Here is a 225,066-nt window from a genome sequence, read left to right on the forward strand (position 1 = left end):
CGGTCTCGTTGTCGCCGCTGGCATTCAGGCGCCGGCGCGCCGTCAGGCCGGCACGGGCAATCTCCAGCACGCGTGCGGCAAGCGGGCGCAGAGTGCCGCCGCCGGGCACCGGCGCGTCGAGGGCAAGCCGGGGCACCGCCATGCGCAGCGCCTCGCGTTCCTCGACGGTCCAGTGCTTGACCAGATCCCAGGCGGCATCACAAGCGCTGCTGTCATAGAGCAGCCCGACCCAGAACGCCGGCAGGGCACAAATTCGCGACCACGGGCCACCATCCGCGCCCCGCATTTCGAGGAAGCTCTTGAGACGCACCTCGGGGAAGGCGGTGGAGAGGTGGTCGATCCAGTCGCTTTCGCGCGGCAACTCGCCGGGCAGAACGGGCAGCCGTCCGGCGAGAAAGTCGCGGAAGCTCAGCCCGGCCGCGTCGAGGTAGCGCCCGTCGCGGAACACGAAATACATCGGCACGTCGAGCATGTAGTCGACATAGCGCTCGTACCCGAAGCCGTCCTCGAAGACGAAGGGCAGCATGCCGGTGCGATGCGGATCGGTGTCGGACCAGATGTGGCTGCGGTACGAGAGGAAACCGTTCGGACGACCTTCGAGAAACGGCGAGTTGGCGAACAGCGCCGTGGCGAGCGGCTGAAGCGCAAGACCGACGCGGAACTTCTGCACCATGTCCGCTTCGGACCCGTAGTCGAGGTTCACCTGGATGGTGCAGGTCCGCAGCATCATGTCGAGGCCGAGCGAACCCACCTTCGGCATGTGGCGCAGCATGATGGCATAGCGGCCCTTGGGCATGACCGGCAGTTCGCCGCGCGTCTTGTCCGGCCACATGCCGAGTCCGAGGAAACCGACGCCGAGCCGCTGCCCGATCGCCTTGACCTGATCGAGGTGCCGGCCCGCCTCGGCGCAGGTTTCGTGCAAGGTTTCGAGCGGACGGCCGGAGAGTTCCAGCTGCCCGGCCGGCTCGAGGCTGACTGTCCCGTCTGGACCGCGCATGGCGATCACGTTGACGGTCCCGTCCGGGCCGGTTTCCTCCACCGGTTCCCAGCCGAACTCGCGCAGGTTCAGCAGGATGTCGCGGATGCCCCCCGGCTCGCCATAGGTCGGCGCGCCATGATCGGCCGTGCGGAAGACCAGCTTCTCGTGCTCGGTGCCGATGCGCCACTGTTCCGGGGGCTTGGCGCCGTTCTCGAACGGGGCGAGGAGCTGCGCACGGGACTCGATGACGGGATCGGCCGCTGCCGAGGTTTCGCGCGTGCTCATGGCCCAACGCCGTTACGGGTCCGGCGCCGAAACGCAATCCCTCGGCTTGGCCCAGTCCCCCGCCGCGCCCATCCACAGCGCCGTTGCGGCAATGGCCGCGGTCTCGCCGCGCAGGATCCGCGGGCCGAGGGTGACCGGCCGCGCCTGCGGCAAGCCCCGGATCAGCGCGCGCTCCGCCGTGTCGAAGCCGCCCTCCGGTCCCACCAGCAAGGCGGCGGGAGAGGACGGGGCGCGGGAAAAGGCGCGCAGGGCGGGCGGTGCGTCGCCCGCCTCGTCGGCGAAGAACAGGAGGCGTTCCGCCGGCCAGTCCGCAAGCAGCGCTGGAAGGGGTTCCGGGGTGTGCAGGCGGGGCAGCGCGGTGCGGGCGCATTGTTCGGCGGCTTCGACGACGACGGTCCGCGCCCGGGCCAGGTTGAGCTGGCCGGCGACGCAGCGACGGGTGAGCAGCGGCCGGATGGCGGCAACCCCCAGCTCGGTCGCCTTCTCCAGCACGAGGTCGTAACGGTCCTTCTTGAGCAGCGCCGCGCAGAGCCAGAAATCGGGAGTGGCTTCGCGCCCGCGCATGTTCTCCACCACCTCCAGCGCGATGTGGCGGCGATCGGCCTGGATGACGCGGGCGGACCATTCACCCGTCTCGTCGTCGCACAGGACGACCGCGTCACCGGGGCCGAGGCGCATGACGCGCAGGAGATAGTGCGTCTGGTTGCTGTCGGGCTCCACCTGCGCGCCGCGGGCAAGCGGACCGGGCACGAAGAGGCGCGGAGCGCTGCGCGGAGGCCATGCGGGGGTGGCGGGCATGGCCGCATGGCCTAGCGGCATCCGGCGCCCGGCGGAAGACCGGCGCCGTCCAGCCACAAGAAGCACGGCTCGCGGGACACCCGCCTCGCCGCTCTTCCGTGCAGCCCCGCCGGCGGTTAAGGACACGGGCGTGACCCCCATCGTTCCCGACAGCGAATACCGCCGCCCGGTGAGCCGGCTTCCCGCCCTTGCCCGCGATCTGGCGATGCTCGCGCGCTTCGACCGGCCGATCGGCTGGTGGCTGCTGTTCTGGCCCTGCGCCTGGGGCGTGTGGCTCGCCGGAGTAGGTCTCCAGCTGCCGATGGTGGCGTGGCTTCTGCTGGGGAGCGTGGTGATGCGCGGCGCGGGATGCGTGTACAACGACATCCTCGACGCGCGTCTCGATGCGCAGGTGGAGCGCACCGCGTCCCGGCCACTGGCCGCCGGCAGGGTGAGCCGCCGTGCAGCTTGGCTCTGGCTCGGCGTGCTGCTCGCCGCGGGGCTGCTGGTGTGGCTGCAGCTCGGTTGGCCGGCGCGACTTGTGGCGCTCGCAAGCTTGCCGCTGGTCGCAGCCTATCCGCTGATGAAGCGGATCACCTGGTGGCCGCAGGTCTGGCTCGGCCTTGTGTTCGCGTGGGGGGCCTTGGTTGGCTGGGTCGAGGTGGGCGGCGCACGCTGGGACGTGCTGGCTGCCCTGTACCTTGGCACCGTGTTGTGGGTGGTGGGCTACGACACCGTCTATGCCCTGCAGGACCGGGAGGATGACGCCCTGATCGGGATCCGGTCCTCGGCGCGTCGGCTGGGCCGCAGAGTGCGCGCCGGCGTCGCCGTTCTCTACGCCGGCGCGCTTTCAGCCTGGGCCGCCGCTATCCTCCTTCTGAGGCAGGATTGGGTGGCGCTGCTCGCCCTTTTTCCGGCGGCAGCGCACCTTGGATGGCAGGTGTTCCGGCTCAGGCCCAACGCGCCGGAAGGCGCCCTCCACCTGTTCCGTTCGAACCGGACGACCGGCGCGCTCGTGGCCGCTGCCTGCCTCGTGGTCGGCAACGCCTAGCAGCCGACCGCGTGAGCCGAACGGCTGGTGGCATTCGCGCGCACTGTTTCGCGGCTCGGCCATTGATTGCTCACGTGAAAGGAGTGGTCATGACATTCAACAGAGTGCTTTGCCTTGCCCCGCTTGCTCTCGTCGCGGCTCCCGCCGCTGCGGCTGACCGCCCGCCGACACCCGCAGAGCGGACCCAGATCGAGCGCGTGCTGACGGAGGCGGGCTACGTCCGCTGGGACGGGATTGAGCTGGAGCAGGACGACGGCCGCAGCTACTGGGAGGTGGACGACGCGCGGCGCGCCGACGGTTCAGTGTGGGATCTCAAATTGGCGCCGCAGACCTACGCGATCATCCGCACGGACCGGGAGGACTGATCTTCCCCTGGCGCGCCGGATCCGCTGCCTTCGGGCGCGGACTACGGCTCCGGCGCAAGCCTTGCGTCGAGGTCGCGCGGGCGGGTGAAATGCGTGAGCGTTCCGCCCGCCGCGACCGCTTCGCTCCACGGCCCGTCTGGCAGTTCGATGATGGCGAAGGTCGCGGTCGGGAATTTCTCCTTCGCGGCATCAAACAGCGCGTTTTCGGCATCGGGTCGCACAAGAGTCAGCACAAGGTTCTGAAGTCCGGGGTTGTGGCCGACGAGAAGCACCGACTGCACCGTGTCGGGCAAGGCGGAAAGCGCGTCGGCCAGCACCTCTGCCGAGGCGAGATACAGCGCGGCATCGAAGGTGATCTCGGCGTCGGGAAGTGCACTCGCCGCGGTGAGGCGCACCCGCGTCGCCGTTGATGCCAGCACCAGTTGCCAGTCGGTGCCTTCGGCGGCGATATGCTCGCCCATCAGCTTTGCGCCGAGGCGGCCGCGCCGGTTGAGACCGCGATCGTGATCGCGCTTGTCCTGGTCGGACCAGTCAGACTTGGCATGCCGCAAGAGGCCAACCCGTTTCATCCGGCATTTCCGTTCACGAGAGGTGGCATAGCCAGAGGCAGGGACGATTCCGGCTGCGCCTCTGATAGCCGGAGAAGCGCCTCAGACAAGGGCACGCGTGAAACCGGCACGTCGGGCGGGAACGCATCGAGGAACCGGCTGGGCATGGCGGGCGAGAGGAGCACGACAGTCCCCCGGTCCCCGGCGTGGCGGACAAGGCGCCCGAACCCCTGCGCCAGCCGGCGACGCACGATGCGCCCGTCATATGCCGCTCCGCCGGCTGGATCGGCGGCCCGCCGCGCCCGGTGGAGGATAGTCGGGCGCGGCCAGGGCACCTGATCGAGAACCACGCAGCGCAGCGAATGTCCAGGAACGTCGACCCCGTCGCGCAACGCGTCGGTGCCGAGCAGCGATGCCGCCGGATCGTCACGGAACATGTCGGTCAGGGTGCCGGTGTCGATCGGATCGACATGCTGTGCGTAGATCGGCAGACCGGCCCGTGCCAGACGATCGACGATGCGGCCATGCACCGCCCGCAGGCGCCGGACCGCGGTGAACAGGGCAAGGACGCCGCCGCCGCTGGCCTCGATGATCTGCGCCAGCGCACCCGACAGGGCGGCCACGTCCCCGCGCGCGATGTCGGTGACGATCAGAACCTGTGCCTGATCGGCGAAGCGGAACGGGCTGGCGACGTCGACGAGGGCGGGCGCGCCGGGCAGATGCGTGGCGCCGGTGGTGCGGCGCGCCTCGTCCCAGTCCGGCCCGGCGGCGGTGCGGCCGCACAGGGTCGCGCTCGTCACCAGCACGCCGTGAGCCGGCTCGAGCACGGTGCGGGCAAAGGGCTTCATCGGATCGAGCCAGCGCCGGTGAAGCCCGACGTCGAATTCGCGCTGGTCGTTCCGCTCCACCGCCAGCCAGTCGACGAAATCGGGATCGGCCGGACCGCCGATGCGCGCCGCCAGCGTTGCCCACGCCGTCACCATGTCGATCCGCCAGGCAAGCGCCTGCCGCGCGCCGTCGAGGCGGCCGCGACCCGCCGGGTCGAGCCAGTCGGGCGGGTCCGCAACGACGCTTTCGAGCCGCTGTGCCAGCCGCATCATCGGCCGGGCGAGCGCGTCAAGGGCATCGCGGGTCTCTTCCGCATGGGTGATCAGCTCTGCCGGGAGCTGCGCCGCTTCGGTCTCGATCGCGTATCCCGCATCGACCCCACCGCTGGCATCACGCGCATAGGTCACCGCACGGACCGCCGCCAGCAGGCGCTCCACCGCACCGCACGGCTGGTCCGTCTGCACCCGGTCCAGCCACCCATCGGCAGGCAAGGCGTCGGCCGCCTCAACCGCATCGGCCAGCGCCGCGGCGCCGTCCTCGTCGGCTGCCGCGACATCGGCGAGCCGGACGGCCAGTCCGCGGCGCCGCCCGCGGCCCTGCCGTTCCGGTCCGAGCAGCCAGCGGCGCAGTTCAAGGCATTCCTGTCCGGTCAGCGAGGCGCCGAAGGTCGCATCGGCCGCATCGAACACGTGATGGCCCTCATCGAACACGATCCGCATCGGTCGCGAGGAGGGGTCCCGCCCGCGGGCGGCGTTCACCATCACCAGCGCGTGATTGGCGATCACCAGCTCGGCCTCGCTGGCGGCGCGCACGTTCCGCTCGATGAAGCAGCGGCGGTAATGCGGACAGCCGGCATAGACGCATTCGCCGCGCTGGTCGGTCAGCGACGCGATCCCGCGGCGGCGGAACAGCGTGCCCAGCCAGCCGGGCAGATCGCCGCCGATCATGTCGCCGTCGCGCGTGTAGCGCGCCCAGCGGGCGACAAGCTGTGCCAGAATGGCCGCGCGGCCGCCAAACCCCCCTTGCAGCGCGTCCTCCAGATTGAGCAGGCACAGGTAATTTTCGCGCCCCTTGCGCACGACCACCGGGCGCACGCCGTCGGCACGCCGTTCCGGCCAGGCGCGCGCGGCCTCGGCGCGGAGCTGGCGCTGGAGGTTCTTGGTGTAGGTGGACACCCACACGGTCCCGCCCGACCGCTGCGCCCAGAGGGATGCGGGGGCGAGATAGCCCAGCGTCTTCCCGGTTCCGGTCCCCGCCTGTGCCAGCACCAGGTGAGGTTCCGCCCTCCGGTCACGGGGCGCGAACATGGCGGCCACGGCGGCGGCATAGTCCTGCTGACCCGGCCGCTGCTCTGCTCCGGCACCGGCGAGTTCGGCCAGTCGTGCGCGCACGTCGGCGGCACTGAGCGAGACCGACGTGGGCTGGGGACGCTCCGGCGTCTCTTCCCATTCCGGGAGCACGGCAAACAGCGACCGCTCGGCTGTGGCGGGCGCGGTCATCACCGGCCTGAGCAGACTTGCCCAAGGCCAGCGCAGCCGCGACAGGGCCGCGAGTGTCGATGCTGCCCCCTCGCGCTCGGGCCAGAGCGGGTCGCCGGCAACCTCGAGGAGCGCGCCGGCGATGAGCCGCAGCGCCGCCGGCCCGTCGCCCTCGCTCACCACCCCCGGCTGTCCCACCGCCGCGAGTAGTCCTGCGACGGTGGGCACGCAGAAGCGGGCCGGATGCACGAAGGCGAACAGTTCGAGCACATCGAGGCCGGACAGTTCCGGATAGCCGAGGCGCCGCGCCAGGACGGGTGCGTTGATGACAAGGTGCGGCGTGTCGGCCGCCGCGGCGATGGCGGTCCCCCGGTCGACCTCGCGCGTCTCTCCCGCCGGGCCAGCGAGCCACACCCCGGCATGGCTGGCATAGAGGGCGGGAAGGTCGTGCGGCGCGGTCATCGAGCCGCACATGGGCCGCCGCGGTGCAAAGGGCAACGCGGGCGAGGCGCAAAAGGCAACGCCGGGGAGGCGCGACGTCAGTCGCGGCGCACGGTGGTCGTGCGGATAATCTCCTCGTCGCCGCTGGGAGCCGGCCGGCGGGTGTTCTTGACGGTGCTCATCAGCGCCACACCGAACAGGACGACCGCGCCGATGATGACCCAGATCTGCGGCACGCCCGCGGTCAGGGCGCCGTAGGCGAGGCCGCCGATGACCAGAAGGAAGCCGAGCAGGTAGACGATGGACGTGTTCATGACCCTCTCCCGTTGTCGTTTGCCGCGGTTATCGCGCGAACGCGGGATTGCCGCAACGGTCTTGAATGTGCGGGCCGGTTCGGCAACAGCCCGGCGATGACCGGAACCATTCTTGCCGAAGCCGCCCGTGCCTCCAAGGCCTGGCCGTTCGAGGAAGCCCGCAAGCTGCTGAAGCGCTATCCGGACGGCCGCAAGCCCGACGGCTCGCCTGTGCTGTTCGAGACCGGCTACGGTCCGTCCGGCCTTCCGCACATCGGCACCTTTCAGGAGGTGCTGCGCACCACGCTGGTGCGGCGCGCGTTCGAGGCGCTCATCGGGGCGCGGCCCGAGGACGGCCGGACGCGGCTCGTCGCGTTCTCCGACGACATGGACGGGCTGCGCAAGGTGCCCGATAACGTGCCGCGGCGTGACCTGCTTGCCGGCCATCTCGGGCAGCCGCTAACGCGCGTGCCCGACCCGTTCGCCGCGGGCCATGCGAGCTTCGCGCACCACAACAACGCCATGCTGCGCGCTTTTCTCGACCGGTTCGGCTTCGATTACGAGTTCGTGTCCGCGACCGAGCGCTACACGTCAGGCGCATTTGACGCGGCCTTGCGGCAGGTGCTCCGCTGCAACCAGGCGATCCTCGACATCATGCTGCCCACGCTGCGTGACGAGCGGAAGCGGACCTATGCGGCCGTTCTGCCCATCTCACCGACCAGCGGGCGCGTTCTTCAGGTGCCGGTGGAGGTGGTCGATGCCGAGGCGGGACTCATCCGCTTCACCGACGAGGACGGCACCCTCGTCGAGCAGTCCATCCTTGGCGGCCGGGCGAAGCTCCAGTGGAAGGTCGATTGGGCGATGCGCTGGTACGCGCTGGGCGTCGACTACGAGATGTACGGCAAGGACCTGACCGACAGCGGCGTGCAGTCCGGCCGGATTGTCGAGGTGCTGGGCGGACGCAAACCCGAAGGGCTCATCTACGAGCTGTTCCTGGATGCCAAGGGCGAGAAGATCAGCAAGTCGAAGGGCAACGGCCTCTCCATCGAGGAGTGGCTGACCTATGGCAGCGAGGAGTCGCTCGGCTACTACATCTTTCCCAATCCCCGCTCCGCCAAGCAGCTTCATCCGGGTGTGATTCCGCGGGCGGTGGACGATTACTGGCAGGCGCGCGCGCTGCTGGCCGAGCAGCCGCTCGACAAGCAGCTCGGCAACCCGGTGTGGCACCTCGCGCGCGCGAATGGGGGATTTGACGGCGCGGAGGCGCCGGGGGCGGGGGACCGGCTGCCGGTCAGCTTCGCGCTGCTCCTCAACCTTGCGGGCGTGCTTGGCGCCGCGGCGACGCGGGAACAGATGTGGAGCTATCTCGCGCGCTATGTTCCCGGCGCTCGGCCGGACCAGCACCCCGAGCTGACGCGGATGGTGGACCATGCGCTCGCCTACAACCGCGACTTCGTGGCGCCGGGGCTGCACCGCCGCGCTCCGCAGGGGGCGGAGGTTGCGGCGCTGCGCGCGCTCGATGCGCTGCTTGCGCGCGTCGACCCGGACATCGCGGCGGAGGAGCTGCAGACGCAGATCTACGAGATCGGCAAACAGCCGGAATACGGCTTCGCCTCGCTGCGCGACTGGTTCCGGGTGCTGTACGAAACCCTGCTCGGCAGCGAGCAGGGGCCGCGCATGGGCAGCTTCATCGTCCTCTACGGCATCGCCAACACGCGCAGGTTGCTCGCGGAAGCGTTGAAGTCGGCGTGACGGTCCGCGCTCGGCTCAGAGCCAGCTCCGCGTCCGGTACCATTTCGTCAGCACGTATTTGACGCCGCGGATCACCGGCGTTCCGGCATGGATCGTCGCGTGGTTCGGCGTGCCGTCAGGCGCGGCGTTGTTCCAGATCAGCAGCACGCCCGGCTGCGGGGCGATGTCGATGCCGAGCGCGGTGAAGGATGTCGCGCCGCCTTCCTCGACCGTATTGAGAAACGCCATCGCGGTCCAGCTGCGCTGTCCGCCGCGGGCGGCCTCGTTCTGCCAGTAAGGCTGGTCGGTGTGGAACCAGTCGCAGTGCGGCTTGAACTCCTGACCCGGAGCGTAGCGCTGTCCCTGGATCGTTTCTCCCCACTCGGACGCGATCCCGAGCAGGTCGTCGATCCGGCGCGACACGGCCTGGACGAAGGGATCGGACGGCTCGAAGTCGCCCGAATACGAGGTTCTGAAGCCTTCGGTGTTCGGAGCCTCGTACAGCGCGCTCGGGCGCGCCACCGCATCGATCATGCCGATGAACCGGTCGCATTCCGCGGGCGTCAGGAAGTCGCCGACGGCAAAGATCTCGGCGCCGTCGACGGGAACGCGGTAGACTTCCGGCGATGCCGCCAACCGCTCGCGCACACGTTCGCCCGTGTGGCGCAGCGCGTCCTGATCTGGTATGGTCTCCGCAGCCATGGCGCATGAGATACCGCAAGAAGGGCAGCGGGCAAACCACCCGAACGGCCTGCCTTCATCTGCCTCCCGCTACTCGGCCGTGGCCATGGCGCTGCACTGGATCATGGCCGCGCTGATCGTCTGGAACCTCGCCAGCATGATGCTGACGCCGCAGGCATGGGCGCGGACCCTGCTGCCCACGCACATGGCGGTGGGACTGACGGTGCTGCTGCTGTCGCTGGTCCGCCTCCTCTGGCGGCTGACGCATCGCTGGCCGCCTCTGCCCGCGACGATCCCCCTGTGGGAGAGGCGCCTCGCGCGCGGCTCCCATGCGCTGTTCTATGTCCTCATGCTGGCGGTGCCGCTGAGCGGATGGCTGATGGTGTCGGCCTCCAGTGGTCGCGCCGTGAACTGGTTCGGGGTGGCGAGCATCCCGCCGCTGCCCGTCGCCAGCTCCCGGTACGCGGTCGCGGCCTTCTACGAGATGCACGAGATCGGCGCGACTCTGATGGCCGGCCTGCTGCTTCTTCACGTCGCCGGGGCGCTCCGCCACAGCCTGCCGGACGGCGGGACACCGCTGCTCCTGCGCATGCTGCCCCGCCGCTCCGCCTACCAGAAGAAGTCGTAGATGACGTCCACCACTTCGCCGCTGCGCAGATCGACCAGCAGCACGTCGTCGTAATAGCGGACCCAGCGGTAAGGACCCCAAACTTCCGGCAGGCGGTACCGCCAGGGATCGTTGATCCAGTAACGGCTGCTGTAGAACAGCGGCGCGATCTGGATGCCGATGCGCAGGCGGCTGTAGCTCCAGCCACGGTGCGGCGCATGGTAGAGACCGGGGCGGAACAGGCGCTGGTTCAGGCTGCGGTGACGGTACCAGTCGAAGCGCGGATCGCGGCGCCAGCCATACCGGTCCCAGCCGCGCGCGCCCGCGTCGCGGCCGTTCCAGCCCTGTCCGCGCCAGCCCTGTCCGCGCCAGTCCTGTTCCCTCCAGGTCTGTCCCCCCCAGCCGCGCCGGTCGTCATCGCGGCGGTCGCGCCACCCGCCACGGTCATCGCGATCCCGCTGACGGCCGTCTCGGTCCCATCCGCGCCCGTCGCGCTCCCACCCGCGATCGTCGCGTGCGCGTTCGCCGCCGCGCCATTCGCCCGGCCGCAGCGCGCCGCCGCGCCCGTCGCGAGTGCGGCCGTCACTCTCGTCGCCGCGATCGCGCCACTGGCCTGCGCCGGTCTCGCCGTCACGCGCGCGCCGGTCCCACTGGTCCTGCTGCCGTGCGGCGCCGCTGCTGCCACGCCGTTCCCAGGCAGCTCCGTCACCTCGGCGCGACGGCTCCGCGCCGTCGCCGCGTCCCGCTCGGCTCTGCCGCTCGCGCGGCTGCACGGCCAGCGGCTCCACCGGACGCTCCACCTCCGGCTGCCCGCCCGTGCGGCCCCGCTGTCCAAAACTTTCCGGCTGGGCCGCCGCTGCCGACAGCGGCACGAGCGATGCCGATGACGCGGCCGCGATGATCAGCCCGCGCGCCAGCCTGTCGAACCCGATCTTCATGTCCGATCTCTCCTGCACCGGCCGCGCCACACCCAGCGGTCCTGTTTGACGATGACCCCGTCATGCGCCTACGGCGCTGACGCGATGCTGAACCCGATGGCAACCTTTCTGTTCATGTCATCATTTTTCTAGATGAACAACGAGATCACAGATTCTGGCGTGGCGACGGGTCTGGCCAAAATCCTGGCGGATGTTGCCGGGCGTCTCGCCGCCGCGCCGCTCAGCGCCCGTGATCCGCTGCACGTGCCCGCGGTGGCGACCGCCGATGCGCGGGTGCGCGGCATGGTGCTCCGGGGAGTGGACACGACGCGCTGGACCCTGCGGTTCCACACGGACAGCCGCGCGCCGAAAGCGCGGATCATCGAAACGCAAAGCGCGGTCGGCGTGCTGTTCTATGACCGCGAGGCACGGGTGCAGATCCGCTGTCAGGGGACAGGCGCGGTCGTCCGCGACGGAGCGGAGGTGGATGCCGCGTGGGAGGCGGCCACGGCCTTCGCCCGGCGCTGCTATCTGGGGCTTGCGCCGGGCGCGGTGACGGGCCGACCCTCTTCCGGTCTGCCGGACTGGGTCGAGGGCGTTCGCCCGACTGAGGAGCAGCTGCTGCCGGCTCGGCGCAACTTCGCCATTCTGTCGGTGACGGTGGACGAGATCGACTGGTTCACCCTCGCGCACACCGGCCACCGGCGCGCCGTGTTCCGGCGCGACGATGGCTGGCGCGGGGAGTGGATCGCGCCCTGACGCCGGGCGCGGGCGGCGAAGGCGCCGAGACATGGACCGCCTGTGACACGGTCCAGGCAACACTCACCCGCCCGCGCGGCACGCGGAGAGCGCAGCGCCGCGGGTGTGCGCGTCTCCTTCGCGCCGCGTCAGGACAGCGGCCGGATGGCCGCAAGCTCACGGCTCGCGGTCATTACCGGGTCAGCTTCTTGTAGGCGAGGCGGGTTGGCCGGTCGGCCGCATCGCCGAGACGGCGGCGCTTGTCCTCCTCGTAAGCGGCGAAGTTGCCCTCGAACCACTCGACATGGCTGTTCCCCTCGAAGGCGAGGATGTGCGTCGCCAGCCGGTCGAGAAAGAAGCGGTCGTGGCTGATCACCACGGCGCAGCCGGCGAAGTTCTCGATCGCCTCCTCCAGCGCGGCCAGGGTTTCGACGTCGAGATCGTTGGTCGGCTCGTCGAGCAGCAGGACATTGCCGCCCTGTTTCAGCATCTTGGCCATGTGCACGCGGTTGCGCTCGCCGCCGGACAGCTTGCCGACGTTCTTCTGCTGATCCGGCCCCTTGAAGTTGAAGGCGCCGACATAGGCGCGCGTCGACATGTCGTGGCCGTTGACCTTCATGTAGTCGAGCCCGTCGGAGATCTCCTCCCACACGTTCTTGCTGCCGTCGAGATGGTCGCGGCTCTGGTCCACATAGCCGAGCCGGACGGTCGAGCCCATTTCGATCGAGCCGCTGTCCGGCTGCTCCTTGCCGGTCAGGATCCGGAATAGCGTCGACTTGCCGGCGCCGTTGGGACCGATCACCCCGACGATGCCGCCCGGCGGCAGGGTGAAGGACAGATCCTCGAACAGCAGCTTGTCGCCATAGGCCTTGCTGAGGTTCTTCGCCTCGATGACCTTGCCGCCAAGGCGTTCGGGCACCTGGATGACGATCTGCGCCTTGCCGGGCCGCCGGTCGGCCTGGGCCTCCTGCAGCTGCTCGAACTTGCGGATGCGGGCCTTGCTCTTGGTCTGCCGCGCGGCCGGAGTCTGCCGGATCCACTCCAGCTCCTCGCGCAAGGCCTTGGACCGGCCGCTCTCCTCGCGCGCTTCCTGCTCCAGCCGCTTGGCCTTCTTCTCGAGATAGGTCGAGTAGTTGCCCTCGTAGGGGTAGTAGCTGCCCCGATCGAGCTCGAGGATCCAGCCGACCACATTGTCGAGGAAGTAGCGGTCGTGGGTGATCATCAGCACCGCGCCGGCATACTCCTTGAGGTGGTTCTCCAGCCACTGCACACTTTCGGCGTCGAGGTGGTTGGTCGGCTCGTCCAGCAGCAGGATCGAAGGCTTCTGGATCAGCAGGCGGGTGAGGGCGACCCGGCGCCGCTCGCCGCCGGACAGGTCGGTGACCGGCCAGTCCCCCGGCGGACAGCGCAGCGCCTCCATGGCGATCTCGAGCTGGTTGTCGAGCGTCCAGCCGTCGAACGCGTCGATCTTCTCCTGCAGCTCGGCCATCTCGGTGCCGAGCGCGTCGAAGTCGGCGTCGGGCTCGGCCATCAGCGCGGACACGGCGTTGAACCGTTCCACGAGATCGGCTGTCTCCCGCGCACCGTCCTTCACATTCTCCAGCACGCTCTTGCTCGGATCCAGCTCCGGCTCCTGCGGCAGATAGCCCACCGTGATGTTCTCGCCCGGCCACGCTTCGCCGGTGAAATCCGTGTCCAGACCCGCCATGATCTTCATCAGCGTCGACTTCCCCGCGCCGTTCGGGCCGACAATCCCAATCTTGGCCCCCTGATAGAACTGGAGGCTGATGTCCTTGAGCACCGGCTTGGGCGCGCCGGGAAAGGTCTTGGTCATGTTCTTCATGACGAACGCGTACTGCGCGGCCATTGGTCGGTCCTTCGTGCTGTGCGGATCGGGGGCGGAGTTGCCGGGCCATCTAGGGTGTTCGCGGGCGCCCGGCAAGCGGAGGCGGCGCGGTCCGCCATTGCCGCCGCTGCCGCGGAGCGTTAGCACCGCGCGCATGACGCGCTTTCATCTCGCCGCCGCCCTGTCGGCGCTCGCCATTCCTCACGCCGCCATCGCCCATGTGCCCGCCACTTTGGCGCAGGCGGCCGACACCGCCCTTGAAAACGACGGGATCGCCTGGGACTTCGTCGAAGGCATCACCACCGAGGTCGGACCCCGCCAGGCCGGCACCGAGGCGGAGGCGCGCGGCCGTGCCTGGGCGATGCGCTGGCTTGCGGCGCAGGGCTTCGCCCGTGTCGCCGAAGAGCCGTTCACCATGGACACTTGGATCCGGGGCGAGGAGCAGGCCGCGATCACCGCGCCGTTCGCGCAGCGGCTGGTGGTGACGGCGCTCGGCAATTCGGGCGCGACCGGGCCGCGCGGGCTTGAGGCCGAAGTCGTCTATTTCCCCAGCCATGCCGCGCTGCAGGCGGCGCCGGACGGAAGCCTTGCCGGCAAGATCGCCTATATCGGCCACGCCATGCGCCCGACGCAGGACGGATCGGGCTACGGGTTTGCCGGTCCCGCGCGCTGGACCGGGCCGGCGATCGCGGCGCGCAAGGGCGCGGCGGCGGTGGTGATCCGGTCCATCGGCACGGACCATCACCGCGGCGCCCACACCGGCGGCACCACCTTCCCCGAAGGTGTTCGGCCCATTCCGGCGGCGGCACTGTCCAATCCCGATGCCGACAATCTCGAGCGCATGTTCCGCCGCGCCGCCGGTCAGCCGATCCGGATGCGCCTCGTCCTCACTCCGCGCCAGCTTGGCCGGACCGCGAGCGGCAATGTGGTGGCCGAGGTGCCGGGGCGCGACCCGTCGCTGCCGCCGGTTCTGCTCGCCTGCCATCTCGACAGCTGGGATCTCGGCACGGGGGCGGTGGACGATGCCGCGGGGTGCGGCATCATCGCTGCCGCCGCCCTGCATGTGGGCCGGCAGGGCACGCCGCTGCGCACGATCCGGCTGCTGTTCGCCGGGGCGGAGGAGACGGGGCTGTGGGGCAGCCGCGCCTACGCCGAAGCACACCGGAACGAGCGCTTCGCCGTGGGGCTGGAAAGCGACTTCGGTGCCGACCGCATCTGGCGCCTCGACACCAACTTCACCGAAAGCAACCCGGCCCTGTATCGCCAGCTTGCCGCGGCGGTGGCGCGCTTCGGCGTCGCGCCGTCGCGCGAGGTGGCGACCGGCGGCGCCGATCTCAACGTCATCCGCGAGCAGGGCGGCGCGCTTGTCGATCTGCAGCAGGACGGAACCCGCTATTTCGATCTCCACCACACGCCCGAGGACACGCTGGACAAGGTCGACCCGGTCCAGCTGCGGCAGAACGTGGCGGTGTGGACGCAGGTGGTCGGGATCCTGGCGAACACGGCGGGCGAATTCCGGCCGGCCGAGTGACGCTGCCGGACCCGGGCGCTCAGAGGGCGAGAGCGGCGGCGATCACCATGCCCCCGCCGCGTTCTTCGCCCCGGTTGCGGCTGTAGGCAAGGTCGAGCGTCGCCTGCTGCGACAGCTGGTGCCGCACACCCAGCTGCCACACCGGCGCCTGGCCCTGCGTGAGCAGCACTTCCCCCTGCAGGCTGAGCGTGTCGGGGCGCACGTCAAACGCCAGGCGCAGCCCGCCCGTCGGCACGGTGCGCCGCGCGTCCCAGTCGCGGATCAGGCCGGCGTTGGCGTGAAGCCGCACCCGTTCATGCGCGCCCACGCTCATCAGGCCGAGCAGGGTCGTCTCGCTGCCACCGTCCCGGGCGAGGTTGACGCCGTGCTGCAGCCCGGCGCCAAGTTGCACCTCGCCGGGCGCGGGAGGGTCTTCGCCCGCGCCGCGTTTCACCTCCAGCCCGACGACCCGCGCGGCGCTCTCGCCAAAGCCGCGCTCAAGGGTCGCGGTGAACTCCCACAGCGGAGTCGCGGCTGGGGTGAAGGCGGGGGTGAGCACCACCAGCCTCTCCCGCCCGCTGAACAGGATCAGCCCCTCGACCTGCGCCCGCCCGGCCGGGGTGACGAGGGCGTCGTCGATCAGGAAGGCGCCGTTGGCGAGCCCGGCAACCGGCCATCCTGCCGTGCCGGCCGCCGCCAGCGCCAGCGACCAGCGGAGCGGCCGGCGCGCCGGCAGGGTTGCACGCTTCCGTGCCGCGGCGCGCAGCTTACTCGTCCTCGTCCACCGGCTCGAAGCGGTTGAGCGGGATCTTGAGAAACGCGCGTCCGTCGCACTCGGGGTCGGGCAGCCGGCCACCGCGGATGTTGACCTGCAGCGCCGCCAGCATCAGCGCGGGCAGTGGCAAGGTCGCGTCCCGCTTGGTGCGGGTGGCGACGAACTCCTCCTCGCTGATGCCGTCCTTGACGTGGACGTTGTCGGCCCGATGCTGCGCAACGGTGGCCATGCACATCGGGTCGCGCCCGTCCTTGCCGTAGTCGTGGCCGACGAACAGCGCGGTGTCGTCCGGCAGGGAGAGGATCTCGCGGATGCTGCGGTACAGCGCATGGGCGTCACCGCCGGGGAAATCGGCGCGCGAAGTGCCCGCGTCCGGCATCATCAGGGTGTCGTGCACGAAGGCGACATCCCCGAACACGTAGGTGATCGACGCCATGGTGTGTCCGGGCGAAAACAGCACCCGCCCGTCGAGCTCGCCGACGCGCAGCGTGTCGCCGGCGGCGAACAGCCGGTCCCACTGGCTGCCGTCCGCCGGCAGGTCGGGCAGGCAGTAGATGTCCTTCCAGAGCTTCTGCACGCCGACGACCTTCTCCCCGATGGCGCGCGGCGCGCCGTATTTCTCGGCAAGATAGGGAGCGGCGGAGAAGTGGTCGGCGTGGGGATGGGTATCGAGCACCCATTCCACCTTCAGCCCCTCGTCATCGACATACCGCGCGATGGCATCGGCGTTGCGGGTGCTGGTTGCGCCCGCCTTCTCGTCGTAGTCGAACACCGGGTCGATGATCGCCGCCGCGCGTGTCGCCTTGTCCGCCAGCACATACTGATAACTCCCCGTCTTCTTGTCATAGAATGCCGCGACACGGGATTTCTCGCGTTCGAACACGTCCATGTTCTGCTCCGGTTGATGTTGTCGTGTGCTGGCGGGGGCGGATGCCCGGTTCCTCAGGACCAACGTCGCAGCCGGCGATTGGCTCCGCGTTGCTGCGCGAAGCGCGGCGTCCTGAACCGCGGCGGGCAGCAAGCACCGGCCGTGCGGGACCGGCGGCTCAGCCCGTTGCCGTGTTCCGCTTTCTTCCCCGGCGGACCAGCCTCATCCTCAGCCCCGGCACGGCCATGAAGGCGATGAGGGCAAGGACGACGCCCGCGACAACCGCGTTCTGCGCCAGCCGGCCGACCGGGAACAGGAAGTTCCACTTGTGCGCCAGGCTGAACACCAGCCGTTCTGGCTTCTCCCAGTCCGACACCCGGTCGACGAGGACACCTGCACCGGGATCGACGAACAGGCTGGCGTTGACGGGGGTGCCGTAATCGACCCGCCACACCGGCAGCCGCTTGTTGCGAAAGTCGTAGTCGTGGCTGAACCTCGTGACCAGTTCGACGCTGCGGACCGCACCGTCGGGTGCACCGGTGAAGCGGCGGGCGATGGCCAAGGCCAGATCCCTGTCGCCCGACACGGCGGGTTCGCCCGTGGCGGCGTCGAGGAGGATCGCCGGACCATCGGGCCTGATCCCGGCAAAGCGCGCCTCGCGCATCTCGGCGTCGGTGGTGGGCACCCGGGCGGAGGCGGGCGCCACCGGCGCCGCGCCGTGGTCATGCCCGCTCCGGCCGCTCTCTGCCGCCGCAGCGGCGTCGGCCGGACCGTGATCGTGCATGCCGCCGCCCATCGCGCCTCCGGATGGCGCAAGGGCGATGCGGTAGAGCGGCTGGCCCTCAGCCCCCTCAACCAGCGCGACGCCGGCGATGCGGCGTCCTTCGGCAAGGCGCGCCCAGTCTTCCTCGACCGGCCATCGGCCGCTTGCCACGTCGATCGGCCGGCCCATCGCCAGATTGCTCACCGCCGGAGAGACGGCGGACTGGACGAGGTGATACAGACCCGAGGCGGAGAACAGGATCAGGGGCAGCGCCAGCACGTAGCCGGCCCGCCGGTGCCATCCCCGCGCGCCCGGCAGGCGCGCCTTGCGCCGGATCGTGACCAGCATGGCAAGGCCCGTCAGCGCGATGGCGAGAAGGCTGCCGACCATCAGGAAAATTACCGCGACCCGCAGCCAGCCGAGCCTCTCGGGCACCCATTCCCACGTGTGCAGCGTCCGGAACACGGCCTGAAGCCGGTTCTTGGTGTGGTTGTTCACCGCCGCGAGGCTGGATGTTTCCGTGTGGACATAGGCGGTCAGGCCGTCGTCGCCCGCAAAGCGAAGCTTCCACACGGGCAGCAGCCGGTTGACCCACGGGTAGTCCGCGTCGAACGCCGTCTGCAGCACGGCCGACGTGACCGCGCGGTCGGTGGCAAGGTAGTGGCGGGCGAGGAAATCGGCCTGCGCTTCGTCGCCGTCGGCGATCTCGGCGCCGTCTGACGGGCGGAAGTAGCGCCGCTCCGCCAGCGGCTGCGTCGTCACCTGCCACAGCACCCCGCCTCCGGCGGCCGGCACCGTCTTCACCGCCACCGCCTCGGCAATGCCGTGGCGGGCGAGGGTGGTCGCAATGGGCTGCGCGCCGGCAAGCGCGACCGTCGCGCGCGGCGGCAGGAACTGCGCCTGCTGCGGACCGAACAGCACCATCGCGACATGGGTGAGGCCCGACAGACCCCAGATCAGCAGGCTGATGCCGCCCACGATGGCCAGCACCCGGTGCTTGGACAGGGACCAGCGCGCCGTCGTGTTCTTCATGCTCATCGCTGCATCCCCTTCCCGAACATGGCGCGCAGGCCCGCGAACACGGCGCGCCCCTGACCCGGCGTGTAGAGCGCCTCGTTGGCGAGACGCTGGTTTGCGTTGGTGGTGACGTTTGCGATGAACACGGTGTCGAACAGGTTCTCCACCGAACCGAACAGCTCGAGGGTCCGCGTCAGGGCTGCTCCGGCGGTCAGCTGCACGGTCGTGTAGCCGGGCGCCCGTTCGGTGTTGGCGTAGTCCGCCCACGGGCCGTCGGGGATCCACCGCACGGTGGCCGAGAGGTGGAACCTGTCCGTCTGGTCGAAGCGGGCTTCGGTGACCAGCACGTGCCGCGGCACGCCCGCCAGCCGGTTGTCGCCATAGATGGGGTCGTTCGCGAAGGCGAAGTCGTTGAGAGTGTAGGCCGCGCTCAGCCGCAGCGACTGGCCGCGCGCCTCCAGTGCCGTCCTGAACGGCCGCAGGTCGAGGCCGAGTTCCAGCCCCCGGTGGAGGGTGCGCCCGCCATTCGCGGTCACCGTCACCAGTCCCCGCGCCCCCGGCACGGCAAGATCGAGGAACTCGTTCTCCAGCTCCGCGCGGTAGAGGGCGACATCCCAGGCGACGATTCCTGCTTCTCCGCGCGAGCCGATCTCGACCACGGTGGCGCGCTGCGGCGCGAGGGGTGCGAAGGGGAAAACGCCGCCGCTCGTCACATCGGCGAGGCTCGGTGGCTCGAAACTGCGGCTGATGTTGCCGAACACCTGAACGTTCGGGGCTGCATCCACCAGCAGGCCGATGCGCGGATTGAACTGGTCATGCGCGACCCGCCCCGTCACCGTGTTCAGGATCGCGGTCACGTCGCGCGTGGCGCGGGCATATTGCCCGCCGATGACGAGCGTTGCCGCGTCCGTGATGCCCAGATCGGCCCGCCCGAACACGGTCAGCGTGGCCGAATCCTGATCGGAGCGCGCACGCAGCGCGCCGCGCTCGCCGGAGACGTTGGCAAAGATCTGTGCGTCGTTGCTCGCGAAGGCGGTGATCGCGCCAAGCTGCCAGCGGCTGTGACGGCCGGGGAAGGGAAGCGCTCCCGACAGGCGCAGCGAGCCGCCGACCTCGTCCTCAACCTGCACGATGATGCCGGCGAAGCGGGTGATCGCATGGTCGAGATTGCGGCGGGCATACCAGCCGCCGAGTTCCAGTGTGGCGCTGTCCGCCTCGATCACCGTCAGGTTCGAGACGCGGAAAACCGCAAGATTGCGGTCCCAGTCATCGGCGACCGGACCGGGATCGACCACCACCGGTCCGGCCCGCACCGGGCGCCCCGCTGCACGCGGATTGGCCAGCGCGTCGGCAAGGCGCAGCGTGCCGGCCAGCTCGAAAATGTCGGTCAGGGCGGTGGCGTAGAACCGGCTCTCAACACGGTCGGACACGCGCCAGCCGAGATTGCCATGGGTATAGAGGCTGCGCACCGCGCTGTGTTCGCGATAGCCGTCGCTGGCAAGTCCGGTGAGCCCGCCCCAGGCATCGACGTCGCCGCTCCTGCCCGAAAGCGAGGCGTTGGCGCGGACGGTGCCGAAACTGCCGCCTTCGACGCGCAGCATCAGCGGTGCGCGCGCCGTCCGTCCCGTGGGGCTGACGATGTTGACCGCTCCGCCGAGCGATGCCGCCCCGAACCGCAGACCGTTCGCACCCTTGAACACCTCCATGTAGCGGATGGTGAGCGGGTCGACCTCCTGGAACTCGGTCGAGCCCGACGCGCGGCTGATCGGCACCCCGTCGCGCAGCACGGTGAGCCCGCGCCGCTCGAAGCTGGAATTCAGGCCCGAGCCGCGGATGGAGATCCGGCTCTCGCGCGGGGCGCTGGTGTCGGCGAAGACGCCGGGCGTGAGTTCGAGCACATCGCCGATCGCCTGGGCAAAGGTGTCGGTGAAGCCTTCGTCCTCGACCAGCCCGACGGCGCCCGGGATGCGTTGCAGCTCCCGGCGTGCAGCGTCGGGGGTGGGGGCGGTCGCGCTGCCGGGCAGGCTGGCGGTGACGATGATCTCCTCGCCGCGCTGTCCGACGCCCTGCGCCTGAAGCGGAGCGTGGAAGGCGGCGAGAGTGGCGAGCATGGTCGCGCCGGAAAGGGCGCGTTTCACGCGGATGACTGGCATGTTGTATCCCGATGTCGTGTGGCAGAGCCGCCGTGCGGCGGCGCGCCGTCAAACCTGCCGAGGCGGGTCGTTGAGGGCGGACGCCAGCCGGGTCGGCCTTGCCGGCGAGGCGGGCGCGAGGATCAGACGGTCGGGACGGGTGGGCCGCGCAAGGGCGGGCGCAGATGCGCCAGGTCGCGGACCGGCACGGACGGATGCGGCGCGCGTCCGGTCAGCAGGATGAAGAGGAGCGCCGCGGCCAGCAGCACAGCGTCGGCGCCGGCAAGAGCGGCCTGGCCGAGCCCCGAGAAGGCGCAGGGTTGCGGCTTGTTCTCAGGCTCCGGCTGCCCGCCGCCGGAATCGCGGCGGTTCGGAACGGCAATCTGCATTTCGCCGGGCATGTCGCCGGCGCCGGAGCAGATGGTGACCGTCAGGATGTGGTCGCCCGCGGCGGACACCATGACGCCGCCAGGTATCAGCGCCCGCGCCATCAGGCCGAGCGCGAGCAGCACCAGGGCGAGGCTGGTGTGCTGGCGTGACAGGATGCGCAGGGCGGCCATCTGCCCGCGCCTTAACCCGGTGCGCGTGTCCTGTCACCGGGGAACAGCGGCGGCGGGTGCAATGCGGACACGCGCCGCGTCTTCGCCCGCCCCGCGGTGACACGCGCGGCCTGCGAGCAAAATCGACTTACCGCTTGCGGGCGACGAGATCGATCAGCGCAGACATGCCGTCATGGCCCGTGCCTTCCACGATCACGCTGTCATGCGCGGTGAGCACGTCGATGTCCCAGTCGGCAAAGGCGTCGCGCAGCAGGGTTTCGGTGTACATCACGTCAGCAGAAGGCGGGCCGCCCGTGCCGAGCGCGAGCTGTTCAGGCCGGTACCCCTGCAGCAGCAGAAGGCCGCCGGGGCGCAGCGTGCGCGCGAACCCGCTGAAGATCCGGTCGCGCACGGGCGGCGGGGCGAACTGGATGAAGATGGCGACGACCGCGTCGAACGCCCCCTCCGGCCAGTCCCACTGCGCCAGATCGGCCAGCCGGTGCTCGACGGTGACACCGCGCCGCGCCGCCAGTTTCCCCGCCTTCTCGAGCGCGCGAGGCGAGACGTCGACGGCCAGCACCTCGTGGCCATGCTGCGCCAGGAAGACGCTGTTGCGGCCTTCGCCATCCGCCACCGCCAGCACCCGCGATCCGGGCGCGAGGCGATGGGCCTCCCGGGCGAGAAAGGCGTTGGGCGCCGTGCCATAGACATAGTCGTCCGGCGCATACCGTTCATCCCAGAACTGCGCCTGCGCCGTGTCAGCCACGATCAAACCTCCAACCGTTCATTATGTCGCCGTCCATTCCTTAAATCAGCCCCGTGCAGCCGGATCGCCCGCGGGAAACGCCTGCGGGCGGCCCGCGGCCGGTCAGATCATCCCCCGCGCGGCATCGTCGACAGGCAATTCGGGAGGACCGCCGTTGCTGGCGAGTTCCCGGAAGGCGCGGTCCTGGGACAGGAACACGCGGCCGTTGAGGGTGTCGAGGAAACGCGTGCGCTGCAGCCGGTCCATAACCGGCCCCTTCACCTCGGACAGGTGCAGGCCGATGCCCGCGTCGATCAGGCGGTGGTTGATCGCCTCGAGACTCTCCAGCCCCGATGCGTCAATCTCGTTCACCGCGCTGCACATCAGGATCACGTGCCGCACGGCGGGGCGGTCGGCGACCTGCTCCAGCACGTACTCCTCGAGCCAGCGGGCATTGAGATAGGTCAGGCTCTCGTCGATGCGGATTGACAGGATATGCGGCACGGTGAACACGCTGTGCCGCTCGACATTGCGGAAGTGCTCGCTCTCCGGCACCCGCCCGACGATCGCCGCATGGGGGCGGCTGGCGCGCCACAGGTACAGCAGCAGGCCGACGGCCACGCCCGCGATCACGCCCATCTCCACTCCGGCGAGCAAGGTGGTGCCGATGGTCGCCATGTGCGCGGCGAAGTCGGCCTTGGAATAGCGCCACAGCCGGCCGGGCGTCCTGAGGTCCACGAGGCTCAGCACGGCGACGATGATCGTCGCCGCCAGGGTGGCGATCGGCAGGTTGAACAGCAGGGGCGTGAGGAACAGGCCCGCCAGCGCGATCCCGACCGCGGTGAACGCTCCCGCCGCCGGCGTCTGTGCACCGGCGTCGAAATTGACCACCGACCGCGCAAACCCGCCCGTCACCGGATACCCGCCCGACAGGGCGCTGGCGATGTTGGAGGCGCCGAGGCCGATCAGTTCCTGATCGGGCGAGATCCGCTGCCGGCGCTTCGCCGCAAGGGTCTGCGCCACCGACACGCTCTCGACGAAGCCGATGATGGAAATGAGGAGCGCAGGCACCCAGAGCTGGGAAATGAGGGAAAGATCGGTTGAGGGAAGGGCGAAGGGGGGCAGGCCTTGCGGGATCGCCCCGACCACGTTGACGCCGCGCTCGCCCAGGTCCAGCAGGACGACGGCGAGGATGGTCACGGCAACCGCCACGACCGGCGCGATCTTGGCGCTGATGTCTGCGGCGCGCGCGCTCAGGCCGAGCTTCAAGAGCAGCGGCTTTGATCCCTTGCGCGCCCAGAACAGGAACAGCGTCGCCGGAATGCCGATCGCCATGGTCCACGGGTTGACCGAGCCGATCGCTGACGCGAGGCTGCCCAGCATCTCGGGCCAGTTGTCGCCGCCGGCCGGAATGCCGAGGATGTGACCGAGCTGGCTGGTCGCGATGAGAAGGCCGCTGGCGCTGATGAAGCCGCTGATCACCGGATGCGACAGCAGGTTCGCCAGAAACCCGAGCCGCAGCATCCCCATCACCGCCAGCATCACCCCCGACAGCGCGGCAAGGGTGATGGCGGCTTCCAGATAGAGGGCGGTGCCCTGAGCGGCCACGGCTCCCGCCGCGCTGGCCGTCATCAGCGAAATGACCGCGACCGGGCCCACGGCCAGGGTGCGGCTGGTGCCAAAGATCGCATAGGCCACCAGCGGCAGGATCGAGGCGTACAGACCCACAACCGGCGGCAGCCCGGCGAGCAGGGCGTAGGCGAGGCTCTGCGGGATCAGCATGATCGTGACGATGACCGCCGCGACCAGATCGTTCGTCAGGACATCCCTGTCATAGGTCCGGCCCCATTCGAGGATCGGCAGCACCTTTGCCAACCGGCCTGCACCCCCTGTGCGCGTTCCGGCCACGGCCCGTGCGCTCCGTCCCTGCGCCCCGCTGCTGCTCATCAAGCCGCGTTCTTGAGCGCGGGCTTGGCGAGCCATTCATGGCCCTTGAGCATGCCGTTCCAGTAGATCCACGGCAGCGCCTCGGACTTGAGCAGCCATGCCAGCCGGCTTGGACGCGTGCTGTCGATGAGCCAGCGCGGGAAGCTGGGGAGCAGCTTGCCGTCATAACCGAACTCGGCCAGCACGATCTTGCCGCGCTCCACCGTCAGCGGGCAGGAGCCATAACCGTCGTAGCGCGCGACCGGCGCGCCGCCGTCCAGCACCGCCAGGGCGTTGACCGCGACGATCGGGGCCTGCTTGCGAGCCGCGGCGGCGGTCTTGGCGTTGGGCATGGATCCGGCATCTCCGACGGCGAAGACATCGGGATAGGCGACATGCTGAAGCGTGAACTTGTCCACATCGACGAAGCCGCTGTCCGCAGCCAGCGGACTGTCGGCGACAAACGCCGGGGCCACTTGGGGCGGCACGACATGGAGCATGTCGAAGGGCCGGGCGGTCTCGCCGTTCTCCGTCTCGAAAGTGGCCAGGCGCGCCGGACCGTCCACGGCCTTCAGATTGGATTGCAGGTTGAGATGGATGCCATACGTCTCGACATAGTCCATCAGGGCCGGGACATACTCCTTGACCCCGAACAGGGCGGCGCCGGCGTTGTGGAACTCCACCTCGATGTCGCCGAGAACGCCGCGATCGCGCCACGCGTCGCAGGACAGGTACATGGCCTTCTGCGGCGCGCCCGCGCACTTGATCGGCATCGGCGGCTGGCTGAACAGTGCGCGGCCTTGACGCAAACGCTGCACCAGATCCCAGGTGTAGGGGGCCAGGTCATAGCGGTAATTGGACGTCACTCCGTTCCGGCCGAGCGTGTCCTCCAGCCCCTCGATCTTTTCCCAGGCCAGGCGAAGCCCGCACGCGACCACCAGGATGCGGTAGCCGACCGTCGCCCCGTCGCTCAGGGTGATTTGCCGGTCTTCGGGCTGGAAGCTCGCCGCCGCCTGCCGGATCCACCGGACGCCCTTGGGCATGACGCTTGCCATCGGTCGCCGCGTCGTCTCGGCATCGAACACACCGGCACCGACCATGGTCCAGCCAGGCTGGTAGTAGTGGTGTTCCGCCGGCTCGACGACGGCAATGTCCAGTTCGGGCCGCCGGGCCAGCAGAGAACTGGCGGTTGCAAGCCCCGCGGCCCCGCCGCCGATGATGACGATGTCGTGTGTCGTGCGTGTTGCCATCGGGTCTCTCCCACTCCGAGCCTAGGTCTTGATCCGCGCCGCAAGGGACGACAGGTCATAGCCGGCCTCTTTCGCCAGCCGCAGCCGTTCTTCCGGACTCCTGTTCGCGGGATTGGCCAGCGTCTCGAGCGAGATCGCCCGTGTCCCGGTGCGACAGAAGGCAAGCGTCTTCTTCGCCTCGCCCTGCCGCACCGCCCGGAAGGCGGAAACCGCATCCTCGGGAAAAGCGCCGCCCGACACCGGGATGTGGTGGAAGGTCATGCCGGCGGCATTTGCCGCTGCGCGCATCTCTTGGGCCGTCGGCTGCCCCTCCTCCTCGCCGTCGGGGCGGTTGGAGATGAGCACCCGGTAGCCGGACCGGGCAAGCTCGGGCAGGTCTTCGGGCGCGATCTGCGGCGCGACGGAGAACGTGTCGTCGATCGGGCGAATGTTCATCAGGATGACCTTTCCGTGAGGCGGACGATCCCCATGCCGGCCAGCAGGGCAAGCACGAACACGGCTGCAGAGGCGGGGGCGATGGCCAGAGCGGCGACGCCCGGCCCGGGACACAGACCCGCGATGCCCCAGCCGATGCCGAACAGGGCCGCACCGATGATCAGCTTCGGGGTCAGGTCGGTGCGGTCCGGCAGGGCGAACTTCTCCGCAAACAGCGGCCGCCGCATCCCCGGAACGAAGCGCCACGCGATCGCCATGACGATGACGGCGCCCCCCATGACGAAGGCAAGCGTCGGATCCCACGCGCCGAACAGGTCGAGGAAGCCGCGCACCCTGGCCGGATCGGTCATCCCTCCGAGCGCCAGACCGGCACCGAACAGCGTCCCCGAGACGAGCGGCGGAACGATGCGGCGGCTCATCGCGAACCGCCACAGGTGTTGAGGCCGAGGAGCCTGTAGGCGGGACAGAACCCCACCAAAGCGGTGCCGGCAAGCACCGCGGCCGCCACCAGACCGATGAACCCGTCCGCGCCCGGCAGCGCGCCGGCAAAGAACAGCAGCAGCAGGAGCGCCGCAAGCACCAGCCTGAAGATGCGGTCGAAGCCGCCGATGTTTCTGCTCATAGCACGTCGATTCCCAACAGGTTCATGACCGCCACGGTTCCGATGCCGAAGGCCATGAAGACAGCGGTGGCGACCAGCGACCGACGCGACAGGCGGCTGACACCGCAGACACCGTGGCCGCTGGTGCAGCCGCTCCCCAGCCTTGTGCCGATCCCGACCAGCAGCCCGGCAATCGCAAGGGTGACGGGATTGGCGAACCGCGCATCGATCCCCCCGCTCAGCAAGGCGACCACGAGCGCGCCGAGCGGCAGGCCGAGCACGAACGCCCACGCCCCGTCGCGCGAAATGCCGCCATCGCTCAGACCCACGGCCCGCGCGGTGATTCCCGAAACCCCCGCGATCCGACCGGCGCCGAGCAGCATGAGCGCCGCCGCCAGGCCGATCAGCACACCGCCCGCGAGCCCGGCAAGCGGCGCCGCGTCAGGAAAGCCGGGCAGCGTCATACCGCGTTCACCGGAATCTTGATGTAGCTGACGCCGTTGTCTTCCGGCTCGGGCAGACGCCCGCCGCGGATGTTGACCTGCACGGAAGGCATGATGAGGTTGGGCATGGCAAGAGTGCGGTCGCGTTCCGTCCGCATCTTCACGAACTCCTCTTCCGTCACGCCGTCCCTGACGTGGATGTTGCCCTTCCGCTGCAGCCCGACCGTGGTCTCCCAGGCGTATTCGTCACGTCCCGGCGCCTTGTAGTCGTGACACAGGAACAGCCGCGTGTCTTCGGGCAGCGAGAGCAGCCGGCGGATCGAGCGGAACAGCTGCCCCGCATCGCCGCCGGGGAAGTCGGCCCGCGCCGTGCCGAAATCGGGCATGAAGATCGTATCCCCGACGAAAGCGGCGTCGCCGATGATAAACGCCATGTCGGCGGGTGTGTGCCCCGGCACGTGCAGCGCGATGCCTTCCAGCTCGCCAAGGCGGAAGGTCTCGCCGTCTTCGAACAGCACGTCGAACTGGGAACCATCCCGCTCGAACTCGGTGCCGGCATTGAACAGCTTGCCGAACACTTCCTGGACGCGGATGATCTCCCTGCCGATCGCGAGCTTTCCGCCCAGACGTTCCTGCAGATAGGGCGCGGCGGAAATGTGATCGGCGTGGGCGTGGGTCTCGATGAGCCAGGTTACCTTCAGGTCATTGGCCGTGACGTACTCGATGATTCGGTCAGCCGAGCGGTGAGACGTCCGCCCCGCAGCCGCCTCGTAATCGAGCACGGAGTCGATGATGGCCGCCTCCCGGGTGGACGGATCATGGACGACGTAGGACACCGTGTTCGTCGCTTCGTCGAAGAAGCCGGCAATCGACGGCCGCAGCCGCTGATCAACCTGCGCGCGGCGGATCTGCTCGGCCGCGAGGGAAAGGGAACGATCGGAACTCATGGAAACGATACTCCGCTTACATAAATCGTTTATATGTCTTGTTTTCCAACTGTCAAGTGGTATGAAGCGGCATGGATCCTGCGCTTTCCATTCCTTCCGACTCGCGTGCGGCGCCGTGTGGCGGGCTGCGGATCGGTGACCATGCTCCCGACTTCACGGCGCGAAGCACCGCGGGCGACGTCCGCCTGTCGGATTTCCGGGGTCGGTGGCTGATCCTGTTTTCCCATCCGGCGGATTTCACGCCCGTGTGCACGACCGAATTCGTCGCTCTGGCTCGGGAGGCCGATGCCTTCGCGCGGCGGGACTGCGCGCTGATGGCCCTGTCGGTCGACAGCCTGTTTTCGCACTTCGCCTGGCTGCGGCTGATCCGCGACCGGTTCGATCTCGAGGTGCGGTTCCCCATCGTCGAAGATCCCACGCTGGTGATCGGCCGCGCCTACGGGATGGTCGCGCCGCAGGACAGCGACAGCTCCACCGTCAGGACGACGTTCTTCATCGACCCGGACGGCATCATCCGGGCGATGACGTGCTACCCGACCAATGTCGGCCGTTCGGTCCCGGAGATGCTGCGCCTGCTCGATGCGCTGCAGGCGGTCGATGGGGCGCCGGTGCTTGCTCCGGCGAACTGGGCGCCGGGTGAGGCTCTGCTGCGTCAGCCGAGCGCGACGCTGGAGGATGTGTTCGCAGCCCCGGACCAGACCAGCTGGTTCATGCGCGAGGCGACGGGGCGCACGCGGCCGTGACGGATGATGCGCTGGTGGAAGGGCTCAAGGCCGTCGCGCACCCGCTTCGCCTGCGGATCCTCAGGGCGCTGACGGGGGCTGAACGCAATGTCGGGGAGATCGACGCCGTCGCGCAGATCGGGCAGCCGATGCTGTCACAGCAGCTCGCCGTGCTCCGTGGTGCCGGGCTGGTGCAGACGCGCAGGGAAGCCAAGCTGGTGTTCTACCGGATCGACGAAGCGCGCCTGTCCGCACTGTCGCAGATGCTCGACCAGCTGCATGGCGGCTCCGCCGCGCCATCCCCAGAAGTGCGCAGAAACGCGACCGGGGCAGCCCGGTTCGCACGAATGGCATAGCGCTGTTCGGGCTCGACAGGCCCCCGACGTCGTTCACCGCCGCGGAAACGCACCGGCAGCGTTCCGCAATCCTTCTTACTTGGTGGTTGCAAGCCGAAGATCGAGGCAGGGAGCCTGCGAGATTTCGGAGCGAAAATGGTCGGGGAGACAGGATTCGAACCTGCGACATCCTGCTCCCAAAGCAGGCGCGCTACCGGGCTGCGCTACTCCCCGACACCTTCGGGCGGTGCCGCTGCGATCCGGTGGGCCCGGCAGGATTCGAACCCGCGACCTAGCCGTTATGAGCGGCCAGCTCTAACCGCTGAGCTACAGGCCCGGTGGAGCCCCGGATCGGCGCTGCGCGTAGCGGGCGGGAGGCGCCATGGCAAGCATGCGCGGCGCACGACGGCCGCGACACGCCGCCTCCCGTTCAGAGGCGTGCCCGCTGAGCAGCCGCGGGCAAGGTCAGCGTCAGCACAGTTCCGTCCCGGCAAAGATCGCCGCCCACGGACCGGGCTTCCAACCTCGCGAGCCGCAGGGTGAAGCCGGCCCCGAAGAGGCCGTGGTCGATCATGGCCGCATCGAGCTGGAATGCGAGGTCGAAGGGATCGGGAGCACGGTGAAGCACTTCGGGCAGGCTGCAGGTGAGCATCAGCAGGCCGGCGGCGTGTCGCAGTTCGACATCCACGACCGTGTGCGGCGGGAGTGCTGCTGTCGCCACCGACAGGATGCGCCACACGAGCATCTCGGCCTCGTCCGGCGGCATCGCGACGGCCGCACCGGCCTGAAGGGTGAGGTCGATGCCGCTGCCTTGCGCCTGCAGGGCCGGACGCAGGCGGCGCACGGTGTCCTGAACGATGGTGTCGAGCATCGCCTCGCCGCCGCCGCGCTCTGTCGCGCCGGCCTCGAGCCGGGCCAGCCGCTCCAGATCGTCGAATCCGGCAAGGATCCGGGCGCTGTCGCTGCCGATCGACGCCGCCACCGCGCGGTAGGCGTGCGGGGCAGGGCCGGCGACCTGCTGCTGCACCATCTCGGCATAACCCTGGATGGCGTTCACCGGTGTGCGCAGTTCGTGCAGCAGCTGGCGCAGCGCATTCGCCCGTTCCTCGCGCTGGTCCGCGGCGGACGCGCCAAGGCGGCGGGCGCGGCCGAGGTGATGCCGGTAACGCCCGTGCCGTTCGTCGAAAACGGGGAAGGCGTCGACAAACCACGCCCCGCCGACGCTGCGTTCGCCGGGCAGGGTCAGTGCGCCGCTGACCGGCTGGTGCTGCCGGAACAGGGAGTGGACATCGCGCGGCGCGCCGGAGGCAGCGTCGGGGGCACGCCCGGCATCGAGCAACTGCCCCAAGGGCAGGAACATCAGCATGGCCCGCGCCTCGGGAGAGACCCAGGTGATGGTGCCGTCCTCGTCGGTCAGAAAGTCGAAGGCGGAGAGCCGCTCAGCCTCTGCGCTATCGTCCGGCGGCGGGGTCAAGGGTGCCGCCCCGGCCGAAGAATCGACGGTGCGCTCCTCCCGCGCGGCCCGGCGGGCCTGAAAGGTGGCGATCCGCTGCAGCAGGGTGCGGATCTGGTCGTCCCGGCCTGCGGCGGACGATGGCCCGGCTTCCCGGTCAGGCGCGTCCGCACCGGGATCCGGCGCAGCGCCGAGAGGCGGCGGTGCCGGAGCGCCGCCCGGCGGAGCGAGGCGCGGCGCGGCGTCTCCCCGCTCGTCGGTGGCCTCGTGGGCGTCGGCACCGGTCTGCTCCTGGTGACCGTCCACGGTTTCGGTGTCCGGCGAGGGGAGGGCGAGGTCATGCACGCCAAGCTGGTCGAGCAGGTCGCGCACCGACGCGGGCAGATCGTCCCGCAACCTCAGGAAACCGCGCGCGCGCACCGGCAGCTCGGGAATGAGCCGGAGCCAGTCCGATGCGGGAAGGTCGACGACACCCAGCGCCGATGCGGCCACATCGGCCTCCTGTTCGGCGAGGAACAGCAGCAGGGCCAGATTGCGGTAGCGCCAGCCGCCTTCGCGGATCAGGGCGGCCCGGTCGCGCGCCGGCAGCACCGTGGCCAGTTCCTGCAGCCGCGCAAGGCCCGCCATCTCGAGGTCATCGAGCGGATCTTCCACGCGGTCGCCAAGGAGATCCAGCAGTTGCCGGAACTGCGTGCGCGCGGCTCGCTCGCTCTCGGCTTGCTGTCTCAGCACCGTGGCAAGGCGGTCGTCGATGTGCACGTTGTCTCCCGCTGCATCGGCGGAGCGGCACGGCGGGCGGCCGGTTCTCCGTACCTGTGCCATACCCGTGCGACCGCGGTGACCCCAGTGCCGCCTCCGCGCTGTTGCAGAACCGGACATGAGGCGGCGAACGGGGTGCGGCGTTCCCTTGCGGGACAGACATCATTCTTTCATAGCGGCGTGCCAGCCACGCGTGCCACCAGGGTGCAGGGACCACATGGAACTCGACCAGATCGACCGTCAGCTTCTGGCGCTGCTGCAGGCGAACGGCCGCATCACCAATGTCGAACTCGCCGCCCGTGTCGGGCTGACGGCCCCGCCATGCCTCCGCCGGGTGCGGGCGCTCGAGGAGGCGGGATACATCGAGGGCTATCACGCCCGTCTCAGCGCGCGGCGGCTCGGGGTGGACATCACCGTGCTCGTGCTGGTCAGCCTGCGCAGCCAGGCCGAAGATGTGCTGCGCGCCTTCGAGGAGCATGTCGCCGGCCTGCCGCAGGTGCGTCAGTGCCACATGGTGAACGGCGAGATCGACTTCATTCTCACGGTCGTGAGCCGCGACCTGACGAGTTTTCAGGCGTTTCTCACCACCCATCTGACCAGCGCGCCGGGCGTGGCGAGCGTCAAGACCTCGCCCGTCATCCGTACGGCCAAGGACGAGCCCGGCGTTCCCGTCGAGCTGTTCCCCTGAACGGGTGAACGGCCCGGCTTGCCGGCAGCAGGCCGGAACGCCGCGCGGGTCCGTCCGTATCTCCGGGACAACCAACTGGAGAACCGACATGGGCACCCATTCCGCATTGTTCGACACCCGCGAGGAGGCGCAGCGCGCCGTCGCCGACCTGCGCGCCGCCGGCGTTCCGGACGATGCCATCTCGATCGTGGCGCATCACGGCCGCACCACCACGACCAGCGACGTGCACGGCGAAGTCACGGACGAGGAACACACCAACATCCTGCGCGGCATCCTTGGTGGCGGCGCTCTGGGAGCCGGGCTTGGCGTTGCCGCCCTGGCCATTCCGGGCGTCGGACCGTTTGTCGCCGCCGGCGCGATCGCGGCGTCGGCGGTTCCGGCGGCTGCGGGAACGGGTGCCGTGCTCGGCGCTCTGGGCGGAACGCTGAACGAGGTGCTCAAGGGCCATGGTGTCAGCGACGAGGACGCGGCCTATTACGGCGACCGGATGCGCGACGGCGCGGTGTTCGTGTCCGTGCGGGACGACGGCATGGCCGACGATCGCCGCATCGCGGACATTCTGTACGACGCCGGCGGCCACAACGCGTCGCGCGCCCGCGTTTGAAGCGGGAGGGCTGATCTGGCGGCCCGGACGTCCTGCCAATCGCGAGACGTTCGGCCCTCCGGTCAGCGGGCAGGAGACGACGAGCCGTCCGTCGCGCGCTGTTCAAGCCAGCGCTCGAGCCACTTGATCGAGTAGTCGCCGGCCAGCACGTCCTTTTCCTGCAGCAGCGCCTGGTGCAGGGGAATGGTCGTGCGGACGCCGCCGATCGCCATTTCCTCCAGGGCGCGCCTCAACCGCATGATGCACCGGTCGCGGTCGCGCCCATAGACGATCAGCTTGGCGATCATGCTGTCATAGTGGGGGGGAATTCGGTAGCCGGCATAAAGACCGCTGTCGACGCGCACATGCATCCCGCCGGCGGCGTGATACTGCGTCACCTGTCCCGGCGACGGGGCGAAGGTGAACGGATCCTCGGCGTTGATCCGGCATTCGATCGCATGCCCTTCGAAGCGGATGTCTTCCTGCCGGCAGGACAGATCCTCCCCTTCCGCGATCCTGATCTGCTCGCGGACGAGATCGATGCCGGTGATCATCTCGGTGACCGGATGCTCGACCTGAAGCCGGGTGTTCATCTCGATGAAGAAGAATTCACCGTTCTCGTAGAGAAACTCGATCGTTCCCGCACCGCGATACTGCATCCGCCGCATCGCTTCGGCGCAGATCTCGCCCATGCGGTGGCGCTCTTCGGCGGAGAGCGCGGGCGAGGGCGCTTCTTCGAAGACCTTCTGGTGCCGGCGCTGGAGCGAGCAGTCACGCTCCCCGAGATGGATCGCCTTGCCGCGCCCGTCGCCGAACACCTGGAATTCGATGTGGCGGGGGTTGGCGAGGTATTTCTCCAGATAGACCGTGTCGTCGCCGAACGCCGCCTTGGCTTCGCTGCGTGCCTGTCCGATGAGCGTGGTCAGCGCGTCCGGATGTTCGACGACCTTCATGCCGCGCCCGCCGCCGCCGCTCGCCGCCTTGACGAGCACGGGATAGCCGATCGACGCGGCGACCCGCTGCGCTTCGTCGAGGTCGGAGATGGCGCCGTCGGATCCCGGCACGAGCGGCAGTCCCAGCGCGCCGGCCGTGCGCTTGGCCATGACCTTGTCGCCCATGGTGACGATGTGTTCAGGCTTGGGGCCGATCCAGGTGAGGTTGTGGGCCTCGACAATTTCGGCGAACTGCGCGTTCTCTGACAGGAAGCCGTAGCCGGGGTGAACCGCGTCGCATCCAGCAATCTCGGCCGCCGCGATGATGTTGGCGATGTTGAGGTAGCTGAGCGCCGCCGGAGGAGGGCCGATGCACACGGCGTGATCCGCGAGGCGGACATGCATCGCATCGGCGTCAGCGGTGGAGTGGACGGCCACCGTCTCCTTGCCCATCTCGCGCGCCGCGCGGTGGATGCGAAGGGCGATCTCGCCCCGGTTGGCGATAAGGATCCGCTTGATGGTCATGCCGTCGCCCGGGGCTCAGTCGATCAGCACGAGCGGCTGGTCGAATTCGACCGGCTGCGCGTTCTCGACCAAGACGGCCTTCACCGTGCCTGCCCTGTCGGCGACGATCGGGTTCATCACCTTCATCGCCTCGACGATCAGCAGCGTGTCGCCCGCGCTGACCCGGTCGCCGGCCTTCACGAACGGCGGCGCTCCCGGCTCGGACGAGAGGTAGGCGGTGCCGACCATCGGCGAACGCACCGCCGCCGCGCTCTCGGCCTCGCCCGAAGGGTCGCCGGAAGGGGGGGCGCCGGCCGCGCCGGGCGGTGGAGGCGCATGGGCCGATGCAGCGGCCGCAACGGGCGCCAGCATCGGCGCGCCTGCCGATGCAACCTGCCGGGAGACACGGATGCGCCGCTCGCCGTCGCGCACCTCGATCTCGGTCAGGCCCGTGTCGGCGAGCATTTCGGCCAGTTCGCGGACCAGATCGCGGTCGACGCTCATCGGGCCGTTCGGGTCGGGCTTGTCGTCGTGGTGATCGGACATACGCGTGTGCTGTGCTCGCCTTCGATTGTGCGGAACTGTGCGCGTCTAGTCCCGACCGGGGCCGCATAGCAAGCGGGAGTGTGACAGTTCAGCGACAGGAGGAGCGGCCTGCCTCCAGCCCGGCGGCGAAGGCGAGGGCGTCGGCGTAGCTGTCCACACCTTTGCCCTTGAACACCGCGCAGGCGCCCGGCTCGACATGCGACTGATGGCGGAACGCCTCGCGCTGCGCGGGATCGGTAAGATGGACCTCGATGACCGGCGTGCGGATGGCCAGCACCGCGTCGCGCAAGGCCACGGAGGTGTGGGTGTAGGCGGCGGCGTTCAGCAGCACGGCGTGAACATCGTCGCGATGCGCCTCGTGGAGCCAGTCGATCAGCACCCCCTCGTGATTGGTTTGCCGGACCTCGATCGCGACGCCGAGGTTGCCGGCCTGCCGGTGAAGCGCCGCGGTCAGCTCGGCGAAGGTGGTGTGACCGTAAAGCTCCGGCTCCCGCTCGCCCAGCAGGTTGAGATTGGGTCCGTTGAGCACGAAGATGCGCCGCCGGCGACAATCGCCGGGGGCGGAGGAAGGCCGGGCAGCCTCGATCATCCGTCCACCCCCTTGATCTTGCCCCACTGGCGCGCGGCCGTGTAGCCGAGATAGCCGGTGCCGAACAGGGTGTAGAGCTCCTGCGGCAGGCTGCGCAGGTAAAGCGTCGCCGCGTGCACCGCCCCTTCGGCGGCGGCGGGAGAGAGCGCGCCGAGCGCGGCGAGCGGCAGCGCGGCCAGAAGGATCACGTACATGGCGTAGAGGAACGCCGGCCGCGCGCGGTTCGTCAGCGGATCCCGCCCGGGCGCAGGCGAAACGGCGTTGGCGATCCTGCGTGCGAGCGTCGCGAATTCGCGGGTGTCGCCAAGGCGCAGCAGCGCCAGCTTGGCGGCTGCGCGCGCGTCGCTGCTGTCGACGACACGATCAATGACGGTGGACAGCGGCGGAATGAGCGAGTGCTGTGACATGGGCGTGACTCCGGCGTGATCTGCCTTCGCGCTAGCGCGGAGCGGCAGAGTAGGAAAACGCTTTTGCTGCCCGCTCCCGCCGATGGAAGACGCTGTGCGGCGGACGTGGCGGCAGCGAAGGCTTGACGGAGTGAGGCCAAGGCCGCGAAGGGCAGGTTTGTGGCAGCTTCCCTGATCCAGACGTTCCTGCACGGCGGTGCCGCCGTTGCTCTCGCGACGGGTGCCGCGACCCCGCTCGCCGCCCGGTCCGCTGCCCCGCCGCCTGCCGCGGAGGGTGCCTCTGACGCTGTGGCCGCCACTCAAGGGGAGGAGATCGTCGTCACGGGCGAGGGGTTGCCGGAGACGCCCGCCACCCCGGCCTATGGCAGCATCGTCCTCACCCGCGCCGACCTCGAGGCGACGCCCTCCGGCCTGATCGAGAACGCGCTGCTGCTGGTCGCCGGGGTGCAGCAGTTCCGCCGCTCCGACAGCCGCTCGGCCAACCCGACCGCGCAGGGGAGCACCTTGCGAGCGCTGGGCGGCAATGCGACCAGCCGTTCGCTGGTGCTGTTCGACGGGGTGCCGGTCACCGATCCGTTTTTCGGCTATGTTCCGTTCACCGCCTTGCCAACGGCCCAGCTGGGCCGGGTGGCGGTGACACGGGGCAGCGGCGCCGGGCCGTTCGGCGCCGGCGCTCTTGCGGGCACGGTGGAGCTGAGCAGCGCCCCGCCGGGTGCGTTGCCGCGGCGCGGGGCCAGCGTGTTTGTGGATGACACCGGGGCCAGCCAGATCGAGGTCGGCCTCGTCCAGACCCTTGGCGGCGGCTCGGCCGTGGCATCGGTTCGCCGGGATCGGGGACCGGGGTTCTGGACAACCCCTGTCGAGCAGCGCGGAACCGCCAGTGTGCGGGCCGCCTATCACAACGCGTCGGCCAATCTGCGCCTGCTGGTGCCGGTCGGCTCCGATTTCGAGCTGCAGGGGCGGATCGCCGCCTTCCGGGACGAGCGGACACTGCGCTTCCGCGGCGCCGACAGCCTATCCGCCGGGCAGGATCTGAGCGTGCGGCTGGTCGGGCGCGGACCCTGGCAGATGGACGCCCTGGCCTATGTCCAGGCGCGCGACTATGCCAATGTAGTGGTGAGCGCCGCGACCTTCAGGCCGGTGCTGGTGCAGCAAGGCACCCCGTCGACCGGTCTGGGGGCGAAGCTGGAGCTGCGTCCGCCGCTTGGCGACGACACGGTGATGCGGTTCGGCCTCGATCTGCGCGACGCGGCCGGGCAGACGCGCGAGGAGGCACGGGCAGCCGCCACGGGCCTGGTGACGGAGCGTCGCGACGCGGGCGGGCGGAACACGACGGGCGGCGTCTTTCTTGAAATCGACCGGGTGCTCGGGCCGGCCGTGCTGACCGCCGGGGCGCGGCTCGACCGGTTCGCCATCGCCGACGGCGTTTTCCGCTCCTTCGCTCCCGACGGAGCAGTGCGGCGCAACGACCTGTTCGACCAACGCAGCGGGTGGGAAACGTCCGTGCGCGGCGGCGCCGTGATCGCCCTTGGCGGGCGCTGGCACCTTCGCGCGGCAGGTTATACCGGGTTTCGCCTGCCCACCCTCAACGAGCTCTACCGACCCTTTGCCGTGTTTCCGGTGACGACCCTCGCCAACCCGGCACTGCGCAACGAGCGTCTCCGTGGTGTCGAGGCGGGTCTCGATTACCGCGACTCGCAGTTTCAGGCGGCGCTGACCGTGTTCGACAACCGCATCACCGATGCGATCGCCAACGCCACCCTGTCCGCAACCCTGCGCCAGCGGATCAATGTCGACGGCATTCACGCCCAGGGCGTCGAGGCGCAGGCGGCCTATGCTGCGGCGGGCTGGCGTGTCACGGCATCGGCCGCGCTCACGAAGGCGCGCGTCAAGGCGAGCGGCACGGCGGCGGCGCTCGACGGCCGCCGGCCGGCTCAGACGCCGGCGCAGGTCGCCAGCCTGGCGGTGGCGCGGAAATGGGCAGCTGGCCACGAGGCGGTGCTGACCCTGCGGCATGTCGGCGCGCAGTTCGAAGACGACCTCGGACGTGACCGACTGCCCGCGGCGACGACCGTCGACGGACTGCTCAGAGTGCCGCTGCGCTCGGGTGTGGCGGCGGTGATCCGGCTGGAAAATCTGCTCGACGAGACGGTCGTCACCCGCAACCAGGCCGGCTCGATCGACCTCGGAGCGCCGCGAACCGTGTGGTGGGGACTCGAGCTGCGCCGGTGACGGCGGGATGTCGTCCACTGGTCGGGACGAGAGGATTCGAACCTCCGACCCCCACACCCCCAGTGTGATGCGCTACCAGGCTGCGCTACGTCCCGAGACCAGTGGAAGCGCGGCTATAGGATCGGCCTGCGCGGGAGGCAAGGGTGGTGGCTCTCCAGCCTGAGAAACCGCGGCGGTTGATTGCTCTTGCCGCGAGATGCTGCTAGGCGCGCCGGCCAGTGAGTGCCGTCGACCGCCTCTGCCTCGGATGGCGGCGGGCATGGCACAGTTCAGATGCAACCTTCCGCTGGATTGACCCGAATGTTTGACGTCCTGATCGCCGCCGCCGTCGCGCAGGCTCCTCCGGCCTGGATCCAGTGGCTGCCGATCGTCGGCATGATCCTCATCTTCTGGTTCCTGATCATCCGCCCGCAGATGAAGCGGCAGAAGGAGCATGCGGCCAAGATCGCCAGCCTCAAGAAGGGGGACGAGGTGATCACCGCAGGCGGGCTGGTCGGACGCGTCTTGCGGGTCGACGAGACTCATGTGGAGCTTGAACTCGGGCCGAATGTGCGTGTGAAGGCGATCAAGAACACCATTGGCGACATCGTGTCTTCGCGCACGAAGTCGGCGAACGACTGACCCGCACGGACATCGCGAGATGCTGAATTTTCCCATGTGGAAGAGGTTGTGGCTGTGGGGCATCACCCTTGCGGCCAGCCTCGCCGCCCTGCCGTCGCTCGTCTCGCTGACAGGGCAGGCCTGGCCGCAGGCCTTGCCCAGGCCGACCGTCAACCTCGGTCTGGACCTGGCCGGCGGCAGCCACCTGCTGCTCGAGGCCCAGCCGGCGCAGGTCGCAGCGCAGCGGCTGGAGAACATGGAAGAAACGGTGCGCACGCTGGCGCGGCAGGCCGAGCCGCGGGTGCGCATCGGCGACCTCTCGACGCAGAACAACCAGCTCAGCTTCATCGTCGACAGTCCGGCCGACGTGGACCGGATGCGCGAGGCGCTGCTGCCCGCCATCAACGGGACGGGCATGCAGCGGGAGTGGAACCTGCAGGTCGTCGACCAGACACGGCTGGTGCTGACACCGACGGCCCAGGGGCTGGACGCCGCCGTCTCGCAGGCCATGGACAGCGCGGTGGAGGTGGTGCGTCGCCGCATCGACGCGCTCGGCACCCGCGAGCCGACGATCATCCGGCAGGGCGATACGCGGATCGTGGTGCAGGTGCCCGGCCTGCAGGATCCCGAGGCCTTGAAGAGCCTGCTGGGCCAGACCGCGCGGCTCGAGTTCCGGCTGGTCGATCTCAACGCCTCCCCGGCCGACATCGCCGCCGGCATCGCTCCTCCCGGCAGCGAGATCGTGCCCTATGCCGACACCTCTCCATTTGCCGGCCAGTCGATCGCCGTCCGGCGGCTGGGCGGCATTCGCGGCGACAATCTCGTCAACGCCACCCAGACCTTCGAGCAGCAGACGAACCAGCCGGTCGTCACCATCCAGTTCGACCAGCAGGGCGCCGCCCGCTTCGCGCAGCTGACAACCGAGAACGTGAACCGGCCCTTTGCGATCATTCTCGACGGCAAGGTGCTGTCTGCGCCGAACATCAACGAACCGATCCAGGGCGGCAATGCCCAGATTTCGGGCGGCTTCACCGTCGAGACAGCCAACGAGCTCGCCATTTCGCTGCGCTCGGGTGCGCTTCCGGTCGACCTTGCCGTGGTGGAGGAGCGGACCGTGGGTCCCGATCTTGGCGCCGACTCCATCCGTCGTGGCTTGCTGGCGATCATGGTCGGTTCGCTGGCGGTCGTGGTGCTCATGATCGCGAGCTACGGCCGTTTCGGTGTCTACGCCACCGGAGCGCTCGTGTTCAACGTGCTGATGATCCTCGGGATCATGGCGGTGATGAACACGACGCTGACCCTGCCGGGTATCGCGGGCTTTGTGCTCACCATCGGCGCGGCGGTGGATGCCAACGTCCTCATCAACGAGCGCATCCGTGAGGAGCTGCGGCGCGGCCGGCGTGTCGTCACCGCGATCGAGAGCGGTTACAAGGAGGCGAGCCGCGCCATCTATGACGCGAACGTGACGAACTTCATCGCCGGCGTGCTGCTGTTCCTGTTCGGCTCGGGACCGGTGCGCGGCTTTGCCGTGGTGCTGGTCATCGGCCTGTTCACCAGCGTCTTCACCGCGGTTGTGCTGACACGGCTGTGGGTGGCAGACTGGGTCCGCCGGAACCGCCCGACCGAACTGAACATCTGATCCCCAGGCCGAGATCCGTCATGCGCTTGCTCAAGCTCGTTCCCGAGAACACCAACTTCAAGTTCATGCGCTGGCGCGTGCCGTTCTTCGCGGTCAGCATTTTCCTTATTCTCGCCAGCTGGGTGCTCGTCGCGGTGAACGGGCTGAACTTCGGCGTCGATTTCGCCGGCGGTCAGGAAATCCGCGTGACCTTCACCGACCGTGCCGAGGCGCCGATCCCGGAACTGCGCGAGCAGCTGGGCCAGCTCGGCCTCGGCGACCCGGTCATCCAGCGGTTCGGGGATCCGAATTCCGTCTCGATCCGCGTCGCCTTGCCGGAAGGCGTCGAAAGCCAGCCCGAGGCGGCCGCGGCGATCGGCGAGCGTGTGGCCTCGGCCATCGACAGCCGCTTCCCCAATGTTCGCCGCGATGCGAACGAAACCGTGTCGGGCAAGGTGGCCGGCGAGTTCCGCACCCGCGCAGCCTACGCCCTGCTTGCGGCGATGCTGGCGGTCGCGGTCTACATCTGGGTGCGGTTCGAATGGCAGTTCGGCGTCGGCGCCATGTTCGCCCTTGTCCACGACGTGTCGCTGACGATGGGGCTGTTCGCGCTGTTCCAGCTCGAATTCTCGCTCCAGATCGTGGCGGCGGTGCTGGCGATCATCGGCTACTCGCTGAACGACACGATCGTGATCTACGACCGGATCCGCGAGAACCTGATGAAATACCGCAAGATGCCGCTGGTCGAACTGCTGGACCTGTCGGTCAACGAGACGTTGGCGCGCACGGTCATGACGTCGCTGACGCTGCTGCTTGCCCTGATCCCGCTTCTGCTGTTCGGACCGGCCAGCCTGTTCGGTCTGGTCGCGGCCATCTTCTTCGGCCTGTTTGTCGGGACCTACAGCTCGGTCTATGCCGCGGGACCGATCCTGCTGTGGACCGGGGTGCGCTCGGATTCCTTCATACCCAAGGAAAGCCCTGCGGACCGGCAGGAGAGGATCGCACGCGGCGAAGCGTAGGCACGGGTCCGTCCCGTCTGCTCAACGGAGCGGGCGGATCAGGATTTCGGTCCCCGCGATCCAGGCCGGGTCCTCGACCACCACCTGCTTGGCGCCGCGGAAGGGCGGCAGCAGCACGAGCCTGCGTCCGTCGCGGTCGATGAGGCGGCCGAACGCGAACCGTCCGCCGCGGCGGGGCACGAGCACATCCGTGTTCATCAGCGCCCCGGCCTCCTCGAGGCCGCGTTTGCGAAGCCACACCTGATCGCCGCAGCGGTACTCGCCGGCGCTGTCCTCCACCGTCATGACCAGCCGGTCGTCAGCATGGCTGCTGTCGAGCGGGTTCACGGCGTCCCGCGGGCGGGCGAGCGGTTCGACGCCGTTGAGGGTGAGCTGTGCCACGATCTGCGGCGCCGCGCCTCCCGGCGCGCGGATCAGCTGTTCGGCCGGCACATCGAGGGCAGCGGCAATCTTCTGCATCCACTCCAGCGACAGGCGCCGCATGCCCGTCTCGAGCCGGCCGATCGTCTGCGCGGTGGTCGGAGGGTCACAGGCCGCAGCGAGGTCGGCGAGCGTCATCGACCTGGACAGGCGCAGATCACGGATGCGGTTGGTCATCATGTCGCCTCTGAACCGGATTGGTTTCTTCCCTTTCCTACAGCACGAGCCCTTTGCCAAGGGCGTCGTCGAAGAACCGGAGGAACTGCGATGAAACCCATTCTCGTCGAGCGTGAAGTAGAGGAACAGACGCAAGAGGTGGACGGTGCCGTCCGGCGGCGGCGCGTGCCGGTTCGCGTCAACGTGGCCGAATCGCCGCTGAGCTGGCTGCACGCCCGCGGGCACCTTGACGACCGGCTGTTCGCCGCTGGCGAGATGCTGCGCCGGGATTACGAGCGGGCCAGCCTCGGGCCGCAGATCACGATGCGATGGGATCCTGTTCGGATCGAGCGCGGCGCGAGGACGCCGGGCACGCCGGGTGAGAGGGCGATTGCCGCGAAGCAGCGCTTCGACGAGGCCTTGCGGGCGGCCGGTCCGGGCCTTCAGGACATCCTGTGGCGGGTTGTCTGCGCGGGGGAGTCGCTCGCCATGGCGGAAGCCGGGCTGGAGTGGCCGTCGCGCAGCGGCAAGCTGGTGCTCAGGATCGCCCTTGAGCGTGTGGCGCAGTTCTATCGCGTCCAGTGAGCCACCTTCGCGCGCAGGCCTGGCAGCAGCTCGTCCTCGAACCACGGATGGCGGCGCATGAACAGCACGCTGCGCCAGGACGGATGCGGGAGCGCAGCAAGGTCCTGCCGGTGCGCCACCTGCCGCACGCGTTCGGCCATGGGCAGATGGCGCAGCTCCGGCAGATGCCGGTGCTGGGCATGGTGGCCGACAAGGATGGTCAGCCGCCTGCCCGGCACGAGGTGGAGCAGCCGGTCGTGCCAGCGTGCCGCGCATTCCGGACGCGGCGGGCGGTCGCCGCTCGCGGCACGGCCGGGATAGCACAGGCCCATGGGCAACATCGCCACCGCGGCAGGATCGGCCAGCTGCGCCGCGGACAGCCCCAGCCACTCTCGAAGGCGATCTCCGCTTGCATCATCCCACAGGATCCCGCGCGCATGGGAGCGGCTGCCCGGCGCCTGGCTGATGATGAGCACGCGCGCGGTCGTCGACACCTGCACCAGTGGCCGCGGCGTGTGCGGCAGGGCGGCCGCGCATCGTCGGCACTGCCGCACCTCGCGCAGCAGGGTCTCCGCACCCTCAGAGGCTGTCAGCACGTTCGGCAAGGGTGAGCCAGCGTTCCTCTGCCGCCTCCTTCTCCGCCTTGGCGTTGGCCACACCCTGAGCGACGGTCGCGAAGCGCTGCGGATCGGTGCTGTACAGCGCCGGATCGGAGAGGATTTCCTCGCCTTTCGCAATCGCCGCCTCCAGCGCCTCGATCCGCTGCGGCAGAAGGTCGAGATCGCGCTGATCCTTATATGACAGCTTGCGCGGGGGTGAAGTCCGGTCTGCAGCCGCCATGCCGGTCTGGTCCTGCGTCCGGTGACGGGGCGGAGCCGCAGCAGCCGCCCCTGCCGCAGCCGGCCGGCGCCGGGCCGCCCAGTCGGCATAGCCTCCGGCCACGATGTCCACCGCGCCGCTTCCGTCGAGACCCAGCGTCACCGTGACGGTGCGGTCGAGGAAGTCGCGGTCGTGGCTGACGATCAGCACCGTCCCCTCGTAGTCGGCAATCACCTCCTGCAGCAGGTCGAGGGTTTCGAGATCGAGATCGTTTGTCGGCTCGTCCAGCACCAGAAGGTTGGAGATGCGGGCAAACTCGCGCGCCAGCAACAGGCGTGAGCGCTCCCCGCCGGAGAGGATCCCGACCTTGGTGTCCACCAGCGCCGGGTCGAACAGGAAGTCCTTGAGATAGGCCTGGATGTGCTTGCGTGTTCCCCTGACATCGATCCAGTCGCTGCCTTCCGCCAGAACGTCGCGCACCGTCTTCTCGGGCGAGAGCAGGCGCCGTTGCTGATCGATCATCACGCCGGAAAGATTGCGGGCGAGGGTGACGTTGCCCGTGTCCGGGGCCAGCTCGCCGGTCAGCAGCTTCAGCAGCGTCGTCTTGCCCGCGCCGTTCGCGCCGACGATGCCGATCCGGTCGCCACGCTGAATGCGCAGGCTGAACGGCTTGATCACGGTGCGATCGCCATAGGCCTTGGAGATGGACTCCGCGACGATGACCGACCGCGATTTGAACTCTTCATCCCCGGCCAGCTTCAGCTTCGCCGTGCCCTGCGCCGCACCGGACAGCATGGCGGCGCGCTGCGCCCGCATCTGCCACAGCTTCTCGAGCCGGCCCTGGTTCCGCTTGCGACGCGCGGTCACGCCGCGCGCCAGCCAGTGCGCCTCGAGCTTGAGCCGCGCATCCAGCCGTTCCGCCGCCCGCGCCTCGTCGGCGGTGACCTGCTCTTCCCACGCCTCATAGCCGCCGAAGCCGATCTCCTTGCGTCGCAAGGTGCCGCGATCCAGCCACAGCGTCGTGCGGGTCAGCCGCGTGAGAAAGGTGCGGTCGTGGCTGATCACGACAAAGGCGCCGGTGTACCGGCCCAGCCACTCCTCCAGCCACTCGATCGCCGCGAGGTCGAGGTGGTTGGTCGGCTCGTCCAGGAGCAGCAGGTCGGGGCGCTGCGCCAGCGCCCTGGCGATCGCGGCGCGGCGCCGCTCGCCCCCGCTGGCGCCGGGGGCCTGCCGCTGGAGATCGATGCCAAGTTGCCCGGCGATTGCCTGCGCCTCGTGCTCGGCCGGCGCGTCGGGGCCGGCGAGCACCCAGTCGAGCAGGGTCGGGTGCGCTCCGAAGTCGGGATCCTGCTCCAGCACCACGACGCGCAGGCCAGGCTTGACGGTGCGGGTGCCGCGGTCGGCCTCGATGCGCCCGTCGAGCAGCCGGAACAGGGTCGTCTTGCCCGCGCCGTTGCGGCCGATCAGCGCGATCCGGTCGCGTGCGCCGATGTGCAGGTCGAGATCGCGCAGCAGCCAGCGCCCGCCCTGCTGCAAGCCGAGACCTTCCAAGGACAGAACGGGTGGTTGCGCCATCGGCCGGACCTAGGCAATGCATGGCAGGGGGACAAGCCGGTTCACTTCGCGCTCATCCGGCGTGGCGCTAGCTTGCCGAACAACCAGCCATGGGGACGAAGATATGTCACGAGCCGCTGCCGCAACCGCGATCCTTGCTGCCCTTGCGGCCACGCCGCTGAGCGCCGCCGACGTGCAGATCACCGCCCAAGGCCCGGTCGTGGAGCTCAGCGTGTACGAGGAGGTCGAAAGCAGGCCGGACACCGTGCGGATCACGGCCGGCGTGCAGACCGACGCGCCGACGGCGGTGGAGGCGCTGCGGCAGAACGCGCAGGACATGCAGAGGGTCATCGCGCGGATCCGCGCCGCTGGCGTTGCCGACCGCGACATCCAGACGACCGGCCTCAACCTGTCGCCGCGCTGGGACTATGACCAGGGGGCGCAGCGCCAGGTGTTTCGCGGCTACCGGGCGGGCAACAGTGTGGCCGTGCGGTTCCGCGACATCGCGGCGGTCGGGCCGGTGCTCGACGCGCTGGTGGCCGCCGGCGCCAACGACATCAGCGGGCCGGTGTTCTCGGTCGAGAACGACGAGCCGTTCAAGGCTGCTGCCCGCCGCGCGGCCATGGACCGGGCCCGAAGGCAGGCGGAGGAGTATGCGCGCGGGGCGGGATACACCGGCGTGCGCCTCCTGCGCATCCAGGAAGGACTGACCGGACGCACCCGCGCGGAAAGCCGCGACATCATGGTGACCGCGGCGCGCTTGGAAGCGGCGCCGCCCATCGAACCTGGAGTCGTCGGCACCGGCGTGACCATCTCGGTGGCCTATGAAATGACCCGGTAGGGGCGATGGCGTGCGCGCCAAGGGGCGCCATTCACAGGATATTCAAAGCCTCACGCCTATCGTAGGCGCATGACCAGCCGTTTCTTCATCCTCGCTGCTGTAGGCGCGGCGGCTTTCGCGAGCGTCGCGCCGCCGGCGGTGGCCAATCCCCAGCGCGGCAGCGAGCAGGGTGAGGCCCGCCGCGACCTCGAGGCCGGCGCGATCCTCAAGTCGCGCGAGATCGAGGCGCGGGTGCTGCCGACCATGCGCGACCATCAGTATCTCGGCTTCGAATACGATCCCGCCGCCCGTGCCTATCGCCTCAAGTTCATCCGCGACAGCCGGGTCAGCTTTGTTGACGTGGATGCGCGCACCGGCCGGATCATCCGCCGGTCCAACTGACCGGACGATGCCGGCCGGGTGCCGTGTTGACGCGTCCCGCGCAATCGGACACATCGCGGGTCCACACGCGCGAAGTCAATGAACACCTTGGGGGCGGCTGACCATGCGAATACTCATCGTCGAGGACGAACCGACCCTCGGCAATCAGCTCAAGACCACGCTTGAACAGAACGGCTATGCCGTCGACCTCTCCACAGACGGAGAAGACGGTCACTTCATGGGGTCGACCGAGAACTATGATGCCGTGATCCTTGATCTTGGCCTACCCGAGATCGACGGGCTGACCGTCCTCGGCATGTGGCGCAAGGAAGGGCGCCGGTTCCCGGTTCTGGTGCTCACCGCGCGGGACAGCTGGTCGGACAAGGTGGCCGGTCTTGACGCCGGCGCCGACGACTATCTTGCCAAGCCGTTCCAGACCGAGGAGCTGATCGCCCGCATGCGGGCGCTGATCCGCCGCGCGTCCGGCAACACGTCGGCCGAGCTTGTCGCCGGCGACGTGCGGCTCGACACCCGGTCCGGGCGCGTGACGCTGGCGGGCGAGCCGGTCAAGCTCACCGCGCAGGAATACAAGCTGCTGTCCTACCTCATGCACCACAAGGGCAAGGTCGTCAGCCGCACGGAACTGATCGAACACATCTACGATCAGGATTTCGACCGCGATTCCAACACCATCGAGGTCTTCGTCACCCGCATCCGCAAGAAGTTGGGCGCGGACGTGATCTCAACCATCAGGGGGCTCGGATACAGTCTCGATGACCCGGCCGATCCAAGGCGCGGCTGACCCGCCGGCCGCGGCGGGTGCCGGCGCCGTGCCGCCGCGGGCGCATCGCCGGAGCCTGGCCGGCCGGATGATGGTCATTGCCGCCGTCTGGATCGGCGTGCTTCTGCTGGGTGGCGGATTTGCGCTGAACCGGACCATCACGACGCTGATCGAGAACCAGTTCGACAGCCAGCTCAACTACATCCTCACCGCGATGATCGCCTCGGTCGAGGTGGGCGCGGACGGCGAGGTGCTGTTCAACCGCCCGCTCGGGGACCAGCGCTTCCTCGAGCCCGGCTCGGGGCTTTACTGGCAGATCAGCGGGGCGGGGCACGAGACCTTCCCCTCGCGCAGCCTGTGGGATCGCAATCTCGCCGTCCGTGCCGACCCTGCCGCGCACGGGGCGGTGTTCTACGACAGCAACCAGTTTCCGGGTGAGCCGCTGCGGGTGGCCGAGCGGTCGATTTTTCTGCCGGGGAGCGACACCCGCTGGTTCTTCGCCGTGGCGCAGCGCCGCACCGAGCTTGACCAGCAGATTGCCCAGATCCGCGGCATCCTGATCTGGAGCTTCGCCGTCCTGGGGCTCGGATTGCTGATCATGGCGGCGCTGCAGAACCACATCGGCCTGCGCCCGCTGCGCCGCATCCGGGCGGCGATCCAGAACCTGCGCACGACGGGTGCGAACCGGATCGAGGAACCCTTGCCGGCCGAGGTCCAGCCGCTGGTGGAGGAACTCAACGCGCTTCTCGCCCACACGGAGCGGCAGGCCGAGGAGGCGCGCACCCATGCCGGCAACCTTGCCCATGCGCTCAAGACGCCGCTGACGGTGGTGAACAACGCCGCGACCGCCCACGCGCCTGATCTCGCCGAGACGGTGATCCGCGAGGCGCGGACGATGCGGCGGCATGTCGACCATCACCTTGCCAGGGCGCGGGCCGTGGGGCGGCGCGCGGTCGGGCACGCCCGCACCCCGGTCTGCGAGAGCGCGGAAGCCGTCCGGCGGGCGGTGCAGCGGCTGTATCCCGATGTGCGTCTGGACATCGACGGCCCGCGCGAGGCGCGTGTCGCCATCGAGCGGCAGGATCTGGACGAGATCCTGGGCAATCTCATCGAGAACGCGGCCAAGTATGGCGGCGGCAGCGTGTTCGTCACGGTCGATGCCGAACGGACCGACGAGGAGGAGGGCGGCCGGTTCTGCGTCATCTGGGTGGAGGATGACGGCACGGGCATTCCCGAGCATCAGCGCGAGGCGCTGTTCGACCGCGGGGCGCGCCTCGACACCGGCAAACCCGGCACGGGGCTCGGGCTGGCGATCGTGCGCGACGTGGCGGAGATTTACGGCGGCAGTGTCACCATGGGCGAGAGCGAGGATCTGGGCGGACTGCTTGTCCGGTTGATCCTGCCAAGGGCGCGCTGACACGTCGGAGGTGGTTCGGGCGGCGGCGCGTGCTCGGACGTCGCGCCGCCGCCGTCACCCGGGGTCAGGCGTAGGTCAGCACCGGCTGCTGACGCCGCCGCATCAGCCCGCCCACGCCGAAGAAGCCGAGCAGCAGCATCGCCCAGGTCGAGGGTTCGGGCACGGCGGCCGTCGGCGCCAGGGTAAAGCCGATGGAGCGGATCTTGAAGGCGTCCGGGGTGGTGTCGACGAAGTTGCCGGTCGAAATCGCCCACAGGTTGCCGGTTGCGTTGCCGAGATCCAGGGTGCGGTTGCCGGAGGTGTTCGTGCCGTTGCTCATGAAGGAGCCGAGCAGCAGGGCCGATGCCGTGGCGACCGGCTGGTTGCCGAGCGCCGCGACCTGAGCCGAGGTGGCGTTGCCCCAGAGGATCTGCGCGTCGGTGTCGCCATAAGCGCTCAGGAACATGCTCTTGAGCGACACGGCGCGGTCGAATTCGAAGGTCACGAGGTCGACGGTGCCGCTGTTGTCGACCGTGTGGGTGTTGCCCGATCCATTGCCCTCGAGGCTGTTGGTGACGCCAAGACCATTGCTGTAGGTGCCGAGAAACGCGGCCCGCAGCGTGTTGTTGTCGATCGTCCAGCCGCGCGCCCGCACGGTGACGGTCTGCCCTTCCGCAACGACGGAATAGGTGCGCACATTGCCGTCCGGTCCGTCAAGGCCGGTGTTGGGCTGTCCGGCCGGGCTGAAGGTCAGCAGGGTCGTGGCCGAGGCGGGAGCGGCGCAGGCCATCAGCGCGGCGCCGGCAACAAGGGAGATCTGCTTCAACATCTGAACACCGTCCTTCTTTCGGTGCATCGGGGCCATTCCTTCCGCACTGGATGGCGTTGCGAGTAGATGCCCGAGCAGCCCTGTCCAGCGGCTCTCAGGCCGGTGTCCCAAAGGTGAACGCAAGGTGTGCGCCCGTTAACTACATTCCGAGGCGCGATGCCGCACGAGAAGGGTTGCCATCCCCGCCATCTCCGACCATCTGCGCACGGGTCTGATCATGAGCGCGCGCATTCACTCCTTGCCGGCGGCCACCGCCAGTCTCGAGCCGATGCTGGCACTGACAGCAAAGGACATGCTCGCGGTCAACGCGGTCATCCTCAACCGGATGGAAAGCCGCATCCCGCTCATTCCGCGCCTTGCCGGCCACCTGATCGCCGGCGGAGGCAAGCGGCTGCGCCCCATGCTCACCCTCGCGGGGGCCGCGCTGCTCGATTACAGCGGCAATCGCCATCACCGTCTCGCCGCGGCGGTCGAGTTCATCCACACCGCGACGCTGCTGCATGACGACGTGGTTGACGGGTCGGAGATGCGGCGAGGCAAGGCGGCGGCGAACATCATCTTCGGCAACCCGGCCACGGTGCTTGTCGGCGACTTCCTGTTCTCGCGCGCGTTCGAGCTCATGGTCGAGGACGGCTCGCTGCGGGTGCTGCGCATCCTCTCCCATGCCAGCGCGGTCATCGCCGAGGGCGAGGTGGACCAGCTCACCGCGCAGCGGCAGATCGAGACCAGCGAGGAGCGCTATCTGGCGATCATCGGTGCCAAGACGGCGGCGCTGTTCGCGGCGGCCAGCCGCATCGCCGCCGTCGTCGCCGAGTCCGAGGAGCGGGTGGAGCAGGCGCTCGACGATTACGGCCGCAATCTCGGCATCGCCTTCCAGCTGGTCGACGATGCGCTCGACTACGACGCGCATTCCGGCATCATGGGCAAGGATCGCGGCGACGACTTCCGCGAGGGGAAGATGACGCTGCCCGTTATCCTCGCCTATGCCCGCGGTTCCGCGCAGGACCGTGAGTTCTGGCGCGACGCGGTGCTCGGGCATCGGATCGGGGATGACGATCTGGCGCATGCGACGCGGCTTGTCACCGTCACCGGGGCGCTTGAAACCACGCGCCAGCGGGCGCGGCAATTTGCCGAACGCGCCATCGATGCGCTGTCGATCTTTCCCGCCGGCGAAGCACGGCAGGCCATGGTGCAGGCGGCCCAGTTCGCCGTCGCCCGCGCGTTCTGACCGGGGTCGCCCCAGCGTCCGGGACGCGCCGCATCGATGGCAGACCAGCCCGACCTCCCCGTCCATGCCGTCCTTCCCGAGGTCAAGGCAGCCCTCGCCGGGGGAGGAACAGCGGTGCTCGTCGCGCCACCGGGCGCGGGGAAAACGACCGCTCTGGCGCCGCTGCTGCTGGACGCGCCGTGGAGTGGTGGTCAGATCGTTGTGACCAGTCCCCGCCGGGTCGCGGCACGGGCCGCGGCCGAGCGCATGGCGCAGATCCTTGGCGAGCGCGTCGGACACACGGTCGGCTACCAGACCCGGTTCGACAGCAGGCATTCGGCCGCGACGCGAATTCTCGTCATGAGCGAAGCCTTGCTGGTGAAGCGGCTGGTGGCCGAACCGGACCTGCCGGATGTCTGCGCCATCCTCTTCGACGAGGTGCACGAGCGCAGCCTTGCCATCGACGTCGCGCTCGCCCTGGCGCTGGAGAGCCGCTCGGTCCTGCGCCCAGACCTGCGGCTGCTCGCCATGTCGGCAACGATGGACGAGGCGGGGTATGCCGGCCTGCTGGGCACGGGCACGCCCGTGATCGAAAGCGAGGGGCGCAGCCATCCGCTCGAGGTGCGCTGGCTTGGCACGCGGCCACACGTTCCGATGGCGGCCGCGCTAGCCGACGCGGCCGTGGCCGCCTGTCGCGAGCAAGAGGGCGACCTTCTCGTGTTCGTTCCCTCCATCGGCGACATCCGCCGGACAGCGGACCTGCTTGCGTCGCGGCTGCCCGATGCTGTCGTGCATCAGCTGCACGGACAGGCCGCGCCCGAAGCGCAGCGCGCGGCGCTGCGGCGGGATCGTGACGGGCGGCGGCGCGTGGTGCTTGCCACCAACATCGCGGAGACGTCGCTGACGCTCGACGGGGTGCGGGTCGTGGTGGACAGCGGACTGACCCGGCGTGCCCGCTACGATCCGGTCACGGGCACGACCCGCCTCACCACCGAGCGGGCCAGCCAGGCATCGGCGACGCAGCGCGCGGGACGCGCCGCCCGCCAGCAGCCCGGTGTCGTCTACCGGCTGTGGGAAGAAGCCGCGCACGCCGGCCGGCCGCCGTTTGACGAACCGGAGATCCGGCGAGCCGATCTCTCTGGGACCGTGCTGACCCTGGCGGCGTGGGGAACGACGGACCCGGCGGCGCTGTCCTGGCTCGACCCGCCGCCCGCCGCCGGATGGCGCCGTGCGCAGGAGCGGCTGCGCACCGTGGGCGCACTGGACGACGAGGGGAAGCTGACCCCGCAAGGCCGGCGGCTCGCCTCGCTGCCGCTGGAGCCGGCCGACGGCGCCATGCTGCTGCTTGGCGCAACCCATGGCGCCGCCCGGACGGCTGCGCGGCTCGTCCTGCTGTTGCAGGAGCGGGGCCTTGGCGGGCGGAGCGTCGACCTTGACCAGCGGCTCGCCGCGCTCGCCACGGCGCGTGACGCCGCGTCTGCCGGGCCGCGGCGGCTCGCCGACGGGTGGGCCGCTCTCGTGGCCTCGTCGCCGCCCGGTCCAGACCGGCGGACGCCGCCGCTGGCAGTCATTCTGGCCGCCGGCCGGCCGGATCTCGTGGCCAAGCGCCGAGATGCTCGGGGAGAGCGGTGGCTGACGGCGAGTGGCCGCGCCTTCGTGCTCGATGCGGCCGATCCGCTTGCGCGAAGCGAGATGCTGGTCATCGCCGACGCACAGGGCGATGCGGCGGGTGCGCGGATCACCGCCGCCGCCGCGCTGTCGCAGGCCGAGGCCGAGCACTGGTTCGCTGACCGGCTCGAACAGTGCTCCTCGGTCGCATTCGACAACGGGCGCATCGAAGCGGTGCGCGAGACGCGTCTGGGCGCACTGGTTCTCAGCCGCACGCCCGACCCGCAGCCCGACGCTGCCGCCGTCCGAGCCGCCTTGATGCGCGCGGCGCTCGACCGGCTGGACACGCTGCTGCCGCAGACGCTCCTTGCGCGGCTGCGCCATGCGGATGTGACGGCTCTCGACCGGGAGCGGCTCCGTGCCCGGGCGGGCGAGTGGCTGGAGCCGCTTCTCGCCGGGCGCCGCGACATCGACCTTCCGCCAGACCGGGTGGTGGAGGCTGTCACCGGCCTTCTGTCCTGGGACGAACGGCAGCGGCTCGACCTTTATGCGCCAGCGGTTTTCGTCACCCCGGCCGGCACACGGCATCCGATCGACTATGCCGGTGCGGATGCGCCGAGTGTCACGGTGCGGGTGCAGGCGCTGTTCGGCCTCGACGAACACCCGACGGCGGGGCGGGCACCGCTGCTGCTCAAGCTCGCCAGTCCGGCTGGCCGCCCTGTCCAGGCGACACGCGACCTGCCGGGATTCTGGCGCGGCAGCTGGCGCGACGTGCAGAAGGAGATGAAGGGCCGGTATCCCCGCCATCGCTGGCCGGACGAGCCGTGGCGCGAGGCGGCTGATCTGCGCACCAAGAACGCCTTTGCAGCGCGCCCGAGGTGAATTAGAGAGGCGGCCATGGCAGCCAAGATCTACCAGCGCCCCAAGAACGCGATGTCCTCGGGCAAGGCCCGGCTTGACGAATGGATCCTGGAGTTTGAGCCTGCCGAGGCGCGGGTGCCCGATCCGCTGATGGGCTGGACCGGGAGCGGCGACACCCAGGTTCAGGTGAAGCTGACCTTCCCCGACTGCGACACGGCTCAGGATTATGCGCGCCGGCACGGCATCGACGCGCAGGTCATCCCCACGCCGCCGCGTAAGCTTAAGCTGCAGGCCTACGCGGACAATTTCCGCTGATTGCCTTTTGGGGCGCTCTGCGCCATACGGGGACCGGGAGTCGGGCGGACGTTTGCGTCCGCCCACCGGGTCAGGTCCGGAAGGAAGCAGCCCAGGTGGATTGCGGCGGGTCGTCCGGCTCCTTTCCTGCATCCCCGATTGCGGTCCATCCTGCCTCGCGGGGCTGGCGTCGTGCGGCTGGCGTCGGCGCGGCATGACAAGCCCGATGTGCTCGCCTAGAGTCCGGCGATGATCGACTCACCTCCATCGCCGGCGGCCGACGACACCCTGCCGTGGAGCGCGAGCGTCGGACCAGCCGAGGGGGGCGGGCAGACGGGCGATCAGCCCGCGATGTTCGACGATCTGGCTGCGCCAGCCCCTGGCAGGACGGGGGAGGAGTCGACCGGGGAGGCGGGCACGGGCGCCTCACCCTACCGGGTGCTTGCGCGCAAGTACCGTCCGCAGACCTTCGCGGCGCTGATCGGACAGGACGCCATGGTGCGGACCCTAGGAAACGCCATCCGGCGCAACCGGCTGGCCCATGCCTTTCTGATGACCGGGGTGCGCGGCGTGGGCAAGACCACCACCGCGCGGCTCATCGCGAAGGCGTTGAACTGCATCGGTCCCGACGGTCAGGGCGGCCCCACGATCGATCCGTGCGGCCGGTGCGAGCCGTGCACCGCCATCGCTGCCGGAAGGCACATCGACGTCATCGAGATGGACGCGGCAAGCCACACCGGCATCGACGACGTGCGCGAGATCATCGAGGCGGTCCGGTATGCCGCCGTCTCCGCACGCTACAAGATGTACATCATCGACGAGGCGCACATGCTCTCGAAGCAGGCGTGGAACGGCCTGCTGAAGACGCTCGAAGAGCCGCCGGCGCACGTCAAGTTCCTGTTCGCCACGACGGAGGTCGACAAGGTGCCGGTCACCGTCCTGTCGCGGACGCAGCGGTTCGATCTGCGCCGCATCCCTGCCGCGATGCTCGCCGACCACTACGCGTCCGTCTGCGCCAGCGAAGGCGTCGAGGCCGAGCGCGAGGCGCTGGACCTCATCGCCGCCGCGGCGGAAGGATCGGTGCGCGACGGGCTGTCGATGCTCGACCAGGCGATCGCGCACGTCGACGCCGACGAGAGCGCGTCGGTCACCGCGGCGCAGGTGCGGGCCATGCTGGGGCTCGCCGACAGGGCAGCCGTGTGGCGGATCGTCGACGCCATCATCGGAGGAGATCAGGCGCGGCTGCTGCGCGAGATCGACGAGCAATACGCGCTTGGCGTGGAGCCGGCCGCCATCCTGCGTGCGATGCTCGAGGCCGTGCACGCCCTCACGGTGGAGCAGATCGGCGGCACGGGCAAGGACGCGGGCGCGCTGGTGTACGCGCCGCCGCCCGGAATGGCGGGACGGCTCGCGGCGGGGCGTTTGCACCGCCTTTGGCAACTGGTGCTCAAGGGCTATGAGGAGGTGCGCAGCGCCCCCGACGGCTTCATCGCCGCGCGCATGGCGCTGCTGCGCGTGCTCTATGCCGCAGATCTCCCCGATCCGGGTGAACTGGCCCGGCGGATGCACGCGCCGCCCTCTGCCCGCAGTGACGAGCCGCGCACTGAACAGCCGGAACCGGCGGAGCAGACATCTGCCTCGCTGTCCTGGTCCTCGCTTGTCGAGCAGGTCGAGAATGCGGGCGAGATGCATGCGGCCAGCGTGATGCGGCTTCAGGTGCGGGTCGTCTGGCTCGAGCCGCGCCTGCTCGTGTTCAGTCGGGGCGACGAGTTTCGCGACCCGATCGACAGGCTCCTGCGCGACGCGCTGTTCCGCGCGACGGGCGAGCGCTGGCAGGTCACGGAAGAGCGCGGCGCGGTGGCGAGCGAGCCGTCCCTTGCGGAAGCGCAGGCCCTCACGCGCGAGCATGAACGGCGCGCGCTTCTCGAGGATCCGGTCGTGCGCACGGCATTCGCCCTGTTTCCCGGCGCGCAACTGGTCGAGGACCGGGCGGTTGCCTCAGAGATGGACGAAAAAAGGAGCGTGACGGCATGAAATCGATGGAGGAAATGATGGCGGCGGCGCAAAAGGCCGCCGAAACCATCCAGACGCAGATGGCTGACATGCAGGGCCGCCTGGATGCTCTGGAAGTCGAGGGCGCGAGCGGTGGCGGGCTGGTGCGGGTGCGGGCCTCGGCGCGTGGCCGGATCCTTGGCGTCACGATCGACGACAGCCTGCTGAAGCCGGAAGAGAAGCAGATGCTCGAGGATCTCGTCGCCGCAGCGATCAACGATGCGCGCGAGCGCGCCGACCGCGTTTCGGGCGAGGAACTGCAGAAACTGCAAAGCGGCATGGGTCTGCCACCCGGATTCAACCTGCCGGGCCTCGGATAGGCGAACCTGTGGGCGCCGCGACAGGCGTGCGGCAGGTCCTCGCGACCCGGCTGCCGCCGTTGTTCGGCAAGCTGCAGGCCGCGGGCGTCCTCCCCTCGCCGTTCAGGCCGGGCGCGCACATCGCTTTCGCGGACGCCGCGCGCCATGCCCGCGTGCGGGAGGTCGGGTCTCACCGTCCGCCCGCGCCGCTTGCATCCTTTGTGCGGGCGGCGCCCGACCTGCGCTCGCTGGCGACGCTGGCACTGTTTGCGGACGCGGATCAGCGTTTTGCCGAGCCGGTGCGGTTCGGCATCATCGAGGCCGAGGCAGCACGGGTGTGGACACGCTTCGGCGTCCACGATGCGAAGGCCGGCAGCTTTGCCGACGTGTATTGTTCGATCGAGGCGCTCGCCAATCCCAAATACGAGGTGCCGCGTCTGCTGCTCCCGCTGGTGCCGCCCCGCCGGCACGTTCCGCGCGCCGTGTTCCTCGGCATGGCGTGGTGGCACAACCACTATCATTGGCTGATCGATATTCTGCCCCGGCTCCGCCTGGTGCAGGAACAGCTCGGCGAGGGGATCCCGCTGCTGGTTCCGCCGAACCTGCGCCGTGCGCAACGCGAGGCTCTCGACGCCGTGCTCGCGGTGCTGGGCTGCGCGGATGCGGCGGTGCTGACACCGGACGGCAGTGTCCTGCTTGCCGACACGCTGATCATGCCGACGCGCATGGCGCACACGCTCGACATGGGTCCGGCGCAGATCGATGTCCTGCGCGCGGCCTTGCTGCCGAACAGTGGAGGGCCTTCGGGTCGCCGGCTCTACATCTCGCGCCGGGACGCCGCCATCCGCCGCATCGTGAACGAGGAGGAACTGTTCAGCCACCTCGTCCCGCTCGGCTTCGAACTGACGACGCTGAGCGGCCTCACGATGCGGCAGCAGGCCATGCTCTTCGCGGAGGCGGAGATTGTCGTGGGCCACCACGGCGCCGGCCTCGCCAACACCCTGTTCTGCCCGAGAGGCGGGGTGTTTGTTGAAGTGTTCCAGGAGAACCATTTCACCTCGTGCTTCGCGCGCATCGCCCAGCTGCGCGGTCTTCGCTACGGCTTCGTCACAGGCGAGCAGAGGGGGCAGGACACGGTGGTAAATGCGGCGCTGGTGACGCGCCTGATCGCGGATCTTCTGGCCGCGGATGGTCAGGATGGTCCCGGCGCAGGGAACGGTTCGGACGCCTCTGCACTACCATGAGCATGGCGGCCATGCGGGAGCCGTCTTGCCAGGATGAAACGTTTCCGATGCCCAGCACAGCCGTGCCACCCCAGTCCACCACGTCATCAGCCGATCGCGGCCGCTCGGCAGGGTCGCCGTGGCAGATCCCGTGGTCGGGGTGGAAGGAGATCCTGAAACGCACCTACAAGGAGATCGGAGAGGACCGGGTTTCGCTGGTGGCTGCGGGTGTGGCGTTCTACGCGCTGCTGGCTCTTTTCCCGGCGCTCACCTCGCTGCTCTCGGTGGCGGGCCTGATCCTCGATCCGTTGCGGGTCGTCGATCAGCTCGCCGAGTGGACGGCAAACCTCCCCGAAGCGGCGGCTCAGATCATCCAGAGCCAGGGGGCGAGCGTTGCGAGCGGCGCCGACGGTGCGCTCAGCCTGGCGGCGCTCGCCGGTCTCGCTCTTGCGCTGTACGGAGCCGCAAAGGGGACCAAGACGCTGATGGAGGGGATGAACATCGCCTATGACGAGGACGAGAAGCGGGGATTTCTCGTGCTCAACATCGTGGCGCTCGGCCTGACGGCGCTCATGGTGGTGGCGGTGCTGCTCGCGGCAGGTCTGGGCATCGTGGTTCCGCTCGTCGTCGATGGTCTGGGTCTGCCCCCTGTTCTTGCCACGGTGCTGAACCTCCTGCGCTGGGTGGTGCTGGCGGCGATCGCCGTGCTTGGCCTGTCGCTGCTCTACCGCTTCGGCCCTTCGCGCGAGAACGCCAAGTGGCGCTGGATCACGCCGGGCTCGGCCATCGCCGTGGCCCTGTGGGTGGTCGGCACGGGACTGTTCAGCATCTATGTGCAGAACTTCGGCAACTACAACGAAACCTACGGAGCCTTGGGCGGGGTCATCATCCTGCTCACATGGCTCTGGCTGTCGGCCTTCATCGTCCTGCTCGGCGCGGAGCTCAACTCGGAGATCGAGCACCAGACCATGCGCGACACGACCACGGGACCGGAGGAGCCCATGGGCGAGCGCGGCGCGGTGAAGGCGGATTCCGTTGCCGCCGGCGACGAGCCGCAGGACGGCGCCGACCATCCTCTCCAGACCCAGGGGAAACACCGCGCGCGCGGGCATTGACGCGCGCGCGGCCAAGGTTTCGAGCAGGCGAACGCGCTCGCCCAGGTGCGGTTGCGCGTGCCGGCGCCAGCTACCATATGGCTGTCTCGACGGTATCTTCTTTGCCTGGATCTCTGCCATTCCATGACCACGCTCACCTTGCCCCTGCTCCCCTTGCGCGACATTGTCGTGCTGCCGGGAATGACCGTCCCGATTTTCGTGGGACGTCCGCGCTCGGTGCTGGCGCTCGAAGCGGCCATGCAGATGGAGCGCGACGTGTTTCTGCTGACGCAGACGGATGCCGCGTGCGAGGAGCCGCAGGCCGCCGACCTGTACGAGATCGGCACGGTGGCGCAGGTGCTCCAGCTGCTCAAGCTGCCGGATGGCACGGTGCGGGTGATGATCGAATCGAAGCAGCGGGCGCGTCTCGCCGCGCTGAGCACCGAGGGCGACTTCGCCATGGCCGAGGTGGAGCTGCGCGAGGACAGCACCGTGTCCGGCAGCCAGGTCACCGCCATGATGCGGCAGGTGGTGGAGCAGTTTGCCGAATATGCCAAGCTGAACAAGAAACTCGCCGACGGCGCCGGAGAGGGACTGTCGGACATCGACGATGCCGGTGAGCTGGCCGACACGCTCGCCGGGTTGCTGACGGTCAAGGTGTCGGACAAGCAGGCGCTGCTGACCGAGAGCGACCCGCTGAAGCGGCTGGAGATGCTGCTGACGCTGATGGACGGAGAGATGTCCGTCCTTCAGGTGGAGCGCAAGATCCGCGGGCGCGTCAAGCGGCAGATGGAGAAGACGCAGCGCGAATACTACCTCAACGAACAGCTCAAGGCGATCCAGTCGGAGCTGGGCGGAGAGGGTTCTGACGGTGACGAGCTTGGCAAGCTTGCCGACCAGGTCGCCAAGACGAAGCTTTCCAAGGAGGCGCGCGAGAAAGCGACGGCCGAACTGAAGAAGCTGCGCGCGATGCAGCCGATGAGCGCCGAAGCCACGGTGATCCGCAACTATCTCGATGTGCTGCTTGGCCTCCCCTGGGGCAAGCGCAGCAAGGTCAAGAAGGACATCGCGGCGGCGCAGGCCGTGCTCGACGCCGACCATTTCGGGCTTGAGAAGGTCAAGGACCGGATCATCGAATATCTGGCGGTGCAGGCGCGCACCAACAAGCTCAAGGGGCCGATCCTGTGCCTTGTCGGACCGCCGGGTGTGGGCAAGACCAGCCTTGGCATGTCCATCGCCAAGGCGACAGGGCGCGAGTTCGTGCGCCAGTCGCTGGGCGGGGTGCGCGACGAGGCGGAGATCCGGGGACACCGGCGCACCTACATCGGCTCGTTGCCGGGCAAGATTGTCACCAATCTGCGCAAAGCCGGCACGAGCAATCCGCTGTTCCTGCTCGACGAGATCGACAAGCTGGGGCAGGACTTTCGCGGTGATCCCGCTTCGGCGCTGCTCGAGGTGCTGGACCCTGAACAGAACACACGCTTTCAGGACCACTACCTCGAGATCGACCTCGATCTGAGCGAGATCATGTTCGTGACCACCGCGAACTCGCTCAACCTGCCGCAACCGCTTCTCGACCGGATGGAGATCATCAGGCTCGAAGGCTACACCGAAGACGAGAAGGTCGAAATCGCCCGGCGTCATCTGCTGCCCAAGCAGATTGCCCTGCATGGCCTCAAGCCGGGCGAGTTCGCGGTCAGCGAGGATGCCCTGCGCGATCTCATCCGCTTCTACACGCGGGAGGCCGGTGTCCGTACCCTTGAGCGCGAGATTGCCCGTCTGGCACGCAAGAGCCTGCGGCAGATCCTCGAGGGCAAGACGAAGAGCGTGACCATCGAACCCGGCAACCTCGCCACGTTCTCCGGCGTGCGCAAATACCGCCACGGACTGAGCGAAAAGGAGCCGGAGGTCGGTGCGGTCACCGGGCTTGCCTGGACCGAAGTCGGCGGCGACCTGCTGACGATCGAGAGCGTCACCACGCACGGCAAGGGCGAGATCAAGACGACCGGCAAGCTGGGCGAGGTGATGAACGAGAGCATCGCCGCCGCCTTCAGCTTCGTGAAGGCACGTGCGCCCGCCTACGGCATCAAGCCGTCGCTGTTCGCCCGGCGCAACGTGCACATCCACCTTCCCGAGGGTGCCGTGCCAAAGGACGGGCCGAGCGCGGGCATCGGCATGGTCACAGCGATGATCTCCACGCTGAGCGGCATTGCCGTGCGCCCGGACGTGGCCATGACGGGCGAGGTGACGCTGCGGGGGCGGGTGCTCCCCATCGGCGGACTCAAGGAGAAGCTGCTCGCGGCCCTGCGCGGCGGGATCACGACCGTGATCATTCCGCAGGAGAACGAGAAAGATCTCGACGAGATTCCCGCCACTGTTCGCGAAGGCCTGCAGATCATCCCGGTCAGCCATGTCGACGAAGTGCTGGCGATCGCCCTTGTCAGTCCGCCGCAGCCGATCGACTGGAGCGAAGAGGACGATTTCGCCACCCAGCCGCTGTTCGCCGCATCGGACGAACTGCGCACCGCCCACTGAGCGCGCGCGCCCGTCGGGAGGATGACGGGCCGCAAGCCCTTGCTCGCCCGCTTTTTTGCTTTGACAGCGCTTCCTCGTTGTGGAGAGTGCGACCCCGTCGCAAATGGCGCATCTGGAGGGGGAAACGAGTGAACAAGAACGAGCTGATCGCGGCTGTGGCGGCAACGTCCGGGCTGTCGCGTTCCGATGCAACGAATGCGGTGGAGGCGACTTTCGGCGCCATCCAGAAGGCGCTTGTCGATGGCGAGGACGTCCGGCTGGTCGGGTTCGGCACGTTCACTGTCGCCCGGCGCAAGGCGTCCACGGGCCGCAATCCCCAGACTGGTCAGCCGATGGAGATCAAGGCTTCGAACCAGCCCAAGTTCAAGCCCGGCCGCAATCTCAAGGACGCGATCAACTGATTTTCCCGCGGGCGGCGCACCGTTCAGACCGGATCGGCGCCGCCTGCCGCATTTGACCGGCCTCGCGCGTTTCGCTGTGCGACCTCGTAAAGGGCGATCGCGGCCGCGTTGGAGATGTTGAGACTTTCGACAGCGCGGCGGATCGGCAGGCGGGCGAGCACGTCGCAATGCGCAGCAACGTTGTGGCGCAGCCCTTCGCCCTCGGCGCCCAGCACGAGACAGACCGGCGCGGACGGGAGGACGTCGGCAAATTCGGACTCCGCTTCGCCGGCAAGGCCGATGCGCCACCAGCCAAGCTTCGCCACCTCGTCGAGGGCGCGGGCAAGGTTCACGACCCGGACCCAGGGCACGACTTCGAGGGCGCCGGACGCGCTCTTGGCGAGTGTGCCGCTTTCGGGCGGCGCGTGACGGTCCTGGGTCACGACCGCGGCGGCGCCGAACGCGGCGGCGGACCGGAACACGGCGCCGACATTGTGCGGGTCCGTCACTTGGTCGAGAAAGACCAGCGGCCGTCCGTCAACCTGCTCCAGCACGTCGGACAAGAGCAGATCGGGCAGTGTGCCGCATTCCAGCACGAGCCCCTGGTGCGGCGCGTCGCGGGGGCCGTGGCGGGCAAGATCAGCGCCCTGCGCATATTCCAGCGCCAGACCCGCCGGCACCGCGTCAGCCAGACCGGCCGCCGCTTCGCGCGTCGCCCACAGCTTGTGGAGCGTGCGGCGGGGGTTGGCGAGAGCGGCTTCGACGGCGTGCCGCCCCCACAGCCTTACGGTGCCGGTCGCCGACCGTCCGCTTCCACGCCCGCCCCGCATCCGTCCGGCCCGGCCACGCAAGTTCGGGCGATGTTCGTCTGCGACCACGGCGTTCATCCTTTCCGGCAAGCTGCGGCGTCCTGCCAGCCGGGGCATTGACAGGCAAGCAGCCCTTGTTCAAAGGCGCCTCTTCCGTCCGGCGGACCGGCGACATGCCGCGTGCCGCCGCGCAACGGGCGACCCGCATCGGTCGCGCAGGCGCGGAGATGACGGGGACAGGTGGCCGAGTGGTTAAAGGCAGCAGACTGTAAATCTGCCCGCGCAAGCGTACGCTGGTTCGAATCCAGCCCTGTCCACCATCCGCCGCAGCGAGGTCGCGCCCGCCGCCGTCCGGGAGTTCTTGTGGCTCCCGAGTTCATTGGGTAACGACCCCGCATGATTGCGAACACGCGCGAAGCCGGGCAAGGGGTGGTGATTGCCGCCACGGGGCTGTTCACGCCGCCTCACACCATCACCAACCGGGAACTGGTCGAAAGCTTCAACGCGTATGCGGCCCGCGAAAACGCGCGCAACAGCGCCGCCATTGCGGCAGGCATGGCCGAGCCGGTGGCGGAGAGTTCCGAAAGCTTCATCCAGAAGGCCAGCGGCATCGAGGCGCGTCACGTCATGGACAAGGCGTCGGTGCTCGACCCCGACATCATGGCGCCGCGCTGGCCGGAACGCGGCGACGACGAGTTGTCGATCATGGCGGAAATCGGAGTCGCCGCGGCGCGCGATGCTCTCGACCGTGCCGGGCGCGAGGCGCGCGACGTCGACGGGGTGATCTGCGCCGCGTCGAACATGCAGCGGCCCTATCCGGCGATCGCGATCGAGATTCAGCAGGAGCTGGGCATCGACGGCTTCGCCTTCGACATGAACGTGGCGTGTTCGTCGGCGACCTTTGCGATCCAGTTGGCTGCCGACAGCATCGCGGCAGGCAATGCGCGCAGCATCCTCGTGGTCAGCCCGGAGATCACCAGCGGCCACCTTAACTGGCGCGACCGGGACAGCCACTTCATCTTCGGTGACGTCGCCACCGCCGTGTTGGTGGAGGCGGCCGCGCACGCGGGGACGGACGGCTGGATGATCCTCGGCACGCGGCTCAAGACCGTGTTCTCGAACAACATCCGCAACAATTTCGGCTTTCTCAACCGCGCCTCGCCCGAAACCATGAACACGCCCGACAAGCTGTTCGTCCAGAACGGGCGCAAGGTGTTCAAGGAAGTGGTGCCGATGGTGTCCGAGCTGATCCTTGAAGAGGCGCGCAGGCTGGACCTCGACCCGGCGCGCCTGCGCCGGCTCTGGCTGCATCAGGCGAATGCGGGCATGAACAGGCTCATCGCGCAGCGGGTGCTCGGCCACGAGGCGGACGAGGACGAAAGCCCGACCGTGCTCGACCGGTACGGCAACACGTCGAGCGCGGGGTCCATCATCGCCTTCCATCTCCACTCCGCCGACCTGCGGCCGGGCGACACCGGGCTGCTGTGCAGCTTCGGCGCCGGCTACTCGGCCGGACTCGTGTTCGTGCGCAAGGCCGCGTGAGCACGAGTGGGGCATCGGGCAGCAGCATCCCGCGGGTGCGGACGGGTGCCGGCGGCGCGGCACAAGCCTGATGGGGGGTGACAAACTCGACAACCGCGGCAGCGGGGATGCGCGTCAGGCCTGGCCGGCGATTCAGCGCGACGGGCGCAAGGCGGCGGCGATCGCCGGGGCCGGGGGCGGTGTGCTGTATCTGCTCGGCTGGACGCTGCTGCCAGCGCTGCTGATCGGTGCCGCCGTGATCATGGTGTTCGTCTCGCGCGACCCGGAACGGGTGGTGCCGCAGGGGCGCCAAATCATCCTCGCGCCCGCTGACGGCCGTATCAGCCGCATCGAAGAAGTGCCTGTTCCGCCCGAACTCGGCGCTTTGCTGTCCGGCACGGGAAGCCCTTCCGCCCTGGTTGTGCGCGTCACCATCGCCATGTCGGTGTTCGGCGTGCAGGTGTGCCGCTCACCGGTGGCGGGGACGATCGAGAGCGCTCTGCTGATCCCGGCGCGCACGCCCGCCGCCACCCTCGGGCTTGCGGGCGAGGCGGGCGAGGCGCAGCATCTGGCGGTGCGCATGGCAGACGGCGTCGCCGTCGGCGTGAGCCTGTTCGCCGGAACGCCGGGGCAGTGGATGAACGCCTTCGTCAAAAGCGGCGACATGCTCGCGGCCGGCCAGCGCATCGCCATCATGCGGCTGGGGCGTGAGGTTGAGCTGTATCTTCCGCAGGGAACGGGATCGCAGGTCGTGCTCGGGCAGCGCGTGGTCGCCGGCGAGACCCGGATTGCGGAGGTCGGCGCGACCGTCTTCATCGAAGGATTGAGGCATTGAACACCGGTCCACACGAGCGAGAGCCGACGGAGGAGCTGAAGCGGATCGGCCCGAACGCGGCCGAGAACGAGCCGCGGTTCCAGCGCGGGCGCCACCCGGCCGGGCTGCAGTTGCGGGCGGTTCTGCCGAACGCGATCACTGCGGCGGCCCTGTGCTCCGGCCTGACCGGCATCCGTTTCGCCATTTCCGCGCAGTGGAGCCTCGCGATCCTCGCCATCATCCTTGCGGGGCTGCTCGACGGAGTGGACGGCCGCATCGCCCGGCTGCTGAAGGCCCAGTCGCGCTTCGGTGCCGAGCTCGACAGTCTGGCGGATTCGCTTTCGTTCGGCATGGCGCCGGCGCTGATCATCTATCTCTGGTCGCTGCAGGCGCTGCCGACACTCGGATGGTTCGCATCGCTCGCCTTCGCGATCTGCTGCGCACTGCGTCTGGCGCGGTTCAACGCGCAGATTGATGTCGACGACCAGCCGCACAAGTCGGCCGGATTCCTGACCGGAGTCCCTGCTCCGGTGGGCGCGGGCCTTGCCTTCCTGCCGTTCTATCTGTGGATGGCGACGGGCAACGCGGTGTTCCGCGACGCCGCCGTCGTCGGTCCATGGCTGGCGCTCATCGCCTTTCTGATGATTTCGAACCTGCCCACGCTCAGCTGGACATCGCTGAGGCCGAGGCGCACGGTCCGGCTTGAGGTCATTGCGCTGGTCGGGCTGGTCTTCGCCGCCCTGCTTCTCGAGCCGTGGTGGGCGCTCGCCCTGTTGTCGGGCGCCTATCTGCTGCTGATGCCGGTTGCGATCGTTCGTTTCGCCGGGATCAAGCGGCGACGGGCAGCGCGTCCGCGCTCCTGACACCAGTCCGCGGCATCGTCTTCGCCGCCGCCGGTTCCACAGCGCGCAGCGGCTGCACCTTCGCCGACGCCGGAATTGCCGCCGTGCGCGGCGTGCCCCACACCTCGGCCCAAGCCGCACGAAACTTCAGCAGACTGTCGACAAGCATGAGTGCCGTTGCAGTCCCCGCCGTCAGGAACAGCAGCCCGATTGCCAGCGATACCATTGCCTAGCCCCTACAATCCACGGTTGTGGATAAGCTGTGGATGGAGATACGCATCTCTCTCTCGATCGTTTCCGTGCCTGTCATATGTTCCCTATATGTTCCATACGATTTTGCAACCTGAGCGATGAACCGCCCTTCACCTGCGACGAGTCGATGCTGGACGAAGGCTGTTCAAGAGAGTAAGGGGCGGCACCGCTCGTCGAACGGGCGGATCACACATGAAAGGCGATATGCACCGGTGCCCGGCTGATCTCAGCGTCGGGTTCCTGCCTTTCAGAGGACAAACCGGAAAGGAAACGACAATGGCGGGTGTCTCCGTCTCTCTGCACGAACTCATCGAAGCCGGCGCCCATTTTGGGCATCAGACCCACCGCTGGAATCCGCGCATGAAGCCGTACATCTTCGGCGCGCGCAACGGCATTCACATCATTGATCTGTCGCAGACGGTGCCGCTGATGGACCGGGCGCTGGATTTCATCACGCAGACCGTCCGTTCCGGCGGCAAGGTGCTGTTCGTTGGCACCAAGCGGCAGGCTCAGGAGCCGATCGCGCAGGCCGCCCGCGCTTCGGGGCAGCATTTCGTGAATCATCGCTGGCTCGGCGGGATGCTGACGAACTGGAAGACGATCTCGCAGTCGATCAAGCGGCTGAAGTCGCTCGAGGAACAGCTCTCGGGCGAGGTGTCGGGCCTGACGAAGAAGGAAGTGCTGCAGCTGACGCGCGAGCGTGACAAGCTGGAGATGTCGCTTGGCGGGATCCGCGACATGGGCGGCATTCCGGACGTGATGTTCGTTGTGGACGCCAACAAGGAAGATCTGGCCATCAAGGAAGCCAACGTGCTCGGCATTCCTGTCGTCGCCATCCTCGACACCAATGTCGATCCGTCGGGCATCGCATTCCCGGTGCCGGGCAACGATGATGCGAGCCGGGCGGTGCGCCTTTATTGCGACCTGGTGGGACAGGCGGCGCGCGCCGGCAAGGGCGGCGCGGCGGTCGACAGCGGCGCCGATGTCGGCGAAATGGCCGAACCGCCGGCAGAAACCGTCGAGGCCTGAGGCGCAACCTCTTCCGCGATAAACTTGCCGGGCGCCTCACCGCGTCCGGCCGCTTACCAGACACAAAAGGATTGATCATGGCTGGCTACACTGCTGCCGATGTGAAGGCTCTGCGCGAAAAGACCGGCGCGGGCATGATGGATTGCAAGAAGGCTCTCGCCGACACGGGCGGTGACGTGGAGGCCGCGGTCGACGCCCTGCGCGCCAAGGGGCTTGCCGCGGCGCAGAAAAAGTCGAGCCGGACGGCGGCCGAAGGGCTTGTGGGCCTTGCGGTCGAAGGCACGCGCGGCGTGGCGGTCGAGGTGAACTCCGAAACCGACTTCGTTGCCAAGAACGAGCAGTTCCAGGATTTCGTCCGCAAGGCCACGGAAGCTGCGCTGCGCCTCGGCAGCGACGATGTCGACGCGCTCAAGAACGCTGCCTATCCCGACGGCGGAACGATCGGCGAAAAGCTCACCAGCAACGTCGCGACCATCGGCGAGAACCAGCAGATCCGCCGGATCAAGTCGGTGGCCGTGAGCCAGGGCATCATCGTCCCCTACATCCACAACGCCGTGGCACCGAACCTCGGCAAGATCGGCGTGCTCGTCGCCCTGGAGAGTGCTGCGGATGCCGCCGTGCTCGAGCCGCTCGGCAAGGATCTTGCCATGCACATCGCCGCCGCCTTTCCGCAGGCGCTCGATGCCGATGGCCTTGATCCCGAGGTGCTGGAGCGTGAACGCGCCATCGCGCGCGAGAAGGCGGCGGAGAGCGGCAAGCCCGAGGCTGTGCAGGAGAAGATGGTCGACGGCGCCGTGAAGAAATTCGCCAAGGAGAACGCGCTGCTCAGCCAGCTGTTCGTCAAGGACAACAAGACGCCGATCGCCGATGTCGTTGCCGCCGCCGGAAAGGACGCCGGCGCGAAGATCACGCTGACGGATTTCGTCCGCTTCCAGCTTGGGGAGGGGATCGAGAAGGAGCAGAGCGACTTCGCGGCCGAGGTGGCCGCCGCGGTCAAGGGCTGACGCCTTCCGCCTTCAAGGGACTATGCGGCATCAGGACGGCGCGCCCGTCTGGTGCCGCTCCCTCACACCCGACCCGCCGGACGAGGCGCCATGCGCCTCTCGATGGCGGGTCGGTCCGCTTCTGCGGAGGCGGGCGCGATTTCCTTTTGTGCCGCCGGGGGCGACCCGCTAAGCGGAGCCCATTCAGCAGCGGGCCGGATCAAGCAGAACAATGAGCGCCAGAACGTACAAGCGCATCCTTCTCAAACTGTCGGGCGAAGTGCTGATGGGCAGTCAGCCGTTCGGCATCGACCCGCTGTATGTCAGCCGGCTGGCGGAGGAGATCAAGGCGGCGCGTCAGGGCGGGCTGCAGCTGTGCGTCGTGATCGGCGGCGGGAACATCTTCCGCGGCATGGCGGCCGCGGCGCGAGGCCTTGACCGGACCACGGGCGATTACATGGGGATGCTCGCCACCGTCATGAACGCGCTCGCGCTGCAGAATGCGCTTGAGCGTGCCGGGGTGGACACTCGCGTCCAGTCCGCCATTCCGATGGCCAGCGTGTGCGAACCCTACATCCGCCGCCGCGCCGAACGCCATCTGGAAAAGGGCCGCGTCGTCATCTTTGCCGCGGGCACGGGAAATCCCTTCTTCACCACCGACACGGGAGCAGCGTTGCGGGCCGCGGAGATGAATTGCGACGCGCTGTTCAAGGGAACCAGCGTGGACGGAGTCTACGACCGTGACCCCAAGCTCTTCCCGCACGCCACCCGGTTCGAGGAAATCAGCTTCGATCAGGTCCTGTCGGAAAATCTCAAGGTCATGGACGCCACCGCCGTGGCGCTCTGCCGGGAGAACGAGATCCCGATCGTCGTGTTCTCCATCCGCGAGGAGGGAAACCTGGTCCGCGTCCTTGCGGGTGAGGGCACGCGCACCATGGTCAACAGCACGCCAGCCTGAGGAGGAGGACACCGCATGGCGAAGTTCGAGAAGGCCGACATCGAGCGCCGCATGGCCGGGGCGGTCGACAGTCTGAAGAGCGACCTATCGGGGCTGCGCACCGGGCGGGCGAACACAAGCCTGCTCGACCCCGTGCAGGTCGAAGTCTATGGGGCGATGATGCCGCTCAACCAGGTGGCGACGGTGTCGGCGCCCGAACCCCGGATGCTGAGCGTGCAGGTCTGGGACCGCGCCAATGTGCACGCGGTGGAGAAGGGCATCGCCCATGCCAATCTCGGCCTCAATCCGATCATCGACGGACAGACGCTGCGCCTGCCGCTGCCCGACCTGACTCAGGAGCGGCGCAAGGAACTCGCCAAGCTCGCCGGCAAGTATGCCGAAGGCGCCAAGATCGCCATCCGCAACGTCCGCCGCGACGGCATGGAGGCGCTCAAAGAAGACGAGAAGAAGAAGGTCATCTCCGAGGACGAGCGCAAGCGCTTCGAGGACGAGGTGCAGAAGCTGACCGACAAGTTCGTCAGCCAGGTCGACGAGGCGGCGCAGGCCAAGGAGAAGGAGATCCTCGCGCAGTAAGGCGCGACGGGCGCTGCTGCGATGGGTGTCGAAGGGTCACGTGCGCGTCATGTCGCCATCATCATGGATGGCAACGGCCGCTGGGCAAAGCGGCATCGGCTGCCGCGCGCCGCCGGCCATCGCCGGGGCGTGGAAGCGGTGCGCAAGCTTGTGCGCTCCCTGCGCGGGTTCGATCTCGAATGCCTCACCCTCTACGCCTTCTCCAGCGAGAACTGGAAACGGCCTGTCGACGAGGTCGACGATCTCATGACGCTGATGCGGCGCTTCATCCGCTCGGATCTGCAGGAATTCGTCGACAACGGCGTGCGGCTCAAGATCGTCGGCGACTGGCGGGCGCTCGCACCCGACATCGTGGCCATGCTCGACGACGCGCTGGAGCGCACGCGGCACGGCGAGCGGACCCTCGCCGTGGGGCTGAACTACGGCGCGCAGCAGGAGATCGTCCGCGCAGCGCGGGCCGCGGCGGCAGCCGGTCCGATCACGACGGAAACGCTCGAGGCGCATCTCGACACGGCCGACCTGCCGCCGCTCGACCTCATGATCCGCACGAGCGGCGAGATGCGGCTGTCCAACTTCCTGCTGTGGCAGGCCGCCTACGCCGAGCTGGTGTTCGTGGACACGCTCTGGCCCGATTTCACGGCCGACATGCTGGCGGCGGCTCTCGACGATTTTGAACGGCGGGAGCGGCGCTTCGGTGGTCGGTGAGGTGAGCCGGCGCCGCGACCGGATCAAGGCGCGGGCGAAGCGCTTCGTCGAGCTGCCGCTGGCGCTGCGCACCTCGGACCTGCCGCGCCGCCTCGTGTCGGCCATCGTCATGATCGCGGTTGCAAGCGGCGCTCTTTGGCTCGGCGGATGGTGGCTGGATGCACTCGTCATCGCCGTGGCGCTCGCGTGCTTCGGCGAACTTGTCAGGCTGGTGCTGCGGGCGACCCGCAAGCCGCTGCACCGGATCCTCGGAGTGGGCGGGGGAGCCGTGTACATCGGCGCCGCCACCTGGATCCTGGTGCGGATCGACAATCCCTTGCTGTTTTTGCTGATCGTCGCGTCGGTGGTGTTTGTCGACACCTTTGCCTATCTTTTCGGGCGCACGCTGGGCGGACCCAAGATCGCGCCGCGCGTTTCGCCGTCGAAGACTTGGGCCGGTCTTTTCGGCGGCATCGTCGGCGCCATGACGGTGCTGCTGCTGTTCAGTCTCGTCGAGCAGCCGGGTGCGAAAGCGACCGAGGATCTGCTTGATTTCGCGCCGGGAACGCTGATGCTGATCGGCGTGATGGTGGCATTGTGCGCGCAGGCCGGCGACTTTCTCGAAAGCTGGATCAAGCGGCGGGCGCTCGTCAAGGACAGCTCGCGTCTGATCCCGGGTCATGGCGGCATCTTCGACCGCGTGGACGGCATGCTGCCGGTGGCGATCCTTCTCGGCGGCTCCATCCTGCACTTCGATCCGGTCTGGGCCGCAGGATGAAGCGCCGCATTTCGATTCTCGGGGCCACAGGTTCGGTCGGCTCCTCCACGCTCGATCTTGTCCGGCAGGATCCGGATAACTGGGAGATTGTGGCCCTCACCGCCAATGCCAGCGTTGCGGAACTCGCGGCCCTGGCGCGCGAATTCTCGGCCGAGATCGCGGTGGTGGGGCAGGAGCATTGCCTTGATGCTCTGCGCGATGCCCTCGGCGACAGCGGGATCGTGGCCGCCGCCGGTGCGCAAGCCGTCGCAGAAGCGGCCGCCCGACCCGCCGACATCATCGTTGCCGCCATTGTCGGCTGTGCCGGACTCGCCCCGACGATGCGCGCGATCGAGCAGGGAAGCACGGTCGCCCTCGCGAACAAGGAGGCGCTCGTGTCGGCGGGCGCGATCATGACCGACCTGGTGAAGGCGCACGGCACGACGCTGCTGCCGGTCGACTCCGAACACAACGCCATCTTCCAGTGCCTTGCCGGAGCGGCGCTCGATGACGTGGCGGTGATCACCCTCACGGCAAGCGGCGGCCCCTTGCGCGAATGGCCGGCGGAGCGGCTGCGCCTCGCCACGCCGGCGCAGGCCGTCGCGCATCCGAACTGGTCGATGGGCGCCAAGATCAGCGTCGACTCCGCGACGATGATGAACAAGGGGCTGGAGCTGATCGAGGCCGCCTACCTGTTTCCCGTCGGTGCCGAACGGTTGCGGATCATCGTGCATCCGCAAAGCGTCATCCATTCGATGGTCGAGTACCGCGACGGCTCGACGCTCGCGCAGCTTGGCCCCTCGGACATGCGGGTGCCTCTCGCCTCCTGTCTGGCATGGCCGGAGCGGATGGACACGACGCTGGCGCCGCTCGATCTCGTCGCGCTGGGATCCCTCACCTTCCACGCGCCGGATGAGGAGCGTTTCCCCGCGACGCGGCTGGCACGAAGCGCGCTGCACGACGGCGGAGCGGCGCCGGCCGTGCTGAACGCCGCGAACGAAGTGGCGGTTGCGGCGTTTCTGGCCGGTCAGATAGCGTTCACGGACATCTGCGATATCGTGGCCGCGACGCTCGAGGGCGCGCACCGCCTTCCGCCGCCTGCGGATCTCGGGGCGGTCCTGGCAACGGATGCGCAGGCGCGGGCGGCTGCCGGCGCGCAGGTGAAGCAAAGGACGCGATGATCGAGACTGTTCCTGTCTGGATGTGGATCGCGGGGTTCCTGCTGGTGCTCGGACCACTCGTGACCCTGCATGAGCTTGGTCACTACCTTGTCGGGCGCTGGTTCGGAGTGGAGGCGCGGGCGTTCTCGATCGGGTTCGGGCGCGAGCTGGTCGGGCGGACGGACAGCCGCGGCACGCGCTGGAAACTCTCCGCAATACCGCTCGGCGGCTATGTGCAGTTCCGCGGCGACATGAATCCCGCGAGCGTCGGGGGCAACGGTCAGCAGGAACAGGGAAGCTTCCACGCCGCCCGGCTGTGGCAGCGGGCCCTTATCGTGGCCGCCGGACCTGTCGCGAACCTCGCCATCGCGGTGGCGATCTTCGCCGCCTTCAACCTCGCCTACGGCAAGGTCGAGACAAGCACGGTGGTCGGCGGCTTCGCAGAGCAGTCGGCCGCCCGCGAGGCCGGGCTGCGTGTCGGCGACCGCATCGTGGCGATCGACGGAGCGGCAACCGAAAGCTTCGACCAGCTTGGAAGCCGCGTGCTGATGCATCCGGGCCGAACCGTGACACTGTCCGTGGAACGCGACGGCCGTCAGCTTTCGCTGCCGGTGACGATCGCCAGCGTGACCGATACGGATCGCTTCGGCAACGAAAGCCGGATCGGAAGGATCGGGGTGCTGGCGGGCGATCCCGTCATCCGGCAGGTGGGCGCGGTCGAAGCGGTGTCGCTGGCGGGCGAGCAGACGCTTGGTCTTATGCGGATGATGGTGACCGGGGTCGGGCAGATCATCACCGGCGCGCGTTCCGTCGACGAGCTTGGCGGTCCCATCAAGATCGCCAAGTTTTCGGGTGAACAGCTGAGCATGGGCTGGCTGGCCTTCGCCAGCTTCGCCGCCCTGATTTCAATTAACTTGGCATTCATCAACCTCTTGCCAATCCCCGGACTGGACGGTGGCCATCTCGCATTCTACGCCGCGGAAGCTGTGCGGAGGCGGCCGGTCGACGCCCGGAGCACCGAATGGGCGTACCGTGGCGGCATCGCCCTGGTGCTGGCTCTGATGCTGTTCGTGACGATCAACGACATCACCGCCCTGCTGAGATTTGGTTGACGGGGCGAAGGGTGCGGGTGCGAGACCAGAGGTGCAGGCAGGTTTGACGAGAGGCGGTCACGAGGGCATGGGCGGCGGCGCAGGCGCGGCGTGGTGCAGAGTCGCCGCAGGCGCGGGCGCCGCGCTGGATTGAACGGGAAATCCCAGGCTATGAGCAGAATTTCGGGTTCTTGCGCTGCGAACCGGCGCGTCGGCGGTCTGGTGCTGCTGCTCTCCGGCACGGCTCTTGCCGGCCTGCCCGCCGCGGCTGCCGCGCAGCAGCAGCAGCCGGTCCCGTCGGACGGCGCTGCAGCACAGCAGCAGCAGCAAGCCGGGACCGCTGTGCAGGCGCAGGGCGAAATCATCCGCTCCATTACCGTGACCGGCGCGCAGCGGCTCGAGCCGCAAACCATCCTGAGCTACATCCGGCTTCGCGTCGGCGAGCCCTACAGCGCCGCCGCCGCCGACCAGGCGCTCAGCGACCTGTCCGCCACGGAGCTGTTCTCCGATTTCAGCATCCGCAACGTCAATGGCGACGTGACCATCAATGTGGTCGAGAACCCGGTCATCAACCGGATCATCCTCGAGGGCAACCGCCGGATCCGCGATGACAAGATCCTGCCGGAGATCCGGCTGGCGCCGCGGCAGATCTTCACCCGCTCCCGCGTGCGCGCCGATGTCGCGCGCATCATCGAGCTCTACAAGCGCCAGGGCCGGTTCGCCGCCTCGGTCGAGCCCAAGCTGGTCCAGCTCAGCCAGAACCGCGTCGACATCGTGTTCGAGATCGACGAAGGGCCGCGCTCGCGCGTGCGGCAGATCAACATCCTCGGCAACGAGCGGTTTTCCGACAGCACCCTGCGCGGCGAGATGCTGACGCGGCAGGCGCGGCTGACGAGCTTCCTCAGCTCCAACACGACCTACGACCCGGACCGGCTGGCATTCGACCAGCAGAAGCTGCGCCAGTTCTATCTGACGCAGGGTTACGCCGACTTCCGCGTCGTGTCGGCGGTGGCGGAACTCACCCCGGATCGCCGCGACTTCATCATCACCTATGTGGTGGAAGAGGGCGAGCGTTACCGCTTCGGCGATGTGCGGGTGAACAGCGAGCTGCGCGACTTCGACAGCGCCGCGCTGGCAAGCGGCCTGCCGATGAAGTCGGGCGACTGGTACAATGCGCAGCTGGTCGAAAACACGGTTGAGCAGCTCACGGACACCGCCGGGGCGTTCGGCTACGCCTTTGCCGACGTGACACCGCGTTTCCAGCGCAATCCCGAAACGCGCACCATGAATGTCGAGTTCAACATCCGCAACGCGCCGCGCGTCTATGTCGAGCGCATCGACGTCAACGGCAACACGCTGACGCAGGACAAGGTCATCCGCCGCGAATTCCGGCTGGCCGAAGGTGACGCCTTCAACTCGCTGGCGCTTGCCCGAACCACCGCGCGCATCAACTCGCTCGGCTTCTTCCAGGAGAATTTCGAGGTCACGCGCGTCGACGGCAGCGCTCCCGACCGGATCGTGCTCGAAGCCAATGTCGAGGAGCAGGCCACCGGCCAGCTGCAGCTCTCCGCCGGGTTTTCGTCGATCGAGAACTTCATCCTCGCGGGTTCCATCCAGCAGCGCAACTTCCGCGGTCGCGGACAGACGCTCGGCCTCAGCGTCAACTGGTCCCGCTTCTCCCGCTCCGCGCAGGCGAGCTTCACGGAGCCGTACCTGTTCGACCGGCAGATTTCGGCCGGGTTCGACATTTACCGCCGCGACCTTAACAGCTTCAACTTCCTCAACAACGCGCGGAACACCACCTTCCAGCAGACGACCACCGGGCTGAGCGGCCGGGTCGGGGTGCCGCTGTCCGAATACAGCTCGCTGATCGGCAGCTACACGCTGCGGCGTGACGACGTGACGCTGGACGAGTCGATCTACTTCCTCGATGTCGACGGCGACGGGATCGCAACCTGCGAGCCGCTGCTGTCGTCGCGCTTCCTGTGCGATGCCATCGGCAGCTTCACCAGCTCCATCGTCGGCCTGACGCTCAACTACAGCACGCTCAACAGCGCGCTCCGCCCCACCGCCGGCCGCTCGATGCAGATCACCGGCGAATATGCCGGGCTTGGCGGAACCGAGAAATACTTTCGCCTGCGCGGGCGCGCGGCGCAGTACTTCAACATCGGCGGCGGCTTCATCTTCTCGCTCAGCGCGGAGGGCGGGGTGATCAAGGCTCTGCAGGAGCGGCCGGGCCTCGGCGTCGACGACGTGCGCCTCACCGACCGGTTCTTCGTCGGCGAGGGTCAGATCCGCGGCTTCGACATCCGCGGCATCGGGCCGCGCGTGCTGCGCCAGCCGATCGATCCGGCGACCGGCGAGATCATCACCGACCGCAACCGCGTGCAGGACGACGCGCTGGGCGGCAATGCTTTCTACATCGGCCGCGCCGAGCTCGAGATCCCGCTGGGCAGCGGCGCCCGCGAACTGGGACTGCGGCCGTCGGTGTTCGTCGACGTGGGTGCGCTGTTCAACGTCGCCGATCCGCCATTGATCAGTGCCCCCAACGGTGTCGCCATCTACGCCCAGACCGTGAACGGCGTCACCACGCAGACGACCAGCCCGGTCGCCCCAGACGGCACGCCCAATGTCCTCGTGCGCGAGATCGGCGCCTTCCGCGAGGTGTTCCTCGGCGACACCGCAAGCCCGCGCATCTCGGTGGGCGTGGGGGTCAACTGGAACTCGCCGTTCGGACCGTTCAGGATCGATTTCGCCAAGGTGCTCAAGAGTGCCGAGGGCGACGATCTGAAAGCCTTTTCCTTCAACGTGGGAACACAATTCTGATGAAGACGATCTTCTCTTCGCTCGCAGCACTCGGCCTGGTCACGGCGGGTGCAGCGCTGATTTCGGAAGCGCCGGCGCAGGCGCAGGTGGTGCGCGGCATCGGCGTGGTCAATCTGCGTGCCGTCGCAGTCAACACCTCCGCCTACACCACGGCCGCCCAGCAGCGGCAGGTGACCTACCGGGCGCAGATCGAACAGGCCGAGCAGCGGCGGCAACAGCTGAATGCCCAGCTGCAGCCGCTGGCACAGCGGTTCAACACGGACCGGCAGGCCGCCAATCCAAACCAGCAGTCGCTGCAGCAGCAGTACCAGCAGATCCAGCAGATCCAGCAGGCCGGTCAGGAAGAGATCCAGCGGATCCTCGCGCCCGTCGCCCTCTCCGTCGCCTATGTCGAGGAGCAGATCAGCGACCAGCTGAACACCGCGGTCGAGAACGTCGCGCGGCGCCGCAACATCACCCTGATCTTCGATCCGTCGACCGGATCGCCGATCTACGCCGACGCGGCCTACAACATGAATCAGGACGTCATCAACGAGATGAACCGCCTTTTGCCCGCCGCGCAGCTGGTTCCCCCCGCCGGCTGGCAGCCGCGCGAGATCCGCGAAGCGCAGGCGGCGCAGAACGGCGCGGCCCAGCAGCAGCCGCAGCAGACGCCCGCCGGTCAGCAGCCCACCGGCCGCTGACCCTTGAGGGAGCCGCGCGTGACGAGCGACAGCGAAGCGGAAACGGGCGGCTTCGGCATCGCGCGGATCCTCGAAGCCTTGCCGCACCGGTTCCCGATGCTGCTGGTGGACCGGGTGCTCGCACTCGATCCCGAGCAGGGCATCCGGGCGGTCAAGGCGGTCAGCTTCAACGAAGCCTTCTTCCAGGGCCATTTTCCCGGCCGTCCGATCATGCCCGGCGTCCTCCAGATCGAGGCGCTGGCGCAGGCGGCGGGCATCCTTGCGGTGGAATCGCTGCAGCTGTCCGGCACCGGCAAGCTGGTCTACTTCATGGCCATCGAGAACGCGAAGTTCCGCAGCCCGGTCGAGCCGGGATGCCTCCTCGACCTGGCCTGCACCTTCGTTCAGCGCAGGCCGCGCGTGTGCAAGTTCGCGGGCCGGGCCAGCATCGGCGAGCAGGTGACCTGCGAGGTGCAGTTCACGGCCATGATCGCTGATCCGCCCGGCTAGTCTTGCCAGGCGCGGCGTATCTGCCTACAGGCGCCGGCAATCCTGCCATTGTGACGCCATGCCGGTTGGAACCGGCAAACACGCGTGGAGACGAACGATGAAATCCGAAGGCCATCCCGAATACCACATGATCACCATCAAGATGGTGGACGGGACCGAGTACCAGACCCGCTCGACCTGGGGCAAGGAAGGCGACACGCTCGCCCTCGACATCGACCCGACCAGCCACCCGGCCTGGACCGGCGGCAAGCAGCAGGTGCAGGAAGGCGGGCGCGTGGCGGCCTTCAACAAGCGCTTCGGCGGCCTCAGCCTCAAGAAGTAGGCGGCAATTCCGGACGGAAGACTCGGCGCGGGACTGTTCCTGCGCGCGGGACGAGGAAGCGGAGAGCTGGCGTAACATTCCATCGTCTCATGCCCGACCGGGAGACGAGGAGCGTTGTCAGGATGGGGCGTTTTGTAATAATGCAGAAGGGCCATGACACAGCTCTTGACCTGTGTCATGGCCCTTCTAACACCCGGCTCCGTTTGCGGGTCGGGCTGTGTGGCGATCGTAGCTCAGCTGGTTAGAGCGCCGGTTTGTGGTACCGGAGGTCGCGGGTTCGAACCCCGTCGATCGCCCCATCTCCTCCCGTCTGTAAAAAACATCCCGCTCCGGGAAGAGGATCCGCATGGCTGCGTTCTGGACCGAACCTGATTTCGACGATCATGAACTCGTGCAACTCGTGCGCGACGCGCGCAGCGGGCTGACGGCGATCATCGCCCTCCACTCGACGCATCTGGGGCCGGGCGCCGGCGGCACGCGGTTCTGGCACTACGGCAACCCGCAGGACGCGATGCGGGATGCGCTGCGGCTGAGCCGCGGGATGAGCTTCAAGAATGCCATGGCGGGCTTGCCGATGGGCGGCGGCAAGGCGGTGATTCTCGCGGACGAGCGCGGCACCAAGACCAAGGCGATGCTCGAAGCGTTCGGAGACGCTGTGGACGCCCTTGGCGGCCGGTACGTCACGGCCGAGGATGTGGGCATCAGCGTGGACGACATGGCCATCGTCGCACAGCGGACACGCTACGTCTCGGGTCTGGCTCCGCAGGGAGAGCAGGCGGTCGGCGGCGATCCCGGCCCCTTCACCGCGATGGGCGTTTACCACGGGATCCGGGCGGCGGTGGCTCACAAGCTCGGGTCGAACGATCTGCGGGGTATCCGCGTCGCCGTCCAGGGTGCGGGGAGCGTCGGGGCCGGACTTGCGCGGCTGCTGGCGCGTGACGGCGCCGTGCTGACGCTGGCGGACATCAATGCGGACGCGGTGGCGGCGCTGGCCGACGAGACGGGAGCCGAGATCGCCCCGACCGACGCGATCATGTCCATGAGCTGCGACGTGTTCAGCCCCAACGCGCTGGGCGCCGTGCTGGATGATGACGGCGTGGCGCGGCTGGACTGCGCGATCGTGGCCGGTGCCGCGAACAACCAGCTCGCTCGGCCCGAGCATGGGCCGATGCTCGCAGACCGCGGCATCCTCTATGCGCCCGACTACGTGATCAACGCCGGCGGCATCATCAGCGTCACTCTCGAATATCTGTGCCGCATGCAGGGAAGCCCGTGCGGCATCAACGAGGTGCGCGCCCGGATCGCCCAGATCCCCGAACGGCTGCAGCAGGTCTGGCGCGAGAGCGAGGCGTCGGGCCGCTCGCCCGATCAGGTTGCCGACGCCATGGCGATGCAGCTCATCGGGCGGGGCGATTCGGCTTGAAGACGCCGCAGCGACCCGCCACATAGCGCGTCTCGGGTCCGATGCATGGTTTCGCCAATCCTCGCAGGTTCCTGCGCCTTGCGCGCTGGCTGGTGCCGGCAACCCTTGCGCTCGGTCTTCTGCTGACCGCCACGGGGCTGATGTGGGGGCTGTTGCGGGTTCCTCCGGACCGGCTTCTCGGGGACACGGTCCGGATCATGTTCGTGCATGTGCCGGCTGCATGGCTGGGGATGGGCGGCTGGGCCGGGCTGACACTGGCCGGCGTGGCGTTGCTCGTCTGGCGGCATCCGCTCGCGGCGATCGCCGGGCGGGCGATGGCGGTGCCCGGCCTTGTGTTCACCGTCATCTGCCTCGTGACCGGAAGCATCTGGGGCCGGCCGAGCTGGGGCACGTGGTGGGAGTGGGACGGGCGGCTGACCTCGATGCTCGTGCTCGGGTTCCTCTACATCGCCTACATCGCGCTTTCCGATGCCTACGCCCGCACGGCGCAGCTGTCCGCGGTTCCCGCCATTTTCGCCTTGGTGGGCGCCATCAACCTGCCCATCATCAACCGTTCGGTGGTCTGGTGGAACTCGCTTCACCAGCCGGCCAGCATCACCATCGGCAAGAACGCGATCGACACGGCCTATCTGTGGCCGCTGCTGGTTTCGGCGCTTGGCATGGCGCTGCTGTTCGGGGCGGCGACGCTGATGCGGATGCGCGCGCTGCTGGCGCACATACAGGCCGAAGCCCGCCTGCGCCGCGAGGCGAGCGGCGCGCCGGCCGCTCTCGCGCGGGTTGGCGGGTGATGCGCGAGGGGCTCGACCAGATGGTGTTCGTGGTCGCCGCTTACGGCGTGAGCGTCCTGCTGCTCGGTGCGCTTCTCGTCTGGAGCGCCGTGACCATGCGCAGTGCCGAGCGGCGGCGCGACCTTGCGCGCACCAAGCGGGCGCCGCAGCGGTGAGGCGGGTCGCGCCAAAGCACCAGCGGCTCCTTCTTGCCGGAGCGGCGCTGCTGGCGGTGGCCGGCGCAGGGCTGAGCGGCGCCTATGCCTTGCAGAACCGAGCCAGCTATTTCTACCTACCCGCGCAGATGATGGCGGATCCCCCGGCGGCGACCCGCGCGGTGCGTCTGGGCGGCATGGTCGAACGCGGAAGCCTGCGCCGCGAGGCGGACGGCATCACCATCGCCTTCACCGTTGCCGATGATCGCGGCGGGCGGGTGCCGGTGCGGTATCGGGGCATCGCTCCCGATCTGTTCGTCGAGGGATCCGGCGTCGTCGCCGAAGGCCGCCTTGGCCCGGACGGGGTGTTTCTGGCCGACAATCTTCTGGCGCGGCATGACGAGAACTACGTCCCGCGTGAATTGAAGGACATGCATGTGGCCGGGGCGCCGGGCGGGGCGGGCGTCGCCGCCGCTGCGCGCCGATGATCGCCGAGATCGGGCTGGCCGCGCTCTGGCTGGCCGCCGCTCTTGCCGTGTTCCAGCTTGTGGCGGGCGGGTTGAGCCTGCGGCCGGGCGCGCCGCCCGTTCTCGGGCAGAGCCTGCGCCCGCTGGCCGTGCTGCAGGGCGGGTTTGCGCTTCTGTCCTTCGCCGCCTTGCTGGTCCTGTTCGCGACGACGGACCTGTCGGTCGCGCTGGTGGCGCTGAACTCCCACACGGCGAAGCCGCTGCTGTACAAGGTCACCGGGGCGTGGGGCAATCACGAAGGGTCGATGCTGCTGTGGGTGGCGACATTGGCAACGTCCGGCGCGCTCATCGCGGCGCTCGAGAGACGCCTGCCGGAGAGGACCATGCACGCGGTCCTGGCGGCGCAGGGGTTCGTAGCCTCCGGATTCTTCGCCTTTCTGCTGTTCAGCTCGAACCCGTTCACCCGGTTGCCGATGCCGGCGCCCGAAGGTGTCGGTCTGAACCCGCTGCTTCAGGACATCGGCCTCGCGCTTCATCCGCCGACGCTGTATCTGGGCTATGTCGGTCTGTCGGTGGCGTTCAGCTTTGCTGTGGGCGCGCTGCTGACGAACGCCGTCACACCGCAGTTCGCGCGCGTCATGCGGCCCTGGGTGCTGGGGGCGTGGGTGTTCCTGACGCTGGGCATCGTGGCCGGTTCCTACTGGGCCTATTACGAGCTTGGCTGGGGCGGCTGGTGGTTTTGGGATCCGGTGGAGAACGCCTCGCTGATGCCCTGGCTGGCCGCAACGGCCTTGCTGCATTCGGTCAGCGTTCTGGCCGCGCGCGATGCGCTGCGCGTCTGGACGATCCTTCTGGGCGTGATCGCCTTTTCGATGTCGATGGTCGGCACGTTCCTGGTGCGCTCCGGCATTCTGACCAGCGTGCACGCCTTTGCCGTCGATCCGCAGCGCGGCGCCTTCATCCTCGCGCTGCTGGCGCTCTACATCGGCGGTGCGCTGCTGCTGTTCGCCCTGCGGGCCGGCACGATCCTTGAAGGCAAGCGGTTCGGGCTGGCGAGCCGCGAAAGCGCGCTGGTGCTGAACAACATTCTGCTCAGCGCGCTCCTCGGCATTGTGCTGCTGGGCACGCTCTATCCCCTGTTTGCGGAGATGGTGGGCGCGCGCGTCTCGGTGGGACCCCCCTATTTCAATGCCGTGGGCGCGGTGTTTGCCCTGCCGATGCTGGCGGTCATGACCATCGGTCCCCTGCTGCGGTGGCGGAGCGATACGGCGCGGCGCCTGGCGCGTCCGCTGGTGGCGCTGAGCGCCGCGGGGCTGCTCGCCGCCGTGCTGGCGCTGCTTCAAGGTGACATCGGGCTGCTGCCGCTCAGCGGCTTCGTGCTCGGCGCGATGCTGGTGGTGGCGAGCGTCCTGCCGCTCGGAGGCCGGTCCTTCAGGCGCACGCCGTTGACCGTATGGGGCATGGTCATCGCCCATTTCGGCATCGGCGTGGCTCTGCTCGGCATGGCCAGCGATGCGGCGCTCACGCGGGAGCGGCTGGTGGCGATGGCACCGGGCGATGCGGTGACGGTCGGTCCGTGGACTGTTCGTCTGCGGGAGGTCATGCCGGTCGCCGGGCCGAACTGGACGGCGACCGAGGTGGTGCTGGACGCGCAGACGGCGGCGGGCGGCCGCACGATTACGCTGCGGCCGCAATCGCGGACCTTCTGGGCGCCGGTGCAGCAGACGACCGAAAGCGCGCTGGCGTCCCGCTGGAACGGACAGCTCTATGCCGTCTCCGGTGGTCCGGTCGACGGGGGCCGATGGCAGATGCGCCTGTGGTGGAAGCCGTTCGTCACGCTGATCTGGCTGGGCGGGCTGCTCGTAGCCTTGGGAGGAGCGCTGTCGATGGCGGGTCATCTGCGCAGAGACACGGTGCGCCGCTCTGCCGCGCGCCGGATCAGCCGCCTTGCGGCGCCGGTGCCGGCGTGAAGCGGCTGTGGCTCTTCCTGCCTGTGGCGGTGTTCGCGCTGATCGCGGGAGCCGTCGCGTACCAGCTCACGCAGCCGCGCGACGAGTTCGTGCGCAGCGCCATGATCGGCCAGCCGCTGCCGTCCTTCTCCCTGCCGCCACCGGGCGGCGGTCCGGCAACGCTGAGCGACGCCAGCTTCCGTGACGGGCGGCCGCGGCTGCTCAACTTCTGGGCCAGTTGGTGCCTCCCCTGCATTGCCGAAGCGCCGCAGCTCGAACGCCTGCGCGGTGAGGGCGCCGTCATCGTCGGAGTCGCCATCCGCGACCGGCCTGAAGATGTTGCGGCCTTCCTCCAGACTCATGGAAATCCCTATGCCGTGCTTGCCGCCGATGACATCGCCGAGCTTCAGCTCGCGCTGGGATCGTCAGGATTGCCGGAAACCTTCGTGATCGACGGGCAGGGGCGCATCCGCTACCAGCACATCGGCGACATCCGCGCGGCCGATGTGCCCGTGCTGCTCGACGAACTCCGCAAGGCGGGGTCGTGACCGTGATGAAGTGGCTGGCCGCCGCGCTGCTGTGCATCCTTCCCCTTCCGGCCGCGGCCCAGAGCGCCATGCCGCCGGCGCCGCTGGCCGACCGGCAGCTTGACGACCCGCGCCTCGAAGCCGCGGCGCGGGAGCTGATGCACACGCTGCGCTGTGTCATGTGTCAGGGTCAGTCGATCGCCGACAGCGATGCGCCCATGGCCGGCGACATGCGGCATCAGGTGCGCAGCCGGATCGCGGCTGGTGAGAGTGCCGAAGACGTCCGCGCGTGGCTGAAAGCCCGCTATGGCGATTACATCAGCTATCAGCCGGAACTCAATCGCGTAACCTGGCCGTTGTTCGCCGTTCCCGCCCTGCTGCTGCTGTTCGCGGCGCTGGTGTTCTTCAGGCGCGTCCGGGTCGCGGCGAAGCCCCGGCGTTGACCTGGCTGGCGGTTCTCGCGCTCGCTGCGGGCGGGTTTGGCGCGGCGGCGGCCCTGCTCGGCTTGCCGCGGCAGGCGTATGCGCTGCTCGGGGTCGTGCTGGCGCTGGGACTGGCGGGTTATGCCCTGCAGGGCACGCCCGACATGACCGGCGCGCCGCGGCAGGCGAGGGTGCAGGCCGCGATCGATGCGGAGCCGCTGATCGCCGCCCGCCGTGCCATGTTCGGTCCGACGCTGCCCCCGTCCCGCTACGTCACCGTGGCCGACGGGTTTCTTCGCCAAGGGCGCACCCGCGAGGCGGCCGCATTCCTGAACACCGCCGTGCGCGACGATCCCGGCGATGCCGAAGCGTGGACGGCGCTTGGCAATGCACTGGCGACGCATGCCGGCGGCACGCTAACGCCGGCAGCGTCGCTCGCCTTCGCGGCCGCGCGGCAGGGCGCGCCCGGCAATCCGGCCCCGCTCTACTTCGAGGGATTGGCCGCCATCCGCAGCGGTCGCCCCGGCGAGGCGTTGCCGCTGTGGCAGCGCGCCCTTGCCACGACACCCGCCGATGCCCCTTACCGTCCGGTGCTCGCAGCCCAGCTCGAACAGCTGCAACGGGTTCTCGCCGGCGGCCCTCCTGCGCCGCCTGCCCTGCCGCGCCCGCGGTGAAGTGGGCGGCGGAGGCCATCAGCGTGCGCGTTGCTGCCGGGGGGCGGGGGTGCTAAGGCGCGCCGCCAGACTCGCCGTGCTCCTGCGGGGAAGTGGCCGGCCGGAACGTCACAAGGGTCCACGAGCAGCCTTTCAGCCATGAGCAGCGACACACCTGACGGTCTGCCGGTGTCCGGCGTCCAACCGGCTGCCGAACCTGCGAGCGGCGGAGAGGCAGCCGCGGCAAGTGATGCCCACGGTCACGGAAAGGCGAGCCTCGGGACGCTCGCCGTCGGTGCGGTGGGGGTCGTGTTCGGCGACATCGGCACCAGCCCCCTTTACGCGTTTCGCGAAACCTTCGCGCAACACGGCGACATCCCGCCCATCCAGGCCGACCCGGTCCACATCTTCGGGGTTCTCAGTCTCGTCTTCTGGTCGATGATGATCGTCGTGACCGTCAAATACGTGCTGACGATCACCCGCGCGGACAACAAGGGAGAGGGCGGGAGTCTCGCGCTGCTGGCGCTGATCAGCCGCTCGACCGAAGGGGCGCGCTGGACCGCGCCGCTGGTTCTGCTCGGCGTCTTCGCCACCGCGCTGTTCTATGGCGACTCCATGATCACCCCGGCGATGTCGGTGCTCTCGGCGACAGAGGGGCTGCAATATGTGCATCCGGGCTTCCGCGGCTACATCATCCCCATCGCGGTGAGCATCCTGATCCTCCTGTTCGCCATCCAGTCTCGCGGCACCCACAAGGTCGGACGCGCCTTCGGGCCGATCATGATGCTGTACTTCTCCACCCTGGCGGGGCTGGGGCTGATGTACATCGTCGCCATGCCGTCCATCATCCTGGAGACGTTGAACCCGTGGAATGCCGTGGTGTTCTTCATGACGGACGGGTTCCGCGCCTTCTTCGCCATGGGTGCCGTCGTTCTGGCGGTGACCGGAGCGGAGGCCCTTTACGCCGACATGGGCCATTTCGGCCGCCGCCCCATTGCCCTGTCGTGGGTGGGGTTCGTGTTCCCGGCGCTGCTGCTGAATTACATGGGGCAGGGCGCCATGGTGCTCGCCCCCGGTGCGGATGGCGAAGCTCTTATCCGCGATCCCTTCTTTCTCATGATCCCGGATGCGATCCGCCTGCCGGTCATCCTGCTTGCCCTGACGGCGACGATCATCGCCAGCCAGGCGGTCATTTCCGGCGCCTTCTCGCTGACGCAGCAGGCGATCCAGCTCGGCTTCATTCCCCGCATGCAGATCAAGCACACGAGCGCGTCGGCTGCCGGGCAGATCTACATTCCGGTGGTGAACTGGGCCTTGATGGTGGCCGTCATCCTGCTGGTGCTTTTCTTCCGGTCCTCCAGCAGCCTTGCCGCCGCCTACGGGATCGCCGTCACCGGCGCCATGTTCATCGACACGATCCTGCTTGCGGCCGTTCTGCTGGCGCTGTGGCGCTGGCCGCTGTGGAAGGCGCTGCCGCTGGTCGCGGTGTTCCTGATCGTCGACATCGGCTATTTCAGCGCCAACCTCATCAAGGTGCCCGATGGCGGATGGGTGCCGCTGGTGATCGGCCTCGTGATCTTCACCGCGCTGACGACATGGTCCCGCGGGCGAGCGCTGATGCGGCAATCCATGGCCGAGGGCTCGATGCCGCTCGAGGTGTTCGCCAAGAGCGCCCTCGGCAGCGCGGCGCGGGTGCCGGGGACGGCCGTGTTCATGTCGTCGAGCGAGACGGGGGTGCCGTCCGCCTTGCTGCACAACATCAAGCACAACAAGGTGCTGCACCGCCGCGTCATCATCCTCACCGTCGTTATCGAGGATGTGCCCTCCGTTCCGCCCGGGGAGCGCGTTCAGGTGGTCGATCTGGGGCAGGGCTTCTACCGCATGACGCTGCGCTTCGGGTTCATGGACGACACGGACGTGCCGGCGGTCCTGCGCGCGATCGACGTCTGCGGCGCGCCGTTCGACATGATGCAGACGAGCTTCTTCCTCAGCCGCCAGACGCTGATTTCGGGCGCCACCAAGGGCCTGCCCAAATGGCGGGAGAAGATCTTCGCGTGGATGCTGCGCAACTCCGCCACCGCGATGGAGTTCTTCCGGCTGCCGTCGAACCGGGTGGTCGAGCTGGGCAGCCAGCTCAGGTTGTGAGAACCGCCAGCCGCCGGTTCAGCCCGTTGGCGGCTGGTCCTCCAGCGGCTCGCGCGGCTCGTCGACCGCAAGCCCGTGCCGCAGCAGCATCGGCATCTGCGACACCGTGAAAGCAAGGCTCAGCGGCAGGAACACCCACAGCTTGGCCCAGAGCCAGGTCTCGAAGCTGGCAAAGGCGCGCAGCCCTTCGTTCACCCCCGCAAGAACGATGAAGAACACGCCCCAGTTGCGCGACAATGTGAGCCAGCCCTTGGCGCTCAACCCCTCGAAGGCAGCTTCGAGCAGGATCTTGAGCAACGCCTTGCCGCGCCACCAGCCGATCAGCAAGGCGGCGGCGAAGAGCAGGTAGATGACCGTGGGCTTGAGCTGGATAAACCGCTCGTCGCGCAGCCACACGGTCAGCGCGCCGAACACGACGATCAGTCCGGTGGACAGCCACAGCATCGGCGAAACGCGTCCGAATCTCCACCGCGAGAACGCCAGCGCCGCCAGCGCGGCGACCATGAAGGCCAGCGTGCCGCGGACCACTGCGGCAACCTCGGCGACCGTGCCGCCGTCCCCGCCGGAGTAGAGCTTGTAAACGCCAAGGAAGACGAGCAGCGGCCCGTAATCGACGAGGATGTTGAGGCAGCCGGAAGGGCGGCGCCCGCTGCGTTCGCCGGTCACGCGACCCCCGCGATCACACGGGCGACCAGATGCGGGTCGAACGGTCTGAGGTCCGCCATTCCTTCTCCGACGCCGACCGCGTGGATCGGCAGGCCGTATTGCTGCGCCGCCGCGACCAGAACCCCGCCGCGCGCGGTGCCGTCAAGCTTTGTCATGATGATCCCCGTGACCCCGGCAACGTCCTTGAAGACCTCGACCTGCGACAGCGCGTTCTGCCCGTTGGTCGCGTCGAGCACCAGCACCACGTCGTGCGGCGCCTCCGGGTTGAGCCGGCCGAGCACCCGCCGGATCTTGGCCAGCTCGTCCATCAATTCGCGCTTGTTCTGAAGCCGCCCGGCCGTGTCGACGATCAGGACGTCGGTGCCGCGCTCGGTGGCGGCCTTCAGCGCGTCGAACACGACGCTTGCCGGGTCGCCTCCTTCGGGGCCGCGCACGAGGGGCACTCCGGCCCGCTCGGCCCACGTGCCCAGCTGACCGATGGCGGCGGCGCGGAAGGTGTCGCCGGCGGCGAGCATCACGCTGTAATCGTCTTCCTGAAACCAGTGGGCGAGCTTGGCGATGGTGGTGGTCTTGCCGCTGCCGTTCACGCCGATGACGAGGATCACCTGTGGACGGGGGAAGGCGGAAATCTCCAGAGGCCTCGCCACGGGCGCCAGGATCGCCTCGATTTCCTCGGCCACCGCGTCCTTCAGCTCGCGCTCCGTCAGGTGCACGCCGAACCGCCGGTCCGCCAGCCGCGCCCGGATCCGCGCCGCGGCGGCGGGTCCGAGGTCGGACGCGATCAGGCCGTCTTCCACGGCATCGAGCGTGGCATCGTCGAGCCCGGCGGTTCCGATCACGCCGGTGAGGTTCGTCGCCAGCCGGTCCGACGTGCTGCGGAATGCGGCGGCAAGGCGGCTGCTCCAGCTCTGGCTCATGCAAAGTCCCTTGTGTCGAAGGTGCCGCGAAAGGTTTCGCGGGCGGCGCCGGTCATCAGCACCGTGTCGCCGGTCCAGGCAATCCGCAGGTCGCCGCCCGGCTGCTGCACCGTCACCGGGCTGCTGACGAGGCGTTTGTGCCGAAGCGCCAGCACGGCCGCCGCACAGGCAGCGGTTCCGCAGGCGAGCGTCGCCCCGGCACCCCGTTCCCAGACCCGCAGGTTCAGTGTCGCGGGGCCGGCCACATGGGCGAAGCTGACATTCACGCCCTCGTGGAACACCGGATCGGCCTGCACCGCGGGCGCAAGTTCGCCCAGCCGGTCGAGCGTCGGCGGATCGACGAAGAACACGGCGTGCGGGTTGCCCACATTCACCGCGAACGGGCCGGGCAGATCGTGCCAGGTGATCGGCATCGGCTGCGTGTCCATGGCGTAGCCGAGCGGAATGTCGTCCCAGGCAAAGCGCGGACGGCCCATGTCGACCTCGGCCGCCGCGTCGTCCAAAGCTCTGGCGTGGATGAGGCCTCCTGCGGTCTCGATCGATACGTCGCAGCCCTGAAGCAGGCAGACCGCTCTGGCCGCGTTGCCGCACGCGCGTGCTTCGTCCCCGTCGGCGTTGAAGATCCGCATCCGCAGATCGGCGGCGGAGCTCGGTTCAAGGACGATCAACTGATCGCAGCCGATCCCGGTGGTTCGGTGGCACAGCGCCTGCACCATCCCGCCGTTCAGCGGCACCGGCGGTCCGCTGCGCTGATCGAGGATCACGAAATCGTTTCCGAGCCCGTGCATCTTGATGAAGGGAGCGCGCATCACCGGCGGCTCTATTGAAGCCGGTGCGGGGCGTAAAGGCGCGAGGAGGGCAAACCGGCCGCGTGCCGCGCCGGGTCAGCGCGCGGTCTGTGTCCGCACGTCCGGTCGCTGCGCCGTCCCGTCCTGAGGCGCCTCCGCGGACGGCAGGTCGGATCGCTTGCACTGGCTGGCAAGGCGGCCGAGCGACTCCAGCCGCCGGCGGACCGCGGCGCCGTCCTCCGGGCGTCCGTAGTGGTAGCCCTGCGCCTTGATCCGCGCATAGGTGCGCAGGGCGCGGCGCACCTCGTCGCTTTCCACGCCTTCGGCGGTGACGGGGATGTTCATCGCGCTGCCGAGCGCAACGATGGCCTCGACAATGCTGCGCTCCGTGCCGGAACTGTCGACGCCCTGCACGAAACTGCGATCGATCTTCAGGTGATCGAAGCTCAGGTCGCGCAGCTGGTTAAGGCCGGCATAGCCCGTTCCGAAATCGTCCAGGCTGATCTTGACGCCCTGGTTCCTGAGGCTGGTGACCATCGTGCGCACCTCCTCCACGTCGGTGTGAAGGCAGCTTTCGGTGATCTCGATGATCAGCCGCGAGGGCGAGAAATTATGCTCGACCAGCAGCTTCAGCACCCGGTGCGAGAACCACGGGTCGCGCAGCTGGATCGGAGAGATGTTCACCGACAGGGTGAGCTGCGGATCCCAGTCGCGCGCATCGATGAAGGCCTTGGCGATGAGCTGCTCCGAAAGCTGCGCGACCAGCCCGCTCTCCTCGGCAATCGGGATGAACACGGAGGGCAGGACCAGTCCGCGGCTTGCCGAATGCCAGCGCGCGAGCATCTCGAAGCCGAGCAGCTCTCCGGTTTCGAGGTCCACCTGCTGTTCGTAGTAGGGGACGAATTCGCCGTTCCTCAGTCCTGCGCGAATGTCCTCTTCGAGCTGGATGCGGCGTCCCTGCGCCTCCTCGAGGCCGGGATCGTACCACGAAAAGCGGTTCTTGCCCGACCTCTTGGCCTGATACATGGCGAGATCGGCCGCACGAAGCAGCTTCTCGGCATCAAGGCCGGGTCGGGCGCCCGGCTCCACGCCGACAATGCCGACCGACACGGTGATGTCCACCGGCGGGCCATGTTCAGGGGCGGCGCAGGACGCGCGGATCGCCTCGAGCAGCTGCGCCGCCTGTTCGCTTCCCTGCTCGCGCCCTGCCTCGTCGGCGGGGAAGGCGCAGACGAATTCGTCTCCGCCGAGCCGGGCGATCACGCCTTTGCCGCCCCCATGCGCGCGCAGGGCGTTCGCCACGGCTTTCAGCGCATCATCCCCGGTCGCATGGCCGAGGCGGTCGTTGATCTGCTTGAAATTGTCGAGGTCGACGAGAAACACGAGCAGATGCTGGCCGTGCACCGCGCAGCGCTGCAGCAGGGTGTTGAGCGCCGGTATGAACGAGCGCCGGTTGTGGCACTGGGTCAGCTCGTCGACTTCCGCGAGGCGCCGGGCTTCGCGCTCGGCGGCGGTGCGCTCGGCGAGTTCCTGGCTGAGCCGGTTGTAGCGCAGCCACCCCATAACGATCACGGCGATGTTCAGCACGAGGGCGTTGGTGAGGAACCGGTTCACATCCGTGCCGCCGGTCCAGACCTCGATCGCCGCGCCGAGGACGTGGCCGCCGATCCACACGAACAGAGCCAGCCCGGCATAGGTGATCAGCAGGGTGGTGAACTGCGAACGCAGCTTGGCGGCGGCGATGTCGTCACTGTATGCAGCCATGCGCCTCCGCTCTCCCGCCTGTTGCCCCAAGGGTGGCGCAGGTCATGCCGCGGTGAGACTAAGATCGTGTTAATGGGGCGCGGGCAGGCGGGGGCTGGCCGCGTTCTGCTCTGGTGAAAGGATCACTGATGCAGCGGCGCTGGCTGATGAAATCGGAGCCGGACGTCTTCGGCTGGCCTGACCTTCTGGCCAAGGGGGAGGAGATCTGGGACGGGGTGCGCAACCATCGGGCCCGTCTCAACCTTGAAGCCATGCAGGTCGGTGACGAGGCGTTCTTCTACCACTCCAACATCGGGCGCGAGATCGTCGGCATCGTGACCATCACGGCCGCCGGCCTGTGCGATCCGACCGATCCGACGGGCCGGTGGCGTGCCGTCCAGGTCGCGCCGCTGCGGCCGCTGAAGCGTCCGGTGAGGCTGGCGACCATCAAGGGCGACGCCGCCCTCGCCGACATGGAGTTGGTGCGGCAGTCCCGCCTGTCGGTCAGCGCGGTCCGGCCCGAGGAATGGCAGCGGGTGCTCGAACTGGCCGAAGAGTGACGCAGGTCAGGCGGCGCTGCCGCGGGTGTCAGCTTTCCCCGCGCAATCCGCTGATCGTGGCACCGCTGGCCGCCAACTGCTCGGCATCCACCTGGCAGTGGATGAGGCGCACGCCGCTCTGACCCCGCGCCTCGGCAAGCTCTGCGCGGAACTCCTCGGTGGTGCGCACGGCAACGCCCTGGCACCCGAAGGCGCGGGCGAGGGCGGCGAAGTCGGGATTGCGCAGATCGGTGCCGATGACCCGTCCGGGAAAGCTGCGTTCCTGATGCATGCGGATGGTACCGTAGCTGCCGTTGTCGACCACGATGACGATGAGACTGGCGCCATGCTGAACCGCGGTGGCAAGCTCCTGCCCGGTCATCAGGAAGTCGCCATCGCCGGATACTGCGAGGACCAGCCGCTCTGGATGGCGCAGCGCCGCCGCGATCGCGGCCGGCACGCCGTAGCCCATGGCGCCGCAGGTCGGTGCAAGCTGGCCGGGCCACGCCTCGTATTTCCAGAAACGATGCCACCACCCGGCGAAGTTCCCCGCGCCGTTGCACACGATGGTGTCCGGCGGGAGGAGTTCGCCGGCGAGGCCGACGCATCGGGCAAGGTCAAGCGCGTGACGCGGCGCCGGCGGCATCGACCACCTGCGCCACTGCGCGTGCGCCTCCTGTCCCGCATCGAAGCCGATCAGGTCCTCGCCGACCCACAGGCAGGCGCTTTCGCTGAACTCCGCCGGGTCGGCGCAGATCGCCAGGGCTGCGGGGTAGACGCTGTTCAGCTCCTCCGGGTCCGGATGCACGTGAATGAGCTGGACGCCCTCGGCGGCGGGCTCGGGCACGCTGTAGCCGTCCGTCGTGGCCTCGCCGAGACGCGCACCGACACACAGGATGACGTCGGCGGCACGCACCCGCTCGACGAGTTCGGGATTGGGTCCGTACCCCAGCGATCCCGCATAGACCGGCGAGCTGGCCGGGATGGCGTCCTGTCTCCGGAAGGCGGTCGCAACGGGCAAGCCCAGCCTCTCCGCGAACTGCTGGAAATAGTGGCGCGCCTTTGCGTTCCAGCCCGCGCCACCGACAAGGGCCACCGGCGCGGCCGCATCGCCGAGCATCTGCAGCATCGTGCCCACCGCATCGGGGCAGGGAGGCTGCGCCGGGCGGTAGACGCAGGGCCTGACGCGGGCGGTGCAGCCTTGTGCCAGCATATCCTCCGGCAAGGCGAGCACGACGGGGCCCGGACGCCCGCTCATCGCGGTGGCATAGGCGCGGGCCACATATTCTGGAACCCGCTCGGGATCGTCGATCCGGGCTGCCCACTTGGCCAGCGGTCGGAAGAAGGCGGGCAGGTCGACTTCCTGAAACCCCTCGCGGTCGCGCATCGGCCGGGCGACATCGCCGACGAACAGGATGAGCGGGCAGGAGTCCTGAAATGCGACATGCACCCCGATGCTGGCATTCGTGGCGCCGGGGCCGCGGGTGACGAACGCCACCCCGGGCCGCCCCGTCAGCGCGCCGTCGGCAGCGGCCATGAACGCCGCGCCGCTCTCGTGGCGGCAGGTCACCAGCGGGAGCGTCGGATGGTCGTGCAGCGCGTCCAGAACGTGCAGGAAACTCTCACCAGGCACCGCGAACACGCGGTCGCACTGCTGCTCGACCAGCGCCTCGACCAGAACCTCGGCAGCGGTAGGCATCGTCTCGTTCTCCCGTTCGCTCTGGGCTGCAAATAGCCCTCAAGCACGCAAGCCATGCCTGCGGAAGGCGTGCGCAAGGTGCCTCAGGCACCGGCCCCTCTGTGCCAGAACGGGCCAGCCGCCAACATGCCGCGTGCGCAAATGCTTACCGCCGCGTTAACGGTGAACCATGCGGCGATCTCTCGTACTCACCCAGGAACACCGGCGCCATCCCTTCCGTGTGCGGCTGCCGATGCCCGGCACCATGACCACGCGCTCGCAGGCGGCCCAGGACACCGGGGTGGTCGCCAGCGCTGGGCTGTCGGACGCACGCGGGGTGGTCAGCGTGTGGTTCGCCGCTTTCGCGGCCGTGCTCGTGTTCATCCTGTAGCCTGCCCGGAGCTGACCGCGGCTCCGCCGGCCGGCTGCAGCGCGGCGCGCCGCTCGACCCGGTGCAGACGGTGGGCCAGCCAGGCCGAGTAAAGGCACATGGCGGCGGCAAGCAGCAGCTGATCCGTGCTCGTCACCGAGAGCGCCGTCAGCGCCCATGAAACCAGGGACCCGGCCACCATCGCGCCGGAGTTGACGATGTTGTTCGCCGCGATCGTGCGCGCGGCGGTGGCCGGCGCCACGCGCGTGGTCAGGAACGCGTAGAGCGGCACGACGAACATGCCGCCGGCAACGGCGATCCCGAGAAGCGTCAGCAGCAGCGGGACGGCCAGGGGCATGCGCGCAAAGCCGCCGACGGTCAGCAGGTCGCCCAGCGGTTCGGTCCACAGGGCGCAGACGACATGGAACAGCAGCACGAACACGCCCATGACCAGCACCGACATCGGCGCGATGCGGGCCGAAACCGTGCCCTTGAGCAGCGCATTGGCGCTGACGGAGCCGATGGCCACTCCGACGGAGAAGATGACGAGGAACAGGCTGGCGACTTCCTTGCCGGCGCCGATGACGTTTTTCACCAGCGGCGGGAACAGGATCACCAGCACCGCGCCGATGGTCCAGAAGAAGCTGATGGCGATGATGGCGTAGAAGATCTGCGGATCGTGCATGGTGCGGGCGACGAGCTGGCGCGACGAGCGCCAGACGTTCCAGTCGATGCGCTCGACCGGGCCGATCGGGGGCGCGGGGGGAATGAACCGGCTGCTCGCATAGCCTGTGACGGCAATCAGCAGGATCGCCGCCGCCGCCCACTGCACCGGCAGCCATCCGGCGAGAATGGTTCCGCCGAGGATGGCGATGTAGGTGCCGGCTTCGACCAGCCCGGTCCCGGCCAGCACCTCGTCGCGGCGGAGATGCTGCGGAAGAAGGGCATACTTGATTGGCCCGACGAAGGTGGACTGCACGCCGGTCAGCAGCAGCGCCGCCAGCATCAGCGGAATGGCGAAGGTGCCGACGGCGACGCCGTGCCACGCCAGCAGCAGTCCGGCGGCGCCGATGGCCATCAGCACGATCTCGCCAAGTTTGACCACCCGGATGATGGCGGCCTTGTCGCGCATGTCCGCCAGCTGTCCGGCGAGCGCCGACAGAAGGAAGAAGGGCAGGATGAACAAGGCGCTGGCCGCGGCGCTGAAAGCGCCTTCGGCTTCCTCGGAATTGTAGATCGAGAACACCACGAACAGGACCATGGCGGTCTTGTAGAGGTTGTCGTTGAAGGCGTTCAGCATCTGGGTGACGAACAGCGGCAGGAAGCGGCGGCGACGCAGCAAGCGTGTCGAAGTCATCATCGCAGAACCTGCATCCCCAATGTTCGATGATGCGCCTGATGCGCGCCCGATCGTCCGGCCGCCTTGCAGCCGCGCGGAGGCTTGCGCCTTTTTCGCCGCGATGCAAGCGTCACCGCATTGCCGCGCGGCGCCTGTTCGCGGTAAGGGCGCCGTGCGCAGATCATGTGGTCACTTCCGAACATCCTCACCATATCGCGGATCGCCACCATTCCGCTGCTGGCCTTCCTGCTGTGGTGGCCGGACTGGCGGTTCGGCTATCTGCTGGCGTTCCTGCTCTACTGCGCCATGGGCATCACCGACTATTTTGACGGCATGCTGGCGCGGGCAAGCGGAGCGGTGTCGCGGCTCGGCATCTTTCTCGATCCGATCGCGGACAAGATCATGGTCGCGGCGGTCATCCTCGTGCTGACGGCGCAGGGGTTCCTGCGCGGTCCGTTCGTGGGCGACATGCATGTCATCGCCGGTCTCATCATCCTCGTGCGCGAGATTGCCGTGTCGGGCCTGCGCGAGTTCCTCGGCGGGCTTCAGGTCAGCGTGCCGGTGTCGAAGCTGGCCAAGTGGAAGACCGCGTTCCAGCTCGTGGCGCTGGGTGCGCTGATCCTCGGCGGAGCCGTGCACGGACAGCCATGCACCATCCGCGGCGACTGCGGCCCGCTGGCGAGCCAGTGGATTCATCTCGTGGGTCTTGCCAGCCTCTGGATCGCCGCCGTGATGACACTCGTCACCGGCTGGGATTACCTGCGCGTCGGCCTGAAGCACATGGATTGACGATGCGGCCCGCTCGCGTCTTGCGGGCGTCCGGTTCACCCCGTGCGCAGTTCCGCGGCGAGCAGCCGGAAATCCGCCTCGCGCGGCGAGTTCTTGCGCCACACCAGCGCAATCTCGCGCACGGCCCGCGGGGATTCGAGCGGACGGGCCACGACGTCGGTGCCGTCGAGGATCCCAGCGTCGATCGCCATCTGCGGCAGCATGGTGACTCCCAGATCGTTGTTCACCATCTGCACGAGCGTGTGGAGGCTGGTCGCGATCATCGCGGCGCTCGCGCGCAGTTCGGGCCGGTTGCAGGCGGCAAGCGCATGCTCCGTGAGGCAGTGGCCGTCCTCCAGCATCAGCAGATGCCCCTGCTCGATCGCATCGGGCACCACGCTGTCGGCCGGAATGTCGGGATGGTCGCGTCCATAGGCGACGAGGAGGCGATCCTGCGCGATGATCTCGTGCTGCGCCTCGCCGATGGCGTAGGGAAGGGCAAGCAGCACGCAATCGACGCGCCCGTTCTGCAAATGGTCAAGCGCGGTGTCGCTGGTCTCCTCGCGCAGCAGGAGCTTGAGATCGGGACGCTCGCGCCGCAGACGCGGCAGCACCCTGGGCAGCAGGAACGGCGCGATGGTGGGGATCACCGCCATGCGCAGCGCGCCGACGAGCGGCTTGCCCGCTGCCTGCACCATGTCCGTGAGTTCGTCCGCCGCGCGCAGGATGAGACGCGCCTTGTCGACGACGTTCTGGCCGAGCGGAGTGAAGCGCACGACCCGGCGACTGCGCTCCACCAGCGTCACGCCGAGGAGCGACTCCAGTTCGCGGATGCCCGCAGACAGGGTGGACTGCGAGACGAAGCACGCCTCGGCCGCGCGGCCGAAATGCAGATGCTCTGACAGCGCCACCAGATATTGCAGCTGCTTCAGGGTTGGCTGGTAAGTCGCCATCACCCCGCCCGCATGCGGCGCGGCGGAACCTGTCGCGCTCCCGTTCTCCGCGTGTGGATGGTGCCGGGTGGCGGAGTGACGGGTGTCACGTCGCCATCCGTTCCGCCGGCGCCGCCGGGGCCATTTCGATCGGCTCCTCGGCCGGGAGACGGGTCATGACCAGCCTGCCATCCCGCACCGCGAAGGCCATCTGCCCCTCGACCAGCGCCAGAGCGTCCTGGCCGAACACGTCGCGCCGCCAGCCTTCCAGCAGGGCAAGATCGCGCTGCCCCGCGGCAAGCGCCTCCAGCTCTTCGGTGCGGGCCAGCAGCCGGGCGGCGACATCGAGTTCCCGCGCGCGGATCTTGAGCAGCAGCTTGAGAAGGTCCGCGACGAGGGATCCTTCGCGCCCCAGCGCCACGCCGCGCCTGTCGCGTTCGCCAAGCTCCTCGCGCGACAGCGGCCGGGCCTGCTCCAGTGCGGCCATGAGGCGGCGGCCGATCTCGTTGTCGCGCCAGGCGGCCGACAGGCCGCGGACCTTGGCAAGATCGGCCTGGCTGGCCGGCGGATTGCCCGCCAGCTCGGCCAGCGTCTCGTCCCGCATGATCCGGCCGCGGGGTATGTTCTTGTCCTGCGCCTCCCGTTCCCGCCAAGCGGCCATGGCCTTCATCCGCCCCAGTGCGGCGGCGTTGCGGCTCGGCGGGCGGATCCGTTTCCACACCTCGTCGGGGTCGGTGCGGTAGTTGGCCGGGTCGGCAAGCTTTTCCATCTCGGCGTCGAGCCACACGCCGCGGCCGGTCTTGCGCAGCTTGCGCAGGAGACGCGGGAAGATCGCGGCGAGATGCGTGACGTCACCGATCGCGTAGTCGATCTGCCGCTCGGTCAGCGGGCGGCGGCTCCAGTCGGTGAAGCGCGCGCCCTTGTCCACCGATTTGCCCAGCCAGCATTCCACGAGGTTGGCATAGCCGATCTGCTCGGACTGGCTCACCGCCATCATCGCGATCTGGGTGTCGAAGATGGGATGGGGGGTCCGGCCCGTCAGGTTGTAGATGATCTCCACATCCTGTCCGCCGGCATGAAAGACCTTCAGCACGTCCTCGTTGTCCGTCAGCAGGGCGAGCAGAGGCGCGAGGTCGATGCCCGGGGCCAGCGGGTCGATGGCGGCGGCTTCCTCGGCATTGCCGATCTGGACGAGGCACAGCTCGGGCCAGTAGGTGTTCTCCCGCATGAACTCGGTGTCCACGCAGACGAAATCGCCCTTGGCGAGGCGGGCGCAGAGCGCGTCGAGGGTGGCAGTGTCCGTGATCAGCGGGTGTATGTGCATGGCTGCCCCTTAACGCGCGCCATCCGTCTTGACAAAGCACCCGGTGCCAAAGAAGCGCGCCGGACGCGTTTATCAACATCGCCTGCCACCCCGTCCGCTCCTGCCGCGCGCTGCAGGCCGGGCGCGGATCGCCCGAAATGCCGGGCGGGCGAGACAGGACTGGACCATCGCATGCACCCTTACCGCACCCACACCTGCGCCCAGCTCCGTCCGGAGGATGCGGGCGCGACCGTCCGGCTGTCCGGCTGGCTGCATCGCCGGCGCGATCACGGGGGCGTGTTGTTCGTGGACCTGCGCGACCACTACGGCATCACGCAGATCGTCGCCGACGCAGACTCGCCCGCGCTGGAAGTGCTGGAACGGCTGCGTCCGGAAAGCGTGATCACGGTCGAAGGCGAGGTGAAGCCGCGCGATCCGGCAGCCATCAACCCGGCGCTGCCGACCGGGGGCATCGAGGTGTTCGCCCGCGCCGTCACGGTGCAGAGCGAAGCGGCGGAGCTGCCCCTGCCGGTGGCCGGAGACCAGGAATATCCGGAAGAGACACGCCTGCGCTACCGGTTCGTGGACCTTCGCCGCGAGCGGGTCCACGCGAACATCATGCTGCGCAGCCAGGTGATCGCATCGATCCGCCGCCGGATGATCGCGCAGGGTTTCACGGAGTTTCAGACACCGATCCTCGGCGCCTCCAGCCCGGAGGGCGCACGCGACTACCTGGTGCCGAGCCGGCTTCATCCGGGGCGCTTCTATGCGCTGCCGCAGGCGCCGCAGATGTTCAAGCAGCTGCTCATGGTGGCGGGGTTCGACCGCTATTTCCAGATTGCCCCGTGCTTCCGTGACGAAGACCTGCGCGCCGACCGCAGCCCGGAATTCTACCAGCTCGATTTCGAGATGAGCTTCGTGACCCAGGAAGACGTGTTCCAGACCATCGAGCCGGTGCTGGCGGGCGTGTTCGAGGAGTTCGCCGGCGGCAGGACGGTCACGCCGGCCGGTGCCTTTCCCCGCATTCCTTACGCCGAGGCGATGCTGAAATACGGCACCGACAAGCCGGACCTTCGCAATCCGCTGCTCATCAGCGACGTGACCGACCATTTCCGGCAGAGCGGGTTCGGCCTGTTCGAGAAGATCGCGGCGGCCGGCGGCGTCGTGCGCGCCATTCCTGCGCCCGCCACGCAGGAGAAGAGCCGCAAGTTCTTCGACGACTTGAACGACTGGGCGCGGCGGGAAGGATATGCGGGGCTGGGCTATGTCACCCGCAAGGGTGGCGAATTCGGCGGCCCCATTGCCAAGAACCACGGCGCCGAGGGGATGGCGCGACTTTACGCCGAGCTGGGGCTGGGCGACAACGATGGCCTGTTCTTCGCCGCGGGCAAGGAGAAGGAGGCGGCCAAGCTCGCAGGCGCGGCGCGCACCCGCGTGGGCGAGGAACTGGGCCTGATCGAGGAGGGCTGTTTCAGGTTCTGCTGGATCGTGGACTTCCCCATGTTCGAGTACGACGAGGACGCGAAGAAGATCGAGTTCAGCCACAACCCGTTCTCGATGCCGCAGGGTGAACTCGAGGCGCTGGAAACGCAGGATCCGCTGACGATCAAGGCGTGGCAGTACGACATCGTCTGCAACGGCTACGAGCTGTCGTCCGGCGCCATCCGCAACCACCGGCCGGAAATCATGTACAAGGCCTTCGAGATTGCCGGCTACTCGCGCGAGGACGTGGACGCGAATTTTTCCGGCATGATCGAGGCGTTCAAGCTTGGCGCGCCGCCCCATGGGGGTTCGGCACCGGGGATCGACCGCATCGTCATGCTGCTGGCCGACGAGCCCAACATCCGCGAGGTGATCGCATTTCCGCTCAACCAGCGGGCCCAGGACCTGATGATGGGGGCGCCTTCGCTGCCATCGGACAAGCAGCTGCGCGAAGTGCACATCCGCACGATCACGCCGGCGGCGGGTAGCGCGTCCGTCCGCTCCGGCGACGCGACCTGAGCGCGGCGGGAAAGCGGGGCAGGGACCGCGAAAGGTCCGTGCCCCGATGCCCCGTCAGCCGTGCTGCCGCTCGATCCGGTCGCCGAACCGCTCGCCCTCCTGGATCTCGGCGAAGCAGCGCTCGATCACGGACCGCTCCTGCGGGTCGAGGTCGTCCTGTTCCAGCGCGGCGCGGAACTTCTTGGCGAGATACCCCTCGCCCTCTTCGACCCGTTCCGCTGCGGCCGCGTCGCCGGACTCGAACAGGTCGGCGACCTTCAGCCAGGTGCGGTGCAGCTCACCCGTCAGCGTGCCCTTGGTCACCAGTTCGCTGCCCTGCTGCTGCAATGCCGCGTTCAACGCCTCCAGCGTCTGTTCACGCTTGGACAGCCGTTCCTGCAGGGCCGACCGCAGATCCGCGCTCTGCGCCTTCTCGATCGCCAGGCGATAGCCTTCGATGGAGTCGTAGACGGAGTCGGTCAGGGTCTTGAGTGTGGTGCTCGCGCTCATGTGTTCGATGCTTTCGGTTGTTGTGAACGGAAGGGAAAACGCGCAAACGGAAAGTTGTGCCCGGGGCTGCCCTCTTGCAAGGCGTGACGGCGGTGTTAAGGCGCACGCAAGCCACCACTCACGCTGCAAGAGGAACTGCATGAGCGACATTCAGGAACGCGTTCACAAGATCGTCATCGAACATCTGGGCGTCGAAGCCGACAAGGTTTCGCCCGATGCGAGCTTCATCGATGATCTTGGCGCCGACAGCCTCGACATCGTCGAGTTGGTGATGGCCTTCGAAGAGGAATTCGGCGTCGAAATCCCCGATGACGCTGCCGAGAAGATCGCGACCGTGGGCGATGCCACGCGCTATATCGAGGAACATCAGGGCTGATGCTGCCGGCGGGTGAAAGGTAGCCTAGGCTCACCTTCACCGCGCCAATGCGGGTCGATGACAGGCTCGGCCCGGTGACGGGCCGGGCCTGCTTGCGTCTGGCCGCCAAGACAGACTGCTGGAGGTGCTGATGCGACGTGTGGTGGTGACCGGATTGGGGCTTGTCTCGCCGCTTGGCGGGGATGTCGAGACCACCTGGGCCAACCTGCTGGCCGGCAAGAGCGGTGCCGGACCGATCACGCGCTTCGATGCCTCGACGCAGAAGTGCCGCATCGCCTGCGAGGTGAAGGACCGTGATCATCCCTGGGGCTTCGACCCCGACCGGCGGGTCGATCCAAAGGTGCAGCGGCAGGTCGACCGCTTCATCGTCTATGGCATCGACGCGGCCGGACAGGCGCTCGAGGATGCCGGCCTGACCGAGATGGACGCGGCTCTCAGGGAACGCACCGGCTGTTCCATCGGCTCGGGCATCGGCGGGCTGCCGGGCATAGAGAGCGAATCGATCGTGCTGCACGAGCGCGGTCCTGGCCGCGTGTCTCCGCATTTCGTCCACGGAAGGCTGATCAACCTCGTGTCGGGTCAGGTGTCGATCCGCTACGGGCTGATGGGGCCGAACCATGCGGTCGTCACGGCGTGCTCCACGGGCGCCCACTCGATCGGCGATGCGGCGCGGATGATCCGCGACGACGATGCCGACGTCATGCTGGCGGGCGGGTCCGAATCGACCATCAACCCGCTGGGTGTGGCCGGTTTCGCACAGGCGCGGGCGCTGAACAGCAGCTTCAACGACCGTCCGGAGGCGGCAAGCCGCCCGTATGATCGCGGCCGTGACGGCTTCGTCATGGGCGAGGGCGCCGGCGTGGTCGTGCTCGAGGAGTATGAGCACGCGCGCGCGCGCGGGGCGCGGATCTACGCGGAGGTCGTCGGCTACGGCCTGTCGGGCGATGCGTACCACGTCACCGCTCCGCACCCGGAAGGGCGGGGCGCGGAGCTGGCGATGCGGATGGCCTTGCGCAAGGCCGGTCTCGCACCGGCGGACATCGACTACATCAACGCGCATGGCACATCGACCATGGCCGACACGATCGAACTTGCGGCGGCCAAGCGGGTCTTCGGCGACGATCTTGGCGGAGCATCAATGTCGAGCACCAAGAGCGCGATCGGCCATCTGCTCGGAGGTGCGGGGGCGGTGGAAACCATCTTCTGCGTCCTGGCGATCCGGGATCAGGTCGTTCCGCCGACGCTGAACCTCGACGATCCCGACGAGGGGACCGAAGGGGTGGACCTCGTGCCGCACACCGCCCGTCGCCGCCCGGTGCGGGCAGCGCTGAACAACAGCTTCGGGTTCGGCGGCACCAACGCCTCGCTGATCGTGCGCCAGGTCGACTGACATGGCTCGCCGGCTCGCTCTGGCAGGCGTCGCCGGGGCGCTGGTCCTGCTAGCGGGGCTCCTTTGGCTGGTCGTCCCATGGTACGCCTCGGGTCCCGCCGAGAGCGACACGACCTTCACCGTGGCTGAAGGCGCGTCTCTCAGGACCGTCGCCGCGGCGCTGGCCGAGGCAGGGCTGATCTCGTCGGCTGACGGATTCGTCCTGCGGGCGCGGGTGCTCGGCGGGTCCGGTCACGTGCGCGCCGGGGAGTTCGCCTTGCCGGCCGGAGCAAGCCCGGCGACGATCCTCGATACGCTTCAGTCGGGCGCCGTGATCCGGCGCCTCGTGACCATCCCTGAAGGGATGCCCTCCGTCCTCGTGCACGAGCGGCTGATGGCCGAACCCCTGCTCACCGGCAGCATACCGGTGCCGGCGGAAGGATCGGTGCTGCCCGACTCCTACGCCTTCGAACGCGGGGAAACCCGGCAGGCGGTGCTTGCGCGCATGCAGCGGGCGATGCAGGCCGCGCTCTCCGAGGAGTGGGAGCGGCGCAGCGCCCGCGCCGTTGTCTCGACCCCCGCCGAAGCCGTCATCCTCGCTTCGGTCGTCGAGAAGGAGACCGGCCTTGCCAGCGAACGTCCGATGATCGCCGGAGCGCTGTCGAACCGGCTGCGCACGGGCATGCGCCTCGATGCCGACGCCACGACCATCTATCCGATCACCCGCGGACGGCCGCTCGGCCGGATGATCCGCCGCTCGGAGCTCGACGATCCCAACCCTTACAACACGCGCGCCATCGCCGGCCTGCCGGCCGGGCCGATCACCAATCCCGGCCGCGACGCCATCCGTGCCGTGCTGAACCCGGCGGACACGGATGCGCTGTTCTACGTCGCCGACGGCAGCGGCGGACATGTGTTCGCCAGGACGCTGTCCGAACACAATGCCAACGTCGCCCGCTGGCGCGAGATCAGGCGTCAGCGGGGCATCTGATGGGCGCGGGACATCCGTCCGGTGCCGAACCCCTCATCCTGACCACCATGCTCCCCGCCGATCTGCACGGGTGGGCTACCGACCTGCGCACCCGGCACTTCCCCGCCGAGCGCAATCACCTCAAGGCCCACGTCACCCTTTTCCATGCCTTGCCGCACTTCCTGGAGGCGGAGCTCATCACGCTGCTCGGGCGTCTTGCGGCGGAGCAGGCGCCGGTCGCGGCCCGCCTCGAGGGCATCATGTCCCTTGGTCGGGGGACGGCCCTGCAGCTCGCCAGCCCCGCCATGCTGGCTCTGCGCGACCGCATCGCCGCGCATCTTCACGGCAGCCTCACGGCCCAGGATCAGCATCGCCCGCGTCTTCACGTGACGGTGCAGAACAAGGTGTCTCCCGAGGACGCCAAGGCTCTCCAGCGGCAGCTTGCCGCGCAGGTGCGGCCGCGCAGCTTCGCCTTTCCCGGCCTCTCGCTGCACCGCTACCGCGGCGGTCCATGGGATCATGTGCGCGACTTCCGTTTTCGCGGGACACAGCGCGGTTGACCCGCGCCACGGCATTTCCTAGGTGCGGGTCGCACCGGGGCGGAGTAGCTCAGCCGGTTAGAGCAGCGGAATCATAATCCGCGTGTCGGGGGTTCGAGTCCCTCCTCCGCTACCATTACCCGCGAAGGCCCGGCTGGCCGCCGGGGACTTCAGCCTTCCTCCTCCAGCAGGTGCATGTCGTCATCGGAGAAGCCGAAATGATGGCCCGCCTCGTGGATGGTCACGTGACGGATGAGATCGTCGAGATCGACGCCGGTCTCCTGCTGCTCGAGCAGCATGGGCTGCCGGAACAGCGAAATGCGCGGCGGGAGGTCGCCGGACGCCCAGATCGACTGATCGGGCAGGGGGCGCCCCTCGTACAGGCCTGACAGATCCCACGGATCGTCCAGCCCGACCGACGCCAGTTGCTCGGCGGTGGCGAACTCCTCCACCTCCAGCACCACCTGCGCCAGCGGAGCGCGGAACGGCTGCGGCAATCCGGCCAGCACGGCCTGCGCACGCCGCATGAAGTAAACGGCGTCGGGTCCGTGCAGCAGGTCCTTGATCATGCGGCCGATATCGGCAGCGCGTCGGCGCCCCGCAAGAGCGATGCGACACGGAGGTGGACGCGGCGGGCGCGTTGCGCCACAGCACGGCCGAGGGGAGTGTCGATGACACAGGACATCAACGCCGCGCCCGGACGCGGCGCCGGCGACAGCGTCGAACCGGGGATCTGGCGCTTTGCCGTGGCCGAGCGCGCGAGTGTCGTCATCGATGCGGCCGATTATTTCGCCCACATGCAGCAGGCCATGCTTGCCGCCAGGCGCCGCATCTTCCTCATCGGCTGGGACTTCGATCCCCGCATTCATCTCACGCGCGGGCGGCGCTGGTTCCAGAAGGGGCTGCGCCGGACCTATCCTTCGCGCTTGGGCAGCTTCTTCGTCTGGCTCGTGCGCAAGAGCAGGACGCTTGAAATCCGCATCCTCAAATGGAACGTCAGCGGCCTGTTCCTCGCCGCCAAGCCGCAGCTGTGGCCGGATCTCCTGCGCTGGTGGCCGCACCGGCGGATCGATTTCAAGTTCGACAGCGCACACCCTCTCGGGTGCAGCCACCACCAGAAGATCGTGGTCCTTGACGACCGTCTGGCTGCCTGCGGCGGCATCGACATGACGGTGAAGCGGTGGGACGACCGCGAACATCGCACCAGGTCCGCGCGCCGGAGACTGCCGGGCGGGAAACCCTACGGCCCGTGGCATGACATCACCATGATGCTCGAAGGCGAGGTGGCGCAGACCCTGGCTCATCTTGGGCACACCCGCTGGGAGCGGGCGGCAGGCAGCCGTCTGCCGCGGATCGAGCCGCGCGAGGACAGCCTCTGGCCCGAGGACCTGCCGGTTCACTTCCGCAACGTCGAGGTCGGCATCAGCCGGACGCAGGCGTGCTTCCGCGACTGGCCGCAGGTGAGCGAGATCGAAACGCTGTTCAAGGCGCACATCGCCCGCGCCCGCCGGTTCATCTACGCCGAGAGCCAGTATTTCGCCTCGCGGGCCGTGGCCGAAGCGATCATCGCGCGTCTCCAGCAGCCCGAGGCGCCGGAAATCGTCATCGTGCATCCGCCGCATGCGGATGGATGGCTGGAGCAGCAGGCGATGGATCATGCCCGCGCCGAGCTGGTGCGCCTCATCGAGGCGGCCGACCATGCCGGGCGATTCTCTCTGTGGATGCCGTTCACCGACGACACCGCCATCTACGTCCATGCCAAGCTGATGATCGTCGACGACGAGGTGATCCGCATCGGGTCGGCGAACATGAACAACCGCTCGCTGGGGCTGGACAGCGAGTGCGATCTCAGCATCGACTGCGCCCGTCCGGCCAATCGCGGCTGCGGAGAGATGATCGGGGCCATCCGCCGCTCGCTGCTGGCCGAGCATTGCGATGTGCCGGAAAGCGAGGTGGCGGCGCAGCTCGAAAAGGCCGGCAGCATGCGCGCCTTCATCGAGGATGCGGCACGGCGGGAGGGTGCGCGGCGCACGCTGAGACGCTATGTGCCACCCGAACTCAACGCCGTTCAGGCAAAGCTTGCGGAGTCGGCCGTGCTCGACCCCGAGCGGCCGGAACTGATGTTCGAGCCTTACGCGCAAGGAGGGCTGTTCCGGACCGGGAGCCGGCTTGACCGCCTGCGCAAGCGATTGAGAAGGAAAGCCGCATGAGCAGTCTCGTTGGACCTGACGAGGACCGGGCCGATGGCAAGCCTCCGGTCCCTGCCGAAGTGGCGGAGGCCGTGCGGACCCTGATCCGCTGGGCCGGCGATGACCCCTCGCGCGAGGGGTTGCGCGACACGCCGCAGCGGGTGGCACGCGCCTGGAAGGAATACTGCCAGGGCTATGCCGAGGATCCCTCGATCCACCTGTCACGCGTGTTCGAGGAAGTCGGCGGCTACGACGAGATCGTGCTGCTTCGCGACATCCCGTTCCAGTCGCACTGCGAACACCACATGGCTCCCATCATCGGCAAGGCGGCGATCGCCTATCTGCCGCGCGACCGGGTGGTGGGCATCAGCAAGCTTGCCCGCGTGCTGCATGGCTATGCCCGGCGTCTCCAAGTGCAGGAGCGGCTGACGGCGGAGGTCGCCCGATGCGTGTGGGATCACCTGCGGCCGCACGGCGTGGCGGTCGTCATCGAGGCGAGCCACGCCTGCATGACCGCGCGCGGCGTCCGGACGCCGGGTGTCCAGATGGTGACCAGCAAGCTGCTTGGTTCGTTCCTCGAGGACGAGCGCAGCCGCAAGGAAGTGCTGAGCCTGATGGGCTACTGACGTCCGTGCGGGCCGCCGCGATGCCGGTGCGGCATCGCCGGGTAGCTGGGTCGGTCAGCGACGCGCGCGGGTTGCCGGCGGAAGGTGTCCGGCACCTTCAGAGCTGGCCGAGCAGATGCTCCGCGCTCGACACCAAAAAATCGCCCGGCTGCTCGACGTTGAGGTGGGTGATCACCCCGTCCTTCACCAGCATGGAGAAGCGCTGTCCACGCTGACCCATGCCGAAGGCCGACCCGTCCATCGTCAGTCCGAGCGCCTTGGCGAACTCGCCGTTCCCGTCGCTCAGCATGGTGATGCCGTCGGCGCCGTTCTCCTTCTGCCAGGCGGAAAGGACGAAGGCATCGTTGACCGCCGTGCAGGCGATCTCGTCCACACCCTTCGCCCGCAGCGCGTCCGCATGCTCGACAAAGCCGGGGAGGTGCTTGGCGGAGCAGGTGGGCGTGTAGGCACCGGGCACGGAGAACAGCGCCACGGTCCGGCCGGCGAAGTATTCGCGCGCGTTGACCTTCTCCGGTCCCGATCCGGTCACCTTGACGAGTTGCACGTCGGGGATCGTGTCGCCTGTCGTGATGGTCATCGCTGCACTGTCCTTTCGCTCTGCGCCCGCGAAGGGGCAACCGGGTCATAGCCAAGCAGGGAGCCGACACAAGCCCGCGCGTTCGGTTGCTCTTGGCGGCGGCAGACGCTAAGTGCCCGCGCGAACCCTCTCCGGCTCCCGTGGCCGGGTTTCCTCCGATGCCGTGCTTCCGGCGCCCGGCCGCAAGACCGGCTTTCCCGAAAGGATCCTTCGTGCCGCATACGTCCGATTTCGTCGTCAAGGACATCACCCTCGCGGATTTCGGCCGTGACGAGATCGCCATTGCCGAGACCGAGATGCCGGGTCTCATGGCGCTGCGCGAGGAGTATGGCGAAAGCCAGCCGCTCAAGGGCGCGCGCATCACCGGCAGCCTGCACATGACCATCCAGACCGCGGTGCTGATCGAGACGCTGGTGGCGCTGGGCGCGGAGGTTCGTTGGGCCACGTGCAACATCTTCTCGACGCAGGACCACGCCGCTGCGGCCATTGCCGCGCGGGGGATCCCGGTGTTCGCGGTCAAGGGCGAGAGCCTGGCCGACTACTGGGACTATGTGGGCCGGATCTTCGACTGGTCCACCGCCGATGACGCCGAGAGGACGGCCAATCTCATCCTCGACGATGGCGGCGATGCCACCATGTTCGCCCTGTGGGGAGCGCGGCTCGAAGCAGGGGAGAGCCTGCCCGAGCCGGGCAACGCCGAGGAGGTCGAATTCCAGCGCGCGCTCAAGGCCTTCGTGGCGGAGCGGCCGGGCTATCTCACCCGTTCGGTCAGGAACATCCGCGGGGTTTCGGAAGAGACCACCACCGGCGTGATGCGGCTGTATCAGATCGCAAAGCAGGGCAAGCTTCCGTTCCCGGCGATCAACGTCAACGACAGCGTGACCAAGTCCAAGTTCGACAACCTCTACGGCTGCAAGGAGTCGCTGGTCGACGCGATCCGGCGCGCGACGGACGTGATGCTGGCGGGCAAGGTTGCATGCGTCGCCGGCTACGGCGATGTCGGCAAGGGATCAGCGGCGTCGCTGCGCAATGGCGGGGCGCGCGTGCTGGTGACCGAGATCGATCCCATCTGCGCGCTTCAGGCGGCGATGGACGGCTACGAGGTCGTCACCATGGACGATGCGGTGACCCGCGCCGACATCTTCGTCACCGCGACCGGCAACGAGGACGTGATCACGGCCGAGCACATGAAGGCGATGAAGCCCATGGCGATCGTGTGCAACATCGGCCACTTCGATAGCGAAATCCAGATTTCGGCCCTGTCGAATTACGAGTGGAAGGAGATCAAGGAGGGGACCGACCTCGTGACCTTCCCGGACGGCAAGGCGATCATCGTCCTCGCCAAGGGCCGGCTTGTCAATCTGGGGTGCGCGACGGGACACCCCAGCTTCGTCATGAGCGCCAGCTTCACCAATCAGGTGCTCGCCCAGATCGAGCTGTTCACCAAGGCCGACGCGTACCGGAACGAGGTCTATGTCCTGCCCAAGCACCTGGACGAGAAAGTTGCGGCGCTGCACCTCGACAAGCTCGGAGTCCGGCTGTCGCAGCTCACCCCGCGTCAGGCCGACTACATCGGTGTTCCGCAGCAAGGCCCGTTCAAGCCGGATCACTACCGCTACTGATCTTGCCGCACCCCGCCGCGGAGAAGGTGGCGGTCCGGCGCAGCCTGAGCGCTGCTCCCTTGCTCTTGGGCTGCGGCCGCAATAGCGCGGCATGATGGAGATGTCGGGCATCGGACTTGCCATGATCGGGCTGGTGCTCGGCGTATGGACGGCCGGTGCGGCGTGGTTCATGATCCGGGCCAACGGCAAGCTGCGGCAGGCCGAGGCCATGCAGGTGCTGGCGCGGCGCCTGTCCCGGCTGATCGACGACGCGCCCGCGATCCCCCTGCTTGTGCGGACGGATGGACGGATCGAGGCTCCCCACCGCCTTGCCGGCTGGCTCGGCCTCGAACGCGTGCCCGACTTTCTCAGCGAGCTTGCCGGCACCGGAGACGGCGGTCTGAGCGAGGCGCAGGTCGAGCAGCTTACCGCGCTGGTGCGCCGCACGCAGCGGACGGCGGCGCCGTTCCGGCTGTCGGTGACACCGCCGGGATCGCGGCGCACGCTTGCGCTGCGCGGCGCGCTGGCCGAGCCGGAGACGTCGCCGGGCGGCGCGGCGCTGATCTGGGTGTTCGACTTCACCGAAAGCAACGACGAGCTCATCCACCTTCGCCAGGAGGCGGAGCGCGCCCGCGATGACTTCGCCGCCCTCGTGGGCCTCATCGAAGCGGCGCCCATGCCGATGTGGTTCCGCGGACCGGACCTGCGCCTCCGCCTGGTCAACAGCGCCTATGTCGAAGCGGTCGATGCGCCCAACGCCGAGACCGTCGTGTCCGAGCAGATCGAGCTGGTCGAGGCCCACGGGGGGCGGGCCGCGGCGCAGGTCGCCGCCGAAGCGGCCGACATCGGCGCACCCATCGAGCGGGTCGTCACTGCGACCATGCGCGGCCAACGACGCACCCTGCGCGTCACCGACCTCCCGCTGATGCGGGAAGGCATTGCGGGCTATGCCGTCGACATCGAGGAGATGGAGGAGCAGGCGCGTCAGTTCCGCGCTTTCCGCAAGGCCCAGCGTCAGATGCTCGATCAGCTGTCGATCGGCGTGGCGCAGTTCGATTCGACGAGGCTGCTGCGCTTTGCCAACCAGCCGTTCCAACGGATCTTCGGTCTGCCGCCCGGCGTCGTGAACGACCGCACCGATTTCGATCAGGTGCTGTCCCTTGCCCGCGACCGCAGCCGCACGCCGGTGGTGCGCGACTTTCCGGCGTGGCGGCAGGAGCTGCGCGAATGGTTCGCGCTCGGGCAGGCGCATGAGGAGGCCTGGCCGCTCCCCGACAAGACGCATCTGCGCATCGTCGCGCAGCCGATGCCGGACGGCGGGCTGGTGATGATCGCCGAGGACCGCACCGAGCAGCTCGCCGTGTCCGCCATGCGCGACACCTTGCTGCGGACGCGGGCGGCGACCTTCGACAACCTGTTCGAAGCGATCGCGGTGTTCGCGCCGGACGGCCAGCTCGAGCAGTGGAACCGCTCCTTCGCCGGAACCTGGGGGCTGGAACAGGAGGCGCTGGACAAGCTCAAGACCGCCGAGGAACTGTTGCAGGCCATCGCCGTCAACCTGAAGGACAAGCGGCAGGCAAGCCTCGTCGGCACGGTCGTGCGGTCCGCCACTCTGGACCGGATCCAGCGCACCGGGCGGGTCGAACTGAAGGATGGCCGGACGCTGGAATATGCCGGCGTGCCCTTGCCCGACGGGAACGGCCTGCTCACGGTGCTGGATGTCACCGCGTCCCGCCGTGCCGAAGAAGCCCTGCGCGAGCGGACGCGCGCGCTCGAGGAAGCGGACGCGATGAAGACCCGGTTCCTGGCGAACATGTCCTACGAATTCCGCACGCCGCTCACATCCATCACCGGTTTCGCCGAACTGCTGCTCACCGGCGCGGGCGGCCGGCTGACCAAGCAGGCGCGCGAGTATGTCGAGGCGATCGCCCACGCCGTCGGACGGCTGACCGAGCAGGTGGAGAATGTCCTTCACCTGTCGCAGAGCGAGGCCGGACTGCTCCCGATCGCGCGCGAGCGGGTCGTGCTGCTGCCGTTTCTGACCGAGGTGGCGAGGGCGCGCGAAACCGACATCGACGCGGCCGGCATCAAGCTCGATCTGCGCGGCAGCGGCGAACTGGCCATCGACGGCGACGCGCAGCAGCTGCGGCGGGCGATGTCCCATCTGCTCGACAACGCCATCAAGGCTTCATCTCAGGGAGGGCGCATCGTGATCAGCATGGGGCAGCGGGACGGCATGGTGCGGATCGTGCTCGCCGACAACGGACGCGGCATGTCGCAGGGCGAACTGGAACAGGCGCTTGGCGGCATGGTGCCGGACGAGCAGCGCGGGCATCGCCGGCAGGGTCTGGGCATCCCGCTGGCGCGCCAGCTCATCGAGGCGCATGGCGGCACGCTGGAGATCGCCTCGCGGCCCGGCGCCGGCACCACGGTCACGGTGAAGCTGCCGGCATGACGGCGAACGACGCTGTGAGCGAATGGGCGCTTGCCGATCTCGAGGCGGTGGAGCACCTTGGCGGGCGCATCGCGGCCGTGCTGGAACCCGGTGACGTGGTGGCGCTTGAAGGGCCGCTTGGTGCGGGCAAGACGAGCCTTGCGCGGGCCATCCTGCGGGGTTGCGGATTTGCGGGCGAAGTGCCATCCCCGACTTTCACCATCATCGAACTCTACGAGCCGCCCCTGACCCGCCTTCCTGTTGTTCATGCCGATTTCTACCGGGTGTCGTCGCTGCGGGAGCGGGACGAGCTTGGCCTGACCGATTACCGGCGCGGCGCGGTGCTGCTGGCCGAATGGCCCGAAAAGATCGGCGGGTTTTCCGAAGACCCGCAGTGCCTTCGGATCGGCATTGCGTTCGCCGCAACCGGGCGGTGGGCCACGATCGAACGGGGGGATGCATGGCGCAACCGCATGCTGTGAGCGCGCTCGATCCGGTCATGGACGCCTTCCTCGCCGGGGCCGGGTGGGCGGATGCGGAGGCCGAGCCGCTGTCCGGCGATGCCTCGTTTCGTCGGTATTTCCGTGTACGCGGCGGGCAGGGCACCGCCATGCTCATGCACGCCCCGCCGCCGCAGGAGGACATCGCACCCTTCGTGCATGTCGGCACGTGGCTTTGCGCGCAGGGACTGCGCGCCCCGCGCATCCTTGCGCAGGATCCCCTGCACGGGTTCCTGTTGCTCGAGGATTTCGGCGACATCCGCCTCAAGGAGCATGTCGAGCAGGAAGGCCCGGATGCCGAGCGTGCCGCCTATGCGCAGGCCGTCGACACGCTGGTCAGGCTGCAGAACTGTGGCCCGGGGCCGTTTGCGTCCTACGACGGCGATGTTTTGATGCGCGAGGTCGACCTGTTTCTCGCCTGGTACTGCAGAAATGCACACCATCTCGACACCAGCGGCTGGACGGCGAGCTGGTCGCGTGTTCTGGAGCCAATCCTCGCACCGTCTGCCCACCGGGTGACGGTGCTGCGTGACTATCACGCGGAGAACATCATGGTTCTCCCGGACGGCTCTCAGGGCCTGATCGACTTCCAGGACGCGCTGGCGGGGCATCCCGCCTACGACCTCGTCTCGCTTCTCCAGGACGCGCGCCGCGACGTGGAGCCGGAGCTGGAGGAGGCGATGATCGCGCGCTTCATGGACGCGACCGGACAGGACGACGGTTTCCGCGCCGCCTATGCCGTGCTGGGGGCGCAGCGCAACGCCAAGATCATCGGCATCTTCTCGCGTCTGGCGCGTCGCGACGCAAAGCCGCGCTACCTCGATCTCATCCCGCGCGTCGGTGCGCTCCTCGCCAGGGATCTTGCCCATCCGGCGCTGGAGCCTGTGGCGGAGTGGATGGCACGCAACCTCGATGCCGCGTTTCCGACCGGCGGAGCGTGAGGCGCATGACGACGCACCGCCTGGCGAGCGACACGGCCATGGTCATGGCGGCAGGTCTGGGCAAGCGGATGCGGCCGCTCACGGCAACCCAGCCCAAGCCGCTCGTCCGGGTTGCCGGCAAGCCGTTGATCGACCATTGCCTTGACCGTCTCCACGACGCGGGCATCCGGCGGGCCGTGGTGAATGTCCACTACCTTGCCGATGTGCTCGAGGCGCATCTGCGCACGCGCGCCGCCCCCGCGATCACCATCTCGGACGAGCGCGCCTGCCTGCTCGAAACCGGAGGTGGCATGGTCCATGCGCAGCCGCACCTGCCTGATCCGTTCTTCTGCGTGAACTCGGACAATCTGTGGCTGGACGGGCCGCGATCGGCGCTCGAGGAGCTGTCGGCGCGCTGGGATCCGGCTGCGATGGACGCGCTGCTGCTGCTGGTCAACCACGGGCTGGCGGGGCAGTATCGCGGCGCGGGAGATTTCGCGATGGACGGCGCCGGACGCCTCAGCCGGCGGCGTCCGGGCCGCGTCGCGCCCTTCATCTACACCGGCATCCAGCTTGTCTCGCACCGCTTGCTGAGGGAACCGCCGGGAGCGGTGTTCTCGACCAACATGCTGTGGGACCGCGCCTTGTCCGAGGGACGACTCTTCGGTCTCGCCTTCACGGGTCTCTGGAGCGAGGTGGGCACACCTCAGGCCGTCGCGAGCGCCGAAACGATGCTGGTGCATGGCTGACCGGCGGTCACCGGCCGTCTTCTCGATCGCGGCGCACCGCGGCTTTGCCGACGCCTTGGTGGCGGGACTCGTGCCGCGCTATGCCGATCCTCACCTTGGCCTTGCCAGGCTGACGCTGCTGCTGCCGAACCAGCGTGCCCGCCGGACTCTTACCGAAGCGTTCGTCCGCCACTCGGAGGGGGCGGGGCGCACTGCCCTGCTGCTCCCGCGGATGGCCGTCGTCGGCGATCTCGACCTTGACGAGACGCTCGGCGTGCTGCTCGACCCCCTTGCCGGCGGAACGATCCCGCCCGCGGTCCCGCCGATGCAGCGCTGGCTCGCGCTCGGCACGCTGCTGGAGGATGAACTCGGTCCGGGCACCTTGCCCGCTCCGGCCCGCATGCGTCTGGCGCGGCAGATCGGGGAGACGATGGACCGGCTGCTGGTCGAGGAAGTCGCGCCCGAAGACCTCACCGGGGAGCCGGTCCTCGCCCTGCTCGGGGATCTGGCCGGACATTGGCAGCAGTCCCTGCGCACCTTCGCCCGCGTTCAGCTGCGCTGGCTGGACCGGCTGAGGCGCGACGGGCTGGTCGACGCGGCCCAGCGGCGCAACCTGCTGTTCGACCGTATGGCGCGCGCGCTGCGGACGGACGAATTTGCCGGCCCGATCGTCGCGGCGGGCGTGACGAGCCCGGCGCCCGCGCTGGCCCGCATGCTGCGCGCGGTGGCCGATCTGCCTGACAGCGCCGTGGTGCTTCCCGACCTCGACCTTTTTCTGACCGATGACGCCTGGGACGAGCTGGGAGCAGCGGGTCGGCCGGCTGCGGACGGGGCGGAGGCATTCACCCGCGACGATGCGGTCACGCACCCGCAATATCACCTCAAGCTGCTGCTCAACCGGATGGGTGTCGCCCGCGGCGAGGTTCGCCCGTGGCATCGGCGGGGGCAGTCTGCCGCTCCGCCCGATCGCAGCCACGCGATCAGCGCCCTGTTCCTTCCTCCCCAGGCAAGCCGCGGCTGGGTGGATCTTCCGGCGGAACGCCGCCGGATGGCCGGGGTGAAGGTGGCCGAGCTGGCCACGCCGGAGGAGGAGGCACAGGCCATCGCCCTGCTGGTGAGAGAGGCGCTGGAGACGCCCACCACCCGCGTCGCCATCGTGACCCCGAGCCGCAGCATCGCGCGCCGGGTGGTGCAGCACCTCAGGCGCTGGAACATCGAGGCGGACGATTCCGCCGGACGGCCTTTGTCGCAGACGGCTGCCGGCCGGTTGCTGCTGCTGCTGGCGCAGGTTGCGGCGGAGGAGGCCGCCCCTGTCGCGTTGCTTGGTCTGCTCAAGCACCCGCTGGTGAACGGGGGAGGGGAACGGATCGCGTGGTTGGAGTCAGTTCGCGAACTCGATCTCGTCCTGCGCGGCCCGCGGCTGGCACCGGGTCTGGCAGCCCTGCGCGTGCGGATCGGCGCGATCAAGAAGGATGAAGTTCGAGCGCGGTTGCTTGCGTGGTGGGACACCGTTGAGCCGGCGCTCGCGCAGCTGTTCGCCTGCCTTCCCGACGGGCTGGCTCCGATGGACGCGCAGCTTGCCTGCATGGTTTCCGTCGCGCAGCAGCTGTGCGGGGCGGCGGTCTGGGCAAGGGAGGACGGTCGCGCCCTGGCGGCGTTTCTCGAGGAGCTGCAGCAGCACGCCTCACGCGAAGGCACGCAGGTCGCGCCCCGCGAGCTTGCCGCCGTGCTGCAGGATGCCATGGCGTGCGTCGCCGTCCGGCCGCCGCCCATCGGGCACAGCCGGGTGGCCATCTACGGCCTGATCGAAGCCCGCATGACGCGCGCGGATCTGATGATCGCGGCCGGCCTCAACGAAGGGACATGGCCGGGCAGGGCGGCGGTCGATGCGCTGCTTGCGCCCGCTGTCCTGCGCGCGCTGGCCGTGCCCGGAGCGGAGTACCGCATCGGCCTGGCGGCGCATGATTTCGCCGCTGCCCTCGGAGCGCCCCGGGTGGTGCTGACCCGCTCCCGGCGCGACAGCAGCGGTCCGGCGGTCCCCTCACGCTTCCTGCTGCGGCTGAAGGCGCTGCTCGGCAAGCAGATCGACGACCACATGCACGGGGAACTCGTCTCGTGGGTTGCCGCCATCGACAGCGCCGGCGGAGCCCGCGCGGCCGCTGCCCGGCCCCAGCCGCGCCCCGCGCGCCATCAGCGCGACGTATCCCTTGCCGTCACCGCCCTCGACCGGCTGCGCAGCGACCCCTACCAGTTCTATGCCTCGGCCATCCTGCGGCTGAAGAAGCTCGACGAAGTCGACGCACCGGCCTCGCCCGCCTGGCAGGGGCAGATCGCTCACCAAATCCTTGAACAGTGGCACAAGGCGCGGCGGGTAGGGACGGACACCACGCTCGAGAGCATCACCGCCGCTGCTCTTGCAGAGATGGGCGCTCACCCCGTCACCCGCGCCCTGTGGCGTCCGCGCCTGCTGGCCGCGCTGCGCTGGGTGGAGCGGGAGGTCACAGGCAACTGCGAGCGGGAGCCGGTCTGCTGGGAAGTGGACGGCAGCATGCGGGTCGAGGGAGTGCGGGTGCACGGACGCGCCGACCGGATCGACCGCTTCGCAGACGGCACGCTCGCCATCGTCGATTACAAGACCGGCCGCCCTCCCGCGACGAAGGCCGTGGAGCAGGGTTTCGCGCTTCAGCTGGGCACGCTCGGTCTCATTGCGCGTGCGGGCGGCTTTGACGGTGTGCGGGGCGAGCCGGTGGCGTTCGAATACTGGTCTCTGGCGCGCAACTCGAATAGCCCGACAGGATTTGGCGCGCGCGAAACGCCGCTGCGGGTGGCGGGGAAGCGCAGCGGGGTTGACCCGGACGCCTTCCTTCCGCGCACAGAGGCCTTCCTTCTTGACGCCATCCGCCGCTGGATCACCGGCGATGAGCCGTTTACGGCCCGCCTCAACCCGGACTATCCCGGCTTCGCCGATTACGATCACCTGATGCGGCTGGATGAATGGTTCGCCCTCTCCGGCAGTCCCGAACCCGCGGAGGTCGAGGGCGGATGAGCGGCAACCTGAAAGCGCTGGAGCCGGCGCAGCTGGCGGCGGTCGACCCCGTGGACAGCGTCTGGCTGTCCGCCTCGGCAGGAACGGGAAAGACGCAGGTTCTGGCGGCCCGCGTGCTGCGCCTGCTGCTTCGACCGGACACCCATCCCGCCGATCTTCTGTGCCTGACCTTCACCAAGGCCGGGGCGACCGAAATGGCGGTGCGCGTCAACGAGGTTCTGGCGCGCTGGGTCCGCTTGTCCCAGACCCAACTGGCGCGCGAGCTGCTGCTCATCGGAGCGGACGTCGATCCCGCCACGCTGAACCGCGCGCGGTCGCTGTTTGCGTCGGTGCTGGACGCACCGGGCGGCGGCCTGCGGATCGACACCATTCACGCCTTTGCCCAATATCTGCTCGGCAGCTTTCCTGAAGAAGCCGGTCTCACCGCCGGCGCGCGCGTCATGGACGACCGGGAACGCGCGCGCCTGCTTCAACAGGTGATGAGCGACATGCTGGTCGCGGCGGAGAACGGCGCGGACTCCGACCTCGTCGCCGCCGTCGAGAATCTGTCCTGCCGCCTCGGACCGTCCGGAGCGCAGAAGTGGCTGCTGGACTGTGCCGACGCCGCCGACATCTGGAGCGGTGCCGGTGCGTGGACCCCGCCCTTTCGCGAACGTGTCCTGCGGCTGCTCAAGCTTCCGCCGGATGCTGGTGCGGAGACGGCGGCACGCCTGTGCGCCGACGCGGCCTTTCCGGTCGACGCCATGCGCCGGGTCGCGGCACGTCTCGGCGGCGCGGGGGGCAAGAAGGCCCAGACGGGCGCTGCCTTCGCTCAGGACTGGCTGGACGCCGATGCGGCGGAACGGCTGGAGCGGCTGGGCGGCTTCCTGTCGACCCTGCTGCGCAAGGACGGAAAGCCGCTCATCTTCGGCAAGAACCTCACCGACGATGCGACCTTCACCAGCGATCTTGAGCAGATCTCCGCCGCGGTGGACGCGATCAAAGCACACCTGCATCTGGTCGAGGCGGCCGGCATCGTCGAAGAGGCGCTGCTGGCGGGTCGTCGCTTTGCCCTGCTGTGGCACGAGGCCAAGCAGCGCGACGGCCTGCTCGATTTCGACGACCAGATCAGGCGCGCGGCACGGCTGCTGACGAGCGAAACGGCGTCGCGCTGGATCCAGTACAAGCTGGACCGGCGCTTCGATCACATCCTGATCGACGAGGCACAGGACACCAACGCCGAACAGTGGAGCATCATCGGCGCGCTGATCGATGATTTCTTCGATGGGCTCGCCGCCCATGATGGCAAGGTGCGCACGATCTTCACCGTGGGCGACTACAAGCAGGCGATCTTCGGCTTCCAGGGCACCAGTCCGCGCAATTTCGAAGTCGCACGCCACCGGATCGACCGGGACATGGCCGAAGCCGCGGAAGCGGCCGCGGTGCTTCGCGGTGGCCCGGTTCCGCGCCGGCTGAAGGATGTCGACCTCGGACGCAGCTACCGGAGCACCGCGCCGATCCTGTCCTTCGTGGACGAGGTGATCGCCGCCATCGGGCACGAGCGGCTGGGTCTGAACGCGCCTCCGCCGCCGCATATCGGGGCAGAGGAGCCGGGCATGGTCACTCTCTGGCCTCCTGTTTCCGCCGCGCCGCGTGATGACGATGGCGAGCCGGACGTGAACGACGGCGGGGCGACGGAGGAACCGGACGGCCCGGAAGCCTGGCTCGGCCGTCACGACCGGATCTTCGCGGATGCCCTCGCGCGGCAGGTCGCCGCCTGGATGCGCGACGGCTTCGCCTTGGCGCGCGGCGGCACGGTTCGCAACGCGCGGCCCGGCGATGTCATGGTGTTGCTGCGCAAGCGCGCGGATTTGGCGGGACTGATCGTCGCGCGGCTGCACGCGCATGGCGTCCCGGTGGCCGGCGTCGATCGTCTGCGCCTTGGCAGCCCTCTCGCCGTCAAGGACCTGATCGCGGCTTTGTCCTTCGCGGTCCAGCCGCTGGACGACCTGAACCTCGCGGCCCTGCTGGTCTCGCCGCTCATGGAGTGGAGCCAGCAGGATCTCCTTGACCACGGCTACCGTGACGAGGGCGTGCCGCTCTGGACTCATCTGCGGCGCTCCGCGCATCCGCTGGTGGTTGACACCGTCAGCCGCTTGCAGGAACTGCTTGCCAGGGCGGACTTCCAGTCGCCGCTCGACCTGCTGCACTGGATCCTCGTCGGACCTTTTCAGAGCCGTGCCCGCCTGCTGGCCCGTCTCGGCCGAGAGGCGGAGGATCCCGTCGGAGAGCTGCTCAACGCCGCCGAGTCATACGCGGCAAGCCACATCGTCAGCCTGCAAGGCTTTCTCGACTGGTTCTCGGGCAGCACCGAGGAGCTGAAACGCGAGGCCGATGAAGGCGGAGACCGCGTGCGGGTGATGACGGTGCACGCGTCCAAGGGATTGCAGGCGCCGATTGTCATCCTCGCCGACGCGACGGTGATGCCGCGGCCGGACGAGAAGCTTGTTCTTTCCGAAAGGCTGCCGGGGTCGGACCGCGTGCTTGAGGTGCCAATCCCGAACCTGCCCTCCAGCCATGTCGTCGGACCACTCCTCGACGCAAGGCAGGCGGCTGAAGCGGTCGCGATGGAAGAACACTGGCGCCTGCTCTACGTCGCTCTGACCCGGGCCGAGGAAGCGCTGTTCATCGGCGGCGCGCTCGGCAAGCGGGCGCGCGGGCAGGTTCATCCGGACAGCTGGTATGGCCGGCTGCAGCCGCTGTTCCCGGATGACGCAGTCGACGATCCGATCTGGGGCGAACGCCGGGAGCGCGGCGAACCGGCGCCGAAGCCACCGGCGGACGGGCAGCCTGCGCCGCGCCGCGAGCGCCTGTCCCTGCCATCCTGGGCAGCCGTGCCGGTCGGCCCCGAGCCGCGGCCGCCGCGTCCGCTCGCGCCCTCGGCGCCGCAGGACGGGTCCGTTCCCGAGCCGCCATCGCCAGCCGCGGCGCGGACGGCCGCGCGGCGGGGAGTGCTGATCCACCGGCTGCTTGAACGATACGATCCGACGTCGCCGGAGCCTCCCGAAAGGCTGATGGCGAGGTGGCTCGAACGGCAGGCTGCCGATTTCGACGCTGATGAGCGCAGCGATGTCCTCGGGCATGTGCTGTCGGTCGTCGATCATCCGGCGCTGCGTGATGTGTTCGGACCAGAGGCGTTGGCGGAGGTGCCGTTTACGGCGCTGGTCGGCGACCGGGTCGTGAACGGGACCGTCGACCGTCTGCTGGTGCTTCCCGACAGGGTGAAGGTGGTCGACTTCAAGACCACGCGCTCGCCGCCCGCCACAGTGGAGGAGGTGCCCCTCGTCACCTTGCGGCAGATGGCCGCGTATGAGGCGGCCATGGAGCGAATCTATCCGGAACGGGCCGTGGAGACGGTGCTCGTCTACTCCCACGTGCCCATCGTGCTGCCGCTGCCCAGCCATGTGCTTCGGCCCCATCGCGCAGGTGACGCGCAGGAGCAGGCGGCCACCTGACGGCGAAGGGTGTTCAAATTCCTGCGCATCGCCATATGGTCGCCCAAAAGGAGATGATCACATGCCCACCAAAGCCGTCACCGATGCCAGTTTCGAGCGCGACGTCCTTGAGGCGGATCAGCCGGTCCTCGTCGATTTCTGGGCCGACTGGTGCGGCCCCTGCAAGATGATTGCTCCGGCTCTGGAAGAGCTGAGCGACGAGCTGGCCGGCCGGGTGACGATCGCCAAGATGGACATCATGGAGAACACCCAGACTCCCGGGAAGCTGGGCGTGCGCGGCATTCCATACCTTGTGCTCTACCGCAACGGCGAACCGGTTGCCGAAATGCAGGGTGCGCGGCCCAAGGGTCAGCTCAAGAGCTGGCTTGAATCGCAACTCTGATCATCATTGTAGGACCGGGCGAGCTGCTCCCACAGGCGCGGGGTCGCCGCGGCGAGCAGTCCCCGGTCCTGCCACGCAGCGGCGCGATACGGCGTGCCATCCGGTCGCGCTGCCACCCCTCCGGCCTCGTTGAGAAACAGCACACCGGCTGCGTGGTCCCACGGGAGGGTCCGCTCGAACATCGACACGTCGTTCTGCCCGAGCACGAGGCGCGGGTACTGCTCGGCCGCGCAGCGGGGGATGTCCACAAGCTGATATCGACCGCTCAGCCGCCGGCGCAGGCGCTCGCGCCGGGATGCGTCGACATAGACGAGTGACATGGCCGCGACGGGGGGTGATGCCCCGGACTCGCGCGCGCGGACCCGCTCTCCGTCGACGAACGCCCCTGCATCCGCGTGGGCGCTGCACAGCCTCCCGGTGAGACAGTCGTAGAGCCAGCCGTGCCGCGCCTCGCCGCCGCGCACCAGTGCGACGATGATGCCGAACGGGCCGTGGCCGGCGGCAAAGTTGTTGGTGCCGTCGAGCGGATCCACGAGCCAGCAGTCGCCGCGCAGGCCATCCAGAACGTCCGGCGCGGCATGCGCAGCCTCCTCGCCCACGACCGCGAGCCGCGGCTCGATGCGGACAAGCCCTTCGCCGAGCAGGGCCTCGGCCTTGTGATCGGCAATCGTCACGACGTCGTTGGCGGCCTTGCCGGTGATGTCGGAAGGCTGGAGCGTCCGGTAGTGCGGCAGGATGGCCTGCTCGTTGACGCGCCGCAGGAGATCGCCCACGGCCCGGTCGAGCGCTGCGCTCATGAGCGGTAGTCCGCGTTGATCGAGATGTAGCCGTGCGTGAGGTCGCAGGTCCACACCGTTGCCGCCCCGCGCCCCAGCCCGAGATCGACGGCGATCTCGATGTCCGCACCCCGCAGATGTTCGGTCACGGCCGTCTCGTCGAGCGCGGGAACAGCGCAGCCGTCGCGCGCGACCCATCGCCCGCCGAAGGCGATGGCGAGGCGGTCGCGGTCGGCCGGTTCGCCGGCTTTGCCGACCGCCATGACGACGCGGCCCCAGTTCGCATCCTCGCCGGCGATGGCGGTCTTGACCAGCGGTGAGTTGCCGATGGCGAGACCGACACGGCGGGCGCTGGCTTCGTCCACCGCACCGCTCACCCGTATGGTAACGAACTTGCGCGCACCTTCGCCATCGCGCACCACGAGCTGTGCCAAGTTCCGGCACACCTCCAGCAGCGCGGCGTAAAAGGCGTCCGCGCCGCTGTCGTCCCAGCTTTTGAGGGCAGGAGCCTGCGCCTGCCCGGTGGCGAACACCAGCACCGTGTCGCTCGTCGACGTGTCGCCGTCCACCGTGATGCAGGAGAATGTCTGGTCGTTGGCCTTCGCCAGCATTTCCTGCAGCAGATCGGGGGCGACGGTCGCGTCGGTGAAGACGAAGCCTAGCATGGTCGCCATGTCGGGCGCGATCATCCCGCTGCCCTTGACGATGCCGGCAACAGAGACGGCGTGCCCACCGATCATCGCCCGGGCCGTGGCCCCCTTGGCGAAGGTGTCGGTGGTGCCGATTGCCTGCGCTGCCTCCTGCCAGGAACACGGCGGCGCGCCGAAGGCGTCGGCAAGTCCCCGGAGGCCCCGCTCGAGCGGCAGCGGGACGCCGATCACCCCCGTCGAGCAGACGAACACCTCATCCTCCGCGCATCCCAGACGGGCCGCCGCGGCTCGCTGGAGGCCGAGGACGGCATCCCGGCCGCGGGCGCCCGTGAAGGCGTTCGAATTGCCGGCGTTCACGATCAGGGCCCGGGCGCGACCGGCGTGCACCTGCTCTCGCCCGCGCTCGACCTCGAACGAGGCGCAGGCGCTGCGCGTGAACACCCCGGCCACGACGGTGTCTCTTGCCAGCTTGGCCAGCATCAGGTCGGACCTGTCCCACGCCTTGTACCCGGCGCGTCCCACCCGCAGGTCAACGCCTGCGACGGCCGGCAAATGCGGAAACGGCAAGGCGAGCGGAGACCGGGGACTGTCCATGGCGCCGTTCGCTATGCAACGGAGCGCCCGCTTGCAACGCGGTTGTGCGAGAACAAGTGCGCTGGTGCTTCGTTGTCGCACTCGAACGCGGCGTCAGCGGTTATGGCCGTATCTCAGGGGCGGCGGATCACCCGGCACATGGGCTGACATACACTCAGGCGGAGCTGCGCGCGCATCCGCGACAGCCGCTGCCGCGCACCAGCCCGCAAAGCTGGATCAACAGCGAAGACTATCCGCAGGCCGCTCTCCTGAACGACATGGAGGGCGTGCTGCGGTTCCGGGTAGGGGTGGATGCCTATGGCGAAGTTGTGGAATGCACGATCACGCTGTCGAGCGGGGTCGCCGCCTTCGACAGTCGCGCCTGCGCCACCGTCATGACCCGCGCCCGCTTTTACCCGGCACTGGACAAGGATCAGCGGCCAGTCAGCGGGCAGTACAACAGCACGGTGCGCTGGGTCATGGAAGACTGACCCCGGCGGGCGTGCGGCCGCGCAGACAGTGGACGATGAACCCCTGTTCCCTATATAGGCGCATGGTGTTTCACCGCCTGCTCGCCTGTTTCGCGCTGTTGACCGGCCTCACGATTGCCGGCGTGCCCGCCTTTGCGCGTGACGCGGCTGTGGAAGCTCCGGCCGTGGAGGGTCGGGAGAACGCATCCGCTGCGTGCGCCTACGCCCTGGCCGCTCTCGTGCGGCCCCGGCACGAACCACTCGACGCGGCGCCGGAGCTGGCGGTCGCCCAGACAGGACTGAAAGCCCAGGTGCCAGGCCGTGCGTCCGTTCGCCTGCGCATCGATCGCGCCCACGAATAGCGGTCAAGGATCACCCCGCACCTTCCGTTCTCTGCGGCGACCTGCCCGGGGAGCTTTTCCTCTTGTTCCAGCGCCGAGGAGCGCCATCCATGTTCCAGTCCATCGCCAAGTCCCTGTTCGGCTCGTCCAATCAGCGTTACGTCAAGTCGCTCGGCAAGATTGTCTCCCAGATCAATGCGCTGGAGCCGCAACTTCAGGCACTTTCCGATGAGGAGCTGGCGGCGCAGACCGAAAAGTTTCGGCAGCAGCTGGCCGGTGGCGCGACTCTCGACGACATTCTGCCCGAGGCGTTCGCCACCGTGCGCGAAGCGTCGGTGCGCGTCCTTGGCATGCGTCATTTCGACGTGCAGCTCATCGGCGGCATCGTCATGCACCGCGGCGAGATTGCCGAGATGCGCACCGGCGAGGGCAAGACCCTCGTGGCGACGCTCGCCACCTATCTCAACGCCATCGAGGGCAAGGGTGTCCACGTGGTGACGGTCAACGATTACCTTGCCCGGCGCGACGCCGAATGGATGGGCCAGATCTACCGGTTTCTCGGGCTGACCGTAGGCGTGATCGTGCCCAATCTCGCCGAACACGAGCGGCGCGAGGCTTATCACTCGGACATCACCTACGGCACCAACAACGAGTTCGGCTTCGACTATCTGCGAGACAACATGAAGCACGAGCGGAGCCAGATGGTGCACCGCCCCTTCAACTTCGCCATCGTGGACGAGGTGGACTCGATCCTGATCGACGAGGCGCGCACCCCGCTCATCATCTCCGGCCCGACGGAGGACAAGCAGGAACTCTACCTCGCCATCGACGCGATCGTAAAGCAGATCGACCCCTCCTTCTACGAGGCCGACGAGAAGACCAAGAACATCAGCTGGACCGAGGAAGGCACCGACGCGATTGAGCGGATGCTTAACGAGGCAGGCCTGCTGGCGACGCCCAACCTCTACGATGTGGAGAACACCCAGGTCGTGCACCACCTGGACCAGGCGCTCAAGGCGAACATCATGTTCAAGCGCGACATCGACTACATCGTCAAGGACGACAAGATCATCATCATCGACGAATTCACCGGCCGGATGATGGAGGGACGCCGCTGGTCAAACGGGCTTCACCAGGCAGTCGAGGCCAAGGAGGGCGTGAAGATCGAGCCCGAAAACCAGACGATGGCGTCGATCACGTTCCAGAACTACTTCCGCATGTATCCGAAACTGGCCGGCATGACCGGCACCGCCGCCACCGAAGCGGCCGAGTTCTGGGACATCTACAAGATGAACGTTGTGGAGATCCCCACGAACGTGCCGGTGCAGCGGATCGACGAGGAAGACCAGTTCTTCAAGAACACGCAGGACAAGTTCCGCGCCATCGCCAAGGCCATCCGGGAGAAGAACGAAACCGGCCAGCCGGTGCTGGTGGGCACGGTCAGCATCGAAAAGTCGGAGCTGCTGTCCAGTTTTCTCGACCAGGAGGGCGTCAAGCACGCGGTTCTCAACGCCCGCTTCCACGAGCAGGAGGCGCACATCGTTGCGCAGGCAGGCCGGCTCGGGGCTGTGACGATTGCGACCAACATGGCCGGCCGCGGCACCGACATCCAGCTGGGCGGCAATGTCGAGTTCCGCATCGAGGACGAGCTGCGCGACCTGCCGGAGGGTCCGGAGCGCGATGCGGCGATCGAGCGCATCAAGGCGGAAGTTGCTGCCGAGAAGGAACAGGTGAAGCAGGCGGGCGGTCTGTTCGTGCTCGGCACCGAACGGCATGAAAGCCGCCGCATCGACAACCAGCTGCGCGGACGCTCGGGCCGGCAGGGCGACCCCGGCCTCAGCCGCTTCTACCTGTGCCTTGAGGACGACCTGCTGCGCATTTTCGGACCCGACACCCTGTTCAGCCGGATGATGAACACAAGTCTCGAGGACGGGGAGGCAATCGGCTCGAAATGGCTGTCGAAGGCGATCGAGACGGCGCAGCGCAAGGTGGAAGCGCGCAACTACGAGATCCGCAAACAGGTCGTCGAATACGACGACGTCATGAACGATCAGCGCAAGGTCATCTACGAGCAGCGCGCGGAGATCATGGACAGCGAAACCGTTGCCGATGTCGTCGTCGACATGCGGCGCGATGCCATCAACGCCATGGTTGCGGACGCTTGCCCGCCCAACACCTACCCCGAGCAATGGAACATCGACGGCCTCAAGGATAGGCTGGAACGGGTGCTCGGCATCACTCCGCCGATCGATGCCTGGCTCGAGGAGGACCAGGTCGAGCCGGAGCTGATCGAGGAGCGGATCCTCGCAGAAGTGGACGCGCTCATGCGCGCCAAGGAGGAGGCGCTCGATCCGTCGTTGTGGCGCACCATCGAGAAGTCCGTCCTGCTGCGCCGCCTGGACCACCACTGGAAGGAACACCTCGCCACCCTTGATGCGCTGCGGCAGGTGATCTGGTTGCGCGGCCTCGCCCAGAAACAGCCGATCAACGAGTACAAGCAGGAAGCCTTCACCCTGTTCGAGAAGATGATCGAGACGATGCGCGAGGACATCACCGGCGAGCTTGCCCGGCTCGACCTGCGGATGCCGGAGCCGATGCCGCAGATCGTCCTTCCCGAACTGCCGGAGTTCCTCACCGGCCACATCGACCCGCTCACGGGTCTGGACAACAGCGACGACGGGGATGGTTCGGAACGTCAGGCCGCGCTGTTCGGCGCGCTGGCCGGAAGTCCGCAGGCGGCCGCCGGTCCCGGCGGAGCCTTCGTCGAGAACCCGTATGCGGACCAGAACATCAGCCGCAACGCGCCCTGTCCCTGCGGGTCGGGCAGCAAGTACAAGCATTGCCACGGCGCCATGGGGCCGCGCGCCGTGACCCCGGCCTGACGACGCCTCGCGCCAGAGAGCGGCGCGCCGAAGGCCGGGCGCGTCGCTTCAAGGGCATCATGCGCTGGACGGCGGACGGCGGCTGTTCCACCGCTGTGACGTTTTCTCGACACGCAGGTCACCATCGTAAGGCAGGCAGAGGCGGCGGGCGTCGTCCGCCGGCGCACGCAGCCAGTCGTGCCAGTCACGCGGGTGCAGCAGCACCGGCATGCGGTCGTGCACGCTGGACAGCTGCGCGTTTGCCCGGGTCATGACGAGCGAGAAACAGGCACCCCATTCCTCGCTCTCGCGCCAGATGCCGGCGCCCGCCAGCAGATCGCCCGCCGGGTGGCTGATCCAGGTGCGGGTCTTGTGCCCCGGTTCGCCGGCAGCTTCGGCAAAGGCGCTGATCGGCACGAGACAACGCCGGTGCACGAGGCTCGATCGCCAGAACGGACTGTCCAGCCGGTCGTCGCGGGCGTTGTTGATGAAACGCGGCTTCAACCGCTCGCCCGAGCGTCCGCGCCTGCCGAGCGGAAAGCCCCAGACCATGGCGCGGGCAGCGGTGTCGGTGACGACGAGCCCCGGCTGGCCCGGATAGACCTCGCCGCCGGCATTCGTCGGCGTGGACGGCGGCACCCTGAAGAGGCTGGCAACCGCTGCTGCAGGCAAGTCCAGGCGGTAGAGGTTGCACACGTCCGCTCAGCCCGATGCTGTCGGCGGCGCGGAAGAAAAGCTGGCTCCCCGAGTTGGATTCGAACCAACGACCAAGTGATTAACAGTCACCTACTCTACCGCTGAGCTATCGGGGAGCGGCCCCCAAGCGGTATGGAGGGGGCAGGGCGGCGCTATATGGACGAGCGGTTCCTTTGGCAAGGGGCTAGACGCGCTGCGTCAGAATTCGAACTGCTCGGACACGATCCGCTCGTCCAGTGCATGACCCGGATCGAACAGGAGCTCGAGCGCCTGTTTGGGCGCGGTGGCGATGCTGACGCTGGCGACATCGCGGATCTCCTTCTGGTCGGCCACGACGGAGACGGGGCGCTTGTCCGCCTCGATCACCCGGAAGGTCACGGTGCTGCGGTCCGGGAGGATGGCTCCGCGCCAGCGACGCGGCCGGAACGGGCTGATCGGTGTCAGCGCGAGAGTGCGCGAGTCCAGCGGCAGGATCGGGCCGTTGGCCGACAGGTTGTAGGCCGTCGACCCCGCCGGCGTCGACAGCAGCACCCCGTCGCAGACCAGCTCAGGGATGCGCACCTGGCCATCGACCTCCACCACGATCTTGGCGGTCTGGCGCGTCTCGCGCAGCAGCGACACTTCGTTGATGGCGTTGCAGCGGTGGGCCGTCCCCTCGCGCGTGACGATCTCGGCGATGAGCGGCGAGACCGCGATCGCGCGCGCCTTGTGCAGCTTCTGCAGGATCTTGGCCGGCGCGCGGAAGCGGTTCATCAGGAACCCGACGGTTCCCAGGTTCACGCCGTAGACGGGACGCACGATGCCGCTGTCGAGCATGGCATGCAGCGTTTGCAGCATGAACCCGTCACCGCCCAACACGACCGCCAGGTCGGCATCGTCAAGCGTGTGCCAATCGGCGGCAGCGGCGAACTCGACCGCCGCCTCCTGCGCTCTCGCGACATCCGAGGCGACGAGAGCCAGCCGGCGCGGCGACGATTGTTTCAAGGGCGGCGGCAGCCTTCGCAGGTGAATGAGGGGAATGCCTTAACTAATCCGCAAACGCTTTGTTGGCAATCCGCTCGACCATGGCTGCACCACGCCACTGCGAACCGGGTCGCGCGTGAGCGAAGGCGCCGTTCATGTCGCCGCGCCCGCGGACCCGCTGACGCGCCTCTCCACCCGCGATCAGGTCGTCGCCGTGCTGGAGCGCTGGCGCGATGCGGGTCATGCCGAACTGCACTGCATGCTGATCGCCCTCGACGAGCTGAGCGCGCTCAATCTGGCCTTCGGCGTCACTGTCGGCGACCGCGTGCTGCTGGAAACCGCGCGGCGGATCGCGATGTTCGCGGACGACGAGTTCGCCGACGAGGAAGCCTTGCTCGGCCGTCTGGGCGGCAGCAGCTTCTTTCTCGCCGTACGGAACGGTTGCACGCGCCAGCGCTGGCAGTGGCTGGCCGAAGCGCTGGCGGACATGCTGGCGGTGCCGCTCTGCACGCCCGACACGCCCGTCGGCATCCGCCTGTGGCCGCGCGTCGCCATGGTGCGTGGCAGGCCGGGGGACACTGCGGGCGATCTGCTCGACAAGGCGGCGGCCGGCCTGCAGACCCTGCGGGCTGCCGGTGTGTCCCGCGTCGGGTGGGCGGATGGTTCCGAAGGAAGCTTTGGTGCCAGCCGCCGCCAGCTCGAGATCGACCTTCTCTGCGCCATCGACCGGGACGAGATCGGCGTCGTGTACCAGCCGGTTCACGCGGTGGGCGATGGCCGCGTCGTGGGTGCGGAGGTGCTGGCCCGCTGGAACCATCCCGAGATGGGGCAGCTGGGCGCCTCGGTGCTGTTCACCCTGGCGGAACGCGCCGATCATGTGCCGCAGCTTTCCCGGCATGTGATCGCAACGGCCCTGCACGAGGCCGCGGGATGGCCGGTCGACGTGCCGTTGGCCGTGAACGTGACCGCGGCGGACATCGCGACCGGCACGTTCGACCGCGAGCTGCTGGCGATCGCCGACGGATGCGGCTTTGCGCCCGAGCGCCTGACCGTCGAACTGACGGAGCAGGCGCTGGTCCGGGATCTGGCGCAGGCGCGCGAGGTGCTGGGCAGGCTGGAGAAGCGCGGCGTGCGCATCGTGCTGGATGATTTCGGCGCTGGATTCTGCAACTTCGCCTATCTCAAGATGCTGCCCCTGCATGGGCTGAAACTCGATCGCTCGATGCTCGATGACGTGGTCGGAAACGGGCGCGACCGGGCGGTGCTGCGCGCGATCCTTGCCATGGCACGGGCGCTGTCGCTCGAGGTGGTGGCCGAAGGCGTGGAGACACAGGCCCAGCTCGACGTGGTGCGGGCCGAGGGTTGCAGCCGCTTTCAAGGGTATCTCGCTTCGCGCCCGCTCACCGCGGCGCAACTTGTCCGCTATGCGCCGGCCGGCTGAGAGGAGGACGCACGTCGAGCCACCTCGCCGGTGTCGGCTTTGCCCCGGCGGGTGGCAACGGCGCTCAACCCTTTCGTAAGCTGCTGCAGCCCGTTCAGCCGCGCGGCCGGATTGGGCCAGACGCGGTTGATGACGAGCTTCATGTCCGGGCGCAGCCGCGCCGTGCCCTTGAGCCGCTCCACATAGGCGAGCAGCCCGGCGGGATCGGGGAAAATGTCCTCGTGGAACGCGACAAGTGTCCCGGCGGCGCCGACGTCGATCTTGGCGATGTTGGCGGCGATCGCCTGCATCTTGATCTTGAGGAGTTGCAGCAGGTTCGACGCCGGCTGCGGCAGGGGGCCGAAGCGATCGATCATTTCCGCCGCCACGCTTTCGATCTCGGCCGTGCTCCGGGCGTCGTTCAAGCGGCGGTAGAGGGCCATTCGCACCGCGAGATCCGGCACGTAATCCTCGGGGATCATGATCGGCGCATCCACCGTGATCTGCGGCGTGGCCGCGTCCGTGCGGCGCTCGAGCCCTGCTTCGCCGGCCTTGGCGGCGAGGATCGCGTCCTCCAGCATTGACTGGTAGAGTTCGAAGCCGACCTCGCGGATGTGCCCCGACTGTTCGTCGCCGAGCAGGTTGCCCGCGCCGCGGATGTCGAGGTCGCGACTGGCGAGCTGAAAGCCCGCGCCGAGCGAGTCGAGGTCCGACAGCACCTTCAGCCGCTTCTCGGCCGTTTCGGAGAGCGCGGCGCCGGCGGCCCACGTCAGATAGGCATAGGCGCGCAGTTTCGAGCGCCCGACGCGGCCGCGCAGCTGGTAGAGCTGCGCCAGCCCGAACCGATCGGCGCGGTGGATGATGATCGTGTTCGCGGACGGGATGTCGAGACCGCTTTCGACGATGGTCGTCGAAAGCAGCACGTCGTAACGTCCCTCGTAGAAGGCGCCCATCCGGTCTTCCACCTCGGCCGCGCCCATCTGGCCATGGGCCGAGATGAAGCGCACTTCGGGGACATGGGCACGCAGCCATTCCTCGACCTCGTCCATGTCGGCGATGCGCGGCACGACGATGAAGCTCTGGCCGCCACGGTGATGCTCGCGCAGGAGAGCCTCGCGGATGACCACGTCGTCCCACTCGCTGACATAGGTTCTCACCGCCAGCCGGTCGACGGGCGGAGTCTGGATGGTGGACAGCTCGCGCAGCCCGGTCATCGCCATCTGCAGGGTGCGCGGGATGGGCGTCGCGGTCAGGGTGAGCATGTGCACGTCCGCGCGTAGCTGTTTCAGCCGCTCCTTGTGGGTGACGCCGAAGCGCTGTTCCTCGTCGACGATCACCAGTCCGAGGTTCTTGAACGACACCGTTTTGGCGAGGATCGCGTGAGTTCCAACAACGATGTCGATCTGCCCGCTGCTCAACCCCTCCCGTGTCTCGCGGGCTTCCTTCGCCGGCACGAGGCGCGAGAGCCGGCCGATGCGGATCGGAAAGCCGGCGAAGCGCTGCTCGAAACTGGCGAAGTGCTGCCGGGCGAGCAGGGTGGTGGGGGCGACCACCGCGACCTGAACACCGGACAGGGCGGCCACGAAGGCGGCGCGAAGCGCAACCTCCGTCTTGCCGAAACCCACGTCGCCGCACACCAGCCGGTCCATGGGGCGCCCGGACTCCAGATCGGCGAGGACGTCGGCGATGGCGCGGTCCTGGTCCTCCGTCTCCTCCCAGAGAAAACGGTCGCGGAACTGATGATACGCCGCCTCGTCCACCGCGAGAGACGGGGCGCTGCGCAGGGCACGCGCGGCGGCGGTGCGCATGAGGTCGCCGGCGATGGCCCGGATGCGGTCCTTGAGCTGCGCCCGCCGACGCTGCCACGCTTCGCCGCCGAGCCGGTCAAGCCGGACCGCCTCTTCCGTCGAGCCATAGCGGGTGAGCACTTCCAGGTTCTCGACCGGGATGTACAGCTTGTCGCCGCCCGCATACTCCACCGCGACGCAGTCGTGCTGCGACTTGCCGACCCGCACCGGTTCGAGGCCCAGATAACGGCCAATGCCGTGATCGGCATGGACGACGAGGTCGCCCCTCTGAAGAGCCGACAGCTCGGCCAGAAAGGCGTCCGCGCTGCGCCGGGCCTTCTGCCGCCGCACGAGGCGGTCACCGAGCAGATCCTGCTCGGTCAGCAGTTCGACATCGTCGCTGGCAAAGCCGTGCTCCAGGCGTAGAACGACCATCGGCACGGTGCCGCCCGCCGCCGCGCCCACGGCGGACTGCCAGCCTTCGGCGTGCGCGGTCCTGATGCCCGCTTCGGCAAGGATGGAGGCGATCCGGTCGCGCGAGCCTGGCGAATAGGCGGCGATGACCGTGCGCACCGACTGGGCCTTTCCTGCGCTCAGATGGGTGCTGAGCGCCGCGTAGACGTTCTCCCCGCGCGCACGCTCCGCGGCGAAGTCTCTGGCCGAGGTGAAGCCGAAGTCGAGTGCGTCGCCGTCGGGCTGGGCGAAGATGGTGGCGCTGTGCACGGGCGTTGCCTCCAGCCGCCGGTCTAGCTCCGTTTCCGTAAGATAAAGCGCGTCCGTGGGCAGGGGGCGGTAGCTGCCGGCCCGCTGCCCGGACGCCTCGGTGCGGGCCTGCCGGAAGTCCGCAATGTCCGCGAGCCGGTCGCGCGCCACCTGCAGCGCCGCCTGGTCGATGACCACAACGTCGCTCGGGTCCAGATGATCGAAGAGCGTGTCGAGCCTCTCCTCGAACATGGGCAGCCAGTGTTCCATGCCTGCGAGTCGGCGCCCCTCGCTGACCGCTTCGTAGAGCGGATCCTGTGTTGCGACCGCGCCGAACGCTTCGCGGTAGCGGGACCGGAACCGCCGGATGCTCGCCTCGTCCAGCAGTGCCTCGCTCGCCGGGAGCAGCAGGTGCCGCTCGAGCGTGCCGGTCGTGAGCTGTGTCGCCGGGTCGAACAGGCGCAGCGACTCCAGCTCGTCACCGAAGAAGTCCATCCGCAACCCGGCATCGAGGCCAGACGGGTAGAGATCGACGATCGAGCCCCTGATGGCATACTCGCCCGCGTCGACGACGGTGTCGACCCGCGTATACCCCTGCCGGGTCAGCAGGGCTGCGAGACTGTCGCGGCCGATCTCCGTTCCCGGCGCGAAGGCGCGCACCGCCTCGCGGATGCGGAACGGGGTGAGGACACGCTGAACAATCGCGTTGGCGGTGGTCACCAGCAGCTGTCGCCGCCCGCCAGCCCTGGCGCCGTCCTGCAGCTGGTGCAGTGCGGACAGCCGCTGCGCGCTTACGGCGAGAGCCGGGCTGGCCCGATCGTAGGGCAGGCAATCCCACGCCGGAAATTCGATCACCTCCAGTTCCGGTGCGAAGAACGTCGCCCCTTCCGCCACCGCGCGCATCGCGGCGTCATCGGGAGCGATGAACACGGCCCTGAGGCGGGATGCCCGGGCAAGGTCGGCCATGAGCAGCGGCTGGCTGCCGCGCACCACCCGCGCGAGCGTCAGCGGCGTGCGCGCCGCGAGGATGCGCTGGAGATCAATCATGGCAATCCTCGGCGCAGACAGGCCGCCCGGAGACGACGCGGCGGCAAGCGCCTTGCCTCATCCGACCCGCACATAGTCCAGCCGCTGGAACAGTGTGAGCGCGGGTCCGGACAGGTGCGGCGGAGGCGGCGCCATGCCCATCGCCCAGGCGAGAATGTCGACGTCCTCTTCCTCGAGCAGGGCCTCGAACCAGCCGAGGTCGTCGTCAGACCAGCCGGCGCTGTAACGGTCGAAGAAGCCCCCGATGACGTAATCCGCTTCACGGGTGCCGCGATGCCAGGCGCGGAACCGGGCACGCGCGAGACGGACGGGATCGGGCATGGGCGCCGGTTAGGGCACTCGTCAGACCCGCGCAAGGCGGTATAAGGGCGCGGCGATGCGTCCTGCCGTTCTCAACCCGGTGTTCGCGCAGGTCGACAGCCTGACCGGGGTCGGGCCGAAGATCGCCAGGCCGCTCGAGCGGCTTGGCCTCACGCGGGTTCGGGACGTGCTCTATCATCTTCCCGAACGCTATGTGCACCGGCGCGCGGTCGCCGTCCTGGACGAGGCGCGCGTCGGCGAGCAGATCGTCGTGACGCTCAGCATCGGCGCGCACAGGGCGCCTGCGAGCCGGCGGGCGCCGTTGCGGATTGCGGCGAGGGACGACGAGGGCGATCACTGCGACCTCGTCTATTTCGGCAAGGCGGCCTTTGCGGCGCGCAAGCTGCTGCCCGAGGGATCCCGGCGCACGATTGCCGGGCGCCTCGACCGCTTCGGGCAGACGCTCCAGATCGTGCATCCAGATCATGTTTTCGATGCGCAGGCGCAGATCACGGACCGGATCGAGCCGGTCTACGCCCTGGCCGAGGGCCTGACCCAGCCGCGCATCGCCGCGCTTGTGGCGCAGTCGCTGGAGCGGGCACCGGATCTGCCGGAATGGATCGAGCCGGGGTTGCGCGCCGCCCGCGCATGGCCATCCTGGCTGGACGCGCTGCGACAGGCGCATGGCGGCGAGGAGGAGGCCGCCCGCAACCGTCTCGCCTATGACGAGCTGCTGGCCAATGCGCTGGCGCTCGCGCTGGTGCGCTCCGACCGGCGGCGGCGCGCGTGCCGGCCGCTGGCGGGGGACGGCCGGCTGCGCGCGGCGTTGCGTCTCCCTTACGCGCTGACGGCCGCGCAGGTGCGCAGCATCGCCGAGATCGACGCGGATCTCCGGCAAGCGACACCCATGCTGCGGCTGCTTCAGGGCGATGTCGGCTCGGGAAAGACCGTGGTCGCGCTCCATGCCATGCTGGCGGCCGTCGAGGCCGGGGCGCAGGCGGCGCTCCTTGCGCCGACCGAGTTGCTGGCGCGGCAGCATGCCGACACTCTGACCCGTCTGGCCGCGCCGACCGGCATCAACGTCGCGCTGCTGACCGGGCGGGACAAGGGACGGGTCCGCGAGGCCAAGCTGATGGGGCTGATGGATGGCAGCATCCAGCTGCTCATCGGCACCCATGCGATCTTCCAGGACGCGGTGGCGTATCGCAATCTGGGGCTGGTTGTCATCGACGAGCAGCACCGCTTCGGGGTGGCGCAGCGGCTGATGCTCGCGAGCAAGGGCGAGCGGGCGCCGCACACGCTGGCGATGACGGCGACACCCATCCCGCGCAGCCTGACCCTCGCCCAATACGGAGAAATGGACGTCAGCCGGCTCGACGAAAGGCCGCCCGGGCGGCAGCCGATCGACACGCGGGTGACCTCGCTCGAGCGCATCGAGGACGTGATCGACGGGCTCTCGCGGCACGTCGCCGGCGGAGCGCAGGCGTACTGGGTGTGCCCGATGGTGCGTGCCGATGAGAGCGTCGACAGCGACATCGCCGCCGCCGAGGCACGCTTCGCGGCGCTGCGGTCCCGCTTTGGCGACGCCGTGGTCATGGTGCACGGCCAGATGGCGTCGGAAGACCGCGACGCGGCAATGGAGCGGTTCGCCCGCGGGGAGGCGGCCGTGCTCGTCGCCACGACCGTCATCGAGGTGGGCGTCGATGTTCCCAATGCGACGCTGATGATCGTCGAGCAGGCGGAACGCTTCGGCCTTGCCCAGCTTCACCAGCTGCGGGGGCGGGTGGGTCGCGGCTCGGGCCGTTCCACCTGCCTGCTGCTCAGGGGAAGCAGCCTGTCCGACACCGCCCGCGAACGCCTTGCCTTGCTGCGCAGTTCGCAGGACGGCTTCCATCTGGCTGAAGAGGATCTGCGCCTGCGCGGCGGAGGCGAACTGATGGGCACGCGGCAGTCAGGCGAGGCCGCCTTCCGCATCGCCTCGCTGGAGCAGGTCCAGCGCCTGCTGCCGGTTGCTCACGACGATGCCCTCCTGCTGATGGAGCGGGACGGCGGGCTGAACAGTCCGAGGGGCCAGGCGGCCCGCACGCTGCTCTACCTGATGGAGCGCGACTGGGGCGTTCAGCTGCTGCGCGGCGGCTGAACGGTCGGAGGCGGTCCCATCACCTCCTGCAGGATCGCCCGCACATCCACGGCTGCGCCGAGCCGGGCGCCGAGAAGCGCGGTTCCGCTCACCTTGCGCTGGACCAGCAGCAGCTCGGCCGGCGGGATCGACCAGGACTCCCGGTCGCGGGCGATCGGCATCGCTTCCTCCCGGATCTGCGGCACGAACGAGCGATCGCCGAAGTCGAGCGGACCGGGCCGGTTCATCTCGTCGACAATGATGGCGATCGCCTTGGCCACCGCATCAGGGTGCCGGACGACGGCCTGCGCGCCGAGGAACCCGGCGGCCACCGCCTCGTCGCGCACCCGCGCGTAGTTCTGTGCAAGCCCGGCGGTGATCAGGCGCCGGTAGGTGCCGCTGACATGCTCCGGCACCGTCTGCGTCGCGCCGAAATCCAGCAGGACGATGCGACCGCTCGCGCGCTGGTAGAGGTAATTGGCGAAATTGGGGTCGGTCTGCATCATGCCGAACTGGAACAATTCCCGTGCGACCAGCTCGACCAGATGCGCGAACACGCAATTCCTCAGGGCCTGTGCCTCGCTCGCCAGCGACTCGATCGGGCTGCCTTCCTCGAAGCTCATGACGAGGATCCGCGCCGTGGTGAGTGTCCGGTCCAGTTCGGGCACGATGAAGCGGGCATCGCCGCGCAGCTGGTCGGCAAAGGCCGCCAGCATGGCGCCTTCGCGCTCGTAATCCGCCTCTTCGTGAAGCTGCCGCTTTGCCGCCGTCAGCACGGGTCCGAGGTCAAGCGAAGGCGGGAGCATGCCCGAAAGCCGCAGCAGGGACGTGATGTTGTCGACGTCGGAGTCGATGCTTTGCGCAACCCCCGGATACTGCACCTTGACGGCAAGCTGACGCCCGTCACGCGTTTCGGCGCGGTGCACCTGTCCGATCGAGGCCGCGGCCACGGGCCGGGGATCGAAGCGGCGGAACCTCTGCCGCCAGTCGGTGCCCCATTCGGCCCGCAGGGTGGCGTCAAGCTGGGTCGTGGGCATGGTGGACCCGCGGTCGCGCAGCGTGGCGAGGATGCCGGACAGCTCGGGGGGAAGCAGATCACCGGCGTCCAGCGACAGCATCTGTCCCATCTTCATCGCCGCGCCTCGCATCTGGGCGAGCTCATCCGTCAGCCGGGCGGCGTTTCGGGGGGTGAGCAGAAGATCGTTAAGGCGCGGGCGCTCTCCCCTGGTCCAGCGCGCCGCCCCTTCGGTCAGCACATTGCCGGCAATCCCGCCGGCCAGCCTGCCGAACCCCGCCAGCCGCGACATCCGCCCCGCCGGAACGGCCCGCTGCTGCCATCGCCGCGCGCCAGCGCCGGGATCTGCGTCATCCATCGGCGGCATATGGCGCGGCCTCCGCCACAGGCAAGAGCCACGCCGGATGGTCGGCGCAAAGGTGAAAGATGCGGTGAAGAAACGTGGTCGGGGAGAGAGGATTCGAACCTCCGGCCCCTGCCTCCCGAAGACAGTGCTCTACCAGGCTGAGCTACTCCCCGACCGGGCCCGACCCCGACGGGTCAGGCAAGGCAGAGGCGGCGCTATAGGAGGGTGCCGGCAGGGTGGCAAGCGCGCAATTTGCGGCTAAGGCGCGTGCATGGCAGACGCGGCGTCCACCCATCCGGAGGAACAGTATCTCGCTTTGATGCGGGACGTCTGGGCGCGGGGCAGCCGCAGGATGGATCGCACCGGTGTCGGCACCCGCTCCGTGTTCGGGGCGACATTGCGCTTCGATCTCGCAGACGGTCACATGCCCCTGCTCACCACCAAGCGGGTCTACTGGAAAACGGCCACGCGCGAACTGCTGTGGTTCCTGAGCGGTTCGACCAACATCCGTCCCCTCGTCCTCCAGGGGGTCAAGATCTGGAACGAATGGCCGCACGCCCGCTATGTCAGAGAGACGGGCGACGCCCTGTCGCTCGAGGCGTTCGTTGCGCGGATCGCTGCCGACGAAGAATTCGCCGAGCGGTGGGGCGACCTCGGCCCGGTCTACGGGCGGCAGTGGACCGCCTGGCCCACATACCGGTACCGGCCGGACGGCACCTACGAGCCGGGCGAGCCGGTCAACCAGGTCGCCGAGGTGGTGGAGAGCCTGCGGCGTGACCCCGCGGGGCGGCGACACATCATCGAAGGCTGGAATGTCGCGCAGCTTGCCCAAATGGCGCTGCCGCCGTGTCACAAGACCTACCAGTATCATGTTGTCGACGGGCGGCTGAACGGCATGCTGTACCAGCGCAGCTGCGACGTCGCGCTGGGCCTGCCCTTCAACCTCTGGACGGCCGCAACGCTCCAGCGGATGCTGGCCCAGCAGACAGGACTGGCGCCGGGCGAGCTGGTCTGGACCGGCGGTGACGTGCATCTCTACGAATCGCATGCGGATCTCGTCGAGCGCCAGCTTGAACGCCGGCCGGTCGGGCGGCCGAGGCTGGTGCTGCGGCGCCGGCCCGCGTCGATCTTCGCGTACGACATCTCCGATTTCGAGGTTCTCGACTACACTCCCTTGCCGCCGCTGACGGCATCGGTGGCGGTGTAGGCCGGCGGCGCCGTCTCGACATCGCGGGCAAATGATCCTAGCGGCTGCATCCAGAGACAAGGGGAGAGTGCTGAATGGCGGAACAGGTGCAGGACACCGCGCGGGGCGGGGGCAACCGGCCCGCACTCGCGCTGCACGTTCCTGAGCCGCGCTACCGTCCCGGCGATGCGGTGGATTTCTCCCATGTCCGCGTCAGCCGTGCGGGTGAACAGGCCCGGCCCGACGAACGCTGTCCCGCAAGCGAGACGCATGGGTTGTGCACCGATCTGATCCGCGTCCTTGGCGAGGACGACAGGGCACACGGTCCCTGGGATCCCAAGCTCGACGCCGACACGCTGCGCACCATGCTGGGGCACATGGCGCTGACCCGCGCCTTCGACGAGCGCATGTTCCGCGGGCAGCGGCAGGGCAAGACCAGCTTCTACATGAAATGCACCGGCGAGGAGGCAACCTCCGTCAGCGCGGCCATGGCGCTTGCCGGGGACGACATGGTCTTCCCCTCCTACCGGCAGCAGGGCATCCTGATCTCGCGCGGCTACCCGCTCGTGGAGATGATCAACCAGATCTACTCCAACAAGGGCGACGCGCTGAAGGGCCGGCAGCTGCCCATCATGTACTCCTCCAAGGCGCACAGCTTCTTCACCATCAGCGGCAATCTGGCGACACAGACGCCGCAGGCGGTCGGCTGGGCCATGGCAAGTGCGAGCAAGGGCGACAGCCGCATCGCCGCCACCTGGGTGGGCGAAGGGTCGACGGCGGAAGGCGATTTTCACGCCGCCTGCACCTTTGCGGCCGTCTACAACGCTCCGGTCATCCTCAACGTGGTCAACAACCAGTGGGCAATCTCCAGCTTCTCCGGCTTCGCCGGGGGTGAGCGCGCGACCTTCGCTGCGCGGGCGATCGGGTACGGCCTTGCCGGGTTGCGCGTCGACGGAAACGACGCGCTCGCCGTCTATGCCGCCGAACGCTGGGCCGCCGACCGCGCCCGCGCCAATGCCGGCCCCACACTGATCGAGTTCTTCTCCTATCGTGCGGAGGGGCATTCGACGTCAGACGATCCGGCAGGCTATCGCAGCGCGCACGAGCGCGAGGAATGGCCGCTCGGCGATCCGATCGCCCGTCTGCGCGACCATCTGATCGCGCTGGGCGAGTGGGACGAGGACCGGCAGGCGGCGATGGACCGTTCCTGTGCCGAAACGGTGCGTGCCGCCACGAAGGAGGCGGAGCGCAACGGCATTCTCGGTCACGGCCTGCACCAGCCGTTCGAAACCATGTTCGAGGATGTGTACGAAACGATGCCCTGGCACCTCGCCGAACAATGCGCCCAGTCCCTCCGCGAGCGCGAGGTGAAGTTCCCCGAAGGGCTGCACGGGCGATGAGCGCGGACATGACCGCTCCGGCGAAGGGAGCCGACGCTTCGGCTGAACGGCGCCTCAACATGATCGAGGCCATCAACGAGGCGCTCGACATCATGCTCGCGCGGGATCCGGACGTGATGATCTTCGGCGAGGATGTGGGCTATTTCGGCGGCGTTTTCCGGGCGACGGCCGGATTGCAGGCCAAGTACGGCAAGACGCGCGTGTTCGACACCCCGATTTCCGAGTGCGGCATCATCGCCGCGGCCATCGGCATGGGTGCTTACGGGCTGAGGCCGGTGGCCGAGATCCAGTTCGCCGACTACATCTATCCCGGCCTCGACCAGATCGTTTCCGAAGCGGCGCGCATCCGCTACCGCTCTGCGGGAGAGTACACCGCGCCGCTCACGGTGCGCTCCCCCTTCGGCGGGGGGATCTTCGGCGGCCAGACCCACAGCCAGAGTCCGGAGGCGATGTTCACGCATGTCGCGGGCCTCAAGACGGTCATCCCGTCAACGCCCCACGACGCCAAGGGGCTGCTGATCGCCGCCATCGAAGACAACGATCCGGTCATCTTCTTCGAACCCAAGCGCATCTACAACGGCCCTTTTTCGGGCTTTTACGACCGCCCGGTCGAGCCGTGGAAGCGGCACCCCGACAGCGTGGTGCCGGAGGGGCATTACCGCATTCCGCTGGGAGAGGCGCGCCGCGTCTCCGAAGGAGAGGCGATGACGGTGCTCGCCTACGGCACGATGGTGCATGTGGTCGATGCGGTGGCGCGCGAGAAGGGCATCGACATCGACCTGCTCGATCTGAGAACCCTCGTCCCGCTCGACATCGAGGCGATCGCGCGTTCGGTCGAGCGGACCGGACGCTGCATGGTGGTGCACGAGGCGACCCGCACGAGCGGCTTTGGCGCCGAGCTGGCGGCACTGGTGCAGGAGCGGATGTTCTACCATCTCGAGGCGCCGGTGATGCGCGTCACCGGCTTCGACACGCCGTATCCCCACAGCCTTGAATGGGCGTATTTCCCCGGACCCGTCCGCATCGGCGAGGCGATGGACCGCTTGCTTCAGGATTGATTCCCCATGGCCAAGTTCACCTTCAACCTTCCGGATATCGGCGAAGGCATCGCCGAGGCGGAAATCGTCGCTTGGCACGTGAAGCCGGGCGACCGTGTCGAGGAAGACCAGCAGCTTGCCGACATGATGACCGACAAGGCGACGGTCGAGATGGAAAGCCCCGTGGCGGGCACGGTGCTGGAAGTGGCCGGTGAGGTCGGCGACATCGTTGCCATCGGTTCCATGCTCGTGGTGATCGACACCGACAGCGACGCGCCGCCGGAACCCGGAACCCGTGCGCAGGTTGATGCCGCGACGGCGGCCTCCGAACCCCCGCGCGCCGCCGACACGGCGCCGGCAGCCGCGGACGCGCAGGTCGAGGCGCGCTTGGACGCGGAAAATCCCGACGCCGGCGATGCGGATGCGGCCATTGCGGCCGGCAACAAGGCCGCGCCGGCCGGGACGAGCGCCTCGCCGGTCCGACCGGACGCGCAGGCGGCGCCGCCCCCGGCGGAAAAGGCGGACGGTGCGCGGCCGCTGGCATCCCCGGCCGTCCGCAAGCGCGCCGCCGATCTTGGCATCGACCTGCGCGAGGTGCGTCCGGCCGCCGACGGGCGGATCCGCCATGCCGATCTCGACCAGTTCCTTGCCTATTCGTCGGGCGGTTTCGCGCCCGCCGGTGCCGCCCGTGCGGACGAACAGGTGAAGGTGATCGGGCTGCGCAAGCGCATCGCGCAGAACATGGCCGCCGCCAAGCGGGCAATCCCCCACTTCACCTATGTCGAGGAAATCGACGTCACGGAGCTTGAACAGCTGCGGGCGCAGCTCAACGCCGGTCGTGGCGAACGGCCCAAGCTGACGCTCCTGCCGCTGCTGATCACCGCGGTGTGCAAGGTCCTGCCGGCGTTCCCCATGATCAACGCGCGCTATGACGACGAGGCGGGCATCGTGACGCGCCACGGATCGGTGCATCTGGGCATGGCCACGCAGACGGGCGGCGGCCTGATGGTCCCGGTCATCCGCGACGCGCAGGCCCGCAACATCTATCAGCTTGCCCGCGAGATCGCGCGTCTGGCGGATGCGGCGCGGAACGGCTCGATCACGTCGGAGGAACTGAGCGGATCGACCCTCACCATCACCTCGCTCGGTCCGCTTGGCGGGGTCGCGACCACGCCGGTCATCAACCGGCCCGAGGTCGCGATCATCGGGCCGAACCGGATCGTGGAGCGGCCGATGTTCGTGCGCGACGCCGCCGGCATCGAGCGGGTGGAAAAACGCAAGCTGATGAACCTGTCGATCAGTTGCGATCACCGCGTGGTCGATGGCCACGACGCCGCCTCGTTCGTTCAGGCGCTGAAGAAGCTGATCGAGACGCCCGCGCTGCTGCTGGTTCCCTGAAGCGGGCGCGGCGGGAAGGTGACGACGGGCGCAAATATCCTTCGCGGACGCGTTGACACCCCCGCCAAGCTGGCTTACTGGCGCGGCACCTAGCGGCGCTTCAGCCCGATTTGCGCGGGTGTAGCTCAGTTGGTTAGAGCGCCGGCCTGTCACGCCGGAGGTCGCGGGTTCGAGCCCCGTCACTCGCGCCACTAGGGTTCCTGTTCGTCGGCTCGCGCTCCGTCGGGCGGCGACAAGCGGCCCGTCTCCATCCAGATCAGGAAGCGCCGCAGCGGCAGCAGCCAGATCAGGCCGAGCACCAGATACACCACCGTCTGCAGCAACGCCGGCCAGGCGCCGACAATCTCCGGCACATACCGGGCGATGATCAGGCCGTAGACGATCAGCGCCGCCAGCAGCGCCAGCAGGCCGACGGGGATGCGCCATGTCGGTTCACGGCGCATCAGAACGGCCCCAGCACGCGGCTCGGGGTCACCACGTAATCGAGTTTGCGGTCGTGCGCCTCGCGCGGCATGTCCTGAACCTCCTGCACGTCCCAGGCGAGACCCACCACGAGCATGTCGGTGCGTGCAGCCAGAAAACGATCGTAATGTCCGCCGCCCTGGCCGAGCCGGTCGCCTTCGGCCGTGAAACCGAGCAGCGGCACCATCAGCACCTGCGGCTCGCACGGCGGTTCCGCAATCCGGGGCTGGCGAGGCCCGTGAGGACCGGGCGCTAGGCCATCGTCCGCATAGGGATCGGACCATGGCGCAAAGTGCATGGGGCTGCTGCGCGTCGAGAAAGACGGCAGGGCAAGGCGATGCCCCCGTTCGAAGAAGAACCGCGCATAACCCTGTGTCGGCGCCTCGAAGGGCGATGGATCATACAGGCCGATGGTGCTCTGCTCCGGGATGCGCCCGAGGATCTGCGTCGGCGGACGCAGGAACAGGAGCGCCCGCGTCGACTCGGGAAGCGCCTCCACATGTGCTCGCCGGGCCGCGCGCAGCCTGCGTCGCAGGGCGTTCTTTGACGCGGCGATGTCTGCGCACGGCGTGCCTGTCACCGGGTGCTCCTTTCGAGGGGACGAAGTGGCGGAACCACCATGGGTCGTTGCCGGGAAATCCTCTGACGCCTCAACGTCAGGTGGGCGCCGTGTATCCAGATCGCCGGGACGAACCCGATTCTCCGGACAGGGACAGCTCCCAAGGATTGCTTATAGCCTCAGGGATGTTCGCTTGCGGCTCGTGCCGGGCAGTCCCGCCGCGGCAAACCTAGGGAGACGCTGCCAGTTCCTCAAGGAGTGCAGCGCAGGATTCGAGCCGGTCGGCGAGGCGGTGCAGGGCGGCGCCCGGCGCGTCCTCTTCCGCCTTGTCGGCGCAAGCGGAGCGAGGCTTGGGCGCGCTGGTCGGACCGCGTTCCACGCGGGCCTGGAGGTCACCCAACTCGTCCGCCAGGGTCAGCGCCACCAGCAGCAGGTTTCTGGCATCGTTGGTCGCGTGCCTCGGCAATCCCGCCAGCCGGCGGTCGATGTCGGCGGCAAGCGCGCGCACATGCGCCTCCTGTTCCGCCGGACAGGCGAGGAGGTGGCGACGGCCGCCGACGACGAGGGCGACTTCCTTCACCTCTCGAGCTCGGCGAGCAGCGTGTCGAGTTGGCTCAGCGCCTGGGACGCCGCCGTGCGCAGTAATTCGTCGCCCGGCCGCATGGCTTGCACCTGTGCGCTCGCCCGCTCGATCCGGTCGGTGGCAGCGGCAATCCTGCTGAGCGCGTCGGCGTGGGAAGTGTTCGACATGCCGCGGACGGTAAAGGCTTTTCGCACCCGGCGCAAAACCGCGCTGTGCCTTGGCGCGAGCGTGTCCGGCTGGCACAGGCGCGACCCGCCCCGCTTGACCCCACCGCCCCCTGTCCGCAAAGGCAAGGCCGCCCGCACGACTCGCGCAGTGCCGGTGCCCGGCGGCAAGGGCCGCCCTGTAACTTCGGGAGCGTCGGAATGGCGGCAAGCAGCGAACGTCTACAGCACATGGCCAACGCCGTGCGCATTCTGGCGATCGATGCCGTCGAAGAAGCCAATTCCGGTCATCCGGGGATGCCCATGGGCATGGCCGACGCCGCCACCGTCCTGTGGACCAGACACCTCAAGCACGATCCCGCCGATCCGGCGTGGCCGGACCGGGACCGCTTCGTCCTGTCGGCGGGGCATGGGTCGATGCTGCTATACGCGCTGCTTCATCTCACCGGGTATGCGCAGCCGACGCGCGACGATCTGCGGCGGTTTCGCCGCCTCGACAGCGTCTGCGCCGGCCACCCGGAGAACTTCCTGATTCCCGGCGTGGAGTGCACCACGGGTCCGCTGGGGCAGGGCGTGGCCATGGCTGTCGGCATGGCCATGGCCGAGCGGCATCTGAACGCTCTTCATGGGGATGATCTGGTGGATCACCGCACCTGGGTGATCGCCGGTGACGGGTGCCTGATGGAAGGCATCAACCACGAGGCCGTCGGGCTGGCCGGACAGCTCGGGCTGGGTCGCCTCAACGTGCTGTTCGACAGCAACCGCATCACGATCGACGGCTCGACCGAGCTGTCGACCTGCGAAGACATCGCCGCGCGGCACAGGGCGGCAGGCTGGCATGTGCTCGAATGCGACGGCCACGATGTTGATGCCGTGGATGCGGCGCTCACCGAAGCCGCGCAGGAGCAGGTGCGACCCTCGCTCGTCATCTGCCACACGATCATCGGCAAGGGTGCCCCGAACCTTCAGGGAACCGAGGCGCTGCACGGCGCGCCGCTCGGCATCGACGAGGCCCGCGCAACGCGCGAGGCGCTCGGATGGCCGCACGAACCGTTCGTCATCCCGAACGACATCCTGGCGGACTGGAGAGACGCGGGGCGCCGCGCCGCCTCGGAGCACGCCCGCTGGCGTGACCGGGCGGGTGACAGGATCAACGAACTGCGGAGCGCGACGGAGGGGCTGCAGAACCGTGCCGCCGCCGCGGTGCAGCCGCTGATCCGCGAACTGGCGACCGCCCCGCAGACGGTGGCGACGCGCAAGGCGTCGCAGATGGCGCTTGACCGGCTGTCACCCGCCATCCCGCAGCTTGTCGGCGGCTCCGCGGACCTGACCGGATCGAACAACACGAAGGCGGCTGGCATGACGCCCTTCACCCGGAACGACCGCGCCGGGCGTTACGTGTACTACGGCATCCGCGAATTCGGCATGGCCGCCGCCATGAACGGGATGGCGCTGCATGGCGGCCTCGTGCCCTATGGCGGCACGTTCCTCGTCTTCAGCGACTATTGCCGCAACGCCGTCCGCCTGTCCGCGCTCAGCCAGGCGCAGGTGGTCTACGTCTTCACTCACGATTCCATCGGTCTGGGAGAGGACGGACCCACCCACCAGCCGGTCGAGCACCTGATGAGCCTCAGGCTCATCCCCAACCTCAATGTGTTTCGGCCCGCCGACGCAATCGAGACGGCCGAATGTTGGGCGCTGGCGCTTGCCACTCCGGGAACGCCCTCCGTCCTCGCCCTGTCGAGACAGAACCTGCCGCCGGTCCGGGGCGATGCCGATGCCGAGTGGACGCCCGAGAGCAATCGCTGCGCACGCGGCGCCTACCGGCTGAGAGAGGCAAGGTCGCCGCGGCGGGTCATCCTGATCGCGACCGGGTCGGAGGTTCACCTTGCCCTTGCCGCGGCCGATCTATTGGAGAGCAGAGGGGTGGGCGCGGATGTGGTCTCGATGCCGTGCATGGAGCTCTTCGCCCAGCAGCCGCGCGACTATCAGGAGGACATCCTGCCCGACGCGCAGCCTGACGAAATCCTGCGCGTGTCGATCGAGGCGGGCGCAACGCTGGGGTGGGACCGGTTCACCATGACGCGTGGGCTGCGCATCGGGATCGACCGTTTCGGCGCGTCGGCGCCGGCGAAGGACGTTTTCGCCAAGTTCGGATTCACGGCGGACAGCATCGCTGACCGCATCCACGACAAACTGACCAACTGACCAACGGAACAGGAGCGGTGCGCATGGCGACCAAGGTTGCAATCAACGGTTTTGGACGGATCGGACGCCTGGTCGCGCGTGCGCTGCTGGAACGGAGCGATCACGACCTTGAGCTGGTCGCCATCAATGATCTCGCCGACACGCGCTCCAACGCGCTGCTCTTCGCCTACGACACCACGCATGGCCGCTTCCCCGGCGCGGTCGAGGCCGACGGCGACACGCTGGTGATCGGCGGGCGCAGAATCCGCGTCACCTCGGAACGCGATCCGGGCAAGCTGCCGCACCGCGACATGGGCGTGGACATCGTGCTTGAATGCACCGGCTTCTTCCAGTCGGACGAGGCGTCCCGGCCGCATCTGGACGCCGGTGCCAGGCGGGTGCTGATTTCCGCACCGGCCACGGGCGTGTCCAAGACCATCGTCTACGGCGTGAACGAAGCCACGCTTACCGCCGAGGACGTGATCGTCTCCAACGCCAGCTGCACCACGAACTGTCTCGCGCCGGTGGCCAAGGTTCTGCACGACGTCATCGGGATCGAGCGCGGGTTCATGACCACCATCCACTCCTATACCAACGATCAGCGGATGCTCGACCAGATGCACTCGGATCTGCGGCGCGCCCGCGCAGGGGCGCAGAACATGATCCCCACCACCACCGGCGCGGCGCGGGCGGTGGGACTGGTGCTGCCGGAACTGAAGGGCAAGCTTGACGGCTCGAGCGTGCGGGTGCCGACACCCAATGTCAGCCTCGTGGATCTGGTGTTCGTCCCCAGCCGTGAGACTTCCGTCGAGGAGATCAACGAGGCGTTGAGGCAGGCGGCCGAGGGGGCGATGAAGGGAGTGCTCGACTATACGGACGAGCCGCTCGTCTCCTCGGACTTCAACCACCACCCCGCGAGTTCGACCGTTGACAGCCTGGAAACCTCCGTTCTCGAGGGACAGCTTGGCCGCGTGGTGAGCTGGTACGACAACGAATGGGGCTTCTCCAACCGCATGATCGACACGGCGGGGGTCATGGCCCGTCTGCTCTGACCGCCGCCTTGCGAGCACCCAGGACGCAACTCAGCTTCGGATGAACGCCGTGACCCGTTTCAAGACCCTTGATGACCTGCCCGCCAACCTTACCGGGCAGGTCGCGCTCGTGCGGGTCGACCTGAACCTGCCGATGCAGGAGGGGCGCGCCAGCGATGTCAGCCGGGTCGAAGCCGTCCGCCCGACAATCCTGGAGCTGAGCGAGCGCGGTGCCAAGGTGCTGCTGCTGGCCCATTTCGGGCGTCCGAAGGGGAAGCGGCACTCCACACTCTCGACGAGCCTCGTGCAGGGTGATCTGGAGCGCGTCCTGCAGCGGGAGGTCATGTTCATCCCCGAGGTGAGCGGACCCGTCGTGGCGCAGGCGATCGGCATCCTGCGACCCGGCGACATCGGCCTGCTCGACAATGTGCGCTTCTGGCCGGGCGAGGAGGCGAACGACCCCGCCTTCGCGGCGGCGATGGCCGAGCATGGCGACTTCTACGTCAACGATGCGTTCAGCGCGGCGCACCGCGCTCATGCCTCCACGGAAGGGCTGGCCCATCTGCTGCCGGCTTACGCCGGTCGGGCCATGGAACGGGAGCTCGCCGCGCTCGAACAGGCGCTTGGCTCGCCGCAGCCGCCGGTGGTGGCGGTGGTGGGCGGCGCGAAGGTGTCGACCAAGCTGGCGGTGCTGCAGAACCTCGTCGGGAAGGTCCAGCATCTCGTGATCGGCGGCGGGATGGCCAACACCTTCCTTGCCGCGCGCGGCGTGAATGTCGGCGCCTCGCTGTGCGAACACGAGATGATCGAGACGGCCAACGCGATCCTCAACACGGCCGAACAGGCAGGCTGCACCGTCCATCTCCCCTATGACGTGCAGGTCGCGCGGGAATTCGCCGCCCGGCCCGAGAGCCTGCGCATCTGCAATGTGCACGAGCTCGGGGCGGACGAGATGATCCTCGACATCGGGCCTCAAGCGGCCGAGGCGCTGGGGGATGTGCTGAAAACCTGCCGCACGCTTGTCTGGAACGGCCCGATGGGTGCGTTCGAGCTCGAACCCTTCGACGCCGGCACGGTGGCCCTAGCGCGAATGGCGGCAGCCCTGACCCAGGACGGTTCGCTGATCTCGGTGGCCGGTGGCGGCGACACGGTCGCTGCGCTCGCCCACGCCGGAGTGGCCGACGCCTTCACTTACGTCTCGACAGCGGGAGGAGCGTTTCTCGAGTGGATGGAAGGCAGGCGCCTGCCGGGCGTTGCAGCGCTCGAGGCATGAGCGAAGCGCAGGCGCCCGGCGGACCGGCGCCCGCGGTGATCCCGCACGGGGAGTGGGCGGGCTGGTCCACCTGGGCAAGCGACGCCTTCGAGCAGCGCGCCGGACCTTTCTACCAACGCGCCGATGCGCAGGGGCGGCGGATCTGCGCCTTTCTGGCCGGGCCCGAGCATCTGAACGGCGGCGGTTTCGTCCATGGCGGGTGCCTGCTCACCTTCGCCGACTTCGCCCTCTTCGCCATCGCGACGGACGCGCTTGGCGGACAGCAGGGTGTGACCATGAACCTTTCGGCCGATTTCCTCGCCCCCGCCCGCGCGGGTCAGCGGATCGAAGCGACGGGCGAAGTCACACGCGCGGGTGGCAAGACAATCTACGTGCGCGGGATCGCAACCGCCGACGCCGAACCGGTGCTCAGCTTCAGCGGCATCATCCGCAAGGTGCGCTGACCGCAAGCGCAGCCCGCGACCGGTACGCGAACGCGTCATTGTGCGACAGGGGGTCCGCTGTGCTGTTGCCGCGGCCTGCTGCCAGGGCTATCCGGCCCGCGAGCCGCAAGGGCGGCAGCAGCAACGCCGGAGACGCAGATGACCTTTGACGAGATGAAGCAGCGCATCGCCACGGGCCGCGGGTTCATAGCGGCGCTGGACCAGTCGGGAGGCTCGACGCCCAAGGCCTTGCAGGGTTATGGCATCAGCGATGCCGACTGGTCGGGCGACGAGGAGATGTTCGCTAGGATCCACGACATGCGCTGCCGCATCATCACTTCGCCGAGCTTCACCAAAGGCGGGATCATCGGCGCGATCCTGTTCGAGCGGACGATGAACGGCTGCCTCGCGGATGGCACGCCGGTGCCACGTTACCTCGCCGATCATGGGGTGGTCCCGTTCCTCAAGGTGGATCAGGGCATGGAGGAGGCGCGCGACGGCGCCCAACTGATGAAGCCAATGCCGGCGCTGGCCGCGATGTGCGCCCGCGCCCGCGAACTCGGGGTGTTCGGCACCAAGATGCGCTCCGTCATCCACGAGGCGAACGAGGCGGGCATTGCCGCCAATGCGCGCCAGCAGATGGACGTGGGTCTCGAGATCCTCAGTCACGGCCTGGTGCCGATCCTCGAGCCGGAAGTGTCGCTGAAGAGCGAATCCCGTGCCGCTGCCGAGACGCTGCTGCGCGACGCGCTGCAGGCGGAGCTTGAGCGCGTGCCGTCGGGGCAGCAGATCATGCTGAAGCTGACCATCCCGGTCGAGGCGAACCTCTACGCCCCGCTGATCAACGATCCCAGGGTTCTGCGCGTGGTGGCGCTGTCCGGTGGCTACAGCCGCGCGGACGCCTGCCGGGAGCTCGCCCGCAATGACGGCATGATCGCAAGCTTCAGCCGCGCGCTGCTCGAGGAGCTGCGGGTCGACATGAGCGATGCCGAGTTCGACCGGGTGCTGGGGGCCGTGATCGATGACATCGCCCGGGCGAGCGTGCCCGCCTGACCGGCGGCACCGTCATTGTCCTTCACACCGCCGGTGCCGGCCGCATGGTTGACGCTCCTCGCATACCCTGTCAGCTCTACCTCGTCTCACCGCAGGAGGTCGCGGGCGAATTTCCCGCGCGTCTCGAACAGGCGCTTTCCAGCGGAGCAGGGCTGGTCACGGCTTTCCAGTTCCGGGTGAAGGGACTGGACGATGAGCAGGCTGCGCAGCTTGCGGCGCCGCTGCTGGATCTGTGCCGGGCGCATGACTGCGCCTTCATCGTGAACGACTCTCCGACGCTTGCGCACCGTCTCGGAGCGGATGGAGTTCATCTGGGGCAGGGGGATGGCGACGTGCGCAGCGCACGCGCGCTTCTGGGTCCGCGGGCGCAGATCGGCGTGACCTGCCACGGCTCGCGCCACCTTGCCATGGACGCCGGAGAGCAGGGTGCCGACTACGTCGCCTTCGGAAGCTTCTTCCCGAGCCGCACCAAGGCAAGCGAACACCGGGCCGAGCCGGCCATCCTTGACTGGTGGAGCCGTCTGTTCGAGCTGCCCTGCGTCGCCATCGGCGGGATCACGCCGGCGAATTGCGGCCCGCTGGTGGCGGCGGGAGCGGACTTCCTCGCCGTTTCGCACTCGGTGTGGAGCGCTCCGGACGTTGCCGCGGCCGTCGCGGACTTCCGTACCGCGATGGCCATGGAACATCCGGCGGATGTCGGGGGTTGAGTGCCCAGGTGAGGAAAAGCACAAGGGTCTGGAACAGGATGAGAAGATCGATGGTGGCCGCGTCGTTGCTGGCGCTGGCGCTTGGGGGATGTGGCTTCAGCGGCACTGACGGACAACAGCAGGACACCGCCTCGCAGCAGGCCGCGGCGCCTGCACCGCAGGACAATCTGGCCGACTCGATGAAGTCGGGCGATTACGGTTTCCGCGACAGCAGCATTCCGGATGTCGCGGATGTCGAAGCGCGACCGATGATGCAGGCTCAGGTCACGCTCGACCGCTTGGGCTTTGGTCCCGGCGTGATTGATGGCGAGATGGGCCTGTCCACCCGCAATGCGCTGCGCGGATTCCAGGAGTCGCGCGGCTTGCCGCAGACGGGGGAGCTTGACGAGGCAACGCGGCAGGCGCTGCTGCAGGGGCAGCAATTTGCCGCGACGCGCATCGTGCGCATTCCGCAGGACTGGGGCGAGAAGCAGTACACGGCCCTTCCTGAAAGTCCTGCGGATCAGGCGCAGCTCGAACGCCTCGGATACGAGAGCCTCGAGGAACGTCTGGCGGAACGGTTCCACACCACAGTCGAGGTGCTGCAGGCGCTCAACCCCGGCGGCCAGCCGGCGGGCATGGCCGGGGGTGCCCAGGCCGCACCGGCGCCTGCTCAGCCGCCGGCACAGGGGCAGCCGGCTGCAACCGGCACGCCGGCGGTCGCGTTCCGGCCGGGACAGCTGGTGCGGGTGCCGAACATCGGCGCCGACCGGATCGTGCCGGGAGCGGTGAAGGACGAGGAGTGGCAGGCGACGCTTGCCTCCCTGGGTGTCGGCAGCGAGCAGCCTGACGCCGCGCGCGTGGTGGTCAGCAAGAGCGAGAACACGCTCAAGGCCTATGACGCCGACAACCGTCTCATCGCCCTGTTCACCGTCAGCTCAGGCTCGGAGATGGACCCTTTGCCCCTCGGCAACTGGGAGGTTCGCGGCATCGCCTTCAATCCCGACTATTCGTATGATCCCAGGCTGCTGCGCAATGCGCCCAACAGCGGCGATAAGCAACGCCTCCCTCCCGGGCCGAACAGTCCGGTCGGTGTCGTCTGGATCGACCTATCGAAGGAGCATTACGGCATTCACGGGACACCCGAGCCGCACACCATCGGCCGCGCACAGAGCAACGGCTGTGTCCGGCTCACCAATTGGGATGCGGCGCGGCTGGCGCAGATGGTGAGCCAGCAGACCAAGATCGAATTCGTCGCCTAGGATCGGCGAGAGGCATGCGCCTGTCGGAGCGGCTGGCGACGATCGCCACGACGGCGGTGATGACGTCCGCCCTGTGGATCGTGGCCGTTGCCGCAGGGCTGTGGCCACCGTCCGCGGGCGAACGGAACGGGGCTCAGCCCTTCACGTTTGCCGCGTTTCCCGGCGCGCGCGCGCCGGCGTCCGCCCCATCGGCGTGGCGCATCCCCGTTGCCGGGATCGCGGCGGACGATCTGCGGGACAGCTTCGGGGACGAGCGTGGCGGCGGCTTGCGCACCCATCATGCGCTCGACATCGCCGCTCCGCACGGCACGCCGGTCGTGGCCGCCGCCGACGGCGATGTGGAAAAGCTGTTCGTGTCGGATGACGGTGGCCTGACGATCTACATCCGGTCGCCGGACCGTCGCCTGCTGTCCTACTACGCGCACCTTGGCGCCTACGCCGCCGGTCTTCGGGAAGGTGCCCGCGTGCGGCAAGGGGCTGTGCTGGGAACGGTGGGAAGCAGCGGCAATGCGTCGGCGGAGGCGCCGCACCTTCACTTTGCGCTTTACCGGATGAACCCGGACGATGCGTGGCACCAGACCGGTGCGCCCATCAATCCCTATCCGCTGCTCACCCGGTCGGAGCCCATTGCCGCCGCGGATCGCCGCCCGCGCGGCGGTGACAGATGAGGGGCTTTTCTCCCGCGCCGGTCCCAGACTGCCGCAACCGGTTCCCTTCGACCTGGAACCGCAGCGACTGCAGCGGTCCGCTGGTGAACACGACGCTGTCCCCGGTGCGCAGGTAGGTGCCCGATCCCGCTGCGGTGGAGTAGGTGGCGTTGCCGGTGACCTCGAACTGCCGCGCGGGATCCGGCCGGAACGATGCGTCCCATGCGTCGCCCGGCCATCCGCACAGCCACTGCCCCGAACCGAGCGTCTGCAGCCGTCCGTCACTGGGCTGCGCCGCTACGGGAAGAGCCATGGCACAGAGAACGGAAGCGCCGATGACGGGCGCAAGGCGCTTGGAGAAGCGGAACCAGGTGTGGCGACAATCGGTTCGGGTCATGCAGCGCCCTATAGCAGGATGCGCCCGTCTTGGGGAGGCGGGTTGCCGCATCCCGGACGCCGCGCTAAAGCGCGCGGCGCGCGGCCATGTGATGGTTCAAGGCCGTCTCCTTCCCTTCCGGAGCCAACCCATGAAGATCAGCGGTGTCGACATTCGTCCCGGCAACATCATCGAGTACGAGAACGGTATCTGGAAGGTCGCCAAGATCCAGCATACGCAGCCAGGCAAGGGCGGCGCATACATGCAGGTCGAGATGAAGAACCTGATCGACGGCCGCAAGAACAATGTCCGCTTCCGCAGTGCCGACACCGTGGAGCGCGTCCGCCTCGACACCAAGGATTATCAGTTCCTCTACAGCGAAGGCGACGATCTCGTCTTCATGGACGGTGACACCTTCGAGCAGATTACCCTTCCGGCGGACCTGCTGGGGGACGCGCGTCCCTTTCTCGAGGACGGGATGCAGGTGACGCTGGAGCTGTGGGAGGACCGGCCGATTTCGGTGGCGCTGCCCGAACAGGTCGAGGCGACCATCGTCGAGGCCGATGCGGTGGTGAAGGGGCAGACGGCCTCGTCGAGCTACAAGCCTGCCGTGCTCGAGAACGGCGTCAGGGTCATGGTGCCGCCGCACATCGAGAGCGGCACGCGCATCGTGGTCAATGTCTATGATCGCGAATACGTCGGCAAGGCAGGCTGAGGCGCGGCCATGGTGGCGCTGCCGGGCATCATCCGCGTCATGGAGCGCGCCGCGCGCAAGGCAGGCGGCCGGCTGAGGCGCGACTTCGGCGAGGTCGAGCACCTGCAGGTCAGCCGCAAGGGTCCGGCCGACTTCGTCTCGAAGGCGGACCGCATCGCCGAGCGCACCCTGTATGACGAGCTTTCGCAGGCGCGTCCCGGCTGGGGCTTCGTGCTGGAGGAAGCGGGCACGATCGAAGGCGAGGACGACAAGCCGCGCTGGATCGTCGACCCGCTCGACGGCACCAGCAACTTCCTGCACGGCATCCCCCACTTCGCCATCTCCATCGCCGCGCAGGAGCGCAAAGCCGACGGCGGATGGGGCGAGGTTACGGCGGCCGTCGTCTATCAGCCCATCACCGACGAGACGTTCTGGGCCGAGAAGAGCCGCGGCGCGTGGCTGCACGATGCCCGGCTGCGCGTGTCGGCCCGCTCTCGCCTCGGCGATGCGCTGGTCGCGACGGGCATCCCCTATGGCGGCCATGGCGACTTTGCCGAATGGGCGCGGATCTTCGGTGCCATCGGACCGCAGGTCGCCGGCATCCGCCGCTTCGGTGCAGCATCGCTTGACCTCGCCTGGGTTGCGGCGGGGCGCTTCGACGCATTCTGGGAAAGCGATCTGGCGGATTGGGACACGGCGGCCGGGGTGCTGCTGGTGCGCGAGGCGGGTGGCTTCGTCACCGATTATCGCGGCCGCTCGCAACCGATCCACAGCGAACAGGTGCTGGCCGGCAACGACGCGATCCATTCGCGCCTGCATAAGATCGTCGCCGCCGCGCTGAAGTAGAACCCGTGCGCGCTCAGGGACGCGGTGCTGCTCTTGCGAGCGGTGTGCGTGGACGCTAGGGATGCGCGCCGGCCCGCATCCGGTCCATGCCCCTGTGGTGGAATTGGTAGACGCGTTCGACTCAAAATCGAATTTCTTCGGAAGTGCCAGTTCGAGTCTGGCCAGGGGCACCACCAACCCGCCTGATCATTGCCCCGGGAGGGGCGCGCGGCCGGCGCGATCCGGTGCGGGACAGGAGGACGGGCGCGAGTGCCGATGCTGAACGCGATGCAGGCGGCTATCGCGCCCTGGTCGGCGGAAATCGGCCTTGCGGTGCTTGTCATCCTGTTTACCACCTTCGTCACCGAACGCTTTGCCCCGGTCGTCGTGGCCGTGGCGGGAACGGTGGTGATGATGGCGCTGGGGTTCCTGCCGCGCGCCGACGTCCTCGGCGTCTTTTCCAATCCCGCCCCCATCACGATCGGCGCCATGTTCGTGCTCTCGGGGGCGTTGCTGCGGACAGGCGCTCTGGAGGAAGTGGCGGGGTGGGTGATCCGGCGCACCATGCGCAAGCCACGGCTGGCGCTGGGGGAAATCGCCGGAGGCACGATGCTCGCCTCCGCGTTCATGAACAACACCCCGGTGGTGATCGTCATGATCCCGATCGTCCGCCGTCTGGCACGGGTGCTCAACGTCGCCGCGACCCGGCTCCTTATCCCGCTGTCCTACATCTCGATCCTCGGCGGAACGCTGACCCTGATCGGCACCTCCACCAATCTGCTGGTGGCGGGCGTGTGGCAGGAGCAGGGCCGCGCGCCGTTCGGCATCTTCGACATCACGCCCATCGGCTTCGTCGCCGCCGCGACGGGTGTTCTCGTCCTGCTCGTCCTTGGACCGCTGCTGCTGCCCGACCGGAGGGCGGCGACGGAAAGCGACGAGCGTGAAAGCGACCTGTATCTTTCACATCTCGTGCTCGAGGCCGACAGCAAGCTGATCGGGAAGAGACTGGCGGAATGCGGCATCAGCCGCAGAGCCGGGATCCGGATCATCGCCGCGCAGCGCGGCACGGCAAAGACCCGGCGTGACCTCGGAGAGTGGGTGCTTGCCGCAGGCGACCAGCTTGTCGTTGCTGCCAACCCGACCGAACTCGCCTCGCTCGCGGAGGCGCCCGACTTCCGCACGGGCCTGGCGAGCGTGGGCGGCGGCGTCGTCACCGCCGGGCCGCGCCGCCCGGCCGATCTGCAGCTGGTGCAGGCCGTCATCTCGCCCTCGCACCCCGTCATCGGGCGGCGCCTCGCCGAGATCCCGCTGCTGTCGCGCATCCGGGTGCGCGTGCTCGGGCTGTCGCGGCCCCGTCACGTGGCCGGCCCGGACCTCGCCAATGTGCGCGTGCGCGCCGGCGACCGCCTGCTGATCGCGGCCGGCAACGACGCGGCGCTGGCGCTGCGCACGAACGTCAATCTGGCCGACGTGGGCGGAGCGAAGGTGCGCGCGTTCCGGCGTGCCCGCGCGCCGATCGCCATTCTGACGCTTGCCGGGGTTGTCGCGGGGGCGGCGATGCTGGGCTTGCCGATCGAGGTGCTGGCGCTCGCCGGGGTGGGGCTGGTCCTGCTGACCCGCTGCCTCGAGCCGGAGGAGGCATGGTCCTCCATCGACGGCAACACGCTGGTGCTGATCTTCGGGATGCTTGCCGTCGGGCGAGGTCTGGAGAATGCGGGGACGGTCGACCTCCTCGTCGCCGCAGTCGCGCCCCTGCTTGGCGCAGCGTCGCCGCTCCTCCTGCTGATCGCGGTCTATGCCGTGACCAGCCTGCTGACGGAAACCGTCACCAACAACGCGGTGGCGGTGATCGTCACGCCCATCGCGATCGGTCTGGCCGAGGCGGCGGGGATGGACCCGCGCGCGCTGGTGGTGGCGGTCATGTTCGGCGCCAGCGCCAGCTTCGCCACGCCCATCGGCTATCAGACGAACACGCTCGTTTACGGAGCGGCAAATTACCGGTTCGCCGATTTCCTCAAGATCGGCGTCCCGATGAACATCATCGTCGGCCTTGCCACCTGCGTCGCGATCGAGATGCTGATGTAGGCACGTTCCCGCGCAGGCGCTGGCGGTGCCGCTGATGCCGGCGCTTTTCTGCCGCGCACGATCGCGTATGCTTGCACAACAGGTGGAGAGGAGCGCGAGCATGATCAGGGTTCTCGGAGCGGCGGCGCTCGCCGCGATTGTCACCGCCCCGTCGGCGGCAAACACGCTGAGACAGGATGTGACCGCGCGCATGCCCGAGTTGATGGAGGTCTATCGCGACCTCCACGCCAATCCCGAATTGAGCTTCCAGGAGTTCGAGACGGCAGCCAAGCTCGCCGCCCGCGCGCGCGCGCTCGGCTTCGAGGTGACGGAGAAGGTCGGACGCACCGGCGTGGTCGCGGTCCTGCGCAACGGGCCAGGACCGACCGTGATGGTGAGGGCCGACATGGACGGGCTGCCCGTGACCGAGCAGACGGGACTGCCCTATGCGAGCACGCGCACGGCGACGCTCGCCAATGGCGCGACCAGCGGCGTCATGCACGCGTGCGGCCACGACACCCACATGGCGGCCTGGCTGGGCACCGCGCAGATCATGGCCGCGCGCCGGCAGGATTGGAGCGGCACGCTGGTCATGATCCTCCAGCCGGCCGAGGAAACGGGCGAGGGCGCGCTGGCCATGCTGGAGGACGGGCTGTTCACCCGCTTCCCGCGGCCCGATTTTGCGCTTGCCTTCCACGATGCCGCCCAGTTCGAAGCCGGTATGATCGGCTACTCCGCGGGATACGCATTGGCCAATGTGGACAGCGTCGACCTCGTCATTCGCGGGGTGGGCGGGCACGGGGCCTATCCCCACACGACCAGGGATCCGGTAGTTCTGGCGGCGTCCACCGTCATGCGGCTGCAGACGCTCGTCAGCCGGGAAATCGCGCCGTCCGATCCGGCCGTCGTCACGGTGGGAAGCTTCCAGGCCGGGGCGAAGCACAACATCATCCCCGACGAGGCGCGGCTGCAACTCACGGTCCGTTCCTATTCCGACGGGACCCGCGCTCAGTTGCTGCGCGGGATCGAGAGGATCGCGCGGGGAGAGGCGATCGCGGCGGGCCTGCCCGAGGACCGGATGCCTCTGGTCACGGTGCAGGAACCCTACACTCCGGCGACCTTCAACGACGTCGATTTCACCGAGGAGGTCATGGCCGGGCTGCGCGAGCAGTTCGGCGCCGAACGGGTGATCGCCGTGCCGGCCGTCATGGGCGGCGAGGATTTCGGCCGGTTCCGGCGCGCCGATCCCGACCGGTTGAAGTCGCTGATCTTCTGGGTTGGCGGCGTGCCGGCCGACCAGTGGCAGAAGGCACAGGCGGGCGAGGTGGAACTGCCCTCGCTGCACTCCCCCTTCTGGGCCCCGGATGCCGAAAAGGTCATCGCCACCGCGGCCGAGGCGCTGGCAGCCGCGTCGATACGGCTGATGCCGAAAGGCTGAACGGGTTCTCCGCTCCTCAGGGCAAACGCCGCCGGAAGCACAAGCTTCCGGCGGCGCGGTTCTCCTCCCCAGGAGAAAGCAGGATCATTCGTCGCCCGGAACGTACGTTCCGAGGCGGTGGTGAAGGGCGTTGATGCGGGCGAGCTCGTCGCGGTCGTCCGTCTGGCGGGCATAGGCGGTCAGCGCTGTCCGCAGCAGCCGGAAGTCGGCGGTCGAGAACAGTGCCCGGGCGCGGCCCGGCTCGCTCGTGCCCGGCTGGTCGTGGTCGGTGGCCATGGTGTTTCTCCTCAGGCAGCCGCGAACTGGTTCATGGTGTTGGCCGCGCCACCGGCCTTGAGGGCAGCCTCGCCGGCAAAGTATTCCTTGTGATCGTCGCCGATGTCCGACCCGGCCATGTTCTGGTGCCGCACACAGGCGATGCCCTGCCGGATTTCCGCCCGCTGCACGTCGCGGACGTAGCCCAGCATGCCGTCACCCCCGAAATAGCGCGCCGCGAGATTGTCGGTGCTGAGCGCGGCGGTGTGATAGGTCGGCAGCGTGATCAGGTGATGGAAGACACCGGCCTCGCGCGCGGCGTCGGCCTGGAAGGATCGGATGCGCGCGTCCGCCTCACGCGCAAGCGCCGTCTCGTCATACTCGGCGCTCATCAGGCGGCTGCGGTCATAGTCCGACACGTCGCGGCCTTCATCCTTCCACAGATCAAAGACCTGTTGGCGGAAGTTCAGAGTCCAGTTGAAGCTGGGTGAATTGTTGTAGACCAGCTTCGCGTTGGGGATCACCTCGCGGATCCGCTTCACCATGCCGCCGATCTGGCCGATGTGCGGCTTCTCCGTCTCGATCCAGATGAGGTCGGCGCCGTTCTGCAAGGACGTGATGCAGTCCAGAACGCAGCGGTCCTCGCCCGTGCCCTCGCGGAACTGGAACAGGTTCGAGCGCAGCCGCTTGGGCCGCACCAGCCGCCCGTTCCGGGAGATCAGCACTTCGTTGTTGCCGAGCGATCCCACGTCCACCTCCTCGCAGTCGAGGAAGCTGTTGTAGCGGTCGCCAAGATCGCCAGGTGCCTCGCTGTAGGCGATCTGCTTCGTCAGACCGGCTCCAAGGCTGTCGGTGCGCGCGACGATGATCCCGTTGTCGACCCCAAGCTCCAGAAACGCGTGGCGGACAGCTCGGATCTTCTGCAGGAAATCCTCGTGCGGAACGGTCACCTTGCCATCCTGATGGCCGCACTGCTTCTCGTCCGACACCTGGTTCTCGATCTGAATGGCGCAGGCGCCCGCCTCGATCATCTTTTTGGTCAGCAGGTATGTGGCTTCCGCATTGCCGAACCCGGCGTCGATGTCGGCGATTAAGGGCACGACGTGGGTCTCGAAGGAGTCGATCCGCTGCTCGATGCGGCGCGCCTCCAGCTCGTCTCCGCGGCTTCTGGCGGCATCAAGCTCGCGGAACAATCCGCCAAGCTCGCGCGCGTCCGCCTGGCGGAGGAAGGTGTAGATCTCCTCGATCAGCGCCGGGACGGCCGTCTTCTCGTGCATCGACTGGTCCGGCAGCGGACCGAACTCGCTGCGCAACGCCGCGATCATCCATCCTGACAGATAGACATACCGCCCCCTGGTGGATCCGAAATGCTTCTTGATCGCGATCAGCTTCTGCTGCGCGATGAAGCCGTGCCAGCAGCCGAGCGACTGCGTGTATTTCGCCGGATCGGCGTCATACGCGTCCATGTCTCGCCGCATCACGCCCGCAGTATGGCGCGCGATGTCCAGGCCGCAGCGGAAGCGGTTCTGCAGCCGCATCCGCGCCACGTGTTCAGCCTCGGCCGCCTTTCCGTGCACGGATCCGATATCCGCCCGCGCGCGCTCGACCATCTCGTTGTACGTCATTGCCGTCCCTCTTTTTTCGCGTTGGACCACTCAATGACCGGATCACGGCACGACGTCAGGCGAGGATGAAAAGAATTTTAGTGAAAACTCATACAAGGTGATATCCAAGGTGGTAATGTTGTGAACGGGGGATAAGGCTCGTGCCAGTTTATGTGGGCGGCGCGCTCCGTCGGCTCCGGCGGAAGGAACGCCTGACGCAGGCCGCGCTTGCCGCGCGGCTCGACATTTCGACCAGCTATCTCAACCTCCTCGAACGCAACCAGCGTCCCCTGAGCACGCGTGTCCTGATGCAACTCGCGGCCGAGTTCGGCTTCGACACCTCGCTTCTCGAAGGGCAGGGCGACTTCGGCGGCGTCGACGGACTGGCGCGGCGGCTGGCCGATCCGCGGTTCGCCGATCTCGCTCTCGACCGCAGCGAGATCGAGGATTGCGTCGCCGCCTCGCCGGGCCTTGCGGCTGCCTTCGCGCGCCTGTTCGACGCGGGGCCTCTTCCTTCCTTGTCGGAGCAGGCGCCGGGAGGCCGCCCACCGGCCGTCGCCCGCTGGCGCAATCATTTTCCCGCCCTCGACGATGCGGCCGAGCGGCTGGCCGATGCGCTGCGCATGTCCCGCAGCGACCCGATGGGCGCCTTGCTCGATCATCTGCGGCAGACCCATCATCTGCTGGTCAGGATCCTGCCTCACGAGGTGATGGCGGGGGCGGTCGGCCGGCTGGATCTGCATGCGCGGCAGCTCCAGGTGAGCGAGCTGCTGGGCCCCGAAGAGCGCCTGGTGGAGGTCGCCAGGGCAATCGGCCGCATCGAGCACGGGCCGGCGATGATGTCTCTCGCGCGGGGAGCCGAGCTTGATCCCGCGAGCATGGAGCACGCAGCATTCCTGCGGCATCTCGAACATTACTTCGCTGCGGCGTTGCTGATGCCTTACCGCCGCTTTTTGAGAGCCGCGGACGCGGTGAGTTACGATCTGCGGGTTCTTCAACGGCGCTTCGGCGTACCGTTTTCCGCTCTTGCACTGCGCCTGTCCTCGCTGCAGCGGGTGGGGGAGGCGGGCCTGCCGTTCTTCATGGGCCGCGTCGATGCGGCCGGCCAGTGGTCGAAGGCGATCGCCGGCGCGAGCGCGGCGACCTTCATCGAAACCGAACCGCGCTGTCCGCTGTGGGTCGTTCACCAGAGCTGGCGCAGCCGGGGAAGGTTGCTGGGTCAGCGGGTGAACCTTTCCGGCGTGCATCCGTCCGACTGGGTGATCTTCAGCGTCGCGGAAGGCGAGGAGCACCTTCCCGGAGGCGCGCAGGCGGTGGTGCTGGGGCTGGAGAGCCGGTTTGCGAAAGAACTGTCGCCCCAACTCTTGCCGCCGGAAATCACGCCTGCAGGCCTGGGATGCCGCCGCTGCGAGCGATCCGACTGCCTCCAGCGGTCGCTGCCGCACGCAGGCAACGCGCCGCCGTCTTGAACCCGGCGGTCAGGCGCGTTCAGGCGGTGGTCCGGTACACATGCCCTGCCGAGGGGAAGGAGCGGTTCCGGACAGCCGCTGCATAGGTGCGCGCGGCCGTGCCGACCTCCTCGGCGAGGTTGGCGAACCGCTCGACAAAGCGGGGCACACGGTCGAACATGCCGAGCATGTCGTCCGTCACGAGCACCTGCCCATCGCAGTGGTTCGAGGCGCCGATGCCGATGACCGGAATGGCAAGCCTGTCGGTCAGCGTGACGGCAATCGGCTCGACCACGCCTTCGCACACAACGGAAAACGCCCCCGCGGCTTCGAGTGCGGTGGCGTCGGCGAGGATCTTCTCGGCCTCGGCATCCGATTTCCCGCGCGCGCCGTAGCCGCCCAGCACGTTGACCGCCTGAGGCGTCAGACCCACATGCCCCATCACGGGGATGCCGCGCGCCACCAGAAACGCGACCGTGTCCGCCATGGCGGCACCGCCTTCCAGCTTCACGGCGCCCGCCCCTGTCTGTTTCAGCAGCGACGCCGCGCTGGCGAAGGCCTGCTGGGGGGCGCCCTCGTAGCTGCCGAACGGCATGTCGACGACCACGAGGGCGTGCCGCGCGCCGCGCACCACCGCTGCTCCGTGCGCCGCCATCATCTCGAGGGTGACCGGGATTGTCGACGGCAGGCCGTAGATCACCTGCGCCAGCGAGTCCCCGACCAGCAGCATGTCGCAATGCGGGTCGAGCAGTTCTGCCTGACGCGCCGTGTAGGCGGTGAGCATGACGATGGGCGTTTCGGTCCGCCCCTCGCGCTTGCGTTGCCGGATCAGGGGCACTGTCGTCGCCCTTGTCCGCGAGGCTTGCGAGGGGGTGTCGGGTTCCGGCAAGGGTGGAGCGCTCTCGTGATGCGTGGACATGGCGAGGTTGGTACATGCCCTTGCCTGCCGGGGAAAGGCCGCATTCCGCCTTGTAAAGCGGCTCGTTTCCGCTAGCGTCCGCCGCGACAAGAGCGGCAGGTGCGCCGCCGCTCGCACCAGTGGAGGGGTCGGGGACAGCATGCTTTTCGGTCGTGTGAAGCCGTTGGACGCCATTCTGGCGACCGCGAAGAAGAAGTCGCTTGAACGGACGCTCGGCGCCTTGCAGCTCACGCTGTTCGGCATCGGCGCGGTGATCGGCACCGGCATTTTCGTGCTGACCTCCGAAGGGGCGCAGAAAGCGGGACCCGGCCTCATGCTGGCGTTCGCCATTGCCGGGCTGATCTGCATCGTCGCGGCGCTGTGTTATGCGGAAATTGCGTCCATGATCCCCGTGGCCGGTTCCGCCTACACCTACACCTACGCCACCATGGGCGAATTGCTGGCCTGGACGGTGGGCTGGGCACTCGTGCTCGAATATGCAGTGGCCGCGTCGGCGGTGTCCGTGGGCTGGTCAGGCTATTTCGTCGGCACGTTGCGCGAACTTGCCGGTATCGACCTGCCGATCTGGTTGACGGCCGGTCCGGTGGCACTGGGCGGCGCGCCGGGCGGCTTCATCAACCTGCCGGCGGTGTTCATCGCCGGGGTCATCACCTGGCTGCTGATGATCGGCACCACGGAGAGCGCGCGGGTCAACGCCATTCTCGTCGTCATCAAGGTGGTGGCGCTCACGACCTTCATCGTGCTCACCCTGCCGAGCGAGGAATTCGACACGGGCCGGTTCAATCCGTTCCTCCCGGCGGGCGTGTTCGGTGGGTTCGGAACGGGGCTGGGCGCCGTCGGCGCGGCGGCGATCATCTTCTTTGCCTATGTCGGGTTTGACTCGGTCTCGACCGCGGCAGAGGAAACCAAGAACCCGCAGCGCAACGTCCCCATCGGGCTGATCGGGAGCCTGCTGTTCTGCACGGTCTTCTACATCCTCGTGGCGGCCGGCGCGATCGGCACCATCGGCGGGCAGCCGATCATGGGTCCGAACGGCATTCCGTTCCCGGCGGGTTCGGCCGAACTCGCGCGCCAGTGCGCGCTGCCGCAGTATGCGGACTGGCTCGTGTGCTCGAACGAGGCGCTTGCCCATGTCCTGCGGCAGATCGGTTATTCGACCATCGGCAACATGCTGGGGCTGGCGGCGTTCATCGCCCTGCCGTCGGTCATTCTCATCCTGCTTTACGGGCAGACGCGCATCTTCTTCGTGATGTCGCGCGACGGGCTGCTGCCGGAGGGGCTGTCGAAGATTCATCCGAAGTGGAAGACCCCCTATGTGGTGACGCTGATGACCGGATGCGTGGTGGCGTTTGCGGCCGCGTTCCTGCCGGTCGGCCGGCTGGCGGAGATCGCCAACACCGGCACGCTGTATGCCTTCCTGATGGTGGCGCTGGCGGTGCTTCTCCTGCGGGTGCGCGATCCGCAGCGGCCGCGGGCCTTCCGGGTTCCCGGGGTCTGGTTCGTGGCGCCGGCGGCGATGTTCGGTTGCGCCTTCCTGTTCTTCAACCTTCCGGCAAGCGCCATGCTCGTGTTCCCGGTGTGGGGTGCGGTCGGGCTGCTGATCTATTTCGGCTACAGCCGCAGCCGCAGCCATCTGGGCCGCGGCATTGTCGAGGTCGTCGACGACATCGAAGGCCGGGAGACGATGCTGCCGATCGACGCGCCGGGCGCGGCGGAGCGCTAGGCGCGGAGGGCTAACGTGGAAACGGGCGCCGCAACCGGGCGCCCGTTTCCTTATCCGCGCTGATCCGCGCCCCGCGCGGATGCCGCCTCAGAGTGTGGTTTCGGTGTGGTTTTCCGCCGCTTCCTGGCGCACGTCGCCGCCGAGCAGCATCTTCACATTGTCGAACAGCCCGAGATCGCTGTTCCAGATCTCGGCCTGACCGAGATCCATCCGCAACATCAGCAGGTTCGGATCGTCCTTGCCCCCGTCGAACCAGGCGGCGGTCATCCGGTCCCATTCCTTCTCCAGACGCTCGCGGCTGGTTTCCTCGTTCAGCGTGCCCTCGAAGCGGGCGAAGATCTTGTGGTCCTTGCTGGCGAAGGTGCAGACCGCTTCGCCCATCTGGGCAAGGTGATGATCGCGTCTGGTGAAGAACCAGATCGCGCTGTTTGCGTCCTTGTCGAGCTTGGCGGTCATCACCACCGCATTGGCGGGATCGGCCTTGCGCTCGAGAAATACGAAGGGCGAGTCGGCAAGGGCGCGCCAGAATGTCTGCTTCAGTTCGTCATCCTTGTGTGTGTCGTGATGCATTCGTGCTCTCCTTTGCTCGCGAACGGAGGGTGCGCGGCTTTGGTTCCGCTCGCGCTGTGGACAGCCGCGACACGCGTGTTGCCACAGCCCTGTGCATGGAACATAACAGGAACATGAGTCTTCGACACGGATCTGCTGCCGGCCCTGCTGCTGTCATGTCCGCTCTCCCGCACAAGGTGGCCGCGGCGCGGACCGGACCGCGCGGGTCTTTGCCCGGTGAGCGCTGGCACCCGGGGAAAACCATGACAAGGCCGCCGGTTCTGCATGGGGAGGTGTTCGGCAGCGGGAATGACGCCGCGGCCTGCGCCGCTGCACTTGCTCTGGCCATGGACGGCTGGCGCAGCGCGCAGGCACGCGGTTCACTCCGCGAGGAGCAGGATCGCCGCAGCGTGCTGTGGGTTCAGACCCGCAAGGCTGCCCGCATTGGCGGGGTGCCATACCGTCCCGGCCTTCCCGCAGATGTGGCCGACCGCCTCGTTCATGTGCTTGCCCGCACCTGCGAGGATGCCCTGTTCGCCATGGAAGAAGGGCTGCGGTGCCGGGATCTGGCTTTCGTGCTGGGCGAAGTGGACGGCAATCCGCGCGCACTCGACTTCACCGCCTCGCGGCGTCTCAGCCTTGCGGCAGAGCGGCACGGCGTGCCGCTGTGGCTGATCCGTCTCGACGCCGAGGCCGAGCTGTCGTCGGCGCGGGCACGCTGGCGGGTGCAGGCCCGGCCGTCCTCGCCGCCGCAGTGGAATCCGGCGGCACCGGGAGCCGCGACCTGGCATGGCGAACTCTTCCGCTCGCGGCTTCATCCGCCCGGAGAATGGCTGCTGGCCTGGGACGGCGCCGGCCAGCTCGGCATCGTCTCCGCCGACGCGTTGCCGCCCATGCGCACAGGAACCCGGCATGGCATGCGCGGACAGCCCGGCTGATCCATCCGCGGCAGCACGGTCATGACCGGCTCGCCTCGGGCGGAACGCCGGATCCTGTCGTTCTGGTGCCCGGACCTTTCGCTCGACCGCTGGCGGCAGATGCACGGGTGCGGCGCGGGGGAGGGCGCCGATGCCGTGCCGGTGGTGCTGTTTGCCGACACCGCTCATGGCCCGCGGATTGCCGCGGCCAACGCGGCCGCCGCGGCGGGTGGGGCGCGGCGGGGCATGATGCTGGCCGATGCGCGCACCCTGTGCCCCGCGATCCGGGCCGTTCCCGCCGATCCGACGGGTGACCGCGCCATGCTGGAGAAGCTCGCTCTGTGGGCTAGGCGCTGGGGACCGTGGAGCGCGCTCGATCCACCTGACGGCGTGATGGTGGATGTGACCGGCGCGGCGCATCTTTTCGGGGGTGAGCGGGCTTTGCTCGAGGATGTGAGGAGGCGATGCGGCAGGCGCGGATTTGGCGTGCGGGCGGCGCTGGCGCCCACCGCCGGCGCCGCGTGGGCGCTCGCCCGGCATGGTGCAGACGGCGCCGTCATCGCGGCGGGGGAGGAACCGATGCGCTGGCTTGCAGACCTGCCGGTTGCGGCGCTGCGGCTCGACGAGGACGTGCTCATCGTGCTGCGCCGGCTGGGGTTCAGGACGCTCGGCGAACTGGCGGCTGCCGCCGGCGCGCCGGGCGGACGGAGCGCGGTGCATCGCCGGTTCCGCAACCGCCGCTCCGCCGCAGCCAATCCGCTGATCCGGCTGGACCAGTTGCTGGGCCGTGTTCCCGAGCCGTTGCTGCCGATTGCCCCGCCGCACCAGCCGCTGGTGCAGCGCCGCCTGCTCGAGCCGCTCAGGCACCGCGAGCTGCTCGACCAGGTGATCGACGACTTGGCCGGCGATCTGGTGCGTGTGCTGGCCGAGCGCGGGCAAGGTGCGCGCCGGCTGGAGCTTGGTCTGTGGCGCGTCGACGGCGATGTCGTGGCCCGCCCGCTCGAACTCGCCGCCGCCACGCGCGACCCTGCCCACATCGCCCGCCTGTTCCGGATGCGGCTCGACGATGTCGACGCCGGATTCGGGATCGAACTGGTGCGGTTGCGAAGCACATGGACTGAATCGCTTGCCAGCGCCCAGGCCGATCTCGAGCGTCAGGCGGACACGCTGGGCACTTCACTGGCTGCCTGCGTCGACCGGCTCGTCGCCCGTCTCGGCCCCCATGCCGTGCGCCGACCTGTTCCTGCCGCCAGCCACCTGCCCGAACGGGCGCAGAAATGGGTCCCTCCGCTCGACAGCGGCATGGTGGAGCAGGGGCAGTTGCGGTTTCATGCCCGACCGCTCAGGCTGCTTGAACAGCCCGAGCAGATCGCGGTGCTCTACGCCACGCCCGACGGCTATCCCCGGCGCTTCCGCTGGCGCGGCCGGGTGCACGAAGTCACGCGCGTCGAGGGACCGGAACGCATCGCGCCCGAATGGTGGCGCGAGAAAGGGACGGCACGCCTGCGCGACTATTACCGGATCGAGGACGGGGAGGGGCGCCGCTACTGGATCTATCGGCAGGGGCTGATCGGGGACGGGCGGGGCGGAGTGCCCGACTGGTTCCTCCAGGGGCTGTGGGGATGACGCAATTCCGCAGGTTCTACGACCCTGCCCATGGCGAGCCGAAAAGCCCCACGGCCAGCTCGCCCCAGATCAGCGCCAGCGCCAGCGCCACGCCCGTCAGCCCCACGAGGCGCGTCCGTGACCCGCGCGACAGGCGGAGCACCAGTTCGGCAGCCCCCGCGCCCGTGACAAGCAGGAGGGTGGCGATGATGAAATCGGACGCGGTCCAGCGCACTGCGTCGGACACGGTCATCCCGAGAACGGGCAGGAGCAGCAGAAGCGGAATGACCGCCCACATCAGGTGGCGCGGCGTTCTCATCCCCCGGTTCAGAATGCCGTGCATCGTCATTTCTCCCGCCAGCCCACTCGCTCGCCAGCGGCACCGGGCGCACGCGTCCGCCCGCACGCCTGCTTCTAGAGATTGGCCGGGGTGGTCGCAACGCTGGCGGCCGTCACCTCGTCGACGATCGCCTGCCGGTCCTGCCGACTGGCGCCATCCAGACCATCGAAAATGCCGCCTTCCTCGCCGCCGGTGCGCTGCAGGAACGCGATGATGTCCTCGGCCAGCCGCTCCGTCTGCGTGGCGAACAAGCCGTGCGGCTCTCCGCCATACTCCAGCAGCTCGGCCCCGGGCACCTCCTGCGCCACCACGCGCGCGGTGGCATCGATCGGCACCGTCCGGTCGTCCGTGCCGTGGATGACGAGCGTGGGCACGGTGAAGCTGGGCAGGTCAGGGCGGAAGTCGGTGGTGGCAAACGCCTGCGCCGCTTTCAGCACGGCATGGCGCGAGGCCATCATGGCCGTGTTCCAGGCCCACTGTTTCTCTTCGTCGGCAACGCGGCTGCGCACCCATCCGTCGCCGTAGAAATCCTGAAAGAACCCGGTGAAGAACCGCCGGTAGTCGGTCTCCATTCCTTCGGCCATCTGGTCGAACGTCGACTGGGGAACGCCGTCGGGGTTCGAGTCGGTTTTGAGGAGGTACGGGACCACCGACCCGACCAGCACCGCCTGCGCCACGCCCTTGCCCCCATGCCGGCTCATGTAGCGCGCAACTTCGCCGCCCCCCATGGAGAAGCCGACCAGGGCAACATCCCGCGTGGCGTTCATCGCCGCCATGACGTCAGCCAGATCATCGGTGAAGGTGTCGTAGTCATAGCCGCGGGGCGCATGTTCCGAATGGCCAAAGCCGCGCCGGTCGTAGGCGATGGCGCGAAACCCGCTGTCCGCGAGGGCGATCATCACCGGATCCCAGCTGTCCGCCGACAGCGGCCAGCCATGGATGAGGACGACAGGGCGCCCCTCGCCAAGCTCCTTGACCCGGAGCTGAGTGCCATCGCGTGCGTCCACATACTTCATCGCTTGTCCCCGCAGGTTCCTGTGCTTCTGGAACGCCGCCTTCGGCATCTGGTTTCAGTCGGCGGCGCGCGGCCGCCGCAGGAAGGGCTGGTCAAACCATGGTTGAGAACATATAAGGAACAACATGGCAGAGATGACGCTCATGCAGAAGCTGGAGGTGCTTGCCGACGCCGCCAAGTATGACGCTTCCTGCGCCTCGTCGGGCACGGCGCGCAAGAACTCTCTCGGGGGGAAAGGGATCGGCTCGACGGAGGGAATGGGCATCTGCCATGCCTATGCGCCGGATGGCCGTTGCATCTCGCTGCTCAAGATCCTGCTGACCAATCACTGCATCTTCGACTGCCACTACTGCATCAACCGCAAGAGTTCCAACGTGCGGCGCGCCCGCTTCACGCCTCAGGAAGTGGTCGACCTCACGCTCAGCTTCTACCGCCGCAACTACATCGAAGGCCTGTTCCTGTCCTCCGGCATCGTGAAAAGCTCCAATCACACCATGGAACAGCTGGTGGAAGTGGCGCGCATCCTTCGGGAAGAACACGATTTTCGTGGCTACATCCATCTCAAGACCATTCCCGACGCCGATGCCGAACTGGTTCATCAGGCGGGGCTGTATGCCGACCGGGTGTCCATCAACGTGGAGTTGCCGACGGATGCCGGTCTGACCCGCCTCGCGCCCGACAAGGACGCGCGCCAGATCGAAGGGGCCATGGGCGGCGTGCGCATGGCCATCGCGCAGGCGAAGGACGAAAAGAAGCGCTTCCGCAATGCCCCTCGCTTTGCGCCCGCCGGACAGTCCACGCAGATGATCGTGGGCGCCGACGGGGCGTCCGATGCCGACATCGTGGGCAAGGCCAGCCGGCTGTATGACGGGTTCAAGCTGCGGCGGGTCTATTACTCGGCCTTTTCGCCCATCCCGGATGCGAGCGCGGTGTTGCCGCTCAAGCGGCCGCCCCTTGTCCGTGAGCACCGCCTTTACCAGTCGGACTGGCTGATGCGGTTCTACGGCTTCTCGCCGCGCGAGGTGATGCAGGCGACCGGCGAGGATGGCAACCTGCCGCTCGACATCGATCCCAAGCTTGCCTGGGCGCTGAAGTTCAGGGACCAGTTCCCGCTGGATGTGAACCGCGCCACGCGCGAGCAGTTGCTGCGCGTGCCGGGTCTGGGTGTGCATGCGGTCAACCGCATCATCGCCTCCCGCCGCCACCGCAGCTTGCGCTTGCAGGACGTAGGCCGGCTCACCGCATCGATCAGCAAGGTCCGCCCCTTCATCTGCACGGTCGACTGGCGCCCCACCGCGCTGGCCGACCGGGCCGACCTGCGCGCCCTTCTGGCACCAAAAAGCGAGCAGCTTGAACTGTTTGCCGCATGAGTTCGGCACGCTCTCTCAGGAACGTGAAGCTCGGCACCTATTACGTGGTGCAATTGCCCGAGCCGGACGACTTCGATTTCTGGCGCGAGCGGGCGCGGATCATGGTGCAGTGCGACGTGCCGCCTGACCGGATTGCCTGGATCGAGCCGGGAGGATCGGGCGACCTGTTCGCTCACGGTGACCGCCGCCTGCCCGTGCCTGCCGATCCGGCCCGGCCCGTGCGCGCGTCCAGACGGTTTCTGGCCTTGGCGAAGAACGCGGCGCTGCACTCCGATCCGGATCGCTGGGCGCTGCTCTACCGGCTGTTGTGGCGGCACCAGAACAACGGACGGATCATGGAGGACAAGGCCGATTGTGACGTTGCGCGGCTGGAAGCGCTCGACAAGGCGGTGCGGCGCGACAGTCACAAGATGCATGCCTTTGTCCGCTTCCGCATGGTGGAGGTCGACGATGCCGCCGGAACCCCGCAGGAGCATTACGTCGCGTGGTTCGAGCCGGAACATCACATCGTTCGGGCCAATGCCGGCTTCTTCATGCGGCGGTTCGCCAACATGCGCTGGTCCATTCTCACTCCGCGCGGCTCGCTGCATTGGGACGGGGAGGTGATGCGTGAAGGCCCGCCGGCCTTGCGAGCGGATGCACCGGCCGGGGATCCGGTGGAGGATCTGTGGCGCAGGTATTACGCCTCGATCTTCAACCCCGCGCGCCTGAAGGTCGGCGCGATGCTGAAGGAGATGCCGAGGCGGTACTGGAAGAACCTGCCCGAAGCCGCACTCATCCCCGAACTGGTGGCCGGAGCGCAGGGCCGGGAGGCGCAGATGGTCGAGGCGGGCGCTCTGGCGTTTGAGGCGCGGCCGGACTCGCTGGAGGAGATTGGCAAGGCGATCCACGCCTGCCGCAAGTGCCCGATCGGTCTCCTCGACAACACCGCGGTCATGGGCGAGGGGCCGCGCGACGCGCCGCTGATGATCGTGGGGGAACAGCCCGGAGACAAGGAGGATCTGGCCGGCCGCCCCTTCGTCGGCCCGGCCGGCCAGTTGCTCGACCTGCATCTGGAGAAGGCAGGCATCCCGCGGGACCGGACCTACGTCACCAACGCCGTCAAGCACTTCAAATATGTCCATCGCGGCAAGTTCCGGCTGCACCAGTCGCCCGCCGCCAAGGAAATCGACACCTGCCGCTGGTGGCTCGAGGGTGAGCGCGCCCTCGTCCGCCCGCGGCTCGTTCTTGCCTTGGGGGCGAGCGCCGCCCGCGCGCTGCTCGGCAAGACGGTCAGCATCTCGCGGGCACGCGGACGCCCGCAACCTCTCGACGATGGCAGCGAGTTGTGGGTGACCGCGCATCCGTCCTACCTGCTGCGTCTGGAGGGCGAGGCGCGGGAGGCGCAGACGCGGCTTTTCGACGCGGACCTGTCGGCCGTGCGCGCGCGGCTCGAGGAGCTGTGCGCACCGGGCAGTTGAGCCGCCGTGCCGGACGCACCCCTTACCCCGGACAAGCGGACGATCGAGGTCGATCCCGACCTGATCGACACGCCTGCACGTGCGCCGTTCGTGGAACTCGGCGTCATGTCGTGCTTCTCGTTCCTTCGCGGCGCCTCGGATGCGGTGGACCTGGTGCTCACCGCTCGGGCGCATGGCTACGATGCCATCGGCATCGCCGATGCGAATTCGCTGGCCGGGGTGGTGCGACTCCACACCGAGGCGAAAACACTGAAACTCCGGCCGCTTGTCGGGTGCAGGATCGAAACGGTGGAAGGTCTGACGCTGCTTGCCTATCCGACCGGGCGAGCGGCCTATGGCCGGCTGTGCAGGCTCGTGTCCGCGGGACGCATGGCGACGCTGGAGGGCGAATGGCAGGAGAAGGGGGCCTGCCACATCTCGCTGGCCATGCTGGCCGAACATGCCGAAGGTGTGCAGCTCATCCTGCTGCCGCCGGCCGACCTCGACGCGCCGCTGACGGTCGCGGTGCCGGGCAACGTCGTGCCGATGGCGGGAACCGGCCCGTCATCGCGCACGATCGACGGCACACTGGCGCAGCTTCTGCCGGAGCTCGTCCGCATCCTGCCGACGATGCGGCATCTGGCGGTGTCGTTCCTCTACCGCGGCGACGATGTGGCCCGGATCAACCGGCTGGATGCGTTGGCGCGGGATCACGGGCTGTCCATCCTTGCCACCAACGATGTCCATTATCACGCGCCGGAACGGCGGCCGCTGCAGGACGTCATGACGGCCATCCGCCACAAGACCACCGTGGCTGCGGCCGGACATCTGCTGCACGGGAATGCCGAACGCTACCTGAAGCCGCCGGAAGTCATGCTGCGCCTGTTCGCGCCATGGCCGCATGCGATCGCGGCGGCGCGGGCGGTGGCCGATGCATGCCGCTTCAGCCTGGACGAGCTGACCTACGAATATCCCGAGGAGATCCTCCCGGCCGGTCTCGATCCGCAGACCCATCTGGTGCAGGAGACGTGGCGCGGAGCGCAAGGGCGGTTTCCGGACGGCATTCCCGACGCCGTGCGCAGCACCCTTGAACGGGAGCTGGAGCTGATCGGCAGGCTGGAGCTGGCCCGGTACTTCCTCACCATCAAGGACATCGTTGATTTTGCCCGCAGCCAGGATCCGCCCATCCTGTGCCAGGGGCGGGGCAGCGCGGCCAATTCGGCGGTGTGCTACTGCCTTGGCATCACCAGCGTCGATCCCTCGCGGCATCAGCTGCTGTTCGACCGCTTCATTTCCGAGGAACGCCGCGAACCCCCCGACATCGACGTCGATTTCGAGCACGAGCGGCGCGAGGAGGTGATCCAGTACATCTACCGCAAATACGGGCGCCACCGCGCCGGGCTCTGCGCGACGGTGATCCATTACCGGCCGCGCATGGCGATCCGCGAGGTGGGCAAGGCGATGGGGCTGAGCGAGGATGTGACCAGCGCCTTGGCCGGCATGGTGTGGGGCGGGTGGGGCACCGAAATCGGTGACCGCCACGCGGCCGAGACGGGCATGGATGTCTCCGATCCGCATCTCAGGCGCGTGCTCGCACTGACGCGCCAGATGATCGGCATGCCCCGCCATCTGGGTCAGCATGTCGGCGGGTTTGTCCTGACCCAAGGGCCGCTGATCGAAACGGTGCCGATCGGCAACGGCGCCATGCCCGAACGTTCGTTCATCGAGTGGGACAAGGATGACATCGACGCTCTGGGCATCCTCAAGGTCGACGTGCTGGCGCTGGGGATGCTGACCTGCATCCGCAAGTGCCTCGACCTGCTGGAGGATCACCATGGCAAGGCGCTGACGCTTGCCACGGTTCCGCGCGAGGACGAAGAGACATACGCCATGCTGCGGCGCGGGGACTCGCTGGGGGTGTTCCAGGTGGAAAGCCGGGCGCAGATGAACATGCTGCCGCGGCTGCGCCCGCGCGAGTTCTACGACCTGGTGATCCAGGTGGCGATCGTGCGACCCGGCCCCATCCAGGGAGACATGGTGCATCCCTACCTCAAGCGCCGGCGCGGTGAAGAGCCGGTGGTGATCCCCGCGCCGGGTCCCGGACACGGCCCTCCCGACGAGTTGTCCAGCATCCTTGCCCGCACGCTGGGCGTTCCCATCTTCCAGGAGCAGGCCATGAAGATCGCGCTCGATGCGGCGCGGTTTTCCTCGGCGGAAGCCAACCGGCTGCGCAAGGCCATGGCCACCTTTCGCAGCCGCGGCATGGTGGACGAACTGCAGGACATGATGGTCGAGCGCATGGTGGCGCGCGGCTACGACCGGGAGTTCTCGCAGCGCTGCTTCAACCAGATCCGGGGGTTCGGCGAGTATGGCTTTCCGGAAAGCCACGCCGCCAGCTTTGCCCATCTGGTCTATGTGTCGAGCTGGCTCAAATGCCATTATCCCGCCGCTTTCGCCTGCGCGCTGCTGAATTCGCAGCCCATGGGGTTCTATGCGCCGGCGCAGATCGTCCGCGACACGGTGGAGCATGGCGTGCCGGTGCTGCCGGTCGATGTGAACCACAGCAGCTGGGACTGCACCCTTGAGCCCGCAGGGCGGGGCCACACCGCACCGGAGGGCGATGGGGCCGGTCGGTCTGCCCGGCATCCGGCGCTGCGGCTCGGGCTGCGGCAGATCGATGGACTGCCCGAAGCGGTCGCCGCACGCCTCGTGCACGAGCGCGAGGAGCACGGTCCGTTTGCCGACGTGCGCGCGCTGCGCGAGCGGACGGGACTGTCACCCGCGCATATCGAACGGCTGGCCAGCGCCGACGCGTTCGGCAGCATGGGTCTGTCCCGCCGACAGGCGCTGTGGGATGCGCGCAGCCTCATTGCCGGACCCGACCTGCCGCTGTTCGCCCACGCGGCTGCACGCGACGAGGGAGCGGATGCGCGCATTGCCCTGCCGGCCATGCCGCTTTCGGAGGAGGTGGTGGCCGATTACCAGACGACCCGGCTCAGCCTCAAGGCGCATCCGGTGGCGTTCCTGCGCGCGTCGCTGGCGGAACGCGGCTTCGTGCGCGCGGCCGACCTGCGCCAGAAGAGGTTTCGCGCCATGGTGCAGGTTGCCGGCGTGGTGCTGATCCGGCAGCGGCCGGGCAGCGCGAAGGGTGTCTGCTTCATCACGCTGGAAGATGAGACGGGCGTCATCAATCTGGTGGTCTGGCCGGATCTCAAGGAGAGGCAGCGCCGCGTCGTCATGGGCGCGCGCCTGATGGAAGTGCGGGGCCGGGTCGAATACGACGACGAGGTGATCCATGTCATCGCGCAGCACATGACGGACGCCAGTCATCATCTTTACCGCCTGTCCGACGACCTGTTGAACGCGCCGGTCGCGCGGGCCGATCATGTCACCAGCCCGCTGCCGGCCAAGTTCGGTCCGCGCGATGGCCTGCGCGACGGCAACCCGAATCCTTTTCAGCCGGTCGAGCCTTGGCAGGAACCGCCTGCGGGAAGCAAGGAATGCGGCTGGCACGGCGGCCATCCGCGGGATGTCCGGATCGTTCCGCAGCCGCGCGATTTTCACTGAGGTGACGACGCCCCTGTTCTCGCGCCGCATCGGACGGTTTCGAGGCGATCGCGCGGTGCTGGCGCTCCTCTTCGTCGCTGGACTCTTCCTGTCGGCCAGAGCCTGGCTGTCCGCGCATCCCCAGCACGATCCCCGGGCGCCGCTCGATTTGCGCCAGCCCGACGGATGGACCACCGCCGCCAAGTTCGCGCGGATCAAGGAGGACGTCGCCGAGTGCCGCGCCGTTCTCGAGCGGAGCGATGTGGCGCATGCCGTGCTGCCTCCTGCGGGCGAGCCGCCCTGCCTGCAGGCCGACCGCGTGCAGCTCGCGCAGGCGAGCCTCGCCCCTACGTCACCGCCCGTCACCTGTCCGGTCGCCGCTGCCATGACCCGCTGGCGAACCGCCACCGTGGAGCCGGCGGCGGAGGCGCTTCTGGGAAGCGCGCTTGCCCGCATCGAACATGTCGGCGCGTTCTCCTGCCGCCGGCTGTACGGGCGCGAAGACGGCGCCTTCAGCGAACACGCGACCGGCAACGCCATCGACATCGCCGCGTTCGTGCTGAGCGACGGAAGGCGGATCAGCGTGCTTCAGGACTGGTACGGCGACGATGAGGAGGCACGCTTCCTGCGCGCGGTGCGCGATGGCGCGTGCCGTGTCTTCGCCACCGTGCTGTCCCCGGACTACAACGCCGCGCACGCCGATCACTTCCATTTCGACCAGTCCGGGCGCTGGCGACGCGTCTGCCGCTAGCGCACGGCGCCTTGATCACGGCTCCAAAGCGTAGCCGGCCGAACGCACCGTGCGGATCGGATCGCGCAGCCCTTCGACCTCGATGGCCTTGCGCAAGCGGCGGATGTGCACGTCCACGGTGCGCATCTCGATGTCGCTTCCCGTGCCCCAGACCCCGTCGAGCAGCTGCCCGCGGCTGAAGACCCGGGTGGGGTTCTCCATGAAGAACTTGAGCAGCCGGTATTCCGTCGGCCCGAGCTGAAGCGTCCGGCCGGCGCGCTCCACCCGGTGCGCGACCGGATCCAGCCGGATATCCCCGACCTCCAGCACCTGCCCCGCCAGAGCGGGACGGATCCTGCGCATCACGGCGGTGACCCGGGCCAGCAGCTCGCGCGGGCTGAAGGGCTTGGTGATGTAATCGTCGGCGCCCGTCTCCAGACCGCGGATCCGGTCGTCCTCGCTTTCGCGCGCCGTCAGCATGATGATGGGCGTGTGCGCCGTCTGCTGGTTCCGCCTCAAACGGCGGCAGACCTCGATGCCGGACGTGCCGTTGATCATCCAGTCCAGGATGATGAGATCCGGGCGCTCCTCGGCGGCGAGGATCAGCGCCTCGTCGCCGTCGGCCGTGGTGCGAACGTCATAACCCTCGTTGCGGAAGCGGTACTGGAGCAGCTCCGCCAGCGAGGGATCGTCTTCGACCAGCAGCAGTTTGGCCGCATCCATCAACTCGCTCCCTGTCCAATCCCCTGCGCCCGCGGAGCCGACGCTGCGCGCGCCTCATGACGTCGTGGCGCGCTGCCTTTGCCCGTCCTCCGCTTCCGGCGGGTAGGAGCCGGTCGCGGCGAAATGGACCATCTCGGCGACATTGGTGGCGTGGTCGCCGATCCGCTCGATGTTCCGCGCCACGAACAGCAGCTGTGCCGCGCTCGAAATGGTGGCCGGATTCTCGACCATGTGGCTGACCAGATTGCGGAAGATGCTGTCGTAGAAGGCATCGACCTTCTCGTCCGAGCGGATCACCTCCAGCGCCAGCTGGGCATCGCGCGCCGCGTAGGCCGTGAGGACGTCGTGCACCATTTCGCCGGCGATCTCGCCCATGGTGGGGAGCAGGGTGAGCGGTTCGAACCGGCTGCGGTTCTCGATCCGGCCCACGCGTTTGGCGATGTTCTTGGCGTAGTCGCCGATGCGCTCCACCACGCCGCCGATCTTGAGCGCCGCGATCACTTCGCGCAGGTCGTCGGCCATCGGCGCACGCAGGGCGATGATCTGCACCGCGAGCCGGTCCACCTCGACCTCGAGCTGGTCGAGCCGGCGGTCGCGCGCCACCACCCTGTCGCCGAGCGCCTCGTCGCCACGGATCAGCGCCTCGAGCGCCTCCTGCAAGGCAACCTCCGCCAGCCCGCCCATTTCGGCGATGAGGCCGCGCAGGCGGGTGATGTCCTCGTCGAAAGCCTTGACGGTGTGTTCTCTCATCAGCCGTACCGTCCCGTGATGTAGTCCTGCGTGCGCTTTTCGCGCGGATTGGTGAAGATGTCGGTCGTCGAGCCGTACTCGACCATCCTTCCGAGGTGAAAGAACGCCGTGCGCTGCGAAACGCGGGCGGCCTGCTGCATGGAGTGGGTCACGATGACGATCGCATAGCGGTTGGCGAGTTCGGCAATCAGCTCCTCGATCCGGGCCGTGGCGATCGGATCGAGGGCGGAACACGGCTCGTCCATCAGGATCACTTCGGGATCGACGGCGATGGCACGGGCGATGCAGAGCCGCTGCTGCTGCCCGCCCGAGAGCGCCGTGCCGGAATCGGTCAGGCGATCCTTGACCTCGTCCCACAGGCCGGCGCGCTGCAGGGACCGTTCGACGACCGCGTCGAGCTCGTCCTTCTTCTCGGCAAAGCCGTGGATGCGCGGGCCATAGGCCACGTTCTCGTAGATGGATTTGGGGAACGGGTTCGGTTTCTGGAACACCATCCCCACACGCGCCCGAAGCGCGACCACGTCCATCCTGGAGCGGTAGATGTCCTCCCCGTCCAGCAGGATCTGCCCCTCGACGCGCGCCGTCGGGATGGTGTCGTTCATCCGGTTGAGCGCGCGCAGGAAGGTCGACTTCCCGCATCCCGACGGGCCGATGAAGGCCGTGACGAAGGCTGCCGGAATGTCGATCGACACGTTGTCGATCGCCTTGTTGGCACCGTAGTACACGGACACGTCGCGCGCCTGCATCTTGATCGCGCCGCCGGAGGGTATGGGTGGCTGTGTCACCATCGTCGTTCAAACCTGTTGCGAAGATATATGGCCAGGGCGTTCATCGTCAGCAGGAACAGCAGCAGCACGATGATCGCCGCGCTGGTGCGCTCGACGAATCCCCGGCTGACCTCGTCCGACCACAGGAAGATCTGCACCGGCAGGACCGTGGCCGGCGACGTGAAGCCGTCGGGCGGCGTGGCGACAAAGGCGCGCATCCCGATCATCAGCAGCGGCGCCGTCTCCCCAAGCGCGCGCGCCATGCCGATGATCGTCCCGGTCAGGATGCCGGGCAGGGCGAGCGGCAGGACATGGTGGAACACCACCTGCACCGGGCTGGCGCCGAGGGCGAGAGCGCCGTCGCGGATGGACGGAGGCACCGCCTTGATCGCGTTGCGCCCGGTGATCACGATGACCGGCATCGTCATCAGCGCCAGCGTCAGACCGGCGATGAGCGGCGCGGAGCGGTAGTTCGGAAAGATCGTCAGGAACACCGCCAGACCCAGCAGACCGAAGATGATCGACGGGACGGCCGCGAGGTTGTTGATGGAGATCTCGATCGCGTCCGTCCAGCGGTTCCGGGGGGCGTACTCCTCCAGATACAGGGCCGCGAGCACGCCGATGGGGAAGGCGAGGCTCAGGGTGACGATCATGGTTAGCAACGACCCCTTGAGCGCACCCCAGATGCCGACGTCCTGCGGCTGGGTGGCGTCCGACCGGGCGAAGAACCCGCCATCGAAGCGCCGCGCCAGAACGCCTTGCGCCTGAAGCGCCTGCGCCTGCCGCTGAAGCTCGGGATCGCCGCGCCCTTCGAGTGCCGCGACGAGAGGTGCACTGGCCGGAAGCCACAAGGTCTGCTGCCGCTGGAGCAGGCCCGGATCGGCGGCGATGTGCCGGGCCACTTCGCGCCACGCATCGGCCGGAACAGGCGAGGGCTGGAGAGGACCGTGCGCCTCCTCGACCGAGCGGGACACAAGTTCGGGCAGTCCCTGCGCCTCGAGCGAGGCAAGGCCGCTGGCACCGGCGAGCGTCTGCGCATCGCCGGCGATGTCGTCGGCGGCAAAGTTGATCGGCACCGCCAGCTCGACCCGCTGAAACCCGCGCAGTCCGGTGCTCAGGATGGTGACGAGAAGGATGAGGAGCATCGCCACCGAGACGATCACCGCGCCAAGGCCGAGCGCCTTGAAACGGCGCTCGGCCGCGTATCGCCGCGCCAGGCGACGCTGATACGCCTCGCCGCGCAGGTCGTGCATGTCGGCAGCCAGCGGCTCCGCTGTCAGGGCGCCTGCATCATTCATAGGCTTCACGGAACCTCTTCACGACGCGCAAGGCAATGAAGTTGAGCCCTAGCGTGACCACGAAAAGCACGAAGCCCAGGGCAAAGGCCGCAAGCGTGGCGGGATGCTCGAAGCTTCCCTCGCCGGTGAGCAGGGCGACGATCTGGAAGGTGACGGTGGTCATCGCCTCCAGCGGATTGGCGGTCAGGTTCGCCGCCGCACCGGCTGCCATCACGACGATCATGGTTTCGCCGATGGCGCGGCTGATCGCGAGCATGATGCCGGCCACGATTCCCGGCAGCGCCGCCGGGATCAGCACGCGCCGGATCGTCTCGGACTTGGTCGCGCCCATGGCAAGGCTGCCGTCCCGCATCGCCGTCGGCACGGCGGCGATGGAATCGTCAGCCATGGAGGACACAAAGGGGATGATCATCACCCCCATGACAACACCGGCGGCAAGCGCACTCTCGCTCGAGGCGTTGGCGATGCCGGCGGATACGGCGAGGTCGCGGATGGCCGGCGCGACGGTCAGCGCGGCGAAATAGCCATACACCACCGTCGGCACCCCGGCGAGGATCTCGAGCGCCGGTTTGATCCACGCCCGCAGCCGCGGTGCGGCATACTGTGTCAGGTAGATGGCGCTCATCAGGCCAAGCGGGATCGCGACGATCATGGCGATGATCGCCCCGATGTAGAGCGTGCCCCAGAACAGCGGAATTGCGCCGTACCGGCTCGGATCGATGGCGTCCGGCGGGACCATGGGATCCGGGCCCCACTGGAACCCGAACAGGAAGTCGAGCGGCGATACCGCGCCAAAGAAGCGCAGCGTCTCGAACAGCAGGCTGGCGATGATGCCGAAGGTCGTCAGGATGGCGACAAGCGAGGCCAGCAGCAGGACGGCCATCACCAGCCGCTCCACCCGCGTCCGGGCGGCGAAAGTAGGCTTCAGCCGCAGAAACGCGTGCGCTCCGGCGGCAAACGCGATCAGCAGCACGGAGAGCAGGCCGATGGTGTCGTAGCGCCGGATGGCGGAGCGGAACGGCTCCACGAGCGGCTGCGCGGCGGGGTTGAAGACGGCCGGCGCCTGTCCGGCCGCCACCGCCCGTGCTTCCTGAAGCAGGCTTTCGCGCTGCAGCCCGAAGGCGGGCAGCCCGCCTGCCGCAGGGTCCGCAAGAACGGCCCGCAATTCGAGGTGAGGGGAGGCAATCTCCCAGGCGACGATGAACAGGACGACGGGGATCGTCACCCAGGCGGCGACATACCAGGCATGATAGTTCGGCCGCGCGGCCAGGCGCTGTCCGCCGGACTGCAGGCTCCAGGCGCGCGCGCGGGCCGCCAGCCACGAGGCCAAGCCGAGCCCCAGCGCCAGGAGCAGCATGAGGGTGAGCGACATGGTGAGGTGCGTCGTTCCGCGCCGCGTCGGCCTAGCCGAGATCCGCCGCTGTCAGGGTCCGCATCTGCGTCGCGCGGGCGCTCTGTTCCGCGGCTTCGGCAGCAGGCAGCGCCACCAGGCCGCGCTGCGCCAGCAGGCCGTCGCGTCCCCAGTTCGCCACCCAGGCGGCGACGAATTCCCGCAGGCCCGGAATGGCATCCGCGTGCGCGCGCTTGATGTAGATGAACATCGGCCGCGCGCCGAGGTAATCGCCCGAGGCGATGTTTTCGACATTGGCCGTGACACCGTTCATCGGCAGCGCCTTCACACGGTCGAGGTTCTCCTCGAGATAGGAGAAGCCGAAGATGCCGACCGTCTGCGGATTGGACTCGATCTTCTGGAGGATGAGGTTGTCCTGCTCCCCCTGCTCGACGAAGGCGCCGTCGGTGCGGATTTCCGTGCAGATGCGGTCGTGCTCTTCGGCGTTGCTGTCCGCAAGCGCCTCCATAGCCGGATTGGCGTTGCATCCGGCCTCCATCACCAGCTCGTTGAAGGAGTCGCGGGTGCCGGAGGTCGACGGCGGACCGTAGACGAGGATGCGCTGGGCCGGCAGCGAGGGATCGACATCAGCCCAGGTGGTCGCCGTTTGCGGCTGACCATACGGACGCGCCGCCAGTGCGCGATAGACGAGTTCGGGCGTGAGGTTCATGGTGATGCCGTTCACCGCCGAGGCGAGCACCAGACCGTCGTAGCCGACCTTGACCTCCACCACGTCGGTGACCCCGTTGTTCTGACAGGTCTGGAACTCGGACGGCTTGATCCGCCGCGACGCGTTGGTGATGTCCGGCGTGTCCGGCCCCAGGCCACGGCAGAACAGCGCAAAACCGGCGCCGGTGCCGGTGGACTCGATGATCGGCGATTTGAAGCCCGGATTGCTGCGGGCGAACTCCTGCGCCACCGCCTTGGCGAATGGCAGGACCGTGGACGATCCGACGACGCGGATCGTGTCTCGCGTTCCGCCGCCGCTGTTGCAGGCGGCCAGCGCGAGCACGGGAAGGAGAAGCATCGCGACACGGGATGATGCGGTCATGTCAAACGTCCAGGATGTTCGGGATCGCCGCAGCCTAAGCCGAGCATTGTTACAGTCGCGCGACAATCGCGGGAAACCGGCGGGTCAGGCTCCTGCCGGAGTGATTTCGGCTGCCTGCGTGTTCACGGAGGTTGCCCCCGCGGGCCGGGGGCTGAGCGGCAGGCGCACCACGACGCGGGTTCCGGATCCGACCGTGCTGCTGATGTCGAGCCGGCCGCGGTGGCGCTCCACGATGTGCTTGACGATGGCCAGCCCCAGCCCGGTGCCGCCAGAGCGGCGGCTGCGGCCGGGATCGGTGCGGTAGAAGCGCCGGGTGAGGTGGGGCAGGTGTTCCTTGGCGATCCCGACGCCCCGGTCGACGACCTGAAGCCGCGCGTGGGAGTCGCCGATGCGCGTCAGGGTGACGCGCACCGGTTCGGTGTCGCTGCCGTAGGCGAAGGCGTTGGCCACGAGGTTGCGAACGACCTGTTCCAGCTGCTGTTCGTCGGCGTAGGCGGTCACGCTTTCGTCCAGCGCGAAGTCGAGCCGGTGGCGATGCTCGTCACCGGCCGCCTCAAGCGCCGCGCGGCGGACAACGGCCGCCAGCGCCACCGACGTCTCCGGGAGATCGTGCTTCTCCGCCTCGATGCGGGACAGGGAGATGAGGTCGCTGACGAGTTCCTGGAGCCGCTTGGCCTCGCGCTCGATGATCGACAGAAACTTCTCCACCGTCTCTGGCGGAAGGTCGCCGCCACTGTCGCGCAACGTTTCCACATACCCGAGGATCGACGCGAGCGGGGTGCGCAGTTCGTGACTGGCATTGGCGACGAAATCCGTCTGGGCCTGCATGGCCGTCACCTCGGCCGTCCTGTCCGTCAGCTCGATGATCGCCAGACGGTCATCGATGATCTGTCGCCGCAGCAGCCAGAAATCACGCAGCCGCCGGAAGTTGCGGATCTGCACCGAACCGCCGCTGCGGTCCTTCAGGAGTTCGATGGCGGCCGGATTGCGGAACGCCACCCGCGCATCCTGTCCAATGATGTGGGCGCCGACCACGTCGCGCGCGGCGCTGTTGGCAATGACCACCACCCCGCCATCGGTCAGGATGATGGGGGAGGACGACAGCTCGAGAATGGCGCCCAGATTTCCGCGCGTGAAAGGATCAGCCTTCACCGCCTCGACCGCACGCGGGGGACGCGCCACGCTGATCCAGATGGATCCGGCCCACACGAGCAGGATCACGGCAGCGATCGCGGGAGAAAGGCCGTTGAGGACGAGGGCCAGCGTGGCCACCGCCGCGAAAGCGAGGCCGACCCACGATGCCTTCAAGCTGTCACGCATGGCGTCTGCACATCCCGACGACGCCGCCGATGCCCCAAGCGCCGGAGCCGCGCGGATGACCATCCGGTCGCCGCCGCCGGTGATGGTGACCCCTACGGGAATCGAACCCGTGTTTCAGCCGTGAAAGGGCCGCGTCCTAACCGCTAGACGAAGGGGCCGAACCGTCGTGACAACGGAACGCCGTTGATGTGCAGGGGCGCTTAGATGGCGCATGGCCGCCCGTCAAGGCCAAGCTTTGCTGGCGTTGTGGCGGTCCGGTCCTCGCGGTGTCGATCGCGCCGTACCGGAGCCGGACACCGGCTCATGCGTGCGCGGCATCCTCCACATGCAGTTCGGCCGACCGTCTTGCGCCCCACTCGTCGAGCGACACCCTGCCTGCCAGCCAGTACCGGCGCTCCGCCGAGGCGTGCAGCAGCGACTGCCCCCATTGCGTTTCCGCGGCGCGAAAGGCGACTGCCTTGACCCGCGCGCCGTCCTCTCCCGCAGCGAGGAAACGGACGTGATCGCGGCCGACGATGGAAGCGTTCAGGATCCGCACCGGGCCGAGTGCCACGCGCGGTGCCGGCCAACCGACCCCGAAAGGCCCAGCCGCGTCGATCCGTTCGGCCAGATCCGCGTTCAGCCCGCGCGGCAGCACGGCAAGATCAAGCAGCAGCGCCCGCGATGCACGCGACCGCGCGACACGCGCGGCGAGCTGCGCCTCCAGGAAGTCGGCGAACGCGGGGATGCCCTCTGCCGCCACTGTCATGCCCGCAGCCATGGCGTGTCCGCCCCCCGCGAGCAGCAGTCCGGCGTCCTTCGCGGCGATGATGGCCGCGCCGAGGTCGACCCCGGCGATGGAACGGCCCGATCCTTTGCTGACGCCGGTGTCCGGGTCGACGGCCAGCACGATCGCCGGACGCTCCGTGCGTTCTTTGATCCGCCCGGCGACGATCCCGATGACGCCGGGATGCCAGCCAGAACCGTGGGCGATGACAACGTGCCGGTCCTGCTGGGCGGCGAGCTGCTGCTCCGCCTCCTCGCGCACCTGATGCTCGATGGCGCGCCGCTCCTCGTTCAGCCGCGACAGCTCTGCGGCAAGGGCGCTGGCCTGCGCCTCGTCGGATGCGGTGAGAAGATCGACGCCGAGCGAAGCGCGGCCGACGCGCCCTCCGGCGTTGATCCGTGGACCGAGCGCGAAGCCGAGATCGCTGCAGCGCGGAGCGCGGTGCAGCCGCGAGGCGTTCACCAGCGCGGCGAGTCCCACATTCGCGCCTCTCGCCAGAACCTTCAGCCCCTGTGCGACAAAGGCCCGGTTGAGCCCGTGGAGCGGCGCGACATCCGCCACGGTGCCGAGCGCGACCAGATCGAGGAGGGACAGAAGGTCCGGCTCAGCCCGGTGCGAAAAGAAGTTGCGGGCGCGCAGGCTGCGCACGACCGCAATGGCCAGCAGAAACGCCACGCCGACAGCGGCAAGGTGGCCGTGCGACGCCGCCTCGTCGCCCTCATCGCGGCGATTGGGGTTCACCACCGCCAGGGCCGGCGGCAGCGCGTCGGAGCATTGGTGATGGTCGACGACGATCACGTCGAGGCCGGCTTCGGCTGCGGCCTGCAACGCGTCGTGCGCCATGGCGCCGCAATCGACGGTGACGACGAGCCGGGTGCCCCGGCCGGCGATCCTTTTCATGGCCGCGACCGAAGGGCCGTATCCCTCCGCGATGCGGTCGGGGATGTAGGCGTCGGCCTCCTGCCCGAGCATGGCGAACAGGCGAAGCAGCAAAGCCGCGCTGGTGGCGCCGTCGACGTCGTAGTCCCCGAACACTGTGACAGGTTCGCCGGCAGCGATGGCCTGTGCGATCCGGTCGGCCGCCGTGTCCATGTCGCGAAAGATCGACGGATCCGGCAGGAAGGCGCGCAGGGTCGGCGCGCGGTGGCGTTCGACATCGTGCTCCGGCACGCCGCGTGTCATCAGCAGGTGACGCAGCAGGCTTTCGCCGGGAATGTTCGCGCCTGTTGCCGTGAGGTCGAGCGTGCCGCCGCGCCACTCCCATCGCCTTCCGGTGAGGGAGCGGCTGACCCCGCACGCGGCGGGAGTCTGCAGCGCGGCGTCCTGAATGTTCACCTGCAACCGCCGTCGCTTGTCCCGAGCAGCTTGCGGCGCGCGTCGTGATATTCGCCTTCGAGGCGGGACACGAGGTCGGCCACGGAGACGACGTTCTTGACCGCTCCGACGCCCTGTCCCGAACCCCAGATGTCCTTCCACGCCTTGGCCTTGGTGTTTCCGCCGCTGCCGAAGTTCATCTTGCTGGGGTCGCTCTGCGGCAGATTGTCCGGGTCGAGGCCGCTGCGCTCGATCGAGCTGCGCAGGTAATTGCCGTGCACCCCGGTGAACAGATTGGTGTAGACGATCCCCTCCGCGCTTCCCTCGACGATGCCCTGCTTGTACGCCGCGTCGGCATTGGCCTCCTCGGTGGCGATGAAGGCGCTGCCGATATAGGCGAAGTCCGCGTCCAGAGCCTGTGCCGCGAGGACCGAGCGGCCATGCGCGATGGCCCCGGACAGAGCCACGAGGCCGTCGAACCATTCGCGGATTTCCTGCATCAGCGCAAAGGGCGAAAGCGTGCCGGCGTGTCCGCCCGCGCCGGCGGCAACCGGCACCAGCCCCGTTGCCCCCTTGTCGATCGCCTTGTGGGCGAAGCGGTTGTTGATGACGTCGTGCAAAGTGATGCCGCCCCAGTTGCGCACCGCCGCGAACACCTCCTCCCGCGCGCCGAGCGACGTGATGACCAGCGGCACCTGCCACTTTTCGCACACGCGCATGTCCTCTTCGAGCCGCGTGTTCGACTTGTGCACGATCTGGTTGACCCCGAACGGGGCCGCCGGCCGGTCCGGGTGCTGCCGGTTGTGCTCGGCCAGTTCCTCGGTGATCCGGTGCAGCCATTCGTCCAGCAGGGATGCCGGCCGCGCGTTCAGCGCGGGGAAGGTGCCGACGATCCCCGCCTTGCACTGGGCGATAACGAGCTCGGGGCCGGACACGATGAACATCGGCGAGGCGATGACGGGCAGGCGCAGGCGGTTGAAGGGGGCGGGCAAGGTCATTCGGTACTCCTGCGGCAGCGGTGGAATGGAGCGGCGATCGTGCCGTCGCGGCGGGGCGGGGTGATGCGCTTACCCTGCGTCCGGATCAGCGAGGCGGTAGAAGCGCTCCGCCGTGCCGGCGAACAGCGCGTCGCGTTCTTCCGCGGACGCACCGGCGGCAATCCGCTTGAAGGCGTTCCAGATGGTCACGTAGTCGCCCGCCCAGCGGTCGACGGGATAGTTCGACTCGAACATGGCCCGGCGGGGGCCGAATGCCTCGATGCAGGTCTCGATGTAAGGCCGCCACAGATCGGCGAGCTGCGCCGAAGAGGGCCGCGGATCATCGCCTGTCGCCGGCATCCCGCAGAAGGGCATGCCCAGCCCGCCGAGCTTCACGACCACGTTCTCGCATGCGGCGAGGGCGGTGATCTTGTCGCGCCAGACGCCGAAGCGTTCCGCCAGCCTCCCTGCTTCGGCGGCGATGTTGAGCGGCGTGCCGCAATGATCGAGGCAGATCGGCAGGTCGGGCAGCGCCCGCGCGAGATCCAGCACATCCTCCAGCTGCGGCTCGAGCACCCAGGCATCGAAGGTGAGCGCGTGCGCGCTCAGCAGCGCCGCGCCGCGCCGGAACGCGTCGGAAGCATACAGGCCGGGCGGGGCGTGAAAGGGCGGCCCCAGAACATCGGGATCGGCATGCCAGGCGCCCTGGTGGCGCAGTCCGCGCAGGCGCGGGAACCGCACCGCCGCGTCGGCCAGCGCCGCATCAAGCTCCCCCTTGTCCATCCGCAGGTCGAGATGGCCCACGATGGCGGCACACGGCCGCACTTCGCCGTGAGCGCCGGCCGCGGCGCCCTGCGCCGCCACGCCCGTCACGTATTCGAGTTCGCCGAAGCTTTGCCGCGGGCCATACGCCGGATTGTAGAAGGCGCCGCATTCAATGAACACGGTGGCCGTCACCCGGTGACCCGCGGCGAGGTCGCCCATCAGTTCATCAAACCCGTAGCGCGGGGTGCGGGCCACCGTGGCGACGAACGGGTGGCGCGGTTCGGGGAAAATCGGGAGAAGCGGGCGCAGATCCCACAGATGGTGGTGCGGATCGACGATGCGCCAGTCAGGCTCCAGCGCCTCCTCCGCCGGTCTGGCGGCAGACGCCATGCTCACCGCCGCTCGAACGCGGCCGTGATGGCCAGCTCCACCTCATCCCCGACGAGCGGCAGCGCATAGGTCAAGCCGAAGTCGGACCGCTTGATCACGGCGGTGCCGGTGAAGCCGACGGTGGCGCGTCGGTTCATCGGGTTGTCCCCGGCGCCGGTGAACTGGGCGTCGATGGCGAGGGGTCGCGTGACGCCGTTCAGGGTGAGTTCCCCGTGGATCCGTGCATCGCGCGCTCCCGTCGGCTGCACGGAGGTGGAGCGGAAGCGCGCCGGCGCAGGCTCCGGTCCGAAGAAGTCGGGGCGGGCTCCGTCGGCTCCCGGCCGGAACAGGTGCTCGCGCAGGCCGCCGCTGACCACCGACAGGGAGGTGACGGGGATCGTCACATCGACGGTGGCGCCGGCAAGGTTGGCGGGATCGATCGTCAGCGTTCCTTCGACATCGCCGAACAGGCCGAAATAGGGGTTGAAGCCGAAGTGATCGACGCTCCACTGGACCAGCGTGTGCGCCCCGTCGACCGCGTAGGTGCCGGCCGCGACGCGGGTGGTGTCAAGCTGGCCGGGCAGGTCGGCGGGGCGGCCCTGGCTGGTGAACGCGGCAGCGCCGGTCGCGAGCAGCACGGCGGCGGCGATGCCGATCGGAAGCGTGGGTGCGGACATGGGCTGTCTCCTTTGGGTGGCGGCAAATCCTATCGCATGGGGAAGGGGGCCAGGCAATCAGCACGCCGGCCCGAACCGCTGCCAATGCGCCGGCGCGCTGTGCCTGAACCAGGTGTACTGCCGCTTGGCATACTGGCGGGTGGCAAGACGGGTTTGCTCGAGCGCGCTCTCCAGCGTGCGCTCGCCGCGTAGCAGGGCGGCGATCTGTGGCACCCCGATCGCGCGCATGACCGGGAGCTCGGGCGGAAGGCGGCGGGCAAGAAGGCGCTCGACCTCTGCGACTGCCCCGGACTCGAACATGCGGGTGACACGGCTGTCGCAGCACGCGTACAGGCTGTCGCGATTGGGCAACAGCACTTCGGCGGTCGTTGCGACCCGATGACCAAGGCCGCCGGTCCGCACCGCGCGCCAATGGCGCAGCGAGCGTCCCGTGGACCGCTTCACTTCCAGCGCCCGCTGTGTCCGGCTCGCGTCGTTCGGGTTGAGGCTCGCGGCGATGGGCGGATCTTCCCGCAAGAGAGCCGCCCACGCCTCGTCCTGCGGAAGGCGGCGGACCTCGGCGCGGATGACGGGATCGACATCCGGAACAGGTGCCAGACCCTCCAGCACCGCACGCAGGTAAAGACCGGTGCCGCCCACCAGGATCGGCACCGCGCCGGCGGCGTGGGCGTCGTCGATGGCCTCGACGGCGAGCGCCGCGTATCGCCCGGCCGAACCGGGCCGTGCTCCGTCCCAGACGCCGTAAAGACGATGCGGCACCCCGCCCATCTCCGCCGCTGTCGGGCGGGCGGTCAGGATCGAGAGGTCGGCATACATCTGCGCGCTGTCGGCGTTGATGATCACCGCCCGGTCGCCGCGGCGTTCCATCGCGTGCGCGAGAGCGACCGCCCGCCTGCTCTTGCCGCTGGCAGTGGGCCCTGCGATGAGGAATAGCTGTGGCCGGTCATCGGCTCTGTGAGGGGACATGGCGTTGCTCACTGCCCGAGTTCTAGCAGAACCCGACCTGCTGCGCGCAAGGGCTGCCGAGGTCGAGGCGGCGCTCTGCCGGGGCGGGTTCGCGCACGTGGCGGCGGAGGAGCGTCCGCAGGCGCCGGACAGGAGAGACTGGCGACTGGCGGACGGCGACACGAGAGCCGCGGCCCGGATCCTCGCGGACGTGCTCGGACCGTGCGATGTGCTGGTCACCAAGGACACGCCGCAGGCGCCGGCGCTCTTCGTGTCCGACATGGATTCGACCATCATCGCTCAGGAGTGCATCGACGAGCTGGCCGACTACGCCGGTGTGCGCGACGCGGTTGCACGGGTGACTGAGCGGGCCATGCGCGGCGAGCTCGATTTTGCGGCCTCCCTGCGCGGGCGGGTGGCGTTGCTACGGGGCGTGACGGAGGAGGAGATTGCCGCCTGCCTGCGCGACCGCATCGTTCCCCATGCGGGCGCCCGAGACCTGCTTCGCTGGCTGAGGAGCGAAGGGTGCCGGACCGTGCTGGTGACGGGCGGGTTCACGCATTTCGCTGCGGTGATCGCGGACGCACTCGGCTTCGACCGGGTGGAGGCCAATCGCCTCGAAATGGCCGAAGGACGGCTGACGGGCAGGGTGCTCGACCCGATCCTCGACGCGCAGGGAAAGGCAGCGATCCTCGACGAGGAACGGGGCAGGCTTGCCGGTCAGGGGCCGGTGCTCGCTCTCGGGGACGGGGCGAACGATGTCGCCATGCTGGCGCGGGCGGACATCGGCGGCGCCTATCATGGCAAGCCGGTGGCGCAGGAGCAGGCGTCCCTGCTCGTCAATCGCGGCGACCTAGCCTCCATCGTCCGCCTGTTCGCTTGAGTTCATCCCGGCTGCCGATCGACAGGACTTGCGGGGAGACCCGCATCTTGCTATTTACACCTTTGTCAGTAGTGAGGTCGAGATGAACGCTCCCGTCCCTTCCGCTCCCCTTGCGATCGAATGCAGCAGCGACGGCGTCCCGCTCCGCGACCCGGCGCGCGCGGTTCCGCGCTACAGCCTGCCGCGGGCGGTCCACCACTTCCGCGAGCTCCTGAAGGACAAGGAAGAGACCAGCCACGTCTTCAAGATCTTCGAGGCTCTGCCGTCGAAGAGCTTTCTTCCCCGCGTGCGCCGGCTTGCCCTATCTCCGCATGGAGAGGCGTTGCGCCGGTCCGAGCCGTATCTGCCGCCCATCCTCGACGACCACGCCGCCCTTCGCCGCCTGCCGCGCGGCAGCGTGGCGCATGCCTATTGCGATTTCATGGAGAGCCAGGGACTGTCGGCCGCGGGACTGGTGGCCGAGGCCGACAAGCTTGGCCGGCCGCGCTACGACGACCTCGTTCAGTGGGTCGCGGACCGCAGCCGCGATGTGCATGACCTGATGCATGTGCTCACCGGCTACAGCCGCGATGCACTGGGCGAGCAGTGCGTGCTGCTGTTCACCCATGGTCAGCAGCCCTCGCATGGCCATCTCCTCATCGGCTGGGCCGGCGCGGCGCACATCAGGCGTCTGACCCGCACGCGCGCCCCGATCTTCAAGGCCGCCCTTGAGGCGCAGCGCACGGGCCGGGCGTGTCCGCCGCTGATTTTCCTGCCCATCCGCGATCTGCTGGCGCTGAACCTCGAGGAGGTGCGCCGCCAGCTCAACATTCCCGAGCCGCGCTGGTATCGCGAGTGTCACCGCGTTTGGCGCGCGGAAGGCATCGACCCGTTCCACCTGATGGCGCCGGAGCGACCTCAGGCCGCGTGATCGCGCTCCTGCCGATCCCCGCGCGCGCAGCCGGGGACAGGCTCAGGAGCCGGCCGGGCGCGCCGTCTGCATCCAGTCGTCGAAGAAGCGTTCGTGTGCGGCGCGCAGCTGCGCCACGGAGCGGGACCAGTCCGCACCGCGGATGCTGTCTCCGCCACTCCGGGCCACGACTTCGCAGGTGATCCCTTTGGCCATGGCCCGCTCGCGCAGGACCGCCGCGGCCTTGCGGACGGCGATGAGGTAGAGACCCTGGCTCTCCCCAAAACAGGCGTCCGCATCCGGCCGGCCGAGCAGTTCCAGTCCCACATCGCCGGCGAGCGCCATCTCCGCGAGCGCCACGAGCATGCCGCCGTCGCTGACGTCATGCACGGCCGCGACGCTGCTGGTCCCGGCGAGCGTACGCACGAATTCGCCATGCGCGCGTTCTTCTTCCAGATAGACCCTGGGAGGCAGACCCGCCTCGATGCCGTGGATTTCGCGCAGCCACAGGCTCTGGCCCAGCGCCCGCTGGGGTGTGCCGAGCAGCAGGATCTCGCACTCGCCCTCGAGCGCGATGGTGTGGATCCGGGTGTAATCGTCGAGCAACCCCACACCGCCGATCGCCGGCGTCGGCAGGATCGCGCTTCCACCTCCGGTCGCGCGACTTTCATTGTAGAGCGACACATTGCCGCTCACCACGGGAAAGTCGAGCGCGGCGCACGCCTCCGCCATGCCTTCAATGGCATGGACAAACTGGCTCATGATCTCGGGACGCTGCGGATTGCCGAAGTTCAGGCAGTTGGTGATGGCCAGCGGCCTTGCCCCGACCGCACACAGGTTGCGATAGGCTTCCGCGACCGCCTGTTTCCCGCCTTCGTAAGGGTCGGCGTAGACGTAGCGCGGGGTGCAGTCGGTCGTGATCGCCAGCGCCTTTCCGGTCCCGTGCACCCGGACAACGCCCGCATCGCCCCCGGTCTGCAGCGTATCTGCGCCAACCTGGCTGTCGTATTGCTGCGTGATCCAGCGCCGCGAGGCGAGGTCGGGGCATGCAAGCAAGCGTTCAAGGTCGCCGCCGATGTCGTCGCTCTCCGGCCAGTCCTGTTCCGACTTCACCTGCGCCCACGCGCGGTAGGCGTTGCGGTCCAGATAGGGGCGGTCATAGCGCGGCGCCTCGTCCGCCAGCGGCCCGAGCGGTATGTCGCACACGACGTCGCCGTTCCATTCGAGCACGAGCCGCCCGGTGTCGGTGACGGAGCCGATGACGGCGAAGTCCAGATCCCACTTGCGGAAGATCGCCTCGGCTTCCGCCTCGCGGCCGGGCTTGAGCACCATGAGCATCCGCTCCTGGCTCTCGCTCAGCATGATCTCGTACGGCGTCATCCCCTCCTCGCGGCAGGGCACCTTGTTCATGTCGAGATGGATGCCCGCACCGCCCTTGGCACCCATCTCCACCGAAGATGAGGTGAGGCCGGCCGCGCCCATGTCCTGAATGGCGATGATGGCATCCGTGGCCATCAGTTCGAGACACGCCTCGATCAGCAGCTTTTCCGTGAAGGGATCGCCGACCTGCACGGTGGGCCGCTTGGCGTCCGCATCCTCGCCGAAGTCGGCCGAGGCCATGGTCGCGCCGTGAATGCCGTCACGCCCGGTCTTGGAACCGACATAGACGATTGGATTGCCGATGCCGCTCGCCGCGGAGTAGAAGATGCGGCTGGTCTCGGCGATGCCAACGGTCATGGCGTTGACGAGGATGTTGCCGTCATAGGCGGGATGGAAATTGGTCTCGCCGGCGACCGTCGGCACCCCGACACAATTGCCGTAGCCGCCGATCCCGGCGACGACGCCCCGGACAAGATGCTGCATTCGCGGGTGGTCGGGGCGCCCGAAACGCAGGGCGTTGGCGTTCGCGACCGGCCGGGCGCCCATCGTGAACACGTCGCGCAGGATGCCCCCGACGCCGGTCGCCGCGCCCTGATAGGGTTCGATGTAGGACGGGTGATTGTGGCTCTCCATCTTGAAGATGGCGGCCTGTCCGTCGCCGATGTCGATCACGCCCGCGTTCTCGCCCGGTCCGCAGATGACCCACGGTGCCTCGGTCGGAAGCTTGCCGAGGTGTATGCGCGACGACTTGTAGGAGCAGTGCTCGCTCCACATCACGGAGAACACCCCCAGCTCGACGAGGTTCGGTTCGCGGCCAAGGGCCTTGAGGACACGGTCGTATTCGGCCGGATCCAGCCCGTGCTGCTCGGCGAGTTCGGCTGTCGAGGGTGGGGGTGTGCTGTTCATGGCCGGCGCCTTACTCCAGACGGGGCCGCAAGCGCCAGCGGCCTGTGCACACCCATGATTGGCGTCCGCGTCGGACGATCGGCAGCCGCTCCTTGACCACCGCCGCGACGCCCGCCATTGATCTTCGGATGGAACCCGATCCCCATGCGCGTGCCGCCATGACGTTCGAGCAGGCGCTTGCGGAACTCGAGCAGGTCGTCCGCCGGCTGGAGAGCGGCGAAGAGCCGCTGGAGGAGTCGATCAGCCTGTACGAACGCGGCGAAGAGCTGCGCCGCCTCTGCCAAGCGCGGCTGGACAGCGCGCAAATGCGCATCCGGCAGATCGTCGTCGATGCGGATGGCGAGGCGGCCGGGGCGCGTCCCTTCGACGAGAACGCCTGAGCATGGCGGCATCGGGAGGGGGGGCGGACACTCTCGGTTCCGCCATGGCATCTGTCCGGCAGGAGATCGATGCGGCCTTCGGTCGCCTCCTGCCTGTGCCCGACGATCGTCGCGCGCGTCTCGTCGAGGCGATGCGGTATGCGGCCATCGGTGGAGGCAAGCGGATCCGGCCGCTGCTGCTGACCGAGGCGGCGCGGCAGTTTTCCGTCGACCGCGACATCGCCATCCGGGCCGCGTGCGCGGTGGAAGCGATCCACATCTATTCGCTCATCCATGACGATCTGCCTTGCATGGACGATGACGCCACGCGGCATGGACGGCCCACCGTTCACGTGCAGTTCGACGAAGCCACCGCCGTTCTTGCCGGAGATTGCCTGCATGCGCTGGCCTTCGAGCTGCTGGCGACGCCGCAGATGTCGGGCGACCCGTTCGTGCGCGCCGAACTGGTGGAATGCCTCGCGCGGGCGAGCGGCCACAACGGCATGGCCGGCGGGCAGATGATGGACATGCTCGCCAGCGCCGGGGCCTACGACCTGCCCACCGTGACGCGGCTTCAGCAGCTCAAGACCGGCGCGCTGCTGTCGGCCGCGGTCGAGATGGGCATGATCCTCGGGCGGCTCCCGGTCGACGGGCGGGCACCGCTCAGAGCCTATGCGCGCGACCTCGGGCTGGCCTTCCAGATTGCCGATGATCTGCTCGACGTCGAAGGAGACGAGGAACTTGCGGGCAAGGCGCTGCGCAAGGATGGCGAGCAGGGGAAGCAGACGTTCGTGACCATTCTCGGCGTCGAGGGCGCGCGCAATCAGGCCCGCACGCTGGCCGAGCAGGCCGTTGCCTGCCTGTCGGGGTTCGACGCCCGCGCCGACGTGCTGCGCGCGCTGGCGCGCTTCGTCGTGGAGCGCGACCGGTGACGGGGCCGCGCACGGGCATCTATCCCGGCACCTTCGATCCTGTGACGCTTGGCCATGCCGACATCATCCGCCGCGCAAGCAAGCTTGTCGACCGGCTGATCGTCGGGGTGACCACCAATCCGTCCAAGCAGCCGCTCTTCTCCGCGGCGGAGCGGCAGGACATGGTCCGGCGCGAGGTCGGGGCGCTCGGCCTTGGCAATGTCGAGGTGCAGGGATTCGACGCCCTGCTGGTGAAGTTCGCCCGGCGCATGAACGCCGGCATCCTCATCCGCGGCCTGCGAGCGGTGGCCGACTTCGAGTACGAGTACCAGATGGCCGGCATGAACCAGCAGATCGACCATTCCATCGAAACGGTGTTCCTGATGGCGGATGTCTCGCTCCAGCCGATCGCCTCCAAGCTCGTCAAGGAGATCGCCCTGTTCGGCGGCGACATCGCGCCGTTCGTCAGCCCGCAGGTGGCCGCCGATCTGATCGCGCGCGTGCAATCGGTCGGCCTGCGCGGCGAGTACTAGATATTCATGGCCAGGACAGAGGGCGCGCGCTAACGGCGGGCGCTCGAGACAGTTCAAGCGACGGAACCCCATGACCATGCTGATGCGCATTGCCCTTGCCGCGGCCCTGGCAGCACTTCCCGCGGGCGCCGCGTTGGCCCAACAGCCCGCGCCGACCAGCGCGGCCACCGGGGCGCAGGATTTCACCGCGCGGGTCAACTTCAACCTTGCCGAGGATCGCGACAACATCCTCTATCTCGATCTGTCCAGCGGCGAACGCGTGGCCATTCGCCTGATGCCGCAATGGGCGCCCGCCCATGTCGAGCGGATCAAGACGCTGGCGCAGCAGGGCTTCTACGATGGGGTCGTGTTTCACCGCGTGATCGACAACTTCATGGCGCAGACCGGCGATCCCACCGGCACGGGGCAGGGCGGCTCGCCGCTCCCGGATCTTGCGGCCGAGTTCAATCCGATGCCGCATGTGCGCGGCACCGTCAGCATGGCCCGCGCCGAGGCGGAGAACAGCGCCAACAGCCAGTTCTTCATCGTCTTCTACCCGCGCTTCAGCCTTGATCGCCGCTACACCAATTTCGGCCGGGTGATCGCGGGGATGGAGGCGGTGGACGCCATCGCGCGGGGCGAGCCGCCGGCCAATCCGACCCGCATCCTCCAGGCCTCGATTGCCAGCCAGAACCGCCCCCGGCCCCCCGCACAGCCTGCGGCCGTCCCGCCGCCGGGCGAAGGGCTGGATGCCCTGCTGCGCTGAGCCGCGTCTTTCTCCGTTTGCGCCGCTGCGCTAGGGGCGGGGCGTGAAGACCGACCTGTTCGACTTCGACCTGCCCGAGGACCGGATCGCCCTCCGCCCCGCAGTGCCGCGCGACGCAGCGCGTCTGCTGGTGGCCACGCGCGAGGGGCCGTTCGGCGACCATGTGTTCCGCGAATTGCCGCGCCTCCTGCGTGCCGGAGACCTGCTGGTGTTCAACGACACCCGGGTCATTCCGGCACAGCTTGAAGGCGTCAGGCGCGCACGCGACGGAGGGGCGGGCGCGAAGATCGGTGTGACGCTGCATCAGCGGCTCGGCGCGCGGCGCTGGCATGCCTTCGTCCGCAACGGCCGGCGGCTCGCGCCGGGCGACCGGATCGATTTCGGCCACGACGTCGCGGCTGAAGTGGAGGACCGGCTGCCGGATGGCAGCTTTCACCTCTCGTTCCTGGGTGCCGAACCGGCCGAGGATCTGCTGGCGCGCGCGGGCACGGTGCCGCTTCCCCCTTACATCGCCAGCCGCCGCCGCGCGGACGCGCGCGACCGTGCCGATTACCAGACGGTGTTTGCGCGAGAGGATGGTGCGGTGGCGGCACCCACGGCGGCGCTGCATTTCACCGACGCCGTGCTTGGGGAACTGGCCGGCGCGGGCATCCGCAGCACGACGGTGACGCTGCATGTCGGAGCGGGAACGTTCCTGCCGGTCAAGGCCGCGGACACCCGGGACCATGCCATGCACTCCGAATGGGGACGCATCACGCCGGAGGCGGCGCGGGCATTGAACGAGGCGAAGGCACAGGGAGGGCGGATCATCGCCGTTGGCACCACCAGCCTCCGGCTCCTTGAAAGCGCGGCGGACGACAACGGAAGCGTCGTCCCGTTTACCGGGTCGACCGACATCTTCATCACGCCCGGCTACCGCTTCCGCGCCATTGACGGACTGGTGACCAATTTCCACCTGCCGCGTTCAACCCTGTTCATGCTGGTGAGCGCGCTCATGGGACGTGAACGGATGCTGGAGGCGTACGCGCATGCGATCGAGAACCAGTACCGCTTCTACTCGTATGGCGACTCGTCGCTGTTGCTGCCTTGACGGGTGAGCGCTCGCTGCCCGGCGCGGTTCCGGCGGAGGACGAGGCGCCTCCCATCCTGCAGATCGACGGTCTGACGAAGCGATTTGCCGGCGGGGCGCTCGCGCTGGACAACGTCAGCCTGCAGATCCGTCCGGGAGAGATCTTCGCGCTGCTTGGCCCGAACGGCGCGGGCAAGACGACGCTGATCGGCGCCGTGTGCGGCCTCGTGCGTCCCACCTCCGGCCGCATCCAGGCCTTCGGACAAGACGCGCGGCGGCACTGGCGCGCGATGCGCGGACGCATCGGCCTGGTGCCGCAGGAACTCGGGTTCGACATCTTCGACACTGTCTGGCGGCAGGTGCGCTACTCGCGCGGCCTGTTCGGACGCTCGCCCGCCGCGGATCTGCTGGAGGAGGTGCTGCGTTCGCTGTCCCTGTGGGACAAGCGTGACGCACAGATCCGCACCCTGTCGGGCGGGATGAAGCGCAGGGTCCTGATCGCCAAGGCGCTGGCGCACGAACCCGACATCCTGTTCCTCGACGAGCCGACGGCGGGCGTGGACGTGGAATTGCGCCGCGACATGTGGCGTCAGATCGCCGGCCTCAAGGCCCGCGGCGTGACCATCATCCTGACGACGCACTATCTCGAAGAGGCGGAGGAGATGGCCGACCGGATCGGGATCATGCACCGCGGCCGGCTGCTGCTGGTCGACGACAAGCGGAGCATGATGAAGCGGCTCGGGCGCACGGAGGCGCGCTTCACCCTCATCCGGCCGCTCGGCGCGGTGCCGGAACCGCTTGCCGATCTGCCTGTCGAACTCGTCGACGGGGGCCGGGTGCTGCTCTACCGGGGTGGCGACGGCGCGGGACGCGGACGCGAGCACGTTGCCGTCTTGGCGCAGCGCCTCGCGGAAATGGGCGAGCGTTTCACCGCCATCGAGCAGCGGGAATCCTCGCTCGAGGACATCTTCATGCAGTTCGTCGACGCGGAAGGGACACGCGCGTGCTGAACACCCGATCGACGTGGGCAATCTACACCAACGAGCTGGCGCGGTTCCGGCGCACCGTCTTCGGGTCGCTCGTCGCGCCCGTGCTCACCACGTCGCTCTACTTCATCGTGTTCGGTGCCGCCATCGGCGGGCGCATGGATGCCATCGACGGTGTGGCATACGGCGCCTTCATCGTGCCCGGCCTGTTGATGCTCACGCTGCTGTCGGAGAGCACCTCCAACGCGAGCTTCGGGATCTACATGCCGCGCTTCACCGGCTCGATCTACGAGCTGCTCTCGGCTCCCGTAGGAGCAACGGAAATCCTGCTCGGCTTCGTCGGCGCGGCGGCCACCAAGAGCCTGGTGCTCGCGGCGATCATTCTCCTGACCGCACGGCTGTTCGTCGACTACAGCATCGCTCATCCGGTGCTTGCCCTGCTTTACGTGGTCCTGATCGCCACCGCCTTCTCGCTGCTCGGGTTCCTGCTCGGGATCTGGGCTGAAGGCTTCGAAAAGCTGCAGCTGGTCCCCTTGCTGATCCTGACGCCGCTCACCTTTCTTGGCGGGACGTTCTACTCCATTGGCATGCTGGCGGAGCCGTGGCGCATGGCGGCCATGCTCAACCCGATCGTGTATCTCGTCAGCGGCCTGCGCTGGACCTTCTTCGGACAGGCGGATGTGCCGTTTGCAACTTCGCTGCTGATGACGCTGGGCTTCCTTGCGGTCTGTGCCGGCGCGGTCGGGCTGGTGTTCAGGACCGGCTGGAGGCTGCGAAGCTGATGCGTTCCACGCGCAGCCGCCTTGCGTCGGAGCCGGGTCCGGTCCTACGACGGTCGGCATGATGCACGCCTTTGCCATGGCGGCGACACTCGTCCTCCCGCTGGCCGGGCAGGCTGCAACCCTGCCCGAACCGCTGCGCCTGATGATTGAGGCGGCCATGGCCACCGGCGACGCGGACAAGGTTGAAACCGTGCTCGACCTTGCCCGGCAGACCCACCCCGAACATGGCGATGCGATTGCCGCGCTGGAGCAGCGCTGGCAGAACCGGACCCCGGTTCCGGCGGCGCAGATCGCCGCCGCTGAGCTGCCAGCCGAGGCTCCGGTGCCGCAGGACGCTGCCCCGCCGCCCGCCCGCCGGGCCACATGGTCCGGACGAGGGGAACTGGGCGGATTTCGTGCCACAGGGTCGGGACGGAGCAGCGGCATCACCGCCGCGCTGAACGTCACTGCCACCGATGGGCCGTGGCAGCACAAGCTGCTGCTGCGCGGCGATTATCAGCGGGCGGGCGAGCGAACCGTGCGCGAGCAGCTCCTCGCCGCCTACGAGCCACGCTACGAGTTCAGTCCGCGCCTGTTCGCCTACGGGCTCGGCCAGTTCGAGACCGACCGCGTGCAGGGTTTCGTGTCCCGCACCTCCTTGTCCGGTGGCATCGGACACCACCTCGTCGACCGCGACGATCTTGACCTGTCGATCAAGGCCGGGCCGGCGCTGCGCCACCTTCGCTACACCGCGGGAGGCAGCGACCTGCGGCTCGCCGCGCTGATCGGGGTCGATTTCGACTGGCGCATCACCGACCGGCTCACGCTTTCCCATGACGCCAACGCCGTGGCGGAAACGGCGGGTTCGGCGACGGTCGTGCTCGACTCGCGCAACACCAACCTCAATCTCGTCACCGCTCTCGACGCAAAGGTGACGGACTCCGTCTCTGTCCGCGTGAGCTATACGGTCGACTATGACAGCAACCCGCCGCCGGGCGGACAGCGCACGGACACGCTGTCGCGCTTCTCGTTCGTGTACGGGTTCTGAGCGGTCCCGATGACACGCTTCCAGTTCGACCTTCTCGCCACCGACGGCGCCGCGCGGGCCGGGCGCATCGCCATGCGGCGGGGGGTGATCGACACGCCGGCATTCATGCCGGTCGGCACCGCGGCCAGCGTCAAGGCGATGAAGCCGGGCACCGTCCGCGCGCTGGGAGCACAGATCATTCTCGGCAACACCTATCATCTCATGCTGCGGCCGGGCGCCGAACGGGTGGCGCGACTCGGCGGGCTGCACCGTTTCATGGGCTGGGAGTTGCCGATCCTGACGGACAGCGGCGGCTATCAGGTCATGAGCCTCGCGGAGCTGCGCTCGCTGTCCGAGGAGGGCGTCACCTTCCGCAGCCACCTCGACGGGTCACGCCACATCCTCACGCCCGAGCGGTCGATGGAGATCCAGCGCCTGCTCGGCTCCGACATCGTCATGGCCTTCGACGAATGCCCGCGCCCGGATCAGGATCGCGATGCGCTGGGCCGGAGCATGGAGCTGTCGATGCGCTGGGCCGCGCGAAGCCGAACCGCCTTCGACGCAGGCGCCGATCATGTGCAGCGTGCCGCCCTGTTCGGCATCCAGCAAGGCGGCCTGGACGAGGATCTGAGGCGGCACAGCGCCGAGGCGCTCACCGCGATCGGGTTCGATGGCTATGCCGTGGGCGGCCTTGCCGTCGGCGAGGGGCAGGAGGCGATGTTCGCCACTCTGGATTTTGCTCCGGGGCAGCTCCCGGCGGATCGGCCCCGCTACCTGATGGGTGTCGGCAAGCCGGACGATCTCGTCGGCGCCGTGGAGCGGGGCATCGACATGTTCGACTGCGTCCTGCCGACCCGTTCAGGCCGGAACGGACAGGCCTTCACATGGTCCGGGCCGCTCAACCTGCGCAACAGCCGGTTTGCTGAAGATGAGTCGCCGCTTGATGATCGTTGCACCTGCGACGTGTGCCGCGGGTATTCGCGCGCCTATCTGCACCATCTCGTCCGCAGCAAGGAAATCCTCGGCGCAATGCTGATGACCGAGCACAACCTCGCTTTCTATCAGCAGTTGATGGCGCGCATGCGCGCCGCCATTGCGCGGGGGGAGTTCGCCGCCTTCGCCGCGTCTTTCCGCGCATCCTACGGGGCGGAGCGGTGACTGGATGGCCGCGCGCGGTGGTCGTCGGCGCCTCGGGCGGCATCGGCAGCGCGCTGGTGGCACGGCTTGAGAGCGCCGGCACGGAAGTGGCGGGGTTCAGCCGGGCGGGAGGGGGCGCGCTTCCCCCGCTCGACCTGACAGACGAAGCGAGCATCGCCGGCGCCGCGCAGTGGTGTGCCGAAAGCGGACCTTGGCATCTCGTCATCGTAGCCACCGGCATTCTGGACGGGCGGCAATGCTCCCCGGAGAAGAGTTGGCGCCAGATAGAACCGGCGGGGATGGCCGAAAGTTTCGCCATCAACGCCACCGGCCCGGCGCTGGTCGCCAAGCACTTCCTGCCGCTGCTGCCGCGACGAGGGCGGTCGGCATTCGCGGCCTTGTCGGCGCGCGTGGGCAGCATCTCCGACAACCGGCTCGGAGGCTGGTACGGTTATCGCGCGTCCAAGGCTGCGCTCAACATGATCATCCGCTCGCTGGCCATCGAACTTGCGCGCACGCGGCCCGATGCCTTCTGCGTGGGTCTGCACCCGGGCACGGTTGCGACGAAGCTGTCCCGCCCTCACCGGCGCAGCGGTGCCGGACACCACGTCTTCAGCCCCGAGGATGCCGCCGGACACCTGCTCGATGTGCTGGACACGCTGCAACCCGCCGACACCGGGAGGATCTACGGGTGGGACGGGGTCGAGATCGCCCCCTGAACCGGGCTGCCCGTCCCCACGTGCCGCAACTCGAGCACTGTACCCCGATAGGGGACGAAGGTGCCCGCGGAATCCAGGAACCCGGCCCCGATCGCATTGGCGTGATACTGCGCCTCGGTGAGCGATCCGTACCACTTGCCCCGCCGGCGGGGAGTGAGAAAACGGTACTGAATCATGACATTCAGTACAAAAGGGATGGTTCTTTGTTGTTCCGCCTTTTGCGGCGAGAAGCGGGAGGGGCGCACAAAAAAGGCGGCCATGGCGGCCGCCCTTCCTGTCGTATGATGAAGCGTCAGCGGGAGTAAAACTCCACCACCAGGTTCGGTTCCATCGTCACCGGATAGGGCACCTCGTCGAGCTTCGGCACGCGGGTGAACGTCACCTTGTCGTTGCCATCGGGAACGACATAGTCGGGGATGTCGCGTTCGGGCAGGCTCTGCGCCTCGATCACCAGCGCCATTTCCTTGGCCTTGGGCCCGAGGCTGATCACGTCGCCGACATCCACACGCCGGCTGGCGATGTTGCATTTCACGCCGTTGACGCGCACGTGTCCATGGCTGACGAGCTGGCGGGCGGCGAAGATGGTCGGCACGAACTTGGCGCGATAAACCACCATGTCGAGGCGCCGCTCGAGCAGACCGATGAGGTTCTGGCCCGTGTCGCCGCGCATGCGGCTCGCTTCCTGATAGGTGCGCTTGAACTGCTTCTCCGTGACGTCGCCGTAATAGCCCTTGAGCTTCTGCTTGGCGCGGAGCTGCAGACCAAAGTCGCTCACCTTGCCCTTGCGGCGCTGCCCGTGCTGGCCGGGGCCGTAGGACCGCTTGTTGACGGGGGAGTTAGGCCGCCCCCAGATGTTCTCGCCCATGCGGCGATCGAGCTTGTGCTTGGCGCTGGTGCGCTTGGTCATGGTCGTCTCCTGATCTGCTGGCCGCCGAAGGGTGGCGGCTTCAACCCGGCATCGCACCGCCAGACCCTTGCATCTGGCGCGGCATCCGCTTCACCGGGGTGCGGAGCCAATTCGCGAGCGCGGCCGATAGCACATGGCGGCGCGGGGTCAAGCCGCGCGTTCCGGCTCCTGCGGGCGGTTGGGTTGCGCGGCCCGCTCTCGACAAAAGGGCCGGGTCTCGGCAGGACGGCGCCATGTGCACCTCACGACACGACAGCAACACCATCGCCCCCGAGCGTTGCGAGACGATGGAGCAGGTGCGCGCCGGCGTCGATCACACCGACCGGCTGCTCATGGCGCTGCTGGAAAGACGGTTCGGCTACATGCGCGCCGCGGCCCGGATCAAGGAACGACGCGATGCGGTGCGCGACGAGGCACGCAAGGCGCAGGTCATCGCCAATGCCCGGCAGGACGCGATCGGACGCGGTGTTCCGGACGATTGCGTGGCTGCCATGTGGGACGTGCTGGTGGAAAGCTCCATCGCTTACGAGATGGAGGAATGGGACCGGATCAGGCGTTGATCCGCCGCTCGATCGCCGACAGCGCGCCGCGCAGCGTCCGCACTTCGAGATGGTTCCAGCTTGCCCGGGTCAGCAGGTTGCGCAGGGTCAGGCGGGTCGCCGCAGCGCGGTCGGCGGGCAGGAAGTAGCCAGCCGGCTCGAGCAGCCGTTCGAAATGGGCGATCAACCCGTCGAGTTCGTGTTGCGGCGCCGGCGGTAGCAGCTGTGTCGCCGTGGGCTGGGACAGGCCTTCGGCGGCGGCGGTGAGGCTCCATTCGTAGGCACAGATCGCAACCGCCTGGGCAAGATTGAGCGAGCCGAAACCGGGATTGATGGGTATGGTCAGGATCGTGCGGGCGAGGGCGACGTCGGCCGTCTCGAGGCCGGAGCGTTCCGGGCCGAACAGGATGGCGGACCGGCCCGGCAGGGCCGCCATCTGCACCGCCGCCTCACGCGGGGCGAGCACCGGCTTGGTCACGCCGCGCTTGCGCACGGTTGTCGCGAACACGTTGCTGCATTCGGCGATGGCGGAGGACACGTCGGGATAGACGCGCGCCGCGGCCAGCACGCTGTCCGCACCGGCCGCCGCGGGACCCGCCGCAGGATTGGGCCAGCCATCCCGCGGCGCCACCAGACGCAGATCCGTCAGGCCGAAATTGAGCATCGCCCGCGCAGCCTTGCCGATGTTTTCGCCAAGCTGGGGACGCACGAGAACGATGGCCGGGGCGCGATCGGAATGCATCCTGCGGCCGATGGCGCAGCGCCGCGCCCGGTGCAAGATGCGAACGCGCTAGCGCTTGATCCGGTTGTAGAAGGCGTAACCCGCCCCCGCCACCAGCCCGAATGGCAGAGTGACCACCGGGAGCAGCGCCCCGGCCAGTGCACCGATCGCCGCGCCGGCGAGCACGGGCTTCGTCGAGGGGTGCTGGAGCCCGCCCTTTGCCATGGCCGACAGTTCCGCCTTGGCGTCTTCGACCAGCCCTGACCTGCCCTTGTGATCGTCGTGTCGCATTGCTCAGCGCTCCGGATAAACGGGAAATCTGTCGCACAGGTCGGCGACCTGCTGCAAGACGGCGCGTTCCGTGTCGGTGTCGCCGTCGTCGCCGCAGCGGGACACGCCCTTGATCACCTCCGCAATCATGGCGCCGACCTGGCGGAACTCCGCCGGTCCGAACCCGCGCGTCGTGGCGGCCGGTGTGCCAAGGCGGATGCCGCTGGTGACGAAGGGGGAGCGCGAGTCGAAGGGAATGCTGTTCTTGTTGCAGGTCAGGCGTGCCCGCTCCAGCGCCTTTTCAGCCGCCTTGCCGGTCACGCCCACAGCCGTCAGGTCGACGAGCATCGAGTGATTGTCCGTGCCACCCGACACGATGCGCAGGCCGTGCTCCTCGAGGCTGGCCGCCAGGACGCGGGCATTCTCCACCACCCGGTGCGCGTACACGCGGAAGGAGGGTTGCAGAGCTTCGCGGAAGGCCACTGCCTTGGCGGCGACGACATGCATCAGCGGTCCGCCCTGCAGCCCCGGGAACACGGCGGAATTGAACGCCTTGGCAAGCCCGTCATCGTTGGTCAGGATCACCCCCGAACGCGGTCCCCGCAGGCTCTTGTGGGTGGTCGTCGTGACGACGTGCGCGTGCGGGAAGGGCGAGGGGTGCGCGCCGCCCGCCACCAGACCCGAAATGTGGCTCATGTCGCACAGCAGGGTGGCGCCCACCTCGTCGGCGATCTGCCGGAAGCGGGCGAAATCCCAGTGCCGGGAATAGGCTGTTCCGCCGCAGATGATCAGCTTTGGCCGGTGCTCGCGCGCGGTGCGCTCCACCGCGTCCATGTCGATCCGCTCGTCGTCGCGCCGCACGCCGTAGCTGACCGGCTTGAACCACTTGCCGCTGATGTTGACGGGCGATCCATGGGTCAGATGCCCACCCGAGTTCAGGTCCAGACCCATGAAGGTGTCGCCCGGCTCCAGCAGAGCGAGGAACACGGCCTGGTTCATCTGGCTGCCGGAATTGGGCTGCACGTTCGCGTGGGCACAGCCGAAGAGCTGCTTGGCGCGGTCGATGGCGAGGCGTTCGACCGCATCCGCATACTCGCAGCCGCCATAGTATCGCTTGCCGGGATAGCCTTCCGCGTACTTGTTGGTGAACACGCTGCCCGTCGCCTCGAGAACGGCCCGGCTCGCGATGTTCTCGCTGGCGATGAGTTCGATGCCGCTCTGCTGCCGTCGCAGTTCGCCCGCGACGGCCGCATGAACCTCGGGGTCGGTGTCGGCGAGGCTGTTGCTCCAGAACCCGTCATCGGTGTGTTCGCGCGGTGCGGTGGCGGTGCCCATGATTGATCCTTATGATGTCAGTTGTGCAAGCTGGTCGACCCGGCGCTGATGCCGGCCCCCCGCGAACGGCGTGACGAGGAAGGCTTCGAGACACGCCTTGGCCATGTCCACCCCGACGATCCGCGCGCCGAGCGCCAGCACGTTGGCGTCGTTGTGTTCACGGGCAAGGCGCGCGGACAGCGGCTCGGTGACGAGCGCACAGCGGATGGACGGAAAACGGTTGACCGCGATCGAGACGCCGATGCCCGAGCCGCACAGGATCACGCCGCGCTCCGCCTCCCCGTGAGTCACCGCTTCGGCCAGCCGCCGCCCCATGCCCGGATAGTCGATGCTGGCGTCCGTGGCTGGCCCGAGATCGAGAACATCGCGACTCTGCTCTGCCAGCCACGTGCGCAAGGCTTCTTTCAATTGGAAACCGGCATGATCCGAAGCGATGGCGATGCGCATGGCCGCCACATAGGAAATTTGCCGCGCCGGAACCACCGCAAAAGCGCGCGGATCTCAGTTCTCCTCGGCACCTTTCAGGGCGCAACCGATCGCCCTGGCAATCTCGAGCGGCGAGTAGGGCTTGGGGATTGTCGGGACGTGCCGGAACGGCTCCGGATGCACGGTGTTGCCGTAGCCGGTCGCGAAAATGAAGGCCATGCGCCGTTCGACAAGCTTGCTGGCAACCGGATAGCTCGGCGATCCGTTGATGTTCACATCGAGGATGGCGAAGTCGAAGCAGCCTTCCGCCGCCGCCGACATTGCCTCGTCGATGGAGCAGGTCAGGGTCGGCTGCGCCCCTGCATCGGCGAGCAGATCCTCAAGCGTGAAGGCGATGATCGGCTCGTCCTCCAGCACCAGGACCGATGCGCCTTGCAGAAACCGGAGCGGCATCCTCAGAGCCTCGCTGACATGTGATAGGCAAAGCCATCCGGCTCGAAGTCCAGCCTGGTCGCACTTCCGCTGCCCAGACCGTGACGGATCAGCCGGCTGCCGAAACCCTTGCGCGCCGGGTTCGTCGCCGGCGGTCCGCCGTGCTCGGTCCAGCACAGGTTGAGGTCCGTGTGGCTGTCGCGGTTGTCGACCGACCATTGCACGGACACCGTGCCCGTTTCGTTGCTGAGCCCGCCATATTTCAGGGCGTTGGTGGCGAGTTCATGGACGATCATGGCCATCGACACCGCCTGCTGCGGTCCGAGCGTGACCTGCGGGCCGTCGACCGCCACGCGCGCCTTCGCCGGCCCGGCGGTCGCGCTGAGCGCGTCGCAGACGATGTCCTTGAGCTCGGCCGCTTTCCAGCTGCACTGGGTGAGCAGATTGTGCGCGGCCGCCAGGGCGGCAAGGCGCGCGTTGAACGCCTTCATCGGGCCGGGATCGGTTGCGGCGGCGCTGAAGGTCTGCTGCGCGAGGCTCTGCACAATGGCGAGGGTGTTCTTCACCCGGTGATTCAGCTCGTCGATCAGCAGCTGCTGCCGCTCGGCCGCCTGATGTTCGGCCGTGACGTCATAGCCCTGGATCAGCACGCCGCTGACATCCTGTCCGTTGAGCCGCACCGGCTGGAACACGAATTGCAGCATGAGTTCACGCCGCGCGCGGCCTTCGCCGCCGTAGAGGCTGACCGGCTCCCGCACGCCGAAATAGGGTTCGCCCGTCGCGACCACGGTGTCGAGGATGTCCAGGAATCCCTGCTCGACAACCTCGGGGAGCGCCTCGGCAACGGTCCGTCCCACCAGGTCGTCACGCATCACCAGCGTCCGGTAGGCCGCATTCGTCATGACGAAGCGGTGGTCGGCCCCTTCCAGCATGGCCACGAAGCCGGGTGCCTGTTCGAACATGGCGCGCAGCGTCTCGGCCTCGTCCTCCAGCGCGTTCATCCGCGCGGTGACGGACCGGGCGCGTTCCATCAGCCCGACCTCGTCGCGCAGCCGGCGCAGATTGTGCAGCTCGGTGACGTCCACCGTATGCTGAAGGAGCTGAACCGCTTCCCCGTGTTCGTCGAGGATGGGCGTGTGCGTCGCGCTCCAGTAGCGCTCGACCATCTCGCCGTTCTCGTCCGCCAGATCATAGCGGATGTGCGGCACCTCGTCGACGCGAGCGTCCCGGAAGGTGCGGTCGAAAGAGGCGCGTAGCTGCCGCTGGCTTTCCGAGGCCTCCTCGCTGGGGAAGGCCTCGAACATCGCGCGACCGATCAGTTCGTCCCGCTGGCGACCCGTGACCGCAAGATAGGCTTCGTTCATCCAGACAATGCGGTAAGCGCGGTCGAGCACGACATACGCATTCGGTGAACGGTTGAGCAAATCCTCGTACGGGATCAAGGGCCGGTCTCCTCCGCCGTAAGTCGATGGGCCGGCATGCCTCGTGCCAGCCAGGCGCCGAAAGTCAACAGGCTGCAACTCTGAAGCCATGCGCCCAAGCGCCGGAGAGCCGCCCGGATCGTGCAGAGGCGTGCCGGGAACGGACCGGGCGCCGACGCGCGCTACTGATCGAGGAAGCTGCGCATCTTGCGGCTGCGGCTCGGATGCTTGAGCTTGCGCAGCGCCTTGGCCTCGATCTGGCGGATCCGCTCGCGCGTGACGCTGAACTGCTGTCCCACCTCTTCAAGGGTGTGATCGGTGTTCATCCCGATCCCGAACCGCATGCGCAGCACGCGCTCCTCGCGGGGCGTGAGGCTGGCGAGAACGCGCGTCACAGTCTCCTTCAGGTTGGCCTGAATGGCGGCGTCGACCGGGATGACGGCGTTCTTGTCCTCGATGAAGTCGCCGAGGTGGGAGTCCTCCTCGTCGCCAATGGGCGTTTCGAGGCTGATCGGCTCCTTGGCGATCTTCATCACCTTGCGCACCTTTTCCAGCGGCATGGAGAGCCGCTGCGCCATTTCCTCGGGCGTGGGTTCGCGGCCCTCCTCGTGGAGGAACTGCCGCGAGGTGCGGACCAGCTTGTTGATGGTCTCGATCATGTGGACCGGGATGCGGATGGTGCGCGCCTGATCCGCGATCGACCGCGTGATCGCCTGCCGGATCCACCACGTCGCGTAGGTCGAGAACTTGTAGCCGCGGCGGTACTCGAACTTGTCGACCGCCTTCATCAGGCCGATGTTCCCTTCCTGGATCAGGTCGAGAAACTGCAATCCGCGGTTGGTGTATTTCTTGGCGATGGAGATGACGAGGCGCAGATTGGCCTCCACCATCTCCTTCTTCGCGATGCGCGCCTCGCGCTCGCCCTTCTGAACCATGTTCACGATGCGCCGGAACTCGGTCAGGCTCATGCCGGTCTGCGCCGCGATGTCGCTGATTTCGAGGCGGACCCGCTCGATCGCGTCGGCTTCCTTTTCTGCGAAGGCCGCCCACTTCTTGTCCTTGCGCGCCCGCTCGGTCAGCCAGTTCTCGTCCAGCTCGTTGCCGACATAGGCGTCGAGGAAGTCGCGCCGCTTGATCCGGTGGCGTTCGGCAAGGCGAAGCATCTGTCCGCCGAGCGTCGTCAGCCGCCGGTTGAAGGCATACAGATTGTCGACGAGGAATTCGATCTTGGACGCGTGGAACTGCACGCTTTCCACCTCGGCGGTGAGCTCCTCGCGCAGGGCTTCGTACTTGCGCTCCTTGGCGGCCGGGAAGCTGTCGCCGCGCGCCAGCACGCGCATGCGTTCCTGCTGAACCTTCTCGAAGCGGCCGAACAGGTCGGTGATGCGCGCAAACCGCTCCAGCGCCTCCGGCTTGAGAGCCGCTTCCATCTGCGCGAGACTGAGGGTGTTGTCCTCCTCCTCGTCGTCGTCGCGCCGGCGCGGATCGCGCCCGGCGGCATCCTCCTCGTCGCCGCTCTCGTCGTCACCCGCGCCCGCCTCGTCACCGTCGCCCGTCTCGTCATCGTCGCGGATCGAGGGCCCGGCCGTCGCTTCGGTGATCTCGGCGTCGTCTTCGGCGCCTTCATCGGTCATCCGCTCGACCGGCGGTTCCTTGGACAGCATGGCGTCGAGATCCAGGATCTCGCGCAGCTGCATCTCGCCCGCGTTCAGCGCTTCCGACCAGCGGATGATGGCGTGGAACGTGATCGGGCTGTCGCACAGTCCGATGATCATCATGTCCCGCCCCGCCTCGATGCGCTTGGCGATGGCGATCTCGCCTTCGCGGCTGAGCAGTTCCACCGCGCCCATCTCGCGCAGGTACATGCGGACCGGGTCGTCGGTGCGTCCCTCGACATCCTTCTTGCGGACCGGAGAGGCGGCGCGGCGCTGCTCGAGGCCCAGATCCGCCTCGTCATCAACGATGACGCCGTCGGCATCCTCTTCCGATCCTGCGTCGCTGCTGTCGTCCCCGTCGCCGTCCGCGTCCTCGTCATGTTCGACGATCTGCACGCCCATCTCGGACAAGGCGGTCTGAATGTCCTCGATCTGGTCAGGACTCATCTGGTCGGAGGGCAGGGCTTCGTTCAGTTCGTCATAGGTGACGACGCCGCGCTTGCGCGCGCGGGCGATCAGTTTCTTGATCGTCGCCTCGTTGAGGTCGATCAGCGGAGCATCATCCTTTTCCGCAGTGTTCGCTTCTGAAGCCATGTCGCAATCTGATCCATCGTGCCGCGGGAGCGTTCCCGCAGCGTGTCACGTCTGTCCAACCCTGGGTGCAGGTTTGCCCGCTATGTGGCGCAGGCGGGTGTCAAATTCCAGCTTTCGTTTGCGCAGGCGCTGCTGCTCGGCGAAGGCGCCTTCCGGATCGGTTGCGAAACGGGCCGTCGCTTCGGCGAGTGCGCGCTCGAGTGCCGGCCGCTCCACCAGCAGCGTCACCGCCTCGCGCAGCGCGTCGGCAGCCTGCTGCGGATCGCGTTCGGATGCGATCGGCATGGCATCGGCGCTGCCGGCGGGCAATGCCGCCCTGACCGCCGCGGCAAGAGATGCGCCGTCGCCCGGATGCTCCGCATGGTCGAGCAGGATGTCCGTCGCGGAGGCGAGGCAAGGGTGAAGGCCGGCAAGGCGCGCAAGTAGGTCCGCGCAGCAGCCGATCGCGTCGGGATGCCGCGCAAGGCCGAGCAGGACGGCGGCGGCGAGCCGGTGACCGTCTCCGCCGCTCTGGCGGGCACGGAGCGCGGCGGAGGCCTGCTGCGGCACCGCTGAACCCGCCGATCCGGCGCGACCGCGCGTGGCATGGCCTCGCCCCGTGACCTGACGGGGCGGAAAGGCGAAGGCCGAAAAGCGGTCCATCAGCTCGCGCCGGTACAGGGCGGCGATGTCGCGGTTGCCGATCGCCTCGACATGGCGGAGCAGCCGCGCCTTGAGAGCGGCCTTCTCCTCCGGGCTTTGCACCGGGGCGGCGTCGCGTTCTGCATGCCACAGGAACTCGACGAGACTGCTCGCCCGGTCGAGAAGGCTCTCCACCGCCTTTGCGCCGCCAGCCCGGACGAGGTCGTCGGGATCCGCGCCCGGCGGCAGGGACACGATCCGCAGCGACTTGCCGGGCTGGAGCAAGGGGAGCGCCCGCTCCGCTGCCTTCAACGCCGCCCTCCGCCCCGCCGCGTCGCCGTCGAAGCACAGCAGCGGACAGTCGGCATGGTGCCAGAGCAGGGCGAGCTGTTCGCCCGTCAGCGCCGTCCCCAGCGCCGCCACCGCCTCGTCCAGGCCGGCCGCCGACAGGGCGACGACGTCCATGTAGCCCTCGACGACGATCAGCCGCCCCTTCGTCCGCGCAGCCGGAGCCGCACGGTCGAGATTGAAGAGCATGGTCCCCTTGCTGAACAGCGGCGTGTCGGGCGAGTTCAGGTATTTGGGCGCGTTCGGGCGGTCGCTGATCAGGCGGCCGCCAAAGCCCACGACACGGCCGCGCGCGTCACGGATGGGCAGGGTGATACGGTCGCGAAACCGCTCCACCGCCTGGCCGTCCTCCGTGACCGACAGCAACCCCGCGGTCACCAGACGTTCGGTGCCCAAGTGGCCGAGAGCAGCGACCAGTTGCCCTCGTGCGGCAGGGGCATAGCCGAAGCCGAAGCCGCGCAGCACCTCTGCCGGCACCATGCGCGAACGGAGATAGGCCCGCGCGCCTTCCCCCTGGGGTCCGCCGAGCTGGGCGGTGAACCAGTCCTGCGCGGCGGCGAGCGCCTCGCGCAGGAGGCTGCGCTCGTCCTGCCGTCTGGCGGCCGCCGGATCCGGCTGCGGCACGTCCATGCCCGCCTGCGCCGCCAGTTCGCGCACGGCATCCATGAAGCCGAGCCCCTGATGATCGGTCAGCCACCGGATGACGTCCCCATGCGCCTGGCAGCCGAAGCAGTGGTAGAACCCCTTCGCGTCGTTGACGTAGAAGCTGGGCGTCTTCTCCTGGTGGAAGGGACAGCAGGCGCGATACTCGCGCCCGGCCTTCTGCAGGCGGACCGAGCGGCCGATCACGGCGCTGAGCGTGATGCGGGCGCGCAGCTCGTCGAGCCATTGCGGCGACAGCGTCATGCGGCGCGGCTCACTCCGACAGCGCGTCCTTCACCAGCGCGCTGGCGCGGGCCATGTCGAGGCTCGCGCCGTGCCGCGCCTTCAGGGCGGCCATGACCCTGCCGATGTCTTTTGGCCCCTGCGCTCCCAACTCGTCGCGCAGCCGGGCGATCGCCTCCTTCATGGCAGCTTCGTCCATCCGTTCGGGAAGGAAGCTTTCGATGACGTTCAGCTCCGCGCGTTCCTGTTCGGCAAGCTCGGTGCGGCCGCCTTTGGTATAAAGGGCGATGGATTCCTGCCGCTGCTTGGCCATCTTGAGCAGCACGTCCGTGACGAGCGCATCGTCGTCCACCGGCGCAGAGGCCGTCCGCTGCTCGATGTCGCGATCCTTGATCTTGGCGCCGATCAGCCGGAGCGCCGCAAGACGTTCCTTGTCGCCGGCCTTCATCGCCGCCACCGTTTCGGCCTTGATCCTGTCTCTCAACATCGGGGTCTCCGTCGCCTGATCCGGGTCCGGGCACTGACAGGCCGGAGCGGCGTTGCCAAGAGCCGCGGTTGACGGCCGCCGCCACAGGCCTTAGCGACCGCCTCTTAGCACACATCGCCGGCTTGCCACACTTCGGAGCGCTTCATGGCCACGTCCGCACCCGTTCCCGCGCCTCCTCCCGGCGCCACCGGCTGTCTGGTGCTCGCGGACGGGACGATCATCTGGGGACAGGGGTTCGGCGCGACTGGCGACGCGGTCGGCGAGGTGTGCTTCAACACCGCCATGACCGGCTACCAAGAGGTCATGACCGACCCATCCTATGCCGCGCAGATCGTCTGCTTCACCTTTCCACATATCGGCAATGTCGGGGCCAATCCCGAAGACATCGAGAGCGAGGGGCATGGCGCGGTCGGCTGCATCGTGCGCGAGCGGGTGACGCCGCATTCGAACTTCCGGGCGGAGACGCACTTTTCCGACTGGCTGCGCGAGCATGGCCGCATCGGCCTTGCCGGGGTGGACACGCGCGCGCTCACCCGGCGGATCCGTCGCGGCGGCGCCCCAAACGCCGTCATCGCGCATCACCCCAGAGGGGAGTTCGACGTCGCCGCACTGCTTGACCGGGCACGATCCTGGCCGGGGCTGGAAGGGCTCGACCTCGCAAAGCTCGTCACGCGCGACGAGCACACGCACTGGGTGGGCGGCCCATGGTCGCTCGGCGGGGCGGAGGGGGTGGACGGTGCGCAATCGGATCGTCCGCACGTGGTCGCCATCGATTACGGGTCCAAGGACAACATCTTCCGCAATCTGGTGCGCGCCGGCGCGCGGGTGACGGTGGTGCCGGCGCGCGCCACGCTCGATGACATCCTCAGGCTCCAGCCGGCGGGCGTGTTCCTGTCCAACGGTCCGGGCGATCCGGCGGCGACGGGCGAATACGCGGTGCCGGTGATCCGCGGCCTGCTGGACCGCGACGTGCCGATCTTCGGCATCTGCCTTGGCCACCAGCTCCTCGGCCTCGCCGCCGGGGCCAAGACGGCCAAGATGCACCAGGGGCATCGCGGCGCCAACCATCCGGTCAAGCGGCTGGGGGATGGCGCGGTGGAGATCACCAGCATGAACCACGGCTTCGCGGTGGATCGTGACACGCTGCCCGAAGGGGTGGAGGAAACGCACGTCTCGCTGTTCGACGGCTCGAACTGCGGCATCAGCCTGCGCGGCAAGCGGGCCTTCGGCGTGCAGTACCACCCGGAGGCGTCGCCGGGGCCGCAGGACAGCTTCTACCTGTTCGAGAAGTTCGTGGGGGAGTTGGGTTGAGTGGCTGTGTTGAGCAAGCTCGAGAGAAGAATTCTCCTGAAGCTGCGTCGGGACGGCGCTCTCCCCGGACATGCAAAGCCAGTATGGGAAAGCAGTGCGAATGACTGGGAGGCGCGGAAAGCAGCAGGCATGTCTCTCGCAAGTTTGCACTTAGCGCGGAGGGTCCAGAACAGCGAAGCGCCAGGTATACTGCACCTCGATCTCACTCCCGCCGGTGTCAGCTTGGCTGATCGTAGCATCGAAGAAGATAGGCTGCTCAACAAGCTCAAGTCGGTCCAATGGGTAAGCTGGCTGGCGCTGGTTATGTCAGCCATCTCCACCGCCATTTCCTTCGCGAGTCTTTCAAGATAATGCCCAAACGTACCGACATCTCCTCCATCCTCGTCATCGGCGCCGGTCCCATCATCATCGGGCAGGCGTGCGAGTTCGACTATTCGGGCACGCAGGCGATCAAGGCGCTGAAGGAGGAAGGGTACCGGGTTGTCCTGGTGAACTCCAACCCGGCCACGATCATGACCGATCCGGACATGGCCGACGCGACCTATGTCGAGCCGATCACGCCCGCCATTGTCGCCAAGATCATCGAGCGCGAACGCCCCGACGCGCTGCTGCCGACGATGGGCGGGCAGACGGCGCTTAACTGCGCGCTGGCGCTCTACAACGACGGCACGCTGGCCAAGTACGGCGTGCAGATGATCGGCGCCAACGCCGATGCCATCGACAAGGCGGAAAACCGCCAGCGCTTCCGCGAGGCGATGGACCGCATCGGCCTCGAAAGCGCGCGCAGCGGGGTAGCGACCACCGTTGAACAGGCGTTCGCCGTGCTGGAGCGCACCGGGCTTCCCGCGATCATCCGCCCCTCGTTCACGCTCGGCGGCACGGGCGGGGGCATCGCCTACAACCGCGCGGAGTTCGAGCGGATCGTGCGCGAAGGGCTCGCCGCCTCGCCGACCACCGAGGTGCTGATCGAGGAGTCGCTGCTCGGGTGGAAGGAGTTCGAGATGGAGGTGGTCCGCGACCGGGCGGACAATTGCATCATCGTGTGCTCCATCGAGAACGTCGATCCGATGGGCGTGCACACAGGAGATTCGATCACCGTCGCCCCCGCGCTGACCCTGACGGACAAGGAATACCAGATCATGCGTTCGGCCAGCATCGCCGTGCTGCGCGAGATCGGGGTCGAGACGGGCGGGTCGAACGTGCAGTTCGCGGTCAATCCCAGGGACGGGCGCCTGATCGTCATCGAGATGAACCCGCGCGTATCGCGCTCTTCCGCGCTGGCGTCGAAGGCGACGGGCTTTCCCATCGCCCGCGTCGCGACCAAGCTGGCGGTCGGTTACACGCTGGACGAGATCACCAACGAGATAACCGGCGCCACTCCGGCTGCGTTCGAACCGACGCTGGATTACGTGGTGACCAAGATTCCGCGTTTTGCCTTTGAGAAGTTCAAGGGTGCGGACCCGACGCTTTCGACCGCGATGAAGTCCGTCGGCGAAGTCATGGCGATTGGCCGGAACTTCGCCGAATCGATGCAGAAGGCGCTGCGCAGTCTCGAGACCGGTCTCGACGGGTTCAACCGGGTGGTCGAGCTTGAAGGCGCGGGGCGGGACGTGATCCTCGCCTCGCTTGCGCAGCGGACGCCCGACCGGCTGCTCAAGGTTGCGCAGGCGTTCCGGGAAGAATGTTCGGTCGAGGAGGTCCAGGCGGTCACGGGTTACGATCCGTGGTTCCTGCGCCAGATCGAGGCGGTCATTTACGAAGAGCGCATGATCGGCCACCACGGGATCCCGACATCCGCCGGCGAGCTGCGGCGGCTGAAGGCCATGGGCTTTTCTGACCGGCGGCTGGCGACGCTGGCGGTGCGCTCGGTCGGGGTGGCGGGAGGGCTCGCCGAAACGCAGGCGAAGCGCGCGGGGCTGCTGCACGACACGCTGCGGGCGATGGCCGGCGCGACCTCGGCGGACGAGGTGCGGCGGCTGAGGGAGAAGCTCGGCGTCCTGCCCGTGTTCAAGCGGATCGACAGCTGCGCAGCCGAGTTCGAGGCGATCACGCCCTACATGTACTCCACCTACGAGGCGCCGAGTTTCGGCGAGGCGGAGTGCGAGGCGCAGCCTTCCGACCGGCGCAAGATCGTCATCCTGGGCGGGGGCCCGAACCGCATCGGTCAGGGGATCGAGTTCGACTATTGCTGCGTGCATGCGTGCTTCGCCCTCTCCGAGGCGGGGTTCGAGACGATCATGATCAACTGCAACCCCGAAACCGTCTCGACCGACTATGACACGTCCGACCGGCTGTATTTCGAGCCGCTGACGGAGGAGGACGTGCTCGAAGTCCTCCGCGTCGAGCGGACTCGCGGCGAACTGGTGGGCGTCATCGTCCAGTTCGGCGGGCAGACACCGCTGAAACTGGCGCGGGCGCTCGAGCGGGCCGGCATCCCCATCCTCGGCACGTCTCCCGACGCCATCGATCTCGCCGAAGACCGCGAGCGGTTCGCGCGGCTCGTCGAACGGCTCGGTCTCGACCAGCCGCTGAACGGCATCGCCCGCAGCCGCAACGAGGCCGCCGCCGTGGCGCGCGAGATCGGCTATCCGGTGCTGCTGCGGCCATCCTATGTTCTGGGCGGACGGGCCATGGAGATCGTCGACAGCGAGGCGCAGCTCGACAGCTACATCGCCACCGCGGTCAGCGTGTCCGGCGACACTCCCGTCCTCGTGGACCAGTATCTGCGCGATGCCATCGAGTGCGACGTCGACGTGCTGTGCGACGGCGAGGAGGTACGTGTCGCCGGCATCATGCAGCACATCGAGGAAGCCGGCGTCCATTCCGGTGACAGCGCCTGCACCCTGCCGCCCTACAGTCTCGCGCCGGAGATCGTCGCTGAAATGGCGCGGCAGGCCGAGGCTCTTGCCCGCGCGCTTCAGGTGCGCGGGCTGATGAACGTGCAGTTCGCCATCCGCGGCGAGCGGGTCTACCTGATCGAGGTGAACCCGAGGGCAAGCCGCACGGTGCCCTTCGTGGCCAAGGCGACGGGCGTGCCGATCGCGAAGCTTGCCGCGCGCGTGATGGCGGGGGAATCCCTGAGGGGCATGCCGTCCGTCGACACGGCGCCGCCCTACATGGCGGTCAAGGAAGCCGTGTTCCCCTTTGAACGGTTTCCCGGCAGCGATCCCGTCCTCACCCCGGAGATGAAGTCGACGGGAGAGGTGATGGGCATCGACAAGGATTTTGTGACCGCCTTCTACAAGGCGCAGCTTGGCGCCGGTGTCACGCTGCCGCGCTGCGGAACCCTGTTCGTGTCGGTCAAGGACACGGACAAGCCGGGCATCCTCGCACCGGTGCGCGAACTCGCCGCGGCGGGATTCGCGATCGTCGCCACCGGCGGCACGCAGAGGTTCCTCGCCGAGCACGGCATCACTGTGCAGCGCGTCAACAAGGTTGCCGAAGGGCGGCCGCACATCGTCGACCGGATCGTCGACGGCGATATCGACCTGATCTTCAACACCACAGAAGGGTGGCAGAGCCATCGCGACTCCGAGTCCATCCGCTCTTCGGCGCTCGCAGGGAAGGTGCCCTACTACACCACCGTGGCGGGGTGTGCGGCCACGGCGCAGGCCATTGGCGCGGTGCAGCCCGGCGCGCTTGAAGTGCGGCCGCTTCAGGACTATCATTGCGCCTGACTGCGAAGTGAAACCTCCTGAAATCCGGCTAAAAGATGCATGCGGATGTGACCGTCTCGGTTCGGCATCGGCAAGCAGGCCGGGTTGATGCTGCTTAAAGCGAAAGGCTCTTGTCGATGGAAAAGGTGCCCATGCTTGCCGAAGGGTACGAGAAGCTGTTGGCCGACCTCAAGCAGCTGCGGGCCGAGCGGCCCAAGATCGTCGAGGCGATCGAGGAGGCGCGGGCACATGGCGACCTGTCGGAGAATGCCGAATATCATGCCGCCAAGGAGCGGCAGGGTCAGGTCGAGGCGCAGATCGCCGAGCTGGAGGACAAGGTGACCCGCGCCCAGATCATCGATCCGGCCAGCCTGTCAGGGGACAGGATCGTGTTCGGCACGACGGTGCACCTCTTGGATGACGAGGATCAGCCGGTCACGTACCAGATCGTCGGCCAGACCGAAGCCGACGCCGCGCAGGGGCGGATTTCCTACAACTCGCCGCTGGGTCGGGCGTTAATCGGCAAGAAGGTGGGCGACGAGGTGGAAGTGACCGTCCCGGCCGGTGACAAGTTCTTCCTGATCGACAGCATCGAATTCATCTGATCCGGCAGGCTCCGCCCGGCTCTGCCGACGCTCCGCGAGGGGCGCTGGTGGCCCGCGGGCGGGGATCAGCGCGAAGGTGACGGGTCGAGGATCCGTTGCAGGTCGACGATGACGTACTTCATCTCGGCATCGTCGACCGTGCGCTGCGCATTGCTGCGCCAGGCGGCCTCGGCGGCCTCGTAGCTCGAGTACACGCCGGCAACGTGGATGCTTTCGGGGTCACGGAAGTGGAGCGAGCGGGGGTCGGTGACACGCCCGCCCATCACGAGATAGAGCTGCTGACGCTCCGTGGCCGCACCCATGACGAACTTGCTCCCGCGTAATCCTGCACATGGCAGAACCGCCTGCGCGCCCGCGCGAGCAGCCTGCCGCGCGGTCCTTTACCGCACCGTCGCCGCAAGGCAAGGGCGGCACCGGTTTGCGGCCGGTACCGCGGGTGCGTCAGAGGTCGCGGAGACGGCGCGACAATGCCCGGCCCGCGCTGCGCGACGTCACGCCGGCCCGGTCGCTCGCGGACCGCGCGTAATGCTCCGCGCTGCGCCGGGCTTCGCGCAGGCCAAGACCCACCCGTTCGCCCGTGTCAACCAGAGCATCCTTGCCGTGACGTGCGGCATCTGCGGCATCATCGATCAGGCCCATGGCAAAGCCGATTGCCGCTTCCGAGGCGCTGCTTGCCAGCCCGCCCGCGCGGCGCCGCACCCGGCGCCCGGCGGGAGTCATCGAGCCGATCAGCAAACCGACGGCAAGCCCGCCCAGCACCGTCGCGACCGGGTGTTCGCGCGCGAAGTTGCCCAGTGTGCTTGCCGCATCGCGCGCGTGGTGCGCCACCGTGTCGCCGTGATGCTGCGAGCCGGCGGCAATCCGCCGCTTCAGCTCCTCGTGCTTTTCATCTCCGGTCGCGGCGTCCTTTCCGGCGGCGTCCGCAGCCGCCCCGCCGGTCTGCGTGTGGCCCAGTGTTTCGCCATGAAGGGCATTTTCCCGATCAACGGTTTCCTGAAGCTTGTCACTCATCACGTCCACTCCAAATCCTTGCTGATGCCGCGGTTCAGTTGCGGAACCGGAACGCAGATCGTTCGCGTTCGTCCGGCTCCCAATCGTCGACATCCTCGTCCTCGTCCGACCGCTCGCCGGTGAAGAAAGCAATCAACGGGTGGCGGGCGAACCACACGACGATCGCCGCGAGCAGCGCGACCACCAATCCCTTGTGCTCCCTTGCCAGATGGGCGCCTTCCTCCAGGACGTCGCTGGCGCCGTCCTTGATCTTGTCCGTGGCGCGATCCTTGATGCCCTTTTCGGCGTGTCCCGCCTTCAGCAGAGCGATGTCTTCCTGAACCGCGGCGTAGGCGCTGTCTCTGGCTCGCCGCTCCTCGCCCAGCCGCCGTGCCAGATCGTCGGTCATTCGTCCTCTCCCTTGAGCACCCTGACCATCGTCATGGCCTTGCTGCGCGCCATCATCCCCAGGACGGCGGCAACCACCAGCAGAGCCACCACCACCACAAGCGTGGCGGCAAGCGGACCGATCAGGGTCGCGAGCGAGAGGATCGCGCCGACGGTCAGGCCGATGGCCGCAAGCAGGGCCACGACGCCCGCAGCCACCCCGAGACCCGCGATGCTCCCCACCGATTTGCCGGCATAGGCAGCGCGAGTCTTCTGATAGGCAAGCTCGTGGGTGAGATAGTCGCGTCCGTCGTGGTACAGAGCGGTCACATTCTCGATCAGCGAGATGTCGGAGTCCGCATCCGGCATCTCGCCGTCGTCTCCCATATGCTGGCCACGAGGAACCGCGCCGGCATGGGAGTCCGTCCGCCGGATCGGATTGTCCGCAGGTTGCGCAGGTTCGGGACGCGTTCGGTCATGCTCAAGCACGGCTCATCTTCCTCGTGGCTCTTTCAGGATCGCAAAGCCGCGCTCAGCGGCGCGAGCCGCCGAAGGTTCGCGCAAGCAGGTAGCCCGCGAACGCAGCCAGGCCGACAGCCATTCCGGGGCTGTTCCGCACGAATTCACGCGCGTCATCACCGAGTTCCTCGACGCTCTTGCGGTCGAGTTTTTCAGCAGTCTCCTGGATCGAGCGCGAGGCGCTGCGCGCATAGTCGCCATACTTGGCGCCAAGAGCGCTGTCGACGGAGGCGGCGTTGTCGTTCACCATGCGGCTGAGCGCCATCAGCGCCTCGCTCGCCTTGTGCTTGCCCTCGACGGCCAGCTCGGACGCCTTGGCCTTGGCCTGCTCTCCGTATTCGCGCGCCTGCTCCCCGACTTCGTGCCCCCGTGCGGCGGCTTCGTCCCGGTAGGCGCTGGCGCGCGATCCTGCTTCCGCCTTCAACGCGGCGGCGCCGGCCTTCGCCTCCTCGAGGGCGGCGTTGAACCGCGACTTGGCGTCGTTCTGGTGCTGACCGGAGGCCGTCGATGCGCCGGATGCGCCGGCTGCGTAGTCCAGCGTCTCGCCGCCACCGGCGCCCGTGCCGCCAAGGCTGCTGCCGCCGGCTCCGGTGCTGGTGCTGGTGCTGGCGCTGCCGGGAGTGTCGCCGTTCAAACCGTTGTTGTTCGTGGTGCTTGCCATGATTCACCTTCTGTCTGACTAGTGGAAGCGGCGCGGCGCCGCGGTCATCATTGTGTCATTCAATGCGGCTTGCTTCTGTTCGTTCCTTTTCATAGGCGCCGTGCCAACCGGGGCGGCACCCGCCTCGCATTGGGGAGAGGGTCATGACCGGCATCGTCGACATCCACGCGCGGGAAATCCTGGACAGCCGCGGAAATCCGACGGTGGAGGTCGATGTTCTGCTGGAGGACGGCAGCTTCGGGCGCGCGGCCGTGCCATCGGGCGCCTCTACCGGCGCGCACGAGGCGGTTGAGCTGCGCGACTGCGACGCCGCACGCTATGGCGGGAAGGGTGTGCAGAAGGCGGTCGAGGCTGTGAACGGCGAGATCGCCGACCTCCTGAGCGACCTCGACGCCGAGGATCAGCGCCAGATCGACGCGGAGCTGGTTGCGCTTGACGGAACGGAGAACAAGTCGCGTCTGGGCGCCAACGCGATCCTTGGCACCAGTCTTGCCGTGGCAAAGGCGGCGGCCGCCGCGCGTGGCTTGCCGCTCTATGCGTATGTCGGCGGGGTGGAGGCGCATGTGCTGCCCGTGCCGATGATGAACATCATCAACGGCGGCGAACATGCCGACAACCCGATCGACATCCAGGAATTCATGGTCATGCCGGTCGGCGCCGGCTCTCTGGCAGACGCCGTCCGATGGGGCGCGGAGATCTTCCACTCGCTCAAGGGCGAGCTGCGGCAGCGCGGCCTGTCGACGGCTGTCGGTGACGAAGGTGGCTTTGCTCCCGATCTCGCCTCGACGCGCGCAGCGCTGGACCTGATCCTCGCCGCAACGGAGCGCTGCGGCTTCTCTGCGGGGAGCGACGTGATTCTGGCCCTCGACTGTGCGGCGACGGAGTTCTTCCGGGAAGGACGCTATTATCTGGCGGGCGAGGGGCTGACCCTCGATGCCGCGGGCATGACCGATTACCTCGTGGCGCTTTGCCGGGATTATCCGATCCTCTCGATCGAGGACGGAATGGCGGAGGACGACAGCGAGGGCTGGGCAACGCTGACGAAAGCGCTTGGCACGCAAGTCCAGCTCGTCGGAGACGACCTATTCGTGACGAACCCTTCACGGCTGGAAAGCGGCATCGCCGAAGGGCTCGCCAACTCCCTGCTCGTCAAGGTCAACCAGATCGGCACGCTGAGCGAAACGCTGGATGCGGTCCGCATCGCGCACCGCGCGGGCTACACCGCCGTCATGAGCCACCGCTCCGGCGAGACCGAGGACAGCACGATTGCCGATCTGGCGGTCGCCACCAATTGCGGGCAGATCAAGACTGGCAGCCTTGCCCGGTCCGACCGCCTGGCCAAATACAACCAGCTGATCCGCATCGAGGAAGAGCTTGGCTCCACCGCGCGTTATCCGGGCATGGCGTGCCTGCGCCGGGGACGATCGGCCTCTCCCTCTGGCTGATGCGCGCCGGGGCGCTCAGGCGCCGAAGCGTTCGCGCAGGTCGAGCAGGGCCATCGCCGCCGCCGCCGCTTCGCCGCCCTTGTTCTTGCGCGCCGGATCCGCCCGTTCGAGAGCCTGCTGCTCGTTCTCCACGGTCAGGATGCCGTTGCCGATGGCGAGGCCGTCCATGGTCAGCGCCATGACTCCGCGCGCGCTTTCGCCCGCCACGATCTCGAAATGGAATGTCTCGCCGCGGATCACCACGCCGAGGGCGACGTAGCCGTCATACCGCCCGGTCTCGGCCGCGAGCGCAACGGCCGCCGGGATCTCCAGCGCACCTGGCACGGTGATCACCTCGCACTCGTGCCCGGCGCTCAGCAAGGCGTCACGCGCCCCCGACAGGAGCAGGTCGTTGAGGTGATCGTAATACCGGGCCTCAACCAGGAGAAAAGCAGCCATTCGTCACTCCGACAGGGGAACTTCGCCCACGATCTGCAGACCGTAGCCCTCGATGGCCACGATCGTCCGATGGGAATTCGTAAGCAGGATCATCTGCTCGACACCGAGATCGGCGAGGATCTGCGCGCCGATGCCGTGCGAGCGCAATTCCGAATGCGGCTCGGGTTGCGCGCCGCTGGCCGCGAACGCCGCCGCCGACAGAATCACGACGACACCGCTCCCGTGCTTGCCGATCTGGGTCATGGCACGCTGAAGGACGCGCTTGTTCGGGCCGCTCCGGCCGAGCACGTCGTCAAAGATCGACAGCGAGTGCATCCGCACCAGCGTCGGCTCGCCGGGGACGATCTCGCCTTTCTGCAAGACATGGCTGACGCTGCCATCGACGCTGTTGCGGTAGGTGATCAGCCGCCACGCGCCGCCGTAATCGGAGTGAAAATCCGCCTCCTCCAGCCGGTCGACCAGATGATCGTGCTGACGGCGGTATTCGATAAGGTCGCGGATGGTGCCGATCTTCAGCCGATGCTGCCGCGCGAAACGGACCAGATCGTCCATGCGCGCCATCGACCCGTCGTCGTTCATGATTTCGCAGATCACGCCGGACGGGTTGAGGCCCGCCAGCCGTGCGATGTCGACGGCGGCCTCCGTGTGGCCGGCGCGGACGAGCACGCCGCCCTCCCGCGCCATCAACGGAAACACGTGGCCGGGCGTCACGATGTCGTCAGGGCCGCGCGCGCTGTCGATCGCCACGGAGATCGTGCGCGCCCGGTCGGCAACGCTGATGCCGGTGGAGATGCCCTCCCGCGCCTCGATCGATGTCGTGAAGGCGGTTCCGTGCGCCGTGCGGTTGTCGCGGCTCATCGGCTGAAGGCCAAGCTCCGCGACGCGCTGGGGCGACAGCGCCAGACAGATCAGGCCGCGGCCGTGAACCGCCATGAAATTGATCGCGTCGGGGGTCGCCATCTGTGCCGGTATGACCAGATCGCCCTCGTTCTCGCGATCCTCGTCATCGACAAGGATGAACATCCGCCCGTTGCGCGCTTCCTCGATGATCTCGCGCGCGGATGCGAGAACCGGCTTCTGCTCATGCTGGTCGAGCACGCGCGCCAGCTTGGCCAGCGTGTCGGCGGTCGGGTTCCAGTCGGGGTCGCCCGCGTCACGCAGCGTGTTGACGTGAAGCCCGGCGAGGCGCGCCAGCCCCGCGCGCGTCATGCGGCCGGACGCGATGGTGTCGCGTACGCGCTCGACGATCTCGATGGTCATGCGGCCGGCTATCACATCGCAATGTGAGCAACAAGCCTGCGCGAAGGTTAGACTGCGGTGCCAGCCTCTCCGCGCGCGGAGGCGCCGGCAACCGAGTGCCCGGTCTTCAGCACCACCTTGGTCCACTCGTTCTGGTTGTCGCGGAACTGGCGATAACCTTCCGCCGCTTCCTCGAGCGGAAGACGGTGCGAAATCAGGAACGTCGTGTCGAGCGCGCCGTCCTCGATCCTGGCGAGCAGATCCTTGATGTAGCGGTGGACGTGAGTTTGACCTGTGCGGATCTGCAGACCCTTCTCCATCATCGCGCCGGTCGGAAACTTGTCGGCGAGACCGCCATAGACGCCGGGGACCGAGACCCTGCCGCCCTTCCGGACCGCGAGGATGACTTCGCGCAGGACGTGGGCGCGGTCCGCGCCGACCCCGACCTTCTGCTTCAGGGTGTCGAACATGTTGTCGAGAGCGAAACCGTGTCCTTCCATGCCCACGGCATCGATCGCGCAGTCGACGCCGAGGCCGCCGGTCATCTCCATCAGCGCCTCGAGAACATGGCTCTCGCGGAAGTTGATCACCTCTGCGCCAAGGCCGCGCGCGAGTTCGAGACGGCGGGGATGATGGTCGATGGCGATGACCCGGGCCGCGCCCATGACGAGAGCCGACTGCACGGCGAACAGGCCGACCGGACCGCAGCCCCACACCGCGACCGTGTCTTCCGGCTCGATCTGTGCGTTGTCGGCTGCCATCCACCCGGTCGGCAGGATGTCGCTGAGGAACAGGACGCGATCGTCATCGAGGTGGTCCGGAACCACCAGAGGGCCGACGTCCGAGAACGGCACCCGGACATACTCCGCCTGACCGCCGGCGTACCCGCCGGTGAGGTGCGAATAGCCGAAGATGCCGGCCATGGCATGCCCGTAAAGCAGCTCGGTTGCGTCCTGCTTCTCGACGGGGTTGCTGTTGTCGCAGCAGGAAAATTCCTGCCGGTTGCAGAAGAAGCACGCACCGCAGGCGATCGGGAAGGGGACCACTACGCGCTGCCCCTTCCTCAGCGTGCTGGCGCTGCCGGTCTCCACGACCTCGCCCATGAATTCGTGGCCGAGGATGTCTCCCGCCTGCATGCCGGGTATGACGCCGTTGTACAGATGCAGATCGCTGCCGCAAATCGCGGTCGATGTGACCCTGATGATCGCGTCGCGCGGATTGACGATCTCTGGATCGTCCACGGTCTCGACCCGCACGTCGTGCGTTCCGTGCCAGGTGAGGGCGCGCATCAGTGGTTCTCCTGCTTGGCGGCGCGGGTCTCGTCCCTGCGCCGTGCCGAGGTGGCGATCTCACCGGTTTCGAGCAGCATCTTGAGCCGCTTCAGATCGTGGCGTGCCTGCACGGCCGGCTCGCGCTGGAACAGCTTGGCGATCAGCCGTCCCGCCTCGCCCGCCGGGGGCTTGTAGGCGATGATCAGCTGCACCTGCGTTCCGCGGTCGCCCGGCGCCTCGCGCAGCTTGAGGCGTCCCTCCGTGCGGATCTGCGACCCGTCCACGGAACGCCAGGCGATGAGCTCGTCCTGCTCTTCGCGGACGATCTCCGTCTCCACCTCGAACACCCGGTCGAGCGGTCCGCGGATCTTCCACACGTTGCGCCCGTCACCCTTCGGCTCGACAGCCTCGAGATTCTCCATGAAGGTCGGCAGGTTCTGGAAATCGCGGAAGAACCGGAAGATCTCGCTCCGCGGCTTGTTGATCGTTACCGACCGGCCGGTGACGGCGTACTCTCCGAACCCGCGCCGAGCGGTGTAGCCCGGGGCGCTGTCGGGATGCTCATGCCGCCGCTTGTCCCGCCCCATCAGCAAGGCGCCTAAAGCCAAGCCTCCGAGCGCCAGCCCGGCTCCCGCCAGTGTTGCCGCCACGCCCGCCTGTCTCGTGTTCATCATCGCACCTTCCGCTGCGTCGTGCCTCTACAAGCGGGAGAGGCCGACAATGTTCCGGCGCACGAGCGCGAAAGGGCGGAGCAGGCCCGCATCCCGGACCACGGCGCGCCGATGTGCCGCAGCGCCGGTTGCGTGTCAGGCCATGATTAAGGTGGATGGTGGACGCACTAGGGCTCGAACCTAGGACCCGCTGATTAAGAGTCAGCTGCTCTACCAACTGAGCTATGCGTCCATAGACGGCGTAAAATCGACTCGTCCGCGAGCGCGTATAGCGGGCGGGCGGCAAAAGGGAAGAGGCTGTCCGCAGGGCGTCAGGAAAGACCGCGCGGAGAGACGCGGGTGTTCCAGCGGTGGACCATCAGCAGCAGGCCGATGCAGATCATGACCGTCAGCAGCGCCGATCCGCCATGGCTGAGGAACGGCAGGGGGATGCCCACGACGGGCGCAAACCCCATGACCATCAGCAGGTTGACGGCGATGTAGAAGAAAATGGTCGCCACCGCGCCCGCCGCAATCAGGCGCCCGAGGCGATCCTCGCTCGAGAGGGCGACGGCAAAGCCCCAGCGCAGGATCAGCAGATACATCAGCAGGACGAACAGGCCTCCCGCGAGCCCCCATTCTTCGGCCATGGTTGCGAACACGAAATCGGTGTGCGGTTCCGGCAGGTAGTTGAGATGGCTCTGTGTGCCATTGCCGAACCCCTTGCCGAACCACCCGCCCGAACCGATCGCGATCTTGGACTGCGTGATGTGGTACCCCGCGCCCAGCGGATCAGCGCCGGGGTCGAAGAGGGTGGTGATCCGCCGTTGCTGGTAATCCTGCAGCAGGAAGAAAAAGGCGAGCGGAACGACCAGCGCGCCCGCCGCTCCCGCGCCGACGAACCAGCGCAGCGGCAGGCCGGCGAAGAACATGACCAGTCCGCCGCCGAACAGAATGGCCAGGGCGGTTCCCAGGTCCGGCTGGGTGAGCACGAGCATCACGGGCAGACCGATCATCACCAGCGGCGGAACGAGCGCCCGCCAGGTGTTCACCATCCCGACCGGCAGCGTCTCGAAGAACCGTGCCAGCACGACCACGATGGCGGCCTTCATCAGTTCCGAAGGCTGGAGCACGAGAGGACCGATGTTGATCCAGCGCTGGCTCCCGCCGCCGATCGCGCCCATGGCCTCCACCACCACCAGAAGCAGCAGCACGGCGACATAGGCCGGATAGGCGACAAGCCTCACGAAGCGGCGCGTCATGAACGAAAGGGCCAGCGCGACCAGCACGAACACGCCGAAACGGACGAGGTGTGAGGATGCATACGGGGTCATGGAACCGCCAGCGGCCGAGTGAAGCACGGCCGCCCCGAACAGCACGAGGAGAAGCAGCGGCACGAACAGCGACCACGGCTGGCGGCTGATCGGCTCGGGCACGATCCGGTTCATGGCTCCTCCACGAGCCCGGCAGCGGCGGATCCTGCGGCGGCGGCCGCGCTCCCGGTCGGAGCCGGCATGGTCGTCCCCGCCGGGGGCGCGGGGAGGCGCGACTCGGCCGATACGGGATCGACAGCCGCGGCCGCGTGGACGCGCGGCGCCGGCACGCTCTGGCCGGCCGCGGCCGCATACGCGCGGTACTGGGCGGCGAGGCGTTCCTGGGCTGTCCCGCCCCACTGCTTCTCGAGCGCCAGCAGCGCGTCCATGCCTTTCTGCGGGTCGAACAGATAGGTCATGACGTCGCGGGCGATGGGGTAGGCGGCGCCCGATCCGCCTCCATGCTCGATGACCACCGCACCTGCGTAGATCGGCTTGTCGAACGGTGCGAAGAAGATGAACAGGCCGTGGTCACGGTATTTCCACGGGCCGCTGCGCCCGTCCGAGATGTTCAGTCCGACCACCTGTGCCGTGCCGGTCTTGCCGGCCATGAGGACGTTGTCGAGCGGCAGCCGTCCGCGTCCGGCCGTCCCCGGTCCGTTGACGACGTCGCTCATCGCCTGCCGGATATACATCTTGTCCTGCTCGGACACGCCCATCGGAGCAAAGCGCGGCACGGTGTCCGAATACTCCAGGCGCGGCATGACCATTTCGGATGTCGCCAGCCGCGCGGCCATCACGGCAAGCTGGAGCGGGTTGGAGAGCATGTAGCCTTGCCCGATGGTCGCATTCACCGTGTCGAAGGGCTGCCACGGCTGCTTGAAGCGGCGCAGCTTCCAGGCGGGATCGGGAACGGTGCCGTAGAACTGCGTGGTGACCGGAAGATCAAACTTCTCGCCCATGCCGTAGCGGCGCGCCATCGCGCTGATCGGGTCCATGCCGATCGCCTGCGCGAAGTGATAGAAATACACGTCGCAGCTCTGGTACACGCCCTTGGCCATGTCGACCTGGCCATGGCCGCCGCGCTTCCAGCAGCGGAACACCCGGTTGCCGACGCGCAGGCCGCCGCCGCAGAACACCGTCTGTTCCGGCCGCAATCCCTGCTCCAGAAACGCCATCGACACCATCGGCTTCACCGTCGAGCCGGGCGGATAGAGCCCCTGCAGCACCTTGTTGCGCAAAGGCACGCGCTCATTCTCGCGCAGCATCGCGTATTCGATCCGGCCGATCCCGGCCGAAAAGCTGTTCGGGTCGAAGGACGGCATCGACGCCATGCACAGCAGGTCGCCCGTGCGGCAGTCCATGACCACCACCGATCCGCTCTCCAGTCCGATGCGGCGGGCGGCGTAATCCTGCAGCGGGCCGTCGATGGTGAGCTTCACCGGCGCGCCCTGCACATCCTCGCGCGTCGACAGGTCGCGAACGATCCGCCCCGAGGCGGTGACTTCCACGCGCCGGGCGCCGGGCACCCCGCGCAGGCGCTGCTCGAACACCTTCTCGAGCCCGTCCTTGCCGATCTTGAACCCCGGCGTGACGAGCAGTGGGTTGCGTTCCTTCTCGTAATCCTCGCGCGAGGCGGGCCCGACATAGCCGAGCAGATGGCCGACGCTGGGCCCGGTCGGAAAGTAGCGGGAGAACCCGCGCTGCGGCACCACCCCGTCAAGTTCGGGCAGGCGCACGCTGATGGCGGCGAACTGGTCGTAGGTCAGTCCCTGCGCGACTTCGACCGCCTGGAAGCCGCGCGCCTCGTCCATGCGCTGCAGCAGGTCGGCGCGGTCGGCCGCCGTCAGGCCGAGCACGTCGCTCAGCAGGCTGATCGCGCCTTCCCTGTCGGTCAGCCGTTCGGGGATGACGTCGACGCGGAAATCGGCCCGGTTGGAGGCAAGGGGAAGATCGTTGCGGTCGAGGATCCACCCGCGTCGCGGCGGGATCAGCGACAGGTTGACGCGGTTGCTCTCGGATTCCAGCTGGTAGCGCTCGTTCTCGAACACCGCGAGGTAGGTCATGCGCGCGGCGATGAGGACGCCGATGCCGCCCTGGAACGCGGCCAGCATCGCCGTGCGGCGGTCGAACCGGTCGCGCAGCGTCGCGGCCGTGATCAGCTCGCGCGGGCGCCGCCGCCTCATCATGCGCGCCGCCAGCGGCGCAGGCGCAGCCGGTCGAGAAAGGACACAAGACGCGCGGTCACAGGAACGGCAAGGATCGTCAGAACGAGTTGCGGCACCATGGCGACGAGAAGGGGCGGGCGCAGAATGGCTCCGGACAGGATCATGCCGGCGCCAAGATAGCAGATCAGCACGATGGCGGCGACGAGCCAGTCATGGGCAAAGCTGCGCCACGGGAAGCGGCGCTCCACAATCTCGAGCACGAGCATGGCCAGCGACCAGCTCATGATGGCGAAGCCGAACGGCTGGCCGCTGTACAGATCGTCCACGAGGCCGAGCGGCAGGCCCGACCATACCGGCAGCAATCCCGGACGGACGAGGCGCCAGGACAGGAACAGCAGGAAACCCGTGGGCGGCACCAGCGGCAGGGCTGTGGCGATGACCAGCGTGGGGACCATGGATGCGGCGATGACGCTCAGCCAGGGAACAAGGGTCGCCACCGCGACGGAATGGCGCCGCTCGATGGCACCCCGTGACGGTATGCGGCGGACGGAGGGTTCAGCGCGCTCCATCAGTCACCCGCCACGGGCGCCTCGACCTCGGCAAGCGCGGAGGCGGCTTCGGGCTTGAAGATCGGCTGCACCGCGACGAAGTCCGACACCGCCGGATCGCTGATCACCCGGGCGAGCGCGCCGTCGTCGGTCACCGTCTCGACGATGGCCAC

At 68.3% G+C, this 225,066-nt stretch carries 214 protein-coding genes, 12 tRNA genes and 2 other RNA genes (2 of these 228 cut by a window edge); 122 read left to right on the forward strand and 106 right to left on the reverse strand.

Annotated elements, in window-relative coordinates:
* Positions 1–1,264, reverse strand: partial view of a glutamate--cysteine ligase gene (locus tag ETO60_RS05355; RefSeq protein ID WP_130003509.1) — the 5' portion only. 122 nt of this gene lie to the left of the window's left edge; 1,264 of the gene's 1,386 nt are visible here — the first part of the coding sequence; it begins with the start codon at positions 1,262–1,264; its stop codon lies beyond the left edge, outside the window.
* 12 nt (positions 1,265–1,276) lie between these two features.
* Positions 1,277–2,062: a 16S rRNA (uracil(1498)-N(3))-methyltransferase gene (locus ETO60_RS05360; protein WP_130003511.1), complete on the reverse strand. Its 786-nt coding sequence runs from the start codon at positions 2,060–2,062 to the stop codon at positions 1,277–1,279.
* A gap of 130 nt (positions 2,063–2,192) precedes the next feature.
* Between ETO60_RS05360 and ubiA the strand changes: the two genes are divergently transcribed.
* Together ubiA and ETO60_RS05370 are read left to right on the forward strand one after the other, a co-directional pair.
* Positions 2,193–3,092: a 4-hydroxybenzoate octaprenyltransferase gene (gene ubiA / locus ETO60_RS05365; RefSeq protein WP_234026345.1), complete on the forward strand. Its 900-nt coding sequence runs from the start codon at positions 2,193–2,195 to the stop codon at positions 3,090–3,092.
* 89 nt (positions 3,093–3,181) lie between these two features.
* Positions 3,182–3,457 carry a PepSY domain-containing protein gene (locus tag ETO60_RS05370; protein WP_130003523.1) on the forward strand — a complete coding sequence of 92 codons (276 nt, stop codon included), beginning with the start codon at positions 3,182–3,184 and terminating at the stop codon, positions 3,455–3,457.
* Positions 3,458–3,498: 41 nt separating this feature from the next.
* Here the strand turns inward: ETO60_RS05370 and ETO60_RS05375 are convergent, their stop codons facing one another.
* The 3 genes from ETO60_RS05375 to ETO60_RS05385 form a co-directional block, all read right to left on the reverse strand.
* Positions 3,499–4,026 (reverse strand): SixA phosphatase family protein, encoded by a 528-nt coding sequence (locus tag ETO60_RS05375; RefSeq protein WP_130003525.1) that lies wholly within the window; start codon positions 4,024–4,026, stop codon positions 3,499–3,501.
* The gene (locus tag ETO60_RS05380; RefSeq protein ID WP_130003527.1) at positions 4,023–6,773 is read right to left on the reverse strand and encodes an ATP-dependent DNA helicase; all 2,751 of its coding nucleotides are present in this window, start codon (positions 6,771–6,773) and stop codon (positions 4,023–4,025) included. The genes ETO60_RS05375 and ETO60_RS05380 overlap by 4 nt, the downstream gene beginning before the upstream one ends.
* A 77-nt stretch (positions 6,774–6,850) precedes the next feature.
* Positions 6,851–7,066 (reverse strand): hypothetical protein, encoded by a 216-nt coding sequence (locus ETO60_RS05385; RefSeq protein ID WP_130003529.1) that lies wholly within the window; start codon positions 7,064–7,066, stop codon positions 6,851–6,853.
* Between the two features lie 96 nt (positions 7,067–7,162).
* Here ETO60_RS05385 and ETO60_RS05390 point away from each other — a divergent pair, with 96 nt between their 5' ends.
* The gene (locus ETO60_RS05390) at positions 7,163–8,797 is read left to right on the forward strand and encodes a lysine--tRNA ligase (RefSeq protein ID WP_130003531.1); all 1,635 of its coding nucleotides are present in this window, start codon (positions 7,163–7,165) and stop codon (positions 8,795–8,797) included.
* A gap of 15 nt (positions 8,798–8,812) precedes the next feature.
* Here the strand turns inward: ETO60_RS05390 and ETO60_RS05395 are convergent, their stop codons facing one another.
* Complete coding sequence (locus ETO60_RS05395) at positions 8,813–9,478, reverse strand: prolyl hydroxylase family protein (RefSeq protein WP_130003532.1); 666 nt, start codon at positions 9,476–9,478, stop codon at positions 8,813–8,815.
* Here ETO60_RS05395 and ETO60_RS05400 point away from each other — a divergent pair.
* Positions 9,477–10,085 carry a cytochrome b gene (locus tag ETO60_RS05400; RefSeq protein ID WP_130003534.1) on the forward strand — a complete coding sequence of 203 codons (609 nt, stop codon included), beginning with the start codon at positions 9,477–9,479 and terminating at the stop codon, positions 10,083–10,085. The two genes, ETO60_RS05395 and ETO60_RS05400, sit on opposite strands and share 2 nt — an antisense overlap.
* Here ETO60_RS05400 and ETO60_RS05405 read toward each other — a convergent pair.
* Positions 10,067–11,002: an RcnB family protein gene (locus ETO60_RS05405; RefSeq protein ID WP_130003536.1), complete on the reverse strand. Its 936-nt coding sequence runs from the start codon at positions 11,000–11,002 to the stop codon at positions 10,067–10,069. The two genes, ETO60_RS05400 and ETO60_RS05405, sit on opposite strands and share 19 nt — an antisense overlap.
* A 132-nt stretch (positions 11,003–11,134) precedes the next feature.
* On the opposite strand from ETO60_RS05405, the gene ETO60_RS05410 reads away from it, so the two are divergent.
* Positions 11,135–11,740, forward strand: a complete 606-nt coding sequence (locus ETO60_RS05410) for a pyridoxamine 5'-phosphate oxidase family protein (RefSeq protein WP_234026346.1) — start codon at positions 11,135–11,137, stop codon at positions 11,738–11,740.
* Between the two features lie 172 nt (positions 11,741–11,912).
* Here the strand turns inward: ETO60_RS05410 and ettA are convergent, their stop codons facing one another.
* The gene (gene ettA, locus ETO60_RS05415) at positions 11,913–13,586 is read right to left on the reverse strand and encodes an energy-dependent translational throttle protein EttA (RefSeq protein ID WP_130003538.1); all 1,674 of its coding nucleotides are present in this window, start codon (positions 13,584–13,586) and stop codon (positions 11,913–11,915) included.
* Positions 13,587–13,719: 133 nt separating this feature from the next.
* Between ettA and ETO60_RS05420 the strand changes: the two genes are divergently transcribed.
* A complete protein-coding gene (locus ETO60_RS05420) occupies positions 13,720–15,096 on the forward strand; it encodes a M20/M25/M40 family metallo-hydrolase (protein WP_130003540.1) in 1,377 nt (458 codons plus the stop codon).
* A gap of 19 nt (positions 15,097–15,115) precedes the next feature.
* On the opposite strand, the gene ETO60_RS05425 is transcribed toward ETO60_RS05420, so the two are convergent.
* The 13 genes from ETO60_RS05425 to ETO60_RS05480 all read right to left on the reverse strand — a co-directional run bounded on the left by ETO60_RS05425 (position 15,116) and on the right by ETO60_RS05480 (position 27,516).
* A complete protein-coding gene (locus ETO60_RS05425; RefSeq protein ID WP_130003542.1) occupies positions 15,116–15,931 on the reverse strand; it encodes a hypothetical protein in 816 nt (271 codons plus the stop codon).
* Positions 15,843–16,739: an MBL fold metallo-hydrolase gene (locus ETO60_RS05430; RefSeq protein ID WP_130003544.1), complete on the reverse strand. Its 897-nt coding sequence runs from the start codon at positions 16,737–16,739 to the stop codon at positions 15,843–15,845. The genes ETO60_RS05425 and ETO60_RS05430 overlap by 89 nt, the downstream gene beginning before the upstream one ends.
* A 157-nt stretch (positions 16,740–16,896) precedes the next feature.
* Positions 16,897–18,519 carry a PepSY domain-containing protein gene (locus ETO60_RS05435; RefSeq protein ID WP_130003546.1) on the reverse strand — a complete coding sequence of 541 codons (1,623 nt, stop codon included), beginning with the start codon at positions 18,517–18,519 and terminating at the stop codon, positions 16,897–16,899.
* A complete protein-coding gene (locus ETO60_RS05440; protein WP_234026347.1) occupies positions 18,516–20,651 on the reverse strand; it encodes a TonB-dependent receptor family protein in 2,136 nt (711 codons plus the stop codon). The genes ETO60_RS05435 and ETO60_RS05440 overlap by 4 nt, the downstream gene beginning before the upstream one ends.
* A gap of 122 nt (positions 20,652–20,773) precedes the next feature.
* The gene (locus tag ETO60_RS05445; RefSeq protein ID WP_234026348.1) at positions 20,774–21,190 is read right to left on the reverse strand and encodes a DUF2946 family protein; all 417 of its coding nucleotides are present in this window, start codon (positions 21,188–21,190) and stop codon (positions 20,774–20,776) included.
* A gap of 127 nt (positions 21,191–21,317) precedes the next feature.
* Positions 21,318–21,935 (reverse strand): SAM-dependent methyltransferase, encoded by a 618-nt coding sequence (locus tag ETO60_RS05450; protein WP_130003548.1) that lies wholly within the window; start codon positions 21,933–21,935, stop codon positions 21,318–21,320.
* Positions 21,936–22,037: 102 nt separating this feature from the next.
* Positions 22,038–23,861: a SulP family inorganic anion transporter gene (locus ETO60_RS05455; RefSeq protein ID WP_130003550.1), complete on the reverse strand. Its 1,824-nt coding sequence runs from the start codon at positions 23,859–23,861 to the stop codon at positions 22,038–22,040.
* Complete coding sequence (locus ETO60_RS05460) at positions 23,861–25,090, reverse strand: NAD(P)/FAD-dependent oxidoreductase (RefSeq protein WP_234026349.1); 1,230 nt, start codon at positions 25,088–25,090, stop codon at positions 23,861–23,863. Before ETO60_RS05460 ends, ETO60_RS05455 begins: the two co-directional genes overlap by 1 nt.
* Positions 25,091–25,111: 21 nt before the next feature.
* Positions 25,112–25,525 (reverse strand): TIGR01244 family sulfur transferase, encoded by a 414-nt coding sequence (locus ETO60_RS11390; protein ID WP_234026350.1) that lies wholly within the window; start codon positions 25,523–25,525, stop codon positions 25,112–25,114.
* Positions 25,525–25,944, reverse strand: a complete 420-nt coding sequence (locus ETO60_RS05465) for a DUF6691 family protein (protein ID WP_130003552.1) — start codon at positions 25,942–25,944, stop codon at positions 25,525–25,527. The genes ETO60_RS11390 and ETO60_RS05465 overlap by 1 nt, the downstream gene beginning before the upstream one ends.
* Positions 25,941–26,147, reverse strand: coding sequence for a YgaP family membrane protein (locus tag ETO60_RS05470; RefSeq protein WP_130003554.1), 207 nt, complete (start codon positions 26,145–26,147; stop codon positions 25,941–25,943). Before ETO60_RS05470 ends, ETO60_RS05465 begins: the two co-directional genes overlap by 4 nt.
* Positions 26,144–26,590, reverse strand: a complete 447-nt coding sequence (locus ETO60_RS05475; RefSeq protein WP_130003556.1) for a YeeE/YedE family protein — start codon at positions 26,588–26,590, stop codon at positions 26,144–26,146. Before ETO60_RS05475 ends, ETO60_RS05470 begins: the two co-directional genes overlap by 4 nt.
* Positions 26,587–27,516: an MBL fold metallo-hydrolase gene (locus ETO60_RS05480; RefSeq protein WP_130003558.1), complete on the reverse strand. Its 930-nt coding sequence runs from the start codon at positions 27,514–27,516 to the stop codon at positions 26,587–26,589. Before ETO60_RS05480 ends, ETO60_RS05475 begins: the two co-directional genes overlap by 4 nt.
* Before the next feature lie 71 nt (positions 27,517–27,587).
* On the opposite strand from ETO60_RS05480, the gene ETO60_RS05485 reads away from it, so the two are divergent.
* Together ETO60_RS05485 and ETO60_RS05490 are read left to right on the forward strand one after the other, a co-directional pair.
* Positions 27,588–28,259, forward strand: coding sequence for a peroxiredoxin (locus ETO60_RS05485; protein ID WP_130003560.1), 672 nt, complete (start codon positions 27,588–27,590; stop codon positions 28,257–28,259).
* Positions 28,256–28,594 (forward strand): ArsR/SmtB family transcription factor, encoded by a 339-nt coding sequence (locus ETO60_RS05490; RefSeq protein WP_130003562.1) that lies wholly within the window; start codon positions 28,256–28,258, stop codon positions 28,592–28,594. The genes ETO60_RS05485 and ETO60_RS05490 overlap by 4 nt, the downstream gene beginning before the upstream one ends.
* Before the next feature lie 136 nt (positions 28,595–28,730).
* On the opposite strand, the gene ETO60_RS05495 is transcribed toward ETO60_RS05490, so the two are convergent.
* The 3 genes from ETO60_RS05495 to ETO60_RS05505 all read right to left on the reverse strand — a co-directional run bounded on the left by ETO60_RS05495 (position 28,731) and on the right by ETO60_RS05505 (position 30,785).
* Positions 28,731–28,807 (reverse strand) — tRNA-Pro (locus tag ETO60_RS05495).
* A 30-nt stretch (positions 28,808–28,837) separates the two neighbouring features.
* Positions 28,838–28,910, reverse strand: a tRNA-Ile gene (locus ETO60_RS05500).
* A gap of 93 nt (positions 28,911–29,003) precedes the next feature.
* Positions 29,004–30,785, reverse strand: a complete 1,782-nt coding sequence (locus ETO60_RS05505; protein ID WP_130003564.1) for a sensor histidine kinase — start codon at positions 30,783–30,785, stop codon at positions 29,004–29,006.
* A gap of 217 nt (positions 30,786–31,002) precedes the next feature.
* Between ETO60_RS05505 and ETO60_RS05510 the strand changes: the two genes are divergently transcribed.
* On the forward strand, positions 31,003–31,473 hold the full coding sequence (locus ETO60_RS05510) for an Lrp/AsnC family transcriptional regulator (protein WP_130003566.1): 471 nt from the start codon (positions 31,003–31,005) through the stop codon (positions 31,471–31,473).
* A gap of 88 nt (positions 31,474–31,561) precedes the next feature.
* Positions 31,562–32,077: a general stress protein gene (locus ETO60_RS05515; protein ID WP_130003568.1), complete on the forward strand. Its 516-nt coding sequence runs from the start codon at positions 31,562–31,564 to the stop codon at positions 32,075–32,077.
* 62 nt (positions 32,078–32,139) lie between these two features.
* Here ETO60_RS05515 and accC read toward each other — a convergent pair whose 3' ends face one another.
* The 4 genes from accC to ETO60_RS05535 all read right to left on the reverse strand — a co-directional run bounded on the left by accC (position 32,140) and on the right by ETO60_RS05535 (position 35,034).
* Entirely contained in the window at positions 32,140–33,513 is a 1,374-nt protein-coding gene (accC, locus tag ETO60_RS05520; protein WP_130003570.1) for an acetyl-CoA carboxylase biotin carboxylase subunit, read from the reverse strand.
* 15 nt (positions 33,514–33,528) lie between these two features.
* On the reverse strand, positions 33,529–34,038 hold the full coding sequence (accB, locus tag ETO60_RS05525) for an acetyl-CoA carboxylase biotin carboxyl carrier protein (protein ID WP_234026351.1): 510 nt from the start codon (positions 34,036–34,038) through the stop codon (positions 33,529–33,531).
* An 88-nt stretch (positions 34,039–34,126) separates the two neighbouring features.
* The gene (locus ETO60_RS05530; protein ID WP_130003572.1) at positions 34,127–34,627 is read right to left on the reverse strand and encodes a type II 3-dehydroquinate dehydratase; all 501 of its coding nucleotides are present in this window, start codon (positions 34,625–34,627) and stop codon (positions 34,127–34,129) included.
* Positions 34,624–35,034, reverse strand: a complete 411-nt coding sequence (locus ETO60_RS05535; protein ID WP_130003574.1) for a 3TM-type holin — start codon at positions 35,032–35,034, stop codon at positions 34,624–34,626. Before ETO60_RS05535 ends, ETO60_RS05530 begins: the two co-directional genes overlap by 4 nt.
* A 159-nt stretch (positions 35,035–35,193) precedes the next feature.
* Between ETO60_RS05535 and ETO60_RS05540 the strand changes: the two genes are divergently transcribed.
* Positions 35,194–37,266 carry a TonB-dependent receptor gene (locus tag ETO60_RS05540; protein WP_234026352.1) on the forward strand — a complete coding sequence of 691 codons (2,073 nt, stop codon included), beginning with the start codon at positions 35,194–35,196 and terminating at the stop codon, positions 37,264–37,266.
* Positions 37,267–37,284: 18 nt separating this feature from the next.
* On the opposite strand, the gene ETO60_RS05545 is transcribed toward ETO60_RS05540, so the two are convergent.
* Positions 37,285–37,361: transfer RNA gene (locus ETO60_RS05545), tRNA-Pro, on the reverse strand.
* Positions 37,362–37,566: 205 nt separating this feature from the next.
* Here ETO60_RS05545 and yajC point away from each other — a divergent pair.
* Genes yajC through secF form a run of 3 tightly spaced genes read left to right on the forward strand, consistent with a single transcriptional unit; the run spans position 37,567 to position 40,503 of the window.
* Positions 37,567–37,887 carry a preprotein translocase subunit YajC gene (gene yajC / locus ETO60_RS05550; protein WP_130003576.1) on the forward strand — a complete coding sequence of 107 codons (321 nt, stop codon included), beginning with the start codon at positions 37,567–37,569 and terminating at the stop codon, positions 37,885–37,887.
* Between the two features lie 19 nt (positions 37,888–37,906).
* Positions 37,907–39,505, forward strand: coding sequence for a protein translocase subunit SecD (secD, locus tag ETO60_RS05555; protein WP_130003578.1), 1,599 nt, complete (start codon positions 37,907–37,909; stop codon positions 39,503–39,505).
* 20 nt (positions 39,506–39,525) lie between these two features.
* Complete coding sequence (secF, locus tag ETO60_RS05560) at positions 39,526–40,503, forward strand: protein translocase subunit SecF (protein WP_130003580.1); 978 nt, start codon at positions 39,526–39,528, stop codon at positions 40,501–40,503.
* A gap of 21 nt (positions 40,504–40,524) precedes the next feature.
* Here secF and ETO60_RS05565 read toward each other — a convergent pair whose 3' ends face one another.
* On the reverse strand, positions 40,525–41,103 hold the full coding sequence (locus tag ETO60_RS05565) for a helix-turn-helix transcriptional regulator (protein ID WP_315850268.1): 579 nt from the start codon (positions 41,101–41,103) through the stop codon (positions 40,525–40,527).
* Positions 41,104–41,190: 87 nt separating this feature from the next.
* On the opposite strand from ETO60_RS05565, the gene ETO60_RS05570 reads away from it, so the two are divergent.
* A complete protein-coding gene (locus ETO60_RS05570; RefSeq protein ID WP_130003582.1) occupies positions 41,191–41,664 on the forward strand; it encodes a DUF6456 domain-containing protein in 474 nt (157 codons plus the stop codon).
* Here the strand turns inward: ETO60_RS05570 and ETO60_RS05575 are convergent.
* The gene (locus tag ETO60_RS05575) at positions 41,649–42,239 is read right to left on the reverse strand and encodes a uracil-DNA glycosylase family protein (protein ID WP_234026353.1); all 591 of its coding nucleotides are present in this window, start codon (positions 42,237–42,239) and stop codon (positions 41,649–41,651) included. The genes ETO60_RS05570 and ETO60_RS05575 overlap by 16 nt on opposite strands.
* Positions 42,223–44,037 (reverse strand): ABC-F family ATP-binding cassette domain-containing protein, encoded by a 1,815-nt coding sequence (locus ETO60_RS05580; RefSeq protein ID WP_130003584.1) that lies wholly within the window; start codon positions 44,035–44,037, stop codon positions 42,223–42,225. The genes ETO60_RS05575 and ETO60_RS05580 overlap by 17 nt, the downstream gene beginning before the upstream one ends.
* 103 nt (positions 44,038–44,140) lie before the next feature.
* Between ETO60_RS05580 and ETO60_RS05585 the strand changes: the two genes are divergently transcribed.
* The 4 genes from ETO60_RS05585 (at position 44,141) to ETO60_RS05600 (ending at position 47,415) form a co-directional block, all read left to right on the forward strand.
* Positions 44,141–44,857 (forward strand): SIMPL domain-containing protein, encoded by a 717-nt coding sequence (locus tag ETO60_RS05585; protein ID WP_130003586.1) that lies wholly within the window; start codon positions 44,141–44,143, stop codon positions 44,855–44,857.
* Positions 44,858–44,926: 69 nt separating this feature from the next.
* The gene (locus ETO60_RS05590; RefSeq protein WP_130003587.1) at positions 44,927–45,238 is read left to right on the forward strand and encodes a PepSY domain-containing protein; all 312 of its coding nucleotides are present in this window, start codon (positions 44,927–44,929) and stop codon (positions 45,236–45,238) included.
* Positions 45,239–45,341: 103 nt separating this feature from the next.
* Entirely contained in the window at positions 45,342–46,019 is a 678-nt protein-coding gene (locus ETO60_RS05595; RefSeq protein ID WP_130003589.1) for a response regulator transcription factor, read from the forward strand.
* Entirely contained in the window at positions 45,991–47,415 is a 1,425-nt protein-coding gene (locus tag ETO60_RS05600) for a sensor histidine kinase (protein ID WP_130003591.1), read from the forward strand. Before ETO60_RS05595 ends, ETO60_RS05600 begins: the two co-directional genes overlap by 29 nt.
* A 64-nt stretch (positions 47,416–47,479) precedes the next feature.
* Here the strand turns inward: ETO60_RS05600 and ETO60_RS05605 are convergent, their stop codons facing one another.
* Positions 47,480–48,223 carry a PEPxxWA-CTERM sorting domain-containing protein gene (locus tag ETO60_RS05605; RefSeq protein WP_165362125.1) on the reverse strand — a complete coding sequence of 248 codons (744 nt, stop codon included), beginning with the start codon at positions 48,221–48,223 and terminating at the stop codon, positions 47,480–47,482.
* Positions 48,224–48,440: 217 nt separating this feature from the next.
* On the opposite strand from ETO60_RS05605, the gene ETO60_RS05610 reads away from it, so the two are divergent.
* The 10 genes from ETO60_RS05610 to ETO60_RS05655 all read left to right on the forward strand — a co-directional run bounded on the left by ETO60_RS05610 (position 48,441) and on the right by ETO60_RS05655 (position 59,797).
* The gene (locus ETO60_RS05610) at positions 48,441–49,451 is read left to right on the forward strand and encodes a polyprenyl synthetase family protein (protein ID WP_130003595.1); all 1,011 of its coding nucleotides are present in this window, start codon (positions 48,441–48,443) and stop codon (positions 49,449–49,451) included.
* 36 nt (positions 49,452–49,487) lie between these two features.
* The gene (gene hrpB, locus ETO60_RS05615; RefSeq protein ID WP_130003597.1) at positions 49,488–51,920 is read left to right on the forward strand and encodes an ATP-dependent helicase HrpB; all 2,433 of its coding nucleotides are present in this window, start codon (positions 49,488–49,490) and stop codon (positions 51,918–51,920) included.
* 15 nt (positions 51,921–51,935) lie between these two features.
* Positions 51,936–52,214 (forward strand): ETC complex I subunit, encoded by a 279-nt coding sequence (locus ETO60_RS05620; RefSeq protein ID WP_130003599.1) that lies wholly within the window; start codon positions 51,936–51,938, stop codon positions 52,212–52,214.
* Positions 52,215–52,247: 33 nt separating this feature from the next.
* Positions 52,248–52,342: signal recognition particle sRNA small type (ffs, locus tag ETO60_RS05625), an RNA gene on the forward strand.
* Between the two features lie 100 nt (positions 52,343–52,442).
* Positions 52,443–54,227 carry a DNA polymerase III subunit gamma/tau gene (locus tag ETO60_RS05630; protein ID WP_130003601.1) on the forward strand — a complete coding sequence of 595 codons (1,785 nt, stop codon included), beginning with the start codon at positions 52,443–52,445 and terminating at the stop codon, positions 54,225–54,227.
* Positions 54,224–54,565 carry a YbaB/EbfC family nucleoid-associated protein gene (locus ETO60_RS05635; protein WP_130003603.1) on the forward strand — a complete coding sequence of 114 codons (342 nt, stop codon included), beginning with the start codon at positions 54,224–54,226 and terminating at the stop codon, positions 54,563–54,565. Before ETO60_RS05630 ends, ETO60_RS05635 begins: the two co-directional genes overlap by 4 nt.
* Before the next feature lie 8 nt (positions 54,566–54,573).
* The gene (locus ETO60_RS05640) at positions 54,574–55,788 is read left to right on the forward strand and encodes a glycosyltransferase family 61 protein (protein WP_130003605.1); all 1,215 of its coding nucleotides are present in this window, start codon (positions 54,574–54,576) and stop codon (positions 55,786–55,788) included.
* A 47-nt stretch (positions 55,789–55,835) separates the two neighbouring features.
* Entirely contained in the window at positions 55,836–56,882 is a 1,047-nt protein-coding gene (locus tag ETO60_RS05645; protein ID WP_130003607.1) for a YihY/virulence factor BrkB family protein, read from the forward strand.
* Between the two features lie 123 nt (positions 56,883–57,005).
* A complete protein-coding gene (gene lon, locus ETO60_RS05650; RefSeq protein WP_130003609.1) occupies positions 57,006–59,396 on the forward strand; it encodes an endopeptidase La in 2,391 nt (796 codons plus the stop codon).
* 110 nt (positions 59,397–59,506) lie between these two features.
* Positions 59,507–59,797 carry an HU family DNA-binding protein gene (locus ETO60_RS05655; RefSeq protein ID WP_165362145.1) on the forward strand — a complete coding sequence of 97 codons (291 nt, stop codon included), beginning with the start codon at positions 59,507–59,509 and terminating at the stop codon, positions 59,795–59,797.
* A gap of 23 nt (positions 59,798–59,820) precedes the next feature.
* Here ETO60_RS05655 and ETO60_RS05660 read toward each other — a convergent pair whose 3' ends face one another.
* The gene (locus ETO60_RS05660; RefSeq protein WP_130003613.1) at positions 59,821–60,663 is read right to left on the reverse strand and encodes a TrmH family RNA methyltransferase; all 843 of its coding nucleotides are present in this window, start codon (positions 60,661–60,663) and stop codon (positions 59,821–59,823) included.
* 156 nt (positions 60,664–60,819) lie between these two features.
* Between ETO60_RS05660 and ETO60_RS05665 the strand changes: the two genes are divergently transcribed.
* The 4 genes from ETO60_RS05665 (at position 60,820) to ETO60_RS05680 (ending at position 63,783) form a co-directional block, all read left to right on the forward strand.
* Positions 60,820–60,905, forward strand: a tRNA-Tyr gene (locus tag ETO60_RS05665).
* 76 nt (positions 60,906–60,981) lie between these two features.
* A complete protein-coding gene (locus tag ETO60_RS05670) occupies positions 60,982–62,127 on the forward strand; it encodes a beta-ketoacyl-ACP synthase III (RefSeq protein WP_130003615.1) in 1,146 nt (381 codons plus the stop codon).
* Positions 62,128–62,197: 70 nt separating this feature from the next.
* Positions 62,198–62,941: a phosphatidylserine decarboxylase gene (locus tag ETO60_RS05675; RefSeq protein ID WP_130003617.1), complete on the forward strand. Its 744-nt coding sequence runs from the start codon at positions 62,198–62,200 to the stop codon at positions 62,939–62,941.
* A 35-nt stretch (positions 62,942–62,976) separates the two neighbouring features.
* A complete protein-coding gene (locus tag ETO60_RS05680; protein WP_390612686.1) occupies positions 62,977–63,783 on the forward strand; it encodes a CDP-alcohol phosphatidyltransferase family protein in 807 nt (268 codons plus the stop codon).
* Here ETO60_RS05680 and ETO60_RS05685 read toward each other — a convergent pair.
* A complete protein-coding gene (locus ETO60_RS05685) occupies positions 63,749–63,988 on the reverse strand; it encodes a hypothetical protein (protein WP_130003619.1) in 240 nt (79 codons plus the stop codon). The genes ETO60_RS05680 and ETO60_RS05685 overlap by 35 nt on opposite strands.
* 302 nt (positions 63,989–64,290) lie before the next feature.
* On the opposite strand from ETO60_RS05685, the gene rpsB reads away from it, so the two are divergent.
* The 22 genes from rpsB (at position 64,291) to ETO60_RS05795 (ending at position 84,077) form a co-directional block, all read left to right on the forward strand.
* On the forward strand, positions 64,291–65,043 hold the full coding sequence (rpsB, locus tag ETO60_RS05690; protein ID WP_130003621.1) for a 30S ribosomal protein S2: 753 nt from the start codon (positions 64,291–64,293) through the stop codon (positions 65,041–65,043).
* Positions 65,044–65,120: 77 nt separating this feature from the next.
* On the forward strand, positions 65,121–66,047 hold the full coding sequence (gene tsf / locus ETO60_RS05695; RefSeq protein WP_130003623.1) for a translation elongation factor Ts: 927 nt from the start codon (positions 65,121–65,123) through the stop codon (positions 66,045–66,047).
* Between the two features lie 211 nt (positions 66,048–66,258).
* A complete protein-coding gene (gene pyrH, locus ETO60_RS05700; protein WP_130003625.1) occupies positions 66,259–66,984 on the forward strand; it encodes a UMP kinase in 726 nt (241 codons plus the stop codon).
* A gap of 15 nt (positions 66,985–66,999) precedes the next feature.
* Positions 67,000–67,557 carry a ribosome recycling factor gene (gene frr, locus ETO60_RS05705; protein ID WP_130003627.1) on the forward strand — a complete coding sequence of 186 codons (558 nt, stop codon included), beginning with the start codon at positions 67,000–67,002 and terminating at the stop codon, positions 67,555–67,557.
* 21 nt (positions 67,558–67,578) lie between these two features.
* Positions 67,579–68,262 (forward strand): polyprenyl diphosphate synthase, encoded by a 684-nt coding sequence (gene uppS, locus ETO60_RS05710; RefSeq protein ID WP_130003629.1) that lies wholly within the window; start codon positions 67,579–67,581, stop codon positions 68,260–68,262.
* Between the two features lies 1 nt (position 68,263).
* The gene (locus tag ETO60_RS05715) at positions 68,264–69,019 is read left to right on the forward strand and encodes a phosphatidate cytidylyltransferase (RefSeq protein ID WP_234026354.1); all 756 of its coding nucleotides are present in this window, start codon (positions 68,264–68,266) and stop codon (positions 69,017–69,019) included.
* Positions 69,016–70,179, forward strand: a complete 1,164-nt coding sequence (locus ETO60_RS05720) for a 1-deoxy-D-xylulose-5-phosphate reductoisomerase (RefSeq protein ID WP_130003631.1) — start codon at positions 69,016–69,018, stop codon at positions 70,177–70,179. Before ETO60_RS05715 ends, ETO60_RS05720 begins: the two co-directional genes overlap by 4 nt.
* Positions 70,176–71,270: an RIP metalloprotease RseP gene (gene rseP, locus ETO60_RS05725; RefSeq protein WP_234026355.1), complete on the forward strand. Its 1,095-nt coding sequence runs from the start codon at positions 70,176–70,178 to the stop codon at positions 71,268–71,270. Before ETO60_RS05720 ends, rseP begins: the two co-directional genes overlap by 4 nt.
* 150 nt (positions 71,271–71,420) lie before the next feature.
* Positions 71,421–74,075, forward strand: a complete 2,655-nt coding sequence (bamA, locus tag ETO60_RS05730; RefSeq protein WP_130003633.1) for an outer membrane protein assembly factor BamA — start codon at positions 71,421–71,423, stop codon at positions 74,073–74,075.
* A complete protein-coding gene (locus tag ETO60_RS05735) occupies positions 74,075–74,758 on the forward strand; it encodes an OmpH family outer membrane protein (RefSeq protein ID WP_130003635.1) in 684 nt (227 codons plus the stop codon). Before bamA ends, ETO60_RS05735 begins: the two co-directional genes overlap by 1 nt.
* Positions 74,759–74,776: 18 nt before the next feature.
* The gene (fabZ, locus tag ETO60_RS05740; protein WP_130003636.1) at positions 74,777–75,247 is read left to right on the forward strand and encodes a 3-hydroxyacyl-ACP dehydratase FabZ; all 471 of its coding nucleotides are present in this window, start codon (positions 74,777–74,779) and stop codon (positions 75,245–75,247) included.
* 97 nt (positions 75,248–75,344) lie between these two features.
* Positions 75,345–75,569, forward strand: a complete 225-nt coding sequence (gene rpmE, locus ETO60_RS05745) for a 50S ribosomal protein L31 (RefSeq protein ID WP_130003638.1) — start codon at positions 75,345–75,347, stop codon at positions 75,567–75,569.
* Positions 75,570–75,791: 222 nt separating this feature from the next.
* Positions 75,792–75,868: transfer RNA gene (locus tag ETO60_RS05750), tRNA-His, on the forward strand.
* 47 nt (positions 75,869–75,915) lie between these two features.
* Positions 75,916–76,992 carry a Glu/Leu/Phe/Val family dehydrogenase gene (locus ETO60_RS05755; protein ID WP_130003640.1) on the forward strand — a complete coding sequence of 359 codons (1,077 nt, stop codon included), beginning with the start codon at positions 75,916–75,918 and terminating at the stop codon, positions 76,990–76,992.
* A gap of 41 nt (positions 76,993–77,033) precedes the next feature.
* Positions 77,034–77,780 (forward strand): heme ABC transporter permease CcmC, encoded by a 747-nt coding sequence (gene ccmC / locus ETO60_RS05760; protein WP_130003642.1) that lies wholly within the window; start codon positions 77,034–77,036, stop codon positions 77,778–77,780.
* Positions 77,780–77,935: a heme exporter protein CcmD gene (gene ccmD / locus ETO60_RS05765; protein WP_130003644.1), complete on the forward strand. Its 156-nt coding sequence runs from the start codon at positions 77,780–77,782 to the stop codon at positions 77,933–77,935. The genes ccmC and ccmD overlap by 1 nt, the downstream gene beginning before the upstream one ends.
* On the forward strand, positions 77,932–78,402 hold the full coding sequence (gene ccmE / locus ETO60_RS05770; RefSeq protein WP_130003646.1) for a cytochrome c maturation protein CcmE: 471 nt from the start codon (positions 77,932–77,934) through the stop codon (positions 78,400–78,402). Before ccmD ends, ccmE begins: the two co-directional genes overlap by 4 nt.
* A complete protein-coding gene (locus ETO60_RS05775; protein ID WP_130003648.1) occupies positions 78,399–80,351 on the forward strand; it encodes a heme lyase CcmF/NrfE family subunit in 1,953 nt (650 codons plus the stop codon). Before ccmE ends, ETO60_RS05775 begins: the two co-directional genes overlap by 4 nt.
* Positions 80,348–80,878, forward strand: coding sequence for a DsbE family thiol:disulfide interchange protein (locus tag ETO60_RS05780; RefSeq protein WP_130003650.1), 531 nt, complete (start codon positions 80,348–80,350; stop codon positions 80,876–80,878). The genes ETO60_RS05775 and ETO60_RS05780 overlap by 4 nt, the downstream gene beginning before the upstream one ends.
* Positions 80,879–80,883: 5 nt before the next feature.
* Positions 80,884–81,300 carry a cytochrome c-type biogenesis protein gene (locus tag ETO60_RS05785; RefSeq protein ID WP_130004587.1) on the forward strand — a complete coding sequence of 139 codons (417 nt, stop codon included), beginning with the start codon at positions 80,884–80,886 and terminating at the stop codon, positions 81,298–81,300.
* The gene (locus tag ETO60_RS05790; RefSeq protein ID WP_130003652.1) at positions 81,297–81,953 is read left to right on the forward strand and encodes a tetratricopeptide repeat protein; all 657 of its coding nucleotides are present in this window, start codon (positions 81,297–81,299) and stop codon (positions 81,951–81,953) included. Before ETO60_RS05785 ends, ETO60_RS05790 begins: the two co-directional genes overlap by 4 nt.
* 138 nt (positions 81,954–82,091) lie before the next feature.
* Positions 82,092–84,077 (forward strand): potassium transporter Kup, encoded by a 1,986-nt coding sequence (locus ETO60_RS05795; RefSeq protein ID WP_130003654.1) that lies wholly within the window; start codon positions 82,092–82,094, stop codon positions 84,075–84,077.
* Positions 84,078–84,095: 18 nt separating this feature from the next.
* Here ETO60_RS05795 and ETO60_RS05800 read toward each other — a convergent pair whose 3' ends face one another.
* The 4 genes from ETO60_RS05800 to ETO60_RS05815 form a co-directional block, all read right to left on the reverse strand.
* Entirely contained in the window at positions 84,096–84,743 is a 648-nt protein-coding gene (locus ETO60_RS05800; RefSeq protein ID WP_130003657.1) for an inner membrane-spanning protein YciB, read from the reverse strand.
* Positions 84,740–85,660, reverse strand: coding sequence for a signal recognition particle-docking protein FtsY (gene ftsY, locus ETO60_RS05805; protein WP_130003659.1), 921 nt, complete (start codon positions 85,658–85,660; stop codon positions 84,740–84,742). The genes ETO60_RS05800 and ftsY overlap by 4 nt, the downstream gene beginning before the upstream one ends.
* A complete protein-coding gene (gene dapF, locus ETO60_RS05810) occupies positions 85,657–86,469 on the reverse strand; it encodes a diaminopimelate epimerase (RefSeq protein ID WP_130003661.1) in 813 nt (270 codons plus the stop codon). The genes ftsY and dapF overlap by 4 nt, the downstream gene beginning before the upstream one ends.
* Before the next feature lie 75 nt (positions 86,470–86,544).
* Positions 86,545–88,212: a putative bifunctional diguanylate cyclase/phosphodiesterase gene (locus tag ETO60_RS05815; RefSeq protein WP_130003663.1), complete on the reverse strand. Its 1,668-nt coding sequence runs from the start codon at positions 88,210–88,212 to the stop codon at positions 86,545–86,547.
* Positions 88,213–88,340: 128 nt separating this feature from the next.
* On the opposite strand from ETO60_RS05815, the gene ETO60_RS05820 reads away from it, so the two are divergent.
* The gene (locus ETO60_RS05820; protein WP_130003665.1) at positions 88,341–88,751 is read left to right on the forward strand and encodes an EVE domain-containing protein; all 411 of its coding nucleotides are present in this window, start codon (positions 88,341–88,343) and stop codon (positions 88,749–88,751) included.
* A gap of 28 nt (positions 88,752–88,779) precedes the next feature.
* Here the strand turns inward: ETO60_RS05820 and ETO60_RS05825 are convergent, their stop codons facing one another.
* Positions 88,780–90,429, reverse strand: a complete 1,650-nt coding sequence (locus ETO60_RS05825) for a thiamine pyrophosphate-dependent enzyme (protein WP_130003667.1) — start codon at positions 90,427–90,429, stop codon at positions 88,780–88,782.
* A 169-nt stretch (positions 90,430–90,598) separates the two neighbouring features.
* Between ETO60_RS05825 and ETO60_RS05830 the strand changes: the two genes are divergently transcribed.
* Positions 90,599–90,799, forward strand: a complete 201-nt coding sequence (locus tag ETO60_RS05830; protein WP_130003669.1) for a hypothetical protein — start codon at positions 90,599–90,601, stop codon at positions 90,797–90,799.
* Here ETO60_RS05830 and ETO60_RS05835 read toward each other — a convergent pair.
* Positions 90,789–92,138 carry an MFS transporter gene (locus ETO60_RS05835; protein WP_130003671.1) on the reverse strand — a complete coding sequence of 450 codons (1,350 nt, stop codon included), beginning with the start codon at positions 92,136–92,138 and terminating at the stop codon, positions 90,789–90,791. The two genes, ETO60_RS05830 and ETO60_RS05835, sit on opposite strands and share 11 nt — an antisense overlap.
* A 162-nt stretch (positions 92,139–92,300) precedes the next feature.
* Here ETO60_RS05835 and pgsA point away from each other — a divergent pair, with 162 nt between their 5' ends.
* On the forward strand, positions 92,301–92,906 hold the full coding sequence (gene pgsA, locus ETO60_RS05840; protein WP_130003673.1) for a CDP-diacylglycerol--glycerol-3-phosphate 3-phosphatidyltransferase: 606 nt from the start codon (positions 92,301–92,303) through the stop codon (positions 92,904–92,906).
* Positions 92,907–92,941: 35 nt separating this feature from the next.
* Here pgsA and ETO60_RS05845 read toward each other — a convergent pair whose 3' ends face one another.
* Both ETO60_RS05845 and rnd read right to left on the reverse strand, forming a co-directional pair.
* Positions 92,942–93,838, reverse strand: coding sequence for a hydrogen peroxide-inducible genes activator (locus ETO60_RS05845; RefSeq protein ID WP_130003676.1), 897 nt, complete (start codon positions 93,836–93,838; stop codon positions 92,942–92,944).
* Positions 93,839–93,923: 85 nt separating this feature from the next.
* Positions 93,924–95,141 (reverse strand): ribonuclease D, encoded by a 1,218-nt coding sequence (gene rnd / locus ETO60_RS05850; RefSeq protein ID WP_130003678.1) that lies wholly within the window; start codon positions 95,139–95,141, stop codon positions 93,924–93,926.
* A gap of 171 nt (positions 95,142–95,312) precedes the next feature.
* On the opposite strand from rnd, the gene aspS reads away from it, so the two are divergent.
* Positions 95,313–97,121, forward strand: a complete 1,809-nt coding sequence (gene aspS, locus ETO60_RS05855; RefSeq protein ID WP_130003680.1) for an aspartate--tRNA ligase — start codon at positions 95,313–95,315, stop codon at positions 97,119–97,121.
* A gap of 54 nt (positions 97,122–97,175) precedes the next feature.
* Here aspS and ETO60_RS05860 read toward each other — a convergent pair whose 3' ends face one another.
* Entirely contained in the window at positions 97,176–97,610 is a 435-nt protein-coding gene (locus tag ETO60_RS05860; RefSeq protein WP_130003682.1) for a PA2169 family four-helix-bundle protein, read from the reverse strand.
* A 139-nt stretch (positions 97,611–97,749) separates the two neighbouring features.
* On the opposite strand from ETO60_RS05860, the gene ETO60_RS05865 reads away from it, so the two are divergent.
* From ETO60_RS05865 to ETO60_RS05885, 5 genes are all read left to right on the forward strand, one after another.
* Positions 97,750–97,986, forward strand: a complete 237-nt coding sequence (locus ETO60_RS05865; RefSeq protein WP_130003684.1) for an acyl carrier protein — start codon at positions 97,750–97,752, stop codon at positions 97,984–97,986.
* Positions 97,987–98,116: 130 nt separating this feature from the next.
* Positions 98,117–99,376: a beta-ketoacyl-ACP synthase II gene (fabF, locus tag ETO60_RS05870; RefSeq protein WP_130004589.1), complete on the forward strand. Its 1,260-nt coding sequence runs from the start codon at positions 98,117–98,119 to the stop codon at positions 99,374–99,376.
* Between the two features lies 1 nt (position 99,377).
* Positions 99,378–100,346 carry an endolytic transglycosylase MltG gene (mltG, locus tag ETO60_RS05875; protein ID WP_130003686.1) on the forward strand — a complete coding sequence of 323 codons (969 nt, stop codon included), beginning with the start codon at positions 99,378–99,380 and terminating at the stop codon, positions 100,344–100,346.
* The gene (locus ETO60_RS05880; protein ID WP_130003688.1) at positions 100,346–100,885 is read left to right on the forward strand and encodes a 2'-5' RNA ligase family protein; all 540 of its coding nucleotides are present in this window, start codon (positions 100,346–100,348) and stop codon (positions 100,883–100,885) included. Before mltG ends, ETO60_RS05880 begins: the two co-directional genes overlap by 1 nt.
* A 38-nt stretch (positions 100,886–100,923) precedes the next feature.
* Positions 100,924–101,000 (forward strand) — tRNA-Met (locus ETO60_RS05885).
* Between the two features lie 34 nt (positions 101,001–101,034).
* On the opposite strand, the gene ETO60_RS05890 is transcribed toward ETO60_RS05885, so the two are convergent.
* Positions 101,035–101,433: a metallopeptidase family protein gene (locus tag ETO60_RS05890; protein WP_130003690.1), complete on the reverse strand. Its 399-nt coding sequence runs from the start codon at positions 101,431–101,433 to the stop codon at positions 101,035–101,037.
* 102 nt (positions 101,434–101,535) lie between these two features.
* Here ETO60_RS05890 and ETO60_RS05895 point away from each other — a divergent pair, with 102 nt between their 5' ends.
* Positions 101,536–103,074: a phospholipase D-like domain-containing protein gene (locus ETO60_RS05895; protein ID WP_130003692.1), complete on the forward strand. Its 1,539-nt coding sequence runs from the start codon at positions 101,536–101,538 to the stop codon at positions 103,072–103,074.
* Positions 103,071–103,679 carry a GTP cyclohydrolase I FolE gene (gene folE / locus ETO60_RS05900; protein ID WP_130003694.1) on the forward strand — a complete coding sequence of 203 codons (609 nt, stop codon included), beginning with the start codon at positions 103,071–103,073 and terminating at the stop codon, positions 103,677–103,679. The genes ETO60_RS05895 and folE overlap by 4 nt, the downstream gene beginning before the upstream one ends.
* A gap of 97 nt (positions 103,680–103,776) precedes the next feature.
* Here folE and ETO60_RS05905 read toward each other — a convergent pair whose 3' ends face one another.
* Positions 103,777–104,256 (reverse strand): peroxiredoxin, encoded by a 480-nt coding sequence (locus ETO60_RS05905; protein WP_130003696.1) that lies wholly within the window; start codon positions 104,254–104,256, stop codon positions 103,777–103,779.
* Between the two features lie 212 nt (positions 104,257–104,468).
* On the opposite strand from ETO60_RS05905, the gene ahcY reads away from it, so the two are divergent.
* The 8 genes from ahcY (at position 104,469) to trxA (ending at position 117,361) form a co-directional block, all read left to right on the forward strand.
* Positions 104,469–105,878 (forward strand): adenosylhomocysteinase, encoded by a 1,410-nt coding sequence (gene ahcY / locus ETO60_RS05910; protein WP_234026356.1) that lies wholly within the window; start codon positions 104,469–104,471, stop codon positions 105,876–105,878.
* Between the two features lie 94 nt (positions 105,879–105,972).
* Entirely contained in the window at positions 105,973–108,312 is a 2,340-nt protein-coding gene (locus tag ETO60_RS05915) for a sensor histidine kinase (protein ID WP_130004593.1), read from the forward strand.
* The gene (gene tsaE / locus ETO60_RS05920; RefSeq protein ID WP_130003698.1) at positions 108,309–108,773 is read left to right on the forward strand and encodes a tRNA (adenosine(37)-N6)-threonylcarbamoyltransferase complex ATPase subunit type 1 TsaE; all 465 of its coding nucleotides are present in this window, start codon (positions 108,309–108,311) and stop codon (positions 108,771–108,773) included. The genes ETO60_RS05915 and tsaE overlap by 4 nt, the downstream gene beginning before the upstream one ends.
* Complete coding sequence (locus ETO60_RS05925) at positions 108,770–109,732, forward strand: aminoglycoside phosphotransferase family protein (RefSeq protein ID WP_390612598.1); 963 nt, start codon at positions 108,770–108,772, stop codon at positions 109,730–109,732. Before tsaE ends, ETO60_RS05925 begins: the two co-directional genes overlap by 4 nt.
* Before the next feature lie 5 nt (positions 109,733–109,737).
* Entirely contained in the window at positions 109,738–110,460 is a 723-nt protein-coding gene (locus ETO60_RS05930; protein WP_130003700.1) for a nucleotidyltransferase family protein, read from the forward strand.
* Positions 110,453–113,485: a double-strand break repair protein AddB gene (addB, locus tag ETO60_RS05935; RefSeq protein WP_130003702.1), complete on the forward strand. Its 3,033-nt coding sequence runs from the start codon at positions 110,453–110,455 to the stop codon at positions 113,483–113,485. Before ETO60_RS05930 ends, addB begins: the two co-directional genes overlap by 8 nt.
* A complete protein-coding gene (gene addA, locus ETO60_RS05940; protein ID WP_130003705.1) occupies positions 113,482–116,979 on the forward strand; it encodes a double-strand break repair helicase AddA in 3,498 nt (1,165 codons plus the stop codon). The genes addB and addA overlap by 4 nt, the downstream gene beginning before the upstream one ends.
* Before the next feature lie 61 nt (positions 116,980–117,040).
* On the forward strand, positions 117,041–117,361 hold the full coding sequence (trxA, locus tag ETO60_RS05945) for a thioredoxin (protein WP_130003707.1): 321 nt from the start codon (positions 117,041–117,043) through the stop codon (positions 117,359–117,361).
* Here trxA and ETO60_RS05950 read toward each other — a convergent pair.
* A complete protein-coding gene (locus tag ETO60_RS05950; protein WP_130003708.1) occupies positions 117,328–118,158 on the reverse strand; it encodes an inositol monophosphatase family protein in 831 nt (276 codons plus the stop codon). The genes trxA and ETO60_RS05950 overlap by 34 nt on opposite strands.
* Positions 118,155–119,381 (reverse strand): bifunctional glutamate N-acetyltransferase/amino-acid acetyltransferase ArgJ, encoded by a 1,227-nt coding sequence (gene argJ / locus ETO60_RS05955; RefSeq protein ID WP_130003710.1) that lies wholly within the window; start codon positions 119,379–119,381, stop codon positions 118,155–118,157. The genes ETO60_RS05950 and argJ overlap by 4 nt, the downstream gene beginning before the upstream one ends.
* Positions 119,382–119,425: 44 nt before the next feature.
* Between argJ and ETO60_RS05960 the strand changes: the two genes are divergently transcribed.
* The 3 genes from ETO60_RS05960 (at position 119,426) to secA (ending at position 123,053) form a co-directional block, all read left to right on the forward strand.
* Positions 119,426–119,851 (forward strand): energy transducer TonB, encoded by a 426-nt coding sequence (locus tag ETO60_RS05960; protein ID WP_130003712.1) that lies wholly within the window; start codon positions 119,426–119,428, stop codon positions 119,849–119,851.
* Positions 119,852–119,913: 62 nt separating this feature from the next.
* The gene (locus tag ETO60_RS05965; protein ID WP_130003714.1) at positions 119,914–120,192 is read left to right on the forward strand and encodes a hypothetical protein; all 279 of its coding nucleotides are present in this window, start codon (positions 119,914–119,916) and stop codon (positions 120,190–120,192) included.
* 89 nt (positions 120,193–120,281) lie between these two features.
* The gene (secA, locus tag ETO60_RS05970; RefSeq protein ID WP_130003716.1) at positions 120,282–123,053 is read left to right on the forward strand and encodes a preprotein translocase subunit SecA; all 2,772 of its coding nucleotides are present in this window, start codon (positions 120,282–120,284) and stop codon (positions 123,051–123,053) included.
* A 57-nt stretch (positions 123,054–123,110) separates the two neighbouring features.
* Here the strand turns inward: secA and ETO60_RS05975 are convergent, their stop codons facing one another.
* From ETO60_RS05975 to ETO60_RS05985, 3 genes are all read right to left on the reverse strand, one after another.
* Positions 123,111–123,728, reverse strand: coding sequence for an SOS response-associated peptidase (locus ETO60_RS05975; protein ID WP_130003717.1), 618 nt, complete (start codon positions 123,726–123,728; stop codon positions 123,111–123,113).
* A 41-nt stretch (positions 123,729–123,769) separates the two neighbouring features.
* A tRNA-Asn gene (locus tag ETO60_RS05980) sits at positions 123,770–123,844 on the reverse strand.
* A gap of 82 nt (positions 123,845–123,926) precedes the next feature.
* A complete protein-coding gene (locus tag ETO60_RS05985) occupies positions 123,927–124,712 on the reverse strand; it encodes an NAD kinase (RefSeq protein WP_130003719.1) in 786 nt (261 codons plus the stop codon).
* Positions 124,713–124,827: 115 nt separating this feature from the next.
* On the opposite strand from ETO60_RS05985, the gene ETO60_RS05990 reads away from it, so the two are divergent.
* Positions 124,828–126,132 (forward strand): GGDEF domain-containing phosphodiesterase, encoded by a 1,305-nt coding sequence (locus tag ETO60_RS05990; protein ID WP_130003721.1) that lies wholly within the window; start codon positions 124,828–124,830, stop codon positions 126,130–126,132.
* On the opposite strand, the gene mfd is transcribed toward ETO60_RS05990, so the two are convergent.
* Together mfd and ETO60_RS06000 are read right to left on the reverse strand one after the other, a co-directional pair.
* Complete coding sequence (mfd, locus tag ETO60_RS05995; RefSeq protein ID WP_130003723.1) at positions 126,114–129,647, reverse strand: transcription-repair coupling factor; 3,534 nt, start codon at positions 129,645–129,647, stop codon at positions 126,114–126,116. The genes ETO60_RS05990 and mfd overlap by 19 nt on opposite strands.
* Positions 129,648–129,704: 57 nt before the next feature.
* Entirely contained in the window at positions 129,705–129,968 is a 264-nt protein-coding gene (locus tag ETO60_RS06000) for an FAD assembly factor SdhE (protein ID WP_130003725.1), read from the reverse strand.
* A gap of 55 nt (positions 129,969–130,023) precedes the next feature.
* Between ETO60_RS06000 and recG the strand changes: the two genes are divergently transcribed.
* Positions 130,024–132,087, forward strand: coding sequence for an ATP-dependent DNA helicase RecG (gene recG, locus ETO60_RS06005; RefSeq protein WP_130003727.1), 2,064 nt, complete (start codon positions 130,024–130,026; stop codon positions 132,085–132,087).
* Here recG and ETO60_RS06010 read toward each other — a convergent pair.
* Complete coding sequence (locus ETO60_RS06010) at positions 132,066–133,373, reverse strand: ABC1 kinase family protein (RefSeq protein WP_234026357.1); 1,308 nt, start codon at positions 133,371–133,373, stop codon at positions 132,066–132,068. The two genes, recG and ETO60_RS06010, sit on opposite strands and share 22 nt — an antisense overlap.
* A gap of 150 nt (positions 133,374–133,523) precedes the next feature.
* Positions 133,524–133,600, reverse strand: a tRNA-Pro gene (locus ETO60_RS06015).
* 98 nt (positions 133,601–133,698) lie between these two features.
* On the opposite strand from ETO60_RS06015, the gene thyA reads away from it, so the two are divergent.
* From thyA to ETO60_RS06040, 5 genes are all read left to right on the forward strand, one after another.
* Positions 133,699–134,634 (forward strand): thymidylate synthase, encoded by a 936-nt coding sequence (gene thyA, locus ETO60_RS06020; RefSeq protein ID WP_130003731.1) that lies wholly within the window; start codon positions 133,699–133,701, stop codon positions 134,632–134,634.
* Positions 134,635–134,708: 74 nt separating this feature from the next.
* Positions 134,709–136,013, forward strand: coding sequence for a 3-methyl-2-oxobutanoate dehydrogenase (2-methylpropanoyl-transferring) subunit alpha (locus tag ETO60_RS06025; protein ID WP_130003733.1), 1,305 nt, complete (start codon positions 134,709–134,711; stop codon positions 136,011–136,013).
* Complete coding sequence (locus ETO60_RS06030) at positions 136,010–137,071, forward strand: alpha-ketoacid dehydrogenase subunit beta (protein ID WP_234026358.1); 1,062 nt, start codon at positions 136,010–136,012, stop codon at positions 137,069–137,071. Before ETO60_RS06025 ends, ETO60_RS06030 begins: the two co-directional genes overlap by 4 nt.
* A gap of 6 nt (positions 137,072–137,077) precedes the next feature.
* Positions 137,078–138,448, forward strand: a complete 1,371-nt coding sequence (locus tag ETO60_RS06035; protein WP_130003737.1) for a dihydrolipoamide acetyltransferase family protein — start codon at positions 137,078–137,080, stop codon at positions 138,446–138,448.
* 114 nt (positions 138,449–138,562) lie between these two features.
* A tRNA-Asp gene (locus ETO60_RS06040) sits at positions 138,563–138,639 on the forward strand.
* On the opposite strand, the gene ETO60_RS06045 is transcribed toward ETO60_RS06040, so the two are convergent.
* The 5 genes from ETO60_RS06045 to ETO60_RS11235 all read right to left on the reverse strand — a co-directional run bounded on the left by ETO60_RS06045 (position 138,640) and on the right by ETO60_RS11235 (position 140,219).
* Positions 138,640–138,891: a DUF2842 domain-containing protein gene (locus ETO60_RS06045; protein ID WP_130003739.1), complete on the reverse strand. Its 252-nt coding sequence runs from the start codon at positions 138,889–138,891 to the stop codon at positions 138,640–138,642. It abuts the tRNA gene before it with no gap.
* Complete coding sequence (locus ETO60_RS06050) at positions 138,891–139,490, reverse strand: 5-formyltetrahydrofolate cyclo-ligase (RefSeq protein ID WP_315850269.1); 600 nt, start codon at positions 139,488–139,490, stop codon at positions 138,891–138,893. Before ETO60_RS06050 ends, ETO60_RS06045 begins: the two co-directional genes overlap by 1 nt.
* 27 nt (positions 139,491–139,517) lie before the next feature.
* Positions 139,518–139,688: non-coding RNA, 6S RNA (gene ssrS, locus ETO60_RS06055), on the reverse strand.
* Positions 139,689–139,698: 10 nt separating this feature from the next.
* A complete protein-coding gene (locus ETO60_RS11230; protein WP_165362127.1) occupies positions 139,699–140,049 on the reverse strand; it encodes a cell division protein ZapA in 351 nt (116 codons plus the stop codon).
* Complete coding sequence (locus ETO60_RS11235) at positions 140,046–140,219, reverse strand: hypothetical protein (RefSeq protein WP_165362128.1); 174 nt, start codon at positions 140,217–140,219, stop codon at positions 140,046–140,048. Before ETO60_RS11235 ends, ETO60_RS11230 begins: the two co-directional genes overlap by 4 nt.
* Before the next feature lie 198 nt (positions 140,220–140,417).
* Here ETO60_RS11235 and tkt point away from each other — a divergent pair, with 198 nt between their 5' ends.
* The 8 genes from tkt to ETO60_RS06100 all read left to right on the forward strand — a co-directional run bounded on the left by tkt (position 140,418) and on the right by ETO60_RS06100 (position 148,798).
* Entirely contained in the window at positions 140,418–142,424 is a 2,007-nt protein-coding gene (gene tkt / locus ETO60_RS06065; protein ID WP_130003743.1) for a transketolase, read from the forward strand.
* Between the two features lie 23 nt (positions 142,425–142,447).
* Positions 142,448–143,455, forward strand: coding sequence for a type I glyceraldehyde-3-phosphate dehydrogenase (gene gap / locus ETO60_RS06070; RefSeq protein ID WP_130003745.1), 1,008 nt, complete (start codon positions 142,448–142,450; stop codon positions 143,453–143,455).
* Between the two features lie 49 nt (positions 143,456–143,504).
* The gene (locus ETO60_RS06075) at positions 143,505–144,707 is read left to right on the forward strand and encodes a phosphoglycerate kinase (protein WP_130003747.1); all 1,203 of its coding nucleotides are present in this window, start codon (positions 143,505–143,507) and stop codon (positions 144,705–144,707) included.
* The gene (locus ETO60_RS06080; protein ID WP_130003748.1) at positions 144,704–145,150 is read left to right on the forward strand and encodes a PaaI family thioesterase; all 447 of its coding nucleotides are present in this window, start codon (positions 144,704–144,706) and stop codon (positions 145,148–145,150) included. Before ETO60_RS06075 ends, ETO60_RS06080 begins: the two co-directional genes overlap by 4 nt.
* A 138-nt stretch (positions 145,151–145,288) precedes the next feature.
* Complete coding sequence (locus ETO60_RS06085; protein WP_130003750.1) at positions 145,289–146,182, forward strand: fructose bisphosphate aldolase; 894 nt, start codon at positions 145,289–145,291, stop codon at positions 146,180–146,182.
* A gap of 44 nt (positions 146,183–146,226) precedes the next feature.
* Positions 146,227–146,889: a thiamine phosphate synthase gene (gene thiE, locus ETO60_RS06090; RefSeq protein ID WP_130003752.1), complete on the forward strand. Its 663-nt coding sequence runs from the start codon at positions 146,227–146,229 to the stop codon at positions 146,887–146,889.
* Between the two features lie 38 nt (positions 146,890–146,927).
* A complete protein-coding gene (locus ETO60_RS06095; RefSeq protein WP_130003754.1) occupies positions 146,928–148,130 on the forward strand; it encodes a L,D-transpeptidase family protein in 1,203 nt (400 codons plus the stop codon).
* A gap of 14 nt (positions 148,131–148,144) precedes the next feature.
* The gene (locus ETO60_RS06100; protein ID WP_165362129.1) at positions 148,145–148,798 is read left to right on the forward strand and encodes a M23 family metallopeptidase; all 654 of its coding nucleotides are present in this window, start codon (positions 148,145–148,147) and stop codon (positions 148,796–148,798) included.
* Here ETO60_RS06100 and ETO60_RS06105 read toward each other — a convergent pair.
* Positions 148,740–149,090, reverse strand: a complete 351-nt coding sequence (locus ETO60_RS06105) for a hypothetical protein (protein WP_130003756.1) — start codon at positions 149,088–149,090, stop codon at positions 148,740–148,742. The two genes, ETO60_RS06100 and ETO60_RS06105, sit on opposite strands and share 59 nt — an antisense overlap.
* A 214-nt stretch (positions 149,091–149,304) precedes the next feature.
* Between ETO60_RS06105 and efp the strand changes: the two genes are divergently transcribed.
* From efp to ETO60_RS06130, 5 genes are all read left to right on the forward strand, one after another.
* The gene (gene efp / locus ETO60_RS06110) at positions 149,305–149,868 is read left to right on the forward strand and encodes an elongation factor P (RefSeq protein WP_130003758.1); all 564 of its coding nucleotides are present in this window, start codon (positions 149,305–149,307) and stop codon (positions 149,866–149,868) included.
* A 9-nt stretch (positions 149,869–149,877) separates the two neighbouring features.
* Positions 149,878–150,693 carry an inositol monophosphatase family protein gene (locus ETO60_RS06115; RefSeq protein WP_130003760.1) on the forward strand — a complete coding sequence of 272 codons (816 nt, stop codon included), beginning with the start codon at positions 149,878–149,880 and terminating at the stop codon, positions 150,691–150,693.
* 88 nt (positions 150,694–150,781) lie between these two features.
* Positions 150,782–150,866: transfer RNA gene (locus ETO60_RS06120), tRNA-Leu, on the forward strand.
* A gap of 82 nt (positions 150,867–150,948) precedes the next feature.
* Positions 150,949–152,757, forward strand: a complete 1,809-nt coding sequence (locus tag ETO60_RS06125; RefSeq protein WP_130004601.1) for an SLC13 family permease — start codon at positions 150,949–150,951, stop codon at positions 152,755–152,757.
* Positions 152,758–152,857: 100 nt separating this feature from the next.
* On the forward strand, positions 152,858–154,174 hold the full coding sequence (locus ETO60_RS06130; protein WP_130003762.1) for an amidohydrolase: 1,317 nt from the start codon (positions 152,858–152,860) through the stop codon (positions 154,172–154,174).
* Between the two features lie 84 nt (positions 154,175–154,258).
* Here ETO60_RS06130 and ETO60_RS06135 read toward each other — a convergent pair whose 3' ends face one another.
* Both ETO60_RS06135 and ETO60_RS06140 read right to left on the reverse strand, forming a co-directional pair.
* On the reverse strand, positions 154,259–154,450 hold the full coding sequence (locus ETO60_RS06135) for a hypothetical protein (RefSeq protein ID WP_130003764.1): 192 nt from the start codon (positions 154,448–154,450) through the stop codon (positions 154,259–154,261).
* Between the two features lie 11 nt (positions 154,451–154,461).
* On the reverse strand, positions 154,462–156,039 hold the full coding sequence (locus ETO60_RS06140) for an isocitrate lyase (RefSeq protein ID WP_390612689.1): 1,578 nt from the start codon (positions 156,037–156,039) through the stop codon (positions 154,462–154,464).
* Positions 156,040–156,194: 155 nt separating this feature from the next.
* Between ETO60_RS06140 and ETO60_RS06145 the strand changes: the two genes are divergently transcribed.
* The gene (locus ETO60_RS06145; RefSeq protein ID WP_234026360.1) at positions 156,195–157,502 is read left to right on the forward strand and encodes a helix-turn-helix domain-containing protein; all 1,308 of its coding nucleotides are present in this window, start codon (positions 156,195–156,197) and stop codon (positions 157,500–157,502) included.
* Between the two features lie 19 nt (positions 157,503–157,521).
* Here the strand turns inward: ETO60_RS06145 and panB are convergent, their stop codons facing one another.
* Positions 157,522–158,400, reverse strand: coding sequence for a 3-methyl-2-oxobutanoate hydroxymethyltransferase (gene panB, locus ETO60_RS06150; protein ID WP_130003770.1), 879 nt, complete (start codon positions 158,398–158,400; stop codon positions 157,522–157,524).
* A 139-nt stretch (positions 158,401–158,539) separates the two neighbouring features.
* Between panB and ETO60_RS06155 the strand changes: the two genes are divergently transcribed.
* Entirely contained in the window at positions 158,540–160,123 is a 1,584-nt protein-coding gene (locus tag ETO60_RS06155; protein WP_130003772.1) for an amino acid permease, read from the forward strand.
* Positions 160,124–160,210: 87 nt separating this feature from the next.
* On the opposite strand, the gene ETO60_RS06160 is transcribed toward ETO60_RS06155, so the two are convergent.
* Positions 160,211–160,693, reverse strand: coding sequence for a pyridoxamine 5'-phosphate oxidase family protein (locus ETO60_RS06160; protein WP_130003774.1), 483 nt, complete (start codon positions 160,691–160,693; stop codon positions 160,211–160,213).
* A gap of 242 nt (positions 160,694–160,935) precedes the next feature.
* On the opposite strand from ETO60_RS06160, the gene ETO60_RS06165 reads away from it, so the two are divergent.
* Both ETO60_RS06165 and ETO60_RS06170 read left to right on the forward strand, forming a co-directional pair.
* Positions 160,936–161,610 carry an ImuA family protein gene (locus ETO60_RS06165; RefSeq protein ID WP_234026361.1) on the forward strand — a complete coding sequence of 225 codons (675 nt, stop codon included), beginning with the start codon at positions 160,936–160,938 and terminating at the stop codon, positions 161,608–161,610.
* Positions 161,611–161,631: 21 nt separating this feature from the next.
* Positions 161,632–163,215: a DUF6504 family protein gene (locus ETO60_RS06170; protein ID WP_130003776.1), complete on the forward strand. Its 1,584-nt coding sequence runs from the start codon at positions 161,632–161,634 to the stop codon at positions 163,213–163,215.
* 16 nt (positions 163,216–163,231) lie between these two features.
* Here the strand turns inward: ETO60_RS06170 and ETO60_RS06175 are convergent, their stop codons facing one another.
* The gene (locus ETO60_RS06175) at positions 163,232–163,543 is read right to left on the reverse strand and encodes a hypothetical protein (protein ID WP_165362130.1); all 312 of its coding nucleotides are present in this window, start codon (positions 163,541–163,543) and stop codon (positions 163,232–163,234) included.
* 65 nt (positions 163,544–163,608) lie between these two features.
* Positions 163,609–164,550, reverse strand: coding sequence for an alpha/beta fold hydrolase (locus ETO60_RS06180; RefSeq protein ID WP_130004605.1), 942 nt, complete (start codon positions 164,548–164,550; stop codon positions 163,609–163,611).
* A gap of 124 nt (positions 164,551–164,674) precedes the next feature.
* Here ETO60_RS06180 and ETO60_RS06185 point away from each other — a divergent pair, with 124 nt between their 5' ends.
* Genes ETO60_RS06185 through ETO60_RS06200 form a run of 4 tightly spaced genes read left to right on the forward strand, consistent with a single transcriptional unit; the run spans position 164,675 to position 171,655 of the window.
* The gene (locus ETO60_RS06185; RefSeq protein ID WP_130003780.1) at positions 164,675–165,919 is read left to right on the forward strand and encodes a putative DNA modification/repair radical SAM protein; all 1,245 of its coding nucleotides are present in this window, start codon (positions 164,675–164,677) and stop codon (positions 165,917–165,919) included.
* Entirely contained in the window at positions 165,916–167,379 is a 1,464-nt protein-coding gene (locus ETO60_RS06190; protein WP_130003782.1) for a UdgX family uracil-DNA binding protein, read from the forward strand. The genes ETO60_RS06185 and ETO60_RS06190 overlap by 4 nt, the downstream gene beginning before the upstream one ends.
* 6 nt (positions 167,380–167,385) lie before the next feature.
* Entirely contained in the window at positions 167,386–170,925 is a 3,540-nt protein-coding gene (locus tag ETO60_RS06195) for an error-prone DNA polymerase (protein WP_130003784.1), read from the forward strand.
* Complete coding sequence (locus ETO60_RS06200) at positions 170,888–171,655, forward strand: extensin-like domain-containing protein (RefSeq protein ID WP_130003786.1); 768 nt, start codon at positions 170,888–170,890, stop codon at positions 171,653–171,655. The genes ETO60_RS06195 and ETO60_RS06200 overlap by 38 nt, the downstream gene beginning before the upstream one ends.
* A 15-nt stretch (positions 171,656–171,670) precedes the next feature.
* Here the strand turns inward: ETO60_RS06200 and phoB are convergent, their stop codons facing one another.
* The 13 genes from phoB to miaA form a co-directional block, all read right to left on the reverse strand.
* The gene (gene phoB, locus ETO60_RS06205; RefSeq protein WP_130003788.1) at positions 171,671–172,357 is read right to left on the reverse strand and encodes a phosphate regulon transcriptional regulator PhoB; all 687 of its coding nucleotides are present in this window, start codon (positions 172,355–172,357) and stop codon (positions 171,671–171,673) included.
* A gap of 54 nt (positions 172,358–172,411) precedes the next feature.
* Positions 172,412–173,107 (reverse strand): phosphate signaling complex protein PhoU, encoded by a 696-nt coding sequence (gene phoU, locus ETO60_RS06210; RefSeq protein WP_199798841.1) that lies wholly within the window; start codon positions 173,105–173,107, stop codon positions 172,412–172,414.
* Complete coding sequence (gene pstB, locus ETO60_RS06215; protein ID WP_130003790.1) at positions 173,107–173,895, reverse strand: phosphate ABC transporter ATP-binding protein PstB; 789 nt, start codon at positions 173,893–173,895, stop codon at positions 173,107–173,109. The genes phoU and pstB overlap by 1 nt, the downstream gene beginning before the upstream one ends.
* Positions 173,889–175,172 (reverse strand): phosphate ABC transporter permease PstA, encoded by a 1,284-nt coding sequence (gene pstA, locus ETO60_RS06220; protein WP_390612602.1) that lies wholly within the window; start codon positions 175,170–175,172, stop codon positions 173,889–173,891. Before pstA ends, pstB begins: the two co-directional genes overlap by 7 nt.
* Positions 175,165–176,544, reverse strand: a complete 1,380-nt coding sequence (pstC, locus tag ETO60_RS06225; RefSeq protein WP_130003792.1) for a phosphate ABC transporter permease subunit PstC — start codon at positions 176,542–176,544, stop codon at positions 175,165–175,167. The genes pstA and pstC overlap by 8 nt, the downstream gene beginning before the upstream one ends.
* Positions 176,545–176,575: 31 nt before the next feature.
* Complete coding sequence (locus ETO60_RS06230; RefSeq protein ID WP_130003794.1) at positions 176,576–177,613, reverse strand: substrate-binding domain-containing protein; 1,038 nt, start codon at positions 177,611–177,613, stop codon at positions 176,576–176,578.
* A gap of 84 nt (positions 177,614–177,697) precedes the next feature.
* Positions 177,698–178,933 carry a sensor histidine kinase gene (locus ETO60_RS06235; RefSeq protein ID WP_130003796.1) on the reverse strand — a complete coding sequence of 412 codons (1,236 nt, stop codon included), beginning with the start codon at positions 178,931–178,933 and terminating at the stop codon, positions 177,698–177,700.
* 83 nt (positions 178,934–179,016) lie between these two features.
* Positions 179,017–179,091 (reverse strand) — tRNA-Glu (locus ETO60_RS06240).
* A gap of 143 nt (positions 179,092–179,234) precedes the next feature.
* Entirely contained in the window at positions 179,235–181,034 is a 1,800-nt protein-coding gene (recJ, locus tag ETO60_RS06245; protein WP_234026362.1) for a single-stranded-DNA-specific exonuclease RecJ, read from the reverse strand.
* On the reverse strand, positions 181,031–182,011 hold the full coding sequence (locus ETO60_RS06250) for an NAD(P)H-dependent flavin oxidoreductase (protein WP_130003798.1): 981 nt from the start codon (positions 182,009–182,011) through the stop codon (positions 181,031–181,033). The genes recJ and ETO60_RS06250 overlap by 4 nt, the downstream gene beginning before the upstream one ends.
* A 69-nt stretch (positions 182,012–182,080) precedes the next feature.
* Positions 182,081–183,145 (reverse strand): amidohydrolase family protein, encoded by a 1,065-nt coding sequence (locus tag ETO60_RS06255; RefSeq protein ID WP_130003800.1) that lies wholly within the window; start codon positions 183,143–183,145, stop codon positions 182,081–182,083.
* Between the two features lie 2 nt (positions 183,146–183,147).
* A complete protein-coding gene (locus ETO60_RS06260) occupies positions 183,148–183,801 on the reverse strand; it encodes a YceI family protein (protein WP_130003802.1) in 654 nt (217 codons plus the stop codon).
* Between the two features lie 57 nt (positions 183,802–183,858).
* Positions 183,859–184,767: a tRNA (adenosine(37)-N6)-dimethylallyltransferase MiaA gene (gene miaA, locus ETO60_RS06265; protein WP_130003804.1), complete on the reverse strand. Its 909-nt coding sequence runs from the start codon at positions 184,765–184,767 to the stop codon at positions 183,859–183,861.
* On the opposite strand from miaA, the gene serB reads away from it, so the two are divergent.
* Together serB and ETO60_RS06275 are read left to right on the forward strand one after the other, a co-directional pair.
* Positions 184,766–185,629 (forward strand): phosphoserine phosphatase SerB, encoded by an 864-nt coding sequence (serB, locus tag ETO60_RS06270; RefSeq protein ID WP_130003806.1) that lies wholly within the window; start codon positions 184,766–184,768, stop codon positions 185,627–185,629. The genes miaA and serB overlap by 2 nt on opposite strands.
* Positions 185,630–185,711: 82 nt before the next feature.
* Positions 185,712–186,539 (forward strand): Coq4 family protein, encoded by an 828-nt coding sequence (locus ETO60_RS06275; protein WP_130003808.1) that lies wholly within the window; start codon positions 185,712–185,714, stop codon positions 186,537–186,539.
* 42 nt (positions 186,540–186,581) lie between these two features.
* Here the strand turns inward: ETO60_RS06275 and purL are convergent, their stop codons facing one another.
* Positions 186,582–188,804 carry a phosphoribosylformylglycinamidine synthase subunit PurL gene (purL, locus tag ETO60_RS06280; RefSeq protein ID WP_130003810.1) on the reverse strand — a complete coding sequence of 741 codons (2,223 nt, stop codon included), beginning with the start codon at positions 188,802–188,804 and terminating at the stop codon, positions 186,582–186,584.
* 92 nt (positions 188,805–188,896) lie between these two features.
* On the opposite strand from purL, the gene ETO60_RS06285 reads away from it, so the two are divergent.
* From ETO60_RS06285 to ETO60_RS06330, 10 genes are all read left to right on the forward strand, one after another.
* Entirely contained in the window at positions 188,897–189,184 is a 288-nt protein-coding gene (locus tag ETO60_RS06285; RefSeq protein ID WP_390612605.1) for an exodeoxyribonuclease VII small subunit, read from the forward strand.
* 44 nt (positions 189,185–189,228) lie between these two features.
* The gene (locus tag ETO60_RS06290) at positions 189,229–190,095 is read left to right on the forward strand and encodes a polyprenyl synthetase family protein (protein WP_234026363.1); all 867 of its coding nucleotides are present in this window, start codon (positions 189,229–189,231) and stop codon (positions 190,093–190,095) included.
* Positions 190,092–190,607, forward strand: coding sequence for a pantetheine-phosphate adenylyltransferase (coaD, locus tag ETO60_RS06295; protein ID WP_130003814.1), 516 nt, complete (start codon positions 190,092–190,094; stop codon positions 190,605–190,607). Before ETO60_RS06290 ends, coaD begins: the two co-directional genes overlap by 4 nt.
* 76 nt (positions 190,608–190,683) lie before the next feature.
* Complete coding sequence (locus ETO60_RS06300) at positions 190,684–191,352, forward strand: peptidylprolyl isomerase (protein ID WP_130004615.1); 669 nt, start codon at positions 190,684–190,686, stop codon at positions 191,350–191,352.
* A gap of 43 nt (positions 191,353–191,395) precedes the next feature.
* A complete protein-coding gene (queA, locus tag ETO60_RS06305; RefSeq protein ID WP_130003816.1) occupies positions 191,396–192,442 on the forward strand; it encodes a tRNA preQ1(34) S-adenosylmethionine ribosyltransferase-isomerase QueA in 1,047 nt (348 codons plus the stop codon).
* Positions 192,439–193,431 carry an ABC transporter ATP-binding protein gene (locus ETO60_RS06310; RefSeq protein ID WP_234026364.1) on the forward strand — a complete coding sequence of 331 codons (993 nt, stop codon included), beginning with the start codon at positions 192,439–192,441 and terminating at the stop codon, positions 193,429–193,431. The genes queA and ETO60_RS06310 overlap by 4 nt, the downstream gene beginning before the upstream one ends.
* Positions 193,425–194,189, forward strand: coding sequence for an ABC transporter permease (locus tag ETO60_RS06315; protein WP_130003818.1), 765 nt, complete (start codon positions 193,425–193,427; stop codon positions 194,187–194,189). Before ETO60_RS06310 ends, ETO60_RS06315 begins: the two co-directional genes overlap by 7 nt.
* A 58-nt stretch (positions 194,190–194,247) precedes the next feature.
* On the forward strand, positions 194,248–195,216 hold the full coding sequence (locus ETO60_RS06320; RefSeq protein WP_130003820.1) for a DUF481 domain-containing protein: 969 nt from the start codon (positions 194,248–194,250) through the stop codon (positions 195,214–195,216).
* A 9-nt stretch (positions 195,217–195,225) separates the two neighbouring features.
* On the forward strand, positions 195,226–196,353 hold the full coding sequence (tgt, locus tag ETO60_RS06325) for a tRNA guanosine(34) transglycosylase Tgt (protein WP_130003822.1): 1,128 nt from the start codon (positions 195,226–195,228) through the stop codon (positions 196,351–196,353).
* Positions 196,350–197,051: an SDR family NAD(P)-dependent oxidoreductase gene (locus ETO60_RS06330; RefSeq protein ID WP_130003824.1), complete on the forward strand. Its 702-nt coding sequence runs from the start codon at positions 196,350–196,352 to the stop codon at positions 197,049–197,051. Before tgt ends, ETO60_RS06330 begins: the two co-directional genes overlap by 4 nt.
* Here the strand turns inward: ETO60_RS06330 and ETO60_RS06335 are convergent.
* Complete coding sequence (locus ETO60_RS06335; RefSeq protein ID WP_130003826.1) at positions 197,018–197,227, reverse strand: hypothetical protein; 210 nt, start codon at positions 197,225–197,227, stop codon at positions 197,018–197,020. The two genes, ETO60_RS06330 and ETO60_RS06335, sit on opposite strands and share 34 nt — an antisense overlap.
* A 116-nt stretch (positions 197,228–197,343) precedes the next feature.
* The gene (gene rpsD / locus ETO60_RS06340; RefSeq protein ID WP_130003828.1) at positions 197,344–197,958 is read right to left on the reverse strand and encodes a 30S ribosomal protein S4; all 615 of its coding nucleotides are present in this window, start codon (positions 197,956–197,958) and stop codon (positions 197,344–197,346) included.
* 233 nt (positions 197,959–198,191) lie between these two features.
* On the opposite strand from rpsD, the gene ETO60_RS06345 reads away from it, so the two are divergent.
* Positions 198,192–198,518 carry a chorismate mutase gene (locus ETO60_RS06345; RefSeq protein ID WP_130003830.1) on the forward strand — a complete coding sequence of 109 codons (327 nt, stop codon included), beginning with the start codon at positions 198,192–198,194 and terminating at the stop codon, positions 198,516–198,518.
* Here the strand turns inward: ETO60_RS06345 and ETO60_RS06350 are convergent.
* From ETO60_RS06350 to ETO60_RS06390, 9 genes are all read right to left on the reverse strand, one after another.
* Positions 198,508–199,239: an RNA methyltransferase gene (locus tag ETO60_RS06350; protein ID WP_130003832.1), complete on the reverse strand. Its 732-nt coding sequence runs from the start codon at positions 199,237–199,239 to the stop codon at positions 198,508–198,510. The genes ETO60_RS06345 and ETO60_RS06350 overlap by 11 nt on opposite strands.
* A gap of 48 nt (positions 199,240–199,287) precedes the next feature.
* Entirely contained in the window at positions 199,288–199,509 is a 222-nt protein-coding gene (locus ETO60_RS06355; RefSeq protein WP_130003834.1) for a hypothetical protein, read from the reverse strand.
* Positions 199,510–199,512: 3 nt separating this feature from the next.
* The gene (glyA, locus tag ETO60_RS06360; RefSeq protein ID WP_130003836.1) at positions 199,513–200,823 is read right to left on the reverse strand and encodes a serine hydroxymethyltransferase; all 1,311 of its coding nucleotides are present in this window, start codon (positions 200,821–200,823) and stop codon (positions 199,513–199,515) included.
* A gap of 9 nt (positions 200,824–200,832) precedes the next feature.
* Positions 200,833–201,270: a ribose 5-phosphate isomerase B gene (gene rpiB, locus ETO60_RS06365; protein WP_130004619.1), complete on the reverse strand. Its 438-nt coding sequence runs from the start codon at positions 201,268–201,270 to the stop codon at positions 200,833–200,835.
* A 54-nt stretch (positions 201,271–201,324) separates the two neighbouring features.
* The gene (locus tag ETO60_RS06370; RefSeq protein WP_130003838.1) at positions 201,325–201,702 is read right to left on the reverse strand and encodes a response regulator; all 378 of its coding nucleotides are present in this window, start codon (positions 201,700–201,702) and stop codon (positions 201,325–201,327) included.
* A gap of 2 nt (positions 201,703–201,704) precedes the next feature.
* Positions 201,705–203,123: a sensor histidine kinase gene (locus ETO60_RS06375; protein ID WP_234026365.1), complete on the reverse strand. Its 1,419-nt coding sequence runs from the start codon at positions 203,121–203,123 to the stop codon at positions 201,705–201,707.
* Positions 203,124–203,284: 161 nt separating this feature from the next.
* Entirely contained in the window at positions 203,285–205,351 is a 2,067-nt protein-coding gene (gene rpoD, locus ETO60_RS06380; protein ID WP_130003842.1) for an RNA polymerase sigma factor RpoD, read from the reverse strand.
* A gap of 45 nt (positions 205,352–205,396) precedes the next feature.
* Positions 205,397–207,226 (reverse strand): DNA primase, encoded by a 1,830-nt coding sequence (gene dnaG, locus ETO60_RS06385; RefSeq protein WP_130003844.1) that lies wholly within the window; start codon positions 207,224–207,226, stop codon positions 205,397–205,399.
* 10 nt (positions 207,227–207,236) lie between these two features.
* Positions 207,237–207,692 (reverse strand): GatB/YqeY domain-containing protein, encoded by a 456-nt coding sequence (locus ETO60_RS06390; protein ID WP_130003846.1) that lies wholly within the window; start codon positions 207,690–207,692, stop codon positions 207,237–207,239.
* 144 nt (positions 207,693–207,836) lie between these two features.
* On the opposite strand from ETO60_RS06390, the gene carA reads away from it, so the two are divergent.
* From carA to greA, 3 genes are all read left to right on the forward strand, one after another.
* Positions 207,837–209,003 (forward strand): glutamine-hydrolyzing carbamoyl-phosphate synthase small subunit, encoded by a 1,167-nt coding sequence (gene carA / locus ETO60_RS06395; RefSeq protein ID WP_130003848.1) that lies wholly within the window; start codon positions 207,837–207,839, stop codon positions 209,001–209,003.
* A gap of 350 nt (positions 209,004–209,353) precedes the next feature.
* The gene (gene carB / locus ETO60_RS06400; RefSeq protein ID WP_130003850.1) at positions 209,354–212,680 is read left to right on the forward strand and encodes a carbamoyl-phosphate synthase large subunit; all 3,327 of its coding nucleotides are present in this window, start codon (positions 209,354–209,356) and stop codon (positions 212,678–212,680) included.
* 116 nt (positions 212,681–212,796) lie between these two features.
* The gene (greA, locus tag ETO60_RS06405) at positions 212,797–213,264 is read left to right on the forward strand and encodes a transcription elongation factor GreA (RefSeq protein ID WP_130003852.1); all 468 of its coding nucleotides are present in this window, start codon (positions 212,797–212,799) and stop codon (positions 213,262–213,264) included.
* A 65-nt stretch (positions 213,265–213,329) separates the two neighbouring features.
* On the opposite strand, the gene ETO60_RS06410 is transcribed toward greA, so the two are convergent.
* The 5 genes from ETO60_RS06410 to ETO60_RS06430 all read right to left on the reverse strand — a co-directional run bounded on the left by ETO60_RS06410 (position 213,330) and on the right by ETO60_RS06430 (position 215,821).
* Positions 213,330–213,566 (reverse strand): DUF4170 domain-containing protein, encoded by a 237-nt coding sequence (locus ETO60_RS06410; RefSeq protein WP_130003854.1) that lies wholly within the window; start codon positions 213,564–213,566, stop codon positions 213,330–213,332.
* Between the two features lie 139 nt (positions 213,567–213,705).
* Positions 213,706–214,275, reverse strand: a complete 570-nt coding sequence (locus tag ETO60_RS06415) for a hypothetical protein (RefSeq protein WP_130003856.1) — start codon at positions 214,273–214,275, stop codon at positions 213,706–213,708.
* A gap of 34 nt (positions 214,276–214,309) precedes the next feature.
* A complete protein-coding gene (locus ETO60_RS06420) occupies positions 214,310–214,663 on the reverse strand; it encodes a hypothetical protein (RefSeq protein WP_130003858.1) in 354 nt (117 codons plus the stop codon).
* Complete coding sequence (locus ETO60_RS06425; RefSeq protein WP_234026366.1) at positions 214,660–215,028, reverse strand: phage holin family protein; 369 nt, start codon at positions 215,026–215,028, stop codon at positions 214,660–214,662. Before ETO60_RS06425 ends, ETO60_RS06420 begins: the two co-directional genes overlap by 4 nt.
* A gap of 145 nt (positions 215,029–215,173) precedes the next feature.
* Positions 215,174–215,821: a hypothetical protein gene (locus ETO60_RS06430; protein ID WP_315850270.1), complete on the reverse strand. Its 648-nt coding sequence runs from the start codon at positions 215,819–215,821 to the stop codon at positions 215,174–215,176.
* A gap of 143 nt (positions 215,822–215,964) precedes the next feature.
* On the opposite strand from ETO60_RS06430, the gene eno reads away from it, so the two are divergent.
* Positions 215,965–217,266, forward strand: coding sequence for a phosphopyruvate hydratase (eno, locus tag ETO60_RS06435; RefSeq protein WP_130003860.1), 1,302 nt, complete (start codon positions 215,965–215,967; stop codon positions 217,264–217,266).
* A 15-nt stretch (positions 217,267–217,281) separates the two neighbouring features.
* On the opposite strand, the gene ribH is transcribed toward eno, so the two are convergent.
* From ribH to mreC, 9 genes are all read right to left on the reverse strand, one after another.
* Complete coding sequence (ribH, locus tag ETO60_RS06440) at positions 217,282–217,704, reverse strand: 6,7-dimethyl-8-ribityllumazine synthase (RefSeq protein WP_130003862.1); 423 nt, start codon at positions 217,702–217,704, stop codon at positions 217,282–217,284.
* 3 nt (positions 217,705–217,707) lie between these two features.
* Positions 217,708–218,964 carry a 3,4-dihydroxy-2-butanone-4-phosphate synthase gene (ribB, locus tag ETO60_RS06445; RefSeq protein ID WP_130003864.1) on the reverse strand — a complete coding sequence of 419 codons (1,257 nt, stop codon included), beginning with the start codon at positions 218,962–218,964 and terminating at the stop codon, positions 217,708–217,710.
* Between the two features lie 47 nt (positions 218,965–219,011).
* Positions 219,012–220,232: a zinc-dependent alcohol dehydrogenase gene (locus tag ETO60_RS06450; protein ID WP_130003866.1), complete on the reverse strand. Its 1,221-nt coding sequence runs from the start codon at positions 220,230–220,232 to the stop codon at positions 219,012–219,014.
* Positions 220,232–220,885, reverse strand: coding sequence for an SRPBCC family protein (locus tag ETO60_RS06455; RefSeq protein ID WP_234026367.1), 654 nt, complete (start codon positions 220,883–220,885; stop codon positions 220,232–220,234). The genes ETO60_RS06450 and ETO60_RS06455 overlap by 1 nt, the downstream gene beginning before the upstream one ends.
* A gap of 156 nt (positions 220,886–221,041) precedes the next feature.
* A tRNA-Lys gene (locus ETO60_RS06460) sits at positions 221,042–221,117 on the reverse strand.
* Positions 221,118–221,196: 79 nt separating this feature from the next.
* Entirely contained in the window at positions 221,197–222,312 is a 1,116-nt protein-coding gene (gene rodA / locus ETO60_RS06465) for a rod shape-determining protein RodA (RefSeq protein WP_130003870.1), read from the reverse strand.
* Positions 222,309–224,363 (reverse strand): penicillin-binding protein 2, encoded by a 2,055-nt coding sequence (mrdA, locus tag ETO60_RS06470; protein ID WP_130004625.1) that lies wholly within the window; start codon positions 224,361–224,363, stop codon positions 222,309–222,311. The genes rodA and mrdA overlap by 4 nt, the downstream gene beginning before the upstream one ends.
* Positions 224,363–224,914, reverse strand: coding sequence for a rod shape-determining protein MreD (locus tag ETO60_RS06475; protein ID WP_130003872.1), 552 nt, complete (start codon positions 224,912–224,914; stop codon positions 224,363–224,365). Before ETO60_RS06475 ends, mrdA begins: the two co-directional genes overlap by 1 nt.
* Positions 224,914–225,066, reverse strand: the end of a protein-coding gene (gene mreC, locus ETO60_RS06480; protein ID WP_130003874.1) for a rod shape-determining protein MreC. The gene runs 690 nt beyond the window's last position; only the last 153 of its 843 coding nucleotides appear in the window; its start codon lies off the right edge, out of view — the gene reads right to left on this strand; the stop codon is at positions 224,914–224,916. Before mreC ends, ETO60_RS06475 begins: the two co-directional genes overlap by 1 nt.

Origin of the sequence: Qipengyuania thermophila (genome assembly GCF_004153605.1) — a bacterium.
In the GTDB taxonomy this organism is placed as follows: domain Bacteria; phylum Pseudomonadota; class Alphaproteobacteria; order Sphingomonadales; family Sphingomonadaceae; genus Qipengyuania_B; species Qipengyuania_B thermophila.

Bases quoted from the DNA above. Each gene is read 5' to 3' on its own strand.
- rpmE (WP_130003638.1), top strand. From the start codon at position 75,345: ATGAAATCCGAAGGCCATCCCGAATACCACATGATCACCATCAAGATG.
- ETO60_RS06185 (WP_130003780.1), top strand. From the start codon at position 164,675: ATGGCAGAGATGACGCTCATGCAGAAGCTGGAGGTGCTTGCCGACGCC.
- ETO60_RS05845 (WP_130003676.1), bottom strand. From the start codon at position 93,838: ATGGCGACTTACCAGCCAACCCTGAAGCAGCTGCAATATCTGGTGGCG.
- bamA (WP_130003633.1), top strand. From the start codon at position 71,421: ATGAGCAGAATTTCGGGTTCTTGCGCTGCGAACCGGCGCGTCGGCGGT.
- ETO60_RS05565 (WP_315850268.1), bottom strand. From the start codon at position 41,103: ATGATGACCAACCGCATCCGTGATCTGCGCCTGTCCAGGTCGATGACG.
- argJ (WP_130003710.1), bottom strand. From the start codon at position 119,381: ATGGACAGTCCCCGGTCTCCGCTCGCCTTGCCGTTTCCGCATTTGCCG.
- ETO60_RS05860 (WP_130003682.1), bottom strand. From the start codon at position 97,610: ATGAGCGCGAGCACCACACTCAAGACCCTGACCGACTCCGTCTACGAC.
- phoU (WP_199798841.1), bottom strand. From the start codon at position 173,107: ATGAGAGAACACACCGTCAAGGCTTTCGACGAGGACATCACCCGCCTG.
- ETO60_RS05735 (WP_130003635.1), top strand. From the start codon at position 74,075: ATGAAGACGATCTTCTCTTCGCTCGCAGCACTCGGCCTGGTCACGGCG.
- ETO60_RS06200 (WP_130003786.1), top strand. From the start codon at position 170,888: ATGTCCGGATCGTTCCGCAGCCGCGCGATTTTCACTGAGGTGACGACG.
- ETO60_RS05590 (WP_130003587.1), top strand. From the start codon at position 44,927: ATGACCAGCCGTTTCTTCATCCTCGCTGCTGTAGGCGCGGCGGCTTTC.
- dnaG (WP_130003844.1), bottom strand. From the start codon at position 207,226: ATGACGCTGTCGCCGCAATGGCTCGACGAGCTGCGCGCCCGCATCACG.
- ETO60_RS05440 (WP_234026347.1), bottom strand. From the start codon at position 20,651: ATGCCAGTCATCCGCGTGAAACGCGCCCTTTCCGGCGCGACCATGCTC.
- thiE (WP_130003752.1), top strand. From the start codon at position 146,227: ATGGTTGACGCTCCTCGCATACCCTGTCAGCTCTACCTCGTCTCACCG.
- ETO60_RS06135 (WP_130003764.1), bottom strand. From the start codon at position 154,450: ATGGCCACCGACCACGACCAGCCGGGCACGAGCGAGCCGGGCCGCGCC.
- ETO60_RS06290 (WP_234026363.1), top strand. From the start codon at position 189,229: ATGGCATCTGTCCGGCAGGAGATCGATGCGGCCTTCGGTCGCCTCCTG.
- ETO60_RS05430 (WP_130003544.1), bottom strand. From the start codon at position 16,739: ATGGACGTGTTCGAACGCGAGAAATCCCGTGTCGCGGCATTCTATGAC.
- ETO60_RS05380 (WP_130003527.1), bottom strand. From the start codon at position 6,773: ATGACCGCGCCGCACGACCTTCCCGCCCTCTATGCCAGCCATGCCGGG.
- ETO60_RS06155 (WP_130003772.1), top strand. From the start codon at position 158,540: ATGCTTTTCGGTCGTGTGAAGCCGTTGGACGCCATTCTGGCGACCGCG.
- mfd (WP_130003723.1), bottom strand. From the start codon at position 129,647: ATGATTGATCTCCAGCGCATCCTCGCGGCGCGCACGCCGCTGACGCTC.
- eno (WP_130003860.1), top strand. From the start codon at position 215,965: ATGACCGGCATCGTCGACATCCACGCGCGGGAAATCCTGGACAGCCGC.
- secA (WP_130003716.1), top strand. From the start codon at position 120,282: ATGTTCCAGTCCATCGCCAAGTCCCTGTTCGGCTCGTCCAATCAGCGT.
- pgsA (WP_130003673.1), top strand. From the start codon at position 92,301: ATGTGGTCACTTCCGAACATCCTCACCATATCGCGGATCGCCACCATT.
- ETO60_RS05360 (WP_130003511.1), bottom strand. From the start codon at position 2,062: ATGCCCGCCACCCCCGCATGGCCTCCGCGCAGCGCTCCGCGCCTCTTC.
- rnd (WP_130003678.1), bottom strand. From the start codon at position 95,141: ATGCACATACACCCGCTGATCACGGACACTGCCACCCTCGACGCGCTC.
- miaA (WP_130003804.1), bottom strand. From the start codon at position 184,767: ATGTCCCCTCACAGAGCCGATGACCGGCCACAGCTATTCCTCATCGCA.
- mrdA (WP_130004625.1), bottom strand. From the start codon at position 224,363: ATGAGGCGGCGGCGCCCGCGCGAGCTGATCACGGCCGCGACGCTGCGC.
- ETO60_RS05600 (WP_130003591.1), top strand. From the start codon at position 45,991: ATGACCCGGCCGATCCAAGGCGCGGCTGACCCGCCGGCCGCGGCGGGT.
- ETO60_RS05445 (WP_234026348.1), bottom strand. From the start codon at position 21,190: ATGGCCGCCCTGCGCATCCTGTCACGCCAGCACACCAGCCTCGCCCTG.
- ETO60_RS06350 (WP_130003832.1), bottom strand. From the start codon at position 199,239: ATGCATTCCGATCGCGCCCCGGCCATCGTTCTCGTGCGTCCCCAGCTT.
- ETO60_RS06125 (WP_130004601.1), top strand. From the start codon at position 150,949: ATGCTGAACGCGATGCAGGCGGCTATCGCGCCCTGGTCGGCGGAAATC.
- efp (WP_130003758.1), top strand. From the start codon at position 149,305: ATGAAGATCAGCGGTGTCGACATTCGTCCCGGCAACATCATCGAGTAC.
- greA (WP_130003852.1), top strand. From the start codon at position 212,797: ATGGAAAAGGTGCCCATGCTTGCCGAAGGGTACGAGAAGCTGTTGGCC.
- rpoD (WP_130003842.1), bottom strand. From the start codon at position 205,351: ATGGCTTCAGAAGCGAACACTGCGGAAAAGGATGATGCTCCGCTGATC.
- pstB (WP_130003790.1), bottom strand. From the start codon at position 173,895: ATGGTGACACAGCCACCCATACCCTCCGGCGGCGCGATCAAGATGCAG.
- thyA (WP_130003731.1), top strand. From the start codon at position 133,699: ATGGCAGACGCGGCGTCCACCCATCCGGAGGAACAGTATCTCGCTTTG.
- ETO60_RS05475 (WP_130003556.1), bottom strand. From the start codon at position 26,590: ATGACGCTGCCCGGCTTTCCTGACGCGGCGCCGCTTGCCGGGCTCGCG.
- rseP (WP_234026355.1), top strand. From the start codon at position 70,176: ATGATCGAGACTGTTCCTGTCTGGATGTGGATCGCGGGGTTCCTGCTG.
- ETO60_RS06100 (WP_165362129.1), top strand. From the start codon at position 148,145: ATGCGCCTGTCGGAGCGGCTGGCGACGATCGCCACGACGGCGGTGATG.
- ETO60_RS05620 (WP_130003599.1), top strand. From the start codon at position 51,936: ATGGCAGCCAAGATCTACCAGCGCCCCAAGAACGCGATGTCCTCGGGC.
- rodA (WP_130003870.1), bottom strand. From the start codon at position 222,312: ATGAACCGGATCGTGCCCGAGCCGATCAGCCGCCAGCCGTGGTCGCTG.
- carA (WP_130003848.1), top strand. From the start codon at position 207,837: ATGGCCACGTCCGCACCCGTTCCCGCGCCTCCTCCCGGCGCCACCGGC.
- ETO60_RS06370 (WP_130003838.1), bottom strand. From the start codon at position 201,702: ATGCCGCTCCGGTTTCTGCAAGGCGCATCGGTCCTGGTGCTGGAGGAC.
- ETO60_RS05580 (WP_130003584.1), bottom strand. From the start codon at position 44,037: ATGGCGCAACCACCCGTTCTGTCCTTGGAAGGTCTCGGCTTGCAGCAG.
- ETO60_RS06235 (WP_130003796.1), bottom strand. From the start codon at position 178,933: ATGCGTGACAGCTTGAAGGCATCGTGGGTCGGCCTCGCTTTCGCGGCG.
- ETO60_RS06025 (WP_130003733.1), top strand. From the start codon at position 134,709: ATGGCGGAACAGGTGCAGGACACCGCGCGGGGCGGGGGCAACCGGCCC.
- ETO60_RS06080 (WP_130003748.1), top strand. From the start codon at position 144,704: ATGAGCGAAGCGCAGGCGCCCGGCGGACCGGCGCCCGCGGTGATCCCG.
- ETO60_RS06105 (WP_130003756.1), bottom strand. From the start codon at position 149,090: ATGGCTCTTCCCGTAGCGGCGCAGCCCAGTGACGGACGGCTGCAGACG.
- pyrH (WP_130003625.1), top strand. From the start codon at position 66,259: ATGAGCGCCAGAACGTACAAGCGCATCCTTCTCAAACTGTCGGGCGAA.
- ETO60_RS05435 (WP_130003546.1), bottom strand. From the start codon at position 18,519: ATGAGCATGAAGAACACGACGGCGCGCTGGTCCCTGTCCAAGCACCGG.
- ETO60_RS05880 (WP_130003688.1), top strand. From the start codon at position 100,346: ATGGGCGCGGGACATCCGTCCGGTGCCGAACCCCTCATCCTGACCACC.
- ETO60_RS06180 (WP_130004605.1), bottom strand. From the start codon at position 164,550: ATGAAGTATGTGGACGCACGCGATGGCACTCAGCTCCGGGTCAAGGAG.
- ETO60_RS06450 (WP_130003866.1), bottom strand. From the start codon at position 220,232: ATGCGCGCCCTCACCTGGCACGGAACGCACGACGTGCGGGTCGAGACC.
- ETO60_RS05485 (WP_130003560.1), top strand. From the start codon at position 27,588: ATGGATCCTGCGCTTTCCATTCCTTCCGACTCGCGTGCGGCGCCGTGT.
- ETO60_RS05375 (WP_130003525.1), bottom strand. From the start codon at position 4,026: ATGAAACGGGTTGGCCTCTTGCGGCATGCCAAGTCTGACTGGTCCGAC.
- pstA (WP_390612602.1), bottom strand. From the start codon at position 175,172: ATGAATGATGCAGGCGCCCTGACAGCGGAGCCGCTGGCTGCCGACATG.
- ETO60_RS05455 (WP_130003550.1), bottom strand. From the start codon at position 23,861: ATGAGCAGCAGCGGGGCGCAGGGACGGAGCGCACGGGCCGTGGCCGGA.
- ETO60_RS05630 (WP_130003601.1), top strand. From the start codon at position 52,443: ATGATCGACTCACCTCCATCGCCGGCGGCCGACGACACCCTGCCGTGG.
- glyA (WP_130003836.1), bottom strand. From the start codon at position 200,823: ATGGGCACCGCCACCGCACCGCGCGAACACACCGATGACGGGTTCTGG.
- ETO60_RS06250 (WP_130003798.1), bottom strand. From the start codon at position 182,011: ATGACCTTGCCCGCCCCCTTCAACCGCCTGCGCCTGCCCGTCATCGCC.
- frr (WP_130003627.1), top strand. From the start codon at position 67,000: ATGGCGAAGTTCGAGAAGGCCGACATCGAGCGCCGCATGGCCGGGGCG.
- ETO60_RS05515 (WP_130003568.1), top strand. From the start codon at position 31,562: ATGGGCACCCATTCCGCATTGTTCGACACCCGCGAGGAGGCGCAGCGC.
- ETO60_RS05420 (WP_130003540.1), top strand. From the start codon at position 13,720: ATGACGCGCTTTCATCTCGCCGCCGCCCTGTCGGCGCTCGCCATTCCT.
- ETO60_RS06190 (WP_130003782.1), top strand. From the start codon at position 165,916: ATGAGTTCGGCACGCTCTCTCAGGAACGTGAAGCTCGGCACCTATTAC.
- purL (WP_130003810.1), bottom strand. From the start codon at position 188,804: ATGAACAGCACACCCCCACCCTCGACAGCCGAACTCGCCGAGCAGCAC.
- ETO60_RS05965 (WP_130003714.1), top strand. From the start codon at position 119,914: ATGGTGTTTCACCGCCTGCTCGCCTGTTTCGCGCTGTTGACCGGCCTC.
- ETO60_RS06230 (WP_130003794.1), bottom strand. From the start codon at position 177,613: ATGACCGCATCATCCCGTGTCGCGATGCTTCTCCTTCCCGTGCTCGCG.
- secF (WP_130003580.1), top strand. From the start codon at position 39,526: ATGCGCTTGCTCAAGCTCGTTCCCGAGAACACCAACTTCAAGTTCATG.
- ETO60_RS06095 (WP_130003754.1), top strand. From the start codon at position 146,928: ATGAGAAGATCGATGGTGGCCGCGTCGTTGCTGGCGCTGGCGCTTGGG.
- ETO60_RS06275 (WP_130003808.1), top strand. From the start codon at position 185,712: ATGAACGCTCCCGTCCCTTCCGCTCCCCTTGCGATCGAATGCAGCAGC.
- ETO60_RS06390 (WP_130003846.1), bottom strand. From the start codon at position 207,692: ATGTTGAGAGACAGGATCAAGGCCGAAACGGTGGCGGCGATGAAGGCC.
- ETO60_RS06130 (WP_130003762.1), top strand. From the start codon at position 152,858: ATGATCAGGGTTCTCGGAGCGGCGGCGCTCGCCGCGATTGTCACCGCC.
- ETO60_RS06010 (WP_234026357.1), bottom strand. From the start codon at position 133,373: ATGTCGCGGCTGGCGGGGTTCGGCAGGCTGGCCGGCGGGATTGCCGGC.
- ETO60_RS05370 (WP_130003523.1), top strand. From the start codon at position 3,182: ATGACATTCAACAGAGTGCTTTGCCTTGCCCCGCTTGCTCTCGTCGCG.
- tgt (WP_130003822.1), top strand. From the start codon at position 195,226: ATGACACGCTTCCAGTTCGACCTTCTCGCCACCGACGGCGCCGCGCGG.
- recG (WP_130003727.1), top strand. From the start codon at position 130,024: ATGCGTCCTGCCGTTCTCAACCCGGTGTTCGCGCAGGTCGACAGCCTG.
- dapF (WP_130003661.1), bottom strand. From the start codon at position 86,469: ATGCGCGCTCCCTTCATCAAGATGCACGGGCTCGGAAACGATTTCGTG.
- ccmC (WP_130003642.1), top strand. From the start codon at position 77,034: ATGCATGGTTTCGCCAATCCTCGCAGGTTCCTGCGCCTTGCGCGCTGG.
- carB (WP_130003850.1), top strand. From the start codon at position 209,354: ATGCCCAAACGTACCGACATCTCCTCCATCCTCGTCATCGGCGCCGGT.
- ETO60_RS06300 (WP_130004615.1), top strand. From the start codon at position 190,684: ATGCTGATGCGCATTGCCCTTGCCGCGGCCCTGGCAGCACTTCCCGCG.
- ETO60_RS06430 (WP_315850270.1), bottom strand. From the start codon at position 215,821: ATGGCAAGCACCACGAACAACAACGGTTTGAACGGCGACACTCCCGGC.
- addB (WP_130003702.1), top strand. From the start codon at position 110,453: ATGGCTGACCGGCGGTCACCGGCCGTCTTCTCGATCGCGGCGCACCGC.
- ETO60_RS05400 (WP_130003534.1), top strand. From the start codon at position 9,477: ATGGCGCATGAGATACCGCAAGAAGGGCAGCGGGCAAACCACCCGAAC.
- ETO60_RS06085 (WP_130003750.1), top strand. From the start codon at position 145,289: ATGACCTTTGACGAGATGAAGCAGCGCATCGCCACGGGCCGCGGGTTC.
- panB (WP_130003770.1), bottom strand. From the start codon at position 158,400: ATGTCCACGCATCACGAGAGCGCTCCACCCTTGCCGGAACCCGACACC.
- ettA (WP_130003538.1), bottom strand. From the start codon at position 13,586: ATGGCCGCGCAGTACGCGTTCGTCATGAAGAACATGACCAAGACCTTT.
- trxA (WP_130003707.1), top strand. From the start codon at position 117,041: ATGCCCACCAAAGCCGTCACCGATGCCAGTTTCGAGCGCGACGTCCTT.
- aspS (WP_130003680.1), top strand. From the start codon at position 95,313: ATGCACCCTTACCGCACCCACACCTGCGCCCAGCTCCGTCCGGAGGAT.
- ETO60_RS05390 (WP_130003531.1), top strand. From the start codon at position 7,163: ATGACCGGAACCATTCTTGCCGAAGCCGCCCGTGCCTCCAAGGCCTGG.
- ETO60_RS05480 (WP_130003558.1), bottom strand. From the start codon at position 27,516: ATGAGTTCCGATCGTTCCCTTTCCCTCGCGGCCGAGCAGATCCGCCGC.
- ETO60_RS05595 (WP_130003589.1), top strand. From the start codon at position 45,342: ATGCGAATACTCATCGTCGAGGACGAACCGACCCTCGGCAATCAGCTC.
- ETO60_RS05830 (WP_130003669.1), top strand. From the start codon at position 90,599: ATGCGGCGATCTCTCGTACTCACCCAGGAACACCGGCGCCATCCCTTC.
- ETO60_RS05645 (WP_130003607.1), top strand. From the start codon at position 55,836: ATGCCCAGCACAGCCGTGCCACCCCAGTCCACCACGTCATCAGCCGAT.
- addA (WP_130003705.1), top strand. From the start codon at position 113,482: ATGAGCGGCAACCTGAAAGCGCTGGAGCCGGCGCAGCTGGCGGCGGTC.
- ETO60_RS06045 (WP_130003739.1), bottom strand. From the start codon at position 138,891: ATGCGCCGTGAACCGACATGGCGCATCCCCGTCGGCCTGCTGGCGCTG.
- ETO60_RS05410 (WP_234026346.1), top strand. From the start codon at position 11,135: ATGAACAACGAGATCACAGATTCTGGCGTGGCGACGGGTCTGGCCAAA.
- ETO60_RS05930 (WP_130003700.1), top strand. From the start codon at position 109,738: ATGACGACGCACCGCCTGGCGAGCGACACGGCCATGGTCATGGCGGCA.
- ETO60_RS06415 (WP_130003856.1), bottom strand. From the start codon at position 214,275: ATGAGTGACAAGCTTCAGGAAACCGTTGATCGGGAAAATGCCCTTCAT.
- ETO60_RS06420 (WP_130003858.1), bottom strand. From the start codon at position 214,663: ATGACCGACGATCTGGCACGGCGGCTGGGCGAGGAGCGGCGAGCCAGA.
- ETO60_RS05610 (WP_130003595.1), top strand. From the start codon at position 48,441: ATGAGCGCGCGCATTCACTCCTTGCCGGCGGCCACCGCCAGTCTCGAG.
- fabF (WP_130004589.1), top strand. From the start codon at position 98,117: ATGCGACGTGTGGTGGTGACCGGATTGGGGCTTGTCTCGCCGCTTGGC.
- ETO60_RS05530 (WP_130003572.1), bottom strand. From the start codon at position 34,627: ATGATCGAGGCTGCCCGGCCTTCCTCCGCCCCCGGCGATTGTCGCCGG.
- lon (WP_130003609.1), top strand. From the start codon at position 57,006: ATGACCACGCTCACCTTGCCCCTGCTCCCCTTGCGCGACATTGTCGTG.
- ETO60_RS06140 (WP_390612689.1), bottom strand. From the start codon at position 156,039: ATGGTCGAGCGCGCGCGGGCGGATATCGGATCCGTGCACGGAAAGGCG.
- ETO60_RS06160 (WP_130003774.1), bottom strand. From the start codon at position 160,693: ATGCATCACGACACACACAAGGATGACGAACTGAAGCAGACATTCTGG.
- ribB (WP_130003864.1), bottom strand. From the start codon at position 218,964: ATGACCATCGAGATCGTCGAGCGCGTACGCGACACCATCGCGTCCGGC.
- ETO60_RS05570 (WP_130003582.1), top strand. From the start codon at position 41,191: ATGAAACCCATTCTCGTCGAGCGTGAAGTAGAGGAACAGACGCAAGAG.
- ETO60_RS05635 (WP_130003603.1), top strand. From the start codon at position 54,224: ATGAAATCGATGGAGGAAATGATGGCGGCGGCGCAAAAGGCCGCCGAA.
- ETO60_RS06170 (WP_130003776.1), top strand. From the start codon at position 161,632: ATGACCGGCTCGCCTCGGGCGGAACGCCGGATCCTGTCGTTCTGGTGC.
- rpiB (WP_130004619.1), bottom strand. From the start codon at position 201,270: ATGCGCATCGCCATCGCTTCGGATCATGCCGGTTTCCAATTGAAAGAA.
- serB (WP_130003806.1), top strand. From the start codon at position 184,766: ATGGCGTTGCTCACTGCCCGAGTTCTAGCAGAACCCGACCTGCTGCGC.
- ETO60_RS05720 (WP_130003631.1), top strand. From the start codon at position 69,016: ATGAAGCGCCGCATTTCGATTCTCGGGGCCACAGGTTCGGTCGGCTCC.
- mltG (WP_130003686.1), top strand. From the start codon at position 99,378: ATGGCTCGCCGGCTCGCTCTGGCAGGCGTCGCCGGGGCGCTGGTCCTG.
- ETO60_RS05865 (WP_130003684.1), top strand. From the start codon at position 97,750: ATGAGCGACATTCAGGAACGCGTTCACAAGATCGTCATCGAACATCTG.
- ETO60_RS05510 (WP_130003566.1), top strand. From the start codon at position 31,003: ATGGAACTCGACCAGATCGACCGTCAGCTTCTGGCGCTGCTGCAGGCG.
- ribH (WP_130003862.1), bottom strand. From the start codon at position 217,704: ATGGCTGCTTTTCTCCTGGTTGAGGCCCGGTATTACGATCACCTCAAC.
- ETO60_RS06255 (WP_130003800.1), bottom strand. From the start codon at position 183,145: ATGGCGTCTGCCGCCAGACCGGCGGAGGAGGCGCTGGAGCCTGACTGG.
- ETO60_RS06345 (WP_130003830.1), top strand. From the start codon at position 198,192: ATGTGCACCTCACGACACGACAGCAACACCATCGCCCCCGAGCGTTGC.
- ETO60_RS05795 (WP_130003654.1), top strand. From the start codon at position 82,092: ATGAGCAGCGACACACCTGACGGTCTGCCGGTGTCCGGCGTCCAACCG.
- ETO60_RS05470 (WP_130003554.1), bottom strand. From the start codon at position 26,147: ATGAGCAGAAACATCGGCGGCTTCGACCGCATCTTCAGGCTGGTGCTT.
- ETO60_RS05785 (WP_130004587.1), top strand. From the start codon at position 80,884: ATGAAGTGGCTGGCCGCCGCGCTGCTGTGCATCCTTCCCCTTCCGGCC.
- ftsY (WP_130003659.1), bottom strand. From the start codon at position 85,660: ATGAGCCAGAGCTGGAGCAGCCGCCTTGCCGCCGCATTCCGCAGCACG.
- ETO60_RS05585 (WP_130003586.1), top strand. From the start codon at position 44,141: ATGTCACGAGCCGCTGCCGCAACCGCGATCCTTGCTGCCCTTGCGGCC.
- ETO60_RS05460 (WP_234026349.1), bottom strand. From the start codon at position 25,090: ATGGCAACACGCACGACACACGACATCGTCATCATCGGCGGCGGGGCC.
- rpsD (WP_130003828.1), bottom strand. From the start codon at position 197,958: ATGACCAAGCGCACCAGCGCCAAGCACAAGCTCGATCGCCGCATGGGC.
- ETO60_RS05395 (WP_130003532.1), bottom strand. From the start codon at position 9,478: ATGGCTGCGGAGACCATACCAGATCAGGACGCGCTGCGCCACACGGGC.
- ETO60_RS05890 (WP_130003690.1), bottom strand. From the start codon at position 101,433: ATGATCAAGGACCTGCTGCACGGACCCGACGCCGTTTACTTCATGCGG.
- ETO60_RS05660 (WP_130003613.1), bottom strand. From the start codon at position 60,663: ATGAACGCCGTGGTCGCAGACGAACATCGCCCGAACTTGCGTGGCCGG.
- ETO60_RS06115 (WP_130003760.1), top strand. From the start codon at position 149,878: ATGGTGGCGCTGCCGGGCATCATCCGCGTCATGGAGCGCGCCGCGCGC.
- ETO60_RS05835 (WP_130003671.1), bottom strand. From the start codon at position 92,138: ATGATGACTTCGACACGCTTGCTGCGTCGCCGCCGCTTCCTGCCGCTG.
- ETO60_RS05605 (WP_165362125.1), bottom strand. From the start codon at position 48,223: ATGTTGAAGCAGATCTCCCTTGTTGCCGGCGCCGCGCTGATGGCCTGC.
- pstC (WP_130003792.1), bottom strand. From the start codon at position 176,544: ATGTCGCTCACCCTCATGCTGCTCCTGGCGCTGGGGCTCGGCTTGGCC.
- uppS (WP_130003629.1), top strand. From the start codon at position 67,579: ATGGGTGTCGAAGGGTCACGTGCGCGTCATGTCGCCATCATCATGGAT.
- ETO60_RS05465 (WP_130003552.1), bottom strand. From the start codon at position 25,944: ATGAGCCGCCGCATCGTTCCGCCGCTCGTCTCGGGGACGCTGTTCGGT.
- ETO60_RS05535 (WP_130003574.1), bottom strand. From the start codon at position 35,034: ATGTCACAGCACTCGCTCATTCCGCCGCTGTCCACCGTCATTGATCGT.
- ETO60_RS05405 (WP_130003536.1), bottom strand. From the start codon at position 11,002: ATGAAGATCGGGTTCGACAGGCTGGCGCGCGGGCTGATCATCGCGGCC.
- phoB (WP_130003788.1), bottom strand. From the start codon at position 172,357: ATGGATGCGGCCAAACTGCTGCTGGTCGAAGACGATCCCTCGCTGGCG.
- ETO60_RS06260 (WP_130003802.1), bottom strand. From the start codon at position 183,801: ATGTCCGCACCCACGCTTCCGATCGGCATCGCCGCCGCCGTGCTGCTC.
- ETO60_RS06035 (WP_130003737.1), top strand. From the start codon at position 137,078: ATGGCCAAGTTCACCTTCAACCTTCCGGATATCGGCGAAGGCATCGCC.
- ETO60_RS05895 (WP_130003692.1), top strand. From the start codon at position 101,536: ATGACACAGGACATCAACGCCGCGCCCGGACGCGGCGCCGGCGACAGC.
- rpsB (WP_130003621.1), top strand. From the start codon at position 64,291: ATGGCGGGTGTCTCCGTCTCTCTGCACGAACTCATCGAAGCCGGCGCC.
- ETO60_RS06030 (WP_234026358.1), top strand. From the start codon at position 136,010: ATGAGCGCGGACATGACCGCTCCGGCGAAGGGAGCCGACGCTTCGGCT.
- gap (WP_130003745.1), top strand. From the start codon at position 142,448: ATGGCGACCAAGGTTGCAATCAACGGTTTTGGACGGATCGGACGCCTG.
- ETO60_RS05775 (WP_130003648.1), top strand. From the start codon at position 78,399: ATGATCGCCGAGATCGGGCTGGCCGCGCTCTGGCTGGCCGCCGCTCTT.
- ETO60_RS06175 (WP_165362130.1), bottom strand. From the start codon at position 163,543: ATGACGATGCACGGCATTCTGAACCGGGGGATGAGAACGCCGCGCCAC.
- folE (WP_130003694.1), top strand. From the start codon at position 103,071: ATGAGCAGTCTCGTTGGACCTGACGAGGACCGGGCCGATGGCAAGCCT.
- ETO60_RS06455 (WP_234026367.1), bottom strand. From the start codon at position 220,885: ATGAACACGAGACAGGCGGGCGTGGCGGCAACACTGGCGGGAGCCGGG.
- ETO60_RS05685 (WP_130003619.1), bottom strand. From the start codon at position 63,988: ATGGTATCGCTGGCAATCGGGCTGCTGTTCCTGACGGCGGGGACTGCA.
- secD (WP_130003578.1), top strand. From the start codon at position 37,907: ATGCTGAATTTTCCCATGTGGAAGAGGTTGTGGCTGTGGGGCATCACC.
- ETO60_RS05915 (WP_130004593.1), top strand. From the start codon at position 105,973: ATGGAGATGTCGGGCATCGGACTTGCCATGATCGGGCTGGTGCTCGGC.
- ETO60_RS06000 (WP_130003725.1), bottom strand. From the start codon at position 129,968: ATGCCCGATCCCGTCCGTCTCGCGCGTGCCCGGTTCCGCGCCTGGCAT.
- ETO60_RS05825 (WP_130003667.1), bottom strand. From the start codon at position 90,429: ATGCCTACCGCTGCCGAGGTTCTGGTCGAGGCGCTGGTCGAGCAGCAG.
- tsaE (WP_130003698.1), top strand. From the start codon at position 108,309: ATGACGGCGAACGACGCTGTGAGCGAATGGGCGCTTGCCGATCTCGAG.
- tkt (WP_130003743.1), top strand. From the start codon at position 140,418: ATGGCGGCAAGCAGCGAACGTCTACAGCACATGGCCAACGCCGTGCGC.
- ETO60_RS06320 (WP_130003820.1), top strand. From the start codon at position 194,248: ATGATGCACGCCTTTGCCATGGCGGCGACACTCGTCCTCCCGCTGGCC.
- ETO60_RS06410 (WP_130003854.1), bottom strand. From the start codon at position 213,566: ATGGGTGCGGCCACGGAGCGTCAGCAGCTCTATCTCGTGATGGGCGGG.
- ETO60_RS05820 (WP_130003665.1), top strand. From the start codon at position 88,341: ATGCAGCGGCGCTGGCTGATGAAATCGGAGCCGGACGTCTTCGGCTGG.
- ETO60_RS05675 (WP_130003617.1), top strand. From the start codon at position 62,198: ATGGGGGGTGACAAACTCGACAACCGCGGCAGCGGGGATGCGCGTCAG.
- ETO60_RS06335 (WP_130003826.1), bottom strand. From the start codon at position 197,227: ATGATTCAGTACCGTTTTCTCACTCCCCGCCGGCGGGGCAAGTGGTAC.
- ETO60_RS06165 (WP_234026361.1), top strand. From the start codon at position 160,936: ATGACAAGGCCGCCGGTTCTGCATGGGGAGGTGTTCGGCAGCGGGAAT.
- yajC (WP_130003576.1), top strand. From the start codon at position 37,567: ATGTTTGACGTCCTGATCGCCGCCGCCGTCGCGCAGGCTCCTCCGGCC.
- hrpB (WP_130003597.1), top strand. From the start codon at position 49,488: ATGGCAGACCAGCCCGACCTCCCCGTCCATGCCGTCCTTCCCGAGGTC.
- tsf (WP_130003623.1), top strand. From the start codon at position 65,121: ATGGCTGGCTACACTGCTGCCGATGTGAAGGCTCTGCGCGAAAAGACC.
- ETO60_RS05815 (WP_130003663.1), bottom strand. From the start codon at position 88,212: ATGGCTGCATACAGTGACGACATCGCCGCCGCCAAGCTGCGTTCGCAG.
- ETO60_RS05905 (WP_130003696.1), bottom strand. From the start codon at position 104,256: ATGACCATCACGACAGGCGACACGATCCCCGACGTGCAACTCGTCAAG.
- ETO60_RS05670 (WP_130003615.1), top strand. From the start codon at position 60,982: ATGATTGCGAACACGCGCGAAGCCGGGCAAGGGGTGGTGATTGCCGCC.
- ETO60_RS11390 (WP_234026350.1), bottom strand. From the start codon at position 25,525: ATGAACATTCGCCCGATCGACGACACGTTCTCCGTCGCGCCGCAGATC.
- ETO60_RS05950 (WP_130003708.1), bottom strand. From the start codon at position 118,158: ATGAGCGCAGCGCTCGACCGGGCCGTGGGCGATCTCCTGCGGCGCGTC.
- ETO60_RS06475 (WP_130003872.1), bottom strand. From the start codon at position 224,914: ATGGAGCGCGCTGAACCCTCCGTCCGCCGCATACCGTCACGGGGTGCC.
- ETO60_RS11235 (WP_165362128.1), bottom strand. From the start codon at position 140,219: ATGTCGAACACTTCCCACGCCGACGCGCTCAGCAGGATTGCCGCTGCC.
- ETO60_RS06355 (WP_130003834.1), bottom strand. From the start codon at position 199,509: ATGCGACACGACGATCACAAGGGCAGGTCAGGGCTGGTCGAAGACGCC.
- ETO60_RS06425 (WP_234026366.1), bottom strand. From the start codon at position 215,028: ATGGGAGACGACGGCGAGATGCCGGATGCGGACTCCGACATCTCGCTG.
- accB (WP_234026351.1), bottom strand. From the start codon at position 34,038: ATGTCCGATCACCACGACGACAAGCCCGACCCGAACGGCCCGATGAGC.
- ETO60_RS05755 (WP_130003640.1), top strand. From the start codon at position 75,916: ATGGCTGCGTTCTGGACCGAACCTGATTTCGACGATCATGAACTCGTG.
- ccmD (WP_130003644.1), top strand. From the start codon at position 77,780: ATGCGCGAGGGGCTCGACCAGATGGTGTTCGTGGTCGCCGCTTACGGC.
- ETO60_RS05385 (WP_130003529.1), bottom strand. From the start codon at position 7,066: ATGAACACGTCCATCGTCTACCTGCTCGGCTTCCTTCTGGTCATCGGC.
- accC (WP_130003570.1), bottom strand. From the start codon at position 33,513: ATGACCATCAAGCGGATCCTTATCGCCAACCGGGGCGAGATCGCCCTT.